The following is a 224,985-nucleotide window of genomic DNA, read 5'->3' on the forward strand; positions in this document are numbered from 1 at the left end:
CGGAAAGGTCGCCCACCACCGCCAACGTCGGCCTCGCGGTGGCGCGCTGTACGCCAGCGGCGGTGGAAATCAGACCGTCGATGCCGCTGGCGCCGCGGTTGCTGAATACCGGGTAAGCGGCAGGCAGCGTCGTTAACGCGTCGATCAGTCGCACCACCAGGCTGTTGCCGAGAAACAGCTGGCCGTTCTCCGGCAGCAGCTCCGGCAGGCGGTGCGCCAGCTGCGCTTCGCCAAAGTTATCGTGCAGATGCGTGGACGCCGCCGTCAGCGCCTTATCCGCCAAGGCCGCCAGCCCGGCGGCCCACGGTGCGCGCGGTTGCGCCGGATGCTGCGCCAACCACTGCGCCACCCCGGCGCGCAAGCGCCGCCCCCGGTGCTGGGCCGGATCGAGCCGCCCCGGCAGCTCGTCGATAACCCAATACTCTTCCGGCCGGCACTGCGTCTGCCACTGCAGCAGGCGTTTGCTGGTCAAGCTGCCGCCGAACTGCACCACCAGCTGCGCGTCTTGCAACAGGCGCTGCGCCTGCGGATGCGCGAGCCATAAATCGGCGCAGGGCAGCGGTTGCCCGGTCTGCGACAGCACATCGCCGATCAGCGGCCAGCCCAGCGTCTCGGCCCAGTCGGCCAGCCGCGCGCCCTCTTCCGCGCTCATGCGGCCGGCCAGCACCACGCCGCGTTTTTGCCGCCAGAAGAACCAGTCCGGCTGCGGCGACGACGCCGCACGCGTCTCGCTTTCCTGCAGCCACGGACGATCGCCCTGCCACCAGTCGCCCAGCGCGGCGGACCAATCGGCATACTGACGCTCATCGCCGCCGTACAGCGGTTCGGCGAACGGGCAGTTGATATGCAAAGCGCCATGCTGCAGGCGCGCCATCGCGCTGTCGACGCTGGAGGCCAGCCACGCGGCCGGAATATCCGGCGTCGGACGCGGCAGATCGATCGCCAACGTCGGGTGGCTGCTGTAGAGACCGTTTTGACGGATCGCCTGATTGGCGCCGCAGTCGATCAGTTCCGGCGGCCGATCGGCGGTGAGAAACACCAGCCGTTCACCGGTCAGGCCGGCTTCGATCAACGCGGGATAAAGGTTCGCCGCCGCGGTGCCGGACGTGACGATCACCGCCACCGGCTCATGCGCCGCCTTCGCCAGACCGAGCGCCAAATGGCCGAGCCCGCGCTCATCAAAATGGGTATGGCAGATAAACGATCGGTTGGCCGCAGCGGCCAGCGTCAGCGGCGTGGAGCGCGATCCCGGAGCGATACAAACATGCCGCACCCCATGGCGGGCCAGCGCCTCGAGCAGCACAGCCGCCCACCGGCGATTAAAAACACTTGTCGACATAGTTCGCTCACAAGTCAGTTAGCAGAGATCGTCTCCGGCGCAGCCGACGGACGCCGCGCCTGTAGTTACGCTCTGTATTATATGAGGTGTTATTTTCACGGCTTTTGCGCCAGCGCAAAAACGCCGTATATCCCTGAGTGTTTACACCAGATAATTATTTGATTTAGAACAAAAAATAAACAATTAAAACACAAATACTTTACACTTGCGGCGACGCCGGCTCAATCCGTCCATACAAAAACAAGGGAAATAGAGGCGCTCCAACGGCGGCTAGCGGGAAGTATAGGCGGGATAAGGGCAAGCGATCGGGGAAACGGCGGGATGAACGACACAGTCTGCAGAAAAGCACGAGGCGGCCTGCGCCGCCCCGATGACATGATTTATTTGCGGGCCAGCAGCAGCCCCAACACCAGCCCGACGGTGGCGCCGATGCCCACGCCGTGCCAGGGTTTGTCCCGCACGTAGTCGTCGGTGCGGTGCACCGCTTCTTTGGCGCGCGCATAGTAGGATTCGCCCGTGTTCGCCCAGCGCGCCTTGACCTCACTCAGCGCCTGCTCGGCGTGCGACTTGATGTCGATATAGGCCTGATCCGCACGATCGCCGGTGTATTGCAGCACTTCTTCCAGCGTCTCGGTCAGCATTCTCAGATCGTCATCCAGCGTAGTTTGCTCAGCATCCGTATGTCTTGCCATCGTGAGATCTCCGTGGTTGAAAAATTAAGCGTTCCTACACTATAGACAAGGATCACCGCCTGCGGCCATCGGACTTTTACCCTAAAACACCAATTGCACCTTGGCGGCCAGGCGTTTATCGCCGGCAAACGTCAGCGCCTGCGCCAACTGCCCGCTGGCGAATTCCGCCGACAGCAACGGCAGCGGATCGATCACGCCGTCGGCCAGCCAGGCCACCGCCAACGCGAACTCCGCCACGAAGCGGAACGATCCAAGCAGATTCAGTTCCTTGGCAATCAACAACATCAGCGGAAAATCGGGGAAGCTGCCGCCCATGCCCACCTGCACCACAGTGCCTTTGGCGCGGGTGAGCTCCAGGCAGCGCTGCAGCGACAGCGGATGTCCCGCCACTTCGAAGGCGACGTCGAAATAGCCCTTGCCCTGCTGATAGTCGCTAAAATCGTCGTCCGCAGCATGCAGGCACCGATTCGCCCCCATTTGCCTCGCGATCGCCAGGCAGCGCGGACTGAGATCGGCGCAGACAATCTCGGCGGCGCCCAGCGCTTTCAGCGCCGCCACCAGCAGACAGCCGATCGGGCCAACGCCGGACACGAAAATCTTTTTCCCCGTCACATCGCCGGGCTGCTTCGCCGCGTGGACAGCCACCGCCAGCGGTTCGGCGAACACCATCACCCTGTCGTCGCGATCGGCGGCGTAAGGAATGCACTGCGCGCTATCCACCACTTTGTATTGGGTAAAAGCGCCGTCGACGTGCGGAAAATACATCGCGCTGCCGAAAAAACGCATCTCGACGCATTGATTGCTTTGCTGCGCCAGACAGTATTTGCACTGCCCACAGGGTGTGCTGGGATTGAGCGCCACCTTCTGCCCGACCGGCAGCTGCGGCGAATCGCTGGCGACCACCTCACCGATCACCTCATGGCCCAGCACCATCGGCTGACGCACCTGAAAATTGCCGACCTTGCCTTCCTGGAAGTAATGCAGATCCGAGCCGCAGATGCCGCCGCGGCTGATTTTCACCAGCGTTCCCTGCCCCCGATAATCCACTTCTTGCGCGATCACCGCCACGTCTCGCTTGCCGTTGACCACGCAGGACTGGGTTTGAATTTTCATCTCCAGACTCCACGGAAAAAGGTTACACCGCCGCCGACATGCCGCCATCGACAAACAGCAGTTGCCCGTTGACGAAGGCGGAGGCGTCGGCGGCCAGGAACACCGCCGCACCGATCAGCTCCTGCGGATCGCCCCAGCGCGCGGCGGGCGTGCGTTGGGTCAGCCAGGCGGTGAAGGCCGGATCGTCGGCCAGCGCCTGCGTCATCTCGGTTTTGAAGTAGCCGGGGGCGATGCCGTTGACCTGAATATTGTAGCGCGCCAGCTCCACGCACATGCCGCGCGTGAGCATTTTCACCGCCCCTTTGGACGCCGCATAAGGGGTGATGGTGTCGCGGCCCAGCTCACTTTGCATCGAGCCGATGTTGACTATCTTGCCGCGCCGGCGCGGCACCATGTAACGCGCCACGGTCTGTGACACGATGAAGACCGCCTTCTGGTTGACGGCGATGATGTCGTCCCAGTCTTGTTCCGGAAACTCGGTGAACGGGTGGCGGCGCTGGATGCCGGCGTTGTTGATCAAAACGTCTATCGCGCCGATGTCCGCTTCGATACGGTCGATGGCGGCATGCACCGCCTGAGAGTCGGTGACGTCGAACGCCGCCGCCTCGGCGCGCAGCCCCTCTTCGCGCAAACGATCGGCGGCGTGCCGGGCATGTTCTTCGGTGGTGGCGTTGATCAGAATATGCGCGCCTTGCTGCGCCAGGCCGCGTGCCAGCAGAAAACCGATGCCGCGCGAGGCGCCGGTGATCAAGACGGTCTTGTTATCCAGTGAAAACAGATTGTTCATGGTGATTCCCGGCCATCAGGCCTCCAATCGGACAGGCCTCTATCTCAGCCGATTGTTACCGGTAAAAACGTGATGGAAATCACTGAAAATCATGTTACGAAACCCTGTTACCCTTAACGTGATCTCACGCAGGCAGCAAGAGGGGAAAAATCATCTATCCGATTGAAAAATGGCTATTTCCAATAGAAGTGCATTCATTTTTATCGCCAAATCGATGGGTTAACATACCGCTATCCCCCTTGCCGCGCCGCCCGTGAAGGCCACCGAATGAAACACCTCCGCGTTACGCGAAAGGACATCACACAATGGGCCGGCGTAACCCAAACGCCGGGTGACCAAACGCTGGTGGTGAACTGCCGTCTCTCACTCGGCGGCACCGTTTGAGCCGACATTCGGGCCAACCGGCGGCGTAGCGCGGGCTTTTTCGCTGCGCGCCGCCCACCACAGACCGCTGTTTTTCATCGCATAGCCGAATAGCAGCCCCACCAGCAGGGAAAGCGTCACCAGCGGCCAATCGCCGCCGCCGGCGAAGGTCGCGCAGGCACCGATAAAGGTGCCGGGCACGAACCCCAACCACTGCTGTTTGGCCTGAATGCACATCAGGAACGCCACGACGCCGGTCAGCAGATACCCCAGCAGATTCCACTGCGGGGCCAGTTCGCTGCCGCGGATGATCGCCATTGCCCAGAAGACGCCGCTGCAGCAGGTCAACGCGCTAATCAACAGCCCTTTCAGCCCGCCCTGCGGGCAGGCGAAATACGCCGTGCAGCCCAGAAAACCGGCCCAACCGATCAGCCCCAGGCTGACGGCAACCCAGCCCCAAACGCCGGAGAGGATCCCGGTAGTAACGGCAATGGCGAAAAGAACGTTCATAAAGTGACCCGCGGCAAAAATAAAGCGCGCAGTTTACCCGAAGCGAGTGATTTTTTCGTGACTAAAATCACGAAAAAAATGCAAATAAGGAAATGTAAATATCAAAAAATCAATGTGTATCACAAAAAAAGCCAGCGTGACGAGCACGCTGGAATAACACAACACCAGGGAAATCACGATCTCAAATGAAATGCCTACATGCGACGCCTGTCGCCTCCCTCCCGAACGCCGGTTTCAGCGTGGGAAGCCCGCACGCGTTACCATGACGCTCAACGTCAAACAAATCACGGCGCTGCTCAGGAATAACAAGTGGGTCGCCAAATGCAAATCGGCGTGGTCGATCACAACGCCCAACAGGATCGGCACCCAGTTAGCAATATAAGCGATCACGTAGAACAGGGAGATCAAACGCGCATGGCTGGCTTTCGGTGAAATCAGATTCACCAGCGTGGCGCTGCCGACGAAGATCGCGCCATAGGCGTAACCGGCGATCACCATGCCTGCGGCGGCCAGCGCCAGCGAATGGATCTGAATCGCCACGGCGAACACCCCGACCGACAAAGCCTGAGCCAGGCAACCGAACAACAGCGAATGGCGGGCGTTGATGCGACGACTCAAAATCTGGCTGATGCCGGCAATCACCAGATAGACGGCGACCACATAGCCAAAGACGCCACGGCTCTGCATATCCAACAGCTTTTCGGCGACGCTCGGCCCTATCGCCAGAATGCTGGCGGCAACCGCCCAACAAATGAACAACGCCCCGGCGCACAGGAAGAATTTGCCGCCGGTCGCGCGCAGGCCATCCGCCAGAGAGCTCTTCGCCACCGGCGCGTTATCCGCCGCTGCGCTATCGGCCTGCGCCGCCACCGCCTCTCGCGGCCAACGCAGCATCACGCCCAGTGCGGCGACGGCGGCGATGGCCATGATGATGATGAACGGCAATGACGTGGTATGAAAACCGGTTTGCAGGGCGACGCCGCTAAAGATCGGGCCCAGGGCCAATCCGGTGGTAAAGGACAGCGTCGCGATCAACGCCGCATTTTTTCCGCCGTCCTGCGGCCCGAAACGCACCAACGCGATATTCGCCGCACCGGTCAGGGCGCCGGTGCCGACGCCGGCCAGCAGCCGTGCCATAAACATCATGAAGAACGATGACGCCACCGAAAACAGCAGCGCGCCAAGCAACACCACCAACAGCGCCGGCACGATCATGCTGCGCAGGTCTTTTACTTTCCCCGCCATATTGCCTACGCCGAATAGCGAAATCAGCACGCCGGCGGCATAAGCGCCGTAGATGATCGTCAGGCTGACCGAGCTCAACGCCAGCTCATGTTGATAAAGCGGATAAAGCGGCGTCGGCGCGCTGCTGTTCAACAGCGCTGACATCAATGCCAACGCCAGAAACAGCAAGATAGCGAAATGCGATGTACCCGCCTTCGCTTTAGCCGTTTCTTCAACGGCGATACTTTCTGACATGTTCTACTCCCGAATCGATCAGGCATTCGCCCTAAATAAATGCGCCTTCCCGTAGGCCACGCGGCTTCAGGAAGCGCGCTTATCATAGCGTTGGGCTATCACGCCCAAAATAGCCAAGAATGCATCATCGTGATTCATTAATGCAGCATCGCAGCGTCAGGCATGCATTTCTGCAGCATGCGACGCCGCCAAGCGATGGCGCAACCGCCCAATGCCACGCCATACACTGCATGGTTGGCCAGGCTGGCGATCAGCAAAGCCGGATTTTTGCCGGCCATTCCCCAAAACCCCAACCCCACCGAGGGATAAATGAAGCACAGCGAGATCAGCGAACAGGCCAGGCCATACGTCAGCGCCCCGACGAACAGGCCGCCCCCCGACTTAACGCGCGGGCAGATCAGGCAATAGAACGGGATCGCCAGGCTAATGCCGGCAAAATAGTGCGCGCCGTAGCCCATCATCAGAGCCTCTGGCACATCGGGAATGTCGCCAGGCCGCAAAAACCAAAATTGCCCCTGCAGCCATTGATTCATCAGTTTGCCGATGAAGGCCAGGTTGAGCTTGCCGATGAGACCGACGCTGGAGGCGACACTGTTCACCCCATCCATCGTCAGCGTCGCCACTATGCCAAACAAGACCGCCATCGCCATGACGCCAATCGGACGCATGTTCATTGTTTCGTTCCTTATCACGTTATGCCACCGCCGCCTGCTCGGACTTGGCCGAAGCACGCTTGCGCACCGCCAACGCGCCGGACAACACGATCAGCGCCATACCGGCGGCGGCGATATAAGACAGCCGCTCGCCAAATATCAGATAGCCAAGCAGCGTAGAGAAAATAATGGTGCTGTAAGAGAGAATGCTGACAATCACCGCATTGCCACCCCCGTAGGCGCGAGTCATGGCGATCTGCCCCAGACTGCCGAAGACGCCAATGGCGCAGACGCACAGCAGCATTGCGCCGTCCAGCAAGGAAAAGCCCAGTAACGCAGTCATCAGGCCGCCAACCAGCGTTCCCACCAGCGAGAAATAGAACACCACGCGCAGTTCCGGCTCTCCGCGCCGCACCAGCTTGCCGACGTTAAAGTAAGCCAGCGCGGTCAACAGACCGGCCGCCAGCCCGACCAGCGTGGCAACGTACTCCCCGTTGGGGGCGTCGGGGCGCAGCAATACCAAAATGCCGGCAAAGCCCAACAGCACGGAAAACAACAGCCGACCGGTCAGTTGCCCTCGGGTCGTGATAAACGCGATCGCCGACTGAAAGAGGGGATTGGTATAACCCAACGTGGTGGCGGTGGCGATCGGCAGATGTATCAGCGAATAAAAACCGCAGTACATCGCCGCATTGCCTATCGCCGCCCGCTTCATATGCAATCCGAGATGACGGGTGCGAAAACCGAGGCGCTGGATCTTGATCAGCGCCGCGACGATCAGCACATTGATGAGAGAACGATAAAAAATGATGTCGAAAAATCCGACCGTCGTCGACGCCAACTTGATGCAAGCACCCATCAGCGCAAAGAACCCGCTGGCGACGACCATCCACAAAGCTACCATGATCTTCTCTTATTAACGGCCTTTGGTCTGGGCCGTATCAACACTACCCGGCGGCTTTCACCGTCAACGGTTTATCGTCCGCGCAAGCGAAGAACACCAGCATTTCGGCGCCTTGCTCGCCGGAAACGCCTTGGTGCACGATATCCACGGTATCGGTAAACGAATCCCCCTGCCGGAACGTGCGGCGTTCACCGGTTGTCCTGACGGTGAGCGAAACGCTGCCGCCGCTCATGTACACTGCGCTGATGCAAGGATGCGTATGCCAGGCCAGTACCTTGTTCGGCTCTACCGTCACCTTCAGCATGGTGATCTGCGGTGCGCCGGCGGGATACTGACGATATGCCGAGCCCTCCCACGCGCTGTCGGTCTTGAGCAACGTCGTTTTGACGATGCCTTCGCCATGCCCCTCGGCAGCCTGAACCGGCCCCTGAAATACTGCCAACAATGCCAAAATGCCCCACTTAACCATCTTATCGCTCCCTGACTGCCGCGAGTAAAAATGCCAGGCGCCGCGCGCGGTGAACCTGGCGAGTTGAAAAAACAGCGTTGCGCTACAGTCCTTTGATGCGCTGCTCGTATTCCGCGATGCTCTCGGCGTAGTAGCGGTTAGGCGCCGCAAAGTTGCCCACCATCACTTCGATGAGGTACGGCCCCGGATGTTTCGCCGCGGCGTCGAGGGCTTCGTCCAGATCCTCCAGCGTCTCCGCCTTCGCGGAGGCGACCCCCAGGCTGTTGGCAAACGCTTTCCAGTCATGGCTGGGCAAGGCGGTATAGTCAGCGGAAATGCCGCGATTTTGCAGCGTGTCGATGTGCATGGCGCCGTGCGCGTTGTTGTTCATCACCACGAACACCACCTTCACGCCATAACGCGCGGCGGTCTGAATTTCGATGCCGTGCATCAGCATGCAACCGTCGCCTGTCACCACGACGCAATCCCGCTGCGGTGCCGCCAGCTTGATGCCGATGCCCGCGCAAATGGCCCACCCCATCGGCGCCAGGGAGCTGGAGGTGTGATAATCTCCCCGCCCGGCCGCCAGCCAGTGATGCGCCATGAAGATGCGGTGTGCGCCCGAATCGACCACGACGTTGGTATCCGGATTCATGCGGCTGCGAATGTGTTTAATCGCATCGCCGGGATACAGCCGGCTTTCGCCCTGGGCGATGCGCGCCTGCAACGTCGGCTGCGGCTGTTCCAGCGGCAGTGCGCGAACCCCTTCCAACCAGGCGTCACGCAAGTGAGCCGCGTCGCCAAGCCGCGCGTCCTCATCGCCAACCGCGGCCAACAAACAGTGCAACGTACCGCTCAGGCTGGAAAATATCTGCAGATCCGGCTGGTAATGCGAGCTCACTTTGTCGAAGTCTTCGTCGATCGCCACCAGCGTTTTATTGCCGTGCAGTCTCGGGTTCCAGTTCAGACTGTCGCGCTGGCTGAGATCGCAGCCCAGCACCAGCAGCACGTCGACGCCTTCACCGTTGAGGGTTTCTACCGCGCGGGCATGCCCGGCAAAACCGTAGACCCCTAATGCCAGGGCGTGCCCTTCGGGAAACGCGCCCTTGCCGGACAACGTCGTGGCGACAGGCAAGCGGTATTTTTCCGCTACCCGCAACAACAGCGCGGCATCCTGCGGATTGTTCATCCGGTTGCCCACCAGGCAGGCGACGTTGAGGCCGCGCAGCAGATAATCATGCAGCAGCTGTTCCACCGCTTGCACATCCACGGCCGCTTCACGGTGCTGTGGCACTCGCTCAGGCTGGTCGCGACGATCGCCGAACGCGGTTTTCTTCTGCATGTCGACCGGCACGCTCAGATAGGCGCGCCCTTTCCGCTGTGGGTTCAGACTGGAGAGGCTGCGGCGCAGCTCATGCTGCAAGGTCAGGTTGTTTTTCGTTTCTATCGCGGCGCAAAGCAACGGTTTGACGATGGTCAGCTCATCGATGCCGCTGTTGCTGCCGTCCTGAAAAGCGCCCTGCGCCTCGTGATAGGTGGCGATGCTGCCGGCCAGGTACAGCACGGGGATCTTATCGGCTTGCGCGGCGGCCATCGCCGGCAGGAAATTCATGGTGCCGGGGCCTGAAATGCCCAAGCAGACGCCAAACTTTCGGCTGGCGCGGGCATAGCCATCGGCCATAAATCCGCATGCGGTTTCATGGGCACCGACGATGCCGACAATCTCGGAACGGTCAATAGAAGTGATTAACGGGTAAACCAGTTTGCCGGGGACCAAAAAGATATGTTGAATGCCGCGCGCTGCAAGGCCTTGAATAATGATATCGGCGTTGTTGCGTTCCATCTTCTCGGCGCCTGGCGCCACGGTAACTCTGACTCCGTCCTCCGTCGCCAGCGCAACGGGGGGGCACAGCATCTCTGCGTGAGACTCCATTTTTTTATATCCAGTCATATCATCGTGAGCTAACTTGATTCAGAGTCGATCCCACTTGGCGGTCGCCCAGAAATAACGGGAACCGGCTCTTATTCGTATTGCTTATGCATTAGGGTAGCCTTGGTGTAAAATATGCGTCGGGTCGCAGCATAAGCGCCGATAAGAATAAGCATTACCAGACAAAAATAAAGGTGCAAAACCGCTTCACGGTGATGCATTTATACATATCCTGAAACATTATAAATAATGATGATACGAAGCATTTTTTTCGGTCTCCACACCAGAATAAACACCGCATCACACCGCTTCCTTCCTCCTCCCGCCAGTCTGTACAGAGGAGGTGCGCAATGAACTGGGACGACGCCCGATTTTTTCTCGCCGTTGCGCGCTGCGGCACGCTACGCAAAGCCGCCAGCCAGCTGCATGTCGATCAGGCGACCGTCGGCCGACGGCTCTCCGCTTTCGAAGACGCGCTCGGCTCCAAGCTGTTTATCCGCACGCCGAAATCCTTCGCCCTCAGCCCGCTGGGGGAAGAAATGCTGGCGGACGTGATGAAGATGGAAAATGCGGTGCAGGCGATCAACCGTAAAGCCGCCAGCGGTGACGAAAGCCTGTGCGGCAACGTGCGCATCGCCACTACCGATACCTTGGCCGAAGCCTTCGTGATGCCGGCGCTGCAAGATCTGCGGGAACGCTATCCGGCCATCACCGTCACGCTGCTGACGGCGGTCAACATCGCCGATATTTCTTACCACGGCGCAGATCTGGCGATCCGCGGCGCCCGTCCCGATGACGATGAGCTGATCATCAAACGGTTAGCCACCATCGAAATGGGCCTGTATGCCACTCAGCACTATTTGGCGCGGCGCGGCATGCCGGTCAAAGGCGAGCAGTTGCGCGGCCACGATCTGCTGATGTTCCCGCGCGAGCTGGTGCCGCGCCACTGGAACAATTTCTGCGGCGAGGCTCTGCACGAGCCCAACGTCGTGCTGCAATGCAATTCGCAGCTGCTGCTGCGTTCCGCCACTCGCAGCGGGCTGGGCATCGGCCTGCTCTCCGCTTTTTTGGCGGACAAAGACCCGGAGCTGGTGCGCCTGTTCCCGGAGAACAAAGACTGGGTGGATATCTGGCTAGTGCTGCACCCCGATTTGCAACGCGCCGCCCGCGTGCGGGCGGTGGTGCAGGCGCTGGAAACGTCGTTTAGCGCCCATTACGGCTGAGCGCCGTTTCGCCCATAAAAAAAGGCCGCCGAAGCGACCTTTTTACTGTCTGAAGCGTTATCAGAACGTCGGCTGCGCCATCTGCACCAGCGAAATCAGCGGCTGCGGATAAACACCCAACAGCAGCACCAGCGCGGCGGAGATCAGCACCACGACGCCACCGGCGGTCAACGCCCAGTTGTTCGGGGTGTCGCGCTGCAGCGATTCCGGCGCGCTGAGGAACAGGCTGACGGTCACGCGCAGGTAGTAGTACAGGCCGATGGCGCTGCCTACCACGACTGCGCCGGTCAGCCACCACAGGTGTGCGCTGACGCCCATCGCGATCACGAAGAACTTACCGATAAAGCCCAGCGTCATCGGAATACCGGCCAGCGACAGCATCATCACCGTCATCACCGCAGACAAGATTGGCTTATGCCAGAACAGGCCGCGGTAAGAGAACAGCGAATCCGCATCCGGGCCGCGGTATGGGCTGGACATCAGGCTGACCACGCCGAAGGCGCCCAGGCTGCTGAACAGGTAACCGGCCAGATAAACGCCGGCGGTTTCCAGCGACAGCTGATGGGTTTGCACCGCAATCAGCGCCACCAGCAGGTAGCCCAGGTGAGCGATCGACGAGTAACCCAGCAGACGCTTGATGTTGGTCTGGCTGATGGCCATCAGGTTGCCGAACAAGATAGAACAGAACGCGATGATCGACAGCACCAGGCGCAGCGCTTCGTTGTCGGCGGCCGGGGCATACAGGAACAGACGCATCACGACCGCGAAGATCGCGATCTTGCTGGCGGTCGCCAGGAAGGTCGAAACCGGCGCAGGCGCGCCCTGATACACGTCCGGCGTCCACCGTTGGAACGGCACCAGCGACAGCTTGAAGCCCAGACCGACGATCATCATGCCCATGCCGGCCAGGATCAGCGGCTGGTGCATCATGTTTTCCTGCAGGCTCTTGCCGAGGCCGGCCAGCGACAGATCGCCGGATTCGGCGTACAGCAGCGCCATGCCGAACAGCAAGAACGACGACGCGGCGGCGGACAGCAGCATGTACTTGATGGCGGCTTCCAGCGGGCGCTTCTGGCGATAGGCGTAGCCCACCAGGCCGAACAGCGGCAGCGAGATAAGCTCAATGCCGATGAACAGCGAAGCCAGATGGTTGGCGCTCGCCAGCAGGATGCCGCCCATGGCGGCGATCAGCACCAGCAGGTAGAACTCTTCGCGGTTATCCGGATAGCCGACCAGCCACGGATAGGCGAAGGTGCAGGTCGCCAGACTCGCCAGCAGCACCAGCCCGGTGTAGAACATCGAGTAGCCGTCAACCCGCAGCAGCGGGGTGACGTCCATTGGGCCTGCCTGGCCGACAAAGTACAGCGAAAGCAGCGCCAGGTTGAGACCGATCACGGTCAGGGTGGCGTTGATAAAGTGGTCGCGTCGCCACGCAATGCCTAGCATCACAACCACCACCGTCAATCCGACGATCAACAGCGGCAGCAGTGCGATCAGTTGTTGAGGAGTTATTGTCATGGCGAATTACGGCCTTGTTGTTGAAATTGCTGAAACTGACGAACCAAACCAGTGTTGCACGTTGCTCATCGCCGCGTTGGAAGTATCCAGAATCGGCTGCGGGTAAACCCCCAGCAGAACCAGCAACACCACCAGCAGCAGAATGATGAACAATTCGCGCGCGGTCATGCCCTGCAGCGGCTGGTCTGACTTAGGCGCACCGTAGTAAGCGCGCTGCATCATGATCAGCGAGTAAACCGAAGCGAACACCAGACCGAAGGTGGAGATCACGGTGATCACCGGCACCACCTGGTAGCTGCCGAACAGAATCATGAATTCGCCGACGAAGTTACCGGTACCCGGCATCCCCAGCGTAGCCACGGCGAAGAACAGCGACAGCGCAGGGATGAACTTGATACGCCCCCACAGGCCGCCCATCTGACGCATGTCGCGGGTGTGCAGACGCTCATACAGCTGGCCGCAGATGATAAACATGCCGGCGGCGGACAGACCGTGCGCGATCATCTGGATCACTGCGCCCTGGTAAGCCAGCTGGCTGCCGGTGTAGATGGCGATCAGCACGAAGCCCATGTGCGAGACCGAGGTGTAAGCGATAAGACGCTTGATGTCGGTCTGCGCGAACGCCATCCAGGCGCCGTAGAAGATGCCGACCACGCCCAGCCACATGGCGATTGGCGCAAACTCGTGCGAAGCCTCAGGGAACAGCGGCAGGCTGAAACGCAACAGGCCATAGGCCGCGGTTTTCAGCAAGATGCCCGCCAGGTCGACGGAACCTGCGGTCGGCGCCTGGCTGTGCGCATCCGGCAACCAGCCGTGCAGCGGCACCACCGGCATTTTCACCGCGAAGGCGATGAAGAAGCCCAGCATCAGCAGATATTGCACATTGTGGGACATCGGCGTTTGCAGCAGGTCTTCGTAATCAAAGGTCCACACGCCGGTGGCGTTGTAGTGCACGAACACCAGGCCCAGGATCGCAATCAGCATCACCAGACCGCTGGCCTGGGTGTAGATGAAGAACTTGGTCGCCGCGGTGATGCGGGTTTTACCGTCCGACGCCTTGTGGCCCCACAGCGCGATCAGGAAGTACATCGGCACCAACATCATTTCCCAGAAGAAGAAGAACAGGAACATGTCGATGGCGAGGAACACGCCGATAACGCCGCCCAGGATCCACAGCAGGTTGAGGTGGAAGAAGCCCTGATATTTCTGGATTTCACGCCAGGAACAGAGGATCGCCAGCACGCCCAGCAGACCGGTCAACACCACCATCAGCAGCGACAGACCGTCCAGCGCCAGGTGGATGGAGATGCCGAAGCGCGGGATCCACGGCAGCAGGAATTCGCTCTGCCACTGCGGAATGCCTTTCGGCGTGGTCAATGTATAGCCGCCCTGCATCCACAGCTGCAGAGAGAGCGCCAACGTCAGCCCCATTGCGATCAGCGCTATCCAGCGCGGCACCTTAGTACCGAAGCGCTCAAGCTGCCAGCACAGCAGACCGCCGATAAAGGGGATAAGAATTAGCCAAGGTAATAGCATGGCGTTTTGTGTCCCTTATACGAATAATTTCAAACTTTGTACGTAGCGCCTGCCCGGCGCTACGCCCGAAAAATGCGTCTGTTTAAATTATTCAATTAAACCAAAATCAACAGAGCCAATACGACCACTGCACCCACACCCATAGACGCTATATACCAACGCACCTGGCCGTTCTCGCTCACCGTCAGACCGCGGTTCCCCCAGCGGGAGAAGACGGCCGGCAGGTTCATCAGCGAGTTCAGCGGATCGCGCTGCAGCAGCTTCGCAATGCCCAGGTACGGCTTGACGAACACTTTGTCATACAGCCAGTCGAAGCCCCAGGCATGGAACCACCAGGTCGAGAAGAAACGACCCGGCGCGCTGTTGGCGATGCTGTTGACCAGGCTGCGTTTGCCCAGCCACAGCGCGGCCGCCAGCAGAATGCCGACGATAGCCACCACGCCGGAGGTGATTTCCAGCGTCAGCACGCTGCCGTGCGCCAGTTCGGTCGTCTCCGGCAGCACGCCCTGCAACGGCGGCACGATCATCGCGCCGACGAAGGTGGACAGCACCAGCAGAACCAGCAGCGGCAGGTGGTGAGTGATGCCTTTACCGGCATGCGCTTTGATTTTCTCTTCGCCATGGAACACGATGAAAATCATTCGGAAGGTGTACAGCGAGGTCATGAACGCACCGACCAGGCCGGCAACCATCAGGTTGATGTGGCCGTTAGCCATCGCGCCCGCCAGGATCTCGTCCTTACTGAAGAAGCCGGCCGTGACCAGCGGCAACGCGGACAGCGCCGCGCCACCCACCAGGAAGCAGACGTACACCAGCGGGATGCTCTTGCGCAGACCGCCCATCTTGAAGATGTTTTGCTCGTGGTGGCAAGCCAGGATCACCGAACCGGACGACAGGAACAGCAGCGCCTTGAAGAACGCGTGGGTCATCAGGTGGAAGATCGCCGCGTCCCATGCCTGCACGCCCAGCGCCAGGAACATGTAACCGATCTGGCTCATGGTGGAGTAAGCGAGCACGCGCTTGATGTCGGTCTGCACCAGCGCGGCGAAGCCGGCCAGCAGCAGAGTGACCGCACCGACGATGCCCACCAGGTGCAGCACTTCCGGCGCCATCAGGAACAGGCCGTGCGTGCGGGCGATCAGATAGACGCCCGCGGTCACCATGGTCGCCGCGTGGATCAGTGCGGAAACCGGGGTTGGGCCCGCCATCGCGTCCGCCAACCAGGTTTGCAACGGCAGCTGCGCCGATTTACCGACCGCGCCGCCCAGCAGCATCAGGGTCGCCCAGGTGATGGCCGTATCGCCCACCGCCAGTTTCTGCGGCGCCAGGATCATCAGTTCGCGGATGTTCAGCGTGCCCAGCTCGTTGTAGAGGATGAACAGCGCGAACGCCAGGAACACGTCGCCCACGCGGGTGACGATAAAGGCTTTCATCGCCGCCGCGCCGTTGGCCGGATCTTTGTAGTAGAAACCGATCAACAGGTAGCTGCACAGGCCCACGCCTTCCCAACCCAGATACATCAGCAGCAGGTTGTCCGCCAGCACCAATACCACCATGCTGGCGATAAACAGGTTGGTGTAAGCGAAGAAGCGCGAATAGCCCTCTTCACCGCGCATGTACCAGGAAGCGAACATGTGGATGAAGAAGCCGACGCCGGTGACCACCGACAGCATGGTCAGCGACAGGCCGTCCAGCACCAGGGTCACGCCGATATTGAAGTTGCCGACGGCCATCCAGGTCCACAGGCTTTGCTCGAACAGCTGCACGCCGGCGGCTTTCTGGGCGAAGAAATCCATCGCCACATACACCGTGACCAGCGCAGCCAGGCCAATAGAACCCACGCCGACGGTGGCCGCCGTGTTTTCAGACCAACGACCGCGGGAAAATGCCAACAGCAGGAACCCGATCAGCGGTAGCAGAATTGTTAAATATAATAGGTTCATCCGCGCATCTCACTGACAGTATCAATATTCAGGGTATGACGACGACGGTAGAGCTGCAGCAGCAGCGCCAGGCCGATACTGGCCTCGGCTGCCGCCAGGCTGATCGCCAGGATGTACATCACCTGCCCGTCCGCCTGGCCCCAGTAGCTTCCCGCCACGATAAACGCCAACGCCGCAGCGTTGATCATCACTTCCAGGCTGATCAGCATAAACAGCAGGTTGCGGCGCACCAGCAGCCCGGTCAACCCGAGCACAAACAGGATAGCCGCCAGGATCAGGCCGTGTTGAAGAGGGATCATGCTTGCTCCTCCGATTTTCTTCTCGCCATTTCGCCACCCACCGGCGCGTTGCTCAGCACCTCGCCAGGCTTGTGCTCGCGGCCGATATGGAAGGCGACAACCAGACCCGCCAACAGCAGCATTGAAGCCAGCTCAACCGCCAGTACGTAAGGCCCGAACAGGCTGATGCCCACCGCCTTCGCGTCAACCATCTCACCGCTGATGCCCTGATCGGATACGCTGCGGATCGCAACGATCAATACCACCAGCAGCGCCAGCGACAGCAGGCCAGGCCCGATCCACACCGTCGGCTTCATCCAGTCGCGCTCTTGCTGCTGCACGTTGCCGAGGTTCAGCATCATCACCACGAACACGAACAGCACCATGATGGCGCCCGCATAAACGATGATTTCCAACGCGGCGGCAAAGTAGGCGCCGAGAGAGAAGAAGACTGCCGAGATCGCCAATAACGAGACGATCAGATACAGCAGCGCATGCACAGGGTTGGTATGGGTGATCACGCGAATCGTCGCGGCCACCGCAATCAAACCTGCCAGATAAAATGCAATTTCCATGCTTGCTGGCTCCTTAGGGCAACAGACCTTTGACGTCGATCGGTTTGGCTTCGTTTTCGGCTTCGCCTTTGGCTTTGCCGTCAATCGCCATACCGGCCATCCGGTAGAAGTTATATTCCGGATATTTACCCGGCCCCGAGATCAACAGATCCTCTTTTTCGTACACCAGATCCTGACGCTTGTACTCGCCCAGTTCGAAATCCGGCGTCAGCTGGATAGCGGTAGTTGGGCAAGCCTCTTCGCACAGGCCGCAGAAGATGCAGCGCGAGAAGTTGATGCGGAAGAACTCCGGATACCAACGGCCGTCTTTCTGTTCTGCCTTTTGCAGCGAGATACAGCCGACCGGGCAGGCAACCGCACACAGGTTACAGGCGACGCAGCGCTCTTCGCCGTCCGGATCGCGCGTCAGCACGATGCGGCCGCGGTAGCGCGGCGGCAGGTAAACCGGTTCTTCCGGATACATCTGGGTTTCGCGCTTGGCGAAGGCATGCATGCCAATCATCCAAATGCTGCGCACCTGGGTGCCGAAACCAACCACTAACTCTTTCAATGTCATGGTTTATTCACCCCTTATTGAGCGTTGTACAAAATGACCGCGGCGGTTGCCAGCAGGTTCAGCAGCGTCAGCGGCAGGCACACTTTCCAGCCGAAGGACATCACCTGGTCATAACGCGGACGCGGCAGCGCGGCGCGGATCAGGATGAACATCATCATGAAGAAGGCCGTTTTCAACGCGAACCAGATGAATGGCGGCAGGAACGGACCCTGCCAGCCGCCGAAGAACAACGTCACAATCAGGGCGGACACGGTGACGATACCGATGTATTCCCCCACGAAGAACAGACCGAACTTCATGCCGGAATATTCGATGTGGTAACCGTCAGCCAGTTCCTGCTCGGCTTCCGGCTGGTCAAACGGGTGACGGTGACACACCGCCACGCCGGCGATCGCGAAGGTCACGAAGCCGAAGAACTGCGGAATGACGTTCCAGACGTGCGCCTGAGATTCAACGATGGCCTGCATGTTGAATGAATCCGCCTGCATCACCACGCCCATCAGCGACAGGCCGATGAACACTTCGTAGCTCAGGGTTTGCGCGGAGGCACGCATCGCGCCCAACAGCGAGTATTTGTTGTTGCTCGACCATCCGGCGAACAGCACGGCGTACACCGCCAGGCCGGCCATCATCAGGAAGAACAGAATACCGATGTTGAGATCGGACACCGCCCAGGTCGGGCTGACCGGCACGATGGCAAATGCCAGCAACAGGGAAGTAAAGGCGATCATCGGCGCCAGGGTGAAGATCACCCGGTCGGAGAATCTCGGCACCCAGTCTTCCTTGAAGAACATTTTGATCATGTCGGCGACCAGCTGCAGCGAGCCGCCCCAGCCTACGCGGTTCGGTCCGTAGCGGTTCTGGAACAGGCCGAGCAGACGGCGTTCGCCGAAGCTCATGAACGCCCCGCACGCCACGACCACCAACAGGATCACGACCGCTTTAAGAATGGCGATCAAGATGTCGATCACCTCAGGGGTAAACCAGCTCATCGTGCCGCCTCCCGCAGATTGTCTACCTTAGCACCCACCAAGATCGGCGGGATCCCTGGCAAGCCGAGCGGCAAACCAACCTGGCCCTGGGTCAGGGTTTCACTCAGACGCACCGGCAGACGCAGGGTCTGGCCCGCGCAGTTGAACTCCACCAGGCTGCCCGCGTTGACGCCAAGCGTCGCCGCATCGGCCGGGTTGACCATCACGTAGGCTTCCGGCATGCGCTGCTGGATCACGTGAGAGCGCTGCGACATTTCATCGCTGCCGAACAGGTGGTAGTAAGGTGCGACACGCCAGCCGTCGTTCGGATTGAAGGCGGCAGGCACGCGATCGAAGTAACCGAGGCTGCCCTCCCCCGCTTCGATCAGGCGCACGCCCGGATCGCCGTGGCGCAGTTTGCCGCCCACTTCGGCCTGGAACTTGTTCCATGCCTGCGGTGAGTTCCAGCCTGGCGCCCAGGCGAACGGGATCTGCTGACGATCGGCCAGCGGGCTGTTGTTCCCTTCCATCGAGAAGGCGAACATGGTGTCTTTATCCTGCGGCTGACGCGGCTCGTGCACGCTGATGTTGGCGCGCATGGCGGTACGGCCGCTGGAGCGGTGCGGCGAACGCGCCAGCTTCTGACCGCGAATGCGGAACGTCGCGTCCGGCGCGGCATCGACGATGCCCTGCAGCTGCGGCAACGCGGCGACGCAAGCGGCGATCACGTCATCGAGCTGGGTCCAGTCCACGTGGCGGCTGGTGTAGGTGGAGTGCAGCGAGTGCATCCAGCGCCAGCTTTCCAGCATCACGGTGAACTGATTCTTCTTGGCGTCGTCGTAGTAAGCCGGATCGTACACCTGGAAGAAGCGCTGCGCGCGGCCTTCCTGGTTGATCAGCGTACCGTCGCTCTCGGCGAAGCTGGCCGAGGAGAGGATCAGGTTGGCTTTGTCCATGATCGCGGTGCGCTGGTGGTCGGCGACGATCAGGTTGTTGACCTTGGCCAACGCCGCGTCCACCTGCGCCGCCGGCGCATGACGATAGAGATCGTTTTCCATCACGATGGCGGTGTCGGCTGCGCCGCTCGCCAGCTGTTCCAGCGCCTGATCGAGCGAACCGCCGCCGATCATCGCCAGGCCCATGCTGTTGGCTGCGCCCGCCACGAAGGTGATGCCGACATCGGAACCGCGGCCCTTCAACGCTTTGGCGATGTTGGCCGCCGCTTCGATGATGGCTTCGCTGCCGGCGTTGCTGCCGGTCACGATCAGCGGTTTGCGTGCGCCGGTCAGCGCCTGCACGATGATATCGACTTTCTTGTTCAGGCCTTCTGCCAGATCGTTCACCGCCGGCGCGGCGTTATCCAGCGCGTGAGCGATGGCGAAGCCGAGGCGCGCCTGCTCGTCTACCGGCGCGCGGTAGTTCCAGGCGGCGATGTCGTCCAGGCGGGTGTTGTCGATGTTGGTGGTGAACAGCGGGTATTTGGCGTGCTGGCCGATGTTCTGCACCGCCGCGATCTGCCAGTCGGCAACGCGCTGCGCCGCCGCCATCGCGCGGGCTTTGCCCTTGACGGCCTGACGCACGGACAGCGCGATGCGCGCGCCGGTTTGCGTCAGGTCTTCGCCCAGCACCAGCACCGCGTCGTAATCTTCGATCTCACGCAGCGCCGGCGTATGAACGCCGCCGTTCTTCAGCACGTTCAGCATCAGCGCCAGGCGTGATTGCTCCGCCTGAGCGATACCGGTGTAGTAGTTCTCGGCGCCGACCAGCTCGCGCAGTGCGAAGTTGCTTTCCAGGCTGGCGCGCGGGGAGCCGATGCCGATGGTTTTCTTCGCCTGACGCAGGATGTCCGCCGCGCCCTGCATCGCCTGCTCGGCGTTCAGGGTGATCCAGTCGTCGCCGCGCAGCTGCTGCGGTTGACGCGGACGATCTTTCTGGTTGACGTAGCCGTAACCGAAACGGCCGCGGTCGCACAGGAAGTAGTGGTTCACGCTGCCGTTGTAACGGTTTTCGATACGACGCAGCTCGCCATAGCGCTCGCCCGGGCTGGTGTTACAGCCGATGCTGCACTGCTGGCAAATGCTCGGCGCGAACTGCATGTCCCATTTACGGTTGTAGCGCTCGGAGTGCGTTTTGTCGGTGAATACGCCGGTCGGGCACACTTCCACCAGGTTGCCGGAGAACTCGCTTTCCAGCGTGCCGCTTTCCGGGCGACCGAAGTAGACGTTGTCGTGTGCGCCGTACACGCCGAAGTCGGTGCCGTCCGCATAGTCTTTGTAGTAACGCACGCAGCGGTAGCAGGCGATGCAGCGGTTCATCTCGTGCGAGATAAACGGCCCCAGCTCCTGGTTGTTGTGGGTACGCTTGGTGAAGCGGTAGCGACGGAAGCTGTGGCCGGTCATTACCGTCATATCCTGCAGGTGACAGTTACCGCCTTCCTCACACACCGGGCAATCGTGCGGGTGGTTGGTCATCAACCACTCAACCACGCTTTCACGGAACTGCTTCGCTTCGCCGTCATCGATAGAGATAAAGGTGCCATCGGATGCCGGGGTCATACAGGACATCACCAAACGGCCGCGCGTATCTTCCGCGTTTTGGTATTGCTTTACCGCACATTGGCGGCAAGCGCCGACGCTTCCCAGCGCCGGATGCCAGCAAAAGTAAGGAATATCAAGGCCGAGGGAGAGACAAGCCTGCAGCAGGTTGTCCGCCCCGTCTACCTCATACTCTTTGCCGTCTACATGAATCGTAGCCATAGTCAGCATGCTTCCAAGTGGCCTGCCTTGCGGCAGGCGTTAATCAAAAATTCTGGCCGTGTTCGGGCGAGTCGGCTTACCAGCGTTGCTTCAGCAGATTGTTCGGCTGAATGCCGCCAATCGCATGCGCGTTGCCGAAGTGCTGCACGGCGATACCCGCCTCGAACTCTTCACGGAAATATTTAATCGCGCTTTGCAGTGGCTCTACGGCACCTGGCGCGTGGGCGCAGAAGGTTTTGCCCGGGCCGAGGGAACGGCACAGCTGTTCGAGGGTTTCGATATCCCCCGGCTGCCCTTCGCCGTTTTCCAACGCGCGCAGGATCTTCACGCTCCACGGCAGGCCATCGCGGCAAGGCGTACACCAGCCGCAGGACTCGCGGGCGAAGAACTCTTCCAGGTTGCGCACCAGCGGCACCATGCCGATCTCGTGGTCAACCGCCATCGCCAACGCGGTGCCGAGACGGCTGCCGGCTTTGCCGATCGCGCCGTATTCCATCGGCAGATCGAGGTGATCGGCGGTCAGGAAGTCGGTGCCCGCGCCGCCCGGCTGCCAGGCTTTGAAACGCAGACCGTCGCGCATGCCGCCGGCGTAGTCTTCCAGGATTTCGCGCGCGGTGGTGCCGAACGGCAGTTCCCAGACGCCCGGATTTTTCACCCGGCCGGAGAAGCCCATCAGCTTGGTGCCTTTGTCTTCACTGCCGGAGATGCCGGTGTACCACTCTACGCCGTTCGCCAAAATGGCCGGCACGTTGCACAGCGTTTCGACGTTGTTGACGCAGGTCGGCTTGCCCCAGACGCCGGCGCTGGCCGGGAATGGCGGCTTGGAGCGCGGGTTGGCGCGGCGGCCTTCCAGCGAGTTGATCAGCGCGGTTTCTTCGCCGCAGATGTAACGGCCGGCGCCGGTGTGCACGATCAGCTCGAAATCAAATCCGGTGCCGAGAATGTTCTTGCCCAGATAGCCGGCTTCGGTGGCTTCCGCGATAGCGCGACGCAGGTGCGCCGCCGCTTCGATGTACTCGCCGCGCAGGAAGATGTACCCGCGGTAGGCTTTCAGCGCGAACGCGGAGATCAGCATGCCTTCCACCAGCAGGTGCGGCAGCTGCTCCATCAGCAGGCGGTCTTTGTAAGTGCCCGGCTCCATCTCATCGGCGTTACACAGCAGGTAACGGATGTTCATGGATTCGTCCTTCGGCATCAGGCTCCACTTCAAACCGGTGGAGAAGCCCGCGCCGCCGCGGCCCTTCAGCCCGGAATCTTTCACCAGGCCGACGATCTCGTCCGGGGCCAGGCCTTTGAGGGCCTTCTCTGCGCCGGCATAGCCGTTTTTGCTGCGGTATTCGTCCAGCCACAGCGGCTGCTTGTCATCGCGCAGACGCCAGGTCAGCGGATGCGTTTCGGGAGTGCGTACAATGTGCTTGGTCATTGATACTGCTCCAGTAGCGTCTCGATATCTTCAGGCTTCAGCTGACTGTGAGTGTCCTCGTCAATCATCATGGTCGGCCCTTTATCGCAGTTGCCCAGACAGCAGGTCGGCAACAGCGTGAAGCGGCCATCAAAGGTGGTTTGACCCGGCTTGATGTTCAGCTTCTTCTCGATAGCGGCCTGAATGCCCTGGTAACCGGTGATGTGACAAACAACGCTGTCACAATAACGGATCACGTGACGTCCTACTGGCTGACGGAAAATCTGGCTGTAGAACGTGGCCACGCCTTCTACGTCGCTGGCGGGGATGCCCAGCACTTCCGCGATGGCGTAAATCGCACCGTCCGGAACCCAACCGCGCTGCTTCTGCACAATTTTCAGTGCTTCGATGGACGCGGCGCGCGGATCCTCGTAATGGTGCTTTTCGTGCTCGATCGCATCACGTTCTTCCGCGCTCAGTACAAATGCATCAACGCCGCTCTGAGGAGCGGCTGCGTTGATGGGCTCGAGCGCATCATTGACTGCGTGATTGTCTTTTTGATCATGCATAGTTAGCGGTCCACATCTGACATTACAAAATCGATACTACCCAGATAGACGATCAGGTCTGAAACCAGGCTGCCACGGATGACCGATGGGATCTGCTGCAGGTGCGCAAAGCTCGGCGTACGTACCCGGGTGCGATAGCTCATGGTGCTGCCGTCGCTGGTCAGGTAGTAGCTGTTGATCCCTTTGGTGGCTTCAATCATCTGGAATGATTCGTTGGCTGGCATCACCGGGCCCCAGGAAACCTGCAGGAAGTGGGTGATCAGCGTTTCAATGTGCTGCAGCGTGCGCTCTTTCGGCGGCGGCGTAGTCAGCGGGTGATCGGCCTTGAACGGGCCTTCCGGCATGTTGTTCAGGCACTGTTCGAGGATGCGCAGGCTCTGGCGCAGCTCTTCCACCTTCAGCATCACGCGGGTGTAGCAGTCGCTGGTGCCGTCGCCGACCGGCACTTCGAAGTCGAAGTTCTCGTAGCCGGAGTACGGACGCCATTTACGCACGTCGAACTCCACGCCGGTCGCGCGCAGGCCGGCGCCGGTCACGCCCCACTCCAGCGCTTCTTTGGCGTTGTAAGACGCGACGCCGATGGAGCGGCCTTTCAGGATACTGTTCTTCAGCGCCGCTTTCACGTAGGAGTCCAGACGCTTCGGCATCCAGTCGAGGAATTCACGCAGCAGGCGATCCCAGCCGCGCGGCAGATCGTGCGCGACGCCGCCGATGCGGAACCAGGCCGGGTGCATACGGAAACCGGTGATCGCTTCCACCAGATCGTAGATTTTCTGACGATCGGTAAAGGCGAAGAACACCGGGGTCATCGCGCCGACGTCCTGAATGAAGGTGGAGATGTACAGCAGATGGCTGTTGATGCGGAACAGCTCGGACAGCATCACGCGGATGGTGTCGACGCGCTCGGGCACCTTGATGCCGGCCAGCTTCTCGACCGCCAACACGTAAGGCATTTCGTTCACGCAGCCGCCGAGGTACTCGATGCGGTCGGTGTACGGGATGTAGCTGTGCCAGGATTGACGCTCGCCCATCTTCTCGGCGCCGCGGTGGTGATAGCCGATATCCGGCACGCAGTCGACGATCTCTTCGCCGTCCAGCTGCAGAATGATGCGGAACGCACCGTGCGCGGACGGGTGGTTCGGGCCGAGGTTGAGGAACATGAAGTCTTCGTTCTCGGTGCCGCGCTTCATGCCCCAGTCTTCCGGCTTGAAGGTCAGCGCTTCCATTTCCAGATCTTCTTTCTGCTTGGTCAGCACGAAAGGATCGAATTCAGTGGCGCGCGCCGGGTAGTCCTTGCGCAGCGGGTGCCCTTCCCAGGTCTGCGGCATCATGATGCGCGACAGGTGCGGGTGGCCGTCGAAGGTGATGCCGAACATTTCCCAGGTTTCGCGCTCGTACCAGTTGGCGTTCGGGAACACCTTGGTCGCCGTCGGCACGTGCAGGTCTTTTTCAGACAGCGCCACCTTCAGCATGATGTCGCGGTTGCGCTCGATGGAGATCAGATGGTAGAAAACGGAGAAATCCGCAGCGGGCAGGCCGTCGCGGTGGGTGCGAAGGCGTTCATCCACGCCATGCAGATCGAACAGCATGACATACGGCTTCGGCTGTTTTCTCAGGAACGTCATTACTTCCAGTAACTGGTCAGGTTTAACCCATACCACGGGCATGCCGGTACGAGTGGCCTGAACAGTAAAGGCTTCCGGCCCAAAACGGTTGCGCAGTTCGCCGATCACCGGGTCGTCAAGGTGATCTCGGGTCTGCCAGGCAGGCAAGGCGTCGTGCGTCGTCAAATCTGTCATAATTTTTTTTCACCACACTAAAGGGTTATTCGCCGCAAGTTTCACTTTTCGCTGTGTTAACCAATAGCGCACTAAGATGGACGTTAAATGAACGTCTTAAATCTCGTCAGGCGTCCGGAGGTTGGTCACCGCGATGCGCTCGCCGTGTTTACGCTCTCTTTCAGACTGCATATTGGCGCGGTAAACGCCCTGATCGCCGACAACCCACGACAGCGGGCGACGTTCTTTGCCGATGGATTCCTGCAGCAGCATCAGCGCTTGCATGTAGGCTTCCGGACGCGGTGGGCAGCCGGGAATGTACACGTCGACCGGCAGGAACTTGTCCACGCCCTGCACCACGGAATAGATGTCGTACATGCCGCCGGAGTTGGCGCAGGCGCCCATCGAGATCACCCACTTAGGCTCCAGCATCTGCTCGTACAGGCGCTGGATGACCGGGGCCATTTTGGTGAAGCAGGTCCCGGCTACCACCATCAGGTCAGCCTGACGCGGGGAGGCGCGCAACACTTCCGCACCGAAACGCGCCACGTCGTGAACGGCGGTAAACGACGTCACCATCTCCACGTAACAGCACGAAAGGCCGAAGTTATACGGCCAAATAGAGTTTTTACGCCCCCAGTTCACCATGTCATGCAGCGCATGTTCGAGTTTACCCATGTAAACCGTGCGGTGAACCTGTTGTTCCAGGGGATCGGCGACGATCTCCTGTTTTTGCAGGGGATAACGGTCGTTCTCACCGTTCGGGTCTATGCGGGTGAGCGTATAGTCCATCTTAATGCCTCGCTGTTACTGCGGATGACTGTTGGTGTTAGTGATCGTGCTCGGTTTGCTGCGGCGTTGGGAACGCGCCGGAGTCCAATCCAACGCGCCGATGCGCACCAGATAAACCAGACCGGCCAATAGCACCAAAATGAAAATGGCGGCTTCGATAAAGCCCACCCAGCCGCTCTCGCGAATCGAGACCGACCAGGCATACAGGTATAAGGCTTCAACGTCGAAAATAACGAAGAACATGGCCACCAGGTAGAACTTGGCGGACAAGCGCATGCGCGCCGTGCCGACCGAGTCGATGCCTGATTCAAACGGGGTGTGTTTGGCGCGCGCCCGGGCTCTCCCGCCCAAGAAGAACGCACCCAGCAGCATTAAGCCGCAAAGCCCGATAGCCACGACGAGAAATACGGCGAGCGCCCAGTGATGAGCGATAACTTCAGTGGTTGTTGACATACTCTATGCTTACTCATCAAAAGTGGCGTCGATCGCACTGCTCTTGTCACCGGCAGTTAGTGCGCCACATCGATTTAAGGGAAGGATAAATAACCACACAAACAAACTGCTTTTACAGCGAGTTAGGCAGCGTTTTTCTGTGGGCTTTTTACTCCTTTCTATAACCTTTTGTCAACTTTGACAAAAGTATCTACACACTAGTTTACATACGTATCATTTGATTAACATTTGATGCGCCAGGGACAGGCTAAATCGTGTCAGTTAATTTTTGTGTAGAAACAGATAGATATAAACCAACATGCACATTTCAGTTTTACTATACCATTGTCTCAGGAATTCCCTGTTCTTCCACTCACTACCTAGGGGTATTTTTTTGATCCAGGACACGTTTTCAGCATAAATCCTCAAAAAAAGTGTGGCCCTTTAACAATTTTCCTCAAATTAAGCCGCAAAAACGACCGCCATAAGCTAACAAAATAACCCTGCTATTACCATGCCTTTAACTCATTCAATCTTATTGTGCAAAAAACGAACCCAGCATCTTAAATCCGGTCAAACTCTCTTTTCAGCAACGCTTAAAAGTTAATAAAACAGACGACTCATAACAAAATCATACTTAAACCTCTATAACAGTAGAAATCATCAAAAAACGGCCAAAAAAAACCTCCGCCGAAGCAGAGGTTTTTCATCAGATATCACGCCGCGGCGTTATTCTTCTTCGTCCACCAGGCTGGCATCATCCTGATCGCTCTGGAGACCGGCTTCCGCGCCGTTGAAGCCATAGCCGTCATCGCCGCCCTGCATCGCGCTGAAGATGGCCATGGCCAGTTCGTTGCTGCACTGCGCGTTTTTGCACAGCACATACTGGGTATCCGGCAGCGGCGGCAAACCTTCCACCGCGCCCAGCACCCGCAGATCGGGGCTCATCATCTCGATCGGCCGCGCGGTCACGCCCAGGCCGGCCTTACAGGCCGCCCGCACCGCGGACAGCGTGGAGGCGACGTAGGCGATACGCCACGGGATACCGGCTTCGTCCAACTGTTTGATCGCCAGCGCGCGGAACGGGCTTGGTTCATCCATCACCACCAGCGGGATAGGTTCGCCGGCCTGATAGTGATAATCGGCAGCGCAGTACCACAGCGTCGGCGACGTGCGCAGCACGATGTGCGGGTGCCCGGCCGGATCGGCCGTGGTCACCGCCAGATCGATCTCCCCCTCTTCCAGCAGATCGACCATCGTCGTGCTGCGCTTTACGCGCACATCAATGGCCAGCTTCGGATAAATGGCGGTCACGCGGTTCAACAAGAAAGGCAGAATGGTATCGGCGGTGTCGTCGGAAGCGCCGATGGTCAGAACACCTTTAATATTGTTGTACATCAGCGAGGTACAGGCTTCGTCGTTAAAGCGCAGGATCTTCCTGGCATAACCGAGAAGCTGAATACCATGCTCAGTCAGGAGTTTGTTGCGCCCATGGCGGGCAAACAGTTCTTTGCCGACCAGTTGCTCTAATCGCTGCATTTGTTGGCTGACGGCTGATTGCGTACGGCAAACGGCAACAGCCGCCGCCGCGAAGGTATTCAAATCAGCAACCGCAACAAAGGTTCTTAGCAGATCGAGGTCGAGATTAAGTATCGGACGATTTGCAGTTGTCATAGTGTATTCTTCACTTTTTTAAATTCTAATTTACGAACTACTACCCTGGTGTGTTTCTCAGACGCCGTTGAAAAGGACGGAGCCTGTTATGACAGTACCCCACTCATAAGTGGAGGGCAAAAAAATTACTTATGATTCGTTACCTCTATCGCTTTTTAAAATGCGATCTATCGATGGTGCTTATAGAACGCGGGGGACTGAATACCGGTGGGAAGGGAAAACCCCCACCGAACCTGAGATTTTACTCATTGATACTGCCTAATTTCCACTCCATTCGTGCTACTGAGAATCCTTATCAACCGGCGTTCAGGCTGCATTACAGAGTAAGAAAAATAAATAATTAACGGCACCAACGTCGTGTTATCACTCAATGAATTTAATAAATTCAATCAGTAAGATTTTTACTTTAAATAATAATCCTATAACCACATAAACAATGCTTAAGCTGAAATATAAAGTAAAGCTAATGTAAATATGCCATTTTTTTAGTGTGGTGCGCTAACCGGCAACCCGCTATCAGACAACTCCGGTATTATCGTTCCTTTACAGTTTATTGAAGCCTATTCTCACTTTCGGCTTATCAGTTCACTGCTGCCGGCCGCGATCGCCGACACGTCTCGTTTATCGACACGTGATTTTACAGAACAAAACCCTAGTAAAATTATAGTTCATGAAATTATGAACCACAAAATAACTTTACCTTTGCTTATCATAACTAAAATCCCCCGTTACGACATGCATTTGCACCAAAGGCGTGCAAAACCCTTCAAAAGCAACTACGCCAGGAGTACATTGGGCGGGTTGCGGCGTCCCACGGTAGGAGCGCCCCTATCCCAGCAAAAGGCTCAACTTTTTATGTCCCCCATTGAGAAATCCAGCAAACTGGACAACGTCTGCTATGACATTCGCGGCCCGGTGCTTAAAGAAGCTAAACGTCTTGAAGAAGAAGGCAACAAAGTCCTGAAACTGAACATCGGCAACCCTGCCCCGTTCGGTTTCGACGCCCCGGACGAAATCCTGGTCGACGTGATCCGCAATCTGCCCACGGCGCAAGGCTACTCCGACTCCAAGGGCCTCTTCTCGGCGCGTAAAGCGATCATGCAGCACTATCAGGCGCGCAACATGCGTGACGTGACCGTTGAGGATATCTACATTGGCAACGGCGTCTCGGAGCTGATCGTTCAATCCATGCAGGCGCTGCTCAACAGCGGCGACGAAATGCTGGTGCCGGCGCCGGACTACCCGTTGTGGACCGCCGCGGTCTCGCTGTCCGGCGGCAAAGCCGTGCACTATCTGTGCGATGAGCAGGCCGGCTGGTTCCCGGATCTGGACGACATCATCAGCAAGATCACCCCGCGCACCCGCGGCATCGTGATCATCAACCCGAACAACCCAACCGGCGCGGTGTACAGCAAAGCGCTGCTGGAACAGATCGTCGAGATCGCCCGTCAACACAACCTGATCATCTTCGCCGACGAGATCTACGACAAGATCCTGTACGACGAAGCGGAGCACCACTCTATCGCCGCGCTGGCGCCGGATCTGCTGACCGTGACCTTCAACGGCCTGTCGAAGACCTACCGCGTGGCGGGCTTCCGCCAGGGCTGGATGGTGCTGAACGGGCCGAAAAAGCACGCCAAAGGCTATATCGAAGGGCTGGAGATGCTGTCTTCGATGCGCCTGTGCGCCAACGTGCCGATGCAGCACGCCATTCAGACCGCGCTGGGCGGTTATCAAAGCATCAGCGAATTCATTCAGCCCGGCGGCCGTCTGTACGAACAGCGCAACCGCACCTGGGAACTGCTCAATGACATTCCGGGCGTCTCATGCGTGAAGCCGCAGGGCGCGCTGTACATGTTCCCGCGCATCGATGCCAAACGCTTCAATATCCATGACGACCAGAAGCTGGTGCTGGATCTGTTGCTGCAGGAAAAAGTGCTGCTGGTGCAGGGGACCGCATTCAACTGGCCCTACCCGGATCATGTGCGCATCGTCACCCTGCCGCGCGTAGACGAGCTGGAAATGGCGGTCGGCAAGCTGGGCCGCTTCCTTGAAGGCTACCATCAGTAATCGCCTGGGGCGCAGCGCCTTGCTGCGCCCTTCTCTCATTGCCCGGTTGCAAAATTCGCCGTCACTGCTTCACAATGGGGGCCTCACTTGCCGTTAAAGAGAGCACCATGAGCCAGAGCCATTTCTTCGCCCATCTGTCCCGCTTGAAACTGATCAACCGCTGGCCACTGATGCGCAACGTGCGCACCGAGAACGTCTCCGAACACAGTCTGCAGGTGGCTTTTGTCGCCCACGCGTTAGCGGTGATCAAGAACCGCAAGTTCAACGGCAATCTCAACGCCGACCGGGTTGCGCTGCTGGCGATGTATCACGACGCCAGCGAAGTGATCACCGGCGACATGCCGACGCCGATCAAGTACTACAATCCGCAGATCGCCCACGAGTACAAGAAGATCGAAAAGATCGCCCAGCAAAAGCTGCTGGACATGATCCCCGCGGAACTGCGCAACGATTTCCGCACCATTCTCGATGAGCACTATTACAGCGAAGATGAAAAGCAGGTGGTAAAGCAGGCGGACGCATTATGCGCCTACCTGAAATGCCTGGAGGAGCTGTCTGCCGGTAACAACGAATTTACCCTGGCCAAGGTGCGGCTGGATAAAACCCTGGAACAGCGCCGCAGCCCGGAAATGGACTACTTCATGGAAGTGTTCATTCCCAGTTTCAGTCTGTCATTGGACGAAATCAGCCTCGACAGCTCGCTGTAACCCCGCCGGCGCAGCCTCGTTGCGCCGTTAAAAATCGTAGAGCCACGGCACCACAATCACGCTGACCGCCATCACCAACAGGGTGAACGGCACGCCGAGCCGCACGAAATCGCCGAACTTGTAATTGCCCGGCCCCAGCACCAGCGTATTGACCGGTGAAGAAACCGGCGTCATAAAGGCGGCGGACGCGGCGACGGCGATAATCATCGCGAACGGGTATGGCGATACCCCCATTTCGCGCGCGGCGGCGATGGCGATCGGCGCCATCAGCACTGCCGTCGCGGTATTGGAAATAAACAGGCCGATGGTGGCGCACAAGACGAACAGGCACAGCAGCATCACGCGCGGCCCCGCGCCGCCGGCGATGTCCATCAGCCCGCTGACGATCAGATCCACCCCGCCGGTCTTTTGCAGCGCCTGCGCGAACGGCATCATGCCGACGATCAAAATAATGCTCGGCCAATGGATCGATTTATAGGCGCTCTCCATATCGATGCAGCGGAACTTGCCCATCAGCAAACAGGCGATCAGCGCCGCGATCGGGTTGGGGATTTCGTCGGTCAGCATCATCGCCACCATCAGCGCCAGGCAAAACAGCGCATGCGGCGCCTGCGTGATGGCCGGCGCCACTTCGTCCACCTCGGCCGGCAGATTGAGCACGATAAAGTCGTGGGTTTTGGCCTGCAGCTGACGAATCGCCTTCCAATCGCCGATCACCAGCAAGATGTCGCCCAGTTCCAGCGGCTCGTCCACCAACTTGCCGCCCAGCGTCTCGCCGTGGCGGCGGATGCCCACCACGTTCAGATCGTAACGGCTGCGGAACGCCGCTTCGCGCAGGCTTTTGCCCAGCAGCGCCGAGTCCGGGATCAGCGACACCTCCGCCATGCCGACGTTGCGCGACTGTTCCGAGAAGTAATCGCCGCGCAGCACCATCGGCTCCAGCCGCTGCTCGCCGCAGAATTCGCGCAGATCGACCTGGCTGTCCGACATGTCGATCAAGAGGACGTCGCCCTCGCGCAGTTCGGTGTTGCCGGAGGCGCTGACCATCACCCGCCGGAAGCGTTTCCAGCGCTCGATGCCCACCACGTTGGCGCCATAGCGCGCGCGCAGGTGCAGCTCGTCCAGCGAACGCCCGATCAGCGGCGAAGCGCTACGGACAGCCAACCGCCGCGCGCGGCCGGTCAGCTTGTAATCGCGGATCAGGTCACGGAAGGTGCGGCGCTGCCAGTCGTCGCCGGCTTTGCCCGTGTCGCCGCTGCCCAGCCAACGCCGGGCAATCAGCATGTAACCGACGCCCAGCGCCAGCACCGCCAGGCCAATGGGCGTCACGCTGAAGAAACCGAAACCATGGATGCCTTCACGCACCAGTTCGCTGTTGACCACCATGTTGGGCGGCGTGGCCACCAGCGTCATCATGCCGCTGATCAGCCCGGCGAAGCTGAGCGGCATCATCAGCCGCCCCGGCGCGATCTTCATTCTCGCCGTCACGCTGAGCACCACCGGGATAAAGATCGCCACCACGCCGGTCGAGCTCATAAATGCCCCCAATCCGGCGACCGTCACCATCAGCAGCATCAACATTTTGGTTTCGCTGCTGCCGGCCACTTTCACCAGCCAGTCGCCCACCTGATAAGCCACGCCGGTGCGCACCAGCCCTTCGCCGATCACGAACAGCGCGGCGATCAAAATCACATTGGGATCGCTGAAACCGACCGTCGCCTCCTGCAAGCTGAGCGTGCCGCTCAGCACGAAAGCGATGATCACCAACAGCGCCACCACGTCCATCCGCAGCTTGTTGGTGGTAAACAGCACGATGGCAATCAGCAGTAAACTCAGCACCCACAGTAATTCGCTGTTCAAAACGGCCTCATCCGGCAAATGTCCAAGGGTCTAAAAAATAGCATAAAAAAACCCCGCCGAAGCGGGGTCTAATCAATTAGGGTGAAGATCATGCCGCTTAAACCAGCCGGCGAACGATCGCGCCCTGCGCCGTTTTATCGACGGCGATCTGCGCCAGCGAATCCAGCCGCAGGTCGACCTGCTCCAGCTTCGGCGCATCGGCCGGGGCGTTGACCGCAATCACCTGGCAACCCGCCGCCAGGCCGGAGAGAATGCCGGCCGGCGCGTCTTCGACCACTACGCACTCGTGCGGCGCCAGCCCCAGGCGCTCGGCGCCCAGCAGATAGGCGTCGGGCTGCGGCTTGCCATGTTTAACCTGCTCGGCGGTGATGAACACCGCCGGCTGCGGCAAACCGCCGGCCTGGCGGCGAGCGCCGGCCACCGGCACCGAACCGGAGGTGACGATCGCCCAAGGGATGCCGAGCGCGTTCAGGCGCTCCAGCAACGCAATCGCGCCCGGCAGCGCGCGAACGCCATCGGTATCCTGCGCTTCCACCTGCTCCAGCAATTGGAATTCGCGCTGAATTTCCGCTTCGCTTTCGCCCGGCATAAAATGGCGCAGAGAAGTAATGGCCTGTTTACCGTGAATGAAGTCCAGCACCGCTTGCGGGTCGACGCCGCGGCGCTCGGCCCAGTGCGTCCAGGCGCGCTCTACCGCCGGCAGCGAATCCACCAGGGTGCCATCAAGATCGAACAGAAAACCCTTACACTCCACAGAAAACCTCTTCTTAATCAAGCATTGATGATTTGCGCTATCTCAACGGCGCTCAAGTGATACTGGCGCGGACAGGCCAACCAGATCGCCAGCATACGCTGGTATTTTTCCCACATTTTGGTCTGGGCGTTAAAACCGTGGCTGCCGGAATCAAAGTGAGTATAGCGCCCCTCGGTGCTGACCAGGAAACGCACGTAACTCAGGTAGCGCGCCTCGGTCGCGGCGTCGAAGCCGAGGAACGCCAGGCGGCGCTCGTCCAGATCCTGCTTCTCTTTCAGGTTGCCCCAGGAAACCTGCAGCGCATGATGCATTTCCATCACGTTGATGATGGTTCGGCACACCTCTTCGCTCAGTTCGCCGAAGTCGCGATCCAGCTCGCGCATTTGCAAACCGAAGCCGCGTTCGACGATGGTTTGCAACCGGCGATAACGATCGCCGTTGTCCGGATCGAGCAAGGTCATCATCTTGTACTGATTCGACAGGATCAGCCGCTGGGCGTTGGTCATTTCCATCAGGATTTCCTCATTTCTGTGTGATGGCGGGAGCATCGCACAGCGCAAGAACGCAGGAAATCACAACTCGACCGTTCTTTGATTTAAACCGGGGTTATTGGCGCTTAGACGAAAAAGGCCGCACAACGCGGCCTTTTTTCATTTACAGATCGTCGAGGAAGGTTTTGTCCAGCTGCTTGAAGGCGCGCTTGAGCAAATCAGCCAACGTCTGATAGGTCGGCGTGCCTTCGAGCGGCGCCACCGCCTGTCCGGCTTCCGTCAGCTTGTTGCGCACCTCATGGAACCATTGCAGCAGCGTCGGCGGCAGCGGCGTGACCGAACGGCGCCCCAGCCACCACAAGCCCTGCATCGGCAGGCTGCAGGCGAACAGCGCGGTGGCGATCGCCGGGCCCAGTTGGCCGCCGAGCGCGATCTGCCAGGTCAGCGTGAAAATCGCCAACGGCGGCATGAAACGGATAGCGAAACGGGTGGCACGCGCAACGCGGTTCTCCGGAAAGACCGGTGCCAGACGTTTGTCTGACGGCCAGGTTTTCATATAATGCTGCCCGCGCTGGAAGACCTGAAACCAGCTTACGGAACCGGACGGTTTGCTCGTCATTGCGTACCTCAACGTCACGTAAAGAAACTAAAAGCGTGCTGCCAGAGACCATACTAAAAAATTTGAAGCTTTAAATTTATTTTGTGTTTGCACCGGGCTATCGGTATCCTAAGCCGGCCTTGTGGCCGGTAGAAGATGACGTAAATTTTGTCAACTTTTAGCCCTATAAAAATCAAGATTATTTAAACCGCAGAGAAATCATCGGTTTTTCCATCATCCTGTGATTTGTGCACTTCACATGATGTTAATCATAAATGTCATCGGCACTATGCGCTACGCTTGTTGTCTGATTGACGATTAATTCACCACGTGTGTTCGATTTTCTTTTAACAACACGACTATTTAAGTAGGTACTTCCATGTCGAGTAAGCTAGTACTGGTTCTTAACTGCGGCAGTTCTTCTCTGAAATTCGCCATCATCGATGCCGTTAACGGCGACGAATTCCTCTCCGGTTTGGCCGAGTGTTTCCACCTGCCTGAAGCTCGCATCAAGTGGAAAATGGACGGCGCCAAACACGAAGCTGCCTTGGGGGCCGGCGCTGCACACAGCGAAGCGCTGAACTTCATTGTTAATACTATTCTGGCACAAAAACCAGAGCTTTCCGCGCAGCTGACCGCTATCGGCCACCGCATCGTGCACGGCGGCGAGAAGTTCACCGCCTCCGCCGTGATCAACGACGAAGTTCTGCAGGGTATCAAAGATTCCGTGCCGTTTGCACCACTGCACAACCCAGCTCACCTGATCGGCATCGCGGAAGCGCTGAAATCCTTCCCTCACCTGGCTGACAAGAACGTTGCCGTGTTCGACACCGCGTTCCACCAGACCATGCCGGAAGAATCTTACCTGTACGCCCTGCCGTACAGCCTGTACCGCGACCATGGCGTTCGCCGCTACGGCGCACACGGCACCAGCCACTTCTACGTGACTCAGGAAGCCGCGAAGATGCTGAACAAGCCGGTGGAAGAAGTGAACGTGATCACTTGCCACCTGGGCAACGGCGGTTCCGTCACCGCAGTGCGCAACGGCCAGTGCGTTGACACCTCCATGGGTCTGACCCCGCTGGAAGGCCTGGTAATGGGCACCCGCAGCGGTGACATCGATCCGGCTATCATCTTCCACCTGCACGATTCTCTGGGCATGAGCGTTGACCAGATCAACAAGATGCTGACCAAAGAATCCGGCCTGCTGGGCCTGACCGAAGTCACCAGCGACTGCCGCTACGTTGAAGACAACTACGACAGCAAAGCCGACGCCAAACGCGCCATGGACGTGTTCTGCCACCGTCTGGCCAAATACGTCGGCGCCTACAGCGCGCTGATGGAAGGCCGTCTGGACGCGGTGATCTTCACCGGCGGCATCGGCGAGAACGCCGGCATGGTGCGTGAGCTGACCCTGAACAAACTGGGCCTGCTGGGCTTCGAAATCGACCACGACCGCAACATGGCCGCTCGCTTCGGCAAATCCGGCGCCATCACCAAAGACGGCAGCCGCCTGGCGCTGGTGATCCCGACCAACGAAGAGTTGGTCATCGCGCAGGACGCATCCCGCCTGACCGCGTAATGCTCTCAAAACACCGTCAGCCCAGGCTGACGGTGTTGTTTTAGCCTCATGTTAATCGTGAAGAGGACTATTCTGTGTCACGTACTATTATGTTGATCCCCACCGGCACCAGCGTCGGCCTGACCAGCGTCAGCCTGGGTGTCATCCGCTCCATGGAGCAAAAAGGCGTTCGTCTGAGCGTGTTCAAGCCTATCGCTCAACCGCGCACCGGCGACAACGCGCTCGACCAGACCACCACCATCATCCGCAGCAACTCCACCATCCCGGCGGCCGAACCGCTGCGCATGGATTACGTTGAAGGCCTACTGAGCTCCAACCAGCAAGACGTACTGATGGAAGAGATCGTGGCGCGCTACCACGAGAACACCAAAGACGCGGAAGTGGTGCTGATCGAAGGCCTGGTGCCGACCCGCAAACACCAGTTCGCCAACGCGCTGAACTACGAGATCGCCAAAACCCTGAACGCCGAGATCGTCTTCGTACTGGCGCTGGGCAACGACTCCCCGGCGCAGCTGAAAGAGCGCATCGAACTGGCGCGCACCAGCTTCGGCGGCAGCAAGAACAAAAACATCACCGGCGTTATCATCAACAAGCTGAACGCGCCGGTCGACGATCAGGGCCGCACCCGTCCTGACCTGTCCGAAATCTTCGACGACTCCACCAAGGCCAGCATCGCCCACGTCGATCCTGCGCAGCTGTTCGCCAACAGCCCGCTGCCGGTTCTGGGCTGCGTGCCGTGGAGTTTCGATCTGATCGCCACCCGCGCCATCGACATGGCTCGCCACCTGAAGGCCCGCGTGGTCAACGAAGGCGACATCATGACCCGCCGCGTGAAGTCCGTGACCTTCTGTGCGCGCAGCATCCCGCACATGCTGGAACACTTCCGCCCAGGTTCCCTGCTGGTGACCTCCGCAGACCGTCCTGACGTGCTGGTCTCCGCCTGCCTGGCGGCGATGAACGGCGTGGAAATCGGCGCCATCCTGCTGACCGGCGGCTACGCCATCGATGAGCCGATCAAGAAGCTGTGCGAACGCGCCTTCCAGACCGGCCTGCCGGTGTTCATGGTCGACACCAACACCTGGCAGACCTCGCTGAGCCTGCAGAGCTTCAACCTCGAAGTGCCGGCGGACGACCACCAGCGCATCGAGAAAGTGCAGAACTACGTGGCCAGCCACATCAGCACCGAGTGGATCGATTCGCTGACCGCCACCTCCGAACGTTCACGTCGCCTGTCTCCACCGGCGTTCCGTTACGAGCTGACCGAGCTGGCGCGTAAAGCCGGCAAGCGCATCGTGCTGCCGGAAGGCGACGAGCCGCGCACCGTGAAAGCGGCGGCCATCTGCGCCGAACGCGGCATCGCGGAATGCGTGCTGCTCGGCAACCCGGACGAGATCCAGCGCGTCGCGGCGGCGCAAGGCGTTGAGCTGGGCAAAGGCATCGAAATCGTCGATCCGGTCGCCGTGCGTGAAAACTACGTGCCGCGTCTGGTTGAGCTGCGCAAGAGCAAGGGCATGACCGAAGTGGTCGCGCGCGAGCAGCTGGAAGACAACGTGGTGCTCGGCACCCTGATGCTGGAACAGGGCGAAGTCGACGGTCTGGTCTCCGGCGCGGTTCACACCACCGCCAACACCATTCGTCCGCCGTTGCAGCTGATCAAAACCGCGCCGGGCAGCTCGCTGGTGTCCTCCGTGTTCTTCATGCTGTTGCCTGACCAGGTACTGGTCTACGGCGACTGCGCGATCAACCCGGATCCGACCGCCGAGCAGCTGTCTGAAATCGCCATCCAGTCTGCGGATTCCGCCGCGGCCTTCGGCATCGAGCCGCGCGTGGCGATGATCTCCTACTCCACCGGCAACTCCGGTGCGGGCAGCGACGTCGAGAAAGTGCGCGAAGCGACCCGTCTGGCGCAGGAAAAACGCCCGGATCTGATCATCGACGGCCCGCTGCAGTACGACGCCGCCATCATGGCCGACGTTGCCAAGTCCAAGGCGCCGAACTCGCCGGTGGCCGGCCAGGCGACCGTGTTCATCTTCCCGGATCTGAACACCGGCAATACCACCTACAAAGCGGTACAGCGCTCCGCTGACCTGGTCTCCATCGGCCCGATGCTGCAAGGCATGCGCAAGCCGGTGAACGACCTGTCGCGCGGCGCACTGGTTGACGATATCGTCTACACCGTCGCGCTGACGGCGATCCAGTCTTCCCAGGCTGACGCTGCCGCCAAGGCGTAATTCATCGCCAAACGAAACAAGGGCCGGCATTGCCGGCCCTTGTTATTTCATTCATCCCTTCTCTGACTTTTTATTACTCCGCGCTGGCAATAACCTGCGAAATCTGGCCGTCACTGATTTTCAGCGAGAAACTGCGCTGCCAGAAACGTTTCGAATCCGCATCCTGAGGATCCACGGTACTGATTGCTACGGTGTATGGCATATTGCTCTCAAATGCTTTGAACGAGTATGGGATACACCGGCCGGGCGTGATCGTCTCAGCGGGCTTTGGCGGTAGAATGGTCCTGCGCCAGAGTTCATGCGTTTGGCTACCCAACCGTTGTTCAATAGCGATACTGACCAGACTGACCCTGCCACTCTGTGTTTGGTAGGTCTGCGGCAAAGAGAAACAGAGATCATTTCCCCGTAGCGTAATATCCGCAGTGTAAAAACGTTGCTTTTCAAGCATACAACCACTGAGCAACATCATCATGATGAGGGTATAGATTCTTCTCATTTCAGGTTTTTCCTGTCGGTAGGAGCATTAAGAAATCTTTTCAAAACATGCTCATAACGGCTTTTCAAATCTGGACCTATAATACCCTGCATCAGCTTCACCTCAAACCACCGTTCTTTTCCATAACGAGAAAGGATGAAGTAATCTGCAAGAAGGCTGGCTTGCGCCTCCATACCATAATCAGCTAATGAGTAGTAATCGGGCAGCGAGTATTTATAAGTTACCGCCCAGCTCATTATTCCCCGTAGCCGGACGTTCATCCCCATCTGATACTGCCATACGTGGGCCATTTCATGCATGAACCACCATAGATAGCGCGTTGTTTCTGTGGAAAAATCTTCCCAGAAGTGTTTTTCAGGCCAATAAAGTTCACCATTAGGCGTAACGGCCGTTTCCTCATTCTGCAAACCAAACGGGAAATAGCTCGCGTTATGCACTTTAACAAGACTGTAGTCGATGGCATTTTTATAGAGAGAGCGGGATAGCGTGATCTCGCCTAGCGTCAGCCTTCTGAATGAGCCTCTTGCTGTTATCATTATTCACTCCATGAATATAATTTATTGTATTTATTGATTTATTTTTATTATCTATTTTTATCCAAGCATTGACCACCTATTATTCACCGAAAACAAAAAGCCCCCTAAGGGGCTTATCCGTTAATAATACGTGAGTCATGACTCAAAATTCCGGGGGAAGGTATATGCTTTATCCAGAGCACCGAGCCTCATTCGTTACAGCAGTTGTTATTGACTCAAGAACTACTTTTGCAGCAACTGCCCGGCAGCCTCCAGAATATGTTCGGCGGTCAGGCCATACTCCTGCTGTAAAAACGCCTGGGTGCCCACCTGGCCGTAACGCTCCTTCACTCCCACGCGCCGCATCGGCGTCGGGCACTCTTCCGCCAGCACCTCCGCCACCGCCGATCCCAGCCCGTTATGAATGCTGTGGTTCTCACAGGTGACGATGCGTCCGGTCTTGGCCGCGTAGGTTTTGATCAGTTCACGGTCGATAGGCTTGAGGGTGAACATATCGATCACCGCCGCGCTGACGCCCTGCCGCGCCAGCATCTCCGCCGCTTTCAACGCCTCCGCCACCATGATGCCGTTGGCGATCAGCGTGACGTCATCGCCATCGCGCAGCAGGTTGCCCTTGCCGATGGTAAAGCGCGAGCCTTCCTGGTAGATGCGCGTCGCCTGCTTGCGAATGGTGCGCACCCAGTAGAAGCCGCGCAGATCCATCAGTTGGCGCAGAATGTCGGCGAACATGGTGGCGTCGGTCACTTCCAGCACCACCGAATGCGCCAGCCCGCGCACAATGCCCATGTCCTCGAACGACATGTGGGTGCCGCCGTTGTGGCAGGCGCTTACCCCGGCGTCGGAAGCGATCACCTTGACGTTGTTGCGCTGGTAATCCAGCGACATGAACAGCTGATCGAAACAGCGGCGGCTGGCGAAGGCGGTGAAGGTATGCACGAACGGCACCCGGCCGGTAAGCGACAGCCCGGCGGCGACGCCGATCACGTTGGCCTCCATGATGCCGCAGTTGATCACGTGCTGCGGGTGATCCTTGTGCACGCCGTCCATCGCCATCGAGCTCATCAAATCCGCCTCCAGCGCGATGATCGGCGCGCCCGCCTCAATCTGCCGCCGCACCGCGCCGGCGTAGACTTTGCGCATTTCGACGGCGTCGTTTTCCAACTGCGTCACTACGTTAAACATGGGCGGCCTCCAGTTCGGCGATGGCTTTTTCGATCTCCAACTGCACGTCCGGCGTCAGGCGCAGGTGGTGTGAGTTCGACAGGTTTTCCAGATAGGTCACGCCCTGTCCCTTGATGCTGTCGAGCACGATCGCCAGCGGCCGCTGTTCGCCGCCGCGCGCCGGCGCTACCGCCGCCAGCAGCGCCGCGATGTCGTCGCCCTTGATGGTTTGCACCTCAAAGCCGAAGGCGCGGAACTTGGCGGCCAGATCGAACGGTTGGATCACCTCGTCCAGCGCGCCGTCCAGCTGTTGCTTGTTGTAATCGATAAACAGCGTCAGGTTGTTCAGGTTGTGGTGGGCGATAAACTGGAACGCCTCCCAGCACTGCCCTTCATTCAGCTCTCCGTCGCCGAGGATGCTGAACACCCGATTGCGCCGCCCCGCCAGCCGATGGGATAACGCCATGCCGGCGGCGATCGACACGCCCTGCCCCAGTGAGCCGGTGGTGGCGTCCACGCCGCGCGTGCGCAGCCGGTCCGGGTGGCTCGGCAGGCGCGTGCCGTTCTGATTGAGGGTCTTCAGTTCCGCCAGCGGGAAGTAGCCCTTGATCGCCAGCGTGCTGTACAGCGCCGGGCCGGCGTGCCCTTTCGACAGCACGAAGTCATCGCGCTCCTGCCAGTCCGGGTCCGCCGGATCGATGCGCATCACGCCGCCGTACAGCACCGCCAGCGTCTCCACCACCGACATGCAGCCGCCGTAGTGGCCGAAGCCCAGCCCGGTCAGCGCTTTCAGCGTTTCCAGACGGATCGCGCGCGCCAGAGTGCGCAGCTCTTCAATTTCCGTTTCGCTCGTTGTGTCGTTCATCAGTCTGCCCTCGTTATTTCTCGACGCGGTCAGCGGCCGGCGCGCCTTTGCGTTTTCTCAAGAAGTTATGCGCCACCAGCAGCGCGAACACGGCGACGATCGCCAGCATGATCATCTCCTTCGACATAAAGCGCGCCATATTGCCCAGCAGGATGCCGATCACGCCGAAATCGGCGTCGGAGAAGGTGGTGTTGGCAAAGCCAAGCGCCCCCAGCACCGGCAACAGCAGCACCGGCAGGAAGGTGATCAGCAGTCCGTTGGCGAAGGCGCCCAGCATCGCGCCGCGCCGCCCGCCGGTCGCGTTGCCAAACACCCCGGCGGTAGCGCCGGTGAAGAAATGCGGCACCACGCCGGGCAGGATCAGCACCATCTTCAGTTGCCCCAGCAGGAACAGCCCGGCCAACCCGCCAAGGAAGCTGAACAGGAAGCCGATCAGCACCGCGTTGGGGGCATAGGGATAAACCACCGGGCAATCCAGCGCCGGCCGCGCGTTAGGCACCAGTTTTTCCGAGAAGCCGGTGAACGCCGGCACGATCTCCGCCAGAATCAAGCGCACGCCCTGCAGAATGATGAACACCCCGGCGGCGAAGGTGATGGCCTGGATAATCGAATACACCAGGTAGTTCTGGCCGCCACTGAGCTCGCTTTCCACATAGGCCCGCCCGGCGCAGATCGCCAGGATCAGGTAGATGACGATCATGGTCATCGAGATCGAAATGGAACTGTCACGCAGGAAGCTGAGGTTTTTCGGCAGGTTCATCTCCTCGGTCGAGCGCGAGTTCTTACCCACCTTCGAGCCGATCCAGCCGGACAGCACATAGCCCAGGGTGCCGAAGTGGCCGAAAGCGATATCGTCGTTGCCGGTGATGCGGCGCATATAGCGCTGGGCGATCGCCGGGAAGAACGCCATCACCAGCCCCAGGGTCAACGCGCCGGTAAACACCAGTTGAACGCCCTCGAAGCCCGCCACCGTCAGGATGATGCCGATCATGCAGGCCATGTAGAAGGTGTGGTGGCCGGTGAGGAAGATGTATTTCAGCCGGGTGAAGCGCGCCACCACGATGTTCGCCACCATGCCGAACGCCATGATCAAGGCGGTGGAAGCGCCGTATTTCTCCAGCGCGATAGAGACGATCGCTTCGTTGTTCGGAATGATGCCCTGAATATTAAATGCGTGTTCGAACATGCCGCCCAACGGATTGAGCGACCCGACCAATACCGTGGCGCCGCCGCCCAAAACGATAAAGCCGAGAATGGTTTTTACCGTGCCTTTCACCACGTCGGAAAAGGATTTCTTTTGCGCCAGCAAACCGATCAGCGCAATAAGCCCGACCAGCACCGAAGGCACCTTTAATATATCCACCACAAACTTAAGCGTTTCCTGGATAAACATATCCACCTCGCCAATCGTTTTATTCAGAGGATTGAGTGGGCTTCGAAGTAAGCGCGCAGCTTGGCTTCCAGCTCATTGATGTCGATGATGTTGCTGATCACCACCAGCTGCTCGGCCGGCACGCTGGCGCTGTCGGCAATGTCTTTCGCCATCACGAACACGTCGGCTGCGCCGGGGGTGGCCGACGACAGATCGGAGTGTTCGACCTCGGCCTCCACGTCCATTTTTTTCAGCACCTTTTTAATATTCATTTCCACCATAAAACTGCTGCCGAGACCAGAACCGCAAATCGCCATGATTTTCATGATATCCACCTGTTGAATTTAGCGTGTAGGGTAGCGCCGCCGGTCATATTCCCGGCGTTGTTAGCATTAATCGTGCTCCTGGTGATTAAACGTTAATAGCGGGCGATAATATCCTCGATTTGTCGTTTATCTTTGGCGTGAAATAACGCCTCCATTGCCTGATTGTCTGAAAATAATTCAGCCAGTTGCGAAATCAATTCGATGTGGCTGTTGCCGTCAGGCGCGGAAAGCGTCACCACCACCTGAACCGGATCGTTATCCGCGGAATGAAAGTTCACCCCCTGATGGATCTTCAACAGCGATAACCCCAGCGCGTTGGCGCCCTCCTCGGGCCGGGCGTGTGGCATGGCGATGCCCGGCGCCAGGACGAAGTAAGGGCCGAGCTTCTCCTGCTGATGAAAGATGGCCGTCAGATAATTCGGCGTAATCACGCCGTCTTGCAGCAGCGGCTGCGCGCTCAGCGTTACCGCCTGGCGCCAGTCCTCCACCCGTTCGCACAGCTGTATATGATCGGCGGTCAGCCACTCTTTCAGCACGTTATCCTCCCGAGAATCGATGATTGCGGCCGGTGATTAATTCACCGACGACGGTAAAACTTTAATCAACCCCTCCCGGCCACACAGTGATGGATATCACAAAGATAGCGCTACCAAAGCGCTATCATGCAGATCTGTGATAGCGCTATCAAAACGCCGCGCCGCGGCATGACGTTAACCACAATTTTTTCTCGCTCTTTCGGGTAACGGGGTAGAATGTGCCACATACGGGGATCGTCGAAGCCGCGCCGTCGGCTTCCCACCCTCACCATTTTTATGCGCCGCGCGCGCATTTCAGTCGGGATTTGGCATGTCGATCGGTAAAAAACGACGCAGCACGGGCAGGGTGACGTTGGCTGACGTAGCGCAGCTGGCGGGCGTCGGCACCATGACGGTGTCGCGCGCGCTGCGCACGCCGGAGCAGGTTTCAGACAAACTGCGCGAGAAGATTGAAGCCGCGGTGAGCGAGTTGGGGTATCTGCCCAACCTGGCCGCCAGTTCGCTGGCGTCGGCCTCCTCCTACACCATCGCCATGGTGGTGCCCAGCCTGTCCGAATCCGGCTGCGCCGAGATGTTCGCCGGTCTGCAGAAAGTGCTGCAGCCCGCCGGCTATCACATCATGCTGGCGGAGTCGCAGCACCACCTGGAACGCGAGGAGAGACTGCTGGAGACCCTGCTCTCTTACAACCTGGCGGCGGCGGTGCTGCTCAGCGTCGAGCATTCGCAAAATGCCCGCAACGCGTTGATCGCCGCCAACATTCCGGTGGTGGAGATCGGCGCCGTGCGCGCCGATCCGATCGACATGAGCATCGGCATCGATTACGTGGCGGCCATGTATCAGCTGACGCAAACGGTGATCGCCGGCGGCTATCAGAATATCGGGCTGCTGTGCGCCAATCAGGAACAGTGGATTTTCCAGCAGCACCTGCAGGGTTGGCACAAGGCGCTTCTGCGCAACCATATGTCGCCGCATCGGGTGATCAACGCCGCGCAGCCCGCCAGCTTCAGCACCGGCGCGCAGCAGCTGCCGGAATTTTTGCTGGCCTGGCCGGAGCTGGACGCGCTGGTGTGCGCCTCGGACGAACTGGCCGGTGGCGCGCTGTATGAATGCCAGCGGCGGCGCATCAAGGTGCCGGACAATCTGGCGGTGGTGGGGTTCGGCAACAGCGAGTTCAGCCGGGTGTGCCAGCCGCCGCTGACCACCATGACCATTCCGCATCGCGACATCGGCATTCAGGCCGGCCAGGCGCTGCTGGCGCGGCTGAACGAGCAACCCTGGCAACCGGCGGGCTCCCTGCCCGCCACGCTGTGCCGCCGCGACAGTTGCTGAATCCACAGCATAAAAAAAGCCGGTCGATGACCGGCTTTCTCACGCGTTGGCGTCTCAGTGGTTGTCGAGCGGCTTACCGTAATCCTGTTCGTTGTTGCGCGTCAGCCACAGCGACAGCGCCTTCAGCGAATCCGGGGTAAACTCGTCGCAGCGCGCGGTGATCTCTTCCGGCGTCAGCCAGCACACTTCAGCCACTTCTTCTTCCTGCAGCGCGAACGGGCCGTGCGATACGCAGCTGAACAGCGCCCCCCACACCCGGCACTGCTCTTCTTCGAAGTAGAACAGACCGTGTTCGGCGAAAGGCACGCCGGCGATGCCCAGCTCTTCTTCCGCCTCGCGGCGCGCCGAATCCAGTACGTTTTCACCGCTTTGCACTACGCCACCCGCCGTCGCGTCCAGCCAGCCCGGGTAGAAGTCCTTGATCTCGGTGCGACGCTGCACCAGAATTTTTCCCATCCCATCATGCACCACAATATAGGTAGCACGATGACGCAGCCGCTCCGCCCGCATCTGTTGACGACTGGATTGCGCAATCACCTCGTTTTGCTCGTCGACGATATCAACCCATTCGGTATCTGCAGCCTGACCCTGTTCCGCCATCCTCTAAAACCTTCTATTTTGGCGCGATGCATCCCGCGCGCTGGTTAATCAATGAGTGTTTTTCAAAGATTTTTATTGTGTGTGTATAAATTAGTGCGTTTAGCGTGTTAACGCCACCTCCGCGACGACCTTGCCGTCGTCGAGCGCCAGCACGCGCAAAGTGCCCCGATCCAACATGCCGTAGCTGGCCGGAAAGCCCCCTTTCGGGATGCTGACCGAGCCTGGATTGAAGCAATAGATCTCACCCTGCCGCTCCGCCTGCGGCAGATGCGTATGGCCGTAGGCCAGGACGTCACCGCGGGATAACGGCGGCAGTGCCGAGGGATGATAAAGGTGACCGTGGGTCAAAAACAATCGTCTTTTTTGCAGTAAAACCTGTTGCCAGGGCGCCTCGATGGGAAACGTCAGCAGCATCTGATCGACCTCGCTGTCGCAATTGCCGCGAACGGCGATGATCTTGTCGCTATAGCGATTCAATCGTTCGGCAACCTGAGCGGGCTGATACCCGGCGGGCAGCGCGTTGCGCGGGCCGTGATTCAGCAAATCACCCAGAAGAATCAGCCAGTCGGCGCCGTGTTGTGCGAACAATTCCAGCACGCGTTCGGTAGCCGGCAGCGATCCGTGGATATCCGAGGCGAACATCAGCTTCATAACCTTGTCCTATAGAGGGAAATAAGCGCCATTTTACCGCGCCGGCGCCGTGCGGCAAACCGCCGACCGCCCCGGTGGAGAATTGTGATCCAACTGCGCAGATAGCATCGGACGAATCCCACATAGCCTGCTATCCTTAGCTGCTATTGTTGGATCTCTGATATACCTTTGTGCGCGGCGAAGACCGCAGCAACGTGTAATGAATTACAGATCACCTTACCGCAGGAGGCAACATGATTGACCTGTATTACGCGCCTACTCCCAATGGTCACAAGATCACCTTGTTTCTGGAAGAGGTCGGCTTGCCCTACCGTATCCATCGCGTAAACATCAGCGCCGGCGAGCAGTTCAAACCGGACTTTCTGAGCATTTCTCCCAACAACAAAATCCCGGCGATCGTCGATCAGCAACCGGTGGACGGCGGCGCGCCAATCAGCCTGTTCGAGTCCGGGGAAATCCTGCTGTATCTGGCGGAGAAGACCGGCAAGCTGCTGAGCAAGGGCCTGCGCGAACGCGCCGCCACCCTGCAGTGGCTGTTCTGGCAGGTGGCCGGGTTCGGGCCGATGCTCGGGCAGAATCATCACTTTAATCACTACGCGCCGCAGCCGGTGCCTTACGCCATCGAGCGTTACCATCTGGAGACCAAGCGGCTGTACGGCGTGCTGGAAGCTGAACTGCAAAAACACCCGTACCTGGGCGGCGACAACTACAGCATCGCCGATATCGCCACCTACCCGTGGGTGGTGTCGCATCCGCGCCAGCGCATCGATCTGGCAGATTACCCGGCGGTGCGCAACTGGTTCGAGCGCATCAGCAACCGCCCGGCGACCGAGCGCGCCTACAAACTGGCCGAACAAGCCTAAGCGCCTCCCCCGACTCCCCGTCGGCCGGGGAGTCACATCGTCCTCACGTTATCATTTCCTTACTTTCCGTGTATTCTGAACGCTAATAATCAGACCTATGGAGAATCTCTGATGTCTTTCAGTCAACCCGACGCCGTTATTCGCATTAAAAATCTGCGGCTGCGCACGTTCATCGGTATCAAGGAAGAGGAAATCAACAACCGACAGGACGTTCTGATCAACGTGGTGATCCACTACCCGGCGGATAAGGCGCGCAACAGCGAAGACATCGCCGACGCGCTCAACTACCGCACCATCACCAAAGCGATCATCCGCCATGTGGAAGATAACCGTTTCGCATTGCTGGAAAAATTAACGCAGGATGTGCTCGACATCGTAAAAGAACACGCCTGGGTAACCTATGCTGAAGTGGAGATAGATAAACTTCTGGCTCTGCGCTACGCCGATTCGGTCTCCATGACCATGAGCTACCGCCGGGGCTAACTCAGGGAGGTCGACCATGCGGATCCTGATCACCGGCGCAACGGGATTGATAGGCAGCAGCCTGACGGCAAGACTGCTGGCGCTTTCTCACCACATTACGGTACTGACCCGCGACGAGCGGCGCGCCCGAGCCAGGCTGGGCGACCGGCCGAGCTATTGGCAAACGCTGGACGACCGGCAGTCGCTGGATGACTTCGACGCAGTGATCAACCTCGCCGGCGAACCTATCGCCGACAAGCGCTGGAGCGCGCAGCAGAAAGAGCGCCTGTGCCGCAGCCGCTGGGATCTGACCGAACGGTTGGCGCAGCTGATCAAGGCCGGCAGCACGCCCCCCGGCGTGCTGATTTCCGGTTCCGCCGTCGGCTACTACGGCGATCAGGGGCAGGCGGTGGTCACCGAAGAGGAGCCGCCGCACGACGAATTCACCCACCAGCTGTGCCAACGCTGGGAAGCGCTGGCGCTGCAGGCGCAGAGCGACGCCACCCGCGTCTGCCTGCTGCGCACCGGCGTGGTGCTGGCGCCACAAGGCGGCGCGCTGGCCAAAATGCTGCCGCCGTTCCGCTTCGGGCTGGGCGGCCCGATCGGCGACGGCCGCCAATATCTGCCGTGGATCCATCTCGACGACATGGTCAACGGCATTATTTATCTGCTGGATCACGCCACGCTGACCGGCCCGTTCAACATGGTCGCCCCCTACCCGGTGCATAACGAACAGTTCGTCGCCCAACTGGCCAACGTGCTCGATCGCCCGGCGTTTCTGCGGGTGCCGGCGTTCGTCATGCGCTTGTTGATGGGGGAAGCGGCGGTGCTGGTGCTCGGCGGCCAGCGGGCGGTGCCGAAACGGCTGGAAGAAGCCGGCTTCCACTTCCGCTATCTGGAGTTGGAACAGGCGTTGGATGACGTGATCAATCAGCGGGCCGAAGCCCGCTGATCTGACGTTACTTCAACGCGCCGGACAGGAACTGCTGCAGGCGCGGGCTTTTGGGGTTGCCGAACAGCTCGGCCGGCGGCCCCTGTTCTTCAATCAACCCTTTGTGCAGGAAGATCACGTGGTTGGAAACGTGGCGCGCAAACTCCATTTCGTGCGTCACCACCACCATGGTCTTCCCCTCCTCCGCCAGCTTCTGCATGATGCGCAGCACCTCGCCCACCAGTTCGGGATCCAGTGCCGACGTCGGTTCGTCAAACAGCAGCACCTCCGGCTCCATCGCCAATGCGCGGGCGATAGAGACGCGCTGCTGCTGGCCGCCCGACAGGTGCACCGGGTATTTGCCGCGCGCCCGCTCGTCGATGCCCACTTTGTCCAGGTAGCGCACCGCGCGCTCGTGCGCGTCGGCCTTGCTCAGCCCCAGCACCTGCACCGGCGCTTCCATCACGTTCTCCAGCACCGTCATGTGGCTCCACAGGTTAAAGTGCTGAAATACCATGGTCAGGCGGGTGCGCAACAGCTGCAGCTGCTTCTTGTCGAATACCTTCAGTTGGCCGTCCTTGTCGCGCACCATGCGAATATCTTCGTTGTTCAGACTGATCGAACCTTCGCTCGGCTTCTCAAGGAAGTTGATGCAGCGCAGAAAGGTGCTTTTGCCGGAGCCGGAGGAGCCGATGATGCTGATCACATCCCCGGCGTTGGCCGCCAGCGAGACGCCCTTCAGCACTTCGTGGTCGCCATAGCGTTTGTGCAGTTCCGTGACGGCTAATTTATTCTCAGACATGGTTTTCTTCCCGTCATTTATCAGTGACTAACGTGTGCCATCCAGCGTTTCTCAGCTTTGCGGAACAGGCTGATTAACACGTAGGAGATGATCAGATACAGCACCGCCGCAATGCCGAAGGCGTAAAACGGCTGATAGGTCGCGGCGTTGATGTCGCGCGCGATCTTCAACAGATCCGGCACGGTGGCGGTAAACGCCAGCGCGGTGGAGTGCAGCATCAGGATCACTTCGTTGCTGTAAGCCGGCAGCGCGGTGCGCAGCGCCGAAGGCAAAATGATGCAGCGATACATCTTGAAACGCGAGAAACCGTAGGCGTTGGCGGCCTCGATTTCACCGTGCGGCACCGAGCGGATCGCCCCGGCGAAGATCTCGGTGGTATAAGCGCAGGTGTTGAGCGTCAGCGCCAGGATGGTGCAGTTGAGCCCGCTGCGGAAAAACGCATTGAGAAACTCGCTGCCGCGCACGATCTCGAGGCTATACATGCCGGAGTAGAACACCAGCAGTTGCACGTACAGCGGCGTACCGCGAAACACATAGGTGTAGAGCCACACCGGGAAACGCACCCAGCGAAGGGAAGAAACGCGCGCCACCGCCATCGGGATCGCCAGCAGCCCGCCCATCACCACCGAGGCAATCAGCAGCCACAGCGTGATCGCCACGCCGGTGAAGCGGTAGCCGTCACTCCACAGCAGCGACTGCCAATACTGTTGCAGGATCTCGATCATAGTTCGGCCCTCTTGACGCCCAGTGAGTAACGCCGTTCAAGCCACAGCAGCACGCCGTTGGAAACGGTAGTGAAGATCAGATACACCACGCCGGCCACGATGGCGAAGAAGAACGGCTGATAGGTGCCTTTTCCCGCCAGCTGCGTGGCTTTGACCACATCGTTCAGGCCGAGAATCGACACCAGCGCCGTCGCCTTCAGGATCACCTGCCAGTTATTGCCGATGCCCGGCAGGGCGAAACGCATCATCGCCGGGAACAGAATGCGCCGGAAGATCTGCGCGCCGCTGAAGCCATAGGCCGTCGCCGCTTCGATCTGCCCTTTCGGCACCGCCAGATAAGCGCCGCGGAAGGTCTCGGTAAAATAAGCGCCGTAGATAAAGCCGAGGGTAATGATGCCGGCGCCGAGCGGATCGATATCGATCTGCGCGAAGCCCAGCAGCGTAGTGATATTGTTCAGCGCGATTTGCAGACCGTAAAAAATCAGCAGCATCAGCACCAGATCGGGCACGCCGCGGATCAGCGTGGTATAGGCGCCGAACAGGCCGGAGATAAAGGGGTTATGAGACAGTTTGCCACCGGCGCCGATCAGGCCGATCACCACCGCCAGCAACACGGAACTGAGGGCCAGCTCCAGCGTCACCAGAGCCCCCTCGAAAATCAGTTGGGAATAGCCTTGCAGCATCTACTTCACCCTGTGGTCTAGGATCCGAACCATCGGGGCCGGCACGCCGGCCCCGCAGTCACAGCATGGAACGGTAAGCGGATTACCCGCCGTAGACGTCAAAGTCGAAGTACTTTTTCGCGTATTTGTCGTAGGTGCCGTCTTTGCGCATCTCGGCGAAGGCTTTGTCCAGCGCCGCTTTCAGCTCGGTATCGGTCTTGCGCAGCCCCATGCCGGTGCCGACGCCGAAGAACTTGTCATCCTTCACCGATTCGCCGGCGAACGCATAGTCTTTGCCCGGCGGCTGTTTCAGGAAGCCGTCGCTGCCCGCCACTTCATCCTGGAAGGCGGCGTCGATACGGCCGGAAGCCAAATCGGCGTAAACCAGATCCTGGTTCTGGTAAGGCACGACGGTGATGCCCTTCGGCTGCCACATGGCGTTGGCGTAGGCTTCCTGGGTGGTGCCCTGCAACACGCCCACACTCTTGCCTTTCAGGGCGTCCACGGTAGGCAACAGCTTGGATCCTTTCGGCGCGATCAGACGCGCGTTGGCGGCATACAGCTTGTCGGTAAAGGCGATTTCCTGCTGGCGTTTTTCGGTGATGGACAGCGAAGAGATGATGGCGTCGATTTTCTTCGCCTTGAGGGATGGGATCAGCGCGTCGAAGTCGCTCTCCACGAAGGTGCATTGGGTATTGATGCGTTTGCACAGCTCTTTGGCCAAATCGATGTCAAAGCCAACCAATTCGCCTTTGGCGTTTTTGGACTCAAACGGTGCGTAAGTCGGATCGGTGCCAATCTTCAGCGTGGAAGGAATGGCGGCAAAGGCGCTGCTGGCGGCGCTCAAAGCCAGAACTAACGGCAAAATCAAAACCCGCTTTTTCATAAATTACCCTCAAATTGATTTTTTGATGCCACTACGGGCATTACTTTTCCCCACCAAATCAATTTGCAGTAATCGTGCCACATTAGGTGCTACGGGCGGAGGGAACGGCTCCGGCCTTCACAATACTGTTTCCTGGGACGATAACCGCAAAATTAAATCGGCCGCTCGGGGCCGCGCCACTGGCAGCCGCGATAAGGCGGCGCCATGAAACAGTGAACGTGATGAAGTGGGATCATTATGGTGCATACGCCGCCCTAATTCAGTGCGGTGTTGCACAAATGTGCCAATTTGGGGATGAAAATGTTAATCAGCACCCTGCCAGCGGGTGAACAGATCGGCCGGCAGTTCGATATCAAACTGATCGATCACCCGATTGACGGTCTGATCGATGATGTCTTCCACGCTTTTCGGCTGGTGGTAAAACGCCGGCACCGGCGGCATGATCGCCGCGCCCATCTCCGCCGCCTGCGTCATCAACCGCAGGTGTCCCAGATGCAGCGGCGTTTCCCGCACGCACAGCACCAAACGGCGGCGCTCTTTGAGCACCACGTCGGCGGCGCGGGTCAGCAGCCCGTCGCTGTAGCTGTTGACGATGCCGGACAGGGTTTTGATCGAGCATGGCAGGATCGCCATGCCCAGGGTTTTGAAGGAACCGGAAGAGATGGCGGCGGCGATATCGCGCGCATCGTGCACCACGTCGGCCAACGCCTGCACTTCACGCAGGCTGTACGGCGTTTCCAGCGCCAGCGTCTGCCGTGCAGCGTTGCTCATCACCAGATGGGTTTCCACCTCTGCGACGTCGCGCAAAACCTGTAACAGGCGCACGCCGTAGATCGCGCCGCTGGCGCCGGAAATGCCGATGATGAGTCGTTTCATGGAAAATGGCCTCTGCCGTAAAAAGTAAGATCAGGCAGACTTTGCCGCAATGGCGAGGGATAAGCAAGTTCACAGGAGCAAGGCGCACCGCCGCAGACGCGGCGATGCCCCCCCGAGTAATCAACGCGGCCGGTTAGCCTTCGTTGTGCAGTTCCAGATTTTCCGCTTCGGTTTGCCCTCGCAGCGCCTTGGCGTCGTCGCTGCGCAGCGACTCCAGATATTCCAGATAGCTTTGATCGACGTCTTTGGTCACGTAGATGCCGTTGAACACCGAGCATTCGAACTGGGTGATGTCCGGGTTCTCTTCGCGCACCGCTTCGATCAGATCGTCCAGGTCCTGGAAGATCAGCCCGTCGGCGCCGATAATCTGGCGGATTTCATCCACTTCACGCCCGTGGGCGATCAGTTCGTTGGCGCTCGGCATGTCGATGCCGTAGACATTCGGGAAACGCACTTCCGGCGCGGCGGAAGCCAGGTACACACGCTTGGCGCCCGCTTCGCGCGCCATCTCGACGATCTGTTCCGACGTGGTGCCGCGCACGATGGAGTCATCCACCAGCAGCACGTTCTTGTCGCGGAACTCGGCGCGGTTGGCGTTCAGCTTGCGGCGCACCGACTGACGACGCGCCTGCTGGCCCGGCATGATAAAGGTGCGGCCGACGTAGCGGTTCTTCACAAAGCCCTGGCGGTAGGGTTTCTCGAGAATGCGCGCGATCTCCAGCGCGATGTCGCAGGAGGTTTCCGGGATCGGGATCACCACGTCGATGTCCAGATCTTCCCATTCGCGGGCAATCTTCTCACCCAGCTTCTGGCCCATGCGCACGCGGGCGCTGTAGACCGAGATCTTGTCCATAAAGGAGTCCGGGCGCGCGAAATAGACGTATTCGAACAGGCACGGGTTGGTTTTCGGGTTCTCTGCGCACTGGCGGGTGAACAGCTGGCCCTTGGTGGTGATATACACCGCTTCGCCCGGCGCCACGTCGCGCAGGAACTCAAAGCCCAGGGTATCCAGCGCCACGCTCTCTGAAGCCACCATGTACTCGCTGCGGCCATCCTCCAGCGTGCGTTTGCCGATCACCAGCGGACGAATACCGTTCGGATCGCGGAACGCCAGCAGGCCATGGCCGATGATCATCGCCACGCAGGCGTAAGCGCCGCGCAGTTGCTGATGCATGGCGGCGACCGCGGTAAAAATGTTGTCGGCCTCCAGCGGATAATGCGGGAAGCGATCCAGCTCGCTGGCCAGCACGTTCAGCAGGATTTCCGAGTCGGAGGTGGTGTTGACATGGCGGCGGCCGCTTTCGAACAGCTTTTGGCGCAGCTCATGGGCGTTGGTCAGATTGCCGTTGTGGGCCAGCGTAATGCCGAACGGCGAGTTGACGTAGAAAGGCTGGGCCTCAGAGGCGCTCGAGCTGCCGGCCGTCGGGTAACGCACATGGCCAATGCCCATGTTGCCCTGCAAGCGTTGCATATGGCGCGCCTCAAACACATCTTTCACCAGGCCGTTGGCTTTACGCAAACGGAACCCGTTGTGGGCGTCAATGGTGACGATGCCTGCGGCATCCTGGCCACGGTGCTGAAGCACCGTCAGCGCATCATAAATCGACTGGTTTACCGGCATGAAACCGGCGATACCGACAATACCGCACATGTTGTCTTTTCCTCATCAGCGCTACCGCCCCGGCAATTGGGTCGGCAAGAAACTCGACGTGCTCTGCAGGTAGTCAAAGAACCACCTGATGACGTAACTGAACTGGGGAATGAGCTGTGACTGTTTCCAGTCGGCACTCTGTGAAAAGCCGGTAAAGGTATCCAGGAAGAACAGGATCGCTGCGACGATCAATACTCCGCGCAGCGCGCCGAAGCAGATGCCCAACACCCGGTCGGTGCCCGACAACCCGGTTTTCTCTACCAGTGAGCTAATCACATAGTTAACAATAGCCCCTACGATCAAGGTCGCGATGAACAAAATCGCGATCGCGATGCCGTTTCGCACCAGTTCATCTTCAAAACGAGTGAAATAGACCGCAAGGTAAGAGTAGAAATGGCTGGCAACAAAAAACGCACATCCCCATGTCACAAGTGACAATGCTTCGCGAACAAACCCTCGGATCAGGCTCACCAGAGCCGAAAATCCAATCACCGCTATAATGACGTAATCAATCCAGACCATGAACTATTCCAATGATGAATCGCCCCTGCATCCAATTCGCGGCGAATTCTAACAGAAAAAGAAAACGTTTGCGTAGGGGATTTCCTACCACGTTACAAATAAAAAGCGGCGATCAAAAAATTCCCAATCGCCGCGCCTACATAGGTGATTTCGCCTGTAAAAGGCGCGGTTTTTCTCGCTTTATCTCCACCACTCCTTAATTCAGGGGCGCATCGTGCTGCGCCCCTGCGGGGTTTAACGGCCGTACGGCTTCACCTGCCCGCTCAGCCCGCTGATCGAGTTCAGCGACGGCAGCGCCGCCTGCAGCTTCTGCTTGGAAGCGTCCGGGCCGACGTAGATACGGGTGATCTGCCCCTGCACCGGCGTTGACGGCACGGTAAAGGCGCGATAGCCCGAGAGGCGCAGCGAGGCGACAATCTCGTTCGCCTTGGCGGCATTTTTCAACGCCCCGAGCTGCACGACGTAGGCTTGCCCGGCCGGCGCTTTTTCTTCCGCCGGTTTCGGCTGCGGCGTCGGTTCAGGTTTCGGCGTCGGCTCCGGCTTCGGTACCGGCTTCACTTCCACCGGTTTCGGTTGCGGCACCGGTTTCGGTTTCACTTCCACCGGTTTGGTTTCTACCGGTTTGGTTTCTACCGGTTTCGGCTTGGGCTGCGGCACCGGCTGAGGACGCGTCTCGACCGGTAGCGGCGCCACCTGCGCTGGCTGCTGAGCACCTTGCCGCACCGCCTGTTGCGCCGCCGCTTCGTTGGCCGCCTGCTGTTCGACCAGCGCGCCCGCCCCTTCCGGCGGCTGCGCCGGCAACGGTTGCGTCACCGGTGGCAGCACGTCGTTCTCTTCGACGTCGCCCGCCTTCGGCACCAACGGAATGGCCGCGAATTCATCCTCGTAATGCTTCTTTTTGCCGTCCAGCAACCCTGGCAGGATGATCACCCCCAGCGCCACCAGAATCACGGTTCCGACCAGTCGGTTCTGAAATTTACTCGCCACTCACACTCCCCGCATCTCGTCTAACGCCGCCATCACCTGCGCCACGGTGTGGAACGATCCACAGACGATCACAATATCCTGTTTATCAGCATCCTGCATAGCCTGCCGCCAGGCAGTTTCGACATCATTAAAGCGGCGCGGTTCCGTCAGATGCTGCGCCAGCTGTTCGACGCTGGCGCCGCGCGGCCCGTCGAGCGGCGCGCAGTACCATTCATCCACCTGCTCGCTGAGGCAGGCCAGCGTGCCGGCGATATCCTTGTCCGACAGCATGCCCACCACCGCGCGCACCTTGCCGCCGTTGCGCGGCAGTTGGGCCAGACGCCCGGCCAGATAGCCGGCGGCATGCGGGTTGTGCGCCACATCGAGGATCAGCGTCGGCTCCCGCCGCACGATCTGGAAACGCCCCGGCAACGTCGCCTGCTGCAGCCCGGTGAAAATCGCGCGTTCGTCGATTTCCAGCGGGCTGCAGTTGAGCGCCGCCAGCGCGGTAGCGGCGTTGGCCAGCGGTACGTTCGGCGTCGGCAGATCGGTCAGCAGCGTGTCGCCGCCCTGCCACTGCCAGCGATCGCCCTGCTCGCTGAAGCGCCAGGCTTCACCACGGCGAGACAGCGGCGCGCCCAGCGTTTCGGCAACCTGACGAATGCTGTCCGGCATATCGGGTTCACCGACCACCGCCGGTTTGCCGCTGCGGAAAATGCCGGCCTTTTCACGGCCGATGCTTTCGCGATCGTTGCCCAGCCAGTCGGTGTGATCGAGCGCAATGCTGGTGATCACCGCCACGCTCGGATCGACGATGTTAGTGGCGTCGAGACGCCCGCCCAGCCCCACTTCCAGGATCACCACGTCGAGTCGCGCCTGTTTGAACAGCTGCAGCGCCGACAGGGTGCCGAATTCGAAATAGGTCAGCGACGTTTCGCCGCGGCCGGCTTCAATGGCGGCGAACGAGCGGCTGTGCTCCGCTTCGCTCAGCTCTTCGCCCTGAATGCGCACGCGTTCGGTATAGCGCACCAGATGCGGTGAACTGTAGACGCCGACGCGCAGGCCGGCGGCCAGCAGAATAGCTTCAAGGGTGCGACAGGTGGTGCCTTTGCCGTTGGTGCCGGCAACGGTGAACACCGTGGGTGCGGGGGTCAGTAAATCCAGATGCGCCGCGACGCGCTGTACGCGCTCAAGGCCGAGTTCGATCGCCTGGCTGTGCAGACGTTCCAGATAGTAAAGCCACGAGCTCAATGGCGACGTGGCTTGGGGAATTTGGTGGTTTTGCATGAGTCCCATCACTGAACTTGGGTTCATTAATCCATCAGGGCACCACCCTCACCGCGGTAAAGGCGATGCGCTTCGTGACTGCCGCCAGCCTGCAAACCGCAGCGGAAAGGCTACGGCCGGCAGGGAGCGGGCATCAGCCGTCACTTAGCCACAAAGTGGCGGCTGAACCCGGGCGGGATCTGTCTTTGCCTCAGGCGTCGGCCTGCGGCTCCGGCTCAATGACCGGCGCGGCCTCATCGAAATGCGGCTGCGGCTGGTTGGTCAGCTTGGACAGAATGCTCGCCAACGTTTGGCGCATTTCCGGACGGCGAACGATCATGTCGATCGCGCCTTTTTCGATCAGGAACTCGCTGCGCTGGAAGCCTGGTGGCAGTTTCTCGCGCACGGTTTGCTCGATAACGCGCGGGCCGGCAAAACCGATCAGCGCTTTCGGCTCGGCGATATTGATGTCGCCCAGCATCGCCAGGCTGGCGGAGACACCGCCCATGGTCGGGTCGGTCAGCACGGAGATATACGGCAAGCCGCGCTCCTGCATTTTGGCCAACGCCGCGCTGGTTTTCGCCATCTGCATCAGCGACATCAGCGCTTCCTGCATGCGCGCGCCGCCGCTGGCGGAGAAGCACACCAGCGGACAGTTGTCCTCCAGCGCCTGCTCAACCGCACGCACGAAACGCGCGCCGACCACGGAAGACATCGAGCCGCCGATGAAGGCGAATTCGAAGGACGCGGCGACGATCGGCATGCCGTACAGCGTGCCCTTCATCACCACCAGCGCGTCTTTCTCGCCAGTCGCTTTCTGTGCAGCGACCAGACGATCTTTATAGCGCTTGGAATCCTTGAATTTCAGAACGTCCTTCGGCTCCAGATCGCTGCCCAGCTCCACTTCGCTGCCTTCGTCCAGCAGGGTATGCAGACGCGCGCGCGCGCTCATACGCATGTGGTGGTCGCACTTCGGGCACACTTCCAGATTCCGCTCCAGCTCGGCGCGGTAGAGAACCTGGCCGCAGCTGTCGCATTTAGTCCAGACCCCTTCAGGAATGCTCGCCTTACGGGTTTGTGTGATATTGCTCTTGTTAAGAATTCGTTCAATCCAGCTCATCGATGACCTTTCTGTTTGAACCTGGCACACGCCAGTCCGCTGTTCATGCTTTAACAATCCCCCCGAAAACACCCCAATGAAAAAATGCCCGTTCGCGGCGCGGCAAGCGCGGCGACTGAGGCATCGGCTTCAGGGTTGTTCGCAGGAACAGACCATAATGTCGCTCATTAAACCATATCGGCCCGACGCTGTGGACAAAAAACTGGTCGAACCGACAGGTTAAGCGATGTTTTTACTGTTTTTGCTGGCGGGCGGCCGCGCGCTTGTGGCGCCAAATTTCAATCACGCCCGGCAGAATCGAAACGATGATGATCCCGACGATCAACAGCTTCAGGTTCTCCTGCACCACCGGCAGATCGCCGAACAGATAGCCAGCATAAGTGAAGAGCAGCACCCAAACCAGTGCGCCAATCACGTTGTAGGCGGCGAAGTGGCGATAGGACATATGCCCCATGCCCGCGACGAACGGCGCAAAAGTACGCACGATCGGCACGAATCGCGCCAGAATAATCGTTTTCCCACCGTGCTTCTCATAGAACTGATGCGTCTTGTCCAGGTAGCTGCGGCGGAAGATTTTCGAATTCGGGTTGCTGAACAGCTTCTCGCCGAACAACCGCCCGATAGTGTAGTTCACCGCATCGCCGATGATCGCCGCCACGGCCATCAACGCCACCATGGTATGCACGTTCAGATCGTTGGTCGGCAACGCCGCCAGCGCGCCGGCGACGAACAGCAAAGAATCCCCCGGCAGGAACGGCGTCACCACCAGACCGGTTTCGCAAAACAGGATCAGGAACAGAATAGCGTAGACCCACATGCCGTATTGTGCGACCAGTTCGGCCAAGTGCACATCAATATGCAGAATAAAATCAATAATAAACTTGATGATGTCCATAAATGCTCTCATTGATGCCGGGCGTTTCAATCACCCGGCAGAAGCACAAGGGAGCAACGCTTTCAGGCGTGCCGGCGTTTAATCGTCGGGCAAAAACAGCGGCCCCATCGGCGGCCGCGGTAGACCAAAGTGGTCAGGGTAATCCACGGCAACCAGATACAGCCCCTCGGCTCGCGCCGTCGCCGCCGCCAGATTGCGATCCTTCAGCGCCAGCAACTCGGCCATCCAGTTCTCACCCTGATTGCCGCAGCCGATCTCCATCAGGCTGCCGACGATGTTGCGAACCATATGATGCACAAAGGCATTCGCCTTGATATCTACCACAATATATTCGCCGTAGCGCGTAACCTTAACGTGTTTTACGCAACGCCACGGGGTGCGCGACTGACATTGCACCGCGCGGAACGACGTGAAGTCGTTCTCGCCCAGCAGCGCCTGCGCCGCCCGGTGCATGCGATCGGCGTCCAGCGGGTGATAAAAATGCGTCACCCCCTGCTGCAGCACCGCCGGTCGGTAGCGATGGTTGAAAATGATATAGCGGTAGCGGCGCGCGGTGGCGCTGAAACGCGCGTGAAAATCGTCGGCGACGGGGCTCACCCAACGCACCGCGATGTCCGGCGGCAAATGGGTATTCACCCCCATCGTCCAGGCGGCGTCCTTGCGGCGCGCAGTGGTTTCGAAATGCACCACCTGCCCGGTGGCGTGCACCCCGGCGTCGGTGCGCCCGGCGCACAGCACGGTAATCGGCGCATCCGCCACCTTGCTCAACGCCTGCTCCAGGCGTTCCTGCACGCTGGCCACTTCTTGCTGCCGCTGCCAGCCGTAGTACCGGCTGCCGTCATATTCGATGCCCAGCGCTACCTTCAGCGTCGGCTGAGCGGGCGAGACCACCTCAGACATCAGTACATCTGCTCCTGCACCAGACGCTCGGCGGTTTCGATAGCCATCAACGCGCCGCCGAAGCGCACATTGTCCGCTACCGTCCAGAACTGCAGCAGCTCGGGGATGCCGTAATCGTTACGCAGGCAACCGATGCTGAGCGCATCGCTGCCGGAAGCGTCGGTGACCTGGGTCGGGTAATCGTCCTCTTCGCTCAGCTGAATGTCTTCGACCTCTTCGAGCTCGCTGCGCGCCTCTTCGGCGGACAGCGGGCGCAGCGCTTCCAGGTGCACCACCTGCGCGTGGCCGTAAAACACCGGCGACTGAACGCAGCTCACCGAAATCGGCAGCCCTTCATCCTGCAGCACCTTGCGCACCTGATCGACGATCAGGCGCTCTTCGCGCACGCTGCCCTGCTCGTCGGCGACAAGCGGCAGCAGGTTGAACGCCAGCTGTTTACCGAAGACGCCTTCCTCGGCCGGAATGCCGTTCAGCAGGCGCGCGCTCTGGCCGGCCAAGTCGTCCACCGCCACCTTGCCGCGCGACGATACCGACATCAGCGTGGTGACGTGCAGACGCGACAGCCCCGCCTGTTCGGTCAGCGGTTTGATCGCCGTCAGCAGTTGGCTGACCATGCTGTCGGCCACCGCCACGATATTGCGGTTACGGTAATCCGCCAGCACCTGCGGGTTCACGCCCGGCACCACCAGCGGCACATCCGGCTCCATGGCGAACAGGCCGCTGGTGTCGATCACCAGGCAGCCCATGTTGCCGGCTTCTTCGGCATAGCGCGCGGAAGCGTCGCTGCCGGCGACGAAGAAGGCCAGCTGCGCCTGCGACCAGTCGAACTCTTCGGCGTTTTGCACCAGAAGAGACTTGCCGTTGAAGCGCACATTGGCGCCCGCGCTGCGTTCGCTTGCCAGAGGATAGAGTTCACCCACCGGGAACTGGCGTTCCTGCAACAATTCCAGCAACGCTTCACCTACCGCGCCAGTGGCGCCGAGCAGCGCGATATTCCAGCCGTCAGACATCGGGTTTTCTCCAGAGTATTTCATTCATAAAAGCACACGGGCAGTGCAATCACCGCCCGATAATCTTTACCGCTCACTGTAGCGGCGTTGGCTTAAGACAACCTTACGCTACGCCACGCTGAAGCCCAGCTTGCCGAGCAGCTCGGCGCTGGCGCTGTCATCGCATTGCACGGCCAGCGAAGACCACTCGCGGCGCTCCTGGTAGTGCTTGCGCAGGCGATCGAATTCGCCCGGTTGCCCGGCGACTTTGCGCAGTGGCGCATCATCGCGGCGCACATCATACACCAAGTGCATCAATCGTTTTAACCGCGCTTCATCCAGCGGGCCGTTGAGGCGGATCAGGCTGAACTCCGGCACCGGCAGCAGCGAGGCCAGCGCCACCTGCTGCGGCTGCCCCAGATGGCGGCTGAACGCTTCGAACACCTGGGTGGTGCCGCGCGCCTTGCCTTCCAGCGTATACCCGGCGATATGCGCGGTGCCGATATCCATCCGCGCCAGCAGCGGCAAGGCGAGATCCGGCTCGGGTTCCCACACGTCCAGCACCGTGCTCAGCTTTTTGCCCTTTTCCAACGCCTGCAGCAGCGCGGTGTTATCCACCACCGGCCCGCGACAGGCGTTGATCAGAATGCGGTTGTCCGGCAGCGCCGCCAACAGATCCGCATCCGCCAGATGCAGCGAATGGTAAGGGCCGGATTTATTCAGCGGCGTATGGAAGGTCAGCACATCGGCCTCGGCCACCAGCTTCTCCAACGGCCAAAACTCCCCGGCGTCGCCGCGATCGGCACGCGGCGGATCGCACAGCAACGTGCGCACGCCCAGCGCTTTGAGGCGCGCGTCCAGGCGGGAACCGACGTTGCCCACGCCGACGATGCCGACGGTTTTATCCCGCAGTTGGAAGCCGTCGCGTTCGGCCAGCAGCATCAAGGCGGAGAACACATACTCGACCACCGCGATGGCGTTGCAGCCCGGCGCGGCGGAAAACCCGATGCCCTGCCGTTGCAGCCAGGCGTCATCAACGTGATCGGTGCCGGCGGTGGCGGTGCCGACAAAGCCAATGCGGCTGCCGGCCAACAAGGCTTCATTGACCTTGGTGACCGAACGCACCATCAGCGCATCGGCATCCGCCAGCGCCTCGCGCGGGATCGGACGCCCCGGCACCGCCTGCACGTCCCCCAGGCGGCTGAACAGCTCGGCCGCGTAGGGCATATTTTCATCAACCAGAATTTTCACTGCGTTCTCCGACGGTTTACGGCTATTTGTCTGCGAAATAGTGTGCCACTGAATCAGGCACGGCGAAAGCGTTCAGGGGTGGTGCCGGCGATCTGCTGGAACATGACGATAAAGGCCGACGCGGAGCTGTAGCCGACGTCCAACGCCACGTCCTGCACGGTTTTGCCCTGCTCGAGCAACGACACGGCATGCAGAAAACGCAGGCGCTGGCGCCACTCGCTGAACGACATGCCCAGATCCTGCTGGCAGCGGCGCGACAGCGTGCGCTCGGTGGTGTAGACCCGCGCCGCCCACGTCGCCAGCGAGGTGTTGTCCGCCGGACAATGCTCCAGCGCTTCCAGCACCGGCGCCAAAAATTTGTCGTCCGACGACGGCAGATAGGTTTGCTGACGCGGCGACAGGCGCAGCTGATCGATCAGCACCTGGCACAGGCGCAAATCCTCCTCCGCCTGCGGAATGTACTGCTTGCGCGCATAGAAATCCTCGGCGATGGCGCGGAAGATGGGCGTGACGCTCACCAGACAGGGGTCGGCCGGCATACCGGCGCACAGCGCCGGCGTGATGTCCACCATGCGGCACTGCGCCAGTCGCTGGTTGTAGCAGGAGTGTTCGATGCCCGCCGGCGCCCACAACACGAACTCCGGCGGCGCCAGAAAGCGCTGCCCGCCGATGCGCAGCACCATCACCCCGGCCTTGACCCACATCAACTGGCCCCAGGTGTGGCTGTGCGGCTGGAATTCGGTGCGCGCGTTAAACTCTTCGCAGCGGAACTGCACCGGGTTGGGCGCCGGGATCAGCGACTCGGGGAAATGGCGGATTTCTGGCATGGTTTCGTCCCGTGATTTGTCTTGTTTACGCCGATTTTTGTCTGGATATCGCTATATATGATAAACCGGACACGCGTAGACTAGCCAGCATGTTGGACGTTATTGAGAATAATTATCATGAATATGCTCTTCCCGCTGTTGGCCGTGCTGATTTGGTCGATTAACGCCGTCGTCAGCAAACTCTCCGCCACCGCCATCGATCCGGCGGCCATCTCGCTCTACCGCTGGCTGCTGGCGTTGATTGCCCTGACGCCGTTCGTGCTGCCGGGCGTGCTGCGCAACTGGGCGCAGGTGCGCGCCAACTGGTGGAAGCTGATGATCCTCGGTTTGCTGGGCATGGTGCTGTACCAAAGCCTGGCCTATTACGCGGCGCACAGCGTCAGCGCGCTGTTTATGGGCATCATCGTGTCGCTGATCCCGCTGCTGACCATCCTGATCAGCATCGTACTGCTGCGCATTGCGCCGACCGTCGGCGTGCTGCTCGGCAGCATACTCTCCTTCTGCGGCCTGATCTGGCTGGTCAGCGGCGGTCAGCCCGGCGTGCTGCTGCAGCACGGTATCGGCAAGGGGGAATTGATGATGCTGCTCGCCACCGCCTCTTACGCACTGTATGGCGTATTGACCAAACGCTGGGCCATCGCGCTGCCGAACTGGCAATCGCTGTACGTGCAGATCCTGTTCGGCGTGCTGCTGCTGCTGCCTAATTTCCTGATGGCGGAGGATGTCGGCTTGAACGGCCATAACCTGCCGCTGGTGCTGTTCGCCGGCATTCCGGCTTCGATCATCGCCCCGTTCCTGTGGATCCAGGGCGTGATGCGCCTGGGCGCCAACACCGCCTCGATCTTCATGAACCTGGCGCCGGTGTTTACCGCCGCTATCGCCGTGCTGTTCCTGCATGAGCAGTTGCACGGTTACCACCTGATCGGCGGCGGCATTACCCTGCTGGGCGTTATCCTGTCGCAGCGGCTGCGCACGCCGCTGACGCGTAAAGCCAAAGTCCCGGCGGCTGACGTCGAGTCCTGCAAAGAACAGGCTTAAGACAACAGCCTGAAACGCACCCGCACCAACAGGCCGCCCAGCGCGGCGGAGCTCAACAGCTCCGGGCGGGTGCCGTGATACGCGGTGATATCCTTCACCAGCGCCAGCCCCAGGCCGGCGCCCGGCTGTTCGCCCACGTTGTCCAGCCGGTGAAACGGCTGCAGCGCCAGTGCCTTGTCCTGTAAGGCGATGCCGGGGCCGCTGTCTTCAATCTCCAGCACGCCTTCCCCCGTCTCCTTTCCCTGCGTGAGGCGAGCGGTGACCACGCCCTGACGCGGTGTGTATTTCAACGCATTGTCCAACAGGTTGGCGCACAGTTCGGCCAACAGCAGCGGTTCCCCCGCCACCTGACACGCCGCTTCACCTTCGAAACCGAGATCGATCTGTTTGCTGCGCGCCTGCGGCAAGCGCGAAAAACAGGCGTCGCGCAGCACCTGCGCCAGGTTGACCGGCTGCAGCTTGCGCTCGGCCTGGTGCTCGCTGGCCTTCAGGCGTGAGAGATACAGCAGGCGGTCGGTCAGTGCCACGGTATTGTCCAACGTCGCGCTCATCGCCTGCAGGCTTTCACGCCACTGCTGCGGCCGATCGCTGGCCAGCGCCACCCCGACCTGCGTCTTCAACACCGCCAGCGGCGTGCGCAGCTGGTGGGAAGCGTCGGCGCTGAAGCGTTCCTGACGCGCCACCATCAGCCGCAGCCGTTCGATATAGCGATTGAACGCCACCAGCAGCGGCTGCATCTCCGACCACGGCAATACCCGCGGCAAGGGCGTCAGCTCGCCCGGATCGCGCCGCAGCATGATGCCGGAGAGTTTACGCATCGGCTTCAACACCCGCTTGAGCAGCGCGAACGCCAGGATCAGGGTCAACACCACCACCGTGCCCTGGCTCAGCAGCGCCGCGATCATCATCTGCCGCGCCAGGTAACGGCGCGATTCCAGGGTTTCCGCCACCAAAATGGTCGCCATGCCGCTCACCCCCGACTCGTTGACCGGTTGAAACAGCGCCGCCACGCGGATCGGCCGGCCGAGGTATTCCGCATCATAAAAATGCACCAGCGCCGGGTAGAGCGTGGAGCGCGGGATATGGGGCGGCAGCGACGGCAAATCGTCATAGCCCGAGATGCTTTTTCCCTGCGGCGAAATCACCTCGTAATACAGCTGATCGTTCATGTTGCGCTCGAAGCTGTCGAGCACTACATAGGGCACATCGACCGCCAGCTTGCCTTCGCGCACCACCAGTCGCTCCGCCACGGTGCGCGCCGACGCCAGCAGCGTGCGATCGTAAGCCAATGTGGCGGCGCTCATGGCGCTGAAATAGTGGGTGTAGATAGAGATACCGCCCAACGCCAGCAGCGGCAGGCCAAAAAACAGCAGCAGTTGATAGAACAGCGAACGCGGCGCATTAAACCACCGCATTGCAGAGCTCCAGGCTGTAGCCCAGACCGCGCAGCGTGACGATCGCCACGTCGCTGCCCTGCAGCTTTTTCCGCAGGCGGTGTACGTAAAGCTCGATGCTCTCGGGATTGGCCTCGTCGGACAGCGTAAACACCTGCTCGAACAGCTGTTGTTTGGCCACCGGGCGGCCGCGCCGATGCATCAGCGCGGTCAACACCGCCAGTTCGCGCGGCGTCAGCGCCAGCGGCTTGCTCTCCAGCAGAAAATAGCCTTCGTCATGGTAGGTCAACGCGCCGTACTGCAACGCCGGCTGCGGGGCGCCGACGCTGCGGCGCAGCAGCGCCCGAATACGCGCTTCCAGCTCGTCCAGTTCGAACGGCTTGGTGAGGTAATCGTCCGCCCCCAGATTCAGGCCCTTTACCCGATCGGCCACGTCGGTGCGCGCCGTCAGCAGCAACACCGGCAGATCCTGCCCGCGCTTGCGCAGGCGCGCCAGCAAATCCAGGCCGTTCAAACGCGGCAGCGCCACATCCAACACCGCCAGCGCATAACGCTCGTTGAGCAACAGATGATCGGCCGCCACGCCGTCCGGAGCGACGTCGACGGCAAACCCGGCGCCGGTCAGCGCCTTTTGCAACCAGTGAGACAGCTCGGGGTGATCTTCAACCAATAACAGTCGCATGTTCCCATTCCATTGATTTATCTGAACAACCTGGCTCCGACACGGCGTCCGTTAACAGGCTGATAACAGAGAATGGCATGGAAAATAAGGGGATAAAAGAGCGCCGCGCCGCCAGTTTTGGGAGCTGGCACACAATTATGCGTATGGAGCGCGATCGCAGGGCGGCGTCAGATCAGCGGAATGGGGCTATCGGCCACGGCAATGTCCAGCACCGAGCGCAGCTTGTCGGCGGTAAACGGTGCAGAAACCAGCACGGAGCGATTGTTGACGGCAAATACCAGATCGATGCCGGTCACGCAGGCGGTCATCTGGCAGGCATATCTTTCACCGGCGGCGTTGACGAAATGCAGCTCAAACACGCCAACCTCGGCGCGCAGTCGCTTCAAACGGCACTGCCCGGTTCCACCGACCATCTCCGCGTAGACCTCAGGCAACCGTTTAATCGCGCATACTTTGGCGCTGTCCCTGCCGCTAAACAATTTCCCTAACGAAAACATATCACTGCGTCCCTATTCATTTCACTGATCATGATTTTATCGCGAAAGCAAAACGGCAAACCTGATATTACGCAGGATTTTGGCCGGTTTTGCGCCCTGTTCCTGCCAGCATTTCTATGGTAGCGCACCCGTGATTCGCTAGCGACAAGAGACCCTAATCACAGACTGGAAACTTTTCCGGCCACTGAAAGGTAAATGAAAGGTTGTTGTTTTAACAATCCTGCAACCGCGCTCAGCGGGATTCACAACCAGAACAATACCGAGGGCAAGCCACAATGAAAAAAATAATGACCCGTACCTTGACCGCCGCCGCACTGTTGCTGGCGGCCTCTCAGGCCTTTGCCGGGGAAGCGCCCAAACGCACCGAATGCATTGCGCCGGCCAAGCCCGGCGGCGGCTTCGATCTGACCTGCAAGCTGATTCAGGTGTCGTTGCAGGACACTAAGGCCATCGATAAACCGATGCGCGTCACCTATATGCCCGGCGGCGTCGGCGCGGTGGCCTACAACGCCATCGTCGCGCAGCGCCCGGCGGAGTTCGGCACCGTGGTGGCCTTCTCCGGCGGTTCGCTGCTCAATCTGGCTCAGGGCAAGTTCGGCCGCTATAACGTGGACGACGTGAAATGGCTGGCGGCGGTCGGAACCGACTACGGCATGATCGCGGTGCGCGCCGACTCGCCTTACAAAACCCTGAAAGACCTGATGGACGCCTTCCAAAAAGATCCCAACAGCGTGGTGTTCGGCGCCGGCGCCTCCATCGGCAGCCAGGACTGGATGAAAACCGCGCTGCTGGCGCGCGAAGTCGGCGTGGATCCGCGCAAGATGCGCTACGTGGCGTTCGAAGGCGGCGGCGAGCCGGTCACCGCGCTGTTGGGCAACCATATTCAGGCGGTTTCCGGTGACCTGAGCGAGATGGTGCCTTACCTGCAGGGCGACAAAATCCGCGTGCTGGCGGTGTATGCCGAGCAACGTTTGCCGGGCCAGTTGGCCGACATTCCGACCGCCAAAGAACAGGGGTACAGCCTGGTGTGGCCGATCATTCGCGGCTTCTACGTCGGGCCGAAAGTCAGCGATGAAGAGTATCAGTGGTGGATCGACACCTTCCAGAAAATGATGGCGATAGACGAATTCAAGCAGCAGCGCGATCTGCGCGGCCTGTTCGAATTCAATATGACCGGCAAAGAGCTGGACGCCTACGTGAAGAATCAGGTTGCCCAATACCGTGAGCAGGCGAAAGTGTTCGGCCTGGCCAAATAACCGCAGGGGAAAACCATGAGCGATCGTATTTTTGCCGGCTTTTGGCTGCTGCTGTGTATCGGCGGGCTGTTCATCGGCTGGGGCATTCAAAGCGAATACAGCTATGAACCGCTGGGGCCGCGCCCGTTCCCGCTGGCGATCCTCAGCCTGATGGCGCTGTGCGCGGCCCTGTTGCTGCTGCGCCGCCCACAGGCGGTGGAATGGCCGCACCACAAGGTGCTGCAACGGCTGCTGGTGCTGGTGATCACCCTGGTGCTGTATGCCTGGGGCTTTGAATGGCTGGGCTTTCCGCTGGCGACCGCGCTGCTGACGTTCAGCATCGGCCTGTTGTTTCAGGCCAGCCTGCCGGCGGCGGCCATCTCCGGCGTCGTCATGGGCGCAGCGCTGTACTACGCCTTTGACCAACTTCTCGATGTCACACTGCCGCTCGGCATCTGGCTGAGCTAACGGGAGCGATGATGGATACCTGGATGTATTTGACCCAAGGGTTTGAAGTGGCGCTGGTGCCGCAGAACCTGATTATCGCCCTGATCGGCTGCTTCGTCGGCACCATCGTCGGCCTGTTGCCGGGGCTGGGGCCGATCAACGGCGTGGCGATCCTGCTGCCGCTGGCGTTCGCCCTCAAACTGCCGGCCGAATCGGCGCTGATCCTGCTGGCGACGGTGTATATCGGCTGCGAATACGGCGGGCGCATCTCGTCGATTCTGCTCAACGTGCCGGGCGACGCGGCGGCGATCATGACCGCGCTGGACGGCTACCCGATGGCGCAGCAGGGGCGCGCCGGCGTGGCGCTGTCCATCTCGGCGGTCAGCTCGTTCGTCGGCTCGATGATCGCCATCGGCGGCATCATTCTGTTCGCGCCGCTGCTGGCCCGCTGGTCGCTGGCCTTCGGCCCGGCCGAGTATTTCGCCCTGATGGTGTTCGCCATCGCCTGCCTCGGCAGCATGATGAGCCAGAACCCGCTAAAATCGCTGCTGGCGGCGCTGATCGGCCTGGGATTGGCGACGGTGGGCGTCGACGCCAACACCGGCGTTTACCGCTTTACCTTCGACAGCGTGCATCTCTCCGACGGCGTGCAGTTTATCGTGGTGGTGATCGGCCTGTTCTCGGTCAGCGAAATCCTGCTGATGCTGGAAAGCACCAGCGCCGGGCAAAAGCTGGTGCGTAAAACCGGCCGCCTGCTGTTCAACCGTAAAGAGGCGGCGCAGTGCGCAGGCCCGACCCTGCGCTCGTCGGTGATCGGTTTCTTCGTCGGCATTCTGCCGGGCGCCGGCGCCACCATCGCCAGCGCGTTGACCTACATGACCGAGAAGAAAATCAGCGGCAACAGCGACACCTTCGGCAAGGGCGACATTCGCGGCGTAGCGGCGCCGGAAGCGGCCAACAACGCCTCGGCCTGCGGCTCGTTCATTCCGATGCTGACGCTGGGGGTACCGGGTTCCGGCACCACGGCGGTGATGATGGGCGCGCTGACGCTGTACAACATCACCCCCGGCCCGGCGATGTTCACCGAACAGCCGGATATCGTCTGGGGGCTGATCGCCGCGCTGCTGATCGCTAACGTCATTTTGCTGATCATGAACCTGCCGCTGGTCGGCCTGTTCACCCGCATGCTGACCATCCCGCTGTGGTTCCTGGTGCCGGCGATCGCCGCGGTGTCGGCGGTAGGGGTTTATGCGGTGCACAGCACCACCTTCGACCTGCTGTTGATGGTCGGGTTGGGCGTGTTCGGCTACATTCTGCGGAAAATGCATTTCCCGATGTCGCCGCTGATTCTGGGCTTTGTGCTGGGTGAGATGCTGGAACAAAACCTGCGCCGCGCGCTGTCGATCAGCAACGGCGAGTTCGGCATTCTGTGGAGCAGCAGCATCGCGCAAACGCTGCTGGTATTGGCGGTCGCGGTACTGGCGTTGCCGCCGCTGCTGCGCCTGATGCGCAAACGCCGCCAACCGGCGGCCGAGGCCAAGGCCGAATAACGCGAAACGGGCGGGGATCCCCCGCCCGTGGTGTTTAACGGCGCAAGGCCGCAATTCCCTTTTCCAGCGCCCCGATATCGTCATCGGCAAGCAGAGGCTGGATCACCGCAAAGTCCGCCTCGGACAAGTCATAGAGGCGCAACGCAAGCAACCGCGCGATGATTTCCGGCGTGAATCGCCAACGGATAAACGTCGCCGGGTTACCGCCGACGATGGCATAAGGTTCAACATCGCCGGCCACCACGCTGCCGGCGGCGACGATCGCCCCTTCGCCTATCGATATCCCCGGCATCAACATCGCCCGCATGCCGATCCAGCAACCGTCACCCAGCCGGGTATCGCCTTTGGGACGGTATGCCTGCTTGATGGTTGCCATAAACGGGTACAGGCTCAGCCAGTCGATGCGGTGGGTGTGATTACCGCCCATCAGGATCACCGCTTCGGCCGCGATGCACACGTAATCGCCGATCAGCAAACGGTCTATTTCGCCCAGCGGCTGCCATTGCCGGCTGACCGCGTCGCCGTGCAGATAGCGCACCACCGAGCGTTCGAAGCCGTTGTCCCAGCAATCGCTGTAGTAGCTGTGGGTGCCTTTGACGATAATATTCGGGTTGGTCACCGTCTGATGCAGAAGCTCAGTGTTGGACCAGTGTTTTTCGGACATGGCGTATTCTCTTGTTACGGGAATAAAAGCCACGGAACGGAGTGTCTGTGGCCGTGTTGTCGTTCACTCAACACGGCCATTCAAGCGATAAGCGCTCGTTTCAATCTCGGGTTATTCATCATTACCGCCTCTCTTGCGAGGCGTAATGCTAACCGATCACGCCTCGGCGGTCTTGCTTTTCAACAGCAGCACCCCGCCCATCACCAACGCGCTGCCCAGCAGCTGCAGCTGATTCATGTTCTCCCCCAGCAGGAAATAGGCGATCACCGCGGTGAACACCAGCTCCAGCGACAGGATCAGGTTGGCTACCGCCAGCGGCAGCGTTTTCAGGCTGATGTTATACAACCCGAAACCCAGCAGCGTCGGCCCGGCGGCCAACGCCAGCAGCAACAGCCAGCCGCTCCACTGAATGCCCTGCGCGCTGTGCGACAGGAACCACAGATCGCCGGCCATGCCGTGGAACGCCGCCAACGGGAACGCCGTCAGCGCCGCATTGAACGCCAGCTGATACAGCGCCGAAAACCCGAACACGTACAGGATGGTGTTCCACACCGGATAGCCGCGTTCGCTGGCCACCCGCCCGCCGAGGGTATACAGGGTATAACCGATGCCCGACAGCATCCCCACCAGCAGCCCCAGCAGATCGAAGTGGCTGTTCCCCATGCTGTCGCCGTTGCTGACCAGGAAGCAGCCGCCCAGGCTGATGGCGATCACCAGCAATTGGCGCAGCGTCAGGCGTTCGCTGTACATCACCCAGCCGAGGAATACGGTAAAGCCCACCGAACAGTAGGTCAGAATGGTCGCCACCGACGCGCCGTTCAGCGCCACCGACAGCGTCCACAGGCTGTTGAACAGCGCCAGCAGCAGCCCGTAAAGCGCGTAGAACACCACCTGCTCACGGCGCAGACGCGCCCACTGCGGTTTCACCAGCAACAGCAGCGGCAACAACACCAACGCCACCAGCGCCGCGCGCCAGAACGCCAGCACGAAGGTCGGCAGGTGGTAATACTCGGTCAGCGCGCGGATGATGATGGCGGTAAAGGCCAGCAGCATGGCGCTGATAATGGCGATGACGTACCCCTGGCTGCTGCCCTGAAAGAGGCGCGCGCCGGGCAGCGCCGGCCGGGCGGAAACGCCTGACGGTAATGACATGAGATCCTCGGAGAAATGGCGACATAAATACTCAGGCACAGAGTGTAACGCGGCCATTTTTTCTCACTATAGCCACTTTGCAGCGTTGTCATGCAGGCCACTTTTGTGCGCTTGAAGCCCTGCTGACATGGGGTATAGTGAAAATATCTCTCCCTAACCGGGCCAATTTCGCATGCACATCCCGTTAGATCGCGAGCAGGACGTTCCGCTCTATTTACAGATCGAAGAAGCGCTGCGGCGCGCCATCCTCACCGGCGTGTTCGTCGATGGCGACAAGCTGCCCTCGACGCGCACGCTGGCGACCGAGCTGGCGGTCAGCCGTTTAACGGTGGATAACGCCTACGCCGAGCTGGCGGCCAAGGGCTTTTTGCATCAGCGGCGCGGCAGCGGCGCCTATGTCGCGCACCCGCAGGCGCAAACGCGCCCGGCCCGCCCGACCAGCGACGCCCCTTTCCCGCTGGAGAGCTTCACCACCCTCACCTCGCGTCTGGACGGCTACGCCGACGCCCCGCTGCCGGAGGGGCTGATCAACTTCGCCGCCGGCGTCGGCAGCCCCAAAATATTTCCGCTGGAGGCGTTTCGCAAAGTGCTGCTGTCGGTGCTCAGCCGCCACGCGGAAGAGGCCTTCAGCTACGGCGAATACTGCGGCTACTATCCGCTGCGCGATACGCTGAGCCGCATCCTCAGCGCCCAGGGCATCCCCACGCAGGCGGAACAGGTGCTGATCACCAACGGTTCGCAGCATGCCATCAGTCTGGTGGTGCAAAGCCTGCTGGCGCCGGGTGATACGGTGATCGTCGAAGAGCCGACCTACGCCGAAGCGCTGGGTCTGCTGCGCCAGCACCGCATCAATATCGTCACCGTGCCCGGCGACCGCCACGGCATGCGGGTGGATTTGCTGCCGGAGTTGTTGGAACGCCACCGCCCCAAACTGATCTACACCATCCCCAACTTCCACAACCCGACCGGCCGTTGCCTGAGCGAGACGCGCCGGCGACGTCTGCTGGCGATCGCCCAACAGGCCGGCGTGGTGATCCTGGAAGACGACTTCGTCGGCGATCTGCGTTATCAAGGCAAACAGCTGCCGTCGCTGCGCGCGCTGGCGCAGCCGGGCGCGGTGATCTACGTCAGCACCTTTTCCAAAATGCTGCTGCCCAGCATGCGCATCGGCTATCTGGTGGCGGACAGCGAACACTATCAGCGTTTCGCCAGGCTGAAGCACGTCGACAGCTTCACCAGTTCCAGCCTGATCCAGCGGGCGCTGGACGCGTTCGTCACCGTCGGCCGTTACGATAAGCAGCTGCGGCGCGCCGGGCGCGTCTATCGCCTGCATCTGGAAGTGATGATCGACGCGTTGCAACGGCGGCTGCCGCCGGGGTGCCGTTTCGAAACGCCGCAAGGCGGCTTGTTTATCTGGCTGACGCTGCCCGTGACGCTGACCACCGCCGAACTGATGCCGGCGGCCTGGCGGCACGGTGTCACCTTTGCCCGCGGTGAATGCTTCTATGCGCAGGAACAGCTGGGCGCACACGGCCTGCGGCTAAACTTCGCCGCCAACTCGCCGCCGCAGATTGAAGAAGGTATCGCCCGGCTGTGCCGGGCGATTGAGGAGGTGATAGCGGAGAAAAGCGCCGGTTAGACGGCGGCCCACCACAGCCGCAGCTTCATCCCCCAGTAGCTGGTCCAGCCGGTGGTGCTCTGCACCACCTTGCCCTGCGAGATCACCACGAAGGTCGGCGTCACGCCAATCCGCCACTGCGCCGACAGCGCGCCGGCCGGATCGTTGACCACCGGCAGCGCCAGCCGTTTACGCGCCAGCCACTGTTTCACCTGGGTATCGTCGCCCGAGCGCAGCGCGACGGTCAGCACGTTGCCGCCCTCCGCCTGCAAGCGGGCGACATCCGGCGTGGTGAAACGGCAAACGCCGCACCAGCTGGCCCAAAAGTAAACCAGCAGCGGCCGCTCATGGCTAAGCTGCGCCAACGACACGCGCTCGCCGTCCAGCGAGGTCAGCGTCTGGGCATCGAAGGCCGGCGGCGCCTGCGGCGCGTTCAGCCAATCCATCACCGTGACCACCGCCAATGCGATCAGCGCCAGCAGCAGCAACTCGCGCCCCCAGCGCTTGAGCTTAGCCATTGTTGGCCTTCGCCAGCTGCTGCTTCACCATCGTTTCCAGCTCTTCATACGACACCGCCCCCGGCAGCATCCGATCGCCGATCAGCGTCGCCGGCGTTCCTTGTACGCCCAGTTGCTCCGCCAACGCCATATTGCTGCGCAGCGTGGTCATGCTCTGTTCGCTCGGCGCCACCGCCTTGACGCCGGTTTTCTCCTGCGCGGCGGCGATGCTGGCATTGTCGTGGAAGCCCTTTTTCGCCATCAGCCGCTGATGCAAGGCCCAGAATTGCTCCGGGTGCTGCTGCCAGGTGGTGAGCGCCACGCGCGCCGAGCTGACCGAACTTTCGCCCTTGAACGGCAGCAGCTTCACCACCAGCGCCACATCCGGGTATTGCTTGACGATCTTCTCCAGCATCGGATCAAACCGCTTGCAGTACGGGCAGTTATAATCGGTAAAGGTCACCAGCGTCAGTTTGGCGTTGGCGGCGCCCAGCCGCGGGCTGGCCGGATCCTGATACAGCGTTTTGGCGTTCTGCTTGATAGCCTGGCTGATTTGCTGGCTGGCGGTTTGCTGCTGCCAGGCGTCCACCGCCTGCGCCAGAATGTCCGGGTTGGACACCAGCGTTTCGCGGATCATCTCTTTGATACGCGCCTCTTGCGCCGGGGTGAAAGGCTCGGCGGCCCACACCGGGGCGGCGATGATCATCAGTAAAATCAGTAGTTTTTTCATTGTTCGGTTCCTTTGGCATGGGAAAGCGTTTGCAGCACGGCGTCACGGGTCAACAGCGGGGATAACACCTCGCCGTCCGGGCTGCCGGGGCCATAGATTTGGTTGAAAGGCACGGCGACGCTGCCGCGCTTTTGCAGGAAGGCGCTGATGTCGGCCGACGGGCGGCTCCAGTCGCCGCGCAGCGCGACCACATCATCGGCGCTCAACGCCCGCTGTATGTCATCGCGCAGCAGCACATTGAATTTGTTGGCTTTGCAGGTCACGCACCAGTCGGCGGTCACGTCGACGAACACCCGCTTATGCTGCGCCAGCGCCTCGGCGATCGCCTGTTCGCTCAGCGGTTGCCACTGCACCCGATCCTGCAAGGGTTGACGCCACAGACCGGCGGTCAGCGAGCCGGCCAGCAAGGCCGCGCCCGCCAGCACCAACGTGCCCGCCGCCAGCTTGGCCGCCAACCGTGTCCCTTGCTGGCGCCACACCGCCAGCAGTAATGCCAGCAACGCCAGCGCCCCCAGCCACAGTGTGGCCTGCGCGCCGATATGATTGCTCAGCAGGCTCAGCAACCACAGCGACGACGCCAGCATCAGCAATCCCATCGCCAGCTTGACGGTATTCATCCAGCGGCCGGGGCGCGGCAACCGCAGCGCCAGCGACGGCCAGGCGGCGATCAGCAGCCACGGCAGACTCATGCCGATGCCGAGCGCGATGAACATGCCCCACAGCACCGGCAGCGACGCCGCCAGCGCGAAGGCCACCGCCGTGCCGAGAAACGGCGCCGAGCACGGCGTCGCCAGCAGCGTGGCGAACGCGCCCTGCCAGAAATGGCCGCTCAGACCGTGCCCGTTATGGGTCGCCAGCGAGGTATTCAGATCGGATGAGAGTCGCAGATGGAACAGGCCGAACAGGTTGGCGCTGAACAGCAGCGTCACCAGCACCATAAAGCCGATAAACCACGGATTCTGGAACTGAATGCCCCAGCCGAGCGCGTGGTTGCCGAGCCGCAGCAGCGTCATCAGCAGGGCCAACGCCATAAACGAGGCGACGATGCCCAGCGACGACGCCAGAAACTGCAGACGAACGCTGCGCCGATCGCGCCGCTCCACCTGCAGGATGGAGCCGAGTTTGATGCCCAGCACCGGCAGGACGCACGGCATCAGATTGAGGATCAACCCGCCCGCCAGCGCCATCAATACCGCCTGCCATAGCGGGAACGCCGCACCGGCCGGCGCGGCCAGCGCCTGGCCGATCGGCAGCGTTATCTGCTGCGCCATGCCGCCGTCGTCGATCACCAACGTCAGCGTTTTGCCGCGCAGGTCCGGCGCCGCATCGCCCCAGCCATCGCTGACCGGCACTCGCGCCAACAGCTGAGCGCCGTCGGTCTCGACCTGCGGCTTGCCGAGATCGGCATCCGCCAGCGTATCGAAGAACAGCGCAGGCTGTTGCCAGCCGGCGGCGCGTTCGGCGGAAATCTGCAGCTCGCCGCTGCGATACCCGGCCTTGACGCTTTCCGCCAACCCGGCGGCGATCGGCACCTGCCCCATTGCCTGCGCGAAGTCATGGTTAAACTGCGGATCGTTCGGCGTGGTCAGATCCAGACTGAACGGGTAGTCGGTCAGAATGCAGACGTTGCTGCAGGTGGACAGCGTCAGCGTACCCGCCAGCGGGCCGGACACCTGGCCTGGCATCACGATCGGCAGCGTGACCCGATCGTGATAGCCCTGGGTGGAAATGCCGGCCACCTCGAAACGCTGCGGCGTCGGCCAGTGCCAGGTCGCCGGCGGCGGGTTACCCTGCCAGACGATAGCCGGCGCGATGCCGCCTTCGCCTGGAGAGCGCCAGTAAGTTTTCCAGCCTTTTTGCAGCTCGACCGACAGCAGCAGGCGGGTCTCTCCCGGCTGTGACGTGTCGGCGCGCAGCCGCACCTTGGCATGATCGTTGGCCGGATTTTGCAGCCAGCCGCTGTCCGCCGCCTGCAAGGCAGGCAGCCACAGCATAAACAGGCAAGCGCAGGCCAGCCTGATAATTTTCAACATGTTAATTCTCCATAAATGATTAATTCACCGCGAAAAACGGGCGATTAACTCATTCACGGAAGACGCATAATCGAAGGTGCACCCTGAGGGTGGGCGGTGAAATGGCGCGGGGAGGAGGAATGCGCAGACGCGCGGCAATGGTCGGCGCCAACAGCGCCAGCAGCAGACCCAGCCCGAACAGCACGGTTTCAAACATTACCGGCGGCGCGGCCAGCAATGATTTGGCGCTCAGCTCACAGGGCGTCGGCTGCGCTTCGGCGGCGGCGTCGCTGGATTGCACGGCAGTGGCGGCCGGGATCCCCAGCGTTTGCTGCAGCGCATGCAGGCCCGCCATGCGCTGGGTCATGCACGTCAGCACCACCAGGCAAGCCAGGCATAAAAACCATTTTGCAATCCGCTGCCGTTTAACCATGCCATCCTCATGTTCAGATCTGGGGTTATCTTAGCGACGCAGACGCGTTTAGCAACGTTTTGTCGGTAAAGAAATGTCTGAGCGGCGGTATTGATGGCGGCGATTTACAGGTATCATAGACGGTAAGCCTGCGCTTTTCGCCGGGTACGATGACGATTCTCTCCTCCAGGCACACTGCGGGGATACACAGCGAAGGACTGGTGATATGCAACCTTTGAGTGGGCCGGGCACCCCAATCGCCGGCGAACGCCCCCCCTCCCCGGGCAAAACGGCGGCCACTGACGATCAACCTCTCTCTCCGGCGCAGCGCACGACGCTGGAAAAACTGATCGTGAAAATCATGACGCTCAGCCCGGCCAAATCGGCGGAGATCTGGGCGTCTCTGCGTCACGATCTCGGCGCCGACAAAGGTGGCGAACTGCTGGCGCGCCATTTTCAACCGGCGGAACAGCTGCTGCAAACGCGCCTGACGCAGGCGCAACAAAACCATGCCGGGCGCCAACTGCTGCAACAGCTGGCCGAATTGCTGCCGCAGGGCAATAACCGCCAGGCGGTCAGCGACTTTATTCGCCAGCAGTTCGGCCATACGGTGTTGAGCCAGCTGAGCCCACCGCAATTGCAGCAGGTGCTGAATCTGTTGCAGACCGGCGGCCTGACCATTCCCCAGCCGCAGCAAACCGCCACCAGCGATCGCCCGCTGCTGCCCGCAGAGCATCAAAGCCTGCAGCAGCAGATCACCAAACTCAGCGCCGCGACCGGCGAAGCGCCGGCTAAAATCTGGCAAACGCTGTTCGATCTGGCGGGCGTGAAAACCAACGATCCGCTGCCGGCGCGCCACTTCCAGCTGCTGAACCAGTTTTTACAGGTGAAGGTGGCGCTCAGCCCGCAGAACGCGCCGACGCTGAACAACCTGCTGGCGGCGCTAAAACAGCCGGCGGATGAGCAAGAACTGCAGCAGATGAACGACTATTGCCAGGCGCGCTTCAACTGCGGCGCCAATGCACCGCTGACGCACCCGCAAATGAGCGACGCCATTCATCAGCTGTTTGCCCGCCGTCTGGATAAAGCCGGCCAGGCGCAGCCGATCGCCAGCCACCCTGTCGAACCGCAGCCGCTGCTCAACCCGCTGATCGCCGCTCTGCCTCTGCCGCTGCAGAAAGCGCTCAGCAAGCCGGCCGTGGCGCTGATCCTGTTGCTGTTGGCGTTGGCGGTCGTGCTGGCGCTGGTGTTTTAACGCCTCAGGCGCAGCCGCAGTCCTCAGCAGCCGCCCGATCGCGCAGCGATCCCGGCTGTTCTCCGATGGCCAATGGATGGCCATCGCGCAGCCAGAAGTCCAGCCCGCCGATCAGCTCCTTCACCCTGAATCCCAGTTTCGCCAGCTTGTAAGCGCCTTTGGTGGATCCGTTGCAGCCAATGCCGTCGCAGTAGGTCACATACACCTTTTGACGATCCAGATGCGCCGTGCCGGCTTCATCCATCAGGCGATGCGGCAAGCTGAACGCGCCGGGAATATGCCCGGCGGCGTACAGCGCCTCCGCGCGGGTATCGATCACCACTATCCCGTCCACGCCATTGCGCAGATCTTCCGCCACATCCCAGGCATCCGCATAGCGGCTCAGTTTGGCCGCCAGGTAGGCCAAACTCTCTTCCGGCGCCGCCGGCGGAAAAGCCAGCACCAATGATTCTTTCGACATATCACTTACTCCCGTGCATCAAGACAGATGACAATAGTGCCCCATTTTGGTCTTATGATTGATACCCATTATCCACAGATGATAAGACCCATTATGCGGCACACGCTGATCACGCTGTTTCAGCAATCGCCCCAGGCCGTCGGCACACTGCGCGATCGTTTGTGCGCGGCATTGCGGCAAGCCATCCACCACGGCGCATTGAGCATTGGGCAACGCCTGCCCTCCAGCCGAGTGCTGGCTGGGGATCTGAGCCTCTCAAGGGTGACCGTCGAAGCAGCCTACGGTCAGTTGGAGGCGGAAGGATATTTGCAGCGCCGCGTCGGCCAGGGCACCTTTGTGGCGATTACCATCGCCAAATCACCGCCGCCGGCAGCCGGCTCCGGCTTGCCGCGCCTTTCGCAGCGCGGCCAACAGATCGTGCAAACCGGCGGCTGCCGCGATCCGCAGCAGCCACAGGCGTTTGCCGCCGGCTCGCCGGATCTGCGCGCGTTTCCGCTGGCCTTGTGGAAGCAGTTGACCGCGCAGCGCCTGCGGCTACAGGGGGAAAGCCTGCTGCGCTACGGCGACCCGCAGGGCTATTTGCCGCTGCGTGAAGCGATTGCCGCCCACGTCAACCAAACGCGCGGCGTAATCTGCGACGCAAACCAGGTTATCGTGCTGACCAGTTCGCAGCAGGCGCTGCAGCTGATCGCCACGTTGCTGCTGGACAGCGGCGACAGCGTCTGGATGGAAGAACCGGGTTACGCCGGGGCGAGAAACGCCTTTATCAGCGCCGGCGCCGCCCTGACGCCGGTGGCGGTAGACGGCGACGGCCTGCACGCTGAGCCCTCCTTGCCCGAGCCGCGTTTGATTTATCTGACGCCCTCGCACCAATACCCAACCGGCGCAGCGCTCAGCCTGGCGCGCCGATTGGCATTGCTGACGCTGGCGGAAAGGCAGCAGGCCTGGATCATTGAGGACGATTACGACAGCGAGTTTCATTACGACGGCCTGCCGATACCGGCGATGCAGGGCCTGGATCGCCGTGGCCGCGTACTGTACCTCGGCACCTTCTCCAAATCGCTGTTCCCTTCGTTGCGGTTGGCGTACCTGATCGTACCGCCCACGCTGGTTGAAGCGTTCGTCACCGCGCGCACGGTGTATGACGGCCACAGCGCGCAGCTGATGCAGGCGGTCACCGCCGAATTCATCCGCCAGGGGCACTTCGCCGCGCATATCCGCTACATGCGCCAACTCTACCATAGCCGGCGCGATGTGTTGCTGGCGGCAGTGCGCGAAAAACTCGGCCACTTCGCCACACCCGCTCCCGCCGCCGGCGGCCTGCAGCTCAGCGTCTGGCTGCCGCCCGGCCAGGAGGCGGCGCTCAGCCGGCAGGCGCGGCGGCTCGGCGTCCTTACGCCCGGGTTAACTGCGCAATACCAAACGGTTCAGGCCCAGCGCGACGGATGGCTGCTGGGCTTTTCGGCCCTGACGCCGGGCGAGATCCGCAGCGCCGTCGAGCGGCTGGCGCGGATCGCCGCGGCTTAGCCCTGCCCCGGAGAGACGCCGGCCGGCTTATTGCTCGGTCAGGCGCATCTCCGCAACCAGCGGCAGGTGATCGCTCACCGCCGGCCAGTGCACGCCGTTCCAATCGCCGCTAGCGTTCGGCACCGTCAGGCTGTCCAGATGCCAACGCTGCGCATTGCCGCTAAAGATGTAATCCACCTTGATTTCGGCGTTTTCCGCCGGCCAGCTGCGGCCGTCCTGCCCGTTGGGCATGATATCGTTCCAATAGCGGCTCAGCTCCAGCCAGGTGACGCTGCCCGGTACGTCGTTCATGTCGCCGAACAGCAGTTTGATGCCGCGCACTTCGATGGTGCGATCGTTCAGCTCCCGTACCTGATCCAGACGCATCGTCGGATCTTCCTTGGTATCGAGGTGGGTGTTGAACAGGGTGATCGGCGTCGGGAACTCCGGCACATCGACCTTGGCGCTGAAGGCGATGCGCTGCTCGCGCTGGCCGGACGGCAACGGATAGATCACGGCATCGTGCAGCGGATACTTCGAGAGAAACGCCAGGCCGTATTCACCGCCGTCGAAATCGATCGCCCGGCCGAACACCGCCTGCATGCCGGTCAGCTTCGCCAGTTCCGCCGCCTGATCGACCCGCCCGCTGCGGGCGGTGAGTTTATCCACCTCCTGCAGCGCCACCACGTCGACGTTCATCGCGCGAATCGCCTTGGCGATGGCGGTCATGTCGCTGACCTTGCCGGCGGCGATATTGAAGCTGGCGACGCGGATCTTCGGCGCCTGTTCCAGTTCGTAGGTTTTGTTCTTCAGGCCGCCCAACGCGCTGGCCACCTCGCGGCTGTTGGCATTGCTGTTGGCGTGCCCGGTATCGGCAGACGACCAGGCGCTGTGAGAGATACCCAGGGACAGTAAGGTGATAAGCAGAGCGTGACCGGTGTGCATGAATTCTCCTTGAGGGACAGATAAGTGTTATGTGGGCGCATCCCGGCCCACAGCTAACACCGATTTTGCCGCAGAAACCTGCGACTATTTCCTAGTTGCACCGCTATTTTTCGTTTCTGCGCGATACTTCGCATTCTGGCGGTTTACGCATTGCACCGTTGGACAAACGGCTGATTTCGTTTTAAAACCGGTAGATTGCCAACCGCGAGGAGTTCCGATGACCAGCCCGATTGCCGAACAGCTTACCGAACGTTTCTTCCGCTATCTGGCGGTGACCAGCCAGAGTAACGCCGCCGCAGCCACCCTGCCCAGCACGCCGGGGCAGCATGAGATGGCGCAACTGTTGGCGGACGAGCTGCGCCGGCTCGGCCTGGCCGACGTGCAAATCGACGAGCACGCCACCGTGACCGCGCGCAAGCCCGGCACCCAACCCGGCGCGCCGCGCATCGGCTTCATCACGCATATCGACACCGTGGACGTTGGCCTCTCGCCCGAGATTCGCCCGCAGCGCCTGCGCTTCACCGGCGAAGATTTATGTCTGAACGCCGAGCAAGACATCTGGCTGCGGGTCGCCGAGCATCCGGAGATCCTGCCCTACCGGAACGAAGAAATTCTGTTCAGCGACGGCACCAGCGTGCTGGGCGCCGACAATAAGGCGGCGGTCACCGTGGTGATGACGCTGCTGGCCAACCTGACCGCGGCCGATCGCCACGGCGATATCGTGGTGGCGTTCGTGCCGGACGAAGAAATCGGCCTGCGCGGCGCCAAGGCGCTGGATCTGCAGCGCTTCCCCGTCGATTTCGCCTACACCATCGACTGCTGCGAACTGGGTGAAGTGGTATACGAGAATTTCAACGCGGCGGCGGCGGAGATCCGCATCGAGGGAGTGACCGCCCACCCGATGTCGGCGAAAAACGTGTTAATCAACCCAATACGCATCGCCAACGACATCATAAACCGATTCGACGTGCAGGATACCCCGGAGCACACCGAGGGGCGCGAGGGTTATTTCTGGTTCACCGATCTGGCCGCCAACGCCAATCAGGCGACGCTGAAGGTGTCGATTCGCGACTTCGATCGCGCGGCGTTCGAGACGCGCAAGGCCCGCCTTGAGGAGACGGTGCGCCAGGTGGCGGCCAACTATCCGCGCGCCAACGTCAGCTGCAGCGTCAGCGACATCTACAGCAACATCAGCAACGCCATCGGCGAGGACCGGCGCGCTATCGATCTGATCTTCGGCGCCCTCGCCGCCCACGGCATCCCGCCGAAGGTGATCCCGATGCGCGGCGGCACCGACGGCGCGGCGCTCTCCAGCCGCGGCATCCTGACGCCCAATTACTTCACCGGCGCGCATAACTTCCACTCGCGCTTCGAGTTTTTACCCGTCAGCGCCTTCGTGAAATCCTATCAGGTGACCCGCAGCATTTGCCTGCTGGCCGCGCGGCAAAGCGGTAATCAGAGTTAGCTCAACAGCCAGCCGAGCAACGCGGCCCATACCAACAGCGGCAGCGAATAATAGTGGAAGCGCAACCAGATCATGCGCTCCCCCGCCATGCGCAGCGCAATCAGGTTGGCGAGCGATCCGATCGCCAACCCGAAGCCGCCGGCGTTGACCGCATAGGCCAGCTGAGCGCTGGAAGGCACATAGTTGAGCAACAGTATGGTGGCCGGCACGTTGCTGACGATCTGCGACAGCCCAACGCCCAACGCATACACGCCGCCCTCGCTCAGCCCGGCGATGGCGGCGAACGCCGGCTGAAGCGGCGGCAAACGGGTAAACAGGCCGACATCGATGAACATGGCGGCGAACACGAAAATCAGGCTCCAGTCGATCTGCAACAGCACCCGGCGCGCCAGCAGCAAGAAACCGGCGAACACCGCCAACAGCCCATACAACGGCAGATCGAAATCGAGACTCAGCAGGAAAACCGCATACAGCCCTACGCAGCTCAGCAACAGCGGCCGCTGGTAGGGATACCCCTCGGTATTCGGCGCTTTCACAATGTCGCGCGCCGGGAAGCTTAACCAGGTCAGCGCCAGCAAGCTCAACATCATTGCGGCGCCAAACGGCGCCATCTGGCCGATGAAACCGAGGAAAGAGAGGCCGGAGCGGCTCCACAGCAGGATATTTTGCGGGTTACCGATCGGCGTCAGCAACGAACCGGCGTTCACCGCCAGCGCCTGGAAGATGATCAAGCGGCCAACCGGCAGCGCCGACAGCTTTTTCAGCGTGATGGTGAGCGGAATGACGATAAACAGCGCCACATCGTTGGTAAGAAACGACGACAACAGCGCGGCGGAAAACACCAGGAACAGCGCCAGCCGCCGTTCGCTGAGCAAGCGGTTGATAATCTTGCGGCCGACAAAATCGAAGTAACCGCTGACCTCCACGCCTTTGGTCAGCAGCATCAGCCCCAACAGGGTGATGAGGGTACGGCCGTCGATAAAACCACCCAGCGCTGTCAGCGGTTGCGGATGAAAAGCGAACATCGCCACGCCGGCCAGCAGCAATGCATGCAAGAAGCGATCTTTGATAAAGGGGTGGATAAGCCGAGAAATGGCGGTTGAACTCATGGTGGCTGCGTGAACCTCACCGAAAAGAATGGGCAGACGTTAGCTCAGACGCGGCTTCAGCGCCAGCAAAATGCTATTTTACCTTTATCCGCTTTTCATTTGCCGCGCTTTACTTTATTTGTAGCGGCTTTCTCGTTTTCAAAGGACATGTTATGGCTTCCCTGTTCGCCAAAGGGGCGTTGCTGAGCGCCTTATGCGCCCTGCTCGCCGCCTGCGACAATGCCTCCTCCTCCCGCCCGCAAATCGATATCGACGGCAAGACCATGGGCACCTTCTACAGCGTTAAGGTCAGCGGTGACGTCGCGATCGGCAAACAAGAGCTGCAGCGGCAGATCGACACGGTGCTCGAACGGGCCAACGACGATATCTCTACCTACCGCGCCGATTCGGTGCTGTCGCGGTTTAACCGCAGCGCCAGCCTCGGGGCGCAGCCGATCCCACGCGGCATGGCGGACATCGTGTTGATGGCTCAACGCATCGGCCGCGATACCGGCGGCGCCATGGATATCACCGTCGGCCCGCTGGTGAACCTGTGGGGATTCGGCCCAGACAAACATCCGGTCAAGGTGCCGGAACAGGCGCAGATCGACGCGGCGAAGCAGCGCACCGGCCTGCAGCACCTGAAGCTGATCAGCGACAACCGCGGGGAGTGGCTGCAAAAAGATCTGCCGGATATGTATGTCGATCTCTCAACGCTGGGCGAAGGCTATGGCGCGGATGAGTTGGTGCGCCTGATGAACCGCAACGGCATTACCAACTACCTGGTATCGGTCGGTGGCGCGGTCTCTTCGCGCGGCGTCAACGGCCAGGGCAAACCCTGGCGGGTGGCGATCCAAAAGCCGACCGATCGTGAAAATGCGGTGCAGGCGCTGGTTGATCTGCACGGTTACGGCATCAGCACCGCCGGCAGCTACCGCAACTACTTTGAACAAAACGGCCAGCGCTACTCCCATGTCATCGATCCGACCACCGGCAGGCCGATCAACCACCGGCTGGTTTCCGCCACGGTGATCGCCCCGACCGCGCTCGAGGCCGACGGCTGGGATACCGGTCTGATGGTGCTGGGCACGGAGAAAGCGTTGCAGCTCGCGGAAGAGAAAGGGCTGGCGGTCTACCTGATCAGTAAAACCGACGACGGTTTCAGCGCCGTGATGACGCCGCAGTTCAAAGCGTTTTTGGTGCAGTGAGATAAAAAAAGCCCGGCACGCCATGGCCGGGCTTAGTCCTGTTCCGCACCGATCACTTGGTCAGCGCGATGATGCCGAGGGTCAGACCGGCAACCGCCGCCGCGCCGCCGGCGATCGCGCCCGCGGTTTCCCAGTTATCCTGAGTGGTGCCCTTCATACAGGTGTTGGTATGCACCAGACGCCCCTGGTCATCGTAGACCGGTACGCAGGGAGAATCGGTGGCGCATCCGGCCAACACGGCCGACAGTAACCCAACCGCAATTAACTTTTTCATACTTCTTGCCTCAATGTTCGATCACTTTATAAAGCTACGCCGAGCGATAATCACGCTACCAGGCTATTGTATGCCCAACGCGTGTAATGGCGAGGTAATGATGTGTCAGGGGATGTGATTTGGGAAAACTCCGAGCGCCCGGCAAGTGGGCTTTGAGCAATAAAAAGCCCGCGAAAACGCGGGCTTGATGGCGAGGTGAGGCTCAGGCGGGATTATTTCGCCAGTTTGCGCATCACCAGGGTGGCGTTGGTGCCGCCGAAGCCGAAGCTGTTGGACATCACGGTGGTCAGCTCGCGCTGAGTCGGCTGAGTCACGATGTTCATGCCGACCGCCTGCTCATCCAGCGTTTCGATGTTGATGCTCGGTGCGATAAAGCCGTGCTCCAGCATCAACAGGCTGTAGATCGCTTCCTGCACGCCCGCGGCGCCCAGCGAGTGACCGGTCATCGCCTTGGTGGAGGAGATAGCCGGGGTATTGTCGCCGAACACTTCGCGAATGGCGCCCAGTTCTTTCACGTCGCCCACCGGTGTGGAGGTGCCGTGCACGTTGATGTAGTCGATCGGCGCGTCCAGATCCTGCATCGCCATCTTCATGCAGCGCACTGCGCCTTCGCCCGAAGGTGCAACCATGTCGGCGCCGTCAGACGTTGCGCCGTAGCCGACGATTTCTGCGTAGATGTGCGCGCCGCGCGCCAGCGCGTGCTCCAGTTCTTCAACCACCACCATGCCGCCGCCGCCGGCGATGACGAAACCGTCACGATCGGCGTCGTAGGTGCGGGAGGCTTTTTCCGGCGTGTCGTTGTACTTGGTGGACAGCGCGCCCATCGCATCGAACTCGCAGGCCATTTCCCAGCACAGCTCTTCGCCGCCGCCGGCGAACACGATGTCCTGTTTGCCCAGCTGGATTTGCTCAACCGCGTTGCCGATGCAGTGTGCGGAGGTCGCGCAAGCGGAGCTGATGGAGTAGTTCACGCCGTGGATTTTGAATGGCGTCGCCAGGCAGGCGGAAACGCCGGAAGCCATGGCTTTGGTGACCACGTACGGGCCAACCGCTTTCAAGCCGCGTGGGCTGCGCATCGCATCGGCGCCGAACACCTGGAAGCGCGGAGAACCGCCGCCGGAACCGGCGATCAGGCCTACGCGCGGGTTGTTTTGATACTCTTCTTCCTTCAAACCGGAAGACGCGATCGCTTCTTGCATCGCCAGGAAGGCATAAATGGAAGCATCGCTCATGAAACGCACCGCCTTGCGGTCGATCAGGCCGGTCGTGTCGAGCTTAACTTGCCCCCATACGTGACTACGCATGCCGGAATCTTTCAGTTCCTGGGAGAAAGTGATCCCAGAACGTCCTTCCTGCAGGCTCGCCAGGACCTCCTGCTGGTTATTACCAATGCTGGAGACAACTCCCAGGCCAGTAATCACTGCACGTTTCATTCAATACCTCTTCCACTATTTACCTACGGGATTTTGCATCGCACTTTAGCGTACAGATGTAAGCCGAACAAGTCCGATCAGCGTTTTTCAGCTTTATTGTTGTCCAGTTTGCGCCAAGGCGCCAGCGCCGTTAGAATTCGCGGCATCCCTTGAATTTCGAGCCATTGACCGTGAACCATGCCCCCATCCAAACCGCAACGCTAACCTGGAACGAACAGGGTACACCTGTTTCGAAACAGTTTGATGACGTCTATTTTTCCAATCAGGATGGGCTGGAAGAAACCCGTTATGTCTTCCTGCACGGCAATCGGCTGCCGCAGCGTTTCGCCGTCCACCCGCGCTCGCTGTTTGTCGTGGCGGAAACCGGGTTTGGCACCGGGCTCAATTTCCTCACGCTATGGCAGGCCTTCGCCGGCTTTCGCCAGGCCGAGCCGGACGCAACGCTGCAGCGCCTGCACTTTATCAGCTTCGAAAAATTTCCCCTGCAGCAGGCTGACCTAGCGGCGGCGCATGCGCGCTGGCCGGAGCTGGCGCCTTACGCCGACGAACTACGCGCCCAATGGCCGCTGCCGTTGCCGGGTTGCCATCGCCTGCTGTTAGCCGAAGGCCGCATTACGCTCGATCTGTGGTTCGGCGACGTCAACGATTTGCTGCCGCAGTTTGACGCCAGCATGAATAACCAGGTGGATGCCTGGTTCCTCGACGGCTTCGCGCCGGCAAAAAATCCCGACATGTGGACCGATCAACTGTTCGCCGCCATGGCGCGTTTCGCCCGGCCGGGAGGCAGCTTCGCCACCTTTACCGCCGCCGGCTTCGTGCGCCGCGGCTTGCAGCAGGCCGGTTTTCAGGTCAACCGCTGCAAAGGCTTCGGCCAAAAACGTGAAATGCTCGCCGGCGAGCTCCCGGCCGATGCGCAGCCCGCCGCACACCCAGCGCCCTGGTATCGACGCCCGGCGGCGGACAACACCGCCGACATCGCCCTGATCGGCGGCGGCGTCGCCAGCGCGCTCACTGCGCTGGCCTTGCTGCGGCGCGGCGCCACCGTCACGCTGTACTGCGCCGATGAACAGGCGGCCGAAGGCGCATCCGGCAACCGCCAGGGCGCGATTTATCCTTTGCTGAACGGCAGCGGCGACGCGCTGGAGAGTTTCTTCAGCGCCGCGTTTCCCTTCGCCCGCCGCCAATACGACGCCCTGTTGCAACAAGGCGTCGCCTTCGATCACCAGTGGTGCGGCGTCAGCCAGTTGGCCTATGACGAAAAGAGCAGCGCCAAGATCGCCAATATGCTGAAAACCGACTGGCCGCAGGCCTTGGCGATGGCGGCCGACCGCGAGACGCTCAGCGAACGCTGCGGCGTCGATACCGGCTTTGGCGGCATCACCTACCCGCTAGGCGGCTGGCTGTGCCCGGCCGAGCTGACGCGCGGCGCTATCGCGCTGGCGCAGCGCCAGGGCTTGGTCTGCCGCTACCGGCACGATGCAAAGATGCTGACGCAGGAAGAAAACGGCTGGCGCATCGATTTCGCCAACGGCGACAGCCGGCGCCATGCGACGGTGATCCTGGCCAACGGCCATCGGTTGGCCGAGCTGGCGCCGACGGAAGCCCTGCCGCTGTATTCGGTACGCGGGCAGGTGTCGCATATCCCGACCTCGCCGGCCCTCGGTCAACTGAAGCAAGTCTTGTGCTACGACGGCTACCTGACGCCGATTAATGCCAACAACGGCCAGCACTGCATTGGCGCCAGCTATCAGCGCGGCGACATTGCCACCGACTACCGCGAGCAGGAGCAACAGGAAAACCGCGAGCGCCTGCTGCGCTGCCTGCCGGAGCAGGCCTGGCCGCAGCAGGTGGACGTCAGCGCACGCCAGGCGCGCTGCGGCGTGCGCAGCGCCACCCGCGATCATCTGCCGATGGTCGGCGCGCTGCCGGACTATCAGGCCACGCTGACGCAGTATCAGGATTTGCAGCGGCAAAATCAGCGCGGCGAAACCGTCGCCGATGCGCCGGTCTATCCCGGCCTGTTCGCTATCGGCGGATTAGGCTCGCGCGGGCTGAGCTCGGCGCCGCTGGCGGCGGAAATTTTGGCGGCGCAGCTGTTCGGCGAGCCGTTGCCGGGCGATGCGCGCCTGCTGGCGGCGTTGAATCCGAATCGGATGTGGGTGCGGAAATTACTGAAGGGACGTGCGGTTTAATCAACCCGGAGGGGCGCGGCGATCGCGCCCCGGCATAGCGGTCAGGCGGCAGGGGTGGCAGCCTGATAGAGGTTTTCCCACATGCCGCGCACCAGGATCTGATCCGGCGGCGAAAGTTCACCGGCGGCGATCGCCTTGTGCAGGCTCTCCTCCACCCGCGCTTTCAGCGCTTCAGCGGTGTGTTCGCCCTGCTCTTCCGCTTCGGCCACCGCCAGCGTCAGATGACCGCGCAGGTAGCCACCGGCAAACAGTTCATCATCGCTGGCGTGCTCTACCATGTCATCAATCAGCGCCAAAATGCGCGCTTCAAATTCTGCGATCATCAAATTTCCTCATTAAATAACGGACTGTGGCGTCAGTTGAGATCTTCCGGGTACGGAAAATGCTCGGCCGCCAACGGTGGCGTATTGTAGAACGATTGCAGCGCCTGAATAAAGCGCGCAGGCCTTGTGGGTATTCCCTGCTCCAGCAGCGTCAATACCCGGTCGCGCACCTTGCGTTGGAACGCAATGCGATCCGGCTCGCAGTCGCCATTCAGGTTGTCGCAGCTGACGTTAAACGGGAAACCGGCCGCCACACAGAACATCCATTCCAGCGCCTGTGGTTTTATCTCCACGGCTTCGAATTCGCTCTGGGTCTGCGCGTCGCGCCCGTCCGGGCAATACCAATAACCGAAGTCCACCAATTGACGGCGCGCTTCACCGGCGATGCACCAGTGCGAGATTTCGTGCAGGCCGCTGGCGTAAAAACCGTGGGCGAACACGATGCGGTGATACGGCAGTTCATCGTCGGCCGGCAGGTAAATGGGTTCGTCGTCGCCCTTCACCAGGCGAGTGTTGTAGTCATCGCTGAAGCAGCGATTGAAGATCTCGATCAGCTGTTCATAGCGATGACGGGTCTGCGTGTCTGACATAAAAACTCTATAACCACAAAAATAAAGAGGCCATTATACCCGATAAGACAGGGCGCGTAAGCAACGCCCCCTTTTCATCTTTAACCGTGCATCAAGGCGGTCAACCACTGCTGAATTTCCGCGCCGTGATTGTCGTACAGCAGCTTGAGGCTCATCACCAGCGAAACGATCACGATCATCGGCCGAATCAATTTCTGGCCGCGGGTCAGCACCATGTGCGCGCCCAGACGCGCCCCCAGCACCTGCCCCACCAACATCACCAGACCGATGCTCCACACCACCTTGCCGCCGATGATGAACAGCGCCAACCCGCCGACGTTGGAGGTAAAGTTCAGCACTTTGGCGTGCGCCGTGGACTTGGCGAGGTTGAAACCGCACAGCGTCACGTAGGCCAACGCGTAGAATGAACCGGCGCCGGGGCCGAAAAAGCCGTCGTAAAACCCGACGCAACCACCGGCCACCAGCCCGAACGGCAAGGCGCCAAGGCGGCGTTGACGATCTTCCTCCCCCAGTCGCGGCATCAACAAGAAATAGAGACCGATGCCGATCACCAGCAGCGGCAACATCTGCCGCAGCAAATCGGCGCGCATATGCTGCACCAAAATGGCGCCGGCGATCGAGCCGATCAGCGTCAGAAAAATCGTCAGCTTCTGGTCGTTGAGATTCACCGCTCGCCGACGAATGAAGTACAGACTGGCGGAGAAGGAGCCGCCGACCGACTGCAACTTATTGGTCGCCAGCGCCTGCGCCGGAGGAACCCCCACCGCCAGCAGGGCCGGCACCGTCAGCAACCCGCCGCCGCCGGCAATGGAGTCGATAAACCCCGCCAGCAGCGCTACCGCAAACAACACCCCGAGCATCTCGGGGCCAATGACGAACCAGTCCATGTGTTATTCCGCTGAGAAATGGTGATCCAGCAATGCCTGACAGGTCGGCGGTAACGGCGGCGGCACGGGTTTGCCCGGCTTCGCGTTCGGCTGATGCGGTACGAACCAGCTCGCCAGTTCGGCGCCGCAGCCGTCGCCCGGCGGCGGCGTATCCTGCTCCTGGCACTCCAGGCTGCCGGCCGGACAACGCAGACGCACGTGCATGTGCGCACGGTGGCCGAACCACGGCCGCACCTTGTGCAACCAGGCCCGATCGGCGCCGGCATCCAGGCACAGGCGCTGCTTGATCGCCGGATTGACGAAGATGCGCGTCACCTCCGCATCCTGTGCCGCCAGCTTAATCAGCGACTCAATTTGCGGTTGCCATTGGCGCGCCACCACCTGCTTGCCGTCGCCCGACACCAGGTCGATCGGCTGCGGCTTCAGCAATTGCTGCGCGCTCCAGCGTTGGCGCGGCAACTGCAGCCAGATGTCGACATCGAGCCCCGACTGGTGGCTGGCGTGGCCGCTGCTGAAGCGCCCGCCGGCCGGCATCGCCATGTCGCCGATCAGCACCGTGCCCAGCGCTTTCTGATTCGCCTGGCTGCTGAGACGCTGAATGAACGCCAGCAGATCCGGGTGGCCAAAATAGCGGCGCTGGTCGGTACGCATCACCTGGTAGTTCGGTGAGTTCAGCGGCAGCGGCTGCGCGCCGATGACGCAACCGTTGGCGAAACCGCCCACCGCCTGCGGCGCGCCGGCCACCGGATGGTCGATTTTCTGCCACGGCGTCAGCGCCATGGCGGAAGCGGAGGCCGTCAGGGCCAGCAGGCCCAACATCCAGTTTTTCATGGCGATTACCAGCGCGGCACGTCGGAAACCACATCACCGTTTTGCGCACGCTGGCGCAGCAGGTGATCCATCAACACGATCGCCATCATCGCTTCGGCGATCGGCACGGCGCGGATGCCCACGCACGGATCGTGGCGACCGCGGGTCACCATTTCCACCGCTTCGCCCTGGCGATTGATGGTGCGCCCCGGCACCATGATGCTGGAGGTCGGTTTCAGCGCCAGATGCGCGATCACCGGTTGGCCGCTGCTGATGCCGCCGAGAATGCCGCCGGCATGGTTGCTCTGGAAGCCTTCCGGGGTGATTTCATCGCGGTTTTCGCTGCCGCGTTTGGTCACCACGGCGAACCCGTCGCCGATCTCCACGCCTTTCACCGCGTTGATGCTCATCAGCGCGTGCGCCAGATCGGCGTCGAGGCGGTCAAACACCGGCTCACCCAGGCCAACCGGCACGTTTTCAGCGATCACGCTGACCTTGGCGCCGATGGAGTCGCCCTCTTTTTTCAGCGCGCGCATCAGTTCGTCCAGCGCTTCCAGCTTGTCCGGATCCGGGCAGAAGAACGGGTTCTGCTCGACCTGATCCCAGTCTTTCAGCTCACAGGTCACGTCGCCGATCTGCGCCAGATAGCCGCGCACCTGCACGCCGAACTTCTGCTGCAGGTATTTCTTGGCGATAGCGCCCGCCGCGACGCGCATGGCGGTTTCACGCGCCGAAGAGCGGCCGCCGCCACGATAGTCGCGCAGACCGTATTTCTGTTCGTAGGTGTAGTCGGCATGCCCCGGACGGAACACGTCTTTGATGGCGCTGTAGTCTTGCGAGCGCTGATCGGTGTTTTCAATGATCAGACCGATGCTGGTACCGGTGGTCACGCCTTCGAATACGCCGGAGAGAATACGCACCTGATCCGGTTCGCGACGCTGGGTGGTGTAACGCGAGGTGCCCGGACGACGGCGGTCCAGATCGTGTTGCAAATCGGCTTCGGTAAGCGGGATGCCTGGCGGCACGCCGTCGACGATACAACCCAGCGCCACCCCGTGAGATTCACCGAAGGTGGTGACGCGGAAAATCTGCCCAATACTGTTTCCTGCCATCACGGCTCCTTACCGTTAGTCTTTTATCGTTATGAGGCCCGCCATACGGGCCTTGGAAATGCGGCTTAGCTGCGATAGAGGCTGAAGTGTTCCTTGCAATCCACCAACTGCTGTTTGGTCAGCATGAACACGCCGTCGCCGCCGTTTTCGAACTCCAGCCAGGTGAACGGAATGTCCGGATATTGTTCCATCAGATGTACCATGCTGTTGCCCACTTCACAAATCAGCACGCCGTCGTCGGTCAGGTAGTCCGGCGCGCAGGCCAGGATGCGGCGCACCAGCTTCAGGCCATCGCTGCCCGCCGCCAGGCCCAGTTCCGGCTCAAAGCGGAACTCCTGCGGCAGATCCGACATGTCTTCCGCATCGACGTACGGCGGGTTGGTGACGATCAGATCGTACTGGATCGCGGGAACATCGCGGAACAGATCGGAACGGATCGGGATCACCTGATGTTCGACGCCGTGCGCCTGAATATTGCGCTCGGTTACCGCCAGCACTTCGCTGGAGATGTCCACCGCGTCCACTTCCGCTTCCGGGAAAGCGTAGCCGCAGGCGATGGCGATGCAGCCGCTGCCGGTGCACATGTCGAGGATATGGCGCGGCGGGTGCGGGATCAGCGCGCTGAAACGATCGTTGATCAGCTCGCCGATCGGCGAACGCGGCACCAGCACGCGCTCGTCGACGTAGAATTCCATGCCGCAGAACCAGGCCTTGTTGGTCAGGTAAGCGACCGGGATGCGTTCGTTGACGCGGCGGATCACGCGCTCAACGATGCGATGGCGCTCGCTGGAAGTCAGACGGGCGGTGTGCATATCCTCCGGAATGTCCAACGGCAGGAACAGGCTTGGCAGCACCAATTGCACCGCTTCGTCCCACGGATTATCGGTTCCGTGACCATAATAGATATTGGCGGCGTTGAAGCGGCTTACCGTCCAGCGCAGCATATCTTGAATGGTGTGCAGTTCGTTCACTGCTTCGTCGACGAAAATTTTGTCCAATTTGCCCTCCGGCAGGCGCTGTGTTTCATGATTTAGCCGCATAGTTTGCCATGAAGCCCGCGACAAATCACGCTTGCCCCTCGCGCTTTTCACTCTGGCCCGAGTTTTGCGTCGACAGCGCTCATTCACAAGGTAAACTAGCGAAATAAACGATTTCCGGTGAATGAAGCATGAAGAACAAGCCCCCTCTGAGCAAAGACGAACAACAGCTCTTCAGAGAGTCGGTGGCGGGCGCGAAAAAGCTGCGCCAGGACACCATCGTCCACCGCCCGCCGAAGCCCAAGGTCAAACAGATTGCGCCGCAGCGATTGCTGCAGGAGCAGGTCGATGCCAGCTATTATTTTTCAGATGAATACCAGCCGCAGTTGGAAGAGGAAGGCCCGACGCGCTACGTGCGCCCCGGCAGCAGCCCGTATGAGCTGAAGAAGCTGCGACGCGGCGATTATTCGCCGGAACTGTTTCTTGATTTGCACGGCCTGACCCAGCTGCAGGCCAAGCAGGAGCTGGGGGCGCTGATCGCCGCCTGCAAACGCGAGCACGTGCACTGCGCCTGCGTGATGCACGGGCACGGCAAGCACATCCTCAAACAGCAAACGCCGCTGTGGCTGGCGCAGCATCCCGACGTGCTGGCGTTCCACCAGGCGCCGAAGGAATGGGGCGGCAACGCCGCCATCCTGCTGTTGGTGGAACTGGCCGAGTAGTTCCTGCAAAAACGACTCAGGGCGATGTCAGACATCGCCCTGAGTTTATTCCGCACCGCATCCGCGGTTCACACTTTGGCCATCACCTGCGACGGGCTGACCTGCCATTCAAACTTGCCGTAGCTGCCGTCGGCCGGCAGATCGACGTTGGCAATCGCCGAGGTCGCGAACATCGGCGGGCACTCGCCCGGGCACAGTTCAGCCACCAGATACCCCACCAGCGGCAGGTGCGACACGATCAGCACCGAGCTCACCCCTTGCATCGCCAGCGCCTGAAGATAGCTGCCGACCTGTTCGGCGTTGCCGCCCGGCGTCAGCTCGGGCAGCACTTCTTCGCCCTCCGGCAGCGTCAAGGCTTCACGCACCGTCGCCAGCGTCTGTTCGGCCCGCAGATAGGGGCTGACCAGCACGCGTTCAATATCCACAGACTTGGTGTTCAACCAGGCCGCCATCTGACGGGACTCGTCGCGGCCACACAGGGTAAGGGGCCTTACCGCATCGCTGGCTGCCTCGAGCGCCGCCTCTCCGTGACGCATAATCAAAACTTGCATATTGCACCGCTGTTGTTGACAAAGTAACGCTATACAGAAACGCCGTGCGTGCTGTACCGCCGAGTTTTCCAACCCAAAGCCAAAGCTTTAAAACGATAACGCGCCGTCTCTTTATGGCGGCCGGGCATTTTGCCTGAAAGTTTGCCTAAAGAAAATGCTGTTTTTTACAGCAACCCTCCCCTGGCAAACCTCGATTGCTCACAGAACAATCAATTCAACGGGTTAAATTTTAACCTTGCCGCCATGAAATTTATTGATGACGGTCAAGCTAACTTACCGCTGCCTGCGCCTTGCTGTACAGCCTCACCGGCTGACGCTGTTGCAAGGAGTGATGGCGATCACAACGCGACCCTGTTGCAACTATAGTGCAAATCGGGCCGTCCTGCGTTCAGCTCCCCTGCGGGTAAAAACGCTCGCCCTGCTGCGCCATGCGCTGCAAGCGTTCGCACGGCGCAAAGTGCTCGCCGTGCTGCTGGCGCAGGTATTCCAACGTTTTCACCACTTTTTCGGCGCCGAGCTCGTCCATATAGCGGAACGGGCCGCCGAGGAACGGCGGGAAGCCGATGCCGAACACCGCACCGATATCGCCGTCGCGCGCGCTGCGGATCACGCCTTCATCCAGGCAGCGCGCCGCTTCGTTCAGCATCATCATCACGCAGCGCTGGGCGACGGTCGCCGGCAGCATGTGCGACTTCGGCGTGACGCCGAGCAACGTATACAATGAGGTATCCGCACGTTTACGCCGCTGCCGCTGCTGCCCTTCGCTCGGGTAGAGATAGAAGCCGCGGCCGTTCTTGCGCCCTTTACGCCCGTCCTTCAGCACCGCATCGAACGCAGCCGGCGCGGCGAAACGCGGCCCCAGCGCCTCGACCAGCACGGGAATGATTTTGGTGCCAACGTCGATGCCCACTTCATCCAGCAGGGTAATCGGGCCGACCGGGAAACCGAAGTCCACCAGCGCCTTGTCCAGCGACTCCATCGGCTCGCCTTCCAGCAGGCAGCGCGCCGCTTCGTTGATGTACGGCGCCAGGATGCGGTTGACGTAAAAACCGGCGCTGTCGCCCACCACGATGGCGGTCTTGCCCTGCTTGTGCGCCAGCGCCACGGTGGTGGCGATGGTCTCTTCGCTGGTGCCGGCGTGCGGGATCACTTCCACCAGCGGCATTTTATCCACCGGGCTGAAGTAGTGCAGACCAATCACCTGCTGCGGCCGCTGCGCCTTTTCGGCGATGTGGCCGATAGGCAGCGAAGAGGTGTTGGAGGCGAACACGGTATGCGGCGCGCAGTTTGCTTCGACCTCGGCCACCATCTGCTGTTTCAGCGCCAGATCCTCAAACACCGCCTCGACCACGATATCCGCCTGCTCAAAGCCGGTGTAATCGGTAGAGCCGGAGATCAGCATCATCTGTTTTTGCCGCTCCGCCGGGCGCATGCGCTTGCTGCGTACCCGTTTGCCGAGCACATCCCAGCTGTATTTCAGCGCGTGATTGATGCCGGTTTCATTGATGTCTTTGATGCGAACCGGCAAACCGCCGCGCGTGGCGGTGACACAGGCGATGCCGCCGCCCATCAGGCCGCCGCCGAGAATGCCGACGCGATGCAGGGCATGCGGCTTGGCATTGCCGCCCCGCTCTTTTTTCAGCGCGGTGGAGGCGAAGAACAGGCTGCGCAACGCCGCCGACTGAGGCGTCATCGCCAGCTCGCCAAAGGCGCGCGCTTCGGCCTCATAACCGCTGGCGCTGCCGTGATCCAGCCCGGTGCGCACCACCTGAATAATGCGCTCCGCCGCCGGGTAGTTGCCGTGGGTTTTCGCCAGCGTTTTTTTGCGCACGATGCTGAACAACAGATTTCTGCCCAGCGGGCCATTGAGCAGGCGATCCTGCCACGGCAGCTCGCGCTGATGCTTCCAGCCCTGTTTCACCCGCTCGATGGCGGTCTGCAACAGGATCGACTGCGGCACGGCGTCGTCCACCAGCCCCATGCGCAGCGCCTGGCGGGCGCGAATGTGCTTGCCGGTCAGGATCATGTCCAGCGCCTTGGCGGCGCCGATCAGGCGCGGCAGGCGCTGAGTGCCGCCAGAGCCCGGCAGCAGGCCCAGCTGCACTTCCGGCAGACCGAGCGCGGTTTTGTCATCCAGCGAACAGACGCGGCCGTGGCAGGCCAGCGCCAACTCCAGGCCGCCGCCAAGGCAGGCGCCGTGGATGGCGGCCACCACCGGCACCGGGAACGCGGCGATCTGCGCCAGCGTGCTCTGCCCTTTCTTGGCCAGCGTTTCCGCCTCTTTGGCGCTGGTGCAGGCGGCGATCATGGTGATGTCGGCGCCGGCGATAAACGAGTCCGGCTTGCCGGAAACGATCACCAGCCCTTCCAGCGCGGTATGCTGCTGCGCCCGGATCAGCACGTCATTCACCTGTTCGACGAACTCGGCCTTGAGTGTATTGACCTTGTCGCCCGGCACGTCGATGGTGATCACGCCGATATTGTCGGGGCGAATCGTCAGCTGAAAGGCCGACGGTTTGGCCCGCTGTTCGTGCAATGCGTTTTCGGCACTCATTATTCCACCTCCACGATCATCGCGGCGCCTAACCCGCCGGCGGCGCAGGCGGTGGTCAGGCCCAACCCGCCGCCGCGGCGTTTCAGCTCGCGCAGCGTCTGGGTGATCATGCGCGCGCCGGTGGCGGCGAACGGGTGGCCATAGGCGATGGAACCGCCCAAGACGTTGAATTTGTCCATGTCCACCTCGCCGATCGCCTGGCTGCGGCCAAGCTTCTCGCGGGCGAACGCTTCGCTGGCGAACATCTTCAGGTTAGCCAGCGTTTGCGCGGCGAAAGCTTCATGCATGTCGATGAGCGTCAGATCGGCCAGACCGATGCCGGCGCGATCCAGCGCCAGCGGCGTGGCGTAAGAAGGCCCCAGCAGCATGTCTTCCCACACGTCGATGGCGGCGAAGGCGAAACTGCGCAGATAGCCGAGCGGCTGCAGCCCCAGCGCTTTGGCGCGCGATTCGCTCATCATCAATACCGCCGCCGCGCCGTCGGTCAACGGCGTGCTGTTGGCCGCGGTGACGCTGCCATGCTTGCGATCGAACGCCGGTTTCAGCTTGGCGTAGGAAGCCAGGCTGGAGTCTTTGCGGATATTGTTGTCTTCGGAAAGCTGCGCGCGGTAAGGCGGCACGTAGGCCGTCATCACCTCATCGCGCAGCCACCCCTCACGCCAGGCTCTGGCCGCCAGTTCGTGGGAACGGTGCGCCAGCGCATCCTGCGCTTCGCGGGTGATGCCGTGGCTTTTCGCCATCTGCTCAGCGGTATCGCCCATGCGCAGACCGGTGGAATACTCCGCCACCGCCGGCGGCACCGGCATCAGATCGCGGAATTTCAGCCGGCTGAACAGTTTGAGACGCTGCGACAGCGTGCGCGCCTTGTTGACGTCCACCAGCGTGCGCGCCAACGCCTTGCTGACCCCGATCGGCAAGACGGAAGAAGAGTCCGCCCCGCCGGCGATGCCGACGCTGATGCTGCCGGCCATGATGCTCTCCGCCACGTTGGCGATCGCCTGGAAGCTGGTGGCGCAGGCGCGCGACACGCTGTAAGCGTCGGTATGAACGCTCATGCCGGTGCCAAGCACGATTTCACGCGCGATGTTCGGCGCCTCAGGCATTTGCACCACCTGGCCGAACACCAGCTGTTCGATCAGTTGCGGATCGATGCCGCTGCGCGCCAATAGCTCGCTCACCGCCGTTTTCCCTAAATCCACCGCCGGAATGCCGTGATAGGCAGTCGCCTGTTTGGCAAAGGGGGTACGCAGTCCATTCACAATCGCAATGCGGTCACCATGACGGGTCACCAACGGCAGTGCCTTACTCATAAATGCTCCTGAAGAAAATAACGTCAGCGCAATGGGCAGAAAGAGGTCTGACCTGATGAGGTCATTGTTAACCAAACGGTTACATTTGGCAAACCGGCAGAGATCAAAACTGCGAGCAGGCGCACTTTCTATGGGGAACGAGGCGGAGAAGGAAATTCCCGGCGCGCAGCAGGCGGCGCCGGGGGTAAAGCGGGGATTAACGCAGGCCGAGCTGGAAGATCAGGGTTTCCGCCTGGCAGGCGAAGGTGAAATCGGCCTCCAACTGCACGCCGCCGTCAACCGGTTTAATGCTACTGCTGATGTCACAAGGATCGGACTCGACCGCGCGCGCCTTTTCGCTCAGGGCCGCCAGCATCGCCTCCGCATCTTGTTGATTACCGAACACCTGGCTGTAGGACGCGGTGCAATCGGTGTTATCCATCACGGTGCCGACATCCACGCAGCAACACGCGGCGGTTTCCTGGGCGCTGCATTTATTAATTGCATCTGACATGATTGGTTCTCCTCAAGGGCCTCTGTTATCAGCCCAAATTGCCGTTTCACTCACCGGCACAAAGCCACAAAATTCTGCGGGTATTTTACGCTTCCACGCCGGCAATCACTAGCACTTACTTTTACTGGGTGTTTTAAGTGATGGAAATCACAAATAAAAATGAGCGTCTGCTAAGGAACGGTAAGAATTTTGTTATTTACCGCTGTCTTTTTGTTAAGCAGATCTCTTTTTTGATATCAGGTTGGAAATATTTCAAAAACAAACTTGCAACAATTTCACAGGTCAGACCTATACTTCAGCCACTGGTCTGATTTGTCTGAACGATAACGGACCCTACAATCCCGCGCTCCTTGTTACTTCGTGTAACAATAGTTTAAATAATAAACACATAATGAGGTTTTGGTCATGAGCCAGAAAAACCTATTGACTAAATCAGCTCTCGCAGCTGCAGTGGCAATTATTTCTTCAAACGTGTCTGCCGCAGGATTCCAGCTGAATGAGTTCTCATCAGCTGGTTTAGGACGTTCGTATTCTGGCGAAGGCGCCATGGCGGATACGGCGGCTTCCGCAAGCCGCAACCCGGCGTTGTTGATGATGTATACCCGTCCCGAGCTGTCCATCGGCGCAGTCTTCATCGACCCGGACGTTGACATCACCGGCAAATCGCCTTCCGGCGCCAGCCTGGACTCCAAAAATATCGCCCCTGTCGCCTGGGTGCCGAACCTGCATTATGTTCACCCGATTAACGATCAGTTCGCCGTAGGCGGCTCGGTCACCAGCAACTTCGGTTTGGCGACCGAATTCAACGACGGTTATACCGCCGGCGCTTACGGCGGTAAGACCGATCTGACTACCGTTAACCTCAACCTGAGCGGCGCCTACCGTCTGAATCAACACTTCAGCTTCGGTCTGGGCTTCGATGCGGTGTACGCCAAAGCCAAACTGGAACGCTACGCCGGTGAATTGCCGAAACTGATCGCAGGTTCCGGCCAATTACCGCCGCAGCTGGCCGGTCCGGTATCACAGATCCCGGCTGATACCCAGATTTCGCATCTGAAAGGCGATAAATGGGGTTACGGCTGGAACGCCGGCATTCTGTACGAAGTGGACGAAAACAACCGTTACGGCTTCACCTATCGCTCCGAAGTGAAAATCAAGTTTGACGGCGATTACAAGAGCAGCCTGCCATCGGCCTATAACCCAATTCTGGGTTCCCTCGGCCTGCCTTTGGGCACCAACGGCAGCACCATTCCGGGCTCTCTGGATCTGAACCTGCCGGAAATGTGGGAGCTGTCCGGTTACAACAAAGTGGCGCCGCAGTGGGCTATCCACTACAGCCTGGCTTACACCAGCTGGAGCCAGTTCCAGGAGCTGAGAGCCACCGGCAACAACGGCCAGACCCTGTTCGAGAAGCATGAAGGCTTCCGCGATGCCTACCGTATCGCGCTGGGCACCACCTACTTCTACGACGACAACTGGACCTTCCGGACCGGTATCGCCTTCGATGACAGTCCGGTGCCCGCCCAAAACCGTTCGATCTCCATTCCCGATCAGGACCGTTTCTGGCTGAGTGCCGGTACTACCTATGCGTTCAACAAAGACGCCTCGGTTGATGTCGGCGTGTCCTACATGCACGGCCAGAAAGTCACCATCAACGAAGGCCCTTACACCTTCAACTCGGTGGGTAAAGCCTGGCTGTACGGCGCCAACTTCAACTACCGCTTCTAATCTCGCCTGAGATGGATGCCAAAGCGCCCCCTGGGGCGCTTTTTCTTTGCCTGCCGCTTGCCGCCGGCATAAAAAAAACCCGCCTGACGGCGGGTTTTCATTGGCATAATGCCCGGGATTACTGCGAGTCGATCTCGTCCAGTTCGCCCTGAATCGCCTTGGCGTTCGGGTTCTCTTCCGGCTTGAGCGAGCCGCCGTTGGCGATGAAATCGTGGCGCTGGAAGTAAGCCTCGCGCACCATGACATAAGGATCGGAAGAGTTGCGCAGCAGGCCGTCGGAATCCAGCAGTTGAGCGCGGGTTTCGATACCCTCGACCACCCATTTGCCCGCCGACATCCAGAAGGTCAGGTAGCTCAGCATCGGATACAGCGTATCCGCAAAGTCGCCGCCTTCGTCACGCAGCGTGAAGCTGCCGTAGCCCGGCAACATCACGTACGGGCCGTAACCCACATCGTAATGGCCCAGCGTACTGCCGAAGCGGTTCGGTTCTTCGCGCGCCAGTTTCGGGTTGGCCATGCCGGCCACGTCGATCAGACCGCCCATCCCAAGCAGGGTGTTCAGGAAGAAACGGTTGAAGTGGATCATCCCGCGGTAGGGATCGCCCTTGAGGAAGGCGTTGACCATGCTGGCCGGCTCTTCCAGGTTGGAGGTGAAGTTGCTGATGCCGTTACGCGCCGGCATCGGCACGTAGTCGCGCCAGGCCACCGCTACCGGACGCAGAATATAAGGATCCAGGACGTTGTAGTTGAAGTCGAACATCGTCCGGTTAAATCCTTCCAGAGGATCGGAACGCCCTTGCGGCTCATTGTCTGGCGCGCTGGCACAGCCCACCAGTAATGCCGCTGCGAATGCCACCCCAGTCAGGCGAAAGTTCATATTTTTCTCCATAAAAACACGTTCGGTCTTATTTTTCAGGGACCTGCTTGTTTATCTGAACGCTAACCTGCTCTTTACCGCTGAATGTCTGCAGCGAGCTTTCGCCGAACCAGTCCCCCGGCTGCGGCGTGGCCAATCCGTCATGTGAGAGGCGCACACGCACCTGCACCTGATGCTGTGCCGAGAGTAGACGCTCGGGCATCATGGCGTTGCTGTCGTCCAGAGAGAAAGACAGCGGAAAACGGCTCAACGGCAATTGTTTTACCGCGACCGGCACCGGGCTGACGCCGTCGGTCACCGAGATAACCAGCGTCCCCTGCGGCGGCATGGCTTTCGCCGCCTGCGGTGACAGTGAAACAGTCACATTCAGTTTAACAGTTTCTCCGCCGGCCTGGGCTTTTGCTTGTGCAATACTGCGCTTTATCACTTCCGCGCGCGGATCGTTAGCCGGCAGCAGCTGCAGCATCACTTGCCAGGCGCCGATCGCCTGTTTGAAATCGCCCTGTTCGAAGGCATTGAACGCCAGCAGGCTCAGCACCCGCGGATCGCTGTGGTTTTCCGCGATCATGCGCCGCAACAGCTGCGTCGCCTGCTTGTTATCCTCCGGATCGTTGGATCGCGTCAAGACCTCGGCATAGCCGAGCCGCACTTCCAGACTATTCGGATCCAATTGATAAGCATGAGCAAAGGCCTGCGTGGCGGTAGTGGCATTGTTCAACGCCATGCCGACGCGCCCCAGCATCATCCAGTCGTTGATATTGCGATCGTCCTGCTGCAGCGCGGTGCGCAGCCCCAGCCCGAGACGGGCAATCTCTTCCATGCTCAGCGGTTTGGCGCGCTCATTGGCGACGCGCTCGCGCAATTCCGGCATTTGCGCCTGCACCATGCGCCAGTCCAGCACCTGCGCCAGCCCGCCGGTTTTCAGATAAAAGCCAACGGTCACCGCCAGCAATAACAGCACGCCCGGCACCAGCGCCCAGCGGTTGATCGGTTTCGCCTGCGCCATCTGCTCGGCCGGGATGTCGTTCAACAGGTTCTGTTGCAACTCTTTGACCAGTTCCGGACGCTCGGCTACCACGCCCTGCAGCTCATCCTGCTCCAACTCGCTGAGGCGATCCTGATAAAACGCCTTGTTCAACGCATCGCGCGTGGCGGCGCTCTGCTTGCCGTGGCGCATCGCCGGCACCACCAGCAACGCGGCGGCGCCAGCCAGCAACACGCAAATAATCAGCCAAAAAGCCATTAGGGTTTCTTCCTGTCAGTCTCTTGCAACAGCGCCGCCAGGCGCTGCCGTTCCCGTTCGGAGAATGCATCGTCCACCGCCGCCTCGGGCTTGCGACGGGTGCGCAGGATCACCACCGCCCCGCCGATCAATACGAACAGCAGCGGGCCGATCCACAAGATCAGCGTCGCCGGCGTTACCGGCGGCTCGTAGGTGACGAAGTTGCCATAACGCGCCACCATGTAATCGATGATCTGCTGCTTGCTTTGCCCCTGCATCATCAGCTCGTACACTTTGGTGCGCATGTCGGCGGCGATAATGGCGTTGGAATCGGCAATGCTGTTGTTCTGGCATTTCGGGCAGCGCAGCTGTTCGGTCAACTCGCGATACTGCTGCTCCTGCTCGACGGAGTTGAAGCGATAGGTATCGATCGCCGCGGCGGCGCTCCAGCTCAGCAGCGCGGCGCACAGCAGAACAATCAACCTCATGCCTCACCCCCGTACTTTTTATACAGCGGCAGCACTTCCTGCTGCCAGACGCGCTCATTCATGTCGCCGGCGTGGCGATAGCGAATGATCCCCTGGCCGTCGATAAGAAAGGTCTCAGGCGCGCCGTACACCCCGAGATCCAACCCCAGCATGCCGTCGCCGTCGTACAGGCTGAGCGCATAGGGATTGCCCAGGGAATTCAGCCAGGCCACCGCCTTGGCGCGATCGTCTTTATAGTTCAGGCCGACCACCCGTACGCCGCGCGCCGCCAGCGTATTGAGATACTGATGTTCCGCGCGGCAGGTCGGGCACCAGGTGGCCCAGACGTTGAGCAAGATCGGCTTGCCGTCGCGCAGCACCGCCTGATCGTAGGTTTTGCCGGGCTGATCCAGCGATTCCAGCTTGAAGGTCGGCACCGGTTTGCCGATCAGCGCCGACTCCAGCATGGTCGGATCTTCGCCGCCCGCGTTGCGCGTCAGCTGCACCATCAGGGCCGCCACCAACAGCAGGAAAAGTATCAATGGGATAAACAGCAGCTTACGCTTCATGATTGCGCCTCCAGCTTGCCTTCGCGCTTGAGCTTTTTGCTCATGCGATAACGCGGGTCGAGAATGCACAGCAGGCCGCCGATCGCCATAAAGACGCCGCCGAACCAGATCCAGCGCACGAAGGGTTTGTAATACAGACGCACCGCCCAAGATCCGTCTTCCAGCTCCTCGCCCAGCGCCGCGTACAGATCGCGGCTGAACCCGCCGTCGATCGCCGCCTCGGTCATCATACTACGCGCCACGCTGTAGTAGCGTTTCTCCGCATGCAGCGTCGCCTCCGGCTTGCCGTTGCGCGTCACGTCGATAATGCCGACGCCGCCGCTGTAGTTCGGGCCGCGAATGTCGTGCACGTCGCGGAACACGAAGTGATAATTGTGGATATCCACGCTGTCGCCGGCCTTCATCCGCACGTCGCGCTCCACGCTGTAGTTCTGGCTGAAGGCGATGCCGATCACCGTCACCGCCACGCCGAGGTGGCCGAGCACCATGCCCCAATGGCTGCGAGACAGCTGCCGCAGACCGCGCCAGAAACCGTGGCGGTGGGTGGCGCGCTCATGCAGCTCCATCAGCGTCAGGATGATCACCCACAGCGCCATGATCAGGCCCACCACCGTCATGCCGGCGATGCTGTCCTGCAGCAGCCACGGCAGCAGAATCGACAGCACCAGCGTCACCAGCAGCGCCACGCCGAGGCGGCGCCACAGCTTGCGCGGCTCATCGCGGCGCCAGCGCACCAGCGGCCCGATGCCCAACAGCAGCGCCAACGGCGCCATCAGCCAGGTGAACATGGTGTTGAAGAACGGCTCGCCGATCGAAATGCTGCCCAGCCCCAACTGTTTGTGCACCAGCGGCAGCAGCGTGCCCAATAGCACCACCAGCATGGCGGCGATCAGCAACACGTTATTGCCCAGCAGGAAGGTCTCGCGCGAGAAAGTCTCGTGCTGCACCCGGCTGCGCACCTGGCCGCCCTTGACCGCGTACAGCAGCAGCGAACCGCCGATGACGATCACCAGATAGGCGAGAATAAACATGCCGCGCGCCGGATCGGAGGCGAAGGAGTGCACCGAGACCAGCACGCCGGAGCGCACCAGGAAGGTGCCCAGCAGGCACAGCGAGAAAGCGGTGATCGCCAGCAATACCGTCCAGGCTTTGAACGTGCCGCGTTTCTCGGTCACCGCCAGCGAATGCATCAGCGCGGTGCCGGCCAGCCACGGCATAAAGGAGGCGTTCTCCACCGGATCCCAGAACCACCAGCCGCCCCAGCCCAGCTCATAGTAGGCCCAGGCCGATCCGAGCACGATGCCCAGCGTGAGGAACACCCAGGCGGCGGTGGTCCACGGGCGCGACCAGCGCGCCCAGGCGGTGTCGAGCCGGCCGGCCATCAGCGAGGCGATGGCGAACGCGAAGGCGACCGAGAAGCCGACATAGCCCATGTACAGCAGCGGCGGGTGGAAGATCAGGCCGATATCCTGCAGCAGCGGGTTGAGATCGCTGCCGTCGATCGGGAAGTTAGGCAACGTGCGGGTGAACGGGTTGGAGGTCATGATGATGAACAGCAGGAAGCCGGCGGTGATCATGCCCATCACCGACAGCACCCGCGCCACCGCGTCCTGCGGCATCGCCCGGCTGCACAACGCCACCGCCAGCGACCAGCAGCTCAGCAGCAGCACCCACAGCAGCAGCGAACCTTCGTGCGCCCCCCCAAGTGGCGGCGATGCGGTAATACACCGGCAGTTGGGTATTGGAGTTGGTGGCCACGTAGGCGACGGTAAAGTCATTGACCACGAAGGCATGCACCAGGCACAGGAACGCCAGCGCAATCGCCGCGAACATGCCGTAGGTCAGCGGGCGGGCCACCGCCATCATGCGGCTGTCCTGCCGCGCCGCGCCCCACTGCGGGTAAATGCTCAGCAGCAGCGCGATCGCCAGCGCCAGGCACAGCAGAAAACTGCCCAGTTCCGGCATCATGACTTGGCGCCCTCCGCCTGCGGCGCGTTATACGCTTCCGCCGGCCCTTTGTGATTCTCTTGCATCGCGTCGGCCACTTCCGGCGGCGTATATTTCTCGTCGTGCTTGGCCAGCACTTCGCGCGCGTTGACCACGTTGCCCTCGCCCAGCACGCCCTGCGCCACCACACCCTGCCCTTCGCGGAACAGATCCGGCAGAATGCCGGTGTAGGTCACGCCGATCGCGCCGCGCGCGTCGTAAATCTTGAAGCTGACCTGCAGCGTATTGGGATCGCGTTTCACCGAGCCCGGCATCACCATGCCGCCGATGCGCAGCCGTTGGCCGACCTCGGGCTTCTCATGATTTTCGCCCTTGCCCTGCAGGATCTCACCCGGGGTATAGAACAGATCGATGTTGGAGCGCAACGCGTACAGCATCAGGGTCGCGGTCAGCGCAATACCGATCAGCACAACGATCGCCAGATAAAGGCGGCTTTTACGACGTGGATTCACAATGATTTCTCCCGCGGTGCGGCGGATTTTTGTTTTGATTGTTGCGCATGGCGAATGCTCCGCTCGCGCGCCTGACGGCGGCCGATCTCGGCGAGCAACTGCCGCCGCTGCCAGACGGTGTGCGCCACCAGCCCCAACAGCGAAATCAGCGTGGCGGCGACCGCCAGCCAGACATAGAAGGCATAACCGCCCATGGCGAAAAACGCCGGCCAGGAATCGAATGCGGCATTCATGACTGACGCTCCTTGTTCACCAGCCCGGCGACCCACGGGCGCTGGCGCTCCTGGAACAGAATCAGATTGCGCAGGCGCATCAGCGTCAGCGTGACGAACAACAGCAGGTAGCCGAGGATCGCCCAGCGCAGCGGGGTGCGCATGCTGGGCGCGATGGATTGCTGCATGTTGGTCGAGCCCTGATGCAGCGTGTTCCACCATTCGACGGAGAAATGGATGATCGGAATGTTCACCACGCCCACCAGCACCAGAATGCCGGCGGCCCGGCCCGCCAGGCGGCGGTCTTCGAAAGCGTTATACAGCGCGATGACGCCCATATAAAGGAACAGCAGCACCAGCTCGGAGGTCAGCCGCGCATCCCATACCCACCAGGTGCCCCACATCGGCTTGCCCCAGGCGGAGCCGGTCACCAGCGCGATAAAGGTGAACACCGCGCCGATCGGCGCCATCGCCGCCACCACGGTATCGGACATTTTCATCTGCCACACCAGGCCGATAAACGCCGCCACCGCCATCGAGGCATAGATGCCCATCGACCACATGGCCGCCGGCACGTGAATATAAATGATGCGGAAGCTGTCGCCCTGCTGATAATCCTTCGGCGCGAAGCCAAAGCCCCATGCCCAGCCAAGCAGCAGGCAGGCCGCCGCCGCCAGCCCCAGCCAGGGGATAAAGCGGCCGCAGACATGATACAGCCGTTCAGGCCGCGCCAGTTGATGTAACCATTTCCACATTGTCGTCAGTGCTCACGGTAATTTTTATGCGTCGGCCGCCTCGAGCGTTCGAAACGGCGAAAATCTTCTGCGGGGTACGCTCTTGCCGGCCTTGCCCCGTCTGTTCATTCAATTTGTTAGCTAGTGCACGCTCACTCGCAGCGCCGCTGCGGCAGCAAACGGCGCCAATGTCACGCTGCCCGCCAGCATCGCGCCGAGTATCGCCAGGTAACCGTCGATCGGCATGCCCATCGCGGCGGCGTCGATCGCGCCGGTGGCGAAGATCAGCACCGGGATATACAGCGGCAGCACCAGCAGGCTGAGCAGCACGCCCCCTTTGCGCAGGCCGACGGTCAGCCCCACGCCGATAGCGCCGATCAGGCTCAGCGTCGGCGTGCCGAGCAGCAGCGTACCCGCCACCGCCAGCCAGGTTTGCATATCAAGCGACAACAGCAGCGCCACCAGCGGCGACAGGATCAGCAGCGGCAATCCCGTCACGACCCAGTGAGCACACACTTTGCCCAGCACCGTCATCGGCAGCGGCGTCGGCAGCAGCAACAGTTGCTCCAGCGAGCCATCGAGAAAATCGTCGCGAAACAGCCGCTCCAGCGACAGCAGCGAGGCCAACAGCGCCGCCACCCATACGATGCCCGGCGCAATGCGCGCCAGCAACTGCGGCTCCGGGCCAATCCCCAACGGGAACAGCGTGATCACAATCAGGAAAAACCACAGCGGGTTGACGATCTCCGAACCTTTACGGCAGGCGATTTTCAGTTCGCGACGCACCAGGGTCAAAAACATCACAAACTCCCCGCGTCGTGTTCCGCCAAACGAATTTTGCCCACCGTTTGGCTGACGCCGGCCAAATCCTGATGGGTGGTCAACAATACCATGCCGCCCCGCTGCGCATGTTGCTCAAAAAGGCTAATCAACTCGGCCACGCCCTGTTTATCGATCGCCGTTAGCGGCTCATCGAGGATCCACAGCGGCGCCGCGCTGAGCCACAGGCGCGCCAACGCCACGCGCCGCTGCTGCCCGGCGGAAAGCTGCGCCACCGGCAGATCTTCGTAGCCCACCAACCCCACCTGCTCCAGCGCGCGCCAGATAGCCTGATGCTCGACCGCGCCGCGCACCGCCTGATAAAACTGCAGGTTTTCGAAGGGTGTCAATACGGCTTTTATGCCCGGTTGATGGCCGATAAACAGCAAATCTTGCTGGTAATCCGCGCGAGCGCGCAGCGTGTCACGCCCGCGCCAGCACACCTCACCGCCGTCCGGCCGCGCCAGACCGGCGAGGATGCGCAGCAAACTGGTCTTGCCCGCGCCGTTCGGCCCCTCTACCTGAATGATATCGCCCGGCTGAACTGAAAAGCTTAGCTCGCTAAACAGGATGCGTTCATCACGCACGCAACTCAGACTTTTGGCTTCCAGCATCGGGGAACTCATATTTTTCTTTGGGATAGCGAATCATAGCATAAGCCTTTCCCCACACGCAGCCCGCGGGGGGCGCGCCGAGGGGCCAATATGGCGAGCAGGATCAAGAATGCGCGGAAAAAAGCGGCGGATTTTAACTCTTGTTACCTTTTTCTGTATTTCGCCGCATTTAGGCCGGGCAACTACGCTTAATGACGTGACCTCACCCTTATTGAGCAGGAGCGACAGCATGAACGAACAGCAACGCCAGGAGCACGAGCAGGATGAGACGATGCGGGTAGAGAGCGAAGAACAGGAACAGGGCAAGCGCGAAATCGAAGTCAGGGAAGAGAATCTGCCGTCGCGCGCGGCGGCGGTGCATGAACAGATCCGGATGGAAGGCGAAAAGGAGCTGGAGCGCGACGGGCTGGCATTGCTGTGGTCGGCGATCGCCGCCGGGCTGTCGATGGGCGCCTCGCTGGCGGCGAAAGGCATTTTCCACGCCCGCTTGCCGGACGATCCCAGCCGCTTTTTCATCGAGAACCTCGGCTACACCTTCGGTTTTATCATTGTCATTATGGCGCGCCAGCAGCTGTTTACCGAAAACACCGTCACGGCGGTATTGCCCATCATGCACAAACCCACGCCGCGCAACCTGCTGATCCTGCTGCGCCTGTGGGGCGTGGTGCTGCTCGGCAACCTGATCGGCACCGGGCTGGCGGCGCTGGCGTTTACCCATATGCCGCTGTTCGACGCCGAAACGCGCGGCGCCTTCATCAGCCTGGGCGAAGAGGTGATGCGCCATACGCCGGGAGAAATGTTCGCCAACGGCATCCTGGCCGGCTGGATCATCGCCACCATGGTATGGATGATCCCGGCCGCCGGCGGAGCGAAAATCTGGGTGATCGTGCTGATGACCTACCTGGTGGCGATTTGCGATCTGACCCATATCGTGGTCGGTTCGGTAGAGATCCTCTATCTGGTGTTCAACGGCGCGATTGGGTGGCAGGAATTCGTCTATCCGTTCGCCCTGCCGACGCTGGCGGGCAACATCATCGGCGGCACCTTTATCTTTGCGTTGATAAGCCATGCGCAGATCCGCAACGATTTGAGCGCCCAAAAACGGGCGGCGCGTCAGCAACAGGAAAAACGGCGCCACGGCGGGGAAAAACCGTGATCGCCGTCGGTTAGGCGAGGAAATTTCGGCGCTAACTGGCGAGGTATTGAGCAAACGCGCCGCTAAGCGCTTATTCTGCGGGTAAAAAAAGGTATAATGCCTCGGCAGCTTCGGTTGCCAGCCCGCAGCGTCCCCGTAGTTAAACGGATATAACAAGCCCCTCCTAAGGGCTAGTTACTGGTTCGATTCCAGTCGGGGACACCATTATTTATTATCAAGCCATTCCCCATCATCAGCACCCGCAATCCCCCTTCTCCACGCCTCAGACCCGATTTCCTCCGCGCGTTATAATTGGCATCAATTAAAAAACTTGATATCCGTCGGCGTAGAAATCGTCGCCGCCTCACCTTTGGCCTTCAACTCGCCCGTCTCATCATCGAAATCGAACAGCGTAACGGTATTGGTGAACACGTTCGTGACATAAAGATGGTTGCCGGTGGCATCGAAAGCGAGCGCACGCGGCTCAATGCCGCCGGCCTCATAGCGCGTCGTCTCCCCTGGCAGCCCATCCCCACCAATTTTTAATACCAGCAAATGGTTATCGGCACCGCGATTGGTGGCAATAAGATATCTCCCGCTCGGGCTGAGGATAATGGCTCCGCCGCTTTTCGCCTCCGCGGAATCCTGCCCGCCGTTCAGTTTCACTTTTCCTTGTAGCGTCAATCGATGGTCACTGACGGTAAACGCCTCGATTTCACCCGCCATTTCGGTGATGACATAGGCATACTCGCCTTTCGGCGAGAACACCATGTGCCTTGGGCCGGCGCCTGGCGCAAAGCTGACATCGCGCGATGCATCCGCCTGTAACGGCTGTGCGCTATCCGAGCGATAGCGATAGGCGTGCAGCTTGTCCCCGCCGAGATCCGCCACATACAGATATTTACCATCGCGGCTGAAGGTGGTTGAGTGCGCATGGCCCCCTTCCTGGCGCCCCTGCACGACGCCAGAACCTGATATAAACGGATAATGCTGCACCCGTTCACCCAGTTTGCCGTCACTGCCAATTGGCAATACCGTCATCCCCGCGCCGCCTTTGGCGACGGAGTAGTTGGCGACAAACAGAAACTTGCCATCCGGACTGAGGGTGGCGTGCGTCGGCTGCTGGCCCGCACTGTTCACCGTATTCAGCACCCGCACGCTGCCAGCGTCGTCTATTGCCAAGGCGGTCACCGTTCCCGCGTTCTCCTCATTGGTGGCATAGGCGAAACGGCCATCGCGAGATTTTACGATCCACGATGGGCTGTTCATTTTAACCACGTCGAGCAGCGTTAACGTGCCGTCGCCATTAACCGTCAGGCGATAGAGCCCTTCGCTGGGTCTTGCCGGTTTCTGCACCGCAGGCGCATCCGGAATATGGGTCCAGGTACCGACTAACGCTATTTGCTGATGTTCCCGATTATTGGCCATCGCATTTCCTGAAAACATGAGAAAAATTAACACCGCAGTTAATTGAATGCCCGGCCGGCCTAAGCCGGCAACGATTGTTCGGCCAGGTGCAGACAATATAGAAGATAGCATAAAGCGAGCTTGAGGCCGCTTATTAATCGAGTCGAGAGATTTTTCTCTATTCATGATGTTTTCTTGCCTCATCACTATGTCACAGGAATAAGTATATCGACATTGACAACCTTCCCATTTAGATCCTCTTGCCTGTATAACTCTATAAAAAAGCTCTCCCGCATTTTGACATTGATAGCTGGCAGATAAGCGTCATACATTACATCGAAAAAGTCAATATATTCTGACAACTCCCCCGTAAAGGGAATGACAATATATTTACCCATAGGGATATAGAAGTTAAAAATGGAATGGAAAACCTCTTGCCCCTTGCTGTTGGAATGCCATTTATTACTCCTTTTCTTTTCTACATTACATGCCCCCCGCTGCTTGCTTAACCATTTTTCATTGGTCTGGGCAATGTCGCCGGCATCTCTGAATTTTCTTATAGAATGAAAAATCAGCGATTTGTAATGCTTTAACATCTCAATGTCATCCGGCATGACCGTGTGGTAGAAATAGGGTTTCTTATCGTTGCCATACGGGGGGATCTGCGTGGAAAAATCCCACCCCCGGCTGTTTCTAAAGCTGTTGGGCGTTTCGCCAAAGAAACGTTTGAATGCCCGCGTGTAACATTGTTGTGAGGCAAACCCGGATGCCAGGGCGACATCCAATATGTTCCCTTGGTGCTGTTTGAGCAGAATAGCAGAGCGACTCAGTTTTCTATTTCTTATATAAGTCCCTAGCGTTATACCAAAATAATGCTTAAACAGCCGTTGCAAATGCCATTTAGAGTAACCTGAGATAATGGAAACCTTTTCAACTGACAGCCCCTCGACAATATTCTTTTCCATATATTCCAATACCTGCAAAAGAATATCTTTTCTGTAATCCATATGTGCTCCTTGCTTTTATAAGATTCGCGTCCTTTTTATTAAAATCGTTAACCAACCAAACCAAGTCATTAAGATTAATCCTAAAAAAAACCAGCCTGTCAATTCATTTTTTTCGGCATAGGAAAAACTATCGCATAAATAACTGAAAATGATCATGTTATATAAATCTCTCCGCAAGAAACCCATAAAACAAAATCAACTCGCGTAAAGTGCACTCATCAAAGATGCACTTGCCACACCAGGTAGAATCACACTTTTTGCTAATTGTTTTACCTTAAAGTGTTTTTTACAGCCAGATTTCATGGCCGAATAGGAATTTCATCATCACAAATGAAAACGCATTTTATATGCTTGGCCCGCCGATAAAACGTACTGCGGAAGAGATATAAAAGTATGGCCGGCAGTCAAAGAAGACGGGAGGGATAAGCTCAAGGCTGAACATCGGTCTCTATAATCTCGCGTCGCAATAGCGCGTTTCTTTTTTATCGTTCCTGCGCAGAGAAAACGGATATCTTAACAAACCTTGCTCGATGCCCTATTTTACAAACCGCGCCCATTGGGAACCCTGTCTACGCCCATGAATCGCCCATATCTCCCCCGGCAAAATACCGAGCCGACTCGCCCGCGCCTTGTTGTCAGAACGGCCGGCGGCCGCAAACAAAAAGCCCGGCTCGCGAGGCAGGGCTTTTCATTAACGGCCTGATTAATCAGCCAGGTTGTCGATCTCTGCGGACCTGTGCTTGCGCAACAGGTACAGCAGCAAAGACACCCGCCGCTCGGTGCGCTCCGGAGTATCCGGCGGCAGGTTGTAGCGCAGGGTATAACGCTCGTTGTTCTCGTTGCAGAAATCGATGACGAGCACGGGAGCTGAGGCCCCCGCTACTTTTCGATAATTCAGCGAGATGCACGACAGATTTTTTTTCATCTCAACTTACCGCGCGACAGTGCGGCGGGTTGATTCGGCAATCCGCCCCACGCCGGCGCTCAACGCAGCGCCCAACAGCAGCACCAACAACGACCCCCACGCGGCGCGAGACAGCTGTTTGGCCGCTTCATCGGCCGCTTCACGCGCTTTCTGTTCGGCCTCGGCCTTGAGTTTTTCCACTTTCTGCACCGCCTGCTGGTAAGCCTGAGCGTAGTTATCGACGATTTGGCTCGCTTCATCGCGGCTCTTGCCGGTGCGCGCCGCAACGATATTCACCAACGCATCCTTGTCGGCCGCGCTCAACGTCGGCTCACCGGACTGCTTGACGCGGTCGAACCACTGCTTAAGCTCAGAGGCGGCCTGCGCCGGATCGGCAGCCGCGTCCATGGCCGATTGTTTGCCATCAGCGGTCGCTCTATCGGCCTTCTGTTCTAACCGAGACGGATCCAGTTCCGGTTTGCCGGTCTGCTTGAGCGTGGTGTTCAACTGATTTTCCAGGCTTCCCCAGTCAAGGCTGATGCCCTTTTTATCCAGCTGCTGCTTGAGGCCTTCGCCCACGTTTGGCGCCGCCGCCGCCAGGCCGCTGCCCGCCAGCGAAAGCCCTTTGCCCACCGCGCTGCCCGCCAGCCCCACCACGCCGCTCGCCAATGAAACCATCAGCCAGGTGGTCAGCAAGGTGGTGATCGCCCAGCTCAGCAAACCATGCAAGCCGCCGCGATTCGGTGCAGCGCGGCCGGCGACGAACGCGCCTGCGGCCAGCGATGCCAACGTTGAAACCAGCAGCCAGATCCCGGTGCCGGTGCCAAAGCCGCTCAGCGGATTGCCCTGTTGCATCATATCCACGGCCTGAGCGCCAATAGCCGTGCCCAGCACGCTGAAGGTCAGATAAGTCACCAGCGCCACGGCACTCCCGGCCAATATCGAGCCCCATGACACCTGAAACGCTAAGCGATTTGATTCATAGACAGTGGTCATCGTTGTTCCTTATATTTTCTGGACAAGTGATTGCACGCACGGCGGATAACCGCGCAGACAAATTCAGTCTGCCGCGCGGCGTTGTCGGCCGTCCCGGTTCATTTGCATCAGAATGCCTAGTGCATTCACACCCTGCGAATACGCACGTTATGCACTAAGCTGCTCAGCGAGTAGCGTAACCCGCGGCCCCCTTAAGCGGCCGTCCCCCTTCTGTCTAGCGGAGAACACATGAGCCAATCCGTTTTGGCCAGCGAAACCCACCGCGGCCACCTGCAGCAAATCATCTCCGGCTTGTCCGACGGCGTGATCCTGACGGATACCGATCAAACCTTGCTATGGGCCAATGAGGCCGCGTTGGCCATGCATGGCGTGAGTCATCAGAAAGCTCTGGGGGCCGATGCCGGCGAGTACGCGGCGCGTTTTGCCCTGCGCTATCGCAACAATCATCCGCTGGTTTTGGAACAGTACCCGCTGAACCGGGTTGCCGAAGGCGAAACCTTCACCGATGTGGTGGTGGAGGTTCGCCAGGTCGACGATCCGGACAGCTTCTGGGTGCACCGCCTGCGGAGCCTGATTATCACCGATGCGCAGGGGCAGCCGGAGCTGCTGGCGCTGATCCTGAGCGACGCGACGGAGTGGGCCAGCGCCGAACAGCGTTTTGAAAAAACCTTCAACGCCAATCCGGCGCCGGCGGTCATTTGTCGGCTCAGCGACCTGCGCTACGTCAAGGTCAACCAGGGGTTCCTTGATATGACGGGTTATCAGCGTGAACAGGTCATGGGGCGTTCGGTTTATGAACTCGACGTTTTGGAACAGGCGGAGCACAAAGAGCTGGCGGTGCAGCGCCTGGGGGAAGGCGCCACCATCCCGCAGATGGAGGCCGAGCTGAAACTGCCCGGCGGAGGAAGCAAGCTGGTGGTGGTTGCCGGCCAACCGCTGGATATCAATGAAGACGACTGCATGCTGTTCACGTTCACCGATCTCGAACCCCGACGCCAGGCGGAATCGGCGCTGCGAGAAAGTGAAGAGCGGTTCGCCAAGGCATTTCGCCTGAGCCCGGTGCCGACGTTGTTATGTACCGCGCACGAACGGCGCGTGCTGGATGTCAACGAAGCCTTCACCCGCGCCACCGAGTACGCCGCCGAAGACTTGATCGGCAAGACGGTCGGAGAGATCCCGTTTATTGACGATCCGGAGGCGAACCGCCGTTTGTTTGCCGCCCTGGAAAAAAGCGGCAACGTCGAAGGGCTGGATATCCGGGTGCGCAAGAAGGGGAGCGAGTCGATTGAATGTGTGGCCTCGGCGGATGCCGTCAGCATCCACAATGCGCCCTGTTATCTGCTGGTGCTCATGGACATTACCGAACGCAAACGCTCGGAGCTGGAGCTGGTAAGCGCCATCGAAGAAGTGATGCAGGACGCCTCCTGGTTCAGCCAAACCCTGATCGAAAAACTGGCCAACGTGAAAAGCATCAACCGGCCCGACCAGGCTGGATTCACCGCCAGCGATCTCACGCCACGCGAGCGCGATGTGCTGGAATTGATTTGCGAGGGGCTGCCGGACAAGAAAATCGCGGCGCGCCTCAATCTGGCGCTCAACACCATCCGCAATCATGTCGCGACGGTCTATTCCAAACTCGGCGTGCACAGCCGCAGCGAAGCCATCGTCTGGGCCAGAGAGCGCGGGCTGTTTACCGGCGGAGCGGCCTCCAGGAACGGCAAGTAGCCTGCAAATGCACTACCCAAACAGATGCAAACGCCCCTTATAGGCCAAAAGTGAAGTGCATAACATGGCGGTGCAAATGCAGGCTTTCGCTCTGTGCGAACGCCAAACGGATCGAACCTTAGGAGCACATCATAATGAACAGCGAAAAAGCCAATGGCATGATGGACAAAGTGGCGGGCAAAGCGCAGGAAATCGCAGGTGACGTCAGCGGTAACGAACGTTGGCAGGCCGAAGGCGTCACGCGCCAGGCAGTGGGCGCGCTGCAAGAAAAATACGGCGACGCCCTGAGCTGCGCCGGCGGTATGATGAAGAAAAACCCCCTCGCCGCGTTGGCACTCGTTGCCGGCGCAGGTTTGTTGGCCGGCCTGCTGCTGCGCCGCCGTTGATACGCGCCGGCGAGCAAACCGCTTTTCCCTGAATGTCGCGCCCGGAGGGTAACCACCGGGCGCAGTTCTATCGGCCTGAGGGGGCGTAGTATTATCGATTGATGCCTCCGCTCGTTTGCCGCTGGGATTAACGCGTATTCTGTGTCGCCATGCGACAAATTATTGCGGCGAAAACGTTATATCCCGCAGGGAACATGAGCCTTTATCGTTCAGGCTGCGCACACCGTCTTTACTCGCTGCTTAACGGCACGTCTTTTTATTATATTCGTCCTATTGCTGATTATCATAACCCTCTCACTCAGTGCGCCCACTGCCTGTTATTTCCGGTTGTTATGCAAGCAAGTGAATTTCCCTTCAACATAACGATATCTCTCAGCGTAAAAACTGAATATATCAATCAGTCTGGGTTTATCCTCCGCGCCATTAAATGTTAATATTGCCGTATTATGCGCATGGAGAAATAGCATGTTCCCCAGTAAAAAACATTCGCAGCGGGCAACCCCGCTGACCAGCTATCAATTTTCCCGGCTGCATACTTTCGAATGCGTCGCCCGTCATTTATCTTTTGCGCTGGCGGCGCAAGAATTGTCGATCACCCCCAGCGCCGTGAGCCACCGCATTAATTTGCTCGAAAAGGAATTGGGTTTTCTGCTATTCCAACGCTTTCATCGCCGAATTACGCTGACGCCGGAGGGCGAGCGCATGCAATGGGCGCTGGACAGTTCCTTCAACACCTTGAATCAGGAAATCCTGGACATTAAAAATCGCGAGTTGACGGGGACCTTGACCCTCTACTCGCACCCGTCCCTGGTGCAATGTCTGCTGCTGCCGCGCATCGGCGACTTTATCGCCCAACACCCCACCATTCACCTCAATATTCTGACCGGGCAGGAAATCATCAACCTGGCCGACCGCGGCGTGGATCTGGCGATGTACTTCGGCAAACTGCCCTCGGGGCGGCATCTGGACGAAGCTTTTATGCAGGAATCAATGGTGCCGATCTGCACACCGCAGTACGCCGCCGCACATAACCTGTACGATGCGCCGGAAAACCTGGCCCATTGCACGCTGCTGCACGATCGCTACAACTCCGGCGAAGATGAGTGGCAAACCTGGTCGCAACATTTTGCGCTGGGGCTGGATACCGACAGTAAAAGCATGGAGTTCGACCGTTCCGATCTTGCAGTGCTGGCCGCCACGCGGCACCTTGGCGTCGCCATGGGGCGGCTCAATCTGGTGCAGGACTGGATCAAAAGCGGCGAGCTGATCATTCCGTTCACCGACATGACCGTGCCCTGCGAGCACTGCTATTTTATCTCGACCATTTCCGAACGGCAGTGGCCCAAGATCCTCGCGTTTAAGCAGTGGATCATGAAAATCTCCCCTCTGGTCTGATGGCCGGAGGGTTAGCGCTCTATTTTGGGAGAATAAGAAAAATGCAGCGCGCAGGCGTAGAGCCGGCCGGCCTTTGAATAAGAGATATATTTGCGGTTTTTATCCCAGGCCAGCAGGGTATTATTGGCAAAATAATAAACCTCCAATTGCATCCCATTAGCCAACCTCGCCCAACCCCGGCTTCTTATTACGGTGAAATCACCGTTATCGCTGAGCGTAATCAACGGCACGCCCCAAGCATAGCGGGATATTTGCAGCTGAATAATGAATTGGCTTTCGCAGCTTATTTGGTAGTTCTGTACATCAACATCCATAATTTATATTTTTGGTACCACCCTTCGGTCAACATAAATAAGATATGAACAACTCACTACGATTAACCCCAGTACGATCAGCACGGCACCCAATACAAATTCAATTTGCAATGGTTCGCCGAGAATGACGGCCCCCGCCAGGATGCCGAATACCGGCGTCATAAAGGTGAGAATGCCCAGCGAGGAAGCCTGATAACGGCGCAACAGTGAAAACCAGATCAGGTAGCTGAAAAACGACACGATCACCGTTTGGAACAACAGGCTGCTCCAGACCACGGGGCTCAGGACAACGTGCAAATTGTCCGTCGCCAGCGCCAGCAGCGACAGCAGTACACAGGCGCCCGTCAACTGGAACAGCAGCGTCTGTTTGGCCGGGCACTCCGCCAGGCACGTGGTACGGATCACCAGGGTAGAACCGCCCCAGGCGATCCCCGCCAGCAGGCCATAGAAATCGCCTTTCAGCCGATCGGCCCCGCCGCTTCCCTCGGCCATGCCCGATATGGCCAGCACCACGCCGCCAAAGGCGATGAGCATGCCCAGCCACTGCACCGGCGACAGGCGCTCCTGACGGATCAGGAAATGCAGGCCAAGGGCGGAAAACAGCGGCGCGGTGTACAAAAACACCGCCATATGCGAGGCGCTGGTATAGCGCAACCCTTCGGAGACAAAAAAGAACTCCAGCGCGAACAATGCCCCTACGCTCAAACCGGCGCTCAGCGTGGCGCGATCCCAGGTGAAACACTCGCCGCGGCAACGCGCCAGCAGGTATACCCCCAACGCGGCGAGACCCGAGCGAATGGCAATTTGCAGCACCGCCGACACATCCGCTTCGGCAGCCTTGATCGCCACCTGCTGCATTCCCCAGATGGCGCAAAGCACCACCATGGCGGCCGCAGCCCTGCCGTCAATACCGATTCTTGCATTCATAATAGGATTCTCGCCGCCGTTGAAATAATCACAGGCTGCCGTCGCGTTATTCTTTATACACCACGATTTCCTGATAAATTTTAATAACCTCACCATCGCTGTCGACGGAGTCGGTATATTCAGTTTGCTGCGCCAAATGAATCACCTTCCATCCTTTGCGCGCCAGTTCCGGGATCGTCAGGCGCCCCACGCCGCGGCAGGAAAACAGGGTATCGTCAGACAACCTGAGTTTACTAACCTCTGCATAATCATAAGCTTGAGAATGACAAACGTGCGATTCCGCCGCCATCGCCGGTAATGAAAACAGCCCCACCAACAACATGAACAGATTCCTCATGGCGACCTCCCAATCGCTTATTCCTGCCGACCGATTACGCAGAAAGCGGCTAACGTTAATACGGCGGTGACAGGCTTTAATTAATTATCTCTTGCACGGATAAAATTACAGGCTGACGCCGATGACTGACAAATGAAAAATATAAACCTTGGCGTTAGATGAATTCATCCGAATCGAAAGGCATGAAAAGCGGCCCTTTTCACCGCACGAAATGGTCAAAAACCGGCCAGTAATTAGCAAGAAAAGTAATTATTTATTTTATCGTTTATGTTACAAATGCCGCCCGCCGCTAAAACACCAAAAAAACCGTCAAAATGCGTGAAAACGCAGCGTTCTGCGCAAAACATCGGCATGGCGGCGCTGATGGGGGCGGTCATACATAAAACAGGGATAACACATGGCAATGAAATTGCGCGTATTGACTCAAGCGGTGGCGCTGGGTCTGGCGATCGGCAGCGCGTCGTTCGCCGCTCAGGCGGAAATCACCCTGCTGAAGCAGGATCCGCAGGCTGGCGATCCGCTCAGCCGCCTGAACTTCACCGTTGGCGGCAGTATCCGTCCGCAGTTCAACAACATGACGGGCGACGGTGACAAGGGCTCCTACAAGCGTAACGGCTTCGACGGCGGCACCCGCTTCCGTTTCGCGGCGGACTACTACCTGTTCGACGATATCAGCTGGATCAGCTACTACGAGCTGGGCGTGAACATTCCGGCGCTGTTCGACTGGGATCACCACTATGCCGACGGCGCGAGAAACACCAGCCGCCGCATGCTGTACACCGGCCTGAAAAGCAACACCTGGGGCCAGATGACCTTCGGTCAGCAGAACAGCGTTTACTACGATGTGGTTGGCGCCAAAACCGATATCTGGGACTACGACATGCTGGCCCAGGCACCGGGCAACGGCATCAACGGCGACTACGACGGCTCTTATCGCTCACGCAAAATGCTGAAGTACAAGAACCGCTTCGGCGATGCGGACGTTTACGCTTCGTACCTATTCAGCGACAGCGACTATCTGCCGGGCAACGGCCTGCGCTACAAGCGCAAAGGCGGCGGCTCACTGGGCGTGGATTACCACATTACGCCGGATCTGACCTGGGGCACCGCCTGGAACTACACCCGCGCCGAAATGCGCAATCCGTCCACCAGCGGCAGCAAGAGCTATGACCAGAACATTTTCGGTACCGCCATCAGTTGGAAACCGGACAACTGGACCCTCACCTTCGGCGGCGGTTACTACAACGACTTCCTGACCACCAAGAAAGCCGACATCAATAATTACTTCGCCGGCGACGCATGGGGTATCGAATACCTGGCCGGTTATACCGTGCCGGTTGGCCAGTACGCGGTGAAATCGGTGATGCCGTACTTCATGGGCGACCGCCTGGAATACATCACCGGCCGCAACTACCAGCGCATCGACAACGGCCTCGGGGTTACCGTGCAGTTTGACTACGGTTTCCGCGTTGACGTGGAGCATGTGCTGACATCGAGCACCGACAACCTCGGCGATATGACCGTGGTGCGCCTGCGCTACGATTTCTGATTGCTCAGAACGCAAAAAAGGCCGCGCAAGCGGCCTTTTTCGTTTATTGACGCAGCGTCAGAAGCCGCCGCGCGCCGAGCGCCCGACCGCTTCGCCCAGTTGCCATACCGCCATGGCGTAATGGGTGCTGTGGTTATAGCGGGTGATGACGTAGAAGTTCGGCAGGCCGTACCAATACTGGTAGCCGGTGCCGATGTCCAGCCGCAGCAGGCTGGCTTCCTGATTATCGCCAAGCGAGCCCTGCGGGCTTAGGCCGGCTTCCGCCAGCGCGGCGACCGAGTAGCGCGTCTTGAAGCCGTTTTCCAGCCCCGGTGCCTGGCCGTTGGCCTGAATGGCGACCGGCTCGCCTTTGGACCAGCCGTGCGCCTTGAAGTAATTGGCCACGCGGCCGATGGCATCGACCGGATCCCACAGGTTGATATGCCCATCGCCGTTGAAGTCGACCGCGTAGCTTTTGAAGGAAGAAGGCATGAACTGCCCATAGCCCATCGCGCCGGCAAAGGAGCCGCGCAGTTCGAGCGGATCGTCGCCTTCAGTGCGCGACATCAGCAGGAAGGTTTCCAGCTCACCGGCGAAGTAATCGGCGCGGCGCGGGTAGTTGAAGGCCAGCGTCGCCAGCGCGTCGATAATGCGGGTTTTACCCATTACGCGGCCCCAGCGGGTCTCCACGCCGATAATCCCCACGATGATCTCCGGCGGCACGCCGTATACCTGCCAGGCGCGCTGCAGCGCATCCTGATATTGATTCCAGAACACTACGCCGTTTTGCACGTTATCCGGAGTGATGAACTTGTTGCGGTAGCGCAGCCAGGAACCGTTCGGCCCGGTTGGGCCCTGGGTAGACGGCGTCGGCGCCTGCCTGTCCATCAGCCGCAGCACCGAGTCCAATCGCCGAGCCTGCGCCAGCACGTCGTGCAGCTGCTGCCGGTCAAACCCGTGTTCCTGCACCATCTTATCGATGAAGCGCGCGGTATTCGGGTTATTGGCGAAATCCCCTCCCAGCGGCGCGCCGCTGTGCGCCGGGCTCAGCAAAAAGCCGCCCTTTACCGGGGTGCTCTGCGGCGTAGCGGTGGTACTGGGTTTCGGCGTGCTGCTACAGGCAGCAAGCAAGGTAATCAGCGGTAAAAGCGCAACCAGGTGACGCATCGGATATCCATATAGCCATGCAAGAGATAAGTGGGAGTTATGTTAATGCATTGTTCAACGCGAACAAACAGGATTATGCCGCCAATTACCGCGCCAGGTAGCCAAACGTGCCAAATTGTGACGTTTTGCACGGTGAAAGGACGCCCGGTGCGACCGCGTGGAATCTCAACCGCGACTAAATGAGAAAAGTTATCACCTTGACGCCCCCGTTTGCCCCGTTAAAATGCCCGGCTGCTTGCCATCCGGCCGCCGCCGGGCGGTCAATGATTACGACAACGGACTGTGATGGAATCTCTCGGACAACTCGCCAAAGACCTTTACCGCGGGCGCATCTCGCGCAAACCCTTTGTTTTCTCGCTGGCGATCTTCGCCGTTGGCATCGTGCTGTTGTCGTTTCTGTCGACCTACCTGGATAAAAACCATTTTCGCGCCCATGCGCACGGCGACACCGAGGAATTCGTCTCGGTGCTGCTGTATCTGCTGTGCATCATGGTGTGGGCGCTGTTCTGTTTTGGCCTGGTGGCGTGGTTTATGGCCAAAACCGCGTTTCGGCTCAACGATATCGGCCTGCCCGGTTGGGCGCTGGCCGTGGCGTGCTATGTGTGTTCGGTGCTGAACAATTACTCTCCCGGCCCGGTGGCGCGCTGGCTGCCGCTGTTCAGTCTGGCCGTCATGATCTGCGCCCTGCTGTTGCCGCCCGATGTGCGGCGTCGCAAGCCGCGTGAACATGCCGATTGAGCGCCATTCTGCTCAAGGCTATGGCTATCCGCCGGCCGCGCCGTCACAATAGCGCCTCATTCTGGTTTCAATCAGGGATTGCCATGTACAGCCACTACCCCGCCCATTACACCTTCGATAGCGACAGCGACGCCTGGCAGATCGGTTTCCACGACTTCCCCGAGTGGCAATCTGCCTGCTATAAACGCGAAGACATCGAGCTGGAAGCGCAGGAAAGCCTGCTGGCCGCCATCGCCGCCGCGATGGATGAAGGGCTGCCCCTGCCCGCCCCTTCTCCTTCGCAAACCGATGACTTGAGGGTACATCTGCCGGCGCTGGTGGCGCTGAAGATCGAACTGCACAACGCGATGCTGCGCAAAAACACCGGTAAAGCGGCGCTGGCGCGCAAGCTGGGTTTCAACGGCGGGCAAATGGAGCGGTTGCTGGATATCGGCTACGCCTCAAAAGTGGAAGCGCTGGAGCAGGCGTTGTATCTGCTGGGCTACGAAGTGCGCGTGACGATAAGTGAAGTTTGCCAATAAGTTAGCGGCAGGTAAGCGAAATATTATCCAAGGGGGCTAAATTTCCCCCGTTTTGCGCCGATATGATGGCTACCTAATCACTTGTCGCAACAACGAAGGCTAAAAATGGAGTGGAGTCGCCGTCATATTTGGGCCGTTATTCTGCTGTCTTGTCTCGTTTTTTGGGTCATTTTGGCGACCGGCATCAACGCCGTCGCCTGAGCGCCTGCCACCGTATTGCAATACCCGATTTTAAAGCCCGCCACACGGCGGGCTACTTTCTGTCGCTTGCTTATAAAAAGCGTTATAAAACAGCCCGCACTGTTTAAAAAATAGCCTAAAATTGTGATCAAAAACACAGTATTGAAATCAGACCAGTATTGAGAGTACATTAGCGCCGATCCTGTCGCGGTTCGGATTTTACCTCACGGAGCATGAGGCGCGACAACCGGACACCCGGCGCTCGAGGACGTTGTTCTTTCGCTTGGAAGAATCCGCCCGACAAGCCGGTTGTCCATAAAACACTCAGCACAACAATCGGGATCATTGCTGGCGAGGACTCCAGACAGGAGTTGTTCAGTGAAATATTTTTTGATGGGCGTGTCATTCATGCTGGTTGCCTGGGTTGGCACCTTCATGTTGATGGTTGCCTGACAGCAGCCACACCAGGAACACAGACAAAGGGACGCGCAAGCGTCCCTTTGTCGTTTCGGCTAGCGATCATTTGCCCGGCATCATGCGGCGCAGGGTGTCGTCCTTGCGCAGGTAGTGGTGATACAGCGCCGCCAGCGCATGCGCGCCAATGATAAAGTAGCCAACGTTTGCCAGCGTCTCATGCACCGTTTTAACCAGCTTGCGCATCACCGGCTCCGGCGTCACCCAGTGCGGCACCGGCCAGCCCAGCAAAGACCACGATTTCCCGCCGTAGGCCAGGGTTAACATGCCCAGCAACGGCAACATCAGGAAGACCACGTACAGCAGCCAATGGAAAATCTTCGCGCCTACCTCCTGCCATTCTTCCAGCGGGGGCGTGGTCGGCGGCGCAGCGTGGAAAGAACGCACCGCCAACCGAATCAGCATCAGGACAAAGACCGATACCCCAAAGTTGAAATGCAGATTTTTGACCATCGGCGCCCACGCCTCCGGCACCGAATCTTTTAGCAACATCGCCGCATAGGTGAGGATCACCATCAGCAACGTCAGCCAATGTAAAACGATTTGCGATCGCGCGTAGCGGTTGCTCATTCACTCTGTCCAAAAAATAAAATTCAGCGTAGTTGAGCATAATGGGGAAATAATGAAGAAAACCTTGGGACGGAAAAAAATAAGGCCGGGCGAACGCCCGGCCTGACAGGATTATTTGGCGCTGCCGGCTTTGCCCGGCTTCAGCAGCCCGTCCGCGCGGAACATCGCCTTGATGCCGCGCACCGCCTGGCGGATACGATCCTGATTCTCGATCAGCGCGAAGCGCACGTGGGTATCGCCGTAGTCGCCAAAGCCAATGCCCGGCGAGACGCAGACCTTGGCTTCCGCCAGCAGGCGTTTGGCAAACTCCAGCGAACCGAGGTGGGCATAAGGCTCGGGAATTTTCGCCCACACGTACATCGACGCCTTCGGATTTTCCACCATCCAGCCAGCCTCGTGCAGCCCCTTCACCAACACGTTGCGGCGCTGCCGATACTGCTCGGCGATATCGCGCACGCACTGCTGATCGCCTTCCAGCGCGGCGATGGCCGCCACCTGCAGCGGCGTAAAGGTGCCGTAGTCGTGATAACTCTTGATGCGCGCCAGCGCACTGACCAGCTCAGGGTTGCCGACCATGAAACCGATGCGCCAGCCGGCCATGTTGTAGCTTTTCGACAGGGTGAAGAACTCCACCGCAATGTCTTTCGCCCCCGGCACCTGCATGATCGACGGCGCTTTCCAGCCGTCATAGACGATATCGGCATAGGCCAGATCGTGGATCACCAGCACGTTGTACTGTTTGGCCAGCGCCACCACCCGCTCGAAGAAATCCAGCTCCACGCACTGCGCGGTCGGGTTGGACGGGAAGCCGAGGATCATCATTTTCGGGCGCGGAATGGTTTCCCGAATGGCGCGCTCCAGTTCACTGAAGAAATCCACGCCGTCCACCAGCGGCACCGAACGCACCTGGGCGCCGGCGATCACCGCGCCGTAAATGTGGATCGGGTAGCTGGGATTCGGCACCAGCACGGTATCGCCGTGATCGAGGGTCGCCAGCATCAGATGCGCCAGCCCCTCTTTCGAACCGATGGTGACGATGGCTTCGCTTTCCGGATCGATATCCACCTGATAACGATCGGCATACCAGCGCGAAATGGCGCGGCGCAGGCGCGGAATGCCGCGCGAGGTGGAATAACCGTGGGTGTCGTCGCGCTGGGCGACGGCGCACAGTTTTTCCACGATGTGCGGCGGCGTCGGGCCGTCGGGGTTCCCCATGCTGAAATCGATAATATCCTCACCGCGACGGCGTGCGGCCATTTTCAGTTCGGCGGTGATGTTGAATACGTAAGGGGGAAGACGTTCAATGCGCGTAAAACGGCGCTGTGGACTGTTATCAGCCATAGGGGATTCCTCGATAAACGTTAGCGCCCGGACCGTCCGAGCGACGCTGGCCAGCGAACTGACCGAATATCGAACATAGCGCAGCGCCGGCGAGCTTGTCGATACCCGGCGCGATATTTTTATTTGCCGCCCTGAAACTCCGCCGCCAACAGCCCGAACAGACAGTCGTCGCGCCACTCTCCCGCCAGGCGGAAATTATCGCGCAGCGTGCCTTCCAGCTGAAAACCGCACGACTCCAGCAGGCCGCGCGAGGCGAGGTTGCCGGCGGTCACGGTAGCGGTCAGCTTGTGAAAACCGCAGGCGTTCACCGCAAAATCCAGCACCGCCCGCAGCGACTCCTTGCCATAGCCCTTGCCCTGGCCGGAGGGCAAACTGCCATATCCCACCTCCGCCTGCCGATACGGCAGCCACTGCGGGCGAAAGCCGGTAATGCCCACCGCCTCCCCGCTGTGCTTCTCACGCATCACCAGGCACAGCCACTGATCGCCGTGTTTGTCCCAGGCCGGCAGCCGCGCGTCGAAACGCTCGCGGATCGCCGCTTCGCTGAGCGGATCGGCGATATAGCGGATCACCTCAGGATCCTGGTAAAGGTGCAGAAACAGCGGCCAGTCCTCGGCGGTTATCGACTGTAAGTACAAGCGTTCAGTGACCAGCTTCATAAAATCTCCGAAAAACGAAAAAGAGGAACTTACGAATGAAAGATACCTCTTTATTTTCCCCGATTGGTTGCCGATAATCATTTACGTTAAAACCACAAAACCATAACGTCTTGCCCGATTCCCTACAACCGTCCGCCGCAGTGACTCACGCGGCACCAGGAGAACACCATGGCCTCTTTAGTCATCGATGATATTCCGCAGACGATCGTTAACGTCAAGCGCCAGCTGCGCCAGGCCTTGCCGAACTACCGCGAAGTTTTTCTGGCGCTGGAGGAGAACATCCGCGGCCAGGTCGACCAGATCCGCCGCGAGCTGGCCGCCGGCCATAATCCGGTGCCGCAGATCGACGCGGAAGATATCCTGCAGCAGCGCGTCAGCGATCAACAGATAGCGCTGATCAAACAGCGCGGCGCCTGCGCCATTCGCGGCGTGTTTCCCCGCGCCAAGGCCGAAGGCTGGAACCGGGAAATCGGCGACTATCTCGAGCGCAACAACTTCGTCGAGCGGTTGAAAAACGCTGCCGAAGACAACTATTTCGGCAAGCTGGCCGCCAGCAAACCACAGATTTATGGCATCTATTGGTCAAAGCCGCAGGTCGAAGCGCGGCAGGATGCGCGCATGCATGCGGTGCAGGTGTTCCTCAACAGCCTGTGGGCCACCGAAAGCAACGGCAAGCAGCATTTCGATCCGACCCGCGTCGCCACCTACGCCGATCGCACCCGCCGCCGCCCGCCGAACTCCTCGTCGCTGGGCCTGTCGCCGCACGTCGACAGCGGCACCATCGAGCGCTGGCTGGACGAGAATTTCCGCTATGTGTATCGCCACGTGTTCTCCGGCGACTGGCAGCAATACGATCCCTTTGCCGCCGACGGCCGCACCGAAGTGCGCGAAATTGCCTCCCCGGCGGTCTGCTCGATGTTCCGCACCTTCCAGGGCTGGACGGCGCTGACACCGCAGCGCACTAACGCCGGCACGCTGAACCTGGTGCCGATCGCCAACGCCATGGCCTATGTGTTGCTGCGCGCGCTGCAGGACGACGTCGCCGACGACGATCTGTGCGATGCGGCGCCGGGCCGCGCGCTGTCGATCTCGGAAAAATGGCATCCCCTTTTATTAAGTGGGATTTCCCCTATTCCCGATCTGGAGCCGGGCGACACGGTATTTTGGCATTGCGACGTGATCCACGCGGTGGAGAACGAGCATAACGGCGAGTTCGACAGCAACGTGATGTACATCGCCGCCGCGCCGGGCTGCGCAAAAAACGACGCCTACCTGCAGCGTCAGCTGCCGAGCTTTATCGACGGCAGAACACCGCCGGACTTCGCTCCCGACGACTTCGAAGTGGATTTTGACGGCCGCGCCACCGCCGATCTGCTGACGCCGCTGGGCAAAGCGCAGCTCGGCATGCGCTGACCGCCGGCCTGAGCCACGGGCCTTTCTCGCTGTGGTATACTGCCGCCATCCGTAGGCCGCAGCGAGAACCCGTCGTGCACCCTTTTTTTGAAATGCTGTTGGCGGTGTTTGATCGCGCCGCGCTGATGTTGATCTGTCTGTTTTTTCTGACCCGCACCCGGCTGTTCCGCCAACTGCTGCAAAAAGAAGACCATACGCCGCTCGAGCTCGGCATCGTCACGGCGATCTTCTCGCTGTTCGCGCTGTTCAGCACCTACTCCGGCATCAACGTTGAGGGCTCGCTGGTCAACGTGCGCGTCATCGCCATCATGGCCGGCGGCATCCTGTTCGGCCCCTGGGTGGGGATCGTCACCGGCATCATCGCCGGGGTGCACCGCTATCTGATCGACATCGGCGGCATCACCTCGGTGCCCTGCCTCATCACCAGCATCATCGCCGGCATCAGCGCCGGCTACATCAACCTCAAGGTGAGAAAAGAGCAGCGCTGGCGCGCCGGCATCGTCGGCGGCATGCTGTGCGAATCCCTCACCATGCTGCTGATCGTGCTGTGGGCCAAGCCGACCGAGCTTGGGCTCGACATCGTGTCGCAGATCGCCCTGCCGATGATCCTCGGCACGGTGTGCATCGGCCTGATCGTGCTGCTGGTGCAGAGCGTCGAAGATGAAAAAGAGGTGATCGCCGCACGCCAGGCCAAGCTGGCGCTGGATATCGCCCACAAGACGCTGCCCTATTTTCGCAACATCAACAGCGAATCGCTGGCCACCATTTGCGATATCATCCGCCAGGACATCCGCGCCGACGCGGTGGCGATCACTGATACCCATCAGGTGCTGGCTTACGTCGGCGTGGGGCGCGAAGCCTACCCGATCGGCCGCGAAGGGCTGAGCCGCGTTACCCGCGAAAGCATTCGCCACGGCAAAATCATCATCAAAAACAACCTGGAAAACCCGGCCGCGCCGCAGATCCATTCGCAGCTGGTGGTGCCGTTGTGGGAAAAGGGCGAAGTGACCGGCGCGCTGAAAATTTACTACTGCCACGCTCACCAGATCACCAACACGCTGAAAGTGATGGCGGTCGGGCTGTCGCAGATCATCTCCACGCAGATGGAAGTTTCGCGCATCGAGCATCTGCGCCAGATGGCGGATAAAGCCGAAATGCGCGCGCTGCAGAGCAAGATTAACCCGCACTTCCTGTTCAACGCGCTGAACGCCATCTCTTCCTCCATCCGCCTGAATCCGGACACCGCGCGCCAGCTGATCATCAATCTGTCGCGCTACCTGCGCTACAACCTGGAGCTGAACGACGAACTGATCGATATCCGCAAGGAACTGCATCAGATCCAGGATTATATCGCCATCGAACAGGCGCGCTTCGGCGCCAAGCTGACGGTGATTTACGACATCGACGACGACGTCTCGGTGCGCATTCCGAGCCTGCTGATCCAGCCGCTGGTGGAGAACGCCATCGTGCACGGCATCCAGCCCTGCAAGGGCAAAGGGGTAGTCGTGATCGCGGTGAAAGATCTGGGCGACCGGGTGAAAATATCGGTGAAGGATACCGGCCACGGCATCAATCAGGAAACCATCGATCGGGTGGCGCGCAACGAGATGCCGGGCCACAATATCGGCCTGCTCAACGTACACCACCGCGTGTCGCTGCTGTACGGTGAAGGGCTGCATATCCGCCGCCTGGAGCCGGGCACCGAAATCGCGTTCTACATCAGCAAAAACGGCGGCAAGCTGCATCAGGAATCGAGCGCGCCGCCGATCGGGGAGGCCTCATGAAAGCCATCATCGTGGAAGACGAATTCCTCGCGCAGGAAGAACTCAGCTACCTGATCAAGAAACACAGCAATATCGATATCGTCGCCACCTTCGAGGATGGCCTCGACGTCCTCAAATACCTGCAGACCCACCAGGTCGACGCCATTTTCCTCGACATCAACATCCCGTCGCTGGACGGCGTGTTGCTGGCGCAAAACATCAGCAAATTCGCGCATCGCCCGTCTATCGTGTTCATCACCGCCTATAAAGAGCACGCGGTGGAAGCGTTCGAGATCGAAGCGTTCGACTATATCCTCAAGCCCTATCACGAGGCGCGCATCGTCACCATGCTGCAAAAGCTGGAGGCGCTGCATCATCGCCCCGCCGGCGCGGCGGAACCGACCAGCGCGCCGAGCCGCGGCAGCCACAGCATCAACCTGATCAAAGACGAGCGGATCATCGTTACCGACATCAACGACATCTATTACGCCGCCGCCGATGAAAAGGTGACGCGGGTCTACACTCGCCGGGAAGAGTTCGTGATGCCGATGAACCTCACCGAGTTTTACGGCCGGCTGCCGGAAGAACATTTCTTCCGCTGCCACCGCTCTTACTGCGTTAACCTGGCCAAGATCCGCGAGATCGTGCCCTGGTTCAACAATACCTACATTCTGCGGCTGAGCGATCTTGAGTTTGAAGTGCCGGTCAGCCGCAGCAAGGTGAAAGAGTTTCGCAAGCTGATGCGCCTGTAAGCGCTTACCAGCGCGGGCCCGGACGGTAGTAATAGCCGGGCGGCGGCGGTGGCGGCATGCGGTAATGCGGCCGATCTCGCCAGTCGCGCCGCGGCGGCCCGTAGTAAATCACCCGTGGCGGCGGGCCGTAATAGTACCCGCGCGGGCGTTCATACCGGTGATGATCGGCCCACCAACGCGGATCGCGCCAGCGATAGCCGTCCCAGTAGTGGCCGCGATGATCGCGATCGCCGATATGCAACGACAGGCCCGGCACGTTCACGCCGATGGACACGTCGGCCTGGCTCGCCAGCGGCAGCGCCAGCAGCGCGGCCAGTAACAACAGCGTTTTTTTCATTTCATGGACTCCTGCAGAGCGGACCTCGTCCGATCGCAGATAACATAGTCCCGCGCTCGCCGCCGCTCTATAGGCGCAATGCCGATTTACGCCTTGCAGACGCATCCTTCACAATTTCACCACAATCGTTCACCGGTGATTAACAATAAATCGTTGATATCTTTGATGTAGATCACGTGTCACCCCCGGCATTTCACGCGCTTTTCGGCGCAAAAACGGCAACTCACGCCGTATAAAATGCATTTCATTCCTTCCATCGTGCAACTCATTCCCTATCCGCCGCCCGCCGGGGGCGCCGGCCATATAATAAGCCCATACCGCGGGAACACAGATTCACCCCGCAAATTTCAGCCAACGGCTCACGCCCGGCAACGCACACACAGGAAGGAGACCGGCCATGAACACCAAACCGGCAAATCGCAGCTTAATCGTTCTCGGCACCATCATCTGTCAGATGGGTCTGGGCACCATCTACACCTGGAGCCTGTTCAACCAGCCGCTGGTCGACAAGTTCCACTGGGGGCTGGCGGACGTCGCCACCACCTTCTCCATCACCAGCTTCTTCCTGGCCTTCGCCACGCTGTTCGCCGGCAAGCTGCAAGAACGCTTCGGCATCCGCAATCTGACGCTGTGTTCCGGCATTCTGGTCGGCCTGGGTCTCATCGCCAGCGCCCACGTCAGCTCGCTCGACATGATTTACCTGCTGGCTGGCGTGGTGGTGGGCTTTGCGGTCGGTATCGCCTACATCTCCACCCTGTCCAACCTGATTAAGTGGTTCCCCGCCAACAAAGGCCTGATTTCCGGCATCTCCGTCGGCGCCTTCGGCAGCGGCAGCCTGCTGTTCAAATACGTCAACGCCGCCCTGATCGCTGACGTCGGCGTTTCCGGCGCCTTCTTCTACTGGGGTGCCATCGTGATGGGCCTGATCGTCGTCGGTTCCCTGTTGCTGAAAGAGCCGGTGCTGGCGACCAACGCCGCACAGCAAGGCGCCAATGGTCTGGGCAACGACTTCAGCGTGCGCCAGATGCTGGCCACCAAAGAAGCCTACCTGCTGTTCACCATCTTCTTTGCCGCCTGCATGAGCGGTCTGTATCTGATTGGCATCGTGAAAGACATGGGCGTTCAACTGGCCGGGATGGACTTGGCCACCGCCGCCAACACCGTGTCCGCCGTCGCCATCTTCAACACCGCCGGCCGCATCATCCTGGGGACGCTGTCCGATAAAGTGGGCCGTATGCGCGTCATCAGCTTCACCATGCTGGTTACCGTGCTGGCGATTGTCGCCCTGAGCTTCATGACCCTGAACCACACGCTGTTCTTCATCTGCGTCGGCGCGGTGGCCTTCTGCTTCGGCGGCAACATCACCGTGTTCCCGGCGATTGTCGGCGACTTCTTCGGCCTGAAAAACCACAGCAAAAACTACGGCATCATCTACCAGGGCTTCGGCCTGGGCGCGCTGGCCGGTTCGTTCGTCGCCAAATACTTCGGCGGCTTCCACGCCACCTTCATGGTGATTGGCATCCTGTCCGCCGCTTCTTTGCTGATTACGCTGTTCATCAAAGCGCCGAAGGCGGTGGAAATGGAAAGCGAAGAAACCGCACAGGCGGCGGAGCTGGCCAAAGCCTGATACCCCGCGAAAACGACAAGGGGCGCAACCTGCGGGTTGCGCCCCTTTTTTATTGCCCTGCCGCGCGGCTTACAGCCGCATGCCCAGCGTCTGGCGCAGATGCGCGCCGGCCCCCAACAGGCCCGGTTGACCATGGGTTATCATGAACACCGGAATGTCGCGCACATAGTCGCGGAAACGCCCTTTGTCTTCGAAGGCGGCGCGGAAGCCCGAGGCCTTGAAGAATTCCATAAAGCGCGGCACGATGCCGCCGGCGATGTACACGCCGCCAAAGGTGCCCAGATTCAGCGCCAGGTTGCCGCCGAAGCGCCCCATGATCACGCAAAACAGCGACAGCGCACGGCGGCAGTCGATGCAGCTGTCGGCCAGCGCCCGCTCGGTAATGTCCTTCGGCGCCAGTTTCTCCGGCAGGCGGTTGTCCGCCTTGACGATGGCGCGATACAGGTTGACCAGGCCCGGCCCGGACAGCACGCGCTCGGCGGAAACGTGCCCCACTTCACCGCGCAGCACCTCCAGAATAATGTCTTCTTCTTCGCTGTTCGGCGCGAAATCGACATGGCCGCCCTCGCCCGGCAGGCTGACCCAGCGGCGATCGACCTGCACCAGGTGGGCAACACCCAGCCCGGTGCCGGCGCCGTACACCGCGATCGGTTTGCCCGGCTGCGCATCGCCGCCGCCAAACTGCAGCACGTCGTCCGGCGAGAGCATCGGGATCGCCATCGAGACGGCGGTGAAATCGTTGATCACTTCCAGATGACTCAACCCCAGGTTGGCCTTCATTTCTTTGATCGAGAACGCCCAGCTATGGTTGGTCATCGCGACCCAGTCTTCCGTCACCGGGCAGGCGATCGCGATGCAGGCATCCTGCACCTCGATATCGCACGCTTTCAGATAGTGGCGGATCACCGCCTCCAGGCTGTCGAACTCCAGGCCGGAATAGGTTTTCGCCTGGGTAATCTCACCCGTCGCAACAGTGCACAACGCCAGGCGGGCATTGGTGCCGCCAACATCACCCACGAGGGCATAGGTCATTGATTTCGTCTCCGCAAAATGAAAAATAACACGCTGCCCACACTGTAAAATCCTGCTGCGAAAACAACAATCACCCGCCTCGGATCTGCACCTCAATAGCGATCCGGATCACAAAAAACGTTTCAGCTTGCCCGCTATGCCGCGATTTGAAACAAATTGCGGCAAAAAATGCCCCCCGGCGACTGTTAACCGCCATCGCCGCCGGGCAATATCAATGCGTGCCTGCGCGCCGATAGTCTGGCAAGCTGTGGCCACTGCCCAACCACCCGCTCTCCCTGCCCCGCAGGGAGGCATCGACAAGGGATTATTCATGCTGCATCCGCGCGCCAATGCCATGTTGGCCTTTGCTTTGCCTGCGCTGATTATCGGTTCCGCTTCCAGTCTGGTGCTGCTGTTGGTGATGAAAATTGCCGCCGCATTGCAGCAATTACTGTGGGTGACGCTGCCCGATGCGCTGAGCCTGGACGCCCAGTCGCCCTGGTGGCCGGTTGCGATGCTGACGCTGACCGGCGTGGCGGTCGGCCTGATCGTGCGTTATATGCCGGGTCACGCCGGGCCGGATCCGGCGACGGAATCGCTGATCGGCATGCCGCTGCCGCTCTCCGCCCTGCCGGGGTTGGGGTTGGCGCTGATCGTCGGCCTGGCCGGCGGCGTCAGTCTGGGGCCGGAGAACCCGATCACCGCCATCAACATCGCACTGGCGGCGGCGGCCGGCGCGCGCCTGCTGCCGAAAGTGCCGCGCATGGACTGGATCATCCTGGCCGCGGCAGGCACCATCGGCGCAATGTTCGGCACACCGGTCGCCGCCGCGCTGATCTTTTCGCAAACCCTGGCCGGCAATAACGAAACGCCGCTGTGGGATCGGCTGTTCGCCCCGCTGGTGGCCGCCGCCGCCGGCGCGGTCACCACCCAGATGTTCTTCGTGCCCAATTTCGCCCTGCAGCTCGACGCCTACGACGTGACGCGGCTGCCGGACATCTTCAGCGGCGCCATCGTGGCGCTGATCGCCATCGCGCTCGGCATGGTGGCGCTGTGGTGTTTCCCGCACGTTCACCGCCTGTTCCATTCAATGAAGAATCCGGTGTTGATGTTAGGGCTGGGCGGCTTTGTGCTGGGGCTGCTGGCGCTGTTGGGCGGAGAGATTACCCTGTTCAAGGGGCTGGATGAGATGAAACGCCTGGCGGTGGACGACAGCTATTCGGTGCCGGCGCTTTTGACCATTACCCTGACCAAGCTGGCGGCGCTGGTGATCGCCGCCGCCTGCGGTTTTCGCGGCGGGCGCATCTTCCCGGCGGTGTTCGTCGGCACGGCGCTGGGCCTGATGCTGCATCAGCACGTTCCGGCGGTGCCGGCGGCGATCACCGTCTCCTGCGCCATCATGGGGCTGGTGCTGGTGGTAACGCGCGACGGCTGGCTCAGCCTGTTTATGGCGGTGGCGGTAGTGCCGGATCTGCACCTGCTGCCGGTCTTGTGCATCGTGATGCTGCCCGCCTGGCTGGCGCTGGCGGGCAAACCGCTGATGCTGGTAAACCGCCGGCAACCGCCGCACGACGATTAGGCCAGCGCGAACGCCGCGGCGGCGCGGGCGTGGATCGCGGTGGTGTCGAACACCGGCACCGACGCATCCCGCTCGCTCACCAGCAAGCCTATTTCGGTGCAGCCGAAAATAATCCCCTGCGCCCCCTGCTGTTCCAGATCGCTGATGATCCGGCGATACTCGTCGCGCGAGGCGTCGCGAATTTTGCCGAGGCAGAGTTCGTCATAGATGATGCGGTGCACGATGTCACGATCGGCGCTGACCGGCGTCACCACGTCGATGCCGTGCAATTCCTGCAGGCGGCCGCGGTAGAAGGTCTGCTCCATGGTAAAACGCGTGCCCAGCAGCCCGACGCGGCGAATGTTTTTCTCCCGCACCTGCAGCGCCGTGGCGTCGGCGATGTGAATCAGCGGCAGGCCGCTGGCCTGCTCGACCGCCTCCGCCACCTTGTGCATGGTGTTGGTGCAGATCACGATGGCTTCGGCGCCGGCGGCGCGCAACGCCACCGCGGCCTCGGCCAACAGCCGGCCGGCGCCGTCCCAATCGCCCTGGTGCTGCAAGCGCTCAATCTCCTGGAAATCGACGCTGTAGAGCACGATTTTGGCCGAATGCAGCCCGCCGAGGCGCGCCTTTACCTGCTCGTTGATGGTGCGGTAATACGGAATGGTGGATTCCCAGCTCATGCCGCCCAGCAGACCCAACACTTTCATCCTTCGTTCCTCAGCATTTCCGACGATCCTCTGACCTTACCTGAGAATCGTCAGTCTGACGACGCCTTATTTGGCGCCGGAATTGATCGGCTGGCGCGCCTCGAACCAGCGCTGGCGCAGCGTGTCGTACAGCCAGTTATAGGCCATGGTGTACGGCAGGAAGAACAGGAAGAAACCGATTTCCAGCATAAACGCCTGCGCCCAGGAGATACTCAGCATCCAGGCGGCGATCGGCACGCCGATCAGGATAAAACCGGCTTCAAAGCCGACGGCGTGCAGCGCACGCACCTTCAGGTTACGCACCACCCGGCTGGCCGGCCACAGGCGGTCGAACACCGTGTTGTAAACCATGTTCCACAGCATAGCGACGGTGGACAGCATCACCGCCAACGCACCGACCTGCACCATTGAGCGGTTCAGCAGCCACGCGCCCAGCGGGGCGCAAACCATCACGGCGATGGCCTCGAAACCGACGGCGTGGACGATACGTTCAATGAGAGACTTGTTTTGCAGTTGCATACATCACCTTTTTTCAACAGTTGTTGCGAAAGCCAGGTGATTATCATCGCTTTTTTGGGTAGATTAAAAATAGGTTCCATCGATAAAGTAGATATATCATGCACTATTCCCCGGAAGCGTTGCAGGCGTTCGTGGAAGCCGCCGCCCTCGGCTCATTTTCCGCCGCCGCGCGCAAGCTGCGCAAAAGCCAATCCACCGTCAGCACCGCCATCGCCAATCTGGAAGCCGACCTGGCATTGACGCTGTTCGATCGCAGCGCGCGCCAGCCGGTGCTCACCGCCGCCGGCCGCAAAGTGCTGGGGCACGTACAGGCGATCCTCGCGGCCAGCGAACGGCTCGACGCCCTGAGCATTCAGCTGGCGGGCGAGGTTGAACCGCGCCTGAGCATGGTGTTTTCCGATACCTACCAGCCCAAGCATCACGATCGGTTGATGCAGCTGTTCGAACAGCGCTACCCGGAAATTGAGCTGGAATGGATGATCGCCGAGGAAGGCGACGTCATCGATCTGCTGCAAAGCGGCCGCGCGCATTTGGGCATGGTGGAAGTGCAAAAAAGTTATCCGCCGGATATCGCCTTCTCCCGGCTGCCTGAGCAGACCGAAATGGGGCTGTTCGTCGCCCATCAGCATCCGCTGGCCCAGGTCGCCGCGCCGACGCCGGAGCAGTTGTCCAGCACCCGCCAGCTGATCCTGAATACCTACACCGGCGCCGAGGCGGCCAGACAGGGTGGACTGGTCTGGTCGGCGCCCAGCTATCTGCTGTTGCTGGAGATGGCGGAACAAGGATTCGGTTGGGCGGTGTTGCCGCACTGGCTGGTGCAGCAATACGGCCACGGCAGACTCACCCAGCTGCGCCCGCGCGGCTGGCCAAAACTGATTTCGGTGGATGCGGTATGGTCCAAACTGACCCCGCCGGGCCCGGCGGGGTTCTGGATGCTGGAGCGCCTGCTGGGCGACACCCTGCCCTAAGCGGCGGCGTTGCGCGCCTGAATAGCGCGAGAGACGGTATCGAGGAGTTCCGGAATGTCCATCTTCGGCAGCATCACTTCGATGAAGGCCAGCCGCTCGTCGTCCGCTACCTCGCGCAGCGCCTGACGCAATCCGTCCGGATCGCTGACCCGCAACGCCTTCACCGGCCGCTCACCGGCCAGCGCCGTCGGCAACTGCGTCCAGTTCCAGCGCGCGATGTCGTTATAACTTTGCTCCGGCCCGTGGATCGCGCGCTCAACGGTATACCCCTGATTGTTCAACACGAAGATCACCGGTTTAAGCCCGTCGCGCAGCATCGATCCCAGTTCCTGCACGGTTAACTGCGCGGCGCCGTCACCGATCAGCAATACTGCCCGGCGCTGCGGTTCGGCGGTCTGCACGCCGAACGTCGCCGGCAGGGTATAGCCGATCGATCCCCAGAGCGACTGCACGATCAGGCGGCAGCCACGCGGCAACCTCAGCGCCGCCGCGCCGAAACAGGCGGTGCCCTGATCGGCCAGCACGATATCCCCCGGCCGCAGGAAATCCTGTATCTGCCGCCAGAAGGCGTGCTGATCCAGCCGTTCCCCATCGCCTTCCGGCAGCGCCGGGCGGACGATCGGCGGCAACGGCCAACGCGACGCCAGCGACAGGCTCAGGCGGTGCAATGCCTGCACCGCCTCGCGCATCGGAATGCGGCTAAAGCGCCGCCGCCCGACCCAGGCTTCGAACGGTTGAATATCGATGCATTTTTCCACCGGCAGATGATGCGTGAAACCGGCGGTAATGGTGTCGGTCAAGCGTACGCCGACGTTGATCACCACATCGGCGTTTTCGATCAATTGTTTCACCGCCGGATCGCTGGCGCCGCCGCAGTAGGTACCAACGAAACCGGCGCGGTTCTCGTCCAGCACACCCTTGCCGAGCAGCAGCGTCGCGTGCGGCATATCGACCTCCTGCAGCCACTCGTCCAACGCCGCTTCAGCGCCGAAGCGATCGGCGAGGAAGTCCGCCAGCAGCGACACCCGCCGCGCCGACAGCAGCTTTTCGCGCGCTGCGGCGATAAACGCCTGCAATGCGCTCTGCGACAGTTTGGCCTGACGCAGCATCAGCGGCGCCGGATTATTCGGCAGCGGCGCCTGCGCGACGTCGCTGGGCAACATCAGGTAAACCGGGCGATGCTCCAGCAAGGCGGCGCCGATCAGGCGGTCTATCTCCAGCGCGGCGTTGTCGGCGGTCAGGTCGGCCTGCGCGACGGTCACCTCTTTGGCGATCCGGGCGAAATGAGTGAAGTCGCCATCCCCCAGCGAATGATGCAGCAAATCACCGGCGCGCTGGGCGCGCTGCGCCGGTGTGCCGACCACGTGGATCACCGGCAGGTATTCGGCGTAGCTGCCGGCCACGCCGTTCAGCGCGCTCAGCTCGCCGACGCCAAAGGTGGTGAGCAGCGCGGCCGCCGGTTTGCAGCGCGCATAGCCATCGGCTGCGTAGGCGGCGTTCAGTTCGTTGGCGCAGCCTACCCAGGTGATTTGCGGATGAGCGAGGACGTGATCGAGAAATTGCAGGTTGTAATCCCCCGGCACGCCGAAGAAATGACGGATGCCGATTTGGGCCAGACGATCGAGCAGATAATCGGCCACCGTATAGGTCTGAGTCATGATCATCACCTGTCTGCAACTGGAGCGATTATCTTAAGTATCGAAGATGCCGTTCGAATTTCGAACAATCATCCCGGCATCGAACGGCAACCTGGCGTTACATGCCGGCGCCGTGATCCCTCCCGCGGCAGCGCGAGGTGAAAACGTATACACTCAAAGCACTTCACCTCTCGCCGACAAGGATAACTATGTCTTACCCAGCCTCCCCCTCGCGTTATCAAGATATGGAATACCGGCGCTGCGGCCGCAGCGGGCTGAAGCTGCCCGCCGTCTCACTCGGGCTGTGGCACAACTTCGGCGACGCCACGCTGTACGACAACGCCCGCGGCCTGATCCGCTGCGCCTTCGATCGCGGCATTACCCATTTCGATCTGGCCAATAACTACGGCCCGCCGCCCGGCGCCGCCGAGGAGAACTTTGGCCGCATTCTCAACGCCGATCTACGGGCCTGGCGCGATGAGCTGATCGTCTCATCCAAAGCCGGTTACACCATGTGGCCCGGCCCCTACGGCGATTGGGGCTCGAAAAAGTACCTGGTCGCCAGCCTCGATCAGAGCCTGAAGCGCATGGGGTTGGAGTATGTGGATATCTTTTATCATCATCGGCCGGATCCGGACACGCCGCTGGAAGAAACCATGGCGGCGCTGGATCTGCTGGTGCGCCAGGGCAAAGCGCTGTATGTCGGTTTGTCCAACTACCCAGCCGAGCGCGCGCGACAGGCGTTCGACATTCTGCAGCGGCTCGGCACGCCGTGCGTGATCCACCAGCCAAAGTATTCGATGTTGGAACGCGGGCCGGAGACGGCGTTGCTGGATACGCTGGAGGAACATGGCGTCGGATCTATCGCCTTCTCGCCGCTGGCGGGCGGACTGCTGACCGATCGCTACCTGCACGGCATACCGCAAGATTCTCGCGCCGCCAGCGGCAGCCGCTTCCTGCAGCCGGAGCAGCTGACCGCCGAGCGACTGGACAAGGTGCGCCGCCTCGATGCGCTGGCGCGGCAACGCGGGCAGAAGCTGTCGCAGATGGCGCTGGCCTGGGTGCTGCGCGGCGATCGCGTTACCTCAGTGCTGATCGGCGCCAGCAAGAATGCGCAGATAGAAGACGCGGTGGGCATGCTGGCCAATCGTCACTTTAGTGAAGAAGAGCTCGCGCAGATCGAGACAATCTTATTGTAATCGTTTACAAATTCCGCCGTTCAATCGAGCGGCGCTACCCCAGAAAAATCTCAAATCTTAACCTCCTGTATCATTTTCAGAGTGGCTCTCAGATTCAACCCTATGCGCCGGCGCTATGATGCCGATATTGCAGCAAAAATAACGATAAGGCCGCTTTTAAACTGATGAACGCGCTTCATAAAGTGACAAACGGCCAGGCCGCGCAAGCGGGAAGGAGAAGCCATGTTTAAACCTCTGCTCTTGGCCGCCATTTTGGCGGCGACGGTACTGCCCGCCGCACAGCAGGCGCATGCCGAAGGGATCAGCATCGATCTGATGCCGGGCGTTTCATTGCGCATCGGCGATCAGGATAACCGCGGCCGCTATTGGGATGGTTACGATTGGCGGGATCGCGACTGGTGGCAAGGCCATCAGGGGCGTTATCTCGGCGACCGCAGCCGTCGCGGTTACTACTGGGACGGCTATCGCTGGCGCGATGGCGACTACTGGCGTAAACACTATTACTACCATGAAGGACGCTATCGTAAATACGACAAACACTACGATAAGCACCACTGGAAGAAAGAGAAAAAGCACCACCACGATCATGACCGCGATCGCTGGCGCCGCCACGGCGATGACGACCGCGATTAACGACGACGGGCCGGCGCAACGCCGGCCCGCACTGTTTTTGCTTACAGCACGCTGCCGATCAGCAGGTAGCCGTTCAATCCCACCACCACCAGCACGATCAGCTTGCCCAGGTTTTGCACCAGCGGGCCGTTGACCATTTCCCCCATCAGCGCCCGATTGCCGGTGAAAGCCAGCAGCGGCACCAACGCCAGCGCAATGCCGAAGCTGAGCAGCACCTGACTCAGCACCAGAATGCGCGTCGCATCCATCCCCAACATGATGACGATAAACGACGGCAGCATGGTCACCGCGCGCCGCAGCCACAGCGGAATATGGAAACGCACGAACCCCTGCATCACCACCTGCCCCGCCAACGTGCCGACCACGGTAGAAGAGAGGCCGGCCGCCACCAGGCTCAGGCCGAACACGGTGGCGGCGGCGTGCCCGAGCAGCGGTTGCAGCGTCAGGTAAGCCACGTCGAGATCGGCGATGCCGCTGTGGCCGCTGAAATGAAACGCGGCGGCGGCGGTGGCCATCATCGCCAGATTGACGAAACCGGCGATGGTCATGGCCACGGCGACGTCGACTTTGGTAGCGGCATAGCGTTCCGCCTTGTCGTGCTCGCCGCCGATTTGGGTGAGCGACGAATGCAGATAGATCACGTGCGGCATGATGGTGGCGCCCAATACCCCGGCAGCCAGGAATACCGCATCGCCGTTAGGCAAATCGGGCAGCGCCATGCCCTTCAGCAACGGCGCCAACTGCGGCTGGGAGAACGCCAGCTCGACGATATAGGCGGCGGCGACGAACAACAACAGGCCGCCGATCACCAGCTCCAGCGGCTTTTGCCCGCGTTTTTGCAGCATCAGAATTAAAAAGGTGGCGATGCCGGTCAGCACTGCGCCCTGCAACAGAGAGACGCCGAGCAGCAGCTTGAAGCCGATCGCCGCGCCGATAAACTCGGCCAGATCGGTCGCCATGGCGATGATCTCCGCCTGTACCCAATAGGCCCACACCGCCGGCCGCGGAAAGCGATCGCGAATATGCTCGGCCAGATTTTTCCCGGTGGCGATGCCCAGCTTGGCAGACAACAGCTGGATCAGCATCGCCATCACGTTGGCCCAAACCACCACCCACAGCAGGCTGTAGCCGAATGAGGCGCCGGCCTGGATGTTGGTGGCGAAGTTGCCGGGATCGATATAGCCGATAGCGGCGATGAAGGCGGGCCCCATGAGCGAGAGTTTGATTTTTCTGGCGGAGCGACCGGAGGTGGTTTCAACCACGCGACTGTTCAGCATATGTTGAACCCTTACTGAAATTACGTTTATCTCCACTCTATATAAATGATAATAATTATCAAGCGCATTTAGAGCGGTAAAACTTATCTCTGTAATAGCCAACATTAACGGTTTTATCGAAGGGTTCAGCGCGGAGCTTGCCGATTTCCGTGCTTTTGGGATGGGATTTTGGCTGCAATACCCCTGAAAGACAGGTTAGCACAAGAATACGAATTTCCTATTGCTGCTTTAACATCTTGATTTTTTATGCTTTTGCGCAACACTTTAGGAGAACTCCCACTATGATTTTCCATATTTGCAATAGAAGTCTCGTTTTTAAACGTAGCGTTACATAAAATGACAGCCGAAATTCAGCCTGCCTCAAATTTGGAGCAAACATGTCCCATATTGCGCACTTTGCGTTGGCGATAGTGGTGGTGGCGATCCTGGCCCTGTTGGTGTGCCGCGATCGTAAAAGCATCCGCATTCGCTATGTTATTCAACTACTGGTTATCGAAGTACTGCTGGCCTACTTTTTCCTGCATTCGGAAGCGGGTTTGGGCTTCGTAAAAGGATTCGCCGCGCTGTTTGACAAACTGCTCGGGTTTGCGGGACAAGGGACTGATTTCGTGTTCGGCGGCATGGGCGACAAAGGCCTGGCGTTCTTCTTCCTGAAGGTGCTGTGCCCGATCGTCTTCATTTCGGCGCTGATCGGTATTCTGCAGTACATCAAGGTGCTGCCGTTCATCATCCGCATTATCGGCACCGTGCTGTCGAAAGTGAACGGCATGGGCAAGCTGGAGTCGTTTAACGCCGTCAGCTCGCTGATCCTGGGGCAATCCGAAAACTTCATCGCCTACAAGGATATCCTGGGCAAGATGTCGGAAAAGCGCATGTACACCATGGCGGCGACCGCGATGTCTACGGTTTCCATGTCCATCGTCGGCGCCTATATGACCATGCTGGACGCCAAATTCGTGGTGGCGGCGCTGGTATTGAACATGTTCAGCACCTTTATCGTGCTGTCGCTGGTCAACCCGTACGACACCAATAAAGAAGAAGAGCTGCACCTCGGCAACCTGCACGAAGGCCAGAGCTTCTTTGAAATGCTGGGTGAATACATCCTGGCGGGCTTCAAAGTAGCGATTATCGTCGCCGCGATGCTGATTGGCTTCATCGCCCTGATCGCCGCGCTCAACGGTGTGTTCAGCGCCATTTTCGGCCTGAGCTTCCAGGAAATCCTCGGTTACTTCTTCTATCCGTTCGCCTGGATCATGGGCATTCCTAAGCACGAAGCCCTGCAGGTTGGCAGCATCATGGCCACCAAGCTGGTTTCCAACGAATTCGTGGCCATGATGGAACTGCAGAAAGTCTCTGCCGAGCTGTCGCCGCGCAGCCTGGGGATCCTGTCGGTGTTCCTGGTGTCCTTCGCCAACTTCTCTTCCATCGGCATCGTGGCCGGTGCGATTAAGGGCCTGAACGAACACCAGGGCAACGTGGTGTCACGCTTTGGCCTGAAGCTGGTGTACGGCTCTACGCTGGTCAGCATCCTGTCCGCTTCCATCGCGGGTCTGGTGCTGGGCTAAGCCTCGAACCGACTGCGATAACAAGGCGCCTGCGGGCGCCTTTTTTATTGGCCGGCATTCGGCGAAGGTTAAATGACACAAAGCAAAAAGCCGACCCTAAGGTCGGCTTTTTAAATGGTGGTGGAGCTAGACGGGATCGAACCGTCGACCTCTTGCATGCCATGCAAGCGCTCTCCCAGCTGAGCTATAGCCCCACAAAAGTGGTACGCGTTGACCGGCGTTACGGTATTCCCCAACCTCTCTCAGAAGAAGGTTGGTGGAGCTAGACGGGATCGAACCGTCGACCTCTTGCATGCCATGCAAGCGCTCTCCCAGCTGAGCTATAGCCCCGTTCCACAATCACTTTGTGCTGTGAACGGGGCGCATAATATGAAACCCGCTCAAAGCTGTCAACGGCTAAATTGAATTACTGAATCAAGCGTTGAAAAAGCCGCCAAATCAGCATCTTTGGCGCCAAAAAATCATCACTTTGCGCAGAGTTCATCCATTTTGCGCGCTACATCTCAAAATGGCGAAAGACCCTGCATATCACGTTGATTTTTAATTAACGGAATGTTAGCGAAATGCGCTTGAGTCGGACTCCCGAGCGGCATAGACTGCCCGCGCCATAAACTTCATTACTATAAACCGAGTCCGTCATGTCTTTGCATTCACCAAAAGAAATCGCCGCCCTCGCCGTTCAGGCCGGGGTAAACAAAAGCCGCGCCCCGCTCGCTAATCTGCTGATTCTGGGCTTTCTCGCCGGCGCCTTTATCGCCACCGGCTTCCTGCTGGATATTCACGTCATCGGCACCCTGCCGGCCGAATGGGGCTCTTTCGGCGCGCTGTTGGGCGCAGCGGTCTTTCCTATCGGCCTGATCCTGACCATTCTGGCCGGCGGCGAACTGTTGACCGGCAACATGATGACCTTGCCGATGGCCTGGTTTGCCCGTGAAATTCCCGCTATCGCCGTGCTGCGCAACTGGTTTTGGGTCACCCTGGCCAACCTGGCCGGCAGCGTGGCCGTCGCCTACTTTTTCGGCCACCTGCTGGGCCTGACCGAAGGCGCGTTTTTGCATAAGACGCTGGCGATCGCGCAGGCCAAAGTGGATGCGGACTTCCTGCACGCCTTCATCTCCGGCGTCGGCTGCAACTGGCTGGTGTGCCTGGCGGTGTGGTTAGCCTTCGCCAGCAAGGATGTGCCGGGCAAAGTGATCGGCATGTGGTTCCCGGTCATGGCTTTTGTCGCCATCGGCTTCCAGCACGTGGTGGCGAACATGTTCATCATCCCGGCGGCCATCTTTGCCGGCGGCATGGGCTGGGAGCAGTACCTGCCTAATTTCGTCGCGGTATTTCTCGGCAATGCGCTGGGCGGCGCCGGCTTTGTCGGGCTGATGTATTTCCTCGCCTACCGCCCGGGTTTACCGGCCGGCGAGCAAGCCTGACAGCAAGCAATAAAAAAAGCCCCGGGATTGCTCCACGGGGCTTTTTCATTTATGGCGTATCAACCTAATCAGGCTTGCGCTTCGCGCTCGGCGATGTAAGCCAGCGCCATGTCGATGCGCTGCAGCGAACGCTTCTGGCCGATCGCATGCACGGTCACGTCCATGCCCGGCGACTGGCCGGCGCCGGTCACCGCGACGCGCAGCGGCATGCCGACTTTACCCATGCCGACACCCAGCTCATCCGCCGTGCCCTGAATGGCGTCATGCACATTTTCCGGCGTCCAGACGGTGATGGCGGCCAGCTTGGCGCGCACCGCTTCCAGCGGCTGACGCGCCACCGGGCGCAGGTGCTTCTTGGCGGCGTCGGCGTCAAACTCGCTGAAATCTGCGTAGAAGTAACGGCAAGACTCCGCCATCTCTTTCAGCGTTTTGCAACGCTCGCCCAGCAGCTTGACGATGTCTTTCAGTTCCGGGCCGTTGCGGGTTTCAATGCCCAGTTGCTCAACGTGCCATGCCAGATGCACCGCCACTTCTTCCGCCGGCATATGGTTGATGTAATGGTGGTTCAGCCACTGCAGCTTCTCCGTGTTGAACGCGCTGGCGGATTTGTTGATCGCTTCCAGCGTGAAGAACTCTTTCATCTCATCGATGGAGAAGATCTCCTGATCGCCGTGGGACCAGCCCAGACGCACCAGGTAGTTCAGCAGCGCCTGCGGCAGATAGCCGTCGTCGCGATACTGCATGACGCCCACCGCGCCGTGGCGCTTGGACAGTTTTTTACCGTCGTCGCCGAGGATCATCGACACGTGCGCGTATTCCGGCACCGGCGCGCCCAGCGCTTTGAGAATGTTGATCTGGCGCGGGGTGTTGTTGATGTGGTCTTCACCGCGGATCACATGGGTGATTTCCATGTCCCAGTCATCGACGACGACGCAGAAGTTATAGGTTGGCGAACCGTCGGTGCGGCGGATGATCAGATCGTCCAGCTCCTGGTTGCTGAATTCGATCGGGCCGCGAATTTTGTCGTCGAAGATCACCGACCCTTCCTGCGGGTTACGGAAGCGCACCACGTGCGGCTCGTCGTCGGTGTGGCTGCACTGGCTGTCGCGGCAGTGGCCGTCGTAACGCGGCTTCTCGCCGTTTTCCATCTGCTTCTCGCGCAGCGCTTCCAGACGTTCCTTGGAGCAATAGCATTTATACGCCGTGCCCTGCTCCAGCATCTCGTCGATGACCGCGTTGTAGCGATCGAAACGCTTGGTCTGGAAATACGGGCCTTCATCCCAATCCAGGTTCAACCAGTTCATGCCATCCATAATTGCGTCGATCGCGTCCTGGGTAGAACGTTCCAGATCGGTATCTTCGATACGCAGAACGAACTCACCGCCCGCATGGCGGCTGAACAACCAGGAATAAAGTGCGGTACGCGCGCCGCCGACGTGAAGATAGCCGGTCGGGCTCGGTGCAAAACGGGTTTTGATTTTCATTGGGTTCACTGCCTTATTACGCAACGCGTGTCGGCGGTTGCCGACGATTGCTCGGAATTGAAAAAAGAGTGGACGACATTGTATCACCACGCGCTAATTCCTCAACGCCGACACGATATTGCGCCAGTCGATTTAGCGCGTTTTGCGGCGAGTTTCGCATAGCATCGCGCAAAGAATCGGCGCTGCTGGCGATAATTATCGCGCCCTGCCTAAATTTGCGGCGAACGATTGAAATCATTTTAAAAAGCGTTGACTCACTTTGAACTATCCCTATAATGCGACTCCAACAAGACGGGGCGATTAGCTCAGTTGGTAGAGCATCTCCTTTACACGGAGGGGGTCGGCGGTTCGAGCCCGTCATCGCCCACCATCTTGTTGAGAAAAAATGAGAACGAATGAGGGTGATTAGCTCAGTTGGTAGAGCATCTCCTTTACACGGAGGGGGTCGGCGGTTCGAGCCCGTCATCACCCACCATCATTCTCTCGTTTAGCAGTGCCTGGAAGTCCTGAAGTGGGTGATTAGCTCAGTTGGTAGAGCATCTCCTTTACACGGAGGGGGTCGGCGGTTCGAGCCCGTCATCACCCACCACTTCTGCGGGTCGTTAGCTCAGTTGGTAGAGCAGTTGACTTTTAATCAATTGGTCGCAGGTTCGAATCCTGCACGACCCACCAATTCAGAAAAAAGCGCCTTTGGGCGCTTTTTTCGTTTCTGCGCCATCTGAATCTGCTTCTATCTTCTTACTGACATGGCCCACTGAGTCGTGCGGGTGAGATCCTGCGTTCAGGTTCGAGCATCGCGCAGCGATACGACAACGCGCAGCGTTGCCCGCAGGGTGAGGCCACATGCCGAATCAATCCTGCACGACCCACCCATTCAGAAAAAAGCGCCTTTTGGCGCTTTTTTCGTTTCTGCCTCACTCACTGCCCCTATCTCCTTATTCTTTCTGTATTCACTACGCGCTGAGATACGAATGGTTATCATTTTGGCGGCTTGAATGGTAAATTAGCGGGCATCCACCACGCAGCCAATCCGCCGCCGGATTGATACGCCTTAGTTCAAGGAAAGAAAGAGCCCGCTCATGACCCTATCCTTACGCCAGCTGTTCATTGCATTTATCGCCACTTCCAGCCTGCTGCTCAGTGGCTGCGGCCCGGACGACAAGAGCGACGGGCAGAAACCGTCCGCTCCCGCAACCGACAGCAGTTGGCCGCGCACCATCGACAGCGTCAAAGGGAAATTCACGCTGGAAAAACCGCCGCAGCGCATCGTGTCCACCAGCGTCACCATCACCGGCACGCTGCTGGCTATCGACGCCCCGGTGGTCGCCAGCGCCGCCACCAGCCCAAATCCCCTGGTGGCCGATAAACAAGGTTTCTTTACCCAATGGAGCGAGGTGGCCAAGCAGCGCCACGTCGAGCGGCTGTACCAGGTGGAGCCCAATGCCGAAGCCGTCGCCGCCGCCGCGCCAGATTTGATCGTCGTCGCCGCGACCGGCGGGGATTCGGCGTTGAAACTGTATGACCAGCTGTCCGCCATTGCGCCGACGCTGGTGCTCGATTATGGCGACAAAAGCTGGCAGCAGCTGGCCAGCGAGCTCGGCGAGATCACCGGTCATGAAGCCGGCGCCAAACAGGCGGAAGATCGTTTCGAACAGCGCGTGGAGCAAGTGAAGCAGGCGATCGCGCTGCCGCCGCAGCCCACCACTCCGCTGGTGTATGCCGACAACGGCCGCGAGGCCATGCTGTGGACGCCGGGTTCTGCCCAGGGCAAACTGCTGACCCAGCTCGGTTTCCAACTGGCCACCCCGCCGGAAAGCGCCAAAGGCAACACCAGCATGGGGAAACGCCATGACATCATCCAGATCTCCGGCGAAAAAATGGCCGAAGGCCTGAATGGCAAAACCCTGATCCTGTTCGCCACCAATGAGCGCAAAGTGCAAGAGGTGCTGACCAACCCGTTCCTCAAACATCTGGAGCCGGTGGAACAGCGGCACGTCTACGCCGTCGGCAACGACACCTTCCGCCTCGATTACTACAGCGCCACCAACATGCTGAACCAAATCGAACGGTTGTTCAAAAAGCCCTGAATCACGCCGTCGGCAGGCCAGCCCCCTGCCGACGCTTTCCGCAAGCGGGGCAAACATTCACATTCAATCAATTGAAATATCAATAGTTATTAACATCATCATTGCACCTGCGCCGCCAACCGGCGGGTGCATGCGGGCGTAAACTCGTGCTACTATAAGCGCCCGCATGAACGCAAATAACAATGAGAATAAAAATCATACAGGAGTTACCGGTGTGAACGTACCCACTCCGACTGAGCGGACGCTTTCGTCCGCACCGCACGCAGCTTACGCCAGTGGCTTCAAACGCATCGCCGGGTTCGGTATCGGTTTGGCGCTGTTGCTGCTGTGCATCATGGCCAGCCTGATGCTGGGTTCCAAAGCCATCCCCTTCCATACCGTCTGGCTCAGCCTGCAGGGCGCCGCGAGCGGTTCCGACAGCACCATCATTCTCAATGCCCGGGTACCCCGTACGCTGGCGGGCATCCTGGCCGGCATGGCGCTCGGCGCCGCCGGCGCGCTGATTCAGGCGCTGACGCGCAACCCGCTGGCCGATCCCGGCGTGCTCGGCATCAACGCCGGCGCCAGCTTCGCCGTAGTCATCGGCATCATGTTTTTCGGCGCCGCCACCACCGAAAGCTATATGGCCTACGCCTTTGTCGGCGCGGCCCTCACCACCCTGCTGGTCTACCTGATCGGCACGCTGGCGGGCGGGCGCATCAACCCGGTGCGGCTGACGCTGGCTGGCGTGGCGATCGGCGCGGTGCTGCTCGGCATCACCACCGGGCTGTCGCTGATCGATCCGCAAACCTTTGACCAACTGCGCTTCTGGCAGGCCGGCACGCTGGATATCCGCACGCTGTCCACGCTGCCGGTCACCGCCCCCGCCATTTTGCTCGGCTGCCTGCTGACGCTGCTCATCGCCCGGCCGCTGAATACCATCGGCATGGGGGAGGATTTGGCTATCGCGCTCGGCGCGCGCGTGGTGCTGACTCAGATCGTCGCGGTGATCGCCATCACGCTGCTGTGCGGCGCGGCAACCGCCACCGTCGGTCCGATCAGTTTCATCGGCCTGATGGTGCCGCATATCGCCCGTTGGTGGGTCGGCCCCGACCAACGCTGGATCCTGCCCTATTCCATGCTGCTGGCGCCGATTTTACTGCTGTGCGCCGACGTGGTCGGCCGCTTGCTGGCGGCCGGTGAACTGCGGGTTTCCATCGTCGCCGCCTTTATCGGCGCGCCGGTACTGATCTGGCTGGTGCGCCGCAAGAAAACGCTGGGGGGCTTGTGATGAGTCTGCCGCACACGCTGCATATCGGCCGTCCGGACGGCGTCATCAACTGGCGCGTGCCGCTGCGCCTGCTGTTGGTCAACCTTTCGCTGCTGGCGTTATGCCTGGCGATGGCGGTTGCCGCTCTGTGCTACGGCACGCTGCAGCTCTCGCTGGAGCAAGTCTTTGCCGCGCTCAGCGGCGAGGCGCCGAAAAATCTGGTGACCGTGGTCACCCAATGGCGCTTGCCCCGCATCGCCATGGCGCTGTTGTTAGGCGCCGCGCTCGGCATGAGCGGCGCCATTTTCCAGTCGATTATCCGCAACCCGCTCGGCAGCCCGGACGTGATCGGCTTTAACATGGGGGCCTACACCGGCGCGCTGATCGCCATCACCCTGTTCAACGGCGGCTACTATTACATCGCCGGCGGCGCGCTGGCCGGCGGCATTCTCTCGGCGCTGGCCATCTATCTGCTGGCCTGGCGACAAGGCATCGCCGGTTTCCGGTTGATCATCGTCGGCATCGCCATCAGCGCAGTGCTGGTTTCCACCAACACCTGGCTGATCATCACCGCTTCGCTTGAGCGCGCCATGGACGCCGCCATGTGGCAGGCCGGTTCGCTCAACGGCATGACCTGGCAAAAAGCCCAGCCCGCCACGGCGTTCATCGTGCTGGCGGCCGCGGCCGCGCTGCTGATGGGCAAACGGCTGCAGCTGCTGGAAATGGGCGACGACACGGCGCGCGCGCTGGGCGTCAACGCCGAAGGCAGCCGGCTGTGGCTGATGCTGTTTGGCGTTACCCTCACTGCCGCCGTCACCGCCACCGCCGGGCCGATTTCCTTTATCGCGCTGGCGGCGCCGCAGATCGCCCGTCGCCTGGCCGGACAATCCTCGGTCACCCTGACCTCCTCGGCGCTGATGGGCGCGGCGTTGCTGCTCGGCGCCGACGTGGTGTCCCAACATCTTTTCGCGCCGATCCAACTGCCGGTCGGGGTCGTGACCGTCTGCATCGGCGGCCTGTACCTGATTTGGCTGCTCATCCGAGAGGCCCGCAGATAATGAAGAGTGATAATGCCATGAGCCACCGCCTGCACGCCTCGCACCTGAAGCTGGGCTACGACAATAAAATCATCGCTGACGATCTGAGCGTGGCGATCCCCGACGGCGCCTTCACGGTGATCGTCGGGCCGAACGCCTGCGGCAAATCGACGCTGTTGCGCGCCCTGTGCCGCCTGCTGAAACCCAGCGCCGGCGAGGTGATGCTGGACGGCAAGAACATCAGCAGCTTCGCCACCAAGGCGCTGGCGCGCGAGCTTGGCCTGCTGCCGCAAACTTCAATCGCGCCGGACAGCATCACCGTGGCGGATCTGGTGTCGCGCGGCCGCTATCCGCATCAGAGCCTGCTGAAACAGTGGACGCAGGCCGACAAACAGGCGGTGGAAGCCGCCATGGCGGCCACCAACGTCAGCCAATTGGCGGACCGCAGCGTCGACGAACTGTCCGGCGGGCAGCGTCAGCGCGTCTGGGTGGCGATGGCGCTGGCGCAGCAAACCCCGCTGCTGCTGCTGGATGAGCCGACCACCTACCTCGACATCGCGCACCAGATTGAGCTGCTGGATCTGTTCCGCCAGCTTAACCGCGAGCGCGGTCAAACCATGATCGCGGTGCTGCACGATCTCAACCACGCCTGCCGCTATGCCGATCACATCATCGCCATGCGCGACGGCAAGATCGTGGCGGAGGGGAAACCGGCGGAGATCATCACCGCCGAACTGGTGGAGCGAGTGTTCGGCATGCCGTGCATGATCATCGACGATCCGCTGTCCCACACGCCGCTGGTGATCCCGCGCGGCCGCTACCACTGCGACACGCCGCAGGCATGAAAAAGGCCGGGTTACCCCGGCCTTTTGGTTACTTCTCCAGCGACACCTGTTTGAAGATGTGTTTGCCGAACGGGTCTATCTCGTAGCCTTTCACTTCCTTGCGCACCGGTTCGAAGATGGTCGAGTGCGCGATCATCAGCGCCGGCATCTGATCGTGCATCATCACCTGCGCCTGCTGGTACATCGCCACCCGTTTGGCGTGATCGTTCTCTTCACGCGCCTGCAGGATCAGCTGGTCGAACGGTTTATAGCACCATTTCGCCGAGTTAGAGCCGCCGAGCGAAGCGCAGGTGAACAGCGGGCCGAAAAAGTTGTCCGGATCGCCGTTGGCGGTGGTCCAGCCCATCAGCGCGGTCTGGTGCTCGCCGTTTTTAATCCGCTGTAAATACTCGCCCCACTCGAAGGTGACGATTTTGGCGCGCACGCCGATCTTGGCCCAGTCGGCCTGGATCATCTCCGCCATGCGCTTGGCGTTGGGGTTATAGGGCCGCTGCACCGGCATCGCCCACAGATCGATGTCGAAACCCTGCCCCAGCCCGGCCTCCTGCAACAGCTGCTTCGCCCGCTCCGGCGAATACGGGTAGTCTTCAAGCTGCGCGTTGCTGCCCCATTGGGTCGGTGGCAGCAGGTTCTTGGCCGGCTGGCCGGCGCCGTGGAACACCGCGTCGATGATCGCCGGTTTGTTGACCGCCAGCGCCAACGCCTGGCGCACCTTGACGTTATCCAACGGCTTCTTCTGGGTATTGAACGCCAGGAAACCGATATTCAAACCAGATTTTTCCATCACCTGAAGGTTGCCGTCCTGCCGCATGCGCGCCAGATCCGCCGGGTTGGGGAACGGCATCACCTGGCACTCGTTCTTTTGCAGCTTGGCGTAACGCACCGTCGCATCCGGCGTGATCGAAAACACCAGCCGGTCGATCTTCGGTTTGCCTTCCCAGTAACGATCGAACGCCTTGTAGAGGATTTTCGCATCCTTCTGGTACTGCACCAGCTGGAACGGCCCGGTGCCGATCGGATCGTTGTCCACCCGCTGCGGCGTGCCGGCCTTCAGCATCGCGTCGGCATATTCCGCCGATAATAGGGTGGCGAAGTACATGCCCAGATCGGCGACGAACGGCGCCTCGGCGCGGGAGAGCTCAAAGCGCACGGTGTGGTCATCCACCTTGACGATCCGGTCAATCAGCGTGCCGAACTCCATCGACTCGAAGTTGGTGTAGGCGCCGTTGGAGACCTTGTGATACGGGTTGTTGGCGTCCTTCTGGCGCATAAACGAGAAGATGACGTCATCGGCGTTGAAATCGCGGGTGGGCGTAAAATATTTATTGCTCTGGAATGCCACGCCCTTGCGCAGATGGAAGGTATAGCGCTTGCCGTCTTCGCTCACCTCCCAGCTTTCCGCCAGGCTGGGTTGCAGCTCGACGGTGCCGGGTTTGAAATCCACCAGCCGGTTGTAGATCGCCGCCGAACTGGCGTCTACCGTGGTGCCGGAGGTGAACAGCTGCGGGTTGAAGCCTTCCGGTGAACCTTCGGAACAGTAGACCAGCGTATTGGCCCGCGCGCCGCCGGCAATCGCCAACGCCAGCAGCCCGATCGTTATTGCTTTTCTTTTCATTGCGCTATCCCCAGTGGTGAAAAAACAGCCCAACGGATAGCAATAAATCATGCAGTTAGCGATGTAAAGGACAAATTCCGCGCATAAAAACGGGCAGGCGCGCAAGCGGCCTGCCCCGGTGAAACAGCGCGATGATGAAATTAAATCATCTGGCTGAAGTTCATCTGCGCCATCAGCTTATAGTTGTCGGCGTAGTCGACCGGAATGGCCACCACCACCGGTCCCTGGATCGCCATCGCCTTGCGCAGCATCGGCCGCAGGTCGTCCACCGACTGCACGGCGAAACCGACCGCGCCGCAGGATTCCGCATAGGTCTTGAAGTCAATCGGCCCAAACTCCACGCCGGATTTGCGCTGGTATTTGTTCACTTCCTGCATCTCCACCATGTTGTAGGCGTTATCGACCCAGATCACGTGCACGATGTTATTTTTCAACCGCACCGCGGTCTCCAGCTCCATGCTCGACTGCATGAAGCCGCCATCGCCGGAGATCGACACCACCTTATCGCCGGGGCGCACCAGCGCCGCGCCGATGGCCCACGGCAGCGCCACCCCCATGGTTTGCTGGCCGTTGGAGATCAACAGCTGGCGGGCGCGGAAGCTGTAAAGGTAACGGGCGATCCAGATGTGGAAGCTGCCCATGTCCACGCACAGCGTCACGTCGTCGCTGACGATGTCCTGCAGCTCCTTGACGATGCGCAGCGGATGGATCGGCATGCCGCCGCGGCGCGCGGCGCGTTCCGCCAGTTCTGTGCGCTGACGGCCGAGATCGGAGAGGATCAGCTCCACCTCCGGCGGCACGCAGACCGCCTCATTGAACGCTTCGGTCATCATGTTCAACGTGGCGCTGATGTTGCCCACCAGTTCGACATCCGGCCGATAGCAGGTGTCGATATCCGCCGGCAGCACGTCGATGTGCACCAGCCTCAGCCGCCCGTGGCTGTTCCACATGCAGGGATCGTATTCGATCGGATCATAGCCGACGCTCACCACCAGATCGGCCTTCTGCAACAGCTGATCGGCCGGCTGGTTGTTGAACAGGCCGACGCGGCCGGCGAAACGGGCGAAGTGGTTGACGTCGATCACCCCCGCCGCCTGATAGGTGCCGACCACCGGCATATGGGTGCGGTACAGCAGATGGCGCACCGCCTCGCTGTTCTCCGGCCGGCTGGCCTGCAAACCGAGCAGCAATACCGGGCATTTGGCCTGGCGAATCAGTTTCACCGCCGCCTGGATGTCGTCCGCCGCCGCGGCCCCCATGCGCGGCAAGCGGCAGCCGGCCAGCACCGGCGCGCTGACCGGTTCATTGACGATATCCATCGGCAGGCTGACGAATGATGCTCCCGGCCGGCCAAACTCGGCGCGGCGGAAGGCGTTGGCGATCACCTCGGAAATCGCCGAACCGGCATGCACTTCGGCGCAATACTTGGTCACCGGCCGGAACATGCTGACGGTATCCATGCTCTGGTGCGTCTGCTTCAGGCTGTCGGCGCGCTTCACCGCCCCGCCAAAGGCCACTACCGCGTCCCCCTCCGAGGTGGCGGTGGCCAGCCCGGTGATCAGGTTGGAGCTGCCCGGCCCGGAGGTGACCAGCGCCACCCCGGCCTTGCCGGTCAGGCGGCCGACCGCCGCCGCCATAAAGGCCGCGTTGGCCTCATGCCGCACCACCACCGTGTCGATCGATGGCGCATCCTCCAGCGAGTCGAACACCCGATCGATCTTGGCGCCCGGAATGCCGAAAACGTGTTTGACGCCCTGCGCTTCCAGGTTTTTCACCACCAAATCGGCGCCGCATTGCCAATCATTGCCTGTTTTTTCCTGTGCCATGGTTCCACCTCCTAAGAAAACGATCGCCGGGGTTAGCCCTCGGCGGAACGAATCGCGCGATCCAAATCCTCTGGGCAGAGGTTAGCGCGCAAGAAATCCGCATCATGCGGCAACTGAAGATTGAGACGGGTGATGACGCCGAACTGCAGGCGGCCATGATCGAGCTGGTAGTCCAGCACGTGGCCGCCGCCGCTGCGGTCGTCGGTAACGAAGTGTTCGTGATAGCCGGCCACGCCGATGCCCTGCATGTAATCCGGCGAGCGGAAACCGACCAGCGTGCCGCGCCGTTGATGAAACGAGAAGGTCGGCTGCTCTTCTATCGCTTCCAACATCGGGCGGTAGGGCCGCTCCTGGCGCGGCACGGTGCGGGTTTCCACGTGACTGAACTCACCGTCGACCCGTACCGCGCAGAACAGGTTCGGCGAGGCGACCTGTTCGTCGATGCACTGATGCAGTTGCGCCTTGGTAATCGGCCGGTCGAACTGTTGGCTGATGCTGGGCTGGAAAAAGGTGACGACGGCGAAAGGAGTTTTCTGTTGCAAACCGGCTGGGCGGGCGCTGCCGTCGGCGCGCAGCTGGTGTATTTCCTGGTCGAAAGCGATCAGTTCGCCGTCCAGGTGATTGAAGGTGCCGAGGCCGAAATCGCCGTGTTTGAGCAACTCGGCAATGGTGGTTTCACCCTCGTAGACCCCGTCGATGAGCGCGCTCATCAGCGAGATTTGATAGATTTCGCCCTCCCCGGCGTTGATCGACTGCCTGGCAAAACCCTGCGCCAAATGGCGCGCACAGGAACACCCGTGTTTTTCGTTCATGACTCACTCCTCCACCAGCGCGGGATCGCGATTCCGCGCGTTCAAAAGACCCACCGACGGCGGGCCAAGATGCCCCCTAAGGCGCGTTCATCAGTTGGAACGATTCAGCCTGAGGCGACAAAAAAACCGGCACGGCTGGCCGGCCGATATCCAGAACCCACGGCATGATGTGTGAAAGTAAAGGCTCACTAATCATTAATGCTGTGTCGGATATCAAATTGAACGGTTAATCTGGTGTTGGAGCGACAATCAACTCCGCAGGCGGCTCATGCAGCCTGGGAAAAACATCTGTTATTTAGTGCTAAGCGCCGCGAGGTTTATGCGTTTTTTCTCTATACGGCCGGGATGCGGCGGCGTTGAAGCCCGCCGTCAACCCGCAGCCAGAGTAGCCGCAGCGCCGCCGACAGAGAAGCGGGTATTCATAAGAAACGCTTTTGCATATAATGCAAAAATGAATGACGCCCGTTATGTTGAACATCTGCCGATCTTTCTCGACGTGGCCCGCCTGGGCAGCTTTTCCGCCGCCGCTCGCCGGCTGGGCATGGTGCCCTCCTCGCTGGTGCGCCATATCGACGCATTGGAAAGCGCGCTCGGCGCCGCGCTGTTCGTCCGCTCCACCCGTGGGCTGCTGCTGACCGACGCCGGCGAGCTGCTGCTAACGCGCGCCGCCGCGCTGATGGCGGACATTACCGGTATTCACGCCGAGCTGAGCGCGTTAAACGAAACGCCGCAGGGCACGCTGCGCATCAGCTGCCTGCCGACCTTCGGCAAAACCTATGTGCTGCCGCTGCTGCCGACGCTGGCGGAACGCCATCCGCAGCTGTCTGTCGATCTCGATCTGACCGAACACCAGACCGATCCGACCCAGGAACGGCTGGACGCCGCCCTCCGCATCGGCGAACAGAAGGACAGCGCGCTATACGCCAGCCGTATCGCCACGCAACGCTGGGTGATGTGCGCCAGCCCCGCCTACGTCGCCCGCTATGGCCTGCCGAGCGATCTGGAAGCGTTGCCGCAGCATCGGCTGATCGCCCGCTACCACAAACAGCAGCCGGCCTGCTGGGCGCAGATCCTCGACGCGGCGCTGATGAGCCGCTGCACCATGGCGCTGCGCTGCGACGACTTCACCGCGCAGCGCCAGGCGGCGCTGCTCGGCCTCGGCATCGCCTTTCTGCCCAACTGGGTGGTGGGGCCAGACGTGCAGAATGGGCAACTGGTTCAGATGCTCGAAGATCCGCGCCATGAGCAGCAAGGCATCTATCTGCTGCGCCCGATGGCGAAGGTGTCCGCCCGGCTGGCGGCCTTCACCGCCCTGCTGCAGCAAACCCTCGGTCAGCCGCCCAATTGGGGGTAAAGCGGTGTCACCCGGTTGTGCAGCGCCGGATTGTCGCTCTCGTCCTTCAGCTCGATGCCGCTCAGCCGCCGCTGGAACGCCTGCTCCAGCAACCAGGCCAGACGGAACGCCGCCTGCGGGTAATCCAGCCCCTCCGGCCGCACGTTGGAGATGCAGTTACGCTCGGCGTCCGTTCTGCGCGCATTCGGCTCCCAGGTTAAATAAATGCCCAGGCTGTCCGGCGACGACAGCCCCGGCCGTTCGCCGATCAGCACCGCCACCGCCCGGGCCTGCAGGCATTCGCCGATCTCATCCCCCAGCGCCACCCGCGCCTGATGCGCCAGCACCACCGGCGTCACGCTCAATCCCAGCGTATCGAGATAAGGTCGCAGCGCCTGCAGCAGCGGCAGCGCCTGACGGTGCACCGCCTTGGAGGAGAGGCCGTCCGCCACCACCAGCAGCAGATCGACACGGCGCGATGGTAAGCCGAGCAGCAGGCTGCGGCTGTCCGGCGCCAATCGCCGCCCCAGATCCGGTCGGCGCAGGTAGGCGGCGCGGTCGGCGGCCTGGCTGTGCACCGCCAGCGTGGGCCAACCGGCCTCGTGCAAATCCGCCGCCAGCCGCTCGCTGTCGAAAGGCTGATGCACCGCGTCGCGCGCCTGGGCATGGGCCAGGCCGAAGCGCAGCAGCTCGTCGGTCGGCAGGCTGGCGCCGGTGCGCCCCAGCGCGATGCGCGCGTCGGTAAAGGCGCGCAGCGCGTTCCAACTGTTGACGTGAACCGGTTTGCTCATGTCCGTTCTCCCTGCAGCGCCAGCAACAACGGGTGATTGGCGGCGGCGTCGCGCAGCCGCCCGCGTTCGTCGGTGATGTTCATCGCCGCCAGCCAGGCGGCGAACTCCGGCGCATGCTTCAGCCCCAGCAGCTCGCGGATATAGAGCGCGTCATGGAACGAGGTGCTTTGGTAGTTGAGCATGATGTCGTCCGCGCCCGGCACGCCGATCAGGAACGTCAACCCGGCGGCGGCCAACAGCGTCAGCAGCGTGTCCATGTCGTCCTGATCGGCTTCGGCATGGTTGGTGTAGCAGACGTCGCAGCCCAGCGGCAGGCCGAGCAGCTTGCCGCAGAAGTGGTCCTCCAGCCCGGCGCGGATAATTTGCTTGCCGTCATACAGGTATTCGGGGCCGATAAACCCCACCACGGTGTTGATCAGCAGCGGCGAGAAATGGCGCGCCACCGCATAGGCGCGCGCCTCGCAGGTCTGCTGATCGACGCCGTGATGCGCGTTGGCCGACAGGCAACTGCCCTGCCCGGTTTCGAAATACATCACGTTATCGCCCAATGTGCCGCGCCTAAGGCTCAGCGCCGCCTGCTGCGCCTCCGCCAGCAGCGCCAGGCTGATGCCGAAACCACGGTTGGCCGTCTCGGTGCCGGCGATCGACTGAAACACCAGATCCACCGGCGCGCCGCGCTCCATCAGCCGCAGCGTGTTGGTCACATGGGTCAGCACGCAGGATTGGGTGGGAATGGCGAAGCGCTGGATCACCTCGTCCAGCATATAGTTGAGCTTTTCCAGCAGCGGCAGGCTGTCGCTGGCCGGGTTGATGCCGACCACCGCGTCGCCGCTGCCGTACAGCAGACCGTCCAGCATGCTGGCGGCGATGCCCTGCAGGCTGTCGGTCGGGTGATTGGGCTGCAGCCGCACGCTGAGGTGGCCCGGCAGACCGATCGTGTTGCGAAAGCGCGTCACCACTCGGCATTTCTTCGCCACCAGGATCAGATCCTGATTGCGCATGATCTTGCTTACCGCCGCCGCCATCTCCGGCGTAATGCCGGCGGCCACCTGCGCCAGCATGGCGCTGTCCGCCTGCTCGCTCAGCAGCCAGTCGCGAAAATCGCCGACCGTGAGGTGCGAGATGGGCTCAAAGGCGGCGGCGTCGTGGCTGTCGATGATCAGGCGCGTCACCTCGTCCTGTTCGTACGGCACCAGCGCCTGCTGCAGGAACGCCTTGAGCGGCACATCCGCCAGCGCGATGCGCGCCGCCATGCGCTCTTCGGCGCTTTCCGCCGCCACCTCCGCCAGATAATCGCCGGAACGCGCCGGCGAAGCTTTCGCCATCAGTTGACGCAGATCGCCAAAGCGATAGCCGCGTTGGCCCACCGTTGCCTGATACATAGCCCCCTCCCTTGCCCCGGGTGACGAGATAACAGCCCTGCACCAAGTGTAGTCAGTGAAGCAAGAAAATTAATTTGCCTGCTATCGCCGCCATCGCGCATCCCCCCATTTCACCCGTTGCCGCTTCGGGTTACAGTAGCCGCGAAAACAGGAGGGGTGATGGATCCGCAACGTCAAATTATCAACTGGCTGCAACAGGATAACGCACGCATGGCCGCCCTGCGCACCGTGCGCCGGCTCGGCCTGAATGACTGGTGCCTTGGCGCCGGCTTTGTGCGCAATCTGGTGTGGGATCGGCGCCATGGCTATACGGAGCCCACGCCGCTCAACGATATCGACGTGATCCACTTCGATGCGGAGCGTGCGGACGCTGAGCGCGATCGCATGCTGGAGGCGCGGCTGCAACAGTGGCTGCCGCGGCCTTGGTCGGTCAAGAACCAGGCGCGGATGCACCTGCGCGGCGGCCGGGCGCCTTACCGCGACAGCGAAGAGGCCATCAGCTTCTGGACCGAAGTGGAAACGGCGATCGGCGCGCGCCTGAACGCCGACGACAGCATCACGCTGGTGGCCCCCTTCGGGCTCGCGGCGCTGTTCGACGACACCATCACCTTCAACGCGAAAAACGGCGATCGCGCGGCCTATGCCCAGCGCGTGGTCGACAAAGGCTGGCTGCTGCGCTGGCCGCGTCTGCGGCAGGTAAAGATTTAGCCGCCGCTGCCGATACCCTGAACAGCGAGATCCAGACTCAGGGAGAGCAACCATGTCGACCACCATCACCATGATCGTACCGATCAAGAATACCGTCCCCGGCGTCAGCAACGTCTTCAGCGCGCCGGGCCATCAGGGCGAATTGCTGATGGCCAAGCCGGTCAACAACCAGCCGCAAGGCGGCAAGATGGAGAAAAACGAACGCGCCAACGGCAATGACGAACCGGTTAATCTCAACGAAAGCCGCGCCTCGGCGCGCATCAAGGCGCTGAACCGGCAGATTCAGGCGCTGCAGCAAAAGCTGGTGGAACTGAAGGACTCCGACGCCGATCCTAAGGAAATCGAAAAGCAGAAACAGCTGATCGAAGCGCAGATCAAGATGTTACAAGCCGAGATCGCGCGCATCCAGAAAGAAGAAATGGAAAAGCAGCAGCAGGAGCAAATGGAAAAAGCCGCGGCGCGAGCCGGCGACGGCGTAAACCGCCCAACGCCGCTCAACGCGGTGGACGTCTATATCTGAGTCAATATTCCGCGTTTTCCCGCCGGCGCTGTTGCAGCAGCGCCGCCTGCTGACGCGCCACCTGCCAGATGGCCTCCGCCGCCGGCGTCAGCGAGCGGTTCTTGCGCCGCACCAGCATCAGCGCGCGGTTAATTTCCGGCACCAGCCGCCGTACCCGAAGCCGCCCCCCTTCCGGCAGCGGCAGCGCCAACGCCGGGAAAATGCTGATGCCGATCCCCTCCGCCACCATCGGGAACAGCGTCGCCGGATGGCCGATTTCCTGCACCACCTGCGCTTCGACCCCCTGCTGCCTCAGCGCGCTGTCGATCAGCGGCCGGCTGCCCGACGCATAATCCTGCAGCACCAGACGGCAGCCGTTCAATGCCGACCAACGCACCGCCTGCTGCGCAGCAAACGGGTGATCGTCGCGGCACAGCAACAGGAACGGTTCATGCAGCACCGCTTCGCACTCCAGATCCACCGCTTGCACCGGATCGACCACGATGCCGAAATCCACCTCGGCGTTACGCACGCTGTGCAGCACCTGCTGCTGCGCCTGATCGCGCAGCATGATGCGGATCTCCGGGTATTGGCGCTCGCCGGCGGCGATGCACTGCGGCATCAGATGGGCGGAAATGGTCTGGCTCGTCGCCACCCGCACCGTGCCGCTGCGCTGTACGCCAAAGCTGCGCGCATCCAGCAAAGCAGCCTGCAGTTCGTCCAGCAACCGTTCAACCCGGTTGGCCAGCCGCAGGCCGGCGTCGGTCAACACCACTTCACGCGTGGTGCGATCCAGCAAACGCACGCCGACCTCCGCCTCCAGCTCTTTCACGCTGTGGCTGACCGCCGATTGCGTCAGGCCGATCGCCTCGCCGGCGCGGCTGAAGCTGCCGTGGCGGGCGACAACGACGAACACCCGCAGCTGTTTGAGTGAGTAATTCATGTGTTTTATTCATAGATGAATTAAATAAATCAATTTAATTATTATATCCCCGCGCGGGAGAATAGCCCCATCGATTTTCTACCCGAGCGCATCGCCATGAGATTCCTGCCCGATCGTTTTACCCTGACGCTGATCGCCACCGTGCTGCTGGCGTCGTTCCTGCCGGCGCGCGGCGAGTTCGTCGGCTGGCTCAACGCCCTGACCATCGCCGCCATCGCCCTGCTGTTCTTCATGCACGGCGCCAAGCTGTCGCGCGAGGCCATCCTGGCCGGCAGCAACAACTGGCGGCTGCATCTGTGGGTGATGTTCAGCACCTTCATCATTTTTCCGGCGCTGGGGATGCTGTTCGCCTGGTGGGCGCCGATCGACGTCAGCCCTGAGCTGTACGCCGGTTTCATCTACCTGTGCATCCTGCCCGCCACCGTGCAGTCAGCCATCGCCTTCACCTCGCTGGCGGGCGGCAACGTGGCGGCGGCGGTGTGCAGCGCCTCCGCCTCCAGCCTGCTGGGGATCTTCGTGTCGCCGCTGTTGGTCGGCCTGCTGATGAACGTGCACGGCGATACCGGCAGCCTGCGGCAGGTGGGCTCGATCGTGCTGCAGCTGCTGGTGCCGTTCGTCGCCGGCCACCTGCTGCGGCCGCTGATCGGCGGTTGGATCGAGCGCCATCGCCCGCTTATCGGCAAAACCGACCAGACCTCGATTCTGCTGGTGGTGTACGCCGCCTTCAGCGAGGCGGTGACGCACGGCATCTGGCATCAGGTAGGGATGGGCTCACTGGCATTTATCGTCGGCGGCAGCATCGTGCTGCTGGCGATCGTGCTGGTGGTGAACACTTACATGGCGCGCTGGCTGGGGTTCAGCAAAGCGGACGAAATCACCATCGTGTTCTGCGGATCGAAGAAGAGCCTGGCGAACGGCATTCCGATGGCCAATATCCTGTTCCCGGCGGCGACGGTGGGGATCATGGTGCTGCCGCTGATGGTGTTTCATCAGGTGCAGTTGATGACCTGCGCAGTGCTGGCCAAAAGGTATCAACGCAAGCAGCAGACGCAGCAGGCGGTGCCCAACGCGCAGGCGTCGCGCGAGTAAAAAAAGACGGGCCGAGGCCCGTCAGATCAGCTTTTCTTCAGCGGCTTGACCAGGTGGTCAAGCCCTTCGATTTTAATCGCCAGCGTCATCTCCATCAGCATGCCGAGCTTGCCTTTGGGGAATTCGCCCTTACGGGCGAACCACAGCAGGTACTCTTCGGGCAGGTCGATCAGCACCCGCCCCTGGTACTTGCCGAACGGCATCACGGTGTTGGCGATCTCCAGCAGGTTTTCCTTTTCCATCAGTCACCCAGCAGGCGGATCATTTCCGCTTCGTCGATCACGGCGATACCCAGCTCCTGCGCCTTCGCCAGCTTGGAGCCGGCCGCCTCGCCGGCGATCACCAGATCGGTTTTCTTCGACACGCTGCCGCTGACCTTGGCACCCAACGCCGTCAGGCGATCTTTGGCTTCGTCACGCGACAGCTGGCTCAGCGAGCCGGTCAGCACCACGGTTTTGCCGGCGAACGGGCTGTCTATCTCTTCCGCTACCACCACCACCGGCGCCGGCCAGCGGATGCCGATCTCGGCGCCCACCAGCTCGTTGATCACCTGCTGATTGAGCGCTTCATCGAGGAAATTGCGGGTGTGTTTGGCCACCACTTCGCCGACGTCCGGCACTTCTTTCAGCGCCTCGATATCGGCGGTGAACAGCTTCTCCAGCGAACCGAAATGCGCAGCCAGGTTGGCGGCGGTCGCTTCACCGACCTCGCGAATGCCGAGCGCATACAGGAAACGGGCGAAGGTGGTCTGCTTGGATTTCTCCAACGCGTTGACCAGATTCTGCGCCGATTTCGGCCCCATGCGATCCAGACCGGTCAGAATGCCGGCGGACAGGCGGAACAGATCGGCCGGGTTCTTCACGTACTCCTTGTCCACCAGCTGCTCGATGATCTTGTCACCCATGCCCTCGACGTCCAGCGCGCGACGGGAAACGAAGTGCTTCAACGCCTCTTTGCGCTGCGCGCCGCAGATCAGCCCGCCGGTGCAGCGCGCCACGGCTTCGCCTTCCACGCGCTCAACGTCGGAGCCGCACACCGGACAGTGCAGCGGGAACACCACTTCGCGCGCATCCTGCGGCCGACGGTCTTCCAGCACCCCCACCACCTGCGGGATCACGTCGCCGGCGCGGCGCACGATCACCGTATCGCCGATGCGCAGCCCCAACCGCTCAATTTCATCGGCGTTGTGCAAGGTCGCATTGCTGACGGTCACCCCGGCCACCAGCACCGGCTCAAGGCGGGCCACCGGCGTAATCGCGCCGGTGCGGCCAACCTGAAACTCCACTTCGCGCACCACGGTGATCTGCTCCTGCGCCGGGAATTTGAACGCCGTCGCCCAGCGCGGCGCACGCGCCACGAAGCCCAGCGTTTCCTGCAGATCGATATCGTCAATCTTGATCACTACGCCGTCGATGTCGAAACCGAGCTGTGCGCGGTCCTGCTCGACCTGGCGATAAAACGCCAGCACTTCCTCGCTGCCGGTGCGGCGCTGGGCGCGATCGCTGACCGGCAGGCCCCAGGCCTTGAACTGCATCAGGCGCTCAAAGTGGCTGCGCGGCAGCTCGCCGCCTTCCAGCAGGCCGACGCCGTAGCAGAAGAAGGTCAGCGGGCGTTTGGCGGTAATGCGCGGATCGAGCTGGCGCAGCGAGCCAGCGGCGGCGTTGCGCGGGTTGGCGAATACCTTGCCGTCTTTGCGCCGCGCCTCTTCGTTCATCTGTTCAAAACCGGCCTGCGGCATGAACACTTCGCCGCGCACTTCCAGCCGGCGCGGGATATTGTCGCCGGTCAGGCGCAGCGGGATGGCGCGAATGGTGCGCACGTTGGTAGTGATGTTCTCGCCGGTGGTGCCGTCGCCGCGCGTCGCCGCGCGCACCAGTTCGCCGTCTTCATACAGCAGGCTGACCGCCAGGCCATCCAGCTTCAGTTCGCAGCAGAAGGTCAGCGGATCGCTGCTTTTGAGCCTGTCCTGCACGCGCTTGTAAAACGCCAGGAAGCTTTCTTCGTCGAATACGTTGTCCAGCGACAGCATCGGCACTTCGTGACGCACCTGGTCGAACGCCGCCAGCGGCGCCGCGCCCACGCGCTGGGTCGGTGAATCGGCGGTGATCAGTTCCGGATGCGCGCTCTCCAGCTCGCGCAGTTCGCGCATCAGGCGGTCATATTCCGCATCCGGCACTTCCGGCGCATCCAGTACATGATACTGGTATTCATGATGGCGCAGTGTGGCTCGTAGTTGATTGATTTGTTGGATTATCGATTCCATGGCTCACCATCAAAGATAAAAAACCCCCGGCTAGCGGGGGCTTTGTTGTTACGGATGTTCAGTGCGCGCGGCAACCCGGTCAGGCGTTGTTTTCCAACACTTCACGGATACGCGCTTTGTAGGTTTCCAGCTTCTGCGGCGTCATCATGCGGCGCTCGTCGTCCAGCACCACGCCGCCCACGTCGTCGGCGATGCGCTGCGCCGACTGCAGCATCAGCTTGAAGTTCTGATTGGCGTCGCCGTAAGACGGCACCATCATGAACATCGACACGCCCGGCGTGGAGAAGTCGGACATCATGTCAGGATCGAACGACCCCGGCTTGACCATGTTCGCCAGGCTGAACAGCACCGGGCCGCTGCCGGCCGGGCTGATATGGCGGTGGAAGATGCCCATCTCGCCAAACTGGAAGCCCGCTTGCAACACGCTCTGCAGCAGCACTTCGCCGCCGATCACGCCGCCCTGATGGGCCGCGACATGCAGCACCAGCACGGTCTCTTTCAGTTTAGCCTGAACTGGCGCAGCGGCCGGCTGTTGCGGCTGCGGTGCAGGTTCCGACGCAGGCTTGACTTCCGGCGCGGGCTGCACAGGGGCGGGTTCGGCGTGGAATGCCGGTTCCGCCGCCAGCGGCGCCTCATGTTCATGCGGCAGATCGTCAACGCGCGGCTCGCGGCGCGCGGCCGGTTGCGATTGCTGCGGCTCGGCCGGTTCTTCGTCCGGCGCGTAGTTGTTCAGCAGGATGTCATCATACTCCGGCCGCTGAGACAGCGGAGGCGGCGTCTGATGAGCGGCCGGCTGAACGGCGCGGGGCGCAGGCGCAGCCGCCGGAGCGGGCTTCGGCGCGGCCACGGGTTCTTCGCGTGCGGCATCGAAATGGCCGAATGACGGCTCGTCTTGCGGGTGAGCGGCGCGTACGCGCACCTCACCGACGCCTTCTTCGAGATCGTCGATCGGAGTTTGTTCACGTTCCTTTTGGGAACGTTTGGCTGGGCGATCGCGGAAGAGCGCTGACCGTTCTTTGCGACTGGTCCACAGACCGTGCAATAACAGCGCTATTATGGCGATCGCGCCAACAACGATTAATATCAGACGCAAATCCTGCATCATTGCTATCTCTGTTGTTCCAATACATTGCCACCGCGGCAAACATTCACTCTTTAACTCTATTTGCCCGCGCACACAAGTGCAAGTCCGTGCTGAACTTTATGCCAATAAAGATGATTATACTGCCTTTTTCTGCTGGTTTTTCAGCCAACCCTACCCTAGCCAGTGGAAAATCATCCCTATATGATAATGATGCCTGTTCAGACAACGAGATAACTTAAGATATGTCCTATACGCAGCCCCCTCCCCGATCGACCAGCGGCATTCACTATTTCGCCGAAGGCTGGCGCCTGATTTCACGCCCGGGGATTAAACGCTATGTGGTCCTGCCGTTGCTGGTCAACGTGCTGCTGATGGGTTCCGCTTTCTGGTGGCTGTTCAGCCGCCTCGGCGACTGGATCCCGGCGATGATGAGCCACGTTCCCGACTGGCTGCAATGGTTGAGCTACCTGCTGTGGCCGCTGGCGGTCATTTCGGTGCTGCTGGTGTTCAGCTATCTGTTCAGCACCATCACCAATCTGATCGCCGCGCCGTTCTGCGGTCTGCTGGCCGAACAGCTCGAAGGCAGCCTGACCGGCAAACCGCTGCCGGACACCGGCCTGCTCGGCATCGCCAAAGATCTGCCGCGCATCATGGCGCGCGAATGGCGCAAACTGATGTATTACCTGCCGCGCGCGCTGCTGCTGCTGGCGCTGTACTTCGTGCCCGGCATCGGCCAGACGGTGGCGCCGGTGCTGTGGTTCCTGTTCAGCGCCTGGATGCTGGCGATTCAGTATTGCGACTATCCGTTCGATAACCACAAGGTGAGCTTTGCCGACATGCGCCGCGCACTGCGCCAGCACAAAACCGACAACCTGCAGTTCGGCGCGCTGGTCAGCCTGTTCACCATGATCCCGATCCTCAACCTGGTGATCCTGCCGGTCGCCGTCTGCGGCGCCACCGCGATGTGGGTCGATCGCTACCGCTCGCAATTCGTCCGATAACCGCCGTTTTTTGCCGCCGACAGCGCGGAAATTTTCGACAGGGCGCGCATTTCGCGCCCTTATCATTGTGCTTAAAACTTATTTCCTAATAACATATAGATATACCAATTCTTTACTTCCCTGCCGGTACTGTTAGCGTATGCTTTCGATGTTCCCCACATTTTCATAGAGTTAAAGGACGGGCTATGAGCAAGATATATGAAGACAACTCATTAACAATCGGCCATACGCCGCTGGTTCGTCTGAACCGTATCGGCAACGGACGCATTCTGGCCAAGGTTGAATCACGCAACCCGAGCTTCAGCGTCAAATGCCGCATCGGTGCCAATATGATTTGGGATGCGGAACAACGCGGTGTGCTGACCGCCGGCAAGGAACTGGTGGAGCCGACCAGCGGCAACACCGGCATCGCGCTGGCCTTCGTCGCCGCCGCGCGCGGTTACAAGCTGACGCTGACCATGCCGGAAACCATGAGCATCGAACGCCGCAAGCTGCTCAAGGCACTGGGCGCCAATCTGGTGCTGACCGAAGGGGCGAAAGGCATGAAAGGCGCCATCGCCAAAGCGGAGGAGATCGTCGCCACCGATCCAAACCGTTACCTGATCCTGCAACAATTCAGCAACCCGGCCAACCCGGCCATCCATGAAAAAACCACCGGCCCGGAAATCTGGGAAGACACCGATGGGGAAGTCGACGTGTTCATCTCCGGCGTCGGCACCGGCGGCACATTGACCGGCGTCAGCCGCTACATCAAGAACACCAAAGGCAAGGCCATCACCACCGTGGCGGTCGAGCCGACCGACTCGCCGGTCATCAGCCAGGCACTGGCCGGTGAAGAGCTGAAACCGGGCCCGCACAAGATCCAGGGCATCGGCGCCGGCTTCATACCGGGCAACCTCGATCTTGACCTGGTGGATCGCGTCGAAAAAATCTCCAACGACGAAGCCATCAGCATGGCACGCCGCCTGATGGACGAAGAAGGCATCCTGGCAGGCATCTCCTCCGGCGCAGCGGTCGCAGCGGCGGTAAAACTGGCCGAAGAACCGGCGTTCGCCGACAAGACCATTGTGGTCATCCTGCCCTCTTCCGGCGAACGTTATCTCAGCACCGCGCTGTTCGCCGATCTGTTCACCGAGCAGGAATTGCAGCAGTAATTCCGCCACTGCACAAATCGCTAAAAAAGCACCCTGCGGGGTGCTTTTTTGTGGACTGGATCAAACTTTATAGCAGTCCAAGATTGCTTTTGCCCGTCGCCTTTAGTATTTAACGGTGCATTATTTCGATGCGCAAAATTAATCACTCTCCGAGCCTGGTCGAGGCTGAATCGATTTACTCATCTGTCGCCGACGCGGCGAATCGGGCATAATGGGGAGCGGATTGGAACGACGTCTAAAGCCGAGTTTTTTGATCTGAAGTGCCTAACGCGTCGTTTTCTGTTGCATCAACGTTCGCCCCTGTCCATAGTCAGGCGCTATAACCAGACAAGTTAAAGTCAGGCCCCTGGGCTAAACTTTAACTCCACAACATTAATCCAATAAGTTGGGGAAACATCAATGTTCCAGCAAGAAGTTACTATTACCGCTCCGAATGGTCTGCATACTCGCCCTGCCGCTCAGTTCGTTAAAGAAGCCAAAGGCTTCACGTCTGACATCACCGTGACCTCCAACGGCAAAAGCGCCAGCGCTAAAAGCCTGTTCAAACTGCAAACTCTGGGGCTGACTCAAGGGACCGTAGTGACCATCTCAGCTGAAGGTGAAGACGAGCAGAAAGCCGTTGAGCACTTGGTAAAACTGATGGCAGAGCTTGAGTAATCGGCCCGTCTTTTTAGTTAACACCAGTCAAGAGTAAGGTAGGGTTATGATTTCAGGCATTTTAGTATCACCGGGCATCGCTTTTGGTAAGGCTCTCTTGCTGAAAGAAGACGACATCGTCATCAACCGGAAGAAAATCTCTGCTGATCAAGTAGAGCAGGAAGTCTCGCGTTTTCTGGCTGGCCGCGCGAAAGCGTCCGAACAGCTGGAAGCGATCAAGACCAAAGCTGGCGAAACCTTCGGCGAAGAGAAGGAAGCTATCTTCGAAGGCCACATCATGTTGCTGGAAGACGAAGAGCTTGAGCAGGAAATCATAGCCCTAATCAAAGACGATCTGGCCTCCGCAGACGCCGCCGCCTACACCGTGATCGAAGGTCAGGCGAAAGCGCTGGAAGAGCTGGACGACGAATACCTGAAAGAACGCGCCGCCGACGTGCGCGACATCGGCAAACGCCTGCTGCAGAACATTCTGGGCATGCCGATCGTCGATCTGGGTTCCATTCAGGACGAAGTGATCCTGGTGGCCACCGATCTGACCCCGTCCGAGACCGCGCAGCTGAACCTGGACAAAGTGCTGGGCTTCATCACCGATCTCGGCGGCCGCACCTCCCACACCTCTATCATGGCGCGCTCCCTGGAGCTGCCGGCGATCGTCGGCACCAGCGACGTGACCAAGCAGGTGAAGAACGACGACTACCTGATTCTGGATGCGGTTAACAACAAAATTTACGTTAACCCGACCGCTGATGTGATCGATCAGCTGAAAGCCGCCCAGAACCAATACATCACCGAGAAAAACGATCTGGCCAAGCTGAAGGACCTGCCGGCGATTACGCTGGACGGCCATCAGGTTGAAGTCTGCGCCAACATCGGCACCGTGCGCGACGTCGCGGGTGCAGAGCGCAACGGCGCGGAAGGCGTCGGCCTGTATCGTACCGAATTCCTGTTCATGGACCGCGACTCGCTGCCGACCGAAGACGAGCAGTTCCAGGCTTATAAAGCCGTGGCGGAAGCCATGGGCTCGCAGGCTGTGATCGTCCGCACCATGGACATCGGCGGCGACAAAGACCTGCCGTACATGAACCTGCCGAAGGAAGAGAACCCGTTCCTCGGCTGGCGCGCCATCCGCATCGCGATGGACCGCCGTGAAATCCTGCACGCCCAGCTGCGCGCCATCCTGCGCGCCTCGGCGTTCGGCAAACTGCGCATCATGTTCCCGATGATCATCTCCGTGGAAGAAGTGCGCGATCTGAAAGGCGAAATCGAGACGCTGAAGGCGCAACTGCGCGAAGAAGGCAAGGCGTTTGACGAGAGCATCGAAGTGGGCGTGATGGTGGAAACACCGGCTGCGGCGGTCATCGCTCACCACCTGGCGAAAGAAGTCGACTTCTTTAGTATTGGGACAAACGATCTAACCCAGTATACTCTGGCGGTAGATCGCGGCAACGAGCTGATTTCTCATCTCTATAACCCGATGTCCCCATCAGTGCTTGGCCTGATCAAACAGGTTATTGATGCATCTCACGCGGAAGGCAAGTGGACCGGCATGTGCGGCGAACTGGCTGGCGATGAGCGTGCTACACTGTTGTTATTGGGCATGGGGCTGGATGAGTTCAGCATGAGTGCGATTTCAATCCCGCGCATCAAGAAAATTATTCGTAACACGAATTTCGAAGATGTGAAGGCGTTGGCAGCGCAGGCCTTGGCACAGCCAACGGCACAAGACCTGATGAATTGCGTCAATAAATTCATCGAAGAAAAAACGCTCTGCTAAACTTCCACGACACTGGAACGCCGCCCAATTTAATGCTTAGGAGAAGATCATGGGTTTGTTCGATAAACTGAAATCTCTGGTTTCTGATGACAAGAAAGACACGGGCACTATCGAGATCGTCGCTCCCCTTTCTGGCGAAATCGTCAATATCGAAGATGTGCCGGACGTAGTGTTCGCTGAAAAAATCGTTGGCGACGGTATCGCCATCAAACCGGCCGGCAACAAAATGGTTGCTCCGGTTGACGGCACCATCGGCAAGATTTTCGAAACCAACCATGCATTCTCTATCGAATCCGACAGCGGCATTGAGCTGTTCGTCCACTTCGGCATCGATACCGTAGAACTGAAAGGCGAAGGCTTCAAACGCATCGCCGAAGAAGGCCAGCGCGTCAAGAAAGGCGACGTCGTTATCGAGTTCAACCTGCCATTGCTGGAAGAGAAAGCCAAGTCTACCCTGACGCCGGTCGTTATCTCCAACATGGACGAGATCAAAGAGTTGATCAAACTGTCGGGCAGCGTGACCGTTGGCGAAACCCCGATCATCCGCATCAAGAAGTAATCGCGGATGAGCAAGAAAAACGGCGCCCTCGGCGCCGTTTTTTTATCCCCTTCGTCTTTCGAACTGCAGCGTTGTTGGCCGCACGTGCTCACCCCGGTCACTTACCGGAGTAAGCTCCCGGGGATTCCCCCGCTTGCCGCCTAGCTGCAATTCGAAATCCTTTGGGTATGCCGCGGATAATAGACGTTATCGGCGCAGGCAGTTTGAACATGGACAGCGCGCAACCTTCGGAGCGTACACGCAGTACGTGACGAAGGCGAGCACTGCCCTAGTTCAAAATGGCAAGTAAGATAGTCTATTATTGCCAGCGCGGGATACGCAGGGTAATGACCAGCCCCTCTTTGTCGCCGTTGCGCGCCTCAACCTGGCCACCGTGCGCCAACACCACCTTGCGGGTAATCGCCAGCCCCAGGCCGTAGCCCTTGCCCGACTGCGCCGACTTCACGCGCACGAACGGATCGAAGATGCTCGACAGCTTCGCCTCTTCGACCCCCGGCCCCTGATCGCTGACGGCGATCTGGAACTGGTTATCGACGCGCGACAGCGCCACCGTCACCCGCTGCCCGTGGATGGAAAAGCGCAGCGCATTGCGCACGATGTTGTCCACCGCGCGCCGCATCAGCTCCGCATTGCCCTTGACGGTATACTCCACTTCCGATTCGGCCTGCAGCACGATATCCACGCCGGGCACCTGCGCCTCGTAGCGCGCATCGCTCACCACCGCATCCACCAGGCCGTACAGATCGAAATACTCTTCGTCCGGCAGGCTGCTGTGTTCGGTACGCGACAGCGCCAGCAGCTCGCCGATCATTTTGTCCAGCCGCCCCGACTCATGTTCGATGCGCTTGAGTGAGGTTTCGACGTTGCCGGCATTCTGTCGCGCCAGTCCGATCGCCAGCTGCAGGCGCGCCAGCGGTGAACGCAGCTCGTGCGAGACGTCGTGCAACAGCTGCTCGCGGGCGCTGACCAACAGCTCCAGGCGTTCGGCCATAGTGTCGAAATCGCGCGCCACGTCGGACAGCTCGTCATGGCGGCGCCGCATCGTCGGAAACAGCCGCACCGAGAGATCGCCCTGCGCCACCCGATCCAGGCCGCCACGCAGCTGACGCATCGGCCGGGTCAGGTTCCAGGCCAGCACGGCGCTGAACAGCAAACCGCCCAGCCCGCCGACCCACAGCATCGGCGCAGGAATGTTGAAGAAGTGGGAACGCCGCTCCGGCCGATACTCTTCCCGCAGCCCGCGCACGTCATAGCTCAGCCAGTAACCCTGCCCTTCCCCGGTCTGCACCCAGGCGGAAATCGCTTTCGGCATCCGCCGCCCTTCAAACACCGATTCTTCCGGTGCAGGCGGCGGTTGGGTCATTGGCGTCACCGACAGCAGACGCCGATCGTCCTCGGGCCAGTCGCGCATCAAGGCTTCCAGCGCCGGCATGCCGCCGCGGCGCAACTGAGCGGCGGCCGAGGTCAGCTGCAGGCCGATGACCCGCCGCGCCATGGCGTTCTCCGGCGGCACATAGCGATCGCCATAGAGAGAAAACGCCACCCACAGCGCCTGCGTCATGATGAGAAAGGTCAGCCAAAAGCCGAGTAAAATTTTCCAGAACAGTCTTCCACGCATGTCAGGTTACCGAATGCGATAGCCGATGCTGCGCACCGTCTCGATGCTGAGCTTACTGCCGGCCAGCGCGCTCAGCTTCTGGCGGATATTGCTGATATGCACGTCCACGCTGCGATCATAGGCCTCGCGCGGGCGCCCCAGCCCCTTCTCGGACAGTTCGTCCTTCGATACCACGCGATCCGGCGCGCGCAGCAACAGCTCCAACAGATTGAATTCCGAAGCGGTCAGATCAAACGCCTTACCGCGCCATTCGCTGCTGCGGGTTGAAGGGTTCAGCGTCAGCTCGCCGAAGCTGATGGCGGCCTCCTCGTCCGCCTCTTGCGGCCGCTCTTCGAAACGGCGCAGCACCGCGCGCAGACGCGCCACCAATTCGCGCGGGTAGCACGGTTTGGGCATGTAATCGTCAGCGCCCATCTCCAGGCCAATCACCCGATCGATGTTGTCGCCTTTGGCGGTCAGCATGATGATCGGCAGCCGGCTCTTTTTACGCACATCGCGCAGCACGTCGATGCCGCTCATGTCCGGCAGCATGATGTCGAGGATCATCGCGGTATAGTCGCCCGACAGCGCGCCCTCAACCCCCGCCTTGCCGGTCAGCACCAGCGTGGCGTCGAAGCCTTCGCCCGTCAGGTATTCGCTCAGCATGGTGCCAAGCTCCAGGTCATCGTCGACCAGTAAAATTTTCATGCCTTGCTCCTTCACCGATTTTCGTTATTTTCCCGCCAATTCCGCCGGCCCGCAGCCGGTTTTACTCAATCCTTACACATCGCTCTTTGCGTCTCGCCACCGTTATTGTGGTCGCTGCCGCGCAATTTCTCTACTTCAGTCATGGCATTGGCGCACGAGCAAGCGGCAGCTACCACGCAAGCGGGGCTGCCGTCTGTCGGAAGGAAAGTGGGAAAGTGGGAAAGATTCTCCCGACGGAACACACCGCCGGGAAGGAGCGATCAGTCGAACACGCCGGTAGAGAGGTAACGGTCGCCGCGATCGCAGACGATCGCCACCACCACGCTGCCAGGATGGGCCGCCGCGATGCGCAAGGCGCCGGCTACGGCACCGCCGGAGCTGACGCCGCAGAAAATGCCTTCACGCTGCGCCAACTGGCGCATGGTCTGCTCGGCATCGCCCTGTTCGATATCCAACACCTGATCCACCAGCTCCGGGCGGAAAATCCCCGGCAGGTAAGCGGGCGACCAACGGCGAATGCCGGGGATGCTGCTGCCCTCCGCAGGCTGCAGGCCGACGATCTGCACCTGCGGGTTCTGGCTTTTCAGATAACCGCCCACGCCGGTAATGGTGCCGGTGGTGCCCATGCTGGAAACGAAGTGCGTGATGCGCCCTTCGGTCTGGCGCCAGATCTCCGGGCCGGTGGTGGTGAAGTGGGCATAGGGATTGTCGAGATTGTTAAACTGATCCAGCACCTTGCCCTGCCCCTGGCGCTGCATCTCCAGCGCCAGATCGCGCGCCCCTTCCATCCCCTGCTCACGGCTGACCAGGATCAGTTCCGCGCCGTAGGCGCGCATCGCCGCCTGCCGCTCCAGGCTCATGTTCTCCGGCATCAGCAGCTTCAGCGCATAGCCTTTCAATGCAGCGATCATCGCCAGTGCAATGCCGGTGTTGCCGCTGGTAGCCTCGATCAGCACGTCGCCGGGCTTGATCTCCCCGCGCAGCTCCGCCTGCTGGATCATCGCCAACGCGGCGCGATCCTTCACCGATCCCGCCGGGTTATTGCCTTCCAGTTTGACCCATACCTCGCTGCCCGCCTGGGCGGCCAGCCGTTGCAGTTGTACCAGCGGGGTATTCCCGATGCATTGTTCGAGCGTTGTCACGATCTTTGCCTGTGTGTTGGTGTGCGTAAAGTAAAAAGGCAACCCCGGGGTTGCCTTGAAGAAAAGGACGGCTAAAACCTATCAGGCGCTTTTGGCTAACGCAACAGGTTGCAGCAGTTGATCGCCGGCATACAGCCGCGCATTGAGGCTGCCGACGTAATAACGGCCGCCGCGCACCGGCGTGGCGTTGCCTTCCGGCAACACTATGCTTATCGGTTCCTGATGCCAGCCGATCGGCTGCACCGTCAGTTGCCAGAAATGGCCGCGCGGGCTGACTTCCAATACCTGAACCGGCAGTGGGCAGCGCTCGCTGCTCTCGGTCGCCACTTCCATTTCCCACGGGCGCAGGAACAGATCGACGCTGCCCTGGTGCATCGGCTGGAACGACAGCGGCCACTGGTGCGCGCCGACGAACAGCTGGGAGCCGCGAATTTCGCCGTTCAGACGGTTCACTTCCCCCATAAACTCCAGCACGAAACGGCTGGCCGGCTCGCGCATAATCTCCTCCGGCGAGCCAACCTGTTCAATATTGCCCTGGCTCATCACCACGATGCGGTCGGCCACTTCCATCGCCTCTTCCTGATCGTGGGTGACGAATACGCTGGTGAACTTCAGCTCTTCGTGCAGCTGGCGCAGCCAGCGACGCAGCTCTTTACGCACCTGCGCATCCAGCGCGCCAAACGGCTCGTCCAGCAGCAGAATTTGCGGTTCCACCGCCAGGGCGCGCGCCAGCGCCACGCGTTGTTTCTGGCCGCCGGACAGCTGCGACGGGTAGCGATTGGCCAAATGGCCAAGCTGCACCATGTCCAGCAACTGAGTGACTTTCTGTTTGATCGCCGCAGCGTTCGGCCGCTCGCGGCGCGGCAGCACGGTCAGGCCAAAGGCGATATTGTCGAACACCGTCATGTGGCGGAACAGCGCATAGTGCTGAAACACGAAGCCGACACGTCTGTCGCGCGCATGCATGTGGCTGACGTCGGTGCCGTGAAAACCCAGCTTGCCGCCGCTCTGGCTTTCCAGCCCGGCGATGATGCGCAGCAGCGTGGTCTTGCCGGAACCGGATGGCCCAAGCAGCGCCACCATCTCGCCGGAAGCAATATCGAGCGAGATATCGTTCAATACCTTGGTGCGACCGAAGTACTTGTTGATGCCGTTAATCTCAATGCTCATGATTTTCCTCCCGCTCAAGACGCGCATTTTGACGTTCCAGACGCCACTGCAGCGCGCTCTTCAAAAATAGGGTAACGATCGCCATCAGGGTCAGCAGCGCGGCAGCGGTAAAAGCGCCGACGGTGTTGTAATCCTGCTGCAACAGCTCGACCTGCAGCGGCAAACTGTAGGTTTCGCCGCGAATCGAACCGGACACCACCGACACCGCGCCGAACTCGCCGATGGCGCGCGCGTTGGTCAGCACCACGCCGTACAGCAACGCCCAGCGAATGTTGGGCAGCGTCACGCGGCGGAACATCTGCCAACCGGACGCCCCCAGCAGAATGGCGGCCTCATCTTCCTGGCTGCCCTGGCTGAGCATCATCGGCACCAGCTCGCGCACCACGAAAGGACAGGTGACGAAGATGGTCACCAGCACCATGCCCGGCCAGGAGAACATGATCTGGATGTTATGCGCATCCAGCCAGCCGCCCAGCAGGCCGTTGCTGCCGTAAAACAGCAGATAAATCAGCCCCGCCACCACCGGTGAAACGGCGAACGGGATGTCGATCAGCGTCAGCAGCAGCTGGCGGCCGGGGAAGGTGAAACGCGTCACCAGCCACGCCAGCAACGTGCCGAACACCAGGTTGAACGGCACGGTGATCAGCGCGATCAAGACCGTCAGCCAGATGGCGTGCAGCATGTCCGGATCGAGCAAATTGCTCCACATCGCGCCGAATCCTTTGGAAAAGGCCTCGGCGAAAATCGACATCATCGGCACCACCAGCAGCAGCGCCGAAAACAGCGTACCGATAGCGATCAGCGTCCACTTGCCCCAGTTGACGCGCGGGCGCTCGGCGCCGTTGAAGGCGGAAATATCAGCCATCAGTGCCCTCCTCCCAAACGTCTGCCGAAGCGGCTTTGCAAGACGTTAATGCTGAACAGCAGCAGCAGCGATGCCGCCAGATCACCGAGGCGATGGCGCTGGCCGCCGGGTAGTCGAACTCCTGCAAACGCACAAAAATCATCAGCGAGGTCACTTCCGTCTTCCAGGCGATGTTGCCGGCGATGAAAATCACCGCGCCAAACTCGCCCAGGCTGCGGGTAAAGGAAATGGCGGTGCCGGCCAGCAGCGCCGGCGCCACTTCAGGCAGCACGACGCGGCGAAAACTCTGCCAGCGCGTGGCGCCCAGCGTCTCGGCCGCCTCTTCGTACTCCGGCCCCAGCTCTTCCAAAACCGGCTGCACGGTGCGCACCACAAACGGCAGGCTGGTGAACGCCATCGCCACCGCGATCCCAAGCCAGGTGAAGGTGACCTTAATGTCAAAGTGCGCCAGCCACTGACCGTACCAGCCCGTGGTGGAAAACAGACCGGCCAGCGTCAGGCCGGCCACCGCCGTCGGCAGCGCGAACGGCAAATCGATCAGGCCGTCCAGCAGCGAACGGCCGGGAAAACGGTAGCGCGTCAAGATCCAGGCCATCAGCATGCCGAACACCGCGTTGAACAGGCTGGCGACGCCGGCGGCCAACAGCGTCACTTTGTACGCCGCCACCACCTGCGGGTTGGAAATCACTTCCCAGTACTGCGCCAGGTTCATCTGCGCCAGCTGCATCACCAGCGCACTGAGCGGCAGCAGCAAGATCAAACAGGTATAAAACAGGCTGCTGCCGAGGCTGAGGCCAAATCCGGGCAGCACCCGCTTACTGGACGACAACGCCAACATTTACTTGCGCCCTGCCGCTAACAGCTGATCCAGCTCGCCGCCGGTGGCGAAGTGGGTTTTCATCACCTGCGGCCAGCCGCCGAACTGGTCTTCCACCCGGAACAGTTGGGTGTCCGGGAATTGCCCCTTCGCGGCAGCCATCGCTTTCTGGTCATAGACGCGGTAGTAGAAGCTGGTGATCACCTGCTGTGCCGCCGGGCTGTAGAGGTAGTTCAGATAGGCTTTGGCCGCCTGCTCGGTGCCGTTGCGCTCTACATTTTTGTCGACCCAGGCCACCGGGAACTCCGCCAGAATATCGACCGGCGGCACGATCACTTCGTACTTGTCTTCACCGTATTGCTTGCGGATATTGTTCACTTCGGACTCGAAGCTGATCAGCACGTCGCCCAAACCGCGCTCGACGAAGGTGGTGGTCGCGCCGCGGCCGCCGGTATCGAACACCAGCACATTTTTCAGGAAGCGGGTCATGAAGGCGCGGGTCTTGGCCGCATCGTTGCCGTCAGCCTGGCTGGCGGCGCCCCAGGCGGCCAGATAGGTGTAACGGCCGTTGCCGGAGGTTTTCGGGTTCGGGAACACCAGTTTCACGTCGTCGCGCACCAGATCGTTCCAGGTGTGGATACCCTTCGGGTTGTCCTTGCGCACCAGAAACGCCATGGTGGAATAGAACGGCGAGCTGTTGTTCGGCAGGCGCGCCTGCCAGTCAGCCGGGATCAGCTGCCCGCGATCGTGCAGGATCTGCACGTCGGTGACCTGGTTGTAGGTCACCACGTCGGCCCGCAGGCCCTGCAGGATCGCCAGCGCCTGCTTCGACGAGCCGGCGTGCGATTGTTTGATGGTCAACTTGTCGTTCGGATGCTGTTGATTCCACTGCTGTTCAAAGCCGGGATTCAGCGCGACGAACAATTCACGGGAAACGTCATAAGAGCTGTTCAGCAATTCCGCCGCCGACGCGGCGCCGCTCGCCAACAGCGCAGCCGCCAGCCAACCTTTCAGCACGAGATTTTTAACCCGGTTTTGTTTCATTCTGCACCTTATCACTGAGTCATTCCTTCAGGCTTTCGCCTTATTGACGACCAGTGTATTTATAACTCGGTGCGGAGCTGTAACGCTTTTATATACCGTTTAGTGATTTACAAGCATCAAACGCTATAAGGCAGGGAATGCGAGGCGTTTTCGGGACGGGAAAACGGACCGAAGCCGGACGCGCCGGCTTCGGCGACGGCGTCAAAGTGACAGCAGGCGCGTCAGCGATGGCGCAAAGTAGTAGCTGCCGGTCACTGCACGGCTGAAGCGCAACATCGCGTCACGTTTGCCGTCCAGATCGCCGAACATGCTCAGCAGTTGCTGCTCGATATTGTGCAGGCGCGCGCAATAGGCGATGAAGAACAGGCCGTGCTTGCCGCTGGCGGTGCCGTAAGGCAGGCTCTGACGCAGAATTTTCAGGCCCTTGCCGTTCTCTTTCAAATCGACGCGGCTGACGTGCGAGGTATCCGGGCGCTGATCGGCCGGCAGCTCTTCGCTATCGTGCTTGGTGCGGCCGATGATCTGCTCCTGCTGTTCGGTGGTAAAGCGCTGCCACTGGCGCAGGTTGTGCTCGTAGCGTTGCACCAGCACGTAGCTGCCGCCTGCGTCCTCTTCGCCTTCGGCGATCGTCGCCACTGCCGGGCGCTGATCGCCCTGCGGATTTTCGGTGCCGTCGACGAAGCCGCTCAGATCGCGCTCTTCCACCCAGCGGAAACCGTGTGTTTCTTCTTCAATCTTGATGACGTTGCCGAACGCCGCCAACGCCGCCTGCGCCAGCGTGAAGTTGACGTCGTGACGCAGCGACTGGATGTGGATCAGCATATCGCGCTGGGTGGCCGGCGCCAGCCCTTTGCCGAGCGGCGTGAACGGCTTCAACTCTTTCGCGCCCTGGCCGCTGGAGAGATCGTGCCAGACGTCGTAACCGAAAGCGATCACCGCGCCGAGGCGCGCATCGGGGAACTGCTGCTGCAGCTCGCTCAGGGTCTGACAAAACTGCTTGCAGCCCTGGCGCAAGTCGGCGAATTCGCCCTGTACGCTGGCTTCCATAAAAATGGCGAAACGGCAGTGCTCCAGCAGAATGCCGCTCTGAACCTGTGTCATGTTGTTATCCTCAATACCAAAACCAGGCAACAGGTATGGCGGTTGACGCGCGGGTTCCCTGTTACAAACGCGCGCTATCATACCGCAAGCGCGGGCGATTGCCTTGCAGCAGCGCAAAGAAAATAGGGGTAATGGCTTGAAAAGGCAGGCGCCGCGAACCGGCGCCCGTTGAACGCGTTACTGCTGCGGCTTGGCGTGCCAGATGATTTTGCTGACCGTCCAGCTTTTCAGGGTGTCGTCCGGCGGAATGATATCCTGCGCCCCGGCCCACTTGCCGCTGAAGATGTAGGTGACGTACTTGCTCTGCTCCGCCACGCACTCCACTTTACCGGCGTCTTCGCCGCTGCCCGGCTTACAGGAGCCGAACGCCTTGCTGTACATATCGCCGAACGGCGTGCCGAGCTTGTTGCCCCACTCCGTCGCCACTTTCGGATCCAGCACGTCCACGCGCTGCAGGCGCCCTTTCGGTTCGCCGGTGATCACCAGTTTCACTTCGTCGCCGGACAGCGCCTGGTAATAAGAGACGATCTGGCCGTTGTTGGTCGCCATGCCGCCGCGCAGGCGGTAGTTGCCGTCCAGCCCGTCATTGATGGCGCTTTCCGACATCGGCGTGCCGGCGTTGAGCTTGCCGACGCCCTTGGCGCCGACCTCCAGGCTGCTGCCGAACCAGTTGAACGGCGACAGGCTGGACCAAGAGAAATTGGACATGCTCGAACAGCCGGTCAGTAACAACGGAAGCCCTAACAACAGGGGGCGAATATTCATCTCTAGCTCCTTAAACATCAATGGCACGGGGCGGTAACCCGCCCCTGCCGCACTCGGCGTTTTGCTGCATGCCAGCCTCTCACAACGGCCCGCACTACGCCAACGGTTGCCAGCTTGGAGTGCGGAAAATGCGAAAAGTGCCGCACTTCTCGGCAATTAGTCGGCGTGCTCCGCCGGTGCGAAACAGGCTTTCAGACGCGCATTCAGCAACAGATAGCTCAGCGCCAGCGCGTCGAGCAGCGCCAACGTCAGCTCCAGCCCCGGCGCATCGCCGTCCTGGCGCCACAGGCTGAACAGCGAGCCGCCGAGCGACGCCAGCAGCGAGACAGCCAGCCCCCAGCGCCAACCGCGCCACAGCCGCGGCCATTGGTGGCGACGGCCGCTCAGCAAAAACGCCAGCGCCGCCGGCAGACCGAGCAGCATGCCGTACCAAAAGCGTTGGGTATCCGGATAAAACAGCGCCAGCAAGCTTTCGCCCTGCTCATGCGAAACGCCGGCCATCACGAACAATAGCCAGGTGCGCGCCTGCAAAATCAGCACGGCCCAAAATCCCAGCGGCAGCCGCAGCGCGCCGTGCTGGTCGTAATCATCCGGGGAAAACCGGGGTGAGAATGGCTTCAACGATCGTTCCTTGCCAACAGAATAAAGACTATGGCTACAGATGGGCGCCGGCGATGGGAATTTCAATGCGTCGGCTTAAGAAGCTCTTAAGATCGGCGTGTTTTAATCCCTATCACTAAGCAAGCCCCCGATATCAGCGGGATGTGATTTTCAATAACGATAAGGAAGCGCAACATGAAAAAACTGACTCTGGCCGCTCTGATCGCGCTGTGCAGCGCACCGGTACTGGCGCAACAAGGCGGGTTCCTCGATCCGGCCGCGCCGCAGGCTCAAACGCAAACCACCGCACAAGGTGGTTTCTCCGGCCCCAGCGCGGCGCTGACCACCGTGGACAAGGTGAAATCGCTGAGCGACGACACCTGGGTGATGCTGCAGGGCAACATCGAGCAGCGCATCGGCGACGATACCTACACCTTCCGCGACGCCACCGGCACCCTGACGGTCGAGATCGATCGCAAGCGCTGGAACGGCCAAACCGTCACGCCGAAAGACAAGGTGCAGTTGGAAGGGAAAGTGGATAAAGACTGGAGCAGCGTGGAAGTGGACGTGAAAACCGTCAAAAAGCTGCCGTAATGCGATGCGGCGGGCGGGCTATACCGCCGTCCGCCGCTCGATCAATATTCCTGATCTTCGATCAGCCGCTTGCCCAGGCTGGTGATGCCCTGGATTTCGTAGCCGAGCTTCTCGTACATCTCAACCACCGTGTCGTTGTCTTCGCGCACCATAATCTGGATCTTCGGGCAGCCGCGGGCGATCAGCTTCTTCTCCAGACGGTTGATCAACGCATTGGCGATGCCGCGCCCGCGATAGTCGGGATGCACCCCGAGGTAATACGCCGAGCCGCGGTGGCCGTCATAGCCGCCCATCACCGAACCGACCACTTCGCCGCCGACTTCCGCCACCAGGAACAGCTCCGGATCGTGGTTCAGCTTGCGCTCGATGTCCATTTCCGGATCGTTCCAGGGCCGCAGCAGATCGCAGCGCTCCCACAGGGTAATGACTTCTTCAAAGTCGTCTTGTCGAAATACGCGAATTTCCATCGATGTTGGCCGCTGTTAATTAAGGTGTTTATCTGATTATCGCGTGATTATTCACTTACGCAATATCAAACTGCGATTTAGCGCGCTATTTTGCCCGGAAATCGCCGGTAACAGGCGTAATAAATGGAAATAGTTATCGGGTCGATTAATGATTATCAATACGATATAACGTCGCAAAATAGAAACGTCGACGGAGCGTTGCGTAATGAAAAAGCAGGGTAAACAATTCCTCAATTTTAAGCCGCTTGCCGTTTCCCCGACGCGACGCCAACTGTTGCTTTCCGGCCTGGCGGTGGCGCTGTTCGGCGTGAAAAACCACAGCGCCAAGGCGGAGGGCCTGCTGCGCAATCAGCACAGCAAACCGGCGGCGAAACCGGCCGGCGGCAAAAAGCGGGTGATGATCGATCCCGGCCACGGCGGCATCGACTCCGGCGCGGTCGGCCACGAAGGCTCGCAGGAAAAACACATCGTGCTGGAAATCGCCAACCACGTGCGCCGTTTCCTGCATGAGCACGATCACGTCGAGGCGCGCCTGACGCGCGAAGAAGATGAGTTCATTCCGCTGTTCCAGCGGGTCGAGATCGCCCACCAGCACCAGGCCGACCTGTTCATTTCGATTCACGCCGACGGCTTTACCAGCCCGTCGGCCTCCGGCGCTTCGGTGTTCGCCCTCTCCAACCGCGGCGCCAGCAGCGCCATGGCGCGCTACCTGTCCAACCGTGAAAACGCCGCCGACGACGTGGCGGGCGGCAAGTACAAGGATCAGGACAACTACCTGCAGCAGGTGCTGTTCGATCTGGTGCAAACCGACACCATCAACAACAGCCTGACGCTCGGCCGCCACGTGCTCGGTCAAATTCGCCCGGTGCACCATCTGCACAGCGACAGCACCGAACAGGCGGCGTTCGCGGTGCTGAAATCCCCGTCCATCCCCTCGGTGTTGGTGGAAACCTCGTTCATCACCAACCCGAACGAAGAACGGCTGCTGGGCACCACCGCGTTTCGCGAGAAAATCGCCCGCGCCATCGCGGACGGCATCGTCAACTTCTTCGACTATTTCGACGCACACCAACGCAAACCCCGCTGATGCCGCGGGCGGCGAATAAGAGTATACTCAGCGCCTTGTTCAGCCAGACGCTATAAAGACCCCGCATGAGTTTACCTAACATCGCTGAAGTAAAATCCTTCCTGCTGGCGCTGCAGGATCACATCTGCGCGCAGCTCGCCCAGGCCGACGGCGGCGCCGTGTTCACCGAAGACCAATGGACGCGTGAAGAAGGCGGCGGTGGCCGCAGCCGCGTGCTGACCAACGGCGCGGTGTTCGAACAGGCAGGAGTCAACTTCTCGCACGTCTCCGGCGCCACCCTGCCGGCCTCGGCGACCGCGCACCGTCCGGAACTGGCCGGACGCAGCTTCCAGGCGATGGGCGTCTCATTGGTTATCCACCCGCTCAGCCCCTACGTGCCCACCAGCCACGCCAACGTGCGCTTCTTCATCGCCGAAAAACCGGGCGAAGCCCCGGTGTGGTGGTTCGGCGGCGGTTTTGACCTGACGCCGTTCTACGGTTTCGCAGAGGATGCCGTGCACTGGCACCGCACCGCGGCCGAGCTGTGCGCGCCGTTCGGCGACGAGGTCTACCCCAAATATAAACAGTGGTGCGACGATTACTTCTTCATCAAGCATCGCAACGAAGCGCGCGGCATCGGCGGCCTGTTCTACGACGATCTGAACACCCCAGATTTCGACCATTGTTTCGCCTTCACCCGCGCGGTGGGCCAGGGCTTCCTCGACGCTTATCTGCCGATCGTCGAAAAACGCAAGGCCTTGACCTGGGGCGAGCGCGAGCGCCAGTTCCAGCTGTATCGCCGCGGCCGCTATGTGGAGTTCAACCTGGTGTGGGATCGCGGCACGCTGTTCGGGCTGCAAACCGGCGGGCGCACCGAGTCCATCCTGATGTCGATGCCGCCGCTGGTGCGTTGGGAATATAACTACCAGCCGGAGGCCGACAGCCCGGAAGCGGCGCTGGCGCGCGATTTCCTGCCGGTGCGCGACTGGCTGCAGGAGTCGAAATGATGCAGATTTGGGTCGATGCGGACGCCTGTCCGAACGTGATCAAAGAGGTGCTGTTCCGCGCCGCCGATCGCACCGCCATCACCGTCACGCTGGTGGCGAACCAGCCATTGCGCACGCCGCCGTCGAAGCACATCCGTTCGCTGCAGGTGGCGGCCGGCTTCGACGTGGCCGATAACGAGATCGTGCGCCGCTGCGAAGCGGGCGATCTGGTGATCACCGCCGACATCCCGCTGGCGGCGGAGGTGATCGAGAAAGGTGCGGTGGCGCTGAACCCGCGCGGCGAACGCTACACGCCGGACACCATCCGCGAGCGCCTCAACATGCGCGATTTTATGGATACCCTGCGCGCCAGCGGCATTCAGACCGGCGGCCCGAACGCCCTGAACCAGCGCGACCGCCAGCAGTTCGCCAACGAGCTGGACAAATGGCTGCTGCAGGCGAAACGGGCGCAGTGACTGCGCCCTGCTCTGCTGCGGTTTAGAAGCGCAACTCCCCCCCGAAGATATAAGTCCGCCCACGGGCGGTGTTGGTCGGCGTGAAATCTTGTGACTGCGAAGGCAGCGAATTCATCTTGTTCAGCGCGTCCGAGTAGTCCTTGTCCATCAGGTTTTGCACGCTGAGCTTCAGCAGCAGATTGCGATTCACCTGATAGGTGCCGTACAGATCGATAATGGTCGGAATATGCGGCGCCGGCTCCTTCATCAACTGTTCGTTTTCATCGAGAGTGGAATCAGGCGACAGGCGCACCGCTTTGCCGGTGTATTTCACCACCCCGCCCAGCGTCAACGTCTCGTCCAGCAGGCGCACCCCGCTGTCCAGCGTGAAGTAGAATTCCGGCAGTTCGCTGACATCACCCGCGCCGAACACGTTGCTGGCCTGGTTGGTCGGCTGGGAAGTATGCTCCTTGCTTAACGACAGTTTGGTAAACGCGAAACCGGCGTCGTACAGCGCTTCGATCTCCACACCGCGCATTTTGACCGGTTCGGGGGCGTTGCTGTACATGGTCATGCTGACGTTGACGTCCGCGTTATCCCACTCTTCCTGCGTCGCCTGCGAACGGTTGCACTTCTGGCGGTCTTTACACACCAGGTAGGTTTGGCTGGAGATGTAGTTTTTGATCCTGGTTTCGAAATAGACCGCTTTCAGTTGGAAGCTGTCCTGCTTGAACAACAGATCGTGGGCATTGGCGTTGAACCCGCCCTGCCAGGTCTCCGCTTTTTCGCCCTTGAGGAACGGGTTCATCGACTGGCCGCCGCTGTTGGCGAAGAACACCTCCTGGATATTCGGCCCGCGCATCGACTTGCTGTAGCTGACGAACGGCTGCAGCCACGGCGTCACCTGCGCCGACAGCATCACCGACGGGTTGAAGCCGTGTTCGTTACGGTTGATATTGCCGGCGCCCTGCGGGAAGCACTCTACGCGCTCGTCACAGGCCGGCTTATAGCCGGAGAGGCGATAGGCGGTGTAGTTCAGATCGAAATTCCCCTGCCAGATGCCGTAGTTGGCCTGCAGGCCGCTGTACAGGCTGGAGATATCCTGCTTGCCCGACATTCCCACCGGCATGCTTTCCGCCTGATTGTCATCCGTCACCAAACCGGAGGCCTTTTTCTTATACTCGTTGCGCACCAGCTTGCCGCCGTAGCTGAACGCGAAATCGACGTCCTGCAGGCTGAAACGGCTGGTGTTGTTGATATCTAGCGCATCGGAGATGTTTTTCGCCGTGCTGTCGCTGAATCCCGCCATGTTGTCGGACATGAACTTCTGCTCGCCGCGGCTGGTGCTGGCGGTCAGGTTGAAATCGATCAGTTCGGAGAACGGCGCGTAGTGGTATTTAAGGTAGAAATCGTCGCTGTCGATGTGCCGGCGGGTGATTTTATTCTGGTAGCTGCGCGCCGACAGTTCGATGCTGTTGAAGGCATCCGGCTTGATGTCCACCTTGAACAGCTGGGATTTCGGGTTCTGGCGGTAGGTTTTATCGACGTTGAACATCTCGCTGTCGAAACCGGCGCCGTTTTTGTAGTTGGAGGTGATGGAGCTGCCGCTGATCGCCGCCATCGCCCCCAGACTGCCGCCGTCGGCAAAAGCGGCGGTTTTGGCGCCCACGGCGATCATGCCGCTGCGGCCGATGCCGTTATTGCCCACCGAGAATTTGGTGCGCACGCCGAACGGGTTATCGGAAAACACCACATCGTCCACGCCGATGGTGCGGAAGTTGGCGCTGCCCGCCAGGGCGTTCACCCCGTCGGAACCGGTGGCGTTGCCGCGCGCCACGTCGACGCCGACGATAAAGTTAGGATCGATCAGCGCCCCGAACTGGCTGGTGGGCAATCCCCCGTGCGCCGCGTCGCTCGGCGAGTTGCCGTAGTAGTTTTGCGTGATGCCGTCGACCATGGTGTTGACCCGGCCAAAGCCGCTCAGGCCGCGAATATTGACGCTGACCGATCCCTGGCCGGGATCGATCTGGGTATAGGTGCCCGGCATGCTGCGCAGAATGCTGTCCACCGACTCCAGATTTTTGTTTTCGTCGCGCGAGCTGAACGCGCCCGGCCTGGCCAACGCCTCTTTTTCGCTGCTCTTGCCGCCGTCGGCGGCCGAGACGTTGAGCGGGCTGAACGCCACGCTGCCTTTATTATTTTCCGCCTGTTCCTGCGCGGCCGCAGCCGGCCCGTACAGCGCCAGTCCCGCGCCGATCAGGCTCGCTATCATTTTGATTTTCATATATCCCCAGAAATAGCCAATAAGGTTTGATGGCCGACAATGCCCAGCAAAAAGCCCGCCGAAAGCGCGGTAAAAGTTGTTATTGTTTTATTGCGCCGCAGCGTGCCGCGGCGCTGAAGGTTATTTCTGCGCCTGCCGATCCGCCGCCAGAATAAAGGCGTACTCCAGCGCGCCGTTTTCCAGCCGCGCCAGGCGGCCCGATTTGCCGCCGTGGCCGGCGGTCATGTCGGTGGAAAGCAGCAGCAGCGAATCGCCCTGCTTGAAGCGCCGCAGCTTCGCCACCCATTTGGCCGGTTCCCAATACTGCACCTGCGAGTCGTACAAACCGCTGGTGACCAGCAGGTTCGGGTAACGCTGCCTGCGCACGTTGTCGTACGGGCTGTAGGACTTCATCAGCGCATAGGCGGCCGGCTGGTGCGGGTTGCCCCACTCCTCGTATTCCCCGGTGGTGAGCGGAATGCTGTCGTCCAGCATGGTGGTCACCACGTCGACGAACGGCACCTGCGCCACCACCGCGTTGTACAGCTGCGGCGCCTGATTGATCACCGCCCCCATCAGCAAGCCGCCGGCGCTGCCGCCCATGGCGTAGATGCGCCCCGGTTGGCCGTAGCCGTCGTTGATCAGCGCTTGGGTAGCGTCGATGAAATCGTTGAAGCTGTTCGGTTTGTGCGTCAGTTTGCCCTGTTTGTACCAGCGCTGCCCCAGCTCGCCGCCGCCGCGCACGTGGATCAGCGCATAGACGAAGCCGCGATCCAACAGGCTGATGCGGTTGGCGCTGAACGCCGGATCCATGCTCATGCCGTAAGCGCCATAGCCATACACCAGCAGCGGGTTATGCCCGTTTTTGAACAGCGATGTGCGGTACACCAGCGAGACCGGCACCTTCACGCCGTCGCGCGCCGCGATCCAAATGCGTTCGCTGTGATACAGGCTGGGATCGACGCCTTTCACTTCCTGTTGCTTGAGCAGGGTGCGCTCGCCCTTGTTCAGATCCCACTCATAGGTGCGGGTCGGCGTGGTCATCGCCGAATAACCGTAGCGCAACCGATCGCTGTCCGGCTCCGGGTTATAGCCCAGCCAGGCCATGTAGCTGGCGTCGTCGAACGGGATGGCGCGCTCGGTTTTGCCGTCCCAGCTGATTTGCCGCAGCTGCACCAGCCCGTTGGCGCGCTCCTGCACCACCAGCCAGTCGCGGAACAGGCTGAAGCTCTCCACCTCGTGCTGCGCCTGCGGCGCGATCAGCGTCTGCCAGGGTTTACCCGCCGCCGCCGTGTGGTACAGGCCGAAGTTCGGGTCCTGATGGTTAGAGCGCAGGTAGAACTCGCCGCGGTAGTGATCGAGATAATACTCGCGGCCGTTCTGCCGGGCGGCGAACAGCTGCGGCTCGCGCTGCGGCTGGTTGGCGTCGATCAGGCGCACCTCGGAGGTGGTGTTGCCGCTGATGGTCAGAATCAGGTAATCGCGCGAGGACGAGCGGCCGAGGCTGAGGTAGAACGCCGGGTCGTTTTCCTGATACACCAGTTTATCTTCCGCCGGCGGCGTGCCGTACTGATGACGGTAGACCTGATACGGCAGCAGCGTTTGCGGGTGGTTGCGCACGTAGAACAGGGTTTGGTTGTCGTTGGCCCACACCATGTTGCCGGAGGTGTTTTCCAGCGTTTCCGGCGACCAGCGTTCGCTGCCTAACTCGCGCAGGGAGATGCGGTATTGGCGGCGGCCCTGCAGATCTTCGGCCACCGCCAGACGGCGGTTGTCCCGGCTAATGTCCATCGCCCCCAGGCGATAGTAAGCGTGGCCGGCGGCGCGCTGGTTGGCGTCCAGCAGGGTTTGCCACGGCGCGTCGGCGGTGAGCGCCTGGCGCTGATACCGCGCGAACTCTTTACCGGCGGCGTAGCTTTCCTGATAGCGATAACCGTTGAGCTGATACGGCACCGAACGATCGTCAGGACTCATGCGGCCCAGCATCTCCTGATACAGCGTGGCGCGCAGCTTCTGGTACGGCGCCATCATCTGCTCGGTGTAGCGGTTCTCCGCCTTCAGGTAATTCAGTACCTTTTGCTCTTTTCGACTGTCGTCGCGCAGCCAGTAATAATCGTCGGTACGCGTCTCGCCATGCGCCGTCAGCGCTTTCGGCGCGCGTTCCGCCAACGGCGGCTGCGGTTGCGCCAGCGCGGCGCCGGCGACGCCTAAAGAAAGCCAGAGCGCGGCCGCAATGCGGCGACGCGGGGTGAATAACAGCGGATTCATAATCCCTCACGAAGTTTGAAAAGGCGGACGGCGGCGAGGCGGCGTCTGCAGGCATTAACGGCGGGCGTTCAGCTCCGCCAGATTGAAATCGATCGGCATCGTCACCCTGACGGCCCCCTGCTGCAGCATCTCCGGCGGCGGCGGCGGCAACGGCTGCGCGCGCGATACCACCGCCACCGCTTCCCGATCCAGCGACGCGGTGCCGGAACGCGCCAGCAGGATCACGTTCGATACCCGCCCCTGCGCATCGACGCTGAAACTGACCTGCGGCATGCCGCTGCGCCGGCGGCTGCGGGCATCCAAAGGGTAATCCTTGATGCGGTTCAGCTTGCCTTTCACCAGGCTCTCCCACGACAGCTTGGCCTGCGCGTTGCTGTTGGCGTCGCTGTTGATCGGGGCGGCGGTGTGGTGGGAGAGCGTCTGCGCCTGCGGCGCGGCGGCGCTGGACGCGGCGGCATTGCGCGTCTCTTTGGCCTGTTCCTGCGGCTTCGGCTGCGCTTTTTGCGGGGGACGGTGTTCGGCGCGCTTCTTCTGCGCCGTCACGATTTTCGCTTTATCGGCGCGCGCCAGCTTGGGCAGATCCGGCTGTTGCTGCTGCTCAGCGGGCTGCGCTGCGGCGGACTCCGCCTGCTGCACGCCCAGCGGCAGCGGCTTGCTTTCCGGCGCTTCAATCTGCGCCGCCCAGCTCATCATCACCGCCGGCGGCGGCAGCGCCACCGGCTCCAGCGCCGTCTGCGGCCAATAAAACAGCAGCACCAACGCCGCGTGCGCCGCCAGGGCGAGCAGCAGGCCGCGCGCCCAGCGCGGCTGCGGCAGTTCAAAGGCCGGGAGGGAGTAAGACTGACTTAACATAGGGGCATTAGCTTGCTTAATTGCGAATGATTGCAGATCACATTTACTAATGATAATCATTTGCAACTATAATTAACACCCCTTTTCACTCTCTTAACGTATTCATTTCACTGATGGTGTGATCCACAGGTAGTCTGCGGTGTTCGCATCGACCTGTACGCCCGGTTCCGCCAGCATCAGCACCGTCGGCACCGCCGCCGGTTGCAGATCCCGCACGTGCAGCGGCACCCCCACCGATTTGGCGGCGTGATAACCACCGGCGATCAACAGCGCGGGCGTCGGTGCCGCCAGCAAGCGCTCAGCCATGCGCCGATCGCGCTGCTGCTGGATCGCCAACATCGCATGCAGTTGATCGGCCTCAATCTTGCCGCCGTGCGAAGTGCGGATGGTCTCTTCCAGCGCCTTGCGCACCGCCGGCTGCGCCGATAGCTGCCCCGCCGGGAACTGCGGCTGCTGATAGAACGCCGTAATCTCGCTGCGATCCAGGTTGGCCGACCACAGCGGGTAAGGCGCGCGCATCGCCGCCATCGTCACCCCGCCATACAGCTCCCACTTCCAGCCCGGCTGCCAGGCGATCAGTTCCGCTACGCGGCCGTCACGCACCGTGGGATCGCTCTGCAGCCACTGTTTGACCTTGTCTACCTGCGCCTGCTGGTTCGGGTTGATCATCTCCATCAGCACGCTGCCCTGCGGCCGCCGCTGCGGCAGTTGCTGCACCAGCCATTGCTCAATCTGATGGTGGCAAGGATTGTCATGCTTTTCCCCAACGATCACCCGCGGCTGCTGCGCCAATCGCGTCAACAGCTGCTCCGGCGTCAGGGCCGCGCCGCTGTGCAGATCGGTGATGCTTCCCAAACTCGCGACGTCATTGGCCGGCGCCTTCACCGACGTTTGGCTGCAGGCGCCGAGCGCCAAGGCCGCCAATAAAATCAAATATCTCATCATGTTGCCCCATTATCGAAAATGGCGACATTATAGATAATAATTATCATTTGCATATAGATCCGGCTTAACGATTTTTTTACGCGGCGATCGCCGGTGGCGCATTGCGTTAAAAAGGCATTACGGGTATAACCAATAGCCATTCAGATATTTAGACGTCTATACGGATAGATTATTATGCACGCATCGGCGCCCGCCGCAGGGCAGTTCAAACGCAGCATGAAGGCCCGGCACCTGGTGATGTTGTCGCTGGGCGGCGTGATCGGCACCGGGCTGTTTTTCAACACCGGCTACATCATCTCCACCACCGGCGCGCTCGGCACGCTGCTGGCCTACCTGATCGGCGCGCTGGTGGTGTATCTGGTGATGCTGTGCCTGGGTGAGTTGTCGGTGGCGATGCCGGAAACCGGCGCCTTTCACGTCTATGCTTCGCGCTATCTGGGGCCGGCCACCGGCTATGCCGTCGCCTGGCTGTATTGGCTCACCTGGACGGTGGCGCTCGGCTCCAGCCTGACCGCCGCCGGATTCTGCATGCAGTACTGGTTCCCGCAGTCGCCGGTGTGGCTGTGGTGCCTGCTCTTCTGTGCGGCCATTTTCCTGCTTAACGTGGTGACCACCCGTTTTTTTGCCGAAAGCGAATTCTGGTTTTCGCTGATCAAAGTGGTGACCATTCTGGCGTTCATCATACTGGGCGGTGCCGCCATGTTCGGCCTGCTGCCGATGAAAGACGGCACGCCGGCGCCGTTCCTGCATAACCTGACCGCTTCCGGCTGGCTGCCGCACGGCACGCTGCCGATCCTGATGACCATGGTGGCGGTGAACTTTGCCTTCTCCGGCACGGAGCTGATCGGCATCGCCGCCGGTGAAACCGAGAACCCGGAAAAAGTCGTACCGCTGGCGATCCGCACCACGGTGATCCGCCTGATGCTGTTCTTTATCGGCACGGTCTTCGTGCTGGCGGCGTTGATCCCGATGGATCAGGCGGGGATCGTCAAAAGCCCGTTCGTGCTGGTGTTTGAACGCATCGGTGTGCCTTACGCCGCCGATATCTTCAACTTCGTGATCCTGACCGCCATCCTGTCGGCGGCCAACTCCGGCCTGTACGCCTCGGGGCGCATGCTGTGGTCGCTGGCCCACCAGCGCACCCTGCCGGCCTACTTTGCGCGCGTCAATGCGCGTGGCATTCCGATCAACGCCCTGACCTTCAGCATGCTCGGCGGCGTGCTGGCGCTGCTGACCAGCGTGATCGCGCCAGACACGGTGTTCGTCGCCCTGTCGGCGATCTCCGGCTTTGCGGTAGTGGCGGTGTGGCTGAGCATCTGCGCGGCCCACTATGCTTTCCGCCGCGCCTACCTGCGCAGCGGCCAGCCGATAAGCGGCCTGAAATACCGCGCGCCCGGCTATCCATTGACGCCGATCCTCGGCTTTGCGCTGTGCCTGCTGGCCTGCATCGGGCTGGCGTTCGATCCGGAGCAGCGCATTGCGCTCTACTGCGGGCTGCCGTTCGTCGCCCTGTGCTACCTCACCTATTTCCTGACCCGGCGCGCCGGGCAAAAAAATGCTTTGGGAGAACAACATGTCGGTTAACAACCCCGTCGCCCGCCTGCTGGCCGAACAGCCGACGCTGATCCTGGACGGCGCGCTGGCCACCGAACTGGAAGCACGCGGCTGCGACCTGACCGATCCGCTGTGGTCGGCCAAGGTGCTGATTGAAAATCCCGAGCTTATCTATCAGGTGCATCTCGATTATTTCAACGCCGGCGCCCAGTGCGCCATCACCGCCAGCTATCAGGCCACACCGCAGGGCTTCTTGCGCCGCGGCCTGGATCAGGATCAGTCGCTGGCGCTGATCGCCAAAAGCGTGCAGCTGGCGCAGCGGGCGCGCCGCGATTATCTGGCCGCACACCCGCAAGCGGCGCCGCTGCTGATCGCCGGCTCGGTAGGCCCGTACGGCGCCTATCTGGCCGACGGCTCGGAATACCGCGGCGACTATCGGCTGGCGCAGGATGACTTCATTGCCTTCCACCGCCCTCGCCTCGCCGCGCTGGCCGCCGCCGGCGTCGATCTGCTGGCCTGCGAAACGCTGCCGTCGTTCGCTGAACTACAGGCGCTGCTGACGCTGTTGCAGGAGTTCCCGACGCTCGGCGCCTGGTTCGCCTTCACCCTGCGCGACAGCCAACACCTCAGCGACGGCACGCCGCTGACGGAGGTCATGTCCGCGCTGCGCGGCAATCCGCAGGTGCTGGCGATCGGCATCAACTGCATCGCGCTGGACAAGGTCGCCCCGGCGTTGCGTCAACTGAACGCGCTGGCCGACAAGCCGCTGCTGGTCTACCCAAACTCCGGGGAGCACTACGATGCGGTCAGCAAAACCTGGCGCGCCTGCGACGGCGAGCACGGCAGCCTGGTCGATCAGGCGGCGGAGTGGCGCGCGCTCGGCGCGCAATTGATCGGCGGCTGTTGCCGCACCACACCGCAGGATATTCGCGCCATCGCCGCGCGCTGCAAGAAATGAGCAGGGGGGTTATTCGGTTAGCCGGCGTAAGTGTTCAGCGGCTTGTTCTACGTTGAGGCGGCCTTGAGCTGCTTCAACCGTAATTTCGACCAGTTCTGCGTCTTCCCGCAGTGCAATGCCATTAATACCGAGAAATAGCGCCATGCTTTGGAAGGCCGTACGTTTGTTGCCATCAAGAAAAATGTGACCGTGGCTGATGGCGATGAGATAGAGCGCGGCCAAACGGTAAACGTCGGTGACGTTCTCATAGTGGTAAGCATTGAGCACGCGGTTGGCTACAGCCTCAACCTTGCTGCCTTCCTGGCGGCCGTGAGGCACAATTTCAGCGTTGAATTCCGCAATATCCTCTGCGGTCAAAAAGATCATCTATTGGCCAGCGCCTTAATCGTATCCGCGTGTTTAGCCTGAATGCGCGCTTTCACCTTGGCTTTGACCAAAACCTCATAGTCGGCCTTACTGATGATGTAAACCTCATCGTGTCCGCGGCGCGTCACTTCCACCGGCTGTTTTTGCGCTTCCAAAAGCACCTCAGCCAAATTGTTTCTCGCCGCCGTGTAGCTGATCGTAGTCATTTTCTTTACCTGTACATGTACATATTTGACGATTATTTGTACCACGTCCGCTGGAAATAAAAAAGCCCCCGGCGCCAACGGCGCAGGGGGCCAGTCACTAATCCCGGCCTTACAGCGGTTCGGTCTGGGCTTCCACCACCGCCAGCGCCACCATGTTGACGATGCGGCGCACCGAGGCGATCGGCGTCAGGATGTGCACCGGCTTGGCGACCCCCATCAGCACCGGCCCGACGGTCACCCCTTCCGAGCAGGAGACGCGCAGCAGGTTGTAGCTGATGCGCGCCGCTTCCATGTTCGGCATGATCAGCAGGTTGGCCGAGCCTTTCAGCGGGCTGTCCGGCATCAGATCGTGACGGATGCTTTCCACCAGCGCGGCGTCGCCGTGCATTTCGCCATCGATCTCCAGCTCCGGCGCCAGCTCGTTCACCAGCTCCAGCGTTTTGCGCATCTTGCGCGCCGCCGGGCAGTCAGACGAGCCGAAGCTGGAATGAGACAGCAGCGCCACCTTCGGTTCGATGCCGAAGCGGCGCACGGTTTCCGCCGCCATCAGGGTGATCTCCGCCAGCTGTTCCGGCGTCGGATCGTCGTTGACGTAGGTGTCGGCGATGAAAGTGTTGCCGCTCGGCAGCAGCAACGCGTTCATCGCGCCGGCGACGTGCGCGCCTTCACGGAAGCCGAACACGTTCTTCACCACGTCGTAATGCTCGTGGTAGCTGCCGATGGTGCCGCAGATCATCGCATCCGCTTCGCCGCGATGCAGCATGATGGCGGCGATCAGCGTCGGGTTGCCGATCACCGCGCGGCGCGCCTGCTCTTGCGAAACGCCGCGGCGTTTCATGATCTGGTAGTACTCTCCCCAGTATTCGTTGAAGCGCGGATCCGACTCGTTGTTCACCACTTCGAAATCTTTGCCCGGCGTCAGCTGCAGGCCCAGCTTTTTCAGGCGCATCTCGATCACGCTCGGCCGGCCGACCAGGATCGGGAAGGCCAGCCCCTGCGACACCAGCTCCTGCGTGGCGTGCAGCACGCGCTCTTCCTCGCCTTCCGCCAGCACCACCCGCTTCACCTCTTTGCGCGCCTGCGAGAAGATCGGTTTCATGAACAGGTTGGTTTTGTAGACGAACTCCGCCAGCTTCTCCACATAGGCGTCGAAGTCTTCGATCGGGCGCGTCGCCACGCCGGAATCCATCGCCGCCTTGGCCACCGCCGGCGCGATCTTGACGATCAGGCGCGGATCGAACGGTTTCGGAATGATGTATTCCGGCCCGAAGGAGAGATCCTGATCGTCATACGCGGAAGCCACCACGTCGCTCTGCTCCGCCAGCGCCAGATCGGCGATGGCGTGCACGCAGGCCAGCTTCATCTCTTCGTTGATGGTGGTGGCGCCCACGTCCAACGCGCCGCGGAAAATGAACGGGAAGCACAGGACGTTGTTCACCTGGTTCGGGTAGTCGGAACGGCCGGTACAGATGATGGCGTCCGGGCGCACCGCTTTGGCCAGCGGCGGCAGAATTTCCGGTTCCGGGTTGGCCAGCGCCATGATCAGCGGATCGCGCGCCATGGTTTTCACCATATCCTGCGTCAGGACGCCCGGGCCGGAGCAGCCGAGGAAGATGTCGGCATTCGGGATGGCGTCGCCCAGCGTGCGCTGGCCGTTATCCTCGATGGCGTAGGCGGCTTTGGTCTGTTCCATATTGGCGTCGCGGCCTTTATAGATGACGCCTTTGGAGTCGCAGACGGTGATGTTCTGCTGACGCAGCCCCAGCGCCACCAGCAGGTTCAGGCAGGCGATGGACGCCGCGCCGGCGCCGGACACCACCAGCCGCACATCGGAGATGTTCTTCTTCACCACGCGCAGGCCGTTAAGCACCGCGGCGGTGGTAATGATCGCCGTGCCGTGCTGGTCGTCGTGGAACACCGGGATCTTCATGCGTTCACGCAGTTTCTGCTCGATGTAGAAACACTCCGGCGCCTTGATGTCTTCCAGGTTGATGCCACCGAAGGTCGGTTCCAGCGCGGCGATAATGTCGATTAACTTGTCAGGGTTATGCTCATCCACTTCGATATCAAATACATCGATACCGGAAAACTTCTTGAACAAAACGCCCTTGCCTTCCATCACCGGCTTACCGGCCAACGCGCCGATATTGCCCAGACCCAGTACCGCCGTGCCGTTGGAAATCACCGCCACCAGATTGCCACGCGCGGTGTATTTGTAGGCCGCCAGCGGATCTTCGGCGATCTCGAGGCAAGGCGCGGCGACGCCCGGCGAATAGGCCAGCGCCAGATCGCGCTGGGTCGCCAACGGTTTGGTAGGGGAAACCTGGATCTTCCCTGGGACAGGAAACTGATGGAAATCAAGGGCACTCTGTTTGAGCTGTTCGTCCATTATGGATTCCTTTGTTTTTTGCTTTTATGTTGAGGTAAGGCTTTGAGGCTGCGCCCTGCCGTGGGCCATGGCGCCCAATTACAATGACAGGGCACAGCCTTGAAGTATAGTGAGAGAAACATCACAAACTTTGAAGCGCGCCATAACCTTGGTCGAAAGAGCGTTTTAAAAGTAAAAAAAGAAGATCTGCGAGACGAGCAGAGAAACGCCGCCGTCAGCGCGGCGGCAGCGTGGCGCGCCAGGCGTTGAGCGTCTCCACCTGGCCGGCGCAAATGTGTAACGAGGTTTGTAATGCCAGGGTATAGCTCACCGCATCCCCCCAGGTCTCTCCCTCTAACTGCGGTTGTTCACAGGGAGCGAAAACCGACTCAGGGGGCAACAGCGGCACGGCCTGCGGCGTCAGCGGCGGCCGGGCGCAGGAGCTCAAGCACAGCGCCAGGCAGAGGCTGAGCGGCGCAGGGATCGTTTTTAATCGCTTCACGGTATTTCCTCTGATAAGCCTCGTGTTGTTGGCGCAACTGCCGTTCCTGCCGCTGCTGCGCCGCCATCAGCGCGCGATTTTGCGCATCCTGTGTCTGCAAGGTGGCGATAAGCCCCGCCTGCTGCGCCAGGCTTTTTTGCAGTTCCGCCGCCTGTTGCCGCGCGGACGCCAACTGGTGCGACAGCAGCGAGCTATAGCCGCCCAGGCAGATGGCCGCCAGTAACAACAGCAGCAAGCCGCCCTGCATCAGTTTTTGCAGCCAGCCGCTCATGCCGGATAGTCCCGGAACGGCAGTTGGAAGTGCGGGCCATCCTTGAGGGTTTTCCACTCGCCGCCCCATTCGACGTTGATGCCGCATTCACGCGCCGCGCGCCGCACCGCCACCGCAATCTGCGCGTAGTAATCCCACTCCCAGGAGGCCACGCCCGCCGGCATCGCCACCACGTCCACCGCGTGCCCGGTCAGGTGGCGGCTGCGCAGCGTTTGGCTGCTGCCGGCGCGCACCATTTCCCGCTGGCGCGCCATGCTGCGCAGCCCCTCGCTGACGGAAAACGGCACCAGCGAATAACGCAGCGCCAGGCGAATAACGCGCACCAGATCCGGGTGCACGCCGCGCAGGTTCTCTTCGCTGCGGGCGGTAAAACGAATCTCTTCAATGTCATTTAACATTTTTAAACCCCGTCTTTTTTCCGATGAATTTTTTAATTAAGGCGTTGATGTAATCCGCCCCCATAAAACCAATCAGTACGCTGGCCAAATTCGCCCACTTTAATTCCAGGCCCATCAGCGCCAGCGCATCGCGCACCGTCCAGGCCAATAACGCGCACATCGCCGCATTCAATAAACGGCGCCGAATGCCCACGTTGCGGTAAGCGCCATGTAATAGCGCCATCACGCCGGCCAGAATGGCGTTCAATACCGGCTGAAGATATTCACATACTCGCTGGACTATTAAGCCAACAGCGTCAGGCTCTATGCTGGACATAGCTCATCTCCTTTTTATTTTTAATTAAATGCCAATCACGGCCGGCGGGACATCGGATACTCAGAATCTAGTTAAGGATGCTATTACAAAGCAAATGAATAAATACAGGCCCTATGGTCGAATTCATTCACGCTGAACGTTGGCACAACACATAAAACGCCAATGCATGCGGCAGTTAATAAAAATTCATTCTTATGGTGATTTATTTCGACTTTTATTCTCGATGAAAATAAACATTAATGGCGACGGGGAATATTCCCCCATTGAAAAACATCCACTCTGGAGAAATGCCATGTCCACACGCAAAGCCGTTATTGGGTATTATTTTATTCCGACCAACCAAATCAATAATTACACCGAGACCGATACGTCTGTCGTACCGTTCCCGGTTTCCAACATCACGCCGGCCAAAGCCAAACAGCTGACGCACATTAACTTCTCGTTCCTGGATATCAACAGCAACCTGGAATGCGCCTGGGATCCGGCCACCAACGACGCCAAGGCGCGCGATGTGGTCAACCGTTTAACCGCGCTCAAAGCGCACAACCCCAGCCTGCGCATCATGTTCTCCATCGGCGGCTGGTACTACTCCAACGATCTGGGCGTGTCGCACGCCAACTACGTCAACGCGGTGAAAACCCCGGCGGCGCGCACCAAGTTCGCCCAATCCTGCGTGCGCATCATGAAGGATTACGGCTTCGACGGCGTGGACATCGACTGGGAGTATCCGCAGGCGGCGGAAGTGGACGGTTTCATCGCCGCGCTGCAGGAGATCCGCACCTTGCTGAACCAGCAAACCATCGCGGACGGCCGCCAGGCGTTGCCGTATCAGTTGACCATCGCCGGCGCTGGCGGCGCCTTCTTCCTGTCGCGCTATTACAGCAAGCTGGCGCAAATCGTCGCGCCACTCGATTACATCAACCTGATGACCTACGATCTGGCCGGCCCCTGGGAGAAGATCACCAACCACCAGGCGGCGCTGTTCGGCGACGCGGCCGGGCCGACCTTCTACAACGCGCTGCGCGAAGCCAATCTGGGCTGGAGCTGGGAAGAGCTGACCCGCGCCTTCCCCAGCCCGTTCAGCCTGACGGTCGACGCCGCCGTGCAGCAGCACCTGATGATGGAAGGCGTGCCGAGCGCCAAAATCGTCATGGGCGTGCCCTTCTACGGCCGCGCCTTCAAGGGCGTCAGCGGCGGCAACGGCGGCCAGTACAGCAGCCACAGCACGCCGGGCGAAGATCCGTATCCGAACGCCGATTACTGGCTGGTGGGCTGCGACGAGTGCGTGCGCGACAAGGATCCGCGCATCGCCTCCTATCGCCAGCTGGAGCAGATGCTGCAGGGCAACTACGGCTATCAGCGGTTGTGGAACGATAAGACCAAAACCCCGTATCTGTATCATGCGCAGAACGGGCTGTTTGTCACCTATGACGATGCCGAGAGCTTCAAATACAAAGCGAAGTACATCAAGCAGCAGCAGCTGGGCGGCGTAATGTTCTGGCATTTGGGGCAAGACAACCGCAACGGCGATCTGCTGGCCGCGCTGGATCGCTATTTCAACGCCGCAGACTACGACGACAGCCAGCTGGATATGGGCACCGGCCTGCGATACACCGGCGTCGGCCCCGGCAACCTGCCGATCATGACCGCGCCGGCCTATGTGCCGGGCACCACTTACGCCCAGGGCGCGCTGGTGTCCTACCAAGGCTACGTCTGGCAGACCAAGTGGGGTTACATCACCTCGGCGCCCGGCTCAGACAGCGCCTGGCTGAAGGTGGGCCGCGTGGCGTAAGCCGTAAAAAAACCCCGTAGCCGAATGCTGCGGGGTTTTCATTGAGTTAACCGTTTGATTTTCGCGTCCCTTCGTCTCTATTCCATCAGTTGTGGCACCACGGATAGCCGCCATCCCGTACCACTTCGCGGCCCATCAGGCTGTAGACATCGCTTTTGCGCGTCAGCCGCTCATGCCACCAGTTAAACCCGGCGCCCTTGCTGGCCGGATGCCACGCCAGCCAAATCATTTCGTCCCCCTTTTGCATCTCCACCGGCACCGTCACCAGTTCACCGCTGGCCAGTTCCTTTTCAATCAACGCAGGCGGCAGAAAAGCGTGGCCGATGCCGCGCTTGAGCAGCGCCAGATTGCTTTCCACATCGCATACCACCAACTGACGCTGCAAGGGCAGCGTGCCGTGATTGCGTTTAGGCAGCTCATGGCTGCTGTCGGCGATCGCGACCACGATGTCGTTCAGCCGCTGCTTCTTGCATACCGGCGTTCTCTGCGCCGCGAACGGGTGGGAAGGCGACACGCACAGCACAAAGTCGAGCTTGCCGAGCATCAGGGTTTTGGCCTGCACGCTGTCGGGGATTTGGCCGATGGCGATGATCAGGTCCGCCCGGTTGTTCTTCAGCGCATCCCAGGTGCCGTTCAACGCTTCCCGCTGCACCGAGATATTGGCGTTCGGGCAATGCTGAATATAGTCGCGGATATCCTGCGTCAGCGTTTCCAGCGGGAAGAAGGTGTCTACCGCCAGGCGGATATTATTGTCTAGCTTGGGAATGTTGCGCACCCGGCTTTCCAGATCCTGCACCGCATTTAATATCCAGCTGCCCTCCTGCAGGAGAAACTCCCCTTCATCCGTCAGGGTAATCATGGGGCCATTACGATGAAAAAGTTTCACGCAGAGTTTGCTTTCAATATTGGAAACCCGATAAGAGATCGCCGAAGGCGTTTTATGCAGCGCCTCCGCCGCCATAGAGAAAGATCCGGTGTTCTTGATGGTGCTGATTATTTTAATCGCGTCCAGGGATAATCTAGTCATACAAATTCCTCTTTAAAATAAAATAAGAAAAATGACACTAAATTCCCAAGGTGGTGGCGCACAAAAATCGATCAAATCAAACAAGGGTACTCAACGCAACAAGCAATATACTTCATAAATGAGAGCGCTATCTTAAATACTATTCATCACTACTTGATATAAATTTCATCATAGCGCCGTGCTTTTACACTGTGACAGTTAAATAAATTCGGCCTAACGATCAAAGATCGTCATCATAATATTTTTCGTTAATAGCCGGTAAAACATTCCAATCTACGGCCAAACCAGAATGGTAAAAATAAAACAAGCCGACAAGAAGGGTTATTTCCAATTGCGTTATTAGTCTCTCATTTTGTCGGTGAAATACGCTCAACTTACAACATAATTTCAGTCAGGAGTGACTTATGAACAAAACTTCCCGTACCCTGCTCTCTCTGGGCCTGCTGAGCGCGGCCATGTTCGGCGTTTCGCAACAGGCGAATGCTCACGGTTATGTCGAATCGCCGGCCAGCCGCGCCTATCAGTGCAAACTGCAGCTCAACACACAGTGCGGCAGCGTGCAGTACGAACCGCAGAGCGTCGAAGGCCTGAAAGGCTTCCCACAGGCCGGCCCGGCTGACGGCCACATCGCCAGCGCCGACAAGTCCACCTTCTTCGAACTGGATCAGCAAACGCCGACGCGCTGGAACAAGCTCAACCTGAAAACCGGCCCGAACTCCTTTACCTGGAAGCTGACCGCCCGTCACAGCACCACCAGCTGGCGCTATTTCATCACCAAGCCGAACTGGGACGCTTCGCAGCCGCTGACCCGCGCTTCCTTTGACCTGACGCCGTTCTGCCAGTTCAACGACGGCGGCGCCATCCCTGCCGCACAGGTCACCCACCAGTGCAACATACCGGCAGATCGCAGCGGTTCGCACGTGATCCTTGCCGTGTGGGACATAGCCGACACCGCCAACGCCTTCTATCAGGCGATCGACGTCAACCTGAGCAAATAATCGGTCAAATGAGGAGATCGTTGAGGGTTCAGCCTGGCGCTGAACCCTTTTTTTTTGCAGGTGCCGCTATTGCGACATGTTGAGGATAGTGCGCACATTGAGCGCGCTGGTGGCGATAATGTCGATGGCGCCGGTGCGCAAAGCGCCCAAAATCGCCAACGCCTTGGTATTCTCGGAAGCAATGGCGATCACGCAAGGGATTTTGCGCAGCTCATCAATGCTCAGCCCGATCACTCTGTCATTCATCACCGTGTCGACATGCTGCCCCTGAGCATTGAAAAAGTCATAGCCGGCGATGTCGCCGATCACGCCCTGATTAAGGCTGGCGTCGATAATCTCATGCGGCGTAAACCACCCCAATTTCACCATATAGCTGTTTTCATTCATGTCGCCAATACCGACTAACGCCACATCGGCCTTACGCGCGCGGTCCAGCGTTTCCTTGATCGTGCCGTTCTGCATGAAGGCGTCTTTCAGCGCGCGATTTTCGACGTAGGCCGGCGCGTAAAGCGTCTCGCTGCTGCCGCCGAACTTCTTCGCCAAGCGCCGACTGATATGGTCGGCGTTGATCGCATCGCCCGGACGGTGGGTGCCGCCGATGCCGCAGATGAACTTGCAGTTGCGTTCCGTCACGCTGCCGACGTGATCGGCGATCGCCGCCACGTTGCGTCCCTGGCCGACCGCCAACACCATATCGTCTTTCAGCGACATCGCCAGATAGTTGGACACCAGCGCCGCCACCTGCCGACGCTGTTCCTCTTCGTCCTGATGGTCGAGCGCGATCAACGCGCGGCTGATGGGAAAACGTTCCATCATCTGCTGTTCCAGCCGGGTGCTGAATACCGGGTGATAACGCACGTTGATCTCGACGATGCCTTCTTCCTTGGCGCGCTTGAGCAAACGACCGACTTTGATCCGTGAGATGCCGAATTTTTTGGCGATCTCTTCCTGCGTGATCTCATCCTGATAATAAGCAACGGCGATTTCGGTCAGCAGTTCGTTATCCTGGGACACAGTTTGTTTTTCCATCCGTTAGACGTTTCCCCACGGCAGGCCGGTTGATGATGGCGGAGGGACGATACACGCCCCTCCGACAAGGCTGAATGCCCGCTAGTATAACGCGTTCAAGCGGCAACGGTATTCAGTCGTTGTTCCACCTCGTCCGCCAATCGGGTCAAGAGCAGGCAGCAAGATACCGCGCCGGCGTCCAGTACGCCGCGCGAACGCTCGCCCAGACGGCTGGCGCGGCCGATTTTCGCCACCAGCTCGCGCGTGGAATCGCGCCCGCGTTCCGCGGCGATCCTCATCTTTTCCAGCGCTGCGGCGAAGTCGTCACCGCGCCCGGCCGCCTGCTCAAACGCCGCCACCGCCGGTATCAGCGTATCCATCAGACACTTGTCGCCCACGCCCGCGCTGCTGATGTCCTGCAGTTCGCTCAATCCGCCGTGCAACATCGCCAAAAATGCCTGCTTATCCAGCACGCTGCGCTCACGGACGCTCTCCGCCATGCCCATGAACAGGCTGCCGTACAGCGGCCCCATCGAACCGCCGATGCCCTCCATCAGCGCATCCGATACCGCATCGAACGCCTGCGCCAGCGTGAGCTCACGGCCGCGAATGACATCGCCGCACATCGCGAATCCCTTCGACATATTAATGCCATGGTCACCGTCGCCGATGGCGCCGTCGATTTCGCTCAGGTATTCGCGGTTGCTGATAATGGTTTCTATCAGCCCCGTAACGATCTCACTGCCGTACCGGGTTGAAATTTGTTCCGTCATGATTCACTCCACCTGGGTTAAGCCTAAAGATTGCGCCGGCATGTCCAGCAGCGTTTTCAGTTCGTCATCCAGCGTCATCAGCGTCAGCGTCACGCCCATCATTTCCAGCGACGTGAAGTAATTGCCGACGTAGCGCCGATGCACCCGCACGCCTTTCGCCGTCAACCGACGCTCTATTTCGGCATAATAGATATACAGCTCCATCACCGGCGTGGCGCCAAGCCCGGAGATCAGCAACGCCACCTCCTGGCCTTGTTCCAACGGCATATCGTTGAGCACAAAATCGAGCATGGTGCCGGCCATCGCCGACGCCGACTGGATCGGCGATACCTCAATGCCCGGTTCGCCGTGATGGCCGATGCCGATCTCCATCTTGCCGTCTTCGATATGAAAATTGGGTTTGCCGACCGCGGGAATGGTGCAGGAACTGAGGCCGACGCCGATCGAACGACACCGGTCGATAGCTTTTTGCGCCGCGCCGATCACGCCGTCCAGATCGTATCCCTTGGCCGCCGCCGCCGCGCCGACCTTCCACATCAGAATTTCGCCGGCCACGCCGCGTCGCTTATCCCTCTCACTGGCCGGCGCCGAGGCGACGTCATCGTTGGCCACCACGGTTTTCACCCGTATGCCGGCCGCCGTCGCCTTCTTGATCGCCATCTTGACGTTCATGTTATCGCCGGCGTAGTTGCCGTACAGGCAAGCGACGCCCGCACCGCTGTCCGCCGCCTTGAAGGCGTCGAGAAAAGCCCCCGCCGTAGGCGATGAAAAAATCTCGCCAATCGCGACGGCATCCAGCATGTTTTTGCCGACATAGCCCAGGAACGCCGGCTCATGGCCGGAGCCGCCGCCGGTGACGATGCCCACTTTGCCGGCGATCGGCGCAGGCGGATATTTCAACACCCGCGCATTGTCGGTGGTGGCGTAATAGTTCGGGTGGGCCAGCCTGTAGCCCTGGATGGCGTCTTCCACTACGTGATCGGGATCGTTAATGATTCTGTTCATCGCGGCCTCTCTGTCGCCTGAATAAGAAATTATTGAATGGTGTAACCGCCGTCGACCACCAGGTTGGCGCCGGTGATCATCGCCGCCGCGTCACCGGCCAAAAACAGGGCGCTGGCGGCGATATCTTGCGGCTCAGCAAAGCGCCGCAGCGGAATTTTCTGCTTCATCTGCTCAGCCACCTCGCCAGACCAGGCCTTACGGCCCAGCTCCGTCAAAACCACGGTGGGTGAAATGGCGTTGACCCGCACGTTGTGCGGCCCCCACTCCAGCGCCAGCACCTGGGTCAACCCGATAACGCCCGCTTTGCTGGCGCAATAGGCCAGGTGATTAGGCAAAGCCACCACCCCGGCCTGCGAGGCGAGATTGATGATGCTGCCGCCGCGCTGACTAATGAAACGGCGCCCTACCGCCTGGCAGGTAAGAAACACGCCTTTCAGATTGACCGCCAGGGTTGCATCCCACGCCGTTTCCGGCAGCTCCTCGGCCGGATGCAGCGCGACGATGCCGGCGCTGTTGACCAGCACGTCCAGCCGCCCGAAATGCGCCTCAATCTGCGCCACCGCCCGCTCCACCGACGCGGCATCGGTGACGTCGGCCACGACGCCCAACGCCGCCTCGGCGTCCAGCTGTCGCGCCACTTCCGCAACCTGCGGCGCCCGATCGAGCAGCGCCACGCGCGCGCCGTTTTGCAGATAGAGTTCGGCAATCGCGAGACCGATCCCCGCAGCGCCGCCGGTAATCAGCGCCACCTTGCCCTGCAGCGAGAGCTCGCGCGGCGCCGTAGTTTGATGATTAATCATAAATTTCCCCTTAAAACTGTGAACTTCACGATCGGTCAGGATATTTTCGCCAAACTCGCGCCGCGTTCTTCCTGCGCCGTCGCGCTTTCTTTCGGCAGCGTGACAAATTTCATCAGCACGCCGCTGAACAGGTACAAACCGGTAAAGATCCAGATCACGCCAACGGCGCCGAGGCTGCCGATAAACAGCCCCACCACCGCCGGGCCGACAAAGGTGCTCAGGCCGGCGCCCAGATTGAGAATCGACATCGCCGCGCCCTTATTATCCGGCGCCAGCGACGGCATGATGGCCGACAACGGCACAAACGCCGCCAGACAGGCGCCGAACAACCCGGCGGCGCACACGGTCAGCAGATAATTGGCGCCGAAGAATTGCGGCACGTAGTAGAACATCAGCGTGGTCAAGGCGCAGCCGACGCAGCCAAACCACATCACCACATTGCGCCAGCCGAGCCCGTCGCTGATCACGCCGAAAATCAGGTTGAAAATGATGTTGACCGTCCACAGCGCGGCGTACATCTGCAACCAATGCGTGCGGGTGAACCCCATATCCATCATGTACATGGGCATGAATACGACGAAGCCGTAAGCCGCAGAGGTATTAATGGTGCGCACGATGCCGCCCAGGCCAATCTTCGGGTTTTCAAACGCGATGGTGATGCCCTTCAAGACGTAACCCAGCGACGCTTTTTCCCGGTTGCCGCTCTGTGCCGCGCCGTCGTCGCGATTGAGCATCAGCGCAATCACCGCGCCCAGCACGACGAAAATCAGCGCGCTCCACAGCGTGTGGATCTCGCCGAGATAAGGCAGCATGATGCTGGAATACAGCACGCCCAGCACGCTGAGCCCGCCGCTGTAGACGAACCAGAAAATCCCCACCGCCGACCCCAGCCTTTCCGGCGGCGCCTCATACGCCACCCACACCAGAAAACCGTAGGCAAATAGCGGATAGCCCAGGCCGCGCAGCGCATAGGTCGGCACCATGATCGCCAGGTTGTTGCTCGGCAGGCCGAACGTCAAAAAACACACCGAACCGAATAGAAACAGCAGCAGGCCGGCCAACATCACCCGCCGGGCGGTAAAGATTTCCGCCAGCACGCCGGAAAACCAGGCGGCGATCGCGGCCGCAAAGCCATAAACGCTGAACAGCAGCGCCGATTCCTGAATGCTAAGCCCTTTGCCAATCAAATAAGGCGACAGCCATCCTTGTTCCAGCCCTTCGCCCATCATGAACACCAACACGCCGGCATAGCCCAGCAGCAGTTTCGGTGACAGACCAATGCGATGAATCAGTCCATGCAACATAGAACACCCCAGCACATGTGATTATGGAGGCGCAGGCTCGCCCGCACCCGAGGAACGACGCAGGTTTCAGAGGTTTGGATTAAGCACCACTTTGATTGAACCGATGCCGCGCTTCATCAGCTCGAAACCTTCGGCGAACTGTTCCAGCGGCAACGTATGCGTCACCACGCCTTCGGTCGGCAGATCGCCATTGGCGATGCCTTCGATCACCAGCGGGTAGCAGTAAGGGCCGAGGTGCGAACCGAGCACGTCCAGCTCCTTGCGGTCGCTGATGATGCTCCAATCGACGGTCACCGGATCCTTGAACACGGAAAATTCGACGAAGGTGCCGAGCTTGCGGATCAGCGTCAGGCCCTGTTCCACGGACTTCTGTGCGCCGGTCGCCTCGATGTAGATGTCGCAGCCGTAGCCGTCGGTCATCGCTTTAACCGCGGCGGGCACGTCGTCACGGGTGGGATTCAGCGTCACATCCGCGCCGAAGCGCTTCGCCAAGGCCAGACGTTCGTCGGACAGATCCAGCACCACCAGCTTCGAAGGCCCGGACTTTTTGATCGCCCCGATCATGCCCAGCCCCAGGGTGCCGGCGCCGGCCAACACCACCACATCGCCCAGTTTGATATTGGCGCGTTGCACCGCATGGAAGGAGCAAGCATAGGGTTCGATCAGAATGGCTTTTTCGATCGGCAGGTCGGCCGGCACATGGTAGTTAATCGCCTCTTTGGTGAACTTCATGTACTCGGCCATGCCGCCGTTAACGTTTTTCTGGAAACCGTACAGGTCATGCTTTTCGCACATCCAATACTGACCGCGGTTGCAGAAGCGGCATTGCCAGCAGGGAACGATTTGTTCTGATATCACGCGATCGCCGAGATTGAAGCCCTCGACGCCTTCGCCGTACCCCACGACATGGCCGATAAATTCATGGCCGGGGATCATCGGCGCCTTGATGTATGCCGGTTGTTTTTCATCGCCCCAGAAGCTGGGCGCCCCTTCGAACGCTTTAACATCACCGGCGCAGATGCCGCAGGCCTCGATCTTCACCAGGATCTCTTTCGGGCCGATCTTCGGTACCGGCACCTGTTCCAGGCGGTAATCTTTCGGGGCGTACGCCACAACCGCCTTCATGATCTCGGGGATACCGGCCGCCATTTTCGCCTCTGTTATGCAGGTCTGACACATAGCACTCTCCTCTGGTAGGGGAACTTATTTTGATCATTAATACAAACAAAGAACAAATGAACACTAACGCCGCGCGTTCAATTTGCCCACAGTGAACTTATCAAAGTGTGATATCGCTCAAAAACCCGTCTCAACTAGGGTAAACAACGATTGAAAGCCCTTTTTTAGTGACTGATATCACCTTTTACAGTGGCAAACTGAAAAATCCAGCAAAAAACAAAAGAACATCAATTGAACATTTGATTAAACAGGGATACGGTAATGAACGTGGCGCCACCGAGGATCGCCACCCTTTTCGTTACCAATCAGGAGACCGCTATGCTGCCTATCGCCATCGGCGCCGATGATGCCGCCATTGAACTGAAGGATCTGATCGTTGCCCACCTGCAACAACGGGACATCCCCGTCATTGACTACACGACGGATCGCGCCGTAGAAACGGGGATCTATCCCGATATCGCCTATCGCGTCGCGCAGGCGATACGGGAGGAAAAACATCGGCGGGGCATCCTGCTGTGCGGCACCGGCATCGGTATGAGCATCGTGGCCAATAAAGTGCCCGGCATTCGTGCGGCGCAATGTCACGATACCTACTCCGCCCAACGGGCGCGCAAAAGCAATGATGCTCAGATCATCACGCTGGGCGCGCGGGTCATCGGTGCCGAACTGGCGAAAACCATCGTCGATGCCTGGCTGGAATCGGAGTTTGAAGGGGGAGGATCGGCGCCGAAAGTCGAGCGAATCGGCTATTACGAAAACGCGGCCGGACGGCGTTAAACCGCCTGCAGTCTCGATGGCGGTCGCGCGCAAGCCGCGCTCCGCCTGGGTTTATTCGGCATTCATTGTTATTATCCATCGCAACAATCAGAAAAAGCGCATTTTCATTCTCGATCCGATGATGCAGTGTGTTCCCCCTATGATGAAAAAGGTTCTCATTTCCCTACATTGAGCTTGGTCAAGGAGCTTATCAATGAATCAATTAGACGCACTCAAGCAGCTGACCACGGTGGTCGCCGACAGCGGCGATATCGAATCCATCCGCCAGTTCGAACCCCAGGACGCCACCACCAACCCTTCGCTGATCCTGAAAGCCGCCGCGCTGCCGCAGTACAAAGCGCTGATCACCGAAGCGCTGGAGTATGCCCGCCGCCAGGGCGGCAGCAAGGAAACCCAGCTGATCAACGCCAGCGATAAACTGGCGGTCAACATCGGCGTCGAGATCCTCAAAAGCGTGCCGGGCCGCATCTCCACCGAAGTGGACGCCCGCCTGTCGTTCGATCGCGGCATGTGCGTCGCCAAAGCGCGCAAACTGATCGGCATGTATCAGGAACAGGGCATCGACAAATCGCGCATCCTGATCAAACTGGCTTCCACCTGGGAAGGCATCAAAGCCGCCGAAGAGCTGGAAAAAGAAGGCATCAACACCAACCTGACGCTGCTGTTCTCCTTCGCCCAGGCCCGCGCCTGCGCCGAAGCCGGCGTGTATCTGATCTCGCCGTTCGTCGGCCGCATCTATGACTGGTATCAGGCCAAACAGCCTGCCGCCGACTACGACGCCGATCAGGATCCGGGCGTGAAATCGGTGCGCACCATCTATGAATACTACAAGCGTCATCGTTACCAGACGGTGATCATGGGCGCCAGCTTCCGCAAGGTTGAGCAAATCCTGGCGCTGGCCGGCTGCGATCGCCTGACCATCGCGCCGAACCTGCTGGAACAGCTGAAAAACAGCGAACAGCCGGTCGAGCGCAAGCTGACCCCGTCGACCGAGGGCTTCCACCAACCTGCCCCGCTGGCCGAAGCGGAGTTCCGCTGGCTGCACAACCAGGACGCCATGGCGGTGGAAAAACTCGCCGAAGGCATTCGCCTGTTCGCCGTCGACCAGCAGAAGCTGGAAGACATGTTGGCCGCTCAACTGTAATCGCACTGGAGTTTCGTTATGTCTTCTCGTAAAGAGCTTGCCAACGCCATCCGCGCACTCAGCATGGACGCCGTACAAAAAGCAAATTCCGGCCACCCGGGGGCCCCTATGGGCATGGCGGACATCGCCGAAGTCCTGTGGCGTGACTATCTCAACCACAACCCGACTAACCCGCACTGGGCTGACCGCGACCGTTTCGTGCTCTCCAATGGCCACGGCTCCATGTTGATTTACAGCCTCCTGCACCTCACCGGCTACGACCTGCCGATGCGCGAGCTGGAGAACTTTCGTCAGCTGCATTCCAAAACCCCGGGCCACCCGGAGTACGGCTACACCCCGGGCGTTGAAACCACCACCGGCCCGCTGGGCCAGGGCATCGCCAACGCCGTCGGCTTCGCCATCGCCGAACGCACCCTGGCGGCGCAGTTCAACCGCCCCGGCCACGACATCGTCGACCACCACACCTACGCCTTCATGGGCGACGGCTGCATGATGGAAGGCATCTCGCACGAAGTCTGCTCCCTGGCCGGCACCCTCAAGCTCGGCAAGCTGACCGCCTTCTACGATGACAACGGCATCTCCATCGACGGCCACGTCGACGGCTGGTTCACCGACGACACCGCCCTGCGCTTCGAAGCCTACGGCTGGCACGTGGTGCGCAACGTCGACGGCCACAACCCGGACGCCATCAAGGCCGCGATTGAAGAAGCCCGCAAGGTGACCGACAAGCCGTCGCTGCTGATGTGCAAGACCGTTATCGGCTTCGGTTCGCCGAACAAGGCCGGCACCCATGACGTGCACGGCGCTGCGCTGGGCGCCGCCGAAGTGGCCGCCACCCGCGAAGCACTGGGCTGGAAATACGCCGCCTTTGAAATCCCGCAGGACATCTACGCCCAGTGGGACGCCAAAGAAGCCGGTCAGGCCAAGGAAGCGGCCTGGAACGACAAGTTCGCCGCCTACGCCAGGGCCTTCCCGGAACTGGCCGCCGAGTTCAAGCGCCGCATGAACGGCGAGCTGCCGGCCGACTGGCAAGCCGACGCCAAGGCGTTCGTGGAAAAACTGCAGGCCAACCCGGCCAACATCGCCAGCCGCAAGGCGTCGCAGAACGCGCTGGAAGCGTTCGGCAAGGTGCTGCCGGAGTTCCTGGGCGGCTCCGCCGACCTGGCGCCGAGCAACCTGACCATGTGGTCCGGCTCGAAAGCGCTGAACGTTGACCCGGCGGGCAACTACATTCATTACGGCGTGCGCGAGTTCGGCATGACCGCCATCACCAACGGCATCGCGCTGCACGGCGGCTTCCTGCCGTACTCGGCGACCTTCCTGATGTTCGTGGAATACGCCCGCAACGCGGTGCGCATGGCGGCGCTGATGAAGCTGCGCAACGTGTTCGTCTACACCCACGACTCCATCGGTCTGGGCGAAGACGGCCCGACCCACCAGCCGGTGGAGCAGCTGGCGAGCCTGCGCGTGACCCCGAACATGAGCACCTGGCGCCCGTGTGACCAGGTGGAATCGGCGGTGGCGTGGCAGTACGGCATCGAGCGCAACGACGGCCCGACCACCCTGGTGTTCTCGCGTCAGAACCTGACCCAGCAGCCGCGCACCGCAGAGCAGCTGGCGAACGTGTACCGCGGCGGCTACGTGCTGAAAGACTGCGCGGGCACGCCGGACGTCATCCTGATTGCCACCGGCTCTGAAGTGGGCATCACGGTGGAAGCGGCGGACAAGCTGACCGCGGCGGGCCGCAAGGTGCGGGTGGTGTCGATGCCGTCGACCGACGCGTTCGACAAGCAGGATGCGGCGTACCGCGAGTCGGTGCTGCCGGCGGCGGTGACGGCGCGTGTGGCGGTGGAAGCGGGTATCGCGGACTACTGGTACAAGTACGTGGGGCTGAACGGCGCCATCGTGGGCATGACCACCTTCGGTGAGTCGGCGCCGGCGGAGCAGCTGTTCGCCGAGTTCGGCTTCACCGTGGACAACGTGGTGGCGCAGGCGCAGGCGCTGCTGAAGTAAGCGGCCTGGCGCAAGCCGATAAAAAAGCCGGTCATCATGACCGGCTTTTTTTATTCCATCACCCGATGAATCTGCAAATACTGCAGCAGCATGATGGTCTTGCCGTCTTTAATGCGGCCATCGGCAATCATCGCCACCGCGTCGCTGAACGGCAGTTCGATCACTTCGATATCTTCATCTTCAATGCCGCCGCCGGCCGCGCGCCGCTCATCGTCATGGTATTCGGCGATAAAGAAGTGCACGATCTCGGTCACGCCGCCCGGCGACATGTAGGCTTCGAAGATTTTCTTGACCTCGCCCACCTGAAAACCGGTCTCTTCCACCGCTTCGCGGCGCGCGCACTGCTCCGGCGAATCGGCGTCCAGCAGGCCGGCGCAGGCCTCAAGCAGCATGCCGCTTTCGTTGCCGTTGACGTAGGTCGGCATGCGGAACTGGTTGGTCAGCACCACCGTGCCCTTGGCGCGGTTGTACAGCAAAATGGTGGCGCCGTTGCCGCGATCGTAAACCTCGCGCATCTGTTGCACCGAACCGCCGTTTTTGCGTTTCAGATCGAACGTGTACTTGTGCAGCACATACCAGTTGTCCGACAACAGCTCTTTCTTCACATTCTCAATTTTCGACGACATGACCCTTTTTCCTTGAGTTGCAACGTGAAAATCATACCGCGATTACGCTGCGCCGCAGCAGACGATTTGCAACAAAAATCACAACGCCTCTCCGGGCAAACCAGGATTAAAAAGACATCGTGGGCAGACGCATAATCTGACAGACGAATCGCATCCGCAAAGACAAATCCTCAGTGGAAACCGGGCGGCGGCTGAACATCGGCGGGCATTTCGCTATTCATTTGATTACACGACGACAATTGTTCCCGTTTTGTTGACAACTTGATACAAATCGCGGTGCAATTTAGTTGCAAAAGTTATAGTTTTGCTTTCGAATGAAACTGGCGCAGCCCTCACCTGAGAGAAAAGGATTCCGTGATTGCTTGTTAAACGTTCCGTGACCGGCAGCCTGGCCAGGGCGCTGTTCGGCATCGTGATACTGTCGGTGCTCGCCACCGGGTTGGCGTTGACGACCGTCGCCGGCAGCCAGAGCGATGCCGAGGCGATCAACATCGCCGGTTCGCTGCGCATGCAAAGCTACCGCCTGGCCTTTGATCTCGATCGACAGAGCCCGGAGCTGGAGCTGCACCTGCAGCAGTATCGGCAATCTTTGCAGGCGCCGGCGCTGCAAAAGCTGGCGCGCTTTTACGTCCCGGCCGAGGTGCGCAACCACTATCTGGCGCTGCAACGAACATGGCAAGCGATGGAGCGGCAGATCCGCGACGGGCAGGCCGCCGCCTACCGGGCGGAGGTCGCCGGCTACGTCAACCGCGTCGATCATTTTGTTTCCGCTCTGCAGCGTTATTCCGAGTTGAAACTCACCCTGGTGGCCGCCGTCAGCGTACTGGGCTACGCCGCCATCATCGGCCTGGTGCTGTTCTGCATCCGCTTTATGCGCCGCCAGGTGGTCACGCCGCTGCAGCACCTGGTCGACGCCAGCCAGCGCGTGCAACAGCGCGACTTTCGCCACCCGCAGCTGGACGTGGCGCTGCCGAACGAGCTCGGCGTGCTGTCGCAAACCTTCAGCGCCATGTCGGACGAGCTGGCCCGGCTCTATCAGTCGCTGGAGCTGAAAGTGCAGGAAAAAACCCAGCGCCTGCAGCAGGCCAACGAAACGCTGGAGGTGCTGTATCGCTGTTCACAGGCGCTGAGCGTGCGCCAGATCGATCAGCAGGCATTCGAGAATGTGCTGCGCATCGTGCGCCAAAGCGAACGACTGCGCTGCATCCGGTTGAACGTGGCGGACGATCATGGTCAGTGGCAACTGAACGAAGGAGAGCCGGCGCCGGCGCAAACCTGGAGCGCGCTGCCGATCACCCAAGGCGATAAACTGTTGGGTGAATTGCGATGGCAGCCCGAAGCGCAGCCGCCGCATCCTCACCTGATGCAGAGCCTGGCCAACATGCTGGGGCGCGGCGTCTACTTCAACCGGGCGCAAAAGCAGCACCAATATCTGCTGTTGATGGAAGAGCGTGGGACCATCGCCCGCGAGCTGCACGATTCGCTGGCGCAGACGCTGTCGTTCCTGCGCATCCAGCTGACGCTGCTCCGGCGCGCCGCCGACGATCCGGCGGCGCAGACGATTATCGACGATTTCGATCGCACGCTGGCCGATGCCTATCGCCAGCTGAGGGAATTGCTGGCCACCTTCCGCCTCAACATTCAGGAGGCGGATCTGAATGCCGCGCTGGAGCAACTGTTGCAGCCATTAAAGGCGCTAACCCCCGCGCGGATTCAGTTACACTGTCGGCTGCCCTCGCAGGCGCTCAACGCCCAGCAGCAGGTGCACGCGCTGCAGATCGTGCGCGAGGCGGTGCTCAATGCCGTCAAGCACGCAGGAGCGAGCGAGATCGCGGTGTGTTGCGAGGTCAACGCCGCAGGCGACAACGTATTCAGCATTACCGACGACGGTTGCGGCATCGCCAGTCTGGAAGAACCGGAAGGGCATTACGGCTTGACCATCATGAGCGAACGCGCGGCGCGACTGGGAGGAACGCTGCGCATCCGGCGCAGAAGCCGCGGCGGCACGGCGGTCTGCCTGACATTCTCGCCCTGACCTTGCGGCTGTTCACTCTGCGTTACGGTTGCCGCCGGGCAGAAGGCCGCCCGGAGAGGTTTGCGGTGCAGAATGCCGCTATTTTTGAAGATACAGTCCCACTGTGAAGCACGCCTCCGGGCGCGTTTGAGTGGCTTTACTTGCTACAGGGAGCATTTTTCATGGTGATGAAGCAATACCGAGTCATGATCGTTGACGATCATCCGTTGATGCGGCGCGGCATCAAACAACTGCTGGGACTGGATGCGCGATTTGGCGTGGTGGCGGAGGCCGGCAACGGCAGCGAGGCGGTTGCGCTGGCGCTGCAGCACGCGCCGGACGTGATCTTGTTGGATCTGAACATGAAGGGCATGTCCGGGCTGGATACGCTGCGGGCTCTGCGCGACGAAGGCGTGGACGCACGCATCATCGTGCTGACGGTCTCCGACGCGCGCAGCGATCTGTATGCGCTGATCGACGCCGGCGCCGACGGCTATCTGCTGAAAGACAGTGAACCGGAGCAGCTGCTGGAACACATCAGCGCCGCCGCCGAGGGGCAAAACGTGATCAGCGACGCCATGGCCGACTATTTGCTGGCGCGCAGCGAGCAGCGCGATCCCTTCACCGCCTTGACCGAACGCGAACTGGACGTCTTGCAAGAGGTGGCGCGCGGCCTGTCCAACAAACAGGTGGCGGCGCAGTTGCATATCTCTGAAGAAACCGTGAAGGTGCACATCCGCAACATACTGCGCAAGCTGGACGTGCGTTCTCGCGTGGCGGCGACGGTGATGTACCTGGAGTACAAAAGCCACTGATCGCCCCGCCCCGGCCAATACGCCGGGGCCGCCTACTCGATGGCGCCGAGCAGCGCCTGATGATGCTGATGCACCCAGCTCTTGTTGAACGGCCCCCAGCTTTCCAACTGATAAAAACCGTCGTTGTTGCGCACGCCCTGCTGCACGAACTGCAGCTCGACGCCCATGCCGGGCAGCGCCTTCAGCACATCCTGCAACGTGCGGCGCGGCCAACCGGTCAGCGCCATCAACCGCGGCACATTGGGCCGTTCACTGTGGCTGATCAGCCAGCATAAATAAAGCCGACGGGCAAATACCGGGTTAATTCCCATGCCAAGCTCCTGCTGTAAGGTGAATCCAGTTTTTACTTTCGGTTGCCTGCGGCGAAGATATGCGCAAGGCCTTTGATAGTAATAAAAATGTCTTAATAGCGTACAATTATCGACACCGGGGCACCCACGCCGTTTCCCGCTACCGTTATTTACACTATCTCCTTTTTTTCTCCACGCTTTCCTCGACTATCCCGAGTAAAGTGCAATAGCGCCGGAATCCTTCCCTGCCGCTGAAATGCATATTTCCGATGCGTTTTAAAGATAGAACAAGTCATAACGAGGTTCGCGCTGCATGGCCAATTTTTTTATTGATCGCCCGATTTTCGCCTGGGTGCTGGCAATTATTCTTTGCCTGACCGGGGCATTGGCGATTTTTTCTTTACCGGTAGAACAATACCCGAATTTGGCGCCGCCGAACGTGCGCATCAGCGCAACTTATCCAGGCGCCTCGGCGCAAACGCTGGAAAACACCGTCACGCAGATCATTGAACAGAATATGACCGGCCTCGACAACATGATGTATATGTCGTCGCAGAGCACCAATACCGGCCAGGCGACCGTCACGCTGACGTTCGAAGCCGGCACCGATCCCAACGAGGCGATGCAGCAGGTGCAAAACCAGCTGCAGGCGGCGATCAAACGTTTGCCGCAGGCGGTGCAGAATCAAGGGGTCACGGTCTCGAAATCCGGCGACACTACGCTGATGATGGTGGCGTTCGTCTCCACCGACAACAGCATGGACAAGCAGGACATCGCCGATTACATCGTCTCCAACCTGCAGGATCCGCTCAGCCGCATCAACGGCGTCGGCAGCATGGACGTGTATGGCTCACAATACGCCATGCGCATCTGGCTCGATCCCAACAAGCTCAACAGCTATCAGCTCACGACCCAGGACGTGGTCAAGGCCATTCAGTCGCAGAACGCCCAGGTGGCGGTCGGCCAGTTGGGCGGCACGCCGTCGGTCGATAAACAGGCGCTGAACGCCACCATCAACGCCCAGTCGCAGCTCCAGACGCCGGAACAGTTCCGCCAGATCACCCTGCGGGTCAATCAGGACGGTTCGCTGGTGACGCTGGGCAACGTCGCCACCGTTGAGTTGGGCGGCGAGAACTACAACTACCTCAGCCGCTACAACGGCATGCAGGCCGCCGGCATGAACATCAAGCTGGCCTCCGGCGCCAACGAACTGCAGACCGACCAGTTGGTGAAGGACAAGATCGCCGAGCTGTCACAATACTTCCCGCACGGGCTGGAGGCCAAAGTGGCCTATGAAACCACCCCGTTCGTCAAAGCCTCGATCAAGGACGTGGTGAAAACGCTGCTGGAGGCCATCCTGCTGGTGTTCCTGGTGATGTATCTGTTCCTGCAGAACTTCCGCGCCACGCTGATCCCCACCATCGCCGTGCCGGTGGTGCTGATGGGCACTTTCGCCATCCTCTCCGCCTGCGGCTTCAGCATCAACACCCTCACCATGTTCGCCATGGTGCTGGCGATCGGCCTGCTGGTGGACGACGCCATCGTGGTGGTGGAGAACGTCGAGCGCGTGATGAGCGAGGAAGGCTTGCCGCCGCGAGAGGCCACGCGCAAATCCATGGGGCAAATCCAGAGCGCGCTGGTCGGCATCGCCCTGGTGCTGTCGGCGGTGTTCGTGCCGATGGCGTTCTTCGGCGGCACCACCGGCGCCATCTATCGCCAGTTCTCCATCACCATCGTCTCCGCCATGGTGCTGTCGGTGCTGGTGGCGATGATCCTGACCCCGGCCCTGTGCGCCACGCTGCTCAAACCGATCGCCAAAGGGCACCATCACGGCAAGCGCGGCTTCTTCGGCTGGTTCAACCGCATGTTCAACCGCAATGCCGATCGCTATGAGCGCGGCGTGGGGCGCATTCTGCACGCCAGCGGCCGCTACATGGTGATTTATCTGCTGTTGCTCGGCGGCATGGCGCTGCTGTTCATCAAGCTGCCGACCTCGTTCCTGCCGCAGGAAGACCGTGGCATCTTCACCGTACAGGTGCAGTTGCCGGCGGGCTCGACCCTGCAGCAAACCTCCAAAGTGGTGGAAAAGGTCGAGCGGTACTTCCTCACCGAAGAGAAACAGGACGTTTTGTCGGTGTTCGCCATCATCGGCTCCGGGCCCGGCGGCAACGGCCAAAACGTGGCGCGCCTGTTCGTGCGGCTGAAAGACTGGGATCTGCGCACCTCGGGTGCCAACAGCTCGTTCGACATCATCGATCGCGCCACGCTGGCATTCAACAAGATTAACGAAGCCCGGGTGATCGCCAGCAGCCCGCCGGCGATCACCGGTCTCGGCAACTCCTCCGGCTTCGACATGGAATTGGAAGACCACGCCGGGCTCGGCCACGCCAAACTGATGGCGGCGCGCGATCAATTGCTGCAGCTGGCGGCGCAAAACCCGCTGCTGTCGCGCGTGCGCCACAACGGCCTGGACGACAGCCCGCAGCTGCAAATCGATATCGATCAGCGCAAGGCTCAGGCGCTGGGCGTATCGATCGACGACATCAACAATACCCTCTCCACCGCCTGGGGCTCGACCTACGTCAACGACTTCGTCGACCGCGGGCGGGTGAAAAAAGTCTACGTGCAGGCCGCGGCGCCGTTCCGCATGCTGCCGGATGACATCAACAAATGGTATGTGCGCAACAGCGCGGGCGGCATGGTGCCGTTCTCGGCCTTCGCCAGCTCGCACTGGGAGTATGGTTCGCCACGGCTGGAGCGCTATAACGGCAGTTCGGCGCTGGAGATCGTCGGCGAGGCGGCCAACGGCGTCAGCACCGGCACCGCCATGGCGGAAATGGAAAAACTGGTCAGCCAACTGCCGACCGGTTTCGGGCTGGAATGGACGGCGATGTCCTATCAGGAACGGCTGTCCGGCTCGCAGGCGCCGGCGCTGTACGCCATCTCGCTGCTGGTGGTGTTCCTGTCGCTGGCGGCGCTGTACGAGAGCTGGTCGATACCGTTCTCGGTGATGCTGGTGGTGCCGCTGGGGGTGATCGGCGCGGTCGCCGCCACCTGGCTGCGCGGTCTGGAGAACGACGTCTATTTCCAGGTTGGCCTGTTGACCATCATTGGGCTGTCGGCGAAAAACGCCATTCTGATCGTCGAGTTCGCCAATGAGCTGAACCATAAAGGGCAGGATCTGATGTCGGCGACGCTCGACGCGTCCCGCATGCGCCTGCGGCCGATCCTGATGACCTCGCTGGCGTTCATCTTCGGCGTGCTGCCGATGGCTACCAGCAGCGGCGCCGGTTCCGGCAGCCAGCATGCGGTCGGCACCGGGGTGATGGGCGGCATGATCTCCGCCACCCTGCTGGCGATTTTCTTCGTGCCATTGTTCTTTGTGCTGGTTCGCCGCCGTTTCCCGGGTAAAGCGCATCCGGCAGGCAATACGCCGGCCACCGGGGACTGATCCGCGAGATATAAAAAAAGCAGCGTCGGGTTACCGATGCTGCTTTATTTCGAACGAAAATCTCGTTCCCAAGGTGTTTCAGTGACTTTCCAATGACTCAACCTTGCCATCTGCTTCAACGCTGTGTCAGTTGCCCAACATCTCATCAATGAAGTCTTTCCAGTTTCCTAATTCACGATCAACCATAATACTTTACAACCTCAATTATTTGACGAAGCGGATTCTACGCCTGTTTTTTGACCATGTGAAGGGAAACGGGAACGATGCCGGGCTCGGAAACCGGGCTTAGCGCACATTTTCGTATTTATCTGATCAATGTTCAGTGCAGCTATTCCCTTGTGATATCAATTTCTCCACGATAGCGTGTAAAAGGTATAAAAATACGCCAATGGAGCCCAGATCATGTCCACTTCTTTGTCTCTCTTAGAGTTAAAAACGCAGGGCCGCTATCAAGAGGCGACCGCGCTGGCGCTAAGGCAACTGGCGGCAGAGCCGGAAGCGGCAACGCTGCACTTTCAGCTGGCCTGCCTGTATGACGTACAGGGCCTGGAGCAACAGGCCATTCCCTGTTACCTCGCGGCGTTGGCTCGCGATTTGCCGCCCGCCCAACGCCGCGAGGCCTGGCTGGGTCTCGGCAGCACCTACCGCGCCCTGGGAGAATATTCGGCGTCGCTACGGGCTTTCGACGACGGCCTGGCCGAGTTCCCGCAGGCCAACGAGCTGATGCTGTTTCGCGCCATGGCGCTGTACAACCTGGGTGAAAATAAACGGGCCGTGACCGATCTGTTGCTGCTGCTGGCGGACACCTCGTCAGACCCCGACATCCGCGGTTATCAACGCGCCATTCGGCACTATGCCGCCGATCTCAGTCTTATCGGTTAGAGGAAAACGATGGAAATTATCACCGATCCGAGCCGCCGCGCCATCGACTGGCAGCGGCTGTGTGAATTGCTGGAGGCCGCCGGGCTGGGCAAGCGCGATCCGCACACCTTGCGGCGCGTTTACCAACACAGCCAGTTTTGCTATTGGGGTTTTATCGGCGACGAGTTGATCGCCACTGCACATGCCATCAGCGATCTGACATCGGTCGCCTACCTGGCGGACGTGGCGATCGATCCGCGCTTTCAGGGACAAGGGCTGGGGCGCAGGTTGATGGATCGGGTGATGCAAGATCTGGCGCCGCTCGGCAAGATTTTCATCTATTCGGTGCCGGAAAAGCTGGCCTTCTATAAAAAGTACGGCTTTCACGATTTGACCACCGGCATGGTGTATGCGGACGGCGCTGCGCTGCAGCGCCTGCAACAAGGAGGCTACGTGCGTTAAACGCGCATCACAAGGTTTTGCTCATAAAGATACGGCGAGTTCCCGGCGGCAAGCAAGGCACTTCACCCATACGCTGCCAGCCATGCCGTTGATAAAAATCCGGCGCCTGAAAGCTGATAGTGTACAACACGGCGGAAAGGCAACCGCGCCGGCGGCCTTCCTGCTCGAAACGGCGCAACAGTTCGCTGCCCAACCCCGCGCCGCGCAGCGCTTCCGGCAGATAAAAGAGCTCGAGAAACAGCAGCCCTAACGATGAGCGTCCGGTAATCCCTCCCAGAACTTCCCCACTGTCGGGATCTCTTACCACCACCGCCAGCGGCAGACGATCGCCGTAGCCGATATGTTGATCGTTAAAACGATCCAATCCCTCCGCGATACAGGACGTTATTTCCTGCGTTACCCGCTCGGAAATTTCGATATGACATTTTTTCTCGCCGGCTCTCCGGATCAATCATCCATGTTCACACTCTGATTACAGCTTAAAACATCGCAGTTTCTTTGTTTAGAATTATCTTTGTCTCAATTTCAACGTTAATTTTTTCATGACCTCAGCGCCGACTCTGGTGACGTTCAAAATAAAGCCACTCATCGTGATAAAACCAAGAAAAATCTTAGTTATTAATTCGTTAAGCCCAAAAAGCCACCTTTAAATGATCGTCAAAACCGATCATTTTACATATTTTGATAGCCTTTATCTATGTTAATTCCTTTTAATTACCGCGGTATTAATAGAAGATGTCTATTCTATTAACCTTACCTTGCTTAAAAATTCGGTTGAAAAAAAGATTTACTCTTTATAAATCATGCTAGTATATAACCTTCCCTTCAAAGCTCGCGCCCAGATAACGCTCATTCATTTGCGGCGCAAGAAAAGTTCAACATGCAATTATTTGGATTATTTCTTTTTTTATGTTTTAAGATAGCCATCCTCACCGGGAAATAAAAAGTAAAGGATTATAATAAAATGGAAATTGATATTTTCAGCGAGTGTGCTTATACCACCGTCGGCATCCGACAACTCATTAACCAAACCTGGGCGGAAAAACGCGCGCCGGCCGGCTTTAGCCGCAGAAGGGTCTGCTTTATCGATGTCACCATCGCCAACTTTGAAGCGCGTTACCGCGATGAATATGCCAACCCCAATACCTACAAAATAATCATTATCACCGACTGTCTGCATGAGATGGTGATTGTCGACAATAAGACCATTATATTATCAAACCTTATATCATTGAGCCGCTTCAGCCACCTGATCGGCGACTTATATAAGCGTTACAGTCACTATACCGAGCCGCCGCAACTCTCTCAGCGCGAATCGCATTTTCTCTCGGAGTGGTCGACGGGAAAATCGCTGGCCGACATCAGCAATGCCATGAATATCAGAAATAAAACCGCCAATCATTACAAATCACGAATCATGAAAAAACTCGGCACCAGCAGGATAAAACCACTGTTGCATATTACCCGCGTACGGTGTTTGACCGAGCGTTTAAACATAAGGATCAATAAAGATTAGTTCTCTCTCCCCCGCGCCGCATTGGCGGCAGAACGCGTTCGCCGGCGTCTTTTAACAGCGCCGCCGGCGAAGATCGCCGTTTCATCAATTTGCCAACCTCTCTCCCTGGCGCCCAATCGTCTCTCGCGCGCATCGTTGTCTGGATCTCGCCGCCGCTTTACTGGCATTATCTCTGCTATCGCCGGGCGGCGAGAAGGCCTAAGACCGCGCCCGCCGCTCAGTATCGACTCGACGAGACAGGTAGCTTTACGCCATGGCAAATAAACCGCAACAGACAACGCTGACGATGTACGGCATCAAAAACTGCGACACCATCAAAAAAGCCCGCCGCTGGCTGGAAGATCAAGGCATAGCCTATCATTTTCACGACTACCGCGCCGACGGCCTGACCGAACAGCAACTGCGCGGTTTCGTCGCGCAACTGGGTTGGGAGCCGCTGCTCAATACCCGCGGCACCACCTGGCGCAAGCTGGATGAAGCTCAGCGCAACGCCTGTGATAACGCCGACGCCGCCATCGCGCTGATGCTGGCGCAGCCGGCAATCATTAAACGTCCGCTGCTGGACGACGGCAACGGCCACGCTCTGCTCGGTTTCAACGCCGACGCTTACCAACAATTTATCGCCGAGGTTGCCGTATGACTTGCCCGGTTATCGAACTGGCCCAGCAGTTGATCAAACGCCCTTCCCTCAGCCCGAATGACGAAGGCTGCCAGCAGCTGATGATCGACCGTCTGCAGGCGATCGGTTTCACCGTCGAAGCCATGGACTTCGAAGACACCCAAAACTTCTGGGCCTGGCGCGGCGAAGGGCAAACCCTGGCGTTTGCCGGGCACACCGACGTAGTGCCGACCGGCGATGAAACACGCTGGGAAAACCCGCCGTTTGAACCGGCGATCCGCGACGGCATGCTGTATGGCCGTGGCGCGGCGGACATGAAAGGCTCATTGGCCGCAATGGTGGTGGCCGCGGAACGCTTTGTCGCCGCCAACCCGAATCACCGGGGCCGCCTGGCATTTCTGATCACTTCAGATGAAGAAGCCAGCGCCACTCACGGCACGGTTAAAGTGGTCGAAGCGCTGATGGCGCGCAACGAGCGGCTGGATTACTGCCTGGTCGGCGAGCCGTCCAGCACCGAACGCGTCGGCGACGTGGTGAAAAACGGCCGTCGCGGCTCCATCACCGCCAACCTGCATATCCACGGCGTACAGGGGCACGTCGCCTATCCGCATTTGGCGGACAACCCGGTGCACCGCGCCATGCCGGCGCTGAATGAACTGGTGGCGATCGAATGGGATCGCGGCAACGAGTTCTTCCCGCCGACCAGCATGCAGATCGCCAACGTGCAGGCCGGCACCGGCAGCAACAACGTGATCCCGGGCGATCTCTACGTGCAGTTCAACTTCCGGTTCAGCACCGAACTGACCGACGCGATGATCAAGCAGCGCGTGGAAGAGCTGCTGGAACGCCATCAGTTGAATTACAGCATCGAATGGCGGCTGTCCGGTCAACCGTTCCTCACCTCGCGCGGCGCGCTGGTGGATGCGGTGGTCAACGCCGTCGAGCACTATTCTGAATTGACGCCGCAGCTGCTGACCACCGGCGGCACCTCCGACGGCCGCTTCATCGCGCAGATGGGCGCGCAGGTGGTGGAACTGGGGCCGGTTAACGCCACCATCCACAAGGTCAACGAATGTGTCAACGCCGCGGATCTGCAGCTGCTGAGCCGCATGTATCAACGCATCATGGAGCAATTGGTCGCATGATCAACGCAGAGATGCTCACCGGCCGCTCAACCGAACACCTGGCGCCGCTGAGCGGCAACCACCGCCTGCAGCCGCAGGCGGTCAACGCCTTCCTGGCGATGCAGCAGGCGGCGCGTGAGGCGGGATTCGATCTCCAGCCCGCCAGTACCTTCCGCGATTTCGACCGTCAGTTGGCGATTTGGAATGGCAAATTCTGCGGCCAGCGGCCAGTATTAGATAAGGACAGCCAACCGATCGACGTCGCGCCGCTGTCCGCCGCCGAGCGCTGTGAGGCGATCCTGCGCTGGTCAGCCTTGCCTGGCGCCAGCCGCCATCACTGGGGCAGCGATTTGGACGTGTACGATCCGTCGCTGTTGCCGGAAGGGCAAAAGCTGCAGCTGGAGCCGTGGGAATATGAAGAAGGCGGGTACTTTGCGCCACTCAACCAGTGGCTGACGGCGCATATGGCCGAGTTCGGTTTCTATCGCCCCTTTACCGAAGACAGCGGCGGCGTGGCGGTGGAGCCGTGGCATCTGAGCTACCGGCCGCTGGCGCAAGAGGCCGAACATTTGCTGACCCCGGCGCTGTTGCTGGCGGCCTGGCATGATAAGGAGGTCGCCGGTGCCGAATGGCTCGAACGCCATCTGCCCTCGATTTTTTCGCGTTTTATACGCAGTGAAGGAAAGGAGTAGCTATGCAATGGTTAGCTGATTACTGGTGGATTATCCTGCTGGTTCTGGTGGGGATGGTCGTCAGCGGCATCAAGGAACTGCGCCGCGTCGACGTGAAAAGCTATCTGGCCAACAAGCCGGAGATACCGCCGCACCGCGACAACAACGCCCAGTGGGATGACGAAGACGACTGGCCGAAAAAGAAATGACATCAGGGCGCTCATCGGCGCCCTGAGTTTTCAGCGAAAGGCGATCAGCTCGCCGCGCTTGCCGGACAATGCCTCGTCCCAGTAGCGCTGCGGCACGTAATAATGCAGCCTTTCCAGCGCGGCGTTCATCATGCCCTGGTTGATTGCGTGCCCGACGTTTTCCTCCACGTCCAGCGTGAAATCGGCGCCGCCGGCCCGTAACGCTTCCGCCGCCGCGTGAGCGTGCTGCACCGCGATCACCGCGTCCTCTTCACCGTGGATCAAATGCACCACGCTGTCGCCGAAAGCCTGCTCAGGCAACTGGGCGAAACGCCCGCTGAACGCGACCACGCGCCCGGCCAGTCGGGTTTCCGCTTTTAACGCTTCCAGCGCCATGATCGCCCCCTGCGAGAACCCCACCAGCGCCGTGCCGGCATAGCCTACGCCGCTCAACTGCTGCCAATGGCGCACCACCGCCACAAACTGCGGCATCACGGCTGCGATGCGGGCCGCGCGGTTCTCTTCGGTCACGTCCTGCACCGAAAACCACTGGCGCCCGGCGCCGTTGCCAAACGCTTCGGGGCCACCGATGCTTACCACCTGTGCCTGAGGAAACTCTTTGGCGAAGTAACTGCCGATCTCCCCCATCGCCACCGGGTTGTCGCCGACACCGTGAAACAGCAAGATCAGCTGCGCCGCCGGGGTCGCCGGGCTTTGGACAACGAAATGCTCATGTTTCATCGATGACTCCTTAGTTGTAACCAGACCTGGTGCGGCGACAGTCGCCGCCGCACCGCTGACAGTGACTATACGCCGTTGAGAA

218 protein-coding genes, 7 tRNA genes, 1 other RNA gene and 2 pseudogenes (1 of these 228 cut by a window edge) are annotated in these 224,985 nt (G+C 60.3%); 79 read left to right on the plus strand and 149 right to left on the minus strand.

Features of this window, described 5'->3' with window-relative positions:
- The 10 genes from menD to IT763_RS16030 form a co-directional block, all read right to left on the minus strand.
- Positions 1 to 1,339: the 5' portion of a 2-succinyl-5-enolpyruvyl-6-hydroxy-3-cyclohexene-1-carboxylic-acid synthase gene (menD, locus tag IT763_RS15985; protein ID WP_206194833.1), read on the minus strand. The gene continues 338 nt to the left of window position 1, outside the view; the window shows 1,339 of its 1,677 coding nt (coding positions 1-1,339); the start codon lies at positions 1,337 to 1,339; the stop codon falls past the left edge of the window.
- Between the two features lie 380 nt (positions 1,340 to 1,719).
- Positions 1,720 to 2,031, minus strand: a complete 312-nt coding sequence (elaB, locus tag IT763_RS15990; RefSeq protein WP_028127745.1) for a stress response protein ElaB — start codon at positions 2,029 to 2,031, stop codon at positions 1,720 to 1,722.
- 81 nt (positions 2,032 to 2,112) lie between these two features.
- Entirely contained in the window at positions 2,113 to 3,144 is a 1,032-nt protein-coding gene (gene idnD / locus IT763_RS15995) for an L-idonate 5-dehydrogenase (protein WP_206194834.1), read from the minus strand.
- 22 nt (positions 3,145 to 3,166) lie between these two features.
- Entirely contained in the window at positions 3,167 to 3,931 is a 765-nt protein-coding gene (gene idnO, locus IT763_RS16000) for a gluconate 5-dehydrogenase (protein WP_016926915.1), read from the minus strand.
- A gap of 363 nt (positions 3,932 to 4,294) precedes the next feature.
- A complete protein-coding gene (locus tag IT763_RS16005) occupies positions 4,295 to 4,804 on the minus strand; it encodes a DUF1097 domain-containing protein (protein WP_016926914.1) in 510 nt (169 codons plus the stop codon).
- A 234-nt stretch (positions 4,805 to 5,038) separates the two neighbouring features.
- Complete coding sequence (locus IT763_RS16010; protein WP_016926913.1) at positions 5,039 to 6,283, minus strand: MFS transporter; 1,245 nt, start codon at positions 6,281 to 6,283, stop codon at positions 5,039 to 5,041.
- Between the two features lie 137 nt (positions 6,284 to 6,420).
- Positions 6,421 to 6,957: a DUF2938 family protein gene (locus IT763_RS16015; protein ID WP_164053651.1), complete on the minus strand. Its 537-nt coding sequence runs from the start codon at positions 6,955 to 6,957 to the stop codon at positions 6,421 to 6,423.
- 19 nt (positions 6,958 to 6,976) lie between these two features.
- Positions 6,977 to 7,840 carry a DMT family transporter gene (locus IT763_RS16020; protein ID WP_049241827.1) on the minus strand — a complete coding sequence of 288 codons (864 nt, stop codon included), beginning with the start codon at positions 7,838 to 7,840 and terminating at the stop codon, positions 6,977 to 6,979.
- A gap of 43 nt (positions 7,841 to 7,883) precedes the next feature.
- Positions 7,884 to 8,309 carry a cupin domain-containing protein gene (locus tag IT763_RS16025; protein ID WP_049300062.1) on the minus strand — a complete coding sequence of 142 codons (426 nt, stop codon included), beginning with the start codon at positions 8,307 to 8,309 and terminating at the stop codon, positions 7,884 to 7,886.
- Positions 8,310 to 8,391: 82 nt separating this feature from the next.
- Positions 8,392 to 10,221: a thiamine pyrophosphate-binding protein gene (locus tag IT763_RS16030; RefSeq protein ID WP_028127746.1), complete on the minus strand. Its 1,830-nt coding sequence runs from the start codon at positions 10,219 to 10,221 to the stop codon at positions 8,392 to 8,394.
- A 347-nt stretch (positions 10,222 to 10,568) separates the two neighbouring features.
- Here IT763_RS16030 and IT763_RS16035 point away from each other — a divergent pair, with 347 nt between their 5' ends.
- The gene (locus IT763_RS16035; RefSeq protein WP_004935995.1) at positions 10,569 to 11,441 is read left to right on the plus strand and encodes a LysR family transcriptional regulator; all 873 of its coding nucleotides are present in this window, start codon (positions 10,569 to 10,571) and stop codon (positions 11,439 to 11,441) included.
- 60 nt (positions 11,442 to 11,501) lie between these two features.
- Here IT763_RS16035 and nuoN read toward each other — a convergent pair whose 3' ends face one another.
- The 14 genes from nuoN to lrhA all read right to left on the minus strand — a co-directional run bounded on the left by nuoN (position 11,502) and on the right by lrhA (position 28,221).
- Entirely contained in the window at positions 11,502 to 12,959 is a 1,458-nt protein-coding gene (gene nuoN / locus IT763_RS16040) for an NADH-quinone oxidoreductase subunit NuoN (RefSeq protein WP_206194835.1), read from the minus strand.
- Between the two features lie 6 nt (positions 12,960 to 12,965).
- Positions 12,966 to 14,495, minus strand: coding sequence for an NADH-quinone oxidoreductase subunit M (nuoM, locus tag IT763_RS16045; RefSeq protein ID WP_004936002.1), 1,530 nt, complete (start codon positions 14,493 to 14,495; stop codon positions 12,966 to 12,968).
- A gap of 95 nt (positions 14,496 to 14,590) precedes the next feature.
- The gene (nuoL, locus tag IT763_RS16050; RefSeq protein ID WP_015378577.1) at positions 14,591 to 16,438 is read right to left on the minus strand and encodes an NADH-quinone oxidoreductase subunit L; all 1,848 of its coding nucleotides are present in this window, start codon (positions 16,436 to 16,438) and stop codon (positions 14,591 to 14,593) included.
- On the minus strand, positions 16,435 to 16,737 hold the full coding sequence (gene nuoK / locus IT763_RS16055; RefSeq protein WP_004936014.1) for an NADH-quinone oxidoreductase subunit NuoK: 303 nt from the start codon (positions 16,735 to 16,737) through the stop codon (positions 16,435 to 16,437). Before nuoK ends, nuoL begins: the two co-directional genes overlap by 4 nt.
- Positions 16,734 to 17,291 (minus strand): NADH-quinone oxidoreductase subunit J, encoded by a 558-nt coding sequence (gene nuoJ, locus IT763_RS16060; RefSeq protein ID WP_004936018.1) that lies wholly within the window; start codon positions 17,289 to 17,291, stop codon positions 16,734 to 16,736. Before nuoJ ends, nuoK begins: the two co-directional genes overlap by 4 nt.
- A 13-nt stretch (positions 17,292 to 17,304) precedes the next feature.
- Positions 17,305 to 17,847, minus strand: coding sequence for an NADH-quinone oxidoreductase subunit NuoI (nuoI, locus tag IT763_RS16065; protein ID WP_025160170.1), 543 nt, complete (start codon positions 17,845 to 17,847; stop codon positions 17,305 to 17,307).
- A gap of 14 nt (positions 17,848 to 17,861) precedes the next feature.
- Positions 17,862 to 18,839, minus strand: coding sequence for an NADH-quinone oxidoreductase subunit NuoH (gene nuoH, locus IT763_RS16070; protein WP_004936022.1), 978 nt, complete (start codon positions 18,837 to 18,839; stop codon positions 17,862 to 17,864).
- Entirely contained in the window at positions 18,836 to 21,574 is a 2,739-nt protein-coding gene (gene nuoG / locus IT763_RS16075; protein ID WP_206194836.1) for an NADH-quinone oxidoreductase subunit NuoG, read from the minus strand. The genes nuoH and nuoG overlap by 4 nt, the downstream gene beginning before the upstream one ends.
- Before the next feature lie 76 nt (positions 21,575 to 21,650).
- The gene (nuoF, locus tag IT763_RS16080; RefSeq protein WP_015378579.1) at positions 21,651 to 22,997 is read right to left on the minus strand and encodes an NADH-quinone oxidoreductase subunit NuoF; all 1,347 of its coding nucleotides are present in this window, start codon (positions 22,995 to 22,997) and stop codon (positions 21,651 to 21,653) included.
- Entirely contained in the window at positions 22,994 to 23,545 is a 552-nt protein-coding gene (nuoE, locus tag IT763_RS16085; protein WP_004936034.1) for an NADH-quinone oxidoreductase subunit NuoE, read from the minus strand. Before nuoE ends, nuoF begins: the two co-directional genes overlap by 4 nt.
- Before the next feature lie 2 nt (positions 23,546 to 23,547).
- Positions 23,548 to 25,344 (minus strand): NADH-quinone oxidoreductase subunit C/D, encoded by a 1,797-nt coding sequence (gene nuoC, locus IT763_RS16090; protein ID WP_004936036.1) that lies wholly within the window; start codon positions 25,342 to 25,344, stop codon positions 23,548 to 23,550.
- A 96-nt stretch (positions 25,345 to 25,440) separates the two neighbouring features.
- Positions 25,441 to 26,115: an NADH-quinone oxidoreductase subunit B family protein gene (locus IT763_RS16095; protein ID WP_004936039.1), complete on the minus strand. Its 675-nt coding sequence runs from the start codon at positions 26,113 to 26,115 to the stop codon at positions 25,441 to 25,443.
- A 15-nt stretch (positions 26,116 to 26,130) separates the two neighbouring features.
- Complete coding sequence (gene nuoA / locus IT763_RS16100) at positions 26,131 to 26,568, minus strand: NADH-quinone oxidoreductase subunit NuoA (protein WP_004936040.1); 438 nt, start codon at positions 26,566 to 26,568, stop codon at positions 26,131 to 26,133.
- 708 nt (positions 26,569 to 27,276) lie between these two features.
- Positions 27,277 to 28,221 carry a transcriptional regulator LrhA gene (gene lrhA / locus IT763_RS16105; RefSeq protein ID WP_079450293.1) on the minus strand — a complete coding sequence of 315 codons (945 nt, stop codon included), beginning with the start codon at positions 28,219 to 28,221 and terminating at the stop codon, positions 27,277 to 27,279.
- A gap of 855 nt (positions 28,222 to 29,076) precedes the next feature.
- Here lrhA and IT763_RS16110 point away from each other — a divergent pair.
- Together IT763_RS16110 and yfbR are read left to right on the plus strand one after the other, a co-directional pair.
- Positions 29,077 to 30,291 (plus strand): pyridoxal phosphate-dependent aminotransferase, encoded by a 1,215-nt coding sequence (locus IT763_RS16110; protein WP_206194837.1) that lies wholly within the window; start codon positions 29,077 to 29,079, stop codon positions 30,289 to 30,291.
- A 107-nt stretch (positions 30,292 to 30,398) separates the two neighbouring features.
- On the plus strand, positions 30,399 to 30,998 hold the full coding sequence (yfbR, locus tag IT763_RS16115) for a 5'-deoxynucleotidase (RefSeq protein ID WP_206194838.1): 600 nt from the start codon (positions 30,399 to 30,401) through the stop codon (positions 30,996 to 30,998).
- Positions 30,999 to 31,025: 27 nt separating this feature from the next.
- Here the strand turns inward: yfbR and IT763_RS16120 are convergent, their stop codons facing one another.
- The 4 genes from IT763_RS16120 to yfbV all read right to left on the minus strand — a co-directional run bounded on the left by IT763_RS16120 (position 31,026) and on the right by yfbV (position 34,722).
- The gene (locus tag IT763_RS16120) at positions 31,026 to 32,858 is read right to left on the minus strand and encodes an SLC13 family permease (protein ID WP_241005479.1); all 1,833 of its coding nucleotides are present in this window, start codon (positions 32,856 to 32,858) and stop codon (positions 31,026 to 31,028) included.
- A gap of 97 nt (positions 32,859 to 32,955) precedes the next feature.
- The gene (locus IT763_RS16125) at positions 32,956 to 33,612 is read right to left on the minus strand and encodes a sugar phosphatase (protein WP_016926899.1); all 657 of its coding nucleotides are present in this window, start codon (positions 33,610 to 33,612) and stop codon (positions 32,956 to 32,958) included.
- A 17-nt stretch (positions 33,613 to 33,629) separates the two neighbouring features.
- Positions 33,630 to 34,124 (minus strand): YfbU family protein, encoded by a 495-nt coding sequence (locus IT763_RS16130; RefSeq protein ID WP_016926898.1) that lies wholly within the window; start codon positions 34,122 to 34,124, stop codon positions 33,630 to 33,632.
- A gap of 142 nt (positions 34,125 to 34,266) precedes the next feature.
- Positions 34,267 to 34,722 carry a terminus macrodomain insulation protein YfbV gene (gene yfbV / locus IT763_RS16135; protein ID WP_004936061.1) on the minus strand — a complete coding sequence of 152 codons (456 nt, stop codon included), beginning with the start codon at positions 34,720 to 34,722 and terminating at the stop codon, positions 34,267 to 34,269.
- A 358-nt stretch (positions 34,723 to 35,080) separates the two neighbouring features.
- Here yfbV and ackA point away from each other — a divergent pair, with 358 nt between their 5' ends.
- Together ackA and pta are read left to right on the plus strand one after the other, a co-directional pair.
- Entirely contained in the window at positions 35,081 to 36,283 is a 1,203-nt protein-coding gene (gene ackA, locus IT763_RS16140; protein WP_004936063.1) for an acetate kinase, read from the plus strand.
- A gap of 74 nt (positions 36,284 to 36,357) precedes the next feature.
- Positions 36,358 to 38,514, plus strand: coding sequence for a phosphate acetyltransferase (gene pta / locus IT763_RS16145; protein WP_028127748.1), 2,157 nt, complete (start codon positions 36,358 to 36,360; stop codon positions 38,512 to 38,514).
- Between the two features lie 73 nt (positions 38,515 to 38,587).
- Here pta and IT763_RS16150 read toward each other — a convergent pair whose 3' ends face one another.
- The 7 genes from IT763_RS16150 to IT763_RS16180 form a co-directional block, all read right to left on the minus strand.
- Positions 38,588 to 39,010: a putative T6SS immunity periplasmic lipoprotein gene (locus tag IT763_RS16150; protein ID WP_016926895.1), complete on the minus strand. Its 423-nt coding sequence runs from the start codon at positions 39,008 to 39,010 to the stop codon at positions 38,588 to 38,590.
- A complete protein-coding gene (locus IT763_RS16155) occupies positions 39,007 to 39,546 on the minus strand; it encodes a hypothetical protein (RefSeq protein ID WP_197758913.1) in 540 nt (179 codons plus the stop codon). The genes IT763_RS16150 and IT763_RS16155 overlap by 4 nt, the downstream gene beginning before the upstream one ends.
- 222 nt (positions 39,547 to 39,768) lie before the next feature.
- On the minus strand, positions 39,769 to 40,728 hold the full coding sequence (locus IT763_RS16160) for a transketolase family protein (RefSeq protein ID WP_016926893.1): 960 nt from the start codon (positions 40,726 to 40,728) through the stop codon (positions 39,769 to 39,771).
- Complete coding sequence (locus tag IT763_RS16165) at positions 40,721 to 41,572, minus strand: transketolase (RefSeq protein ID WP_206194840.1); 852 nt, start codon at positions 41,570 to 41,572, stop codon at positions 40,721 to 40,723. The genes IT763_RS16160 and IT763_RS16165 overlap by 8 nt, the downstream gene beginning before the upstream one ends.
- A gap of 13 nt (positions 41,573 to 41,585) precedes the next feature.
- Entirely contained in the window at positions 41,586 to 42,965 is a 1,380-nt protein-coding gene (locus IT763_RS16170) for a PTS ascorbate transporter subunit IIC (RefSeq protein WP_016926891.1), read from the minus strand.
- 23 nt (positions 42,966 to 42,988) lie between these two features.
- Positions 42,989 to 43,270, minus strand: a complete 282-nt coding sequence (locus IT763_RS16175; RefSeq protein ID WP_206194841.1) for a PTS sugar transporter subunit IIB — start codon at positions 43,268 to 43,270, stop codon at positions 42,989 to 42,991.
- Positions 43,271 to 43,362: 92 nt separating this feature from the next.
- On the minus strand, positions 43,363 to 43,806 hold the full coding sequence (locus IT763_RS16180) for a PTS sugar transporter subunit IIA (protein WP_016926889.1): 444 nt from the start codon (positions 43,804 to 43,806) through the stop codon (positions 43,363 to 43,365).
- A 310-nt stretch (positions 43,807 to 44,116) separates the two neighbouring features.
- On the opposite strand from IT763_RS16180, the gene IT763_RS16185 reads away from it, so the two are divergent.
- Positions 44,117 to 45,136, plus strand: a complete 1,020-nt coding sequence (locus IT763_RS16185; protein ID WP_016926888.1) for a LacI family DNA-binding transcriptional regulator — start codon at positions 44,117 to 44,119, stop codon at positions 45,134 to 45,136.
- Between the two features lie 54 nt (positions 45,137 to 45,190).
- Here IT763_RS16185 and yfcD read toward each other — a convergent pair whose 3' ends face one another.
- Positions 45,191 to 45,736 carry an NUDIX hydrolase YfcD gene (gene yfcD, locus IT763_RS16190; RefSeq protein WP_004936086.1) on the minus strand — a complete coding sequence of 182 codons (546 nt, stop codon included), beginning with the start codon at positions 45,734 to 45,736 and terminating at the stop codon, positions 45,191 to 45,193.
- Positions 45,737 to 45,835: 99 nt separating this feature from the next.
- Positions 45,836 to 46,387 carry a phosphodiesterase gene (gene yfcE / locus IT763_RS16195; RefSeq protein WP_016926887.1) on the minus strand — a complete coding sequence of 184 codons (552 nt, stop codon included), beginning with the start codon at positions 46,385 to 46,387 and terminating at the stop codon, positions 45,836 to 45,838.
- 233 nt (positions 46,388 to 46,620) lie between these two features.
- On the opposite strand from yfcE, the gene yfcG reads away from it, so the two are divergent.
- From yfcG to IT763_RS16210, 3 genes are all read left to right on the plus strand, one after another.
- Positions 46,621 to 47,250 (plus strand): GSH-dependent disulfide bond oxidoreductase, encoded by a 630-nt coding sequence (gene yfcG, locus IT763_RS16200; RefSeq protein ID WP_016926886.1) that lies wholly within the window; start codon positions 46,621 to 46,623, stop codon positions 47,248 to 47,250.
- 111 nt (positions 47,251 to 47,361) lie between these two features.
- Positions 47,362 to 47,733: a dihydroneopterin triphosphate 2'-epimerase gene (gene folX / locus IT763_RS16205; protein ID WP_004936094.1), complete on the plus strand. Its 372-nt coding sequence runs from the start codon at positions 47,362 to 47,364 to the stop codon at positions 47,731 to 47,733.
- A gap of 16 nt (positions 47,734 to 47,749) precedes the next feature.
- On the plus strand, positions 47,750 to 48,664 hold the full coding sequence (locus IT763_RS16210) for a TIGR01777 family oxidoreductase (protein WP_049300066.1): 915 nt from the start codon (positions 47,750 to 47,752) through the stop codon (positions 48,662 to 48,664).
- Positions 48,665 to 48,671: 7 nt separating this feature from the next.
- Here IT763_RS16210 and hisP read toward each other — a convergent pair whose 3' ends face one another.
- From hisP to IT763_RS16285, 15 genes are all read right to left on the minus strand, one after another.
- Positions 48,672 to 49,445 (minus strand): histidine ABC transporter ATP-binding protein HisP, encoded by a 774-nt coding sequence (hisP, locus tag IT763_RS16215; protein ID WP_004936098.1) that lies wholly within the window; start codon positions 49,443 to 49,445, stop codon positions 48,672 to 48,674.
- Positions 49,446 to 49,465: 20 nt separating this feature from the next.
- Positions 49,466 to 50,170 (minus strand): ABC transporter permease, encoded by a 705-nt coding sequence (locus IT763_RS16220; protein WP_004936100.1) that lies wholly within the window; start codon positions 50,168 to 50,170, stop codon positions 49,466 to 49,468.
- Entirely contained in the window at positions 50,167 to 50,853 is a 687-nt protein-coding gene (locus tag IT763_RS16225) for a histidine ABC transporter permease HisQ (RefSeq protein ID WP_016926884.1), read from the minus strand. The genes IT763_RS16220 and IT763_RS16225 overlap by 4 nt, the downstream gene beginning before the upstream one ends.
- Before the next feature lie 82 nt (positions 50,854 to 50,935).
- Complete coding sequence (gene hisJ, locus IT763_RS16230; protein WP_004936109.1) at positions 50,936 to 51,718, minus strand: histidine ABC transporter substrate-binding protein HisJ; 783 nt, start codon at positions 51,716 to 51,718, stop codon at positions 50,936 to 50,938.
- A gap of 303 nt (positions 51,719 to 52,021) precedes the next feature.
- Positions 52,022 to 52,594 (minus strand): UbiX family flavin prenyltransferase, encoded by a 573-nt coding sequence (locus IT763_RS16235; protein WP_016926883.1) that lies wholly within the window; start codon positions 52,592 to 52,594, stop codon positions 52,022 to 52,024.
- Positions 52,595 to 52,727: 133 nt separating this feature from the next.
- On the minus strand, positions 52,728 to 54,245 hold the full coding sequence (gene purF, locus IT763_RS16240) for an amidophosphoribosyltransferase (protein ID WP_004936117.1): 1,518 nt from the start codon (positions 54,243 to 54,245) through the stop codon (positions 52,728 to 52,730).
- 21 nt (positions 54,246 to 54,266) lie between these two features.
- Complete coding sequence (cvpA, locus tag IT763_RS16245) at positions 54,267 to 54,767, minus strand: colicin V production protein (RefSeq protein ID WP_004936119.1); 501 nt, start codon at positions 54,765 to 54,767, stop codon at positions 54,267 to 54,269.
- A gap of 234 nt (positions 54,768 to 55,001) precedes the next feature.
- Positions 55,002 to 55,754 carry a cell division protein DedD gene (dedD, locus tag IT763_RS16250; protein ID WP_206194842.1) on the minus strand — a complete coding sequence of 251 codons (753 nt, stop codon included), beginning with the start codon at positions 55,752 to 55,754 and terminating at the stop codon, positions 55,002 to 55,004.
- Positions 55,755 to 57,020 (minus strand): bifunctional tetrahydrofolate synthase/dihydrofolate synthase, encoded by a 1,266-nt coding sequence (gene folC, locus IT763_RS16255; RefSeq protein ID WP_110147216.1) that lies wholly within the window; start codon positions 57,018 to 57,020, stop codon positions 55,755 to 55,757.
- 190 nt (positions 57,021 to 57,210) lie between these two features.
- Positions 57,211 to 58,119, minus strand: a complete 909-nt coding sequence (gene accD, locus IT763_RS16260) for an acetyl-CoA carboxylase, carboxyltransferase subunit beta (RefSeq protein WP_028127750.1) — start codon at positions 58,117 to 58,119, stop codon at positions 57,211 to 57,213.
- 232 nt (positions 58,120 to 58,351) lie between these two features.
- Positions 58,352 to 59,014, minus strand: a complete 663-nt coding sequence (locus tag IT763_RS16265) for a DedA family protein (RefSeq protein WP_004936130.1) — start codon at positions 59,012 to 59,014, stop codon at positions 58,352 to 58,354.
- Positions 59,015 to 59,092: 78 nt separating this feature from the next.
- Entirely contained in the window at positions 59,093 to 59,914 is an 822-nt protein-coding gene (gene truA, locus IT763_RS16270; RefSeq protein ID WP_004936132.1) for a tRNA pseudouridine(38-40) synthase TruA, read from the minus strand.
- The gene (locus IT763_RS16275) at positions 59,914 to 60,924 is read right to left on the minus strand and encodes an aspartate-semialdehyde dehydrogenase (RefSeq protein ID WP_004936134.1); all 1,011 of its coding nucleotides are present in this window, start codon (positions 60,922 to 60,924) and stop codon (positions 59,914 to 59,916) included. Before IT763_RS16275 ends, truA begins: the two co-directional genes overlap by 1 nt.
- Positions 60,925 to 61,032: 108 nt before the next feature.
- Positions 61,033 to 62,154, minus strand: a complete 1,122-nt coding sequence (gene pdxB / locus IT763_RS16280; protein ID WP_206194843.1) for a 4-phosphoerythronate dehydrogenase PdxB — start codon at positions 62,152 to 62,154, stop codon at positions 61,033 to 61,035.
- Between the two features lie 53 nt (positions 62,155 to 62,207).
- A complete protein-coding gene (locus IT763_RS16285; protein ID WP_015378596.1) occupies positions 62,208 to 62,981 on the minus strand; it encodes a helix-turn-helix domain-containing protein in 774 nt (257 codons plus the stop codon).
- 117 nt (positions 62,982 to 63,098) lie between these two features.
- On the opposite strand from IT763_RS16285, the gene IT763_RS16290 reads away from it, so the two are divergent.
- A complete protein-coding gene (locus IT763_RS16290; protein WP_206194844.1) occupies positions 63,099 to 64,019 on the plus strand; it encodes a DMT family transporter in 921 nt (306 codons plus the stop codon).
- Here IT763_RS16290 and IT763_RS16295 read toward each other — a convergent pair.
- The 3 genes from IT763_RS16295 to IT763_RS16305 form a co-directional block, all read right to left on the minus strand.
- Complete coding sequence (locus IT763_RS16295; protein ID WP_206194845.1) at positions 64,016 to 65,434, minus strand: sensor histidine kinase; 1,419 nt, start codon at positions 65,432 to 65,434, stop codon at positions 64,016 to 64,018. The genes IT763_RS16290 and IT763_RS16295 overlap by 4 nt on opposite strands.
- Positions 65,421 to 66,095 carry a transcriptional regulator TctD gene (gene tctD / locus IT763_RS16300; RefSeq protein WP_016926876.1) on the minus strand — a complete coding sequence of 225 codons (675 nt, stop codon included), beginning with the start codon at positions 66,093 to 66,095 and terminating at the stop codon, positions 65,421 to 65,423. The genes IT763_RS16295 and tctD overlap by 14 nt, the downstream gene beginning before the upstream one ends.
- Positions 66,096 to 66,262: 167 nt before the next feature.
- Entirely contained in the window at positions 66,263 to 66,481 is a 219-nt protein-coding gene (locus IT763_RS16305) for a hypothetical protein (protein ID WP_228009735.1), read from the minus strand.
- A gap of 386 nt (positions 66,482 to 66,867) precedes the next feature.
- Between IT763_RS16305 and IT763_RS16310 the strand changes: the two genes are divergently transcribed.
- The 3 genes from IT763_RS16310 to IT763_RS16320 are packed head-to-tail and all read left to right on the plus strand — an operon-like array spanning position 66,868 to position 69,824.
- Complete coding sequence (locus IT763_RS16310; RefSeq protein WP_206194846.1) at positions 66,868 to 67,848, plus strand: tripartite tricarboxylate transporter substrate binding protein; 981 nt, start codon at positions 66,868 to 66,870, stop codon at positions 67,846 to 67,848.
- Between the two features lie 15 nt (positions 67,849 to 67,863).
- Complete coding sequence (locus IT763_RS16315; RefSeq protein ID WP_016926873.1) at positions 67,864 to 68,295, plus strand: tripartite tricarboxylate transporter TctB family protein; 432 nt, start codon at positions 67,864 to 67,866, stop codon at positions 68,293 to 68,295.
- Positions 68,296 to 68,306: 11 nt separating this feature from the next.
- Positions 68,307 to 69,824 carry a tripartite tricarboxylate transporter permease gene (locus tag IT763_RS16320; RefSeq protein WP_016926872.1) on the plus strand — a complete coding sequence of 506 codons (1,518 nt, stop codon included), beginning with the start codon at positions 68,307 to 68,309 and terminating at the stop codon, positions 69,822 to 69,824.
- Between the two features lie 34 nt (positions 69,825 to 69,858).
- Here IT763_RS16320 and IT763_RS16325 read toward each other — a convergent pair whose 3' ends face one another.
- Together IT763_RS16325 and IT763_RS16330 are read right to left on the minus strand one after the other, a co-directional pair.
- On the minus strand, positions 69,859 to 70,488 hold the full coding sequence (locus IT763_RS16325; protein ID WP_049300072.1) for a CatB-related O-acetyltransferase: 630 nt from the start codon (positions 70,486 to 70,488) through the stop codon (positions 69,859 to 69,861).
- A gap of 156 nt (positions 70,489 to 70,644) precedes the next feature.
- Positions 70,645 to 71,640 carry a DMT family transporter gene (locus IT763_RS16330; RefSeq protein WP_079452187.1) on the minus strand — a complete coding sequence of 332 codons (996 nt, stop codon included), beginning with the start codon at positions 71,638 to 71,640 and terminating at the stop codon, positions 70,645 to 70,647.
- Positions 71,641 to 71,812: 172 nt separating this feature from the next.
- Between IT763_RS16330 and IT763_RS16335 the strand changes: the two genes are divergently transcribed.
- Complete coding sequence (locus IT763_RS16335; RefSeq protein WP_206194847.1) at positions 71,813 to 73,279, plus strand: PLP-dependent aminotransferase family protein; 1,467 nt, start codon at positions 71,813 to 71,815, stop codon at positions 73,277 to 73,279.
- Here IT763_RS16335 and IT763_RS16340 read toward each other — a convergent pair.
- Genes IT763_RS16340 through IT763_RS16355 form a run of 4 tightly spaced genes read right to left on the minus strand, consistent with a single transcriptional unit; the run spans position 73,276 to position 76,930 of the window.
- On the minus strand, positions 73,276 to 73,776 hold the full coding sequence (locus IT763_RS16340; RefSeq protein ID WP_016926868.1) for a protein disulfide oxidoreductase: 501 nt from the start codon (positions 73,774 to 73,776) through the stop codon (positions 73,276 to 73,278). The two genes, IT763_RS16335 and IT763_RS16340, sit on opposite strands and share 4 nt — an antisense overlap.
- Entirely contained in the window at positions 73,769 to 74,485 is a 717-nt protein-coding gene (locus IT763_RS16345; protein ID WP_049300074.1) for a DsbA family protein, read from the minus strand. Before IT763_RS16345 ends, IT763_RS16340 begins: the two co-directional genes overlap by 8 nt.
- Positions 74,482 to 76,518 carry a protein-disulfide reductase DsbD gene (locus IT763_RS16350; protein ID WP_151254449.1) on the minus strand — a complete coding sequence of 679 codons (2,037 nt, stop codon included), beginning with the start codon at positions 76,516 to 76,518 and terminating at the stop codon, positions 74,482 to 74,484. Before IT763_RS16350 ends, IT763_RS16345 begins: the two co-directional genes overlap by 4 nt.
- Before the next feature lie 49 nt (positions 76,519 to 76,567).
- Positions 76,568 to 76,930: a hypothetical protein gene (locus IT763_RS16355; RefSeq protein ID WP_033639760.1), complete on the minus strand. Its 363-nt coding sequence runs from the start codon at positions 76,928 to 76,930 to the stop codon at positions 76,568 to 76,570.
- 205 nt (positions 76,931 to 77,135) lie between these two features.
- On the opposite strand from IT763_RS16355, the gene flk reads away from it, so the two are divergent.
- Positions 77,136 to 78,164 (plus strand): flagella biosynthesis regulator Flk, encoded by a 1,029-nt coding sequence (flk, locus tag IT763_RS16360; RefSeq protein ID WP_049300076.1) that lies wholly within the window; start codon positions 77,136 to 77,138, stop codon positions 78,162 to 78,164.
- A gap of 4 nt (positions 78,165 to 78,168) precedes the next feature.
- On the opposite strand, the gene IT763_RS16365 is transcribed toward flk, so the two are convergent.
- Positions 78,169 to 78,624, minus strand: a complete 456-nt coding sequence (locus IT763_RS16365) for a rhodanese-like domain-containing protein (RefSeq protein WP_049300077.1) — start codon at positions 78,622 to 78,624, stop codon at positions 78,169 to 78,171.
- Positions 78,625 to 78,717: 93 nt separating this feature from the next.
- Here IT763_RS16365 and IT763_RS16370 point away from each other — a divergent pair, with 93 nt between their 5' ends.
- Positions 78,718 to 80,151, plus strand: coding sequence for a PLP-dependent aminotransferase family protein (locus tag IT763_RS16370; protein WP_016926862.1), 1,434 nt, complete (start codon positions 78,718 to 78,720; stop codon positions 80,149 to 80,151).
- A 27-nt stretch (positions 80,152 to 80,178) separates the two neighbouring features.
- Here the strand turns inward: IT763_RS16370 and IT763_RS16375 are convergent, their stop codons facing one another.
- On the minus strand, positions 80,179 to 81,075 hold the full coding sequence (locus tag IT763_RS16375; RefSeq protein WP_016926861.1) for an endonuclease/exonuclease/phosphatase family protein: 897 nt from the start codon (positions 81,073 to 81,075) through the stop codon (positions 80,179 to 80,181).
- A 217-nt stretch (positions 81,076 to 81,292) separates the two neighbouring features.
- Here IT763_RS16375 and pepT point away from each other — a divergent pair, with 217 nt between their 5' ends.
- Entirely contained in the window at positions 81,293 to 82,540 is a 1,248-nt protein-coding gene (gene pepT / locus IT763_RS16380; protein ID WP_197758892.1) for a peptidase T, read from the plus strand.
- On the opposite strand, the gene IT763_RS16385 is transcribed toward pepT, so the two are convergent.
- The gene (locus IT763_RS16385) at positions 82,537 to 83,649 is read right to left on the minus strand and encodes an SLC13 family permease (protein ID WP_079450310.1); all 1,113 of its coding nucleotides are present in this window, start codon (positions 83,647 to 83,649) and stop codon (positions 82,537 to 82,539) included. The genes pepT and IT763_RS16385 overlap by 4 nt on opposite strands.
- A gap of 152 nt (positions 83,650 to 83,801) precedes the next feature.
- Between IT763_RS16385 and apbE the strand changes: the two genes are divergently transcribed.
- On the plus strand, positions 83,802 to 84,836 hold the full coding sequence (apbE, locus tag IT763_RS16390) for an FAD:protein FMN transferase ApbE (RefSeq protein WP_115436331.1): 1,035 nt from the start codon (positions 83,802 to 83,804) through the stop codon (positions 84,834 to 84,836).
- A 52-nt stretch (positions 84,837 to 84,888) separates the two neighbouring features.
- Here apbE and IT763_RS16395 read toward each other — a convergent pair whose 3' ends face one another.
- Positions 84,889 to 85,110: a hypothetical protein gene (locus IT763_RS16395; RefSeq protein ID WP_004936201.1), complete on the minus strand. Its 222-nt coding sequence runs from the start codon at positions 85,108 to 85,110 to the stop codon at positions 84,889 to 84,891.
- A 212-nt stretch (positions 85,111 to 85,322) separates the two neighbouring features.
- Positions 85,323 to 86,543, minus strand: coding sequence for a beta-ketoacyl-ACP synthase I (gene fabB / locus IT763_RS16400; RefSeq protein WP_004936203.1), 1,221 nt, complete (start codon positions 86,541 to 86,543; stop codon positions 85,323 to 85,325).
- A 170-nt stretch (positions 86,544 to 86,713) separates the two neighbouring features.
- On the opposite strand from fabB, the gene mnmC reads away from it, so the two are divergent.
- Entirely contained in the window at positions 86,714 to 88,735 is a 2,022-nt protein-coding gene (gene mnmC / locus IT763_RS16405) for a bifunctional tRNA (5-methylaminomethyl-2-thiouridine)(34)-methyltransferase MnmD/FAD-dependent 5-carboxymethylaminomethyl-2-thiouridine(34) oxidoreductase MnmC (RefSeq protein ID WP_161544923.1), read from the plus strand.
- A gap of 41 nt (positions 88,736 to 88,776) precedes the next feature.
- Here mnmC and IT763_RS16410 read toward each other — a convergent pair whose 3' ends face one another.
- From IT763_RS16410 to prmB, 6 genes are all read right to left on the minus strand, one after another.
- The gene (locus IT763_RS16410; RefSeq protein ID WP_016926855.1) at positions 88,777 to 89,058 is read right to left on the minus strand and encodes a YfcL family protein; all 282 of its coding nucleotides are present in this window, start codon (positions 89,056 to 89,058) and stop codon (positions 88,777 to 88,779) included.
- A gap of 32 nt (positions 89,059 to 89,090) precedes the next feature.
- A complete protein-coding gene (locus IT763_RS16415; RefSeq protein ID WP_016926854.1) occupies positions 89,091 to 89,648 on the minus strand; it encodes an elongation factor P hydroxylase in 558 nt (185 codons plus the stop codon).
- Positions 89,649 to 89,728: 80 nt separating this feature from the next.
- A complete protein-coding gene (locus IT763_RS16420; RefSeq protein WP_016926853.1) occupies positions 89,729 to 90,535 on the minus strand; it encodes a sulfite exporter TauE/SafE family protein in 807 nt (268 codons plus the stop codon).
- 3 nt (positions 90,536 to 90,538) lie between these two features.
- Positions 90,539 to 91,366 (minus strand): penicillin-insensitive murein endopeptidase, encoded by an 828-nt coding sequence (mepA, locus tag IT763_RS16425; protein ID WP_033639752.1) that lies wholly within the window; start codon positions 91,364 to 91,366, stop codon positions 90,539 to 90,541.
- Between the two features lie 5 nt (positions 91,367 to 91,371).
- The gene (gene aroC / locus IT763_RS16430) at positions 91,372 to 92,457 is read right to left on the minus strand and encodes a chorismate synthase (protein WP_004936219.1); all 1,086 of its coding nucleotides are present in this window, start codon (positions 92,455 to 92,457) and stop codon (positions 91,372 to 91,374) included.
- A gap of 65 nt (positions 92,458 to 92,522) precedes the next feature.
- Positions 92,523 to 93,455 (minus strand): 50S ribosomal protein L3 N(5)-glutamine methyltransferase, encoded by a 933-nt coding sequence (gene prmB, locus IT763_RS16435; RefSeq protein WP_028127753.1) that lies wholly within the window; start codon positions 93,453 to 93,455, stop codon positions 92,523 to 92,525.
- A 170-nt stretch (positions 93,456 to 93,625) separates the two neighbouring features.
- Here prmB and smrB point away from each other — a divergent pair, with 170 nt between their 5' ends.
- Positions 93,626 to 94,156, plus strand: a complete 531-nt coding sequence (gene smrB, locus IT763_RS16440) for an endonuclease SmrB (RefSeq protein WP_004936226.1) — start codon at positions 93,626 to 93,628, stop codon at positions 94,154 to 94,156.
- Positions 94,157 to 94,224: 68 nt separating this feature from the next.
- Here smrB and sixA read toward each other — a convergent pair whose 3' ends face one another.
- The 4 genes from sixA to IT763_RS16460 form a co-directional block, all read right to left on the minus strand.
- A complete protein-coding gene (gene sixA, locus IT763_RS16445) occupies positions 94,225 to 94,707 on the minus strand; it encodes a phosphohistidine phosphatase SixA (RefSeq protein WP_004936230.1) in 483 nt (160 codons plus the stop codon).
- 388 nt (positions 94,708 to 95,095) lie between these two features.
- Positions 95,096 to 97,261 carry a fatty acid oxidation complex subunit alpha FadJ gene (fadJ, locus tag IT763_RS16450; RefSeq protein ID WP_016926849.1) on the minus strand — a complete coding sequence of 722 codons (2,166 nt, stop codon included), beginning with the start codon at positions 97,259 to 97,261 and terminating at the stop codon, positions 95,096 to 95,098.
- Entirely contained in the window at positions 97,261 to 98,571 is a 1,311-nt protein-coding gene (fadI, locus tag IT763_RS16455; protein WP_033639749.1) for an acetyl-CoA C-acyltransferase FadI, read from the minus strand. Before fadI ends, fadJ begins: the two co-directional genes overlap by 1 nt.
- Before the next feature lie 196 nt (positions 98,572 to 98,767).
- The gene (locus IT763_RS16460) at positions 98,768 to 99,064 is read right to left on the minus strand and encodes a YfcZ/YiiS family protein (protein WP_072270911.1); all 297 of its coding nucleotides are present in this window, start codon (positions 99,062 to 99,064) and stop codon (positions 98,768 to 98,770) included.
- Positions 99,065 to 99,469: 405 nt separating this feature from the next.
- Between IT763_RS16460 and fadL the strand changes: the two genes are divergently transcribed.
- Positions 99,470 to 100,792: a long-chain fatty acid transporter FadL gene (gene fadL, locus IT763_RS16465; RefSeq protein WP_033634181.1), complete on the plus strand. Its 1,323-nt coding sequence runs from the start codon at positions 99,470 to 99,472 to the stop codon at positions 100,790 to 100,792.
- Positions 100,793 to 100,910: 118 nt separating this feature from the next.
- Here fadL and mlaA read toward each other — a convergent pair whose 3' ends face one another.
- The 10 genes and pseudogenes from mlaA to ccmA all read right to left on the minus strand — a co-directional run bounded on the left by mlaA (position 100,911) and on the right by ccmA (position 108,765).
- A complete protein-coding gene (gene mlaA, locus IT763_RS16470; RefSeq protein ID WP_033639746.1) occupies positions 100,911 to 101,669 on the minus strand; it encodes a phospholipid-binding lipoprotein MlaA in 759 nt (252 codons plus the stop codon).
- A gap of 28 nt (positions 101,670 to 101,697) precedes the next feature.
- Entirely contained in the window at positions 101,698 to 102,912 is a 1,215-nt protein-coding gene (gene ccmI / locus IT763_RS16475) for a c-type cytochrome biogenesis protein CcmI (protein WP_206194848.1), read from the minus strand.
- Complete coding sequence (locus IT763_RS16480) at positions 102,912 to 103,379, minus strand: cytochrome c-type biogenesis protein (protein ID WP_049300083.1); 468 nt, start codon at positions 103,377 to 103,379, stop codon at positions 102,912 to 102,914. Before IT763_RS16480 ends, ccmI begins: the two co-directional genes overlap by 1 nt.
- Positions 103,376 to 103,927 (minus strand): DsbE family thiol:disulfide interchange protein, encoded by a 552-nt coding sequence (locus tag IT763_RS16485; protein WP_016926842.1) that lies wholly within the window; start codon positions 103,925 to 103,927, stop codon positions 103,376 to 103,378. The genes IT763_RS16480 and IT763_RS16485 overlap by 4 nt, the downstream gene beginning before the upstream one ends.
- A pseudogene (locus tag IT763_RS16490) lies at positions 103,924 to 105,895 on the minus strand (heme lyase CcmF/NrfE family subunit). The gene IT763_RS16485 and the pseudogene IT763_RS16490 overlap by 4 nt, the downstream one beginning before the upstream one ends.
- A complete protein-coding gene (gene ccmE, locus IT763_RS16495; protein ID WP_197758878.1) occupies positions 105,892 to 106,386 on the minus strand; it encodes a cytochrome c maturation protein CcmE in 495 nt (164 codons plus the stop codon). The pseudogene IT763_RS16490 and the gene ccmE overlap by 4 nt, the downstream one beginning before the upstream one ends.
- Positions 106,383 to 106,619 (minus strand): heme exporter protein CcmD, encoded by a 237-nt coding sequence (gene ccmD / locus IT763_RS16500; RefSeq protein WP_206194849.1) that lies wholly within the window; start codon positions 106,617 to 106,619, stop codon positions 106,383 to 106,385. Before ccmD ends, ccmE begins: the two co-directional genes overlap by 4 nt.
- Positions 106,616 to 107,353: a heme ABC transporter permease gene (locus IT763_RS16505; protein WP_004936270.1), complete on the minus strand. Its 738-nt coding sequence runs from the start codon at positions 107,351 to 107,353 to the stop codon at positions 106,616 to 106,618. Before IT763_RS16505 ends, ccmD begins: the two co-directional genes overlap by 4 nt.
- A gap of 120 nt (positions 107,354 to 107,473) precedes the next feature.
- Positions 107,474 to 108,133, minus strand: a complete 660-nt coding sequence (gene ccmB, locus IT763_RS16510) for a heme exporter protein CcmB (protein WP_016926839.1) — start codon at positions 108,131 to 108,133, stop codon at positions 107,474 to 107,476.
- Positions 108,133 to 108,765 carry a cytochrome c biogenesis heme-transporting ATPase CcmA gene (ccmA, locus tag IT763_RS16515; RefSeq protein WP_048795088.1) on the minus strand — a complete coding sequence of 211 codons (633 nt, stop codon included), beginning with the start codon at positions 108,763 to 108,765 and terminating at the stop codon, positions 108,133 to 108,135. Before ccmA ends, ccmB begins: the two co-directional genes overlap by 1 nt.
- A 229-nt stretch (positions 108,766 to 108,994) precedes the next feature.
- Between ccmA and IT763_RS16520 the strand changes: the two genes are divergently transcribed.
- Both IT763_RS16520 and IT763_RS16525 read left to right on the plus strand, forming a co-directional pair.
- On the plus strand, positions 108,995 to 109,921 hold the full coding sequence (locus IT763_RS16520; protein WP_049300086.1) for a formate/nitrite transporter family protein: 927 nt from the start codon (positions 108,995 to 108,997) through the stop codon (positions 109,919 to 109,921).
- 129 nt (positions 109,922 to 110,050) lie between these two features.
- A tRNA-Arg gene (locus tag IT763_RS16525) sits at positions 110,051 to 110,125 on the plus strand.
- Between the two features lie 93 nt (positions 110,126 to 110,218).
- Here the strand turns inward: IT763_RS16525 and IT763_RS16530 are convergent.
- The 4 genes from IT763_RS16530 to IT763_RS16545 form a co-directional block, all read right to left on the minus strand.
- Positions 110,219 to 111,493 (minus strand): lactonase family protein, encoded by a 1,275-nt coding sequence (locus IT763_RS16530; protein WP_241005480.1) that lies wholly within the window; start codon positions 111,491 to 111,493, stop codon positions 110,219 to 110,221.
- Between the two features lie 20 nt (positions 111,494 to 111,513).
- The gene (locus tag IT763_RS16535; RefSeq protein ID WP_016926835.1) at positions 111,514 to 112,314 is read right to left on the minus strand and encodes a helix-turn-helix domain-containing protein; all 801 of its coding nucleotides are present in this window, start codon (positions 112,312 to 112,314) and stop codon (positions 111,514 to 111,516) included.
- Between the two features lie 703 nt (positions 112,315 to 113,017).
- Positions 113,018 to 113,239 (minus strand): hypothetical protein, encoded by a 222-nt coding sequence (locus tag IT763_RS16540; protein WP_004936288.1) that lies wholly within the window; start codon positions 113,237 to 113,239, stop codon positions 113,018 to 113,020.
- Positions 113,240 to 113,245: 6 nt separating this feature from the next.
- Positions 113,246 to 114,214, minus strand: coding sequence for a DUF4013 domain-containing protein (locus IT763_RS16545; protein ID WP_049300090.1), 969 nt, complete (start codon positions 114,212 to 114,214; stop codon positions 113,246 to 113,248).
- A gap of 228 nt (positions 114,215 to 114,442) precedes the next feature.
- Between IT763_RS16545 and IT763_RS16550 the strand changes: the two genes are divergently transcribed.
- The 3 genes from IT763_RS16550 to dsdC all read left to right on the plus strand — a co-directional run bounded on the left by IT763_RS16550 (position 114,443) and on the right by dsdC (position 117,720).
- The gene (locus tag IT763_RS16550; protein WP_206194850.1) at positions 114,443 to 115,939 is read left to right on the plus strand and encodes a helix-turn-helix transcriptional regulator; all 1,497 of its coding nucleotides are present in this window, start codon (positions 114,443 to 114,445) and stop codon (positions 115,937 to 115,939) included.
- 134 nt (positions 115,940 to 116,073) lie between these two features.
- The gene (locus IT763_RS16555) at positions 116,074 to 116,325 is read left to right on the plus strand and encodes a CsbD family protein (protein WP_016926832.1); all 252 of its coding nucleotides are present in this window, start codon (positions 116,074 to 116,076) and stop codon (positions 116,323 to 116,325) included.
- 465 nt (positions 116,326 to 116,790) lie between these two features.
- Entirely contained in the window at positions 116,791 to 117,720 is a 930-nt protein-coding gene (gene dsdC, locus IT763_RS16560; protein ID WP_206194851.1) for a DNA-binding transcriptional regulator DsdC, read from the plus strand.
- Positions 117,721 to 117,731: 11 nt separating this feature from the next.
- Here the strand turns inward: dsdC and IT763_RS16565 are convergent, their stop codons facing one another.
- Genes IT763_RS16565 through IT763_RS16575 form a run of 3 tightly spaced genes read right to left on the minus strand, consistent with a single transcriptional unit; the run spans position 117,732 to position 119,298 of the window.
- Positions 117,732 to 118,034, minus strand: a complete 303-nt coding sequence (locus IT763_RS16565) for a hypothetical protein (protein WP_033639734.1) — start codon at positions 118,032 to 118,034, stop codon at positions 117,732 to 117,734.
- Between the two features lie 3 nt (positions 118,035 to 118,037).
- Positions 118,038 to 118,961: a DMT family transporter gene (locus IT763_RS16570; RefSeq protein WP_206194852.1), complete on the minus strand. Its 924-nt coding sequence runs from the start codon at positions 118,959 to 118,961 to the stop codon at positions 118,038 to 118,040.
- 46 nt (positions 118,962 to 119,007) lie between these two features.
- On the minus strand, positions 119,008 to 119,298 hold the full coding sequence (locus tag IT763_RS16575) for a hypothetical protein (RefSeq protein WP_206194853.1): 291 nt from the start codon (positions 119,296 to 119,298) through the stop codon (positions 119,008 to 119,010).
- A 397-nt stretch (positions 119,299 to 119,695) separates the two neighbouring features.
- Here IT763_RS16575 and IT763_RS16580 point away from each other — a divergent pair, with 397 nt between their 5' ends.
- On the plus strand, positions 119,696 to 120,847 hold the full coding sequence (locus IT763_RS16580; protein ID WP_015378636.1) for a porin: 1,152 nt from the start codon (positions 119,696 to 119,698) through the stop codon (positions 120,845 to 120,847).
- A gap of 57 nt (positions 120,848 to 120,904) precedes the next feature.
- Here the strand turns inward: IT763_RS16580 and mltB are convergent, their stop codons facing one another.
- Positions 120,905 to 121,993 (minus strand): lytic murein transglycosylase B, encoded by a 1,089-nt coding sequence (gene mltB, locus IT763_RS16585; RefSeq protein ID WP_206194854.1) that lies wholly within the window; start codon positions 121,991 to 121,993, stop codon positions 120,905 to 120,907.
- A gap of 285 nt (positions 121,994 to 122,278) precedes the next feature.
- Here mltB and IT763_RS16590 point away from each other — a divergent pair, with 285 nt between their 5' ends.
- Both IT763_RS16590 and IT763_RS16595 read left to right on the plus strand, forming a co-directional pair.
- Entirely contained in the window at positions 122,279 to 122,731 is a 453-nt protein-coding gene (locus tag IT763_RS16590; RefSeq protein ID WP_164053304.1) for a DUF805 domain-containing protein, read from the plus strand.
- Between the two features lie 83 nt (positions 122,732 to 122,814).
- Positions 122,815 to 123,252: a hypothetical protein gene (locus IT763_RS16595; protein WP_004936322.1), complete on the plus strand. Its 438-nt coding sequence runs from the start codon at positions 122,815 to 122,817 to the stop codon at positions 123,250 to 123,252.
- A 122-nt stretch (positions 123,253 to 123,374) separates the two neighbouring features.
- On the opposite strand, the gene IT763_RS16600 is transcribed toward IT763_RS16595, so the two are convergent.
- Positions 123,375 to 123,623: a hypothetical protein gene (locus IT763_RS16600; RefSeq protein ID WP_206194855.1), complete on the minus strand. Its 249-nt coding sequence runs from the start codon at positions 123,621 to 123,623 to the stop codon at positions 123,375 to 123,377.
- A gap of 187 nt (positions 123,624 to 123,810) precedes the next feature.
- On the opposite strand from IT763_RS16600, the gene ypdK reads away from it, so the two are divergent.
- Positions 123,811 to 123,885 carry a membrane protein YpdK gene (gene ypdK, locus IT763_RS16605; RefSeq protein WP_099782600.1) on the plus strand — a complete coding sequence of 25 codons (75 nt, stop codon included), beginning with the start codon at positions 123,811 to 123,813 and terminating at the stop codon, positions 123,883 to 123,885.
- A gap of 66 nt (positions 123,886 to 123,951) precedes the next feature.
- Here the strand turns inward: ypdK and IT763_RS16610 are convergent, their stop codons facing one another.
- From IT763_RS16610 to IT763_RS16620, 3 genes are all read right to left on the minus strand, one after another.
- Positions 123,952 to 124,476, minus strand: coding sequence for a cytochrome b (locus IT763_RS16610; RefSeq protein WP_016926819.1), 525 nt, complete (start codon positions 124,474 to 124,476; stop codon positions 123,952 to 123,954).
- 111 nt (positions 124,477 to 124,587) lie between these two features.
- The gene (gene alaC / locus IT763_RS16615; RefSeq protein WP_004936329.1) at positions 124,588 to 125,817 is read right to left on the minus strand and encodes an alanine transaminase; all 1,230 of its coding nucleotides are present in this window, start codon (positions 125,815 to 125,817) and stop codon (positions 124,588 to 124,590) included.
- A 119-nt stretch (positions 125,818 to 125,936) separates the two neighbouring features.
- Positions 125,937 to 126,476, minus strand: a complete 540-nt coding sequence (locus tag IT763_RS16620) for a GNAT family N-acetyltransferase (RefSeq protein WP_206194856.1) — start codon at positions 126,474 to 126,476, stop codon at positions 125,937 to 125,939.
- Between the two features lie 168 nt (positions 126,477 to 126,644).
- Here IT763_RS16620 and IT763_RS16625 point away from each other — a divergent pair, with 168 nt between their 5' ends.
- The 3 genes from IT763_RS16625 to IT763_RS16635 all read left to right on the plus strand — a co-directional run bounded on the left by IT763_RS16625 (position 126,645) and on the right by IT763_RS16635 (position 130,404).
- Positions 126,645 to 127,889, plus strand: coding sequence for a DUF1479 domain-containing protein (locus IT763_RS16625; RefSeq protein WP_143778423.1), 1,245 nt, complete (start codon positions 126,645 to 126,647; stop codon positions 127,887 to 127,889).
- 92 nt (positions 127,890 to 127,981) lie between these two features.
- Entirely contained in the window at positions 127,982 to 129,673 is a 1,692-nt protein-coding gene (locus tag IT763_RS16630; protein ID WP_116403446.1) for a sensor histidine kinase, read from the plus strand.
- Entirely contained in the window at positions 129,670 to 130,404 is a 735-nt protein-coding gene (locus IT763_RS16635) for a LytTR family DNA-binding domain-containing protein (protein ID WP_004936341.1), read from the plus strand. Before IT763_RS16630 ends, IT763_RS16635 begins: the two co-directional genes overlap by 4 nt.
- Before the next feature lie 4 nt (positions 130,405 to 130,408).
- Here the strand turns inward: IT763_RS16635 and IT763_RS16640 are convergent, their stop codons facing one another.
- Positions 130,409 to 130,741, minus strand: coding sequence for a DUF2502 domain-containing protein (locus IT763_RS16640; protein ID WP_016926814.1), 333 nt, complete (start codon positions 130,739 to 130,741; stop codon positions 130,409 to 130,411).
- Between the two features lie 397 nt (positions 130,742 to 131,138).
- On the opposite strand from IT763_RS16640, the gene IT763_RS16645 reads away from it, so the two are divergent.
- Positions 131,139 to 132,368 carry an OFA family MFS transporter gene (locus IT763_RS16645; RefSeq protein WP_049300103.1) on the plus strand — a complete coding sequence of 410 codons (1,230 nt, stop codon included), beginning with the start codon at positions 131,139 to 131,141 and terminating at the stop codon, positions 132,366 to 132,368.
- A gap of 69 nt (positions 132,369 to 132,437) precedes the next feature.
- On the opposite strand, the gene glk is transcribed toward IT763_RS16645, so the two are convergent.
- Positions 132,438 to 133,400 carry a glucokinase gene (gene glk, locus IT763_RS16650; protein ID WP_016926812.1) on the minus strand — a complete coding sequence of 321 codons (963 nt, stop codon included), beginning with the start codon at positions 133,398 to 133,400 and terminating at the stop codon, positions 132,438 to 132,440.
- A 310-nt stretch (positions 133,401 to 133,710) separates the two neighbouring features.
- Between glk and IT763_RS16655 the strand changes: the two genes are divergently transcribed.
- On the plus strand, positions 133,711 to 134,958 hold the full coding sequence (locus IT763_RS16655; protein ID WP_206194857.1) for an ion channel protein: 1,248 nt from the start codon (positions 133,711 to 133,713) through the stop codon (positions 134,956 to 134,958).
- Here the strand turns inward: IT763_RS16655 and IT763_RS16660 are convergent.
- Together IT763_RS16660 and IT763_RS16665 are read right to left on the minus strand one after the other, a co-directional pair.
- Positions 134,955 to 135,647, minus strand: coding sequence for an aspartate/glutamate racemase family protein (locus IT763_RS16660; RefSeq protein ID WP_016926810.1), 693 nt, complete (start codon positions 135,645 to 135,647; stop codon positions 134,955 to 134,957). The genes IT763_RS16655 and IT763_RS16660 overlap by 4 nt on opposite strands.
- A gap of 66 nt (positions 135,648 to 135,713) precedes the next feature.
- Positions 135,714 to 136,166: a multidrug/biocide efflux PACE transporter gene (locus IT763_RS16665; RefSeq protein WP_049300106.1), complete on the minus strand. Its 453-nt coding sequence runs from the start codon at positions 136,164 to 136,166 to the stop codon at positions 135,714 to 135,716.
- Positions 136,167 to 136,264: 98 nt separating this feature from the next.
- Between IT763_RS16665 and IT763_RS16670 the strand changes: the two genes are divergently transcribed.
- On the plus strand, positions 136,265 to 137,134 hold the full coding sequence (locus IT763_RS16670) for a LysR family transcriptional regulator (RefSeq protein WP_016926808.1): 870 nt from the start codon (positions 136,265 to 136,267) through the stop codon (positions 137,132 to 137,134).
- On the opposite strand, the gene IT763_RS16675 is transcribed toward IT763_RS16670, so the two are convergent.
- A complete protein-coding gene (locus IT763_RS16675; protein WP_206194858.1) occupies positions 137,131 to 138,792 on the minus strand; it encodes an alpha-keto acid decarboxylase family protein in 1,662 nt (553 codons plus the stop codon). The genes IT763_RS16670 and IT763_RS16675 overlap by 4 nt on opposite strands.
- 188 nt (positions 138,793 to 138,980) lie before the next feature.
- Between IT763_RS16675 and mgrA the strand changes: the two genes are divergently transcribed.
- Both mgrA and IT763_RS16685 read left to right on the plus strand, forming a co-directional pair.
- Positions 138,981 to 139,970 carry an L-glyceraldehyde 3-phosphate reductase gene (mgrA, locus tag IT763_RS16680; RefSeq protein WP_016926806.1) on the plus strand — a complete coding sequence of 330 codons (990 nt, stop codon included), beginning with the start codon at positions 138,981 to 138,983 and terminating at the stop codon, positions 139,968 to 139,970.
- A gap of 222 nt (positions 139,971 to 140,192) precedes the next feature.
- Positions 140,193 to 140,603 carry a DUF2502 domain-containing protein gene (locus IT763_RS16685; RefSeq protein WP_004936369.1) on the plus strand — a complete coding sequence of 137 codons (411 nt, stop codon included), beginning with the start codon at positions 140,193 to 140,195 and terminating at the stop codon, positions 140,601 to 140,603.
- 41 nt (positions 140,604 to 140,644) lie between these two features.
- On the opposite strand, the gene IT763_RS16690 is transcribed toward IT763_RS16685, so the two are convergent.
- Positions 140,645 to 141,880, minus strand: a complete 1,236-nt coding sequence (locus IT763_RS16690) for an Nramp family divalent metal transporter (RefSeq protein ID WP_004936371.1) — start codon at positions 141,878 to 141,880, stop codon at positions 140,645 to 140,647.
- Between the two features lie 377 nt (positions 141,881 to 142,257).
- Between IT763_RS16690 and IT763_RS16695 the strand changes: the two genes are divergently transcribed.
- Positions 142,258 to 143,445 carry a NupC/NupG family nucleoside CNT transporter gene (locus tag IT763_RS16695; RefSeq protein ID WP_004936373.1) on the plus strand — a complete coding sequence of 396 codons (1,188 nt, stop codon included), beginning with the start codon at positions 142,258 to 142,260 and terminating at the stop codon, positions 143,443 to 143,445.
- A gap of 118 nt (positions 143,446 to 143,563) precedes the next feature.
- Here the strand turns inward: IT763_RS16695 and IT763_RS16700 are convergent.
- Positions 143,564 to 143,639 (minus strand) — tRNA-Ala (locus tag IT763_RS16700).
- 60 nt (positions 143,640 to 143,699) lie between these two features.
- Positions 143,700 to 143,775: transfer RNA gene (locus tag IT763_RS16705), tRNA-Ala, on the minus strand.
- 308 nt (positions 143,776 to 144,083) lie between these two features.
- On the opposite strand from IT763_RS16705, the gene IT763_RS16710 reads away from it, so the two are divergent.
- Entirely contained in the window at positions 144,084 to 144,869 is a 786-nt protein-coding gene (locus tag IT763_RS16710; RefSeq protein ID WP_016926804.1) for a formate/nitrite transporter family protein, read from the plus strand.
- 68 nt (positions 144,870 to 144,937) lie between these two features.
- Here the strand turns inward: IT763_RS16710 and gltX are convergent, their stop codons facing one another.
- The gene (gene gltX / locus IT763_RS16715; protein WP_016926803.1) at positions 144,938 to 146,353 is read right to left on the minus strand and encodes a glutamate--tRNA ligase; all 1,416 of its coding nucleotides are present in this window, start codon (positions 146,351 to 146,353) and stop codon (positions 144,938 to 144,940) included.
- Positions 146,354 to 146,647: 294 nt separating this feature from the next.
- Between gltX and IT763_RS16720 the strand changes: the two genes are divergently transcribed.
- From IT763_RS16720 to IT763_RS16760, 9 genes are all read left to right on the plus strand, one after another.
- Positions 146,648 to 146,723, plus strand: a tRNA-Val gene (locus tag IT763_RS16720).
- A 29-nt stretch (positions 146,724 to 146,752) separates the two neighbouring features.
- Positions 146,753 to 146,828, plus strand: a tRNA-Val gene (locus IT763_RS16725).
- Between the two features lie 38 nt (positions 146,829 to 146,866).
- Positions 146,867 to 146,942, plus strand: a tRNA-Val gene (locus IT763_RS16730).
- Between the two features lie 7 nt (positions 146,943 to 146,949).
- Positions 146,950 to 147,025, plus strand: a tRNA-Lys gene (locus IT763_RS16735).
- A 75-nt stretch (positions 147,026 to 147,100) separates the two neighbouring features.
- Positions 147,101 to 147,225, plus strand: a non-coding RNA gene (locus IT763_RS16740) — RtT sRNA.
- A 207-nt stretch (positions 147,226 to 147,432) separates the two neighbouring features.
- Positions 147,433 to 148,440: a Fe2+-enterobactin ABC transporter substrate-binding protein gene (gene fepB, locus IT763_RS16745; protein WP_033639716.1), complete on the plus strand. Its 1,008-nt coding sequence runs from the start codon at positions 147,433 to 147,435 to the stop codon at positions 148,438 to 148,440.
- Positions 148,441 to 148,654: 214 nt separating this feature from the next.
- Complete coding sequence (fepD, locus tag IT763_RS16750; RefSeq protein WP_016926801.1) at positions 148,655 to 149,710, plus strand: Fe(3+)-siderophore ABC transporter permease; 1,056 nt, start codon at positions 148,655 to 148,657, stop codon at positions 149,708 to 149,710.
- Positions 149,710 to 150,747, plus strand: a complete 1,038-nt coding sequence (gene fepG / locus IT763_RS16755; protein ID WP_016926800.1) for an iron-enterobactin ABC transporter permease — start codon at positions 149,710 to 149,712, stop codon at positions 150,745 to 150,747. Before fepD ends, fepG begins: the two co-directional genes overlap by 1 nt.
- Positions 150,748 to 150,764: 17 nt before the next feature.
- Positions 150,765 to 151,571, plus strand: coding sequence for an ABC transporter ATP-binding protein (locus IT763_RS16760; protein ID WP_016926799.1), 807 nt, complete (start codon positions 150,765 to 150,767; stop codon positions 151,569 to 151,571).
- Positions 151,572 to 151,599: 28 nt separating this feature from the next.
- Here IT763_RS16760 and IT763_RS16765 read toward each other — a convergent pair whose 3' ends face one another.
- The 3 genes from IT763_RS16765 to budA form a co-directional block, all read right to left on the minus strand.
- Positions 151,600 to 153,186, minus strand: a complete 1,587-nt coding sequence (locus IT763_RS16765; protein WP_016926798.1) for an ABC transporter substrate-binding protein — start codon at positions 153,184 to 153,186, stop codon at positions 151,600 to 151,602.
- Positions 153,187 to 153,326: 140 nt separating this feature from the next.
- The gene (gene alsS, locus IT763_RS16770; protein WP_151254459.1) at positions 153,327 to 155,012 is read right to left on the minus strand and encodes an acetolactate synthase AlsS; all 1,686 of its coding nucleotides are present in this window, start codon (positions 155,010 to 155,012) and stop codon (positions 153,327 to 153,329) included.
- A gap of 32 nt (positions 155,013 to 155,044) precedes the next feature.
- Positions 155,045 to 155,824, minus strand: a complete 780-nt coding sequence (budA, locus tag IT763_RS16775) for an acetolactate decarboxylase (protein WP_004936416.1) — start codon at positions 155,822 to 155,824, stop codon at positions 155,045 to 155,047.
- A 451-nt stretch (positions 155,825 to 156,275) separates the two neighbouring features.
- Here budA and IT763_RS16780 point away from each other — a divergent pair, with 451 nt between their 5' ends.
- Positions 156,276 to 157,178 carry a LysR family transcriptional regulator gene (locus IT763_RS16780; RefSeq protein ID WP_206194859.1) on the plus strand — a complete coding sequence of 301 codons (903 nt, stop codon included), beginning with the start codon at positions 156,276 to 156,278 and terminating at the stop codon, positions 157,176 to 157,178.
- Here the strand turns inward: IT763_RS16780 and eutC are convergent.
- Together eutC and IT763_RS16790 are read right to left on the minus strand one after the other, a co-directional pair.
- A complete protein-coding gene (eutC, locus tag IT763_RS16785) occupies positions 157,157 to 157,948 on the minus strand; it encodes an ethanolamine ammonia-lyase subunit EutC (protein WP_206194860.1) in 792 nt (263 codons plus the stop codon). The two genes, IT763_RS16780 and eutC, sit on opposite strands and share 22 nt — an antisense overlap.
- Positions 157,945 to 159,330, minus strand: coding sequence for an ethanolamine ammonia-lyase subunit EutB (locus IT763_RS16790; protein ID WP_079450334.1), 1,386 nt, complete (start codon positions 159,328 to 159,330; stop codon positions 157,945 to 157,947). The genes eutC and IT763_RS16790 overlap by 4 nt, the downstream gene beginning before the upstream one ends.
- Before the next feature lie 159 nt (positions 159,331 to 159,489).
- On the opposite strand from IT763_RS16790, the gene IT763_RS16795 reads away from it, so the two are divergent.
- Together IT763_RS16795 and IT763_RS16800 are read left to right on the plus strand one after the other, a co-directional pair.
- Positions 159,490 to 160,038, plus strand: a complete 549-nt coding sequence (locus IT763_RS16795) for a nucleotidyltransferase family protein (protein ID WP_151254461.1) — start codon at positions 159,490 to 159,492, stop codon at positions 160,036 to 160,038.
- Between the two features lie 52 nt (positions 160,039 to 160,090).
- Positions 160,091 to 160,558, plus strand: coding sequence for a FlxA-like family protein (locus tag IT763_RS16800; RefSeq protein WP_016926792.1), 468 nt, complete (start codon positions 160,091 to 160,093; stop codon positions 160,556 to 160,558).
- Between the two features lies 1 nt (position 160,559).
- On the opposite strand, the gene IT763_RS16805 is transcribed toward IT763_RS16800, so the two are convergent.
- Positions 160,560 to 161,480: a LysR family transcriptional regulator gene (locus IT763_RS16805; RefSeq protein ID WP_016926791.1), complete on the minus strand. Its 921-nt coding sequence runs from the start codon at positions 161,478 to 161,480 to the stop codon at positions 160,560 to 160,562.
- Between the two features lie 96 nt (positions 161,481 to 161,576).
- Between IT763_RS16805 and IT763_RS16810 the strand changes: the two genes are divergently transcribed.
- Positions 161,577 to 162,569, plus strand: coding sequence for a bile acid:sodium symporter family protein (locus IT763_RS16810; RefSeq protein ID WP_206194861.1), 993 nt, complete (start codon positions 161,577 to 161,579; stop codon positions 162,567 to 162,569).
- A 26-nt stretch (positions 162,570 to 162,595) separates the two neighbouring features.
- Here IT763_RS16810 and IT763_RS16815 read toward each other — a convergent pair whose 3' ends face one another.
- The 3 genes from IT763_RS16815 to zipA form a co-directional block, all read right to left on the minus strand.
- Positions 162,596 to 162,811 (minus strand): DUF3820 family protein, encoded by a 216-nt coding sequence (locus IT763_RS16815; protein WP_004936441.1) that lies wholly within the window; start codon positions 162,809 to 162,811, stop codon positions 162,596 to 162,598.
- Positions 162,811 to 164,832, minus strand: a complete 2,022-nt coding sequence (gene ligA, locus IT763_RS16820) for an NAD-dependent DNA ligase LigA (RefSeq protein ID WP_115436371.1) — start codon at positions 164,830 to 164,832, stop codon at positions 162,811 to 162,813. Before ligA ends, IT763_RS16815 begins: the two co-directional genes overlap by 1 nt.
- A 79-nt stretch (positions 164,833 to 164,911) precedes the next feature.
- Positions 164,912 to 165,937 (minus strand): cell division protein ZipA, encoded by a 1,026-nt coding sequence (zipA, locus tag IT763_RS16825; protein WP_016926788.1) that lies wholly within the window; start codon positions 165,935 to 165,937, stop codon positions 164,912 to 164,914.
- A 221-nt stretch (positions 165,938 to 166,158) separates the two neighbouring features.
- Between zipA and cysZ the strand changes: the two genes are divergently transcribed.
- The 5 genes from cysZ (at position 166,159) to crr (ending at position 171,061) form a co-directional block, all read left to right on the plus strand.
- Positions 166,159 to 166,917: a sulfate transporter CysZ gene (gene cysZ / locus IT763_RS16830; RefSeq protein ID WP_033639704.1), complete on the plus strand. Its 759-nt coding sequence runs from the start codon at positions 166,159 to 166,161 to the stop codon at positions 166,915 to 166,917.
- A gap of 185 nt (positions 166,918 to 167,102) precedes the next feature.
- Positions 167,103 to 168,071: a cysteine synthase A gene (gene cysK, locus IT763_RS16835; RefSeq protein ID WP_016926786.1), complete on the plus strand. Its 969-nt coding sequence runs from the start codon at positions 167,103 to 167,105 to the stop codon at positions 168,069 to 168,071.
- 399 nt (positions 168,072 to 168,470) lie between these two features.
- Positions 168,471 to 168,728, plus strand: a complete 258-nt coding sequence (gene ptsH, locus IT763_RS16840; protein WP_004936458.1) for a phosphocarrier protein Hpr — start codon at positions 168,471 to 168,473, stop codon at positions 168,726 to 168,728.
- A gap of 46 nt (positions 168,729 to 168,774) precedes the next feature.
- Positions 168,775 to 170,502 (plus strand): phosphoenolpyruvate-protein phosphotransferase PtsI, encoded by a 1,728-nt coding sequence (gene ptsI / locus IT763_RS16845; RefSeq protein ID WP_015378671.1) that lies wholly within the window; start codon positions 168,775 to 168,777, stop codon positions 170,500 to 170,502.
- A 49-nt stretch (positions 170,503 to 170,551) separates the two neighbouring features.
- Complete coding sequence (gene crr / locus IT763_RS16850; RefSeq protein ID WP_004936467.1) at positions 170,552 to 171,061, plus strand: PTS glucose transporter subunit IIA; 510 nt, start codon at positions 170,552 to 170,554, stop codon at positions 171,059 to 171,061.
- Between the two features lie 298 nt (positions 171,062 to 171,359).
- On the opposite strand, the gene IT763_RS16855 is transcribed toward crr, so the two are convergent.
- The 10 genes and pseudogenes from IT763_RS16855 to IT763_RS16900 all read right to left on the minus strand — a co-directional run bounded on the left by IT763_RS16855 (position 171,360) and on the right by IT763_RS16900 (position 180,891).
- A complete protein-coding gene (locus tag IT763_RS16855) occupies positions 171,360 to 172,679 on the minus strand; it encodes an ATP-binding protein (RefSeq protein ID WP_206194862.1) in 1,320 nt (439 codons plus the stop codon).
- A gap of 6 nt (positions 172,680 to 172,685) precedes the next feature.
- Positions 172,686 to 173,366, minus strand: a complete 681-nt coding sequence (locus IT763_RS16860; protein WP_016926783.1) for a response regulator transcription factor — start codon at positions 173,364 to 173,366, stop codon at positions 172,686 to 172,688.
- Between the two features lie 260 nt (positions 173,367 to 173,626).
- Positions 173,627 to 174,508, minus strand: a complete 882-nt coding sequence (gene cysM / locus IT763_RS16865; RefSeq protein WP_028127766.1) for a cysteine synthase CysM — start codon at positions 174,506 to 174,508, stop codon at positions 173,627 to 173,629.
- Positions 174,509 to 174,589: 81 nt separating this feature from the next.
- Positions 174,590 to 175,678, minus strand: a complete 1,089-nt coding sequence (gene cysA / locus IT763_RS16870) for a sulfate/thiosulfate ABC transporter ATP-binding protein CysA (RefSeq protein WP_025303786.1) — start codon at positions 175,676 to 175,678, stop codon at positions 174,590 to 174,592.
- Positions 175,668 to 176,543, minus strand: a complete 876-nt coding sequence (cysW, locus tag IT763_RS16875) for a sulfate/thiosulfate ABC transporter permease CysW (protein ID WP_164053723.1) — start codon at positions 176,541 to 176,543, stop codon at positions 175,668 to 175,670. The genes cysA and cysW overlap by 11 nt, the downstream gene beginning before the upstream one ends.
- Positions 176,543 to 177,381, minus strand: a pseudogene (gene cysT, locus IT763_RS16880) (sulfate/thiosulfate ABC transporter permease CysT). Before cysT ends, cysW begins: the two are co-directional and overlap by 1 nt.
- Positions 177,382 to 178,404 carry a sulfate ABC transporter substrate-binding protein gene (locus IT763_RS16885; RefSeq protein WP_033632428.1) on the minus strand — a complete coding sequence of 341 codons (1,023 nt, stop codon included), beginning with the start codon at positions 178,402 to 178,404 and terminating at the stop codon, positions 177,382 to 177,384.
- 201 nt (positions 178,405 to 178,605) lie between these two features.
- Complete coding sequence (locus tag IT763_RS16890) at positions 178,606 to 179,505, minus strand: Dyp-type peroxidase (RefSeq protein WP_016926778.1); 900 nt, start codon at positions 179,503 to 179,505, stop codon at positions 178,606 to 178,608.
- 177 nt (positions 179,506 to 179,682) lie between these two features.
- The gene (locus IT763_RS16895; RefSeq protein WP_004936494.1) at positions 179,683 to 180,270 is read right to left on the minus strand and encodes an RpoE-regulated lipoprotein; all 588 of its coding nucleotides are present in this window, start codon (positions 180,268 to 180,270) and stop codon (positions 179,683 to 179,685) included.
- A 156-nt stretch (positions 180,271 to 180,426) separates the two neighbouring features.
- Positions 180,427 to 180,891: a DUF2919 domain-containing protein gene (locus IT763_RS16900; protein WP_016926777.1), complete on the minus strand. Its 465-nt coding sequence runs from the start codon at positions 180,889 to 180,891 to the stop codon at positions 180,427 to 180,429.
- A 174-nt stretch (positions 180,892 to 181,065) separates the two neighbouring features.
- On the opposite strand from IT763_RS16900, the gene IT763_RS16905 reads away from it, so the two are divergent.
- Positions 181,066 to 181,464 carry a YgiW/YdeI family stress tolerance OB fold protein gene (locus IT763_RS16905; protein ID WP_016926776.1) on the plus strand — a complete coding sequence of 133 codons (399 nt, stop codon included), beginning with the start codon at positions 181,066 to 181,068 and terminating at the stop codon, positions 181,462 to 181,464.
- Positions 181,465 to 181,505: 41 nt separating this feature from the next.
- Here the strand turns inward: IT763_RS16905 and IT763_RS16910 are convergent, their stop codons facing one another.
- The gene (locus IT763_RS16910; protein WP_004936504.1) at positions 181,506 to 181,931 is read right to left on the minus strand and encodes a GNAT family acetyltransferase; all 426 of its coding nucleotides are present in this window, start codon (positions 181,929 to 181,931) and stop codon (positions 181,506 to 181,508) included.
- A 205-nt stretch (positions 181,932 to 182,136) separates the two neighbouring features.
- Here IT763_RS16910 and amiA point away from each other — a divergent pair, with 205 nt between their 5' ends.
- The 3 genes from amiA to IT763_RS16925 all read left to right on the plus strand — a co-directional run bounded on the left by amiA (position 182,137) and on the right by IT763_RS16925 (position 184,459).
- The gene (gene amiA / locus IT763_RS16915; protein WP_049299544.1) at positions 182,137 to 183,018 is read left to right on the plus strand and encodes an N-acetylmuramoyl-L-alanine amidase AmiA; all 882 of its coding nucleotides are present in this window, start codon (positions 182,137 to 182,139) and stop codon (positions 183,016 to 183,018) included.
- A gap of 65 nt (positions 183,019 to 183,083) precedes the next feature.
- A complete protein-coding gene (gene hemF, locus IT763_RS16920; RefSeq protein WP_016926774.1) occupies positions 183,084 to 184,004 on the plus strand; it encodes an oxygen-dependent coproporphyrinogen oxidase in 921 nt (306 codons plus the stop codon).
- Entirely contained in the window at positions 184,004 to 184,459 is a 456-nt protein-coding gene (locus tag IT763_RS16925; protein ID WP_028127767.1) for a YaiI/YqxD family protein, read from the plus strand. Before hemF ends, IT763_RS16925 begins: the two co-directional genes overlap by 1 nt.
- A 22-nt stretch (positions 184,460 to 184,481) precedes the next feature.
- Here IT763_RS16925 and IT763_RS16930 read toward each other — a convergent pair whose 3' ends face one another.
- From IT763_RS16930 to IT763_RS16945, 4 genes are all read right to left on the minus strand, one after another.
- Positions 184,482 to 186,722: a TonB-dependent receptor domain-containing protein gene (locus tag IT763_RS16930; protein ID WP_016926772.1), complete on the minus strand. Its 2,241-nt coding sequence runs from the start codon at positions 186,720 to 186,722 to the stop codon at positions 184,482 to 184,484.
- 120 nt (positions 186,723 to 186,842) lie between these two features.
- Positions 186,843 to 188,969 (minus strand): S9 family peptidase, encoded by a 2,127-nt coding sequence (locus IT763_RS16935; RefSeq protein WP_206194863.1) that lies wholly within the window; start codon positions 188,967 to 188,969, stop codon positions 186,843 to 186,845.
- A 54-nt stretch (positions 188,970 to 189,023) separates the two neighbouring features.
- Positions 189,024 to 189,821, minus strand: coding sequence for a TonB family protein (locus IT763_RS16940; protein WP_143778435.1), 798 nt, complete (start codon positions 189,819 to 189,821; stop codon positions 189,024 to 189,026).
- A gap of 102 nt (positions 189,822 to 189,923) precedes the next feature.
- Entirely contained in the window at positions 189,924 to 190,763 is an 840-nt protein-coding gene (locus IT763_RS16945; RefSeq protein ID WP_164053732.1) for a ChaN family lipoprotein, read from the minus strand.
- Positions 190,764 to 190,940: 177 nt separating this feature from the next.
- Between IT763_RS16945 and mmuP the strand changes: the two genes are divergently transcribed.
- Positions 190,941 to 192,350: an S-methylmethionine permease gene (gene mmuP / locus IT763_RS16950; RefSeq protein ID WP_049299547.1), complete on the plus strand. Its 1,410-nt coding sequence runs from the start codon at positions 190,941 to 190,943 to the stop codon at positions 192,348 to 192,350.
- Positions 192,340 to 193,278, plus strand: a complete 939-nt coding sequence (mmuM, locus tag IT763_RS16955; RefSeq protein ID WP_206194864.1) for a homocysteine S-methyltransferase — start codon at positions 192,340 to 192,342, stop codon at positions 193,276 to 193,278. The genes mmuP and mmuM overlap by 11 nt, the downstream gene beginning before the upstream one ends.
- Before the next feature lie 9 nt (positions 193,279 to 193,287).
- Here the strand turns inward: mmuM and IT763_RS16960 are convergent, their stop codons facing one another.
- The 6 genes from IT763_RS16960 to IT763_RS16985 form a co-directional block, all read right to left on the minus strand.
- Positions 193,288 to 193,644, minus strand: a complete 357-nt coding sequence (locus IT763_RS16960) for a type II toxin-antitoxin system death-on-curing family toxin (RefSeq protein ID WP_025303801.1) — start codon at positions 193,642 to 193,644, stop codon at positions 193,288 to 193,290.
- Positions 193,641 to 193,850, minus strand: a complete 210-nt coding sequence (locus IT763_RS16965; protein ID WP_004936539.1) for a type II toxin-antitoxin system Phd/YefM family antitoxin — start codon at positions 193,848 to 193,850, stop codon at positions 193,641 to 193,643. The genes IT763_RS16960 and IT763_RS16965 overlap by 4 nt, the downstream gene beginning before the upstream one ends.
- Before the next feature lie 109 nt (positions 193,851 to 193,959).
- Positions 193,960 to 196,239, minus strand: coding sequence for an NADP-dependent oxaloacetate-decarboxylating malate dehydrogenase (gene maeB, locus IT763_RS16970; RefSeq protein ID WP_016926766.1), 2,280 nt, complete (start codon positions 196,237 to 196,239; stop codon positions 193,960 to 193,962).
- Positions 196,240 to 196,607: 368 nt separating this feature from the next.
- On the minus strand, positions 196,608 to 196,991 hold the full coding sequence (locus tag IT763_RS16975) for a DUF2570 family protein (protein WP_049299550.1): 384 nt from the start codon (positions 196,989 to 196,991) through the stop codon (positions 196,608 to 196,610).
- Positions 196,988 to 197,389, minus strand: a complete 402-nt coding sequence (locus tag IT763_RS16980; RefSeq protein WP_049299551.1) for a M15 family metallopeptidase — start codon at positions 197,387 to 197,389, stop codon at positions 196,988 to 196,990. Before IT763_RS16980 ends, IT763_RS16975 begins: the two co-directional genes overlap by 4 nt.
- Positions 197,379 to 197,705, minus strand: coding sequence for a phage holin, lambda family (locus IT763_RS16985; RefSeq protein WP_004936551.1), 327 nt, complete (start codon positions 197,703 to 197,705; stop codon positions 197,379 to 197,381). The genes IT763_RS16980 and IT763_RS16985 overlap by 11 nt, the downstream gene beginning before the upstream one ends.
- Before the next feature lie 292 nt (positions 197,706 to 197,997).
- Here IT763_RS16985 and IT763_RS16990 point away from each other — a divergent pair, with 292 nt between their 5' ends.
- Positions 197,998 to 199,497, plus strand: coding sequence for a glycosyl hydrolase family 18 protein (locus tag IT763_RS16990; RefSeq protein WP_049299552.1), 1,500 nt, complete (start codon positions 197,998 to 198,000; stop codon positions 199,495 to 199,497).
- 85 nt (positions 199,498 to 199,582) lie between these two features.
- Here IT763_RS16990 and IT763_RS16995 read toward each other — a convergent pair whose 3' ends face one another.
- A complete protein-coding gene (locus tag IT763_RS16995; RefSeq protein WP_033639688.1) occupies positions 199,583 to 200,524 on the minus strand; it encodes a LysR family transcriptional regulator in 942 nt (313 codons plus the stop codon).
- Positions 200,525 to 200,928: 404 nt separating this feature from the next.
- Between IT763_RS16995 and IT763_RS17000 the strand changes: the two genes are divergently transcribed.
- Positions 200,929 to 201,522, plus strand: a complete 594-nt coding sequence (locus tag IT763_RS17000; RefSeq protein ID WP_004936574.1) for a lytic polysaccharide monooxygenase — start codon at positions 200,929 to 200,931, stop codon at positions 201,520 to 201,522.
- 66 nt (positions 201,523 to 201,588) lie between these two features.
- Here the strand turns inward: IT763_RS17000 and IT763_RS17005 are convergent, their stop codons facing one another.
- The 6 genes from IT763_RS17005 to IT763_RS17030 form a co-directional block, all read right to left on the minus strand.
- Entirely contained in the window at positions 201,589 to 202,551 is a 963-nt protein-coding gene (locus IT763_RS17005) for a sugar-binding transcriptional regulator (protein ID WP_004936575.1), read from the minus strand.
- A 95-nt stretch (positions 202,552 to 202,646) separates the two neighbouring features.
- Positions 202,647 to 203,303: a dihydroxyacetone kinase subunit DhaL gene (dhaL, locus tag IT763_RS17010; protein WP_164053936.1), complete on the minus strand. Its 657-nt coding sequence runs from the start codon at positions 203,301 to 203,303 to the stop codon at positions 202,647 to 202,649.
- A gap of 3 nt (positions 203,304 to 203,306) precedes the next feature.
- Positions 203,307 to 204,308 (minus strand): dihydroxyacetone kinase subunit DhaK, encoded by a 1,002-nt coding sequence (locus IT763_RS17015; RefSeq protein ID WP_049299553.1) that lies wholly within the window; start codon positions 204,306 to 204,308, stop codon positions 203,307 to 203,309.
- Between the two features lie 29 nt (positions 204,309 to 204,337).
- A complete protein-coding gene (locus IT763_RS17020; RefSeq protein WP_206194865.1) occupies positions 204,338 to 205,108 on the minus strand; it encodes an SDR family oxidoreductase in 771 nt (256 codons plus the stop codon).
- Positions 205,109 to 205,143: 35 nt separating this feature from the next.
- On the minus strand, positions 205,144 to 206,412 hold the full coding sequence (locus tag IT763_RS17025) for an MFS transporter (protein ID WP_115436379.1): 1,269 nt from the start codon (positions 206,410 to 206,412) through the stop codon (positions 205,144 to 205,146).
- A gap of 66 nt (positions 206,413 to 206,478) precedes the next feature.
- On the minus strand, positions 206,479 to 207,591 hold the full coding sequence (locus IT763_RS17030; protein ID WP_028127773.1) for an alcohol dehydrogenase catalytic domain-containing protein: 1,113 nt from the start codon (positions 207,589 to 207,591) through the stop codon (positions 206,479 to 206,481).
- Positions 207,592 to 207,909: 318 nt separating this feature from the next.
- Here IT763_RS17030 and rpiB point away from each other — a divergent pair, with 318 nt between their 5' ends.
- The 3 genes from rpiB to tkt all read left to right on the plus strand — a co-directional run bounded on the left by rpiB (position 207,910) and on the right by tkt (position 211,525).
- A complete protein-coding gene (gene rpiB / locus IT763_RS17035; RefSeq protein WP_206194866.1) occupies positions 207,910 to 208,368 on the plus strand; it encodes a ribose 5-phosphate isomerase B in 459 nt (152 codons plus the stop codon).
- Positions 208,369 to 208,561: 193 nt separating this feature from the next.
- Complete coding sequence (gene tal / locus IT763_RS17040; protein WP_016926754.1) at positions 208,562 to 209,512, plus strand: transaldolase; 951 nt, start codon at positions 208,562 to 208,564, stop codon at positions 209,510 to 209,512.
- 18 nt (positions 209,513 to 209,530) lie between these two features.
- Entirely contained in the window at positions 209,531 to 211,525 is a 1,995-nt protein-coding gene (gene tkt, locus IT763_RS17045) for a transketolase (protein ID WP_206194867.1), read from the plus strand.
- A gap of 50 nt (positions 211,526 to 211,575) precedes the next feature.
- Here tkt and nudK read toward each other — a convergent pair whose 3' ends face one another.
- Positions 211,576 to 212,151, minus strand: a complete 576-nt coding sequence (nudK, locus tag IT763_RS17050; RefSeq protein WP_016926753.1) for a GDP-mannose pyrophosphatase NudK — start codon at positions 212,149 to 212,151, stop codon at positions 211,576 to 211,578.
- A 358-nt stretch (positions 212,152 to 212,509) separates the two neighbouring features.
- Between nudK and narQ the strand changes: the two genes are divergently transcribed.
- The gene (gene narQ, locus IT763_RS17055) at positions 212,510 to 214,186 is read left to right on the plus strand and encodes a nitrate/nitrite two-component system sensor histidine kinase NarQ (protein ID WP_016926752.1); all 1,677 of its coding nucleotides are present in this window, start codon (positions 212,510 to 212,512) and stop codon (positions 214,184 to 214,186) included.
- 161 nt (positions 214,187 to 214,347) lie between these two features.
- Positions 214,348 to 214,980 (plus strand): response regulator, encoded by a 633-nt coding sequence (locus tag IT763_RS17060; protein WP_004941753.1) that lies wholly within the window; start codon positions 214,348 to 214,350, stop codon positions 214,978 to 214,980.
- Positions 214,981 to 215,012: 32 nt separating this feature from the next.
- Here the strand turns inward: IT763_RS17060 and IT763_RS17065 are convergent, their stop codons facing one another.
- On the minus strand, positions 215,013 to 215,291 hold the full coding sequence (locus IT763_RS17065; RefSeq protein WP_016926751.1) for a helix-turn-helix domain-containing protein: 279 nt from the start codon (positions 215,289 to 215,291) through the stop codon (positions 215,013 to 215,015).
- A 292-nt stretch (positions 215,292 to 215,583) separates the two neighbouring features.
- Here IT763_RS17065 and acrD point away from each other — a divergent pair, with 292 nt between their 5' ends.
- Entirely contained in the window at positions 215,584 to 218,721 is a 3,138-nt protein-coding gene (acrD, locus tag IT763_RS17070) for a multidrug efflux RND transporter permease AcrD (protein ID WP_206194868.1), read from the plus strand.
- A gap of 126 nt (positions 218,722 to 218,847) precedes the next feature.
- Here acrD and ypfM read toward each other — a convergent pair whose 3' ends face one another.
- Positions 218,848 to 218,907 (minus strand): protein YpfM, encoded by a 60-nt coding sequence (ypfM, locus tag IT763_RS23485; RefSeq protein ID WP_100396732.1) that lies wholly within the window; start codon positions 218,905 to 218,907, stop codon positions 218,848 to 218,850.
- A 216-nt stretch (positions 218,908 to 219,123) separates the two neighbouring features.
- Between ypfM and IT763_RS17080 the strand changes: the two genes are divergently transcribed.
- Both IT763_RS17080 and IT763_RS17085 read left to right on the plus strand, forming a co-directional pair.
- Entirely contained in the window at positions 219,124 to 219,603 is a 480-nt protein-coding gene (locus IT763_RS17080) for a tetratricopeptide repeat protein (protein WP_206194869.1), read from the plus strand.
- 9 nt (positions 219,604 to 219,612) lie between these two features.
- On the plus strand, positions 219,613 to 220,044 hold the full coding sequence (locus IT763_RS17085; protein WP_004941740.1) for a GNAT family N-acetyltransferase: 432 nt from the start codon (positions 219,613 to 219,615) through the stop codon (positions 220,042 to 220,044).
- A 7-nt stretch (positions 220,045 to 220,051) separates the two neighbouring features.
- On the opposite strand, the gene IT763_RS17090 is transcribed toward IT763_RS17085, so the two are convergent.
- Positions 220,052 to 220,462 (minus strand): GNAT family N-acetyltransferase, encoded by a 411-nt coding sequence (locus tag IT763_RS17090; protein ID WP_049300039.1) that lies wholly within the window; start codon positions 220,460 to 220,462, stop codon positions 220,052 to 220,054.
- 546 nt (positions 220,463 to 221,008) lie between these two features.
- Between IT763_RS17090 and IT763_RS17095 the strand changes: the two genes are divergently transcribed.
- The 5 genes from IT763_RS17095 to IT763_RS17115 all read left to right on the plus strand — a co-directional run bounded on the left by IT763_RS17095 (position 221,009) and on the right by IT763_RS17115 (position 224,183).
- Positions 221,009 to 221,560 (plus strand): LuxR C-terminal-related transcriptional regulator, encoded by a 552-nt coding sequence (locus IT763_RS17095; RefSeq protein ID WP_004941733.1) that lies wholly within the window; start codon positions 221,009 to 221,011, stop codon positions 221,558 to 221,560.
- A 253-nt stretch (positions 221,561 to 221,813) separates the two neighbouring features.
- On the plus strand, positions 221,814 to 222,200 hold the full coding sequence (locus IT763_RS17100) for an ArsC family reductase (protein WP_004941730.1): 387 nt from the start codon (positions 221,814 to 221,816) through the stop codon (positions 222,198 to 222,200).
- Positions 222,197 to 223,324, plus strand: coding sequence for a succinyl-diaminopimelate desuccinylase (dapE, locus tag IT763_RS17105; RefSeq protein WP_016926745.1), 1,128 nt, complete (start codon positions 222,197 to 222,199; stop codon positions 223,322 to 223,324). The genes IT763_RS17100 and dapE overlap by 4 nt, the downstream gene beginning before the upstream one ends.
- Complete coding sequence (locus IT763_RS17110; RefSeq protein WP_016926744.1) at positions 223,321 to 223,995, plus strand: M15 family metallopeptidase; 675 nt, start codon at positions 223,321 to 223,323, stop codon at positions 223,993 to 223,995. The genes dapE and IT763_RS17110 overlap by 4 nt, the downstream gene beginning before the upstream one ends.
- A 2-nt stretch (positions 223,996 to 223,997) precedes the next feature.
- Complete coding sequence (locus tag IT763_RS17115) at positions 223,998 to 224,183, plus strand: YpfN family protein (RefSeq protein WP_004941720.1); 186 nt, start codon at positions 223,998 to 224,000, stop codon at positions 224,181 to 224,183.
- Positions 224,184 to 224,213: 30 nt separating this feature from the next.
- Here IT763_RS17115 and ypfH read toward each other — a convergent pair whose 3' ends face one another.
- Positions 224,214 to 224,903: an esterase gene (gene ypfH / locus IT763_RS17120; RefSeq protein ID WP_016926743.1), complete on the minus strand. Its 690-nt coding sequence runs from the start codon at positions 224,901 to 224,903 to the stop codon at positions 224,214 to 224,216.
- Positions 224,904 to 224,985 lie beyond the last annotated feature (82 nt).

It is taken from the genome of Serratia sp. CMO1, assembly GCF_015689115.1.
GTDB classification, from domain to species: domain Bacteria; phylum Pseudomonadota; class Gammaproteobacteria; order Enterobacterales; family Enterobacteriaceae; genus Serratia; species Serratia marcescens.

What these genes read in the sequence shown, in the direction of transcription:
- elaB (WP_028127745.1), bottom strand. Translation starts at nt 2,031, where the DNA reads ATGGCAAGACATACGGATGCTGAGCAAACTACGCTGGATGACGATCTG.
- idnD (WP_206194834.1), bottom strand. Translation starts at nt 3,144, where the DNA reads ATGAAAATTCAAACCCAGTCCTGCGTGGTCAACGGCAAGCGAGACGTG.
- idnO (WP_016926915.1), bottom strand. Translation starts at nt 3,931, where the DNA reads ATGAACAATCTGTTTTCACTGGATAACAAGACCGTCTTGATCACCGGC.
- IT763_RS16005 (WP_016926914.1), bottom strand. Translation starts at nt 4,804, where the DNA reads ATGAACGTTCTTTTCGCCATTGCCGTTACTACCGGGATCCTCTCCGGC.
- IT763_RS16010 (WP_016926913.1), bottom strand. Translation starts at nt 6,283, where the DNA reads ATGTCAGAAAGTATCGCCGTTGAAGAAACGGCTAAAGCGAAGGCGGGT.
- IT763_RS16015 (WP_164053651.1), bottom strand. Translation starts at nt 6,957, where the DNA reads ATGAACATGCGTCCGATTGGCGTCATGGCGATGGCGGTCTTGTTTGGC.
- IT763_RS16020 (WP_049241827.1), bottom strand. Translation starts at nt 7,840, where the DNA reads ATGGTAGCTTTGTGGATGGTCGTCGCCAGCGGGTTCTTTGCGCTGATG.
- IT763_RS16025 (WP_049300062.1), bottom strand. Translation starts at nt 8,309, where the DNA reads ATGGTTAAGTGGGGCATTTTGGCATTGTTGGCAGTATTTCAGGGGCCG.
- IT763_RS16030 (WP_028127746.1), bottom strand. Translation starts at nt 10,221, where the DNA reads ATGGAGTCTCACGCAGAGATGCTGTGCCCCCCCGTTGCGCTGGCGACG.
- IT763_RS16035 (WP_004935995.1), top strand. Translation starts at nt 10,569, where the DNA reads ATGAACTGGGACGACGCCCGATTTTTTCTCGCCGTTGCGCGCTGCGGC.
- nuoN (WP_206194835.1), bottom strand. Translation starts at nt 12,959, where the DNA reads ATGACAATAACTCCTCAACAACTGATCGCACTGCTGCCGCTGTTGATC.
- nuoM (WP_004936002.1), bottom strand. Translation starts at nt 14,495, where the DNA reads ATGCTATTACCTTGGCTAATTCTTATCCCCTTTATCGGCGGTCTGCTG.
- nuoL (WP_015378577.1), bottom strand. Translation starts at nt 16,438, where the DNA reads ATGAACCTATTATATTTAACAATTCTGCTACCGCTGATCGGGTTCCTG.
- nuoK (WP_004936014.1), bottom strand. Translation starts at nt 16,737, where the DNA reads ATGATCCCTCTTCAACACGGCCTGATCCTGGCGGCTATCCTGTTTGTG.
- nuoJ (WP_004936018.1), bottom strand. Translation starts at nt 17,291, where the DNA reads ATGGAAATTGCATTTTATCTGGCAGGTTTGATTGCGGTGGCCGCGACG.
- nuoI (WP_025160170.1), bottom strand. Translation starts at nt 17,847, where the DNA reads ATGACATTGAAAGAGTTAGTGGTTGGTTTCGGCACCCAGGTGCGCAGC.
- nuoH (WP_004936022.1), bottom strand. Translation starts at nt 18,839, where the DNA reads ATGAGCTGGTTTACCCCTGAGGTGATCGACATCTTGATCGCCATTCTT.
- nuoG (WP_206194836.1), bottom strand. Translation starts at nt 21,574, where the DNA reads ATGGCTACGATTCATGTAGACGGCAAAGAGTATGAGGTAGACGGGGCG.
- nuoF (WP_015378579.1), bottom strand. Translation starts at nt 22,997, where the DNA reads ATGACCAAGCACATTGTACGCACTCCCGAAACGCATCCGCTGACCTGG.
- nuoE (WP_004936034.1), bottom strand. Translation starts at nt 23,545, where the DNA reads ATGCATGATCAAAAAGACAATCACGCAGTCAATGATGCGCTCGAGCCC.
- nuoC (WP_004936036.1), bottom strand. Translation starts at nt 25,344, where the DNA reads ATGACAGATTTGACGACGCACGACGCCTTGCCTGCCTGGCAGACCCGA.
- IT763_RS16095 (WP_004936039.1), bottom strand. Translation starts at nt 26,115, where the DNA reads ATGGACTATACGCTCACCCGCATAGACCCGAACGGTGAGAACGACCGT.
- nuoA (WP_004936040.1), bottom strand. Translation starts at nt 26,568, where the DNA reads ATGTCAACAACCACTGAAGTTATCGCTCATCACTGGGCGCTCGCCGTA.
- lrhA (WP_079450293.1), bottom strand. Translation starts at nt 28,221, where the DNA reads ATGACAACTGCAAATCGTCCGATACTTAATCTCGACCTCGATCTGCTA.
- IT763_RS16110 (WP_206194837.1), top strand. Translation starts at nt 29,077, where the DNA reads ATGTCCCCCATTGAGAAATCCAGCAAACTGGACAACGTCTGCTATGAC.
- yfbR (WP_206194838.1), top strand. Translation starts at nt 30,399, where the DNA reads ATGAGCCAGAGCCATTTCTTCGCCCATCTGTCCCGCTTGAAACTGATC.
- IT763_RS16130 (WP_016926898.1), bottom strand. Translation starts at nt 34,124, where the DNA reads ATGGAAATGACCAACGCCCAGCGGCTGATCCTGTCGAATCAGTACAAG.
- yfbV (WP_004936061.1), bottom strand. Translation starts at nt 34,722, where the DNA reads ATGACGAGCAAACCGTCCGGTTCCGTAAGCTGGTTTCAGGTCTTCCAG.
- ackA (WP_004936063.1), top strand. Translation starts at nt 35,081, where the DNA reads ATGTCGAGTAAGCTAGTACTGGTTCTTAACTGCGGCAGTTCTTCTCTG.
- IT763_RS16150 (WP_016926895.1), bottom strand. Translation starts at nt 39,010, where the DNA reads ATGAGAAGAATCTATACCCTCATCATGATGATGTTGCTCAGTGGTTGT.
- IT763_RS16155 (WP_197758913.1), bottom strand. Translation starts at nt 39,546, where the DNA reads ATGATAACAGCAAGAGGCTCATTCAGAAGGCTGACGCTAGGCGAGATC.
- IT763_RS16160 (WP_016926893.1), bottom strand. Translation starts at nt 40,728, where the DNA reads ATGTTTAACGTAGTGACGCAGTTGGAAAACGACGCCGTCGAAATGCGC.
- IT763_RS16165 (WP_206194840.1), bottom strand. Translation starts at nt 41,572, where the DNA reads ATGAACGACACAACGAGCGAAACGGAAATTGAAGAGCTGCGCACTCTG.
- IT763_RS16170 (WP_016926891.1), bottom strand. Translation starts at nt 42,965, where the DNA reads ATGTTTATCCAGGAAACGCTTAAGTTTGTGGTGGATATATTAAAGGTG.
- IT763_RS16175 (WP_206194841.1), bottom strand. Translation starts at nt 43,270, where the DNA reads ATGAAAATCATGGCGATTTGCGGTTCTGGTCTCGGCAGCAGTTTTATG.
- IT763_RS16185 (WP_016926888.1), top strand. Translation starts at nt 44,117, where the DNA reads ATGTCGATCGGTAAAAAACGACGCAGCACGGGCAGGGTGACGTTGGCT.
- yfcD (WP_004936086.1), bottom strand. Translation starts at nt 45,736, where the DNA reads ATGGCGGAACAGGGTCAGGCTGCAGATACCGAATGGGTTGATATCGTC.
- yfcE (WP_016926887.1), bottom strand. Translation starts at nt 46,387, where the DNA reads ATGAAGCTGATGTTCGCCTCGGATATCCACGGATCGCTGCCGGCTACC.
- yfcG (WP_016926886.1), top strand. Translation starts at nt 46,621, where the DNA reads ATGATTGACCTGTATTACGCGCCTACTCCCAATGGTCACAAGATCACC.
- folX (WP_004936094.1), top strand. Translation starts at nt 47,362, where the DNA reads ATGTCTTTCAGTCAACCCGACGCCGTTATTCGCATTAAAAATCTGCGG.
- IT763_RS16210 (WP_049300066.1), top strand. Translation starts at nt 47,750, where the DNA reads ATGCGGATCCTGATCACCGGCGCAACGGGATTGATAGGCAGCAGCCTG.
- hisP (WP_004936098.1), bottom strand. Translation starts at nt 49,445, where the DNA reads ATGTCTGAGAATAAATTAGCCGTCACGGAACTGCACAAACGCTATGGC.
- IT763_RS16220 (WP_004936100.1), bottom strand. Translation starts at nt 50,170, where the DNA reads ATGATCGAGATCCTGCAACAGTATTGGCAGTCGCTGCTGTGGAGTGAC.
- IT763_RS16225 (WP_016926884.1), bottom strand. Translation starts at nt 50,853, where the DNA reads ATGCTGCAAGGCTATTCCCAACTGATTTTCGAGGGGGCTCTGGTGACG.
- hisJ (WP_004936109.1), bottom strand. Translation starts at nt 51,718, where the DNA reads ATGAAAAAGCGGGTTTTGATTTTGCCGTTAGTTCTGGCTTTGAGCGCC.
- IT763_RS16235 (WP_016926883.1), bottom strand. Translation starts at nt 52,594, where the DNA reads ATGAAACGACTCATCATCGGCATTTCCGGCGCCAGCGGCGCGATCTAC.
- purF (WP_004936117.1), bottom strand. Translation starts at nt 54,245, where the DNA reads ATGTGCGGTATTGTCGGTATCGCCGGTTTCATGCCGGTAAACCAGTCG.
- cvpA (WP_004936119.1), bottom strand. Translation starts at nt 54,767, where the DNA reads ATGGTCTGGATTGATTACGTCATTATAGCGGTGATTGGATTTTCGGCT.
- folC (WP_110147216.1), bottom strand. Translation starts at nt 57,020, where the DNA reads ATGCAAAACCACCAAATTCCCCAAGCCACGTCGCCATTGAGCTCGTGG.
- accD (WP_028127750.1), bottom strand. Translation starts at nt 58,119, where the DNA reads ATGAGCTGGATTGAACGAATTCTTAACAAGAGCAATATCACACAAACC.
- IT763_RS16265 (WP_004936130.1), bottom strand. Translation starts at nt 59,014, where the DNA reads ATGGACATCATCAAGTTTATTATTGATTTTATTCTGCATATTGATGTG.
- truA (WP_004936132.1), bottom strand. Translation starts at nt 59,914, where the DNA reads ATGTCTGAGGTGGTCTCGCCCGCTCAGCCGACGCTGAAGGTAGCGCTG.
- IT763_RS16275 (WP_004936134.1), bottom strand. Translation starts at nt 60,924, where the DNA reads ATGTCTGACGGCTGGAATATCGCGCTGCTCGGCGCCACTGGCGCGGTA.
- IT763_RS16285 (WP_015378596.1), bottom strand. Translation starts at nt 62,981, where the DNA reads ATGCCAGAAATCCGCCATTTCCCCGAGTCGCTGATCCCGGCGCCCAAC.
- IT763_RS16290 (WP_206194844.1), top strand. Translation starts at nt 63,099, where the DNA reads ATGAATATGCTCTTCCCGCTGTTGGCCGTGCTGATTTGGTCGATTAAC.
- IT763_RS16295 (WP_206194845.1), bottom strand. Translation starts at nt 65,434, where the DNA reads ATGCGGTGGTTTAATGCGCCGCGTTCGCTGTTCTATCAACTGCTGCTG.
- tctD (WP_016926876.1), bottom strand. Translation starts at nt 66,095, where the DNA reads ATGCGACTGTTATTGGTTGAAGATCACCCCGAGCTGTCTCACTGGTTG.
- IT763_RS16310 (WP_206194846.1), top strand. Translation starts at nt 66,868, where the DNA reads ATGAAAAAAATAATGACCCGTACCTTGACCGCCGCCGCACTGTTGCTG.
- IT763_RS16315 (WP_016926873.1), top strand. Translation starts at nt 67,864, where the DNA reads ATGAGCGATCGTATTTTTGCCGGCTTTTGGCTGCTGCTGTGTATCGGC.
- IT763_RS16320 (WP_016926872.1), top strand. Translation starts at nt 68,307, where the DNA reads ATGGATACCTGGATGTATTTGACCCAAGGGTTTGAAGTGGCGCTGGTG.
- IT763_RS16325 (WP_049300072.1), bottom strand. Translation starts at nt 70,488, where the DNA reads ATGTCCGAAAAACACTGGTCCAACACTGAGCTTCTGCATCAGACGGTG.
- IT763_RS16330 (WP_079452187.1), bottom strand. Translation starts at nt 71,640, where the DNA reads ATGTCATTACCGTCAGGCGTTTCCGCCCGGCCGGCGCTGCCCGGCGCG.
- IT763_RS16335 (WP_206194847.1), top strand. Translation starts at nt 71,813, where the DNA reads ATGCACATCCCGTTAGATCGCGAGCAGGACGTTCCGCTCTATTTACAG.
- IT763_RS16340 (WP_016926868.1), bottom strand. Translation starts at nt 73,776, where the DNA reads ATGGCTAAGCTCAAGCGCTGGGGGCGCGAGTTGCTGCTGCTGGCGCTG.
- IT763_RS16345 (WP_049300074.1), bottom strand. Translation starts at nt 74,485, where the DNA reads ATGAAAAAACTACTGATTTTACTGATGATCATCGCCGCCCCGGTGTGG.
- IT763_RS16350 (WP_151254449.1), bottom strand. Translation starts at nt 76,518, where the DNA reads ATGTTGAAAATTATCAGGCTGGCCTGCGCTTGCCTGTTTATGCTGTGG.
- IT763_RS16355 (WP_033639760.1), bottom strand. Translation starts at nt 76,930, where the DNA reads ATGGTTAAACGGCAGCGGATTGCAAAATGGTTTTTATGCCTGGCTTGC.
- flk (WP_049300076.1), top strand. Translation starts at nt 77,136, where the DNA reads ATGCAACCTTTGAGTGGGCCGGGCACCCCAATCGCCGGCGAACGCCCC.
- IT763_RS16365 (WP_049300077.1), bottom strand. Translation starts at nt 78,624, where the DNA reads ATGTCGAAAGAATCATTGGTGCTGGCTTTTCCGCCGGCGGCGCCGGAA.
- IT763_RS16370 (WP_016926862.1), top strand. Translation starts at nt 78,718, where the DNA reads ATGCGGCACACGCTGATCACGCTGTTTCAGCAATCGCCCCAGGCCGTC.
- IT763_RS16375 (WP_016926861.1), bottom strand. Translation starts at nt 81,075, where the DNA reads ATGCACACCGGTCACGCTCTGCTTATCACCTTACTGTCCCTGGGTATC.
- pepT (WP_197758892.1), top strand. Translation starts at nt 81,293, where the DNA reads ATGACCAGCCCGATTGCCGAACAGCTTACCGAACGTTTCTTCCGCTAT.
- IT763_RS16385 (WP_079450310.1), bottom strand. Translation starts at nt 83,649, where the DNA reads ATGAGTTCAACCGCCATTTCTCGGCTTATCCACCCCTTTATCAAAGAT.
- apbE (WP_115436331.1), top strand. Translation starts at nt 83,802, where the DNA reads ATGGCTTCCCTGTTCGCCAAAGGGGCGTTGCTGAGCGCCTTATGCGCC.
- IT763_RS16395 (WP_004936201.1), bottom strand. Translation starts at nt 85,110, where the DNA reads ATGAAAAAGTTAATTGCGGTTGGGTTACTGTCGGCCGTGTTGGCCGGA.
- fabB (WP_004936203.1), bottom strand. Translation starts at nt 86,543, where the DNA reads ATGAAACGTGCAGTGATTACTGGCCTGGGAGTTGTCTCCAGCATTGGT.
- IT763_RS16410 (WP_016926855.1), bottom strand. Translation starts at nt 89,058, where the DNA reads ATGATCGCAGAATTTGAAGCGCGCATTTTGGCGCTGATTGATGACATG.
- IT763_RS16415 (WP_016926854.1), bottom strand. Translation starts at nt 89,648, where the DNA reads ATGTCAGACACGCAGACCCGTCATCGCTATGAACAGCTGATCGAGATC.
- IT763_RS16420 (WP_016926853.1), bottom strand. Translation starts at nt 90,535, where the DNA reads ATGGACTGGTTCGTCATTGGCCCCGAGATGCTCGGGGTGTTGTTTGCG.
- mepA (WP_033639752.1), bottom strand. Translation starts at nt 91,366, where the DNA reads ATGAAAAACTGGATGTTGGGCCTGCTGGCCCTGACGGCCTCCGCTTCC.
- aroC (WP_004936219.1), bottom strand. Translation starts at nt 92,457, where the DNA reads ATGGCAGGAAACAGTATTGGGCAGATTTTCCGCGTCACCACCTTCGGT.
- smrB (WP_004936226.1), top strand. Translation starts at nt 93,626, where the DNA reads ATGAAGAACAAGCCCCCTCTGAGCAAAGACGAACAACAGCTCTTCAGA.
- sixA (WP_004936230.1), bottom strand. Translation starts at nt 94,707, where the DNA reads ATGCAAGTTTTGATTATGCGTCACGGAGAGGCGGCGCTCGAGGCAGCC.
- fadJ (WP_016926849.1), bottom strand. Translation starts at nt 97,261, where the DNA reads ATGAGTGCCGAAAACGCATTGCACGAACAGCGGGCCAAACCGTCGGCC.
- fadI (WP_033639749.1), bottom strand. Translation starts at nt 98,571, where the DNA reads ATGAGTAAGGCACTGCCGTTGGTGACCCGTCATGGTGACCGCATTGCG.
- IT763_RS16460 (WP_072270911.1), bottom strand. Translation starts at nt 99,064, where the DNA reads ATGTCAGATGCAATTAATAAATGCAGCGCCCAGGAAACCGCCGCGTGT.
- fadL (WP_033634181.1), top strand. Translation starts at nt 99,470, where the DNA reads ATGAGCCAGAAAAACCTATTGACTAAATCAGCTCTCGCAGCTGCAGTG.
- mlaA (WP_033639746.1), bottom strand. Translation starts at nt 101,669, where the DNA reads ATGAACTTTCGCCTGACTGGGGTGGCATTCGCAGCGGCATTACTGGTG.
- ccmI (WP_206194848.1), bottom strand. Translation starts at nt 102,912, where the DNA reads ATGGCTTTTTGGCTGATTATTTGCGTGTTGCTGGCTGGCGCCGCCGCG.
- IT763_RS16480 (WP_049300083.1), bottom strand. Translation starts at nt 103,379, where the DNA reads ATGAGGTTGATTGTTCTGCTGTGCGCCGCGCTGCTGAGCTGGAGCGCC.
- IT763_RS16485 (WP_016926842.1), bottom strand. Translation starts at nt 103,927, where the DNA reads ATGAAGCGTAAGCTGCTGTTTATCCCATTGATACTTTTCCTGCTGTTG.
- ccmD (WP_206194849.1), bottom strand. Translation starts at nt 106,619, where the DNA reads ATGAATGCCGCATTCGATTCCTGGCCGGCGTTTTTCGCCATGGGCGGT.
- IT763_RS16505 (WP_004936270.1), bottom strand. Translation starts at nt 107,353, where the DNA reads ATGTGGAAATGGTTACATCAACTGGCGCGGCCTGAACGGCTGTATCAT.
- ccmB (WP_016926839.1), bottom strand. Translation starts at nt 108,133, where the DNA reads ATGTTTTTGACCCTGGTGCGTCGCGAACTGAAAATCGCCTGCCGTAAA.
- ccmA (WP_048795088.1), bottom strand. Translation starts at nt 108,765, where the DNA reads ATGCTGGAAGCCAAAAGTCTGAGTTGCGTGCGTGATGAACGCATCCTG.
- IT763_RS16520 (WP_049300086.1), top strand. Translation starts at nt 108,995, where the DNA reads ATGAACGAACAGCAACGCCAGGAGCACGAGCAGGATGAGACGATGCGG.
- IT763_RS16530 (WP_241005480.1), bottom strand. Translation starts at nt 111,493, where the DNA reads ATGAATAGAGAAAAATCTCTCGACTCGATTAATAAGCGGCCTCAAGCT.
- IT763_RS16535 (WP_016926835.1), bottom strand. Translation starts at nt 112,314, where the DNA reads ATGGATTACAGAAAAGATATTCTTTTGCAGGTATTGGAATATATGGAA.
- IT763_RS16540 (WP_004936288.1), bottom strand. Translation starts at nt 113,239, where the DNA reads ATGAAAAAAAATCTGTCGTGCATCTCGCTGAATTATCGAAAAGTAGCG.
- IT763_RS16545 (WP_049300090.1), bottom strand. Translation starts at nt 114,214, where the DNA reads ATGACCACTGTCTATGAATCAAATCGCTTAGCGTTTCAGGTGTCATGG.
- IT763_RS16550 (WP_206194850.1), top strand. Translation starts at nt 114,443, where the DNA reads ATGAGCCAATCCGTTTTGGCCAGCGAAACCCACCGCGGCCACCTGCAG.
- IT763_RS16555 (WP_016926832.1), top strand. Translation starts at nt 116,074, where the DNA reads ATGAACAGCGAAAAAGCCAATGGCATGATGGACAAAGTGGCGGGCAAA.
- dsdC (WP_206194851.1), top strand. Translation starts at nt 116,791, where the DNA reads ATGTTCCCCAGTAAAAAACATTCGCAGCGGGCAACCCCGCTGACCAGC.
- IT763_RS16565 (WP_033639734.1), bottom strand. Translation starts at nt 118,034, where the DNA reads ATGGATGTTGATGTACAGAACTACCAAATAAGCTGCGAAAGCCAATTC.
- IT763_RS16570 (WP_206194852.1), bottom strand. Translation starts at nt 118,961, where the DNA reads ATGAATGCAAGAATCGGTATTGACGGCAGGGCTGCGGCCGCCATGGTG.
- IT763_RS16575 (WP_206194853.1), bottom strand. Translation starts at nt 119,298, where the DNA reads ATGAGGAATCTGTTCATGTTGTTGGTGGGGCTGTTTTCATTACCGGCG.
- IT763_RS16580 (WP_015378636.1), top strand. Translation starts at nt 119,696, where the DNA reads ATGGCAATGAAATTGCGCGTATTGACTCAAGCGGTGGCGCTGGGTCTG.
- mltB (WP_206194854.1), bottom strand. Translation starts at nt 121,993, where the DNA reads ATGCGTCACCTGGTTGCGCTTTTACCGCTGATTACCTTGCTTGCTGCC.
- IT763_RS16590 (WP_164053304.1), top strand. Translation starts at nt 122,279, where the DNA reads ATGGAATCTCTCGGACAACTCGCCAAAGACCTTTACCGCGGGCGCATC.
- IT763_RS16595 (WP_004936322.1), top strand. Translation starts at nt 122,815, where the DNA reads ATGTACAGCCACTACCCCGCCCATTACACCTTCGATAGCGACAGCGAC.
- IT763_RS16600 (WP_206194855.1), bottom strand. Translation starts at nt 123,623, where the DNA reads ATGTACTCTCAATACTGGTCTGATTTCAATACTGTGTTTTTGATCACA.
- IT763_RS16610 (WP_016926819.1), bottom strand. Translation starts at nt 124,476, where the DNA reads ATGAGCAACCGCTACGCGCGATCGCAAATCGTTTTACATTGGCTGACG.
- alaC (WP_004936329.1), bottom strand. Translation starts at nt 125,817, where the DNA reads ATGGCTGATAACAGTCCACAGCGCCGTTTTACGCGCATTGAACGTCTT.
- IT763_RS16620 (WP_206194856.1), bottom strand. Translation starts at nt 126,476, where the DNA reads ATGAAGCTGGTCACTGAACGCTTGTACTTACAGTCGATAACCGCCGAG.
- IT763_RS16625 (WP_143778423.1), top strand. Translation starts at nt 126,645, where the DNA reads ATGGCCTCTTTAGTCATCGATGATATTCCGCAGACGATCGTTAACGTC.
- IT763_RS16630 (WP_116403446.1), top strand. Translation starts at nt 127,982, where the DNA reads ATGCTGTTGGCGGTGTTTGATCGCGCCGCGCTGATGTTGATCTGTCTG.
- IT763_RS16635 (WP_004936341.1), top strand. Translation starts at nt 129,670, where the DNA reads ATGAAAGCCATCATCGTGGAAGACGAATTCCTCGCGCAGGAAGAACTC.
- IT763_RS16640 (WP_016926814.1), bottom strand. Translation starts at nt 130,741, where the DNA reads ATGAAAAAAACGCTGTTGTTACTGGCCGCGCTGCTGGCGCTGCCGCTG.
- IT763_RS16645 (WP_049300103.1), top strand. Translation starts at nt 131,139, where the DNA reads ATGAACACCAAACCGGCAAATCGCAGCTTAATCGTTCTCGGCACCATC.
- glk (WP_016926812.1), bottom strand. Translation starts at nt 133,400, where the DNA reads ATGACCTATGCCCTCGTGGGTGATGTTGGCGGCACCAATGCCCGCCTG.
- IT763_RS16655 (WP_206194857.1), top strand. Translation starts at nt 133,711, where the DNA reads ATGCTGCATCCGCGCGCCAATGCCATGTTGGCCTTTGCTTTGCCTGCG.
- IT763_RS16660 (WP_016926810.1), bottom strand. Translation starts at nt 135,647, where the DNA reads ATGAAAGTGTTGGGTCTGCTGGGCGGCATGAGCTGGGAATCCACCATT.
- IT763_RS16665 (WP_049300106.1), bottom strand. Translation starts at nt 136,166, where the DNA reads ATGCAACTGCAAAACAAGTCTCTCATTGAACGTATCGTCCACGCCGTC.
- IT763_RS16670 (WP_016926808.1), top strand. Translation starts at nt 136,265, where the DNA reads ATGCACTATTCCCCGGAAGCGTTGCAGGCGTTCGTGGAAGCCGCCGCC.
- IT763_RS16675 (WP_206194858.1), bottom strand. Translation starts at nt 138,792, where the DNA reads ATGACTCAGACCTATACGGTGGCCGATTATCTGCTCGATCGTCTGGCC.
- mgrA (WP_016926806.1), top strand. Translation starts at nt 138,981, where the DNA reads ATGTCTTACCCAGCCTCCCCCTCGCGTTATCAAGATATGGAATACCGG.
- IT763_RS16685 (WP_004936369.1), top strand. Translation starts at nt 140,193, where the DNA reads ATGTTTAAACCTCTGCTCTTGGCCGCCATTTTGGCGGCGACGGTACTG.
- IT763_RS16690 (WP_004936371.1), bottom strand. Translation starts at nt 141,880, where the DNA reads ATGCTGAACAGTCGCGTGGTTGAAACCACCTCCGGTCGCTCCGCCAGA.
- IT763_RS16695 (WP_004936373.1), top strand. Translation starts at nt 142,258, where the DNA reads ATGTCCCATATTGCGCACTTTGCGTTGGCGATAGTGGTGGTGGCGATC.
- IT763_RS16710 (WP_016926804.1), top strand. Translation starts at nt 144,084, where the DNA reads ATGTCTTTGCATTCACCAAAAGAAATCGCCGCCCTCGCCGTTCAGGCC.
- gltX (WP_016926803.1), bottom strand. Translation starts at nt 146,353, where the DNA reads ATGAAAATCAAAACCCGTTTTGCACCGAGCCCGACCGGCTATCTTCAC.
- fepB (WP_033639716.1), top strand. Translation starts at nt 147,433, where the DNA reads ATGACCCTATCCTTACGCCAGCTGTTCATTGCATTTATCGCCACTTCC.
- fepG (WP_016926800.1), top strand. Translation starts at nt 149,710, where the DNA reads ATGAGTCTGCCGCACACGCTGCATATCGGCCGTCCGGACGGCGTCATC.
- IT763_RS16760 (WP_016926799.1), top strand. Translation starts at nt 150,765, where the DNA reads ATGAGCCACCGCCTGCACGCCTCGCACCTGAAGCTGGGCTACGACAAT.
- IT763_RS16765 (WP_016926798.1), bottom strand. Translation starts at nt 153,186, where the DNA reads ATGAAAAGAAAAGCAATAACGATCGGGCTGCTGGCGTTGGCGATTGCC.
- alsS (WP_151254459.1), bottom strand. Translation starts at nt 155,012, where the DNA reads ATGGCACAGGAAAAAACAGGCAATGATTGGCAATGCGGCGCCGATTTG.
- budA (WP_004936416.1), bottom strand. Translation starts at nt 155,824, where the DNA reads ATGAACGAAAAACACGGGTGTTCCTGTGCGCGCCATTTGGCGCAGGGT.
- IT763_RS16780 (WP_206194859.1), top strand. Translation starts at nt 156,276, where the DNA reads ATGAATGACGCCCGTTATGTTGAACATCTGCCGATCTTTCTCGACGTG.
- eutC (WP_206194860.1), bottom strand. Translation starts at nt 157,948, where the DNA reads ATGAGCAAACCGGTTCACGTCAACAGTTGGAACGCGCTGCGCGCCTTT.
- IT763_RS16790 (WP_079450334.1), bottom strand. Translation starts at nt 159,330, where the DNA reads ATGTATCAGGCAACGGTGGGCCAACGCGGCTATCGCTTTGGCGATCTG.
- IT763_RS16795 (WP_151254461.1), top strand. Translation starts at nt 159,490, where the DNA reads ATGGATCCGCAACGTCAAATTATCAACTGGCTGCAACAGGATAACGCA.
- IT763_RS16800 (WP_016926792.1), top strand. Translation starts at nt 160,091, where the DNA reads ATGTCGACCACCATCACCATGATCGTACCGATCAAGAATACCGTCCCC.
- IT763_RS16805 (WP_016926791.1), bottom strand. Translation starts at nt 161,480, where the DNA reads ATGAATTACTCACTCAAACAGCTGCGGGTGTTCGTCGTTGTCGCCCGC.
- IT763_RS16810 (WP_206194861.1), top strand. Translation starts at nt 161,577, where the DNA reads ATGAGATTCCTGCCCGATCGTTTTACCCTGACGCTGATCGCCACCGTG.
- IT763_RS16815 (WP_004936441.1), bottom strand. Translation starts at nt 162,811, where the DNA reads ATGGAAAAGGAAAACCTGCTGGAGATCGCCAACACCGTGATGCCGTTC.
- ligA (WP_115436371.1), bottom strand. Translation starts at nt 164,832, where the DNA reads ATGGAATCGATAATCCAACAAATCAATCAACTACGAGCCACACTGCGC.
- zipA (WP_016926788.1), bottom strand. Translation starts at nt 165,937, where the DNA reads ATGATGCAGGATTTGCGTCTGATATTAATCGTTGTTGGCGCGATCGCC.
- cysZ (WP_033639704.1), top strand. Translation starts at nt 166,159, where the DNA reads ATGTCCTATACGCAGCCCCCTCCCCGATCGACCAGCGGCATTCACTAT.
- cysK (WP_016926786.1), top strand. Translation starts at nt 167,103, where the DNA reads ATGAGCAAGATATATGAAGACAACTCATTAACAATCGGCCATACGCCG.
- ptsH (WP_004936458.1), top strand. Translation starts at nt 168,471, where the DNA reads ATGTTCCAGCAAGAAGTTACTATTACCGCTCCGAATGGTCTGCATACT.
- ptsI (WP_015378671.1), top strand. Translation starts at nt 168,775, where the DNA reads ATGATTTCAGGCATTTTAGTATCACCGGGCATCGCTTTTGGTAAGGCT.
- crr (WP_004936467.1), top strand. Translation starts at nt 170,552, where the DNA reads ATGGGTTTGTTCGATAAACTGAAATCTCTGGTTTCTGATGACAAGAAA.
- IT763_RS16855 (WP_206194862.1), bottom strand. Translation starts at nt 172,679, where the DNA reads ATGCGTGGAAGACTGTTCTGGAAAATTTTACTCGGCTTTTGGCTGACC.
- IT763_RS16860 (WP_016926783.1), bottom strand. Translation starts at nt 173,366, where the DNA reads ATGAAAATTTTACTGGTCGACGATGACCTGGAGCTTGGCACCATGCTG.
- cysA (WP_025303786.1), bottom strand. Translation starts at nt 175,678, where the DNA reads ATGAGCATTGAGATTAACGGCATCAACAAGTACTTCGGTCGCACCAAG.
- cysW (WP_164053723.1), bottom strand. Translation starts at nt 176,543, where the DNA reads ATGGCTGATATTTCCGCCTTCAACGGCGCCGAGCGCCCGCGCGTCAAC.
- IT763_RS16885 (WP_033632428.1), bottom strand. Translation starts at nt 178,404, where the DNA reads ATGAAACAAAACCGGGTTAAAAATCTCGTGCTGAAAGGTTGGCTGGCG.
- IT763_RS16890 (WP_016926778.1), bottom strand. Translation starts at nt 179,505, where the DNA reads ATGACACAGGTTCAGAGCGGCATTCTGCTGGAGCACTGCCGTTTCGCC.
- IT763_RS16895 (WP_004936494.1), bottom strand. Translation starts at nt 180,270, where the DNA reads ATGAATATTCGCCCCCTGTTGTTAGGGCTTCCGTTGTTACTGACCGGC.
- IT763_RS16905 (WP_016926776.1), top strand. Translation starts at nt 181,066, where the DNA reads ATGAAAAAACTGACTCTGGCCGCTCTGATCGCGCTGTGCAGCGCACCG.
- IT763_RS16910 (WP_004936504.1), bottom strand. Translation starts at nt 181,931, where the DNA reads ATGGAAATTCGCGTATTTCGACAAGACGACTTTGAAGAAGTCATTACC.
- amiA (WP_049299544.1), top strand. Translation starts at nt 182,137, where the DNA reads ATGAAAAAGCAGGGTAAACAATTCCTCAATTTTAAGCCGCTTGCCGTT.
- hemF (WP_016926774.1), top strand. Translation starts at nt 183,084, where the DNA reads ATGAGTTTACCTAACATCGCTGAAGTAAAATCCTTCCTGCTGGCGCTG.
- IT763_RS16925 (WP_028127767.1), top strand. Translation starts at nt 184,004, where the DNA reads ATGCAGATTTGGGTCGATGCGGACGCCTGTCCGAACGTGATCAAAGAG.
- IT763_RS16930 (WP_016926772.1), bottom strand. Translation starts at nt 186,722, where the DNA reads ATGAAAATCAAAATGATAGCGAGCCTGATCGGCGCGGGACTGGCGCTG.
- IT763_RS16935 (WP_206194863.1), bottom strand. Translation starts at nt 188,969, where the DNA reads ATGAATCCGCTGTTATTCACCCCGCGTCGCCGCATTGCGGCCGCGCTC.
- IT763_RS16940 (WP_143778435.1), bottom strand. Translation starts at nt 189,821, where the DNA reads ATGTTAAGTCAGTCTTACTCCCTCCCGGCCTTTGAACTGCCGCAGCCG.
- IT763_RS16945 (WP_164053732.1), bottom strand. Translation starts at nt 190,763, where the DNA reads ATGAGATATTTGATTTTATTGGCGGCCTTGGCGCTCGGCGCCTGCAGC.
- mmuP (WP_049299547.1), top strand. Translation starts at nt 190,941, where the DNA reads ATGCACGCATCGGCGCCCGCCGCAGGGCAGTTCAAACGCAGCATGAAG.
- mmuM (WP_206194864.1), top strand. Translation starts at nt 192,340, where the DNA reads ATGTCGGTTAACAACCCCGTCGCCCGCCTGCTGGCCGAACAGCCGACG.
- IT763_RS16960 (WP_025303801.1), bottom strand. Translation starts at nt 193,644, where the DNA reads ATGATCTTTTTGACCGCAGAGGATATTGCGGAATTCAACGCTGAAATT.
- IT763_RS16965 (WP_004936539.1), bottom strand. Translation starts at nt 193,850, where the DNA reads ATGACTACGATCAGCTACACGGCGGCGAGAAACAATTTGGCTGAGGTG.
- maeB (WP_016926766.1), bottom strand. Translation starts at nt 196,239, where the DNA reads ATGGACGAACAGCTCAAACAGAGTGCCCTTGATTTCCATCAGTTTCCT.
- IT763_RS16975 (WP_049299550.1), bottom strand. Translation starts at nt 196,991, where the DNA reads ATGAGCGGCTGGCTGCAAAAACTGATGCAGGGCGGCTTGCTGCTGTTG.
- IT763_RS16980 (WP_049299551.1), bottom strand. Translation starts at nt 197,389, where the DNA reads ATGTTAAATGACATTGAAGAGATTCGTTTTACCGCCCGCAGCGAAGAG.
- IT763_RS16985 (WP_004936551.1), bottom strand. Translation starts at nt 197,705, where the DNA reads ATGTCCAGCATAGAGCCTGACGCTGTTGGCTTAATAGTCCAGCGAGTA.
- IT763_RS16990 (WP_049299552.1), top strand. Translation starts at nt 197,998, where the DNA reads ATGTCCACACGCAAAGCCGTTATTGGGTATTATTTTATTCCGACCAAC.
- IT763_RS16995 (WP_033639688.1), bottom strand. Translation starts at nt 200,524, where the DNA reads ATGACTAGATTATCCCTGGACGCGATTAAAATAATCAGCACCATCAAG.
- IT763_RS17000 (WP_004936574.1), top strand. Translation starts at nt 200,929, where the DNA reads ATGAACAAAACTTCCCGTACCCTGCTCTCTCTGGGCCTGCTGAGCGCG.
- IT763_RS17005 (WP_004936575.1), bottom strand. Translation starts at nt 202,551, where the DNA reads ATGGAAAAACAAACTGTGTCCCAGGATAACGAACTGCTGACCGAAATC.
- dhaL (WP_164053936.1), bottom strand. Translation starts at nt 203,303, where the DNA reads ATGACGGAACAAATTTCAACCCGGTACGGCAGTGAGATCGTTACGGGG.
- IT763_RS17015 (WP_049299553.1), bottom strand. Translation starts at nt 204,308, where the DNA reads ATGAACAGAATCATTAACGATCCCGATCACGTAGTGGAAGACGCCATC.
- IT763_RS17020 (WP_206194865.1), bottom strand. Translation starts at nt 205,108, where the DNA reads ATGATTAATCATCAAACTACGGCGCCGCGCGAGCTCTCGCTGCAGGGC.
- IT763_RS17025 (WP_115436379.1), bottom strand. Translation starts at nt 206,412, where the DNA reads ATGTTGCATGGACTGATTCATCGCATTGGTCTGTCACCGAAACTGCTG.
- IT763_RS17030 (WP_028127773.1), bottom strand. Translation starts at nt 207,591, where the DNA reads ATGTGTCAGACCTGCATAACAGAGGCGAAAATGGCGGCCGGTATCCCC.
- rpiB (WP_206194866.1), top strand. Translation starts at nt 207,910, where the DNA reads ATGCTGCCTATCGCCATCGGCGCCGATGATGCCGCCATTGAACTGAAG.
- tal (WP_016926754.1), top strand. Translation starts at nt 208,562, where the DNA reads ATGAATCAATTAGACGCACTCAAGCAGCTGACCACGGTGGTCGCCGAC.
- tkt (WP_206194867.1), top strand. Translation starts at nt 209,531, where the DNA reads ATGTCTTCTCGTAAAGAGCTTGCCAACGCCATCCGCGCACTCAGCATG.
- nudK (WP_016926753.1), bottom strand. Translation starts at nt 212,151, where the DNA reads ATGTCGTCGAAAATTGAGAATGTGAAGAAAGAGCTGTTGTCGGACAAC.
- IT763_RS17060 (WP_004941753.1), top strand. Translation starts at nt 214,348, where the DNA reads ATGGTGATGAAGCAATACCGAGTCATGATCGTTGACGATCATCCGTTG.
- IT763_RS17065 (WP_016926751.1), bottom strand. Translation starts at nt 215,291, where the DNA reads ATGGGAATTAACCCGGTATTTGCCCGTCGGCTTTATTTATGCTGGCTG.
- acrD (WP_206194868.1), top strand. Translation starts at nt 215,584, where the DNA reads ATGGCCAATTTTTTTATTGATCGCCCGATTTTCGCCTGGGTGCTGGCA.
- IT763_RS17080 (WP_206194869.1), top strand. Translation starts at nt 219,124, where the DNA reads ATGTCCACTTCTTTGTCTCTCTTAGAGTTAAAAACGCAGGGCCGCTAT.
- IT763_RS17085 (WP_004941740.1), top strand. Translation starts at nt 219,613, where the DNA reads ATGGAAATTATCACCGATCCGAGCCGCCGCGCCATCGACTGGCAGCGG.
- IT763_RS17095 (WP_004941733.1), top strand. Translation starts at nt 221,009, where the DNA reads ATGGAAATTGATATTTTCAGCGAGTGTGCTTATACCACCGTCGGCATC.
- IT763_RS17100 (WP_004941730.1), top strand. Translation starts at nt 221,814, where the DNA reads ATGGCAAATAAACCGCAACAGACAACGCTGACGATGTACGGCATCAAA.
- dapE (WP_016926745.1), top strand. Translation starts at nt 222,197, where the DNA reads ATGACTTGCCCGGTTATCGAACTGGCCCAGCAGTTGATCAAACGCCCT.
- IT763_RS17110 (WP_016926744.1), top strand. Translation starts at nt 223,321, where the DNA reads ATGATCAACGCAGAGATGCTCACCGGCCGCTCAACCGAACACCTGGCG.
- IT763_RS17115 (WP_004941720.1), top strand. Translation starts at nt 223,998, where the DNA reads ATGCAATGGTTAGCTGATTACTGGTGGATTATCCTGCTGGTTCTGGTG.
- ypfH (WP_016926743.1), bottom strand. Translation starts at nt 224,903, where the DNA reads ATGAAACATGAGCATTTCGTTGTCCAAAGCCCGGCGACCCCGGCGGCG.